General features: G+C 67.2%; 218 protein-coding genes, 3 tRNA genes, 2 pseudogenes and 1 riboswitch (1 of these 224 running past the window's edge). Of the genes and pseudogenes, 134 read left to right on the top strand and 89 right to left on the bottom strand.

Going from position 1 to position 223839, the window contains the following annotated elements; genetic code table 11:
* Nucleotides 1-397, top strand: partial view of a TonB-dependent receptor gene (locus ASE02_RS21620; RefSeq protein ID WP_056737304.1) — the final stretch only. It extends 1880 nt beyond the left edge of the window; only the last 397 of its 2277 coding nucleotides appear in the window; the start codon falls outside the window, past its left edge; its stop codon occupies nucleotides 395-397.
* Nucleotides 398-468: 71 nt separating this feature from the next.
* Here ASE02_RS21620 and ASE02_RS22750 read toward each other — a convergent pair whose 3' ends face one another.
* The 4 genes from ASE02_RS22750 to ASE02_RS21600 form a co-directional block, all read right to left on the bottom strand.
* On the bottom strand, nucleotides 469-1068 hold the full coding sequence (locus ASE02_RS22750) for a PEPxxWA-CTERM sorting domain-containing protein (protein ID WP_082602269.1): 600 nt from the start codon (nucleotides 1066-1068) through the stop codon (nucleotides 469-471).
* 202 nt (nucleotides 1069-1270) lie between these two features.
* The gene (locus ASE02_RS21610) at nucleotides 1271-2770 is read right to left on the bottom strand and encodes an FAD-binding protein (protein ID WP_056737300.1); all 1500 of its coding nucleotides are present in this window, start codon (nucleotides 2768-2770) and stop codon (nucleotides 1271-1273) included.
* The gene (locus tag ASE02_RS21605; protein WP_056737298.1) at nucleotides 2770-2991 is read right to left on the bottom strand and encodes a hypothetical protein; all 222 of its coding nucleotides are present in this window, start codon (nucleotides 2989-2991) and stop codon (nucleotides 2770-2772) included. The genes ASE02_RS21610 and ASE02_RS21605 overlap by 1 nt, the downstream gene beginning before the upstream one ends.
* Nucleotides 2992-2995: 4 nt before the next feature.
* Nucleotides 2996-4519 (bottom strand): FAD-dependent oxidoreductase, encoded by a 1524-nt coding sequence (locus tag ASE02_RS21600; protein ID WP_056737296.1) that lies wholly within the window; start codon nucleotides 4517-4519, stop codon nucleotides 2996-2998.
* Nucleotides 4520-4613: 94 nt separating this feature from the next.
* Here ASE02_RS21600 and ASE02_RS21595 point away from each other — a divergent pair, with 94 nt between their 5' ends.
* The 6 genes from ASE02_RS21595 (at nucleotide 4614) to ASE02_RS21570 (ending at nucleotide 10121) form a co-directional block, all read left to right on the top strand.
* Nucleotides 4614-5483 (top strand): LysR family transcriptional regulator, encoded by an 870-nt coding sequence (locus ASE02_RS21595; protein WP_056737294.1) that lies wholly within the window; start codon nucleotides 4614-4616, stop codon nucleotides 5481-5483.
* Between the two features lie 111 nt (nucleotides 5484-5594).
* A complete protein-coding gene (locus tag ASE02_RS21590; protein WP_056737292.1) occupies nucleotides 5595-6881 on the top strand; it encodes an aconitase/3-isopropylmalate dehydratase large subunit family protein in 1287 nt (428 codons plus the stop codon).
* On the top strand, nucleotides 6881-7381 hold the full coding sequence (locus tag ASE02_RS21585) for a 3-isopropylmalate dehydratase (RefSeq protein ID WP_056737290.1): 501 nt from the start codon (nucleotides 6881-6883) through the stop codon (nucleotides 7379-7381). The genes ASE02_RS21590 and ASE02_RS21585 overlap by 1 nt, the downstream gene beginning before the upstream one ends.
* Complete coding sequence (locus ASE02_RS21580) at nucleotides 7378-8262, top strand: oxaloacetate decarboxylase (protein ID WP_056737288.1); 885 nt, start codon at nucleotides 7378-7380, stop codon at nucleotides 8260-8262. Before ASE02_RS21585 ends, ASE02_RS21580 begins: the two co-directional genes overlap by 4 nt.
* A gap of 10 nt (nucleotides 8263-8272) precedes the next feature.
* The gene (locus ASE02_RS21575) at nucleotides 8273-9220 is read left to right on the top strand and encodes a polysaccharide deacetylase family protein (protein WP_056737286.1); all 948 of its coding nucleotides are present in this window, start codon (nucleotides 8273-8275) and stop codon (nucleotides 9218-9220) included.
* Nucleotides 9207-10121, top strand: a complete 915-nt coding sequence (locus tag ASE02_RS21570; RefSeq protein WP_056737284.1) for a polysaccharide deacetylase family protein — start codon at nucleotides 9207-9209, stop codon at nucleotides 10119-10121. The genes ASE02_RS21575 and ASE02_RS21570 overlap by 14 nt, the downstream gene beginning before the upstream one ends.
* A gap of 42 nt (nucleotides 10122-10163) precedes the next feature.
* Here the strand turns inward: ASE02_RS21570 and ASE02_RS21565 are convergent, their stop codons facing one another.
* Nucleotides 10164-10859: an isochorismatase family protein gene (locus tag ASE02_RS21565; RefSeq protein WP_056737282.1), complete on the bottom strand. Its 696-nt coding sequence runs from the start codon at nucleotides 10857-10859 to the stop codon at nucleotides 10164-10166.
* Between the two features lie 235 nt (nucleotides 10860-11094).
* Between ASE02_RS21565 and ASE02_RS21560 the strand changes: the two genes are divergently transcribed.
* Complete coding sequence (locus ASE02_RS21560) at nucleotides 11095-13365, top strand: TonB-dependent receptor (RefSeq protein WP_056737280.1); 2271 nt, start codon at nucleotides 11095-11097, stop codon at nucleotides 13363-13365.
* 77 nt (nucleotides 13366-13442) lie between these two features.
* On the top strand, nucleotides 13443-14591 hold the full coding sequence (locus ASE02_RS21555) for a nitrilase-related carbon-nitrogen hydrolase (RefSeq protein WP_056737278.1): 1149 nt from the start codon (nucleotides 13443-13445) through the stop codon (nucleotides 14589-14591).
* Nucleotides 14592-14634: 43 nt separating this feature from the next.
* On the opposite strand, the gene ASE02_RS21550 is transcribed toward ASE02_RS21555, so the two are convergent.
* The 5 genes from ASE02_RS21550 to ASE02_RS21530 form a co-directional block, all read right to left on the bottom strand.
* Complete coding sequence (locus tag ASE02_RS21550; protein ID WP_056737276.1) at nucleotides 14635-15348, bottom strand: hypothetical protein; 714 nt, start codon at nucleotides 15346-15348, stop codon at nucleotides 14635-14637.
* Nucleotides 15349-15371: 23 nt separating this feature from the next.
* Complete coding sequence (locus ASE02_RS21545; protein ID WP_056737274.1) at nucleotides 15372-16802, bottom strand: aldehyde dehydrogenase family protein; 1431 nt, start codon at nucleotides 16800-16802, stop codon at nucleotides 15372-15374.
* Complete coding sequence (locus ASE02_RS21540; protein WP_056737272.1) at nucleotides 16799-18379, bottom strand: FAD-binding oxidoreductase; 1581 nt, start codon at nucleotides 18377-18379, stop codon at nucleotides 16799-16801. The genes ASE02_RS21545 and ASE02_RS21540 overlap by 4 nt, the downstream gene beginning before the upstream one ends.
* 11 nt (nucleotides 18380-18390) lie before the next feature.
* Nucleotides 18391-19053, bottom strand: coding sequence for a hypothetical protein (locus ASE02_RS21535; protein ID WP_056737270.1), 663 nt, complete (start codon nucleotides 19051-19053; stop codon nucleotides 18391-18393).
* A 91-nt stretch (nucleotides 19054-19144) separates the two neighbouring features.
* A complete protein-coding gene (locus ASE02_RS21530; protein ID WP_082602265.1) occupies nucleotides 19145-19960 on the bottom strand; it encodes a GntR family transcriptional regulator in 816 nt (271 codons plus the stop codon).
* A gap of 85 nt (nucleotides 19961-20045) precedes the next feature.
* On the opposite strand from ASE02_RS21530, the gene ASE02_RS21525 reads away from it, so the two are divergent.
* Both ASE02_RS21525 and ASE02_RS21520 read left to right on the top strand, forming a co-directional pair.
* A complete protein-coding gene (locus tag ASE02_RS21525) occupies nucleotides 20046-21089 on the top strand; it encodes a nitrilase-related carbon-nitrogen hydrolase (RefSeq protein ID WP_056737268.1) in 1044 nt (347 codons plus the stop codon).
* A gap of 169 nt (nucleotides 21090-21258) precedes the next feature.
* A complete protein-coding gene (locus tag ASE02_RS21520) occupies nucleotides 21259-22563 on the top strand; it encodes an MFS transporter (protein ID WP_056737266.1) in 1305 nt (434 codons plus the stop codon).
* A 78-nt stretch (nucleotides 22564-22641) separates the two neighbouring features.
* Here ASE02_RS21520 and ASE02_RS21515 read toward each other — a convergent pair whose 3' ends face one another.
* From ASE02_RS21515 to ASE02_RS21505, 3 genes are read right to left on the bottom strand one after another with little or no spacing between them, the layout of a single operon-like run.
* The gene (locus ASE02_RS21515; RefSeq protein WP_056737264.1) at nucleotides 22642-24270 is read right to left on the bottom strand and encodes an alpha/beta fold hydrolase; all 1629 of its coding nucleotides are present in this window, start codon (nucleotides 24268-24270) and stop codon (nucleotides 22642-22644) included.
* Nucleotides 24267-25265, bottom strand: a complete 999-nt coding sequence (locus tag ASE02_RS21510; RefSeq protein WP_056737262.1) for an NADP-dependent oxidoreductase — start codon at nucleotides 25263-25265, stop codon at nucleotides 24267-24269. The genes ASE02_RS21515 and ASE02_RS21510 overlap by 4 nt, the downstream gene beginning before the upstream one ends.
* Nucleotides 25265-26149: a hypothetical protein gene (locus ASE02_RS21505; protein WP_056737260.1), complete on the bottom strand. Its 885-nt coding sequence runs from the start codon at nucleotides 26147-26149 to the stop codon at nucleotides 25265-25267. Before ASE02_RS21505 ends, ASE02_RS21510 begins: the two co-directional genes overlap by 1 nt.
* 82 nt (nucleotides 26150-26231) lie before the next feature.
* Here ASE02_RS21505 and ASE02_RS21500 point away from each other — a divergent pair, with 82 nt between their 5' ends.
* Nucleotides 26232-26534 (top strand): DUF1330 domain-containing protein, encoded by a 303-nt coding sequence (locus tag ASE02_RS21500; protein ID WP_056737258.1) that lies wholly within the window; start codon nucleotides 26232-26234, stop codon nucleotides 26532-26534.
* 2 nt (nucleotides 26535-26536) lie between these two features.
* On the opposite strand, the gene ASE02_RS21495 is transcribed toward ASE02_RS21500, so the two are convergent.
* The 3 genes from ASE02_RS21495 to ASE02_RS21485 are packed head-to-tail and all read right to left on the bottom strand — an operon-like array spanning nucleotide 26537 to nucleotide 28640.
* Nucleotides 26537-27049 (bottom strand): VOC family protein, encoded by a 513-nt coding sequence (locus ASE02_RS21495; RefSeq protein ID WP_056737255.1) that lies wholly within the window; start codon nucleotides 27047-27049, stop codon nucleotides 26537-26539.
* A complete protein-coding gene (locus ASE02_RS21490) occupies nucleotides 27046-27414 on the bottom strand; it encodes a hypothetical protein (protein ID WP_056737253.1) in 369 nt (122 codons plus the stop codon). Before ASE02_RS21490 ends, ASE02_RS21495 begins: the two co-directional genes overlap by 4 nt.
* Nucleotides 27411-28640: a class I SAM-dependent methyltransferase gene (locus tag ASE02_RS21485; RefSeq protein ID WP_056737251.1), complete on the bottom strand. Its 1230-nt coding sequence runs from the start codon at nucleotides 28638-28640 to the stop codon at nucleotides 27411-27413. Before ASE02_RS21485 ends, ASE02_RS21490 begins: the two co-directional genes overlap by 4 nt.
* 226 nt (nucleotides 28641-28866) lie before the next feature.
* Between ASE02_RS21485 and ASE02_RS21480 the strand changes: the two genes are divergently transcribed.
* Genes ASE02_RS21480 through ASE02_RS21420 form a run of 13 tightly spaced genes read left to right on the top strand, consistent with a single transcriptional unit; the run spans nucleotide 28867 to nucleotide 41837 of the window.
* Nucleotides 28867-29205, top strand: coding sequence for an REDY-like protein HapK (locus ASE02_RS21480; RefSeq protein ID WP_056737249.1), 339 nt, complete (start codon nucleotides 28867-28869; stop codon nucleotides 29203-29205).
* Nucleotides 29205-30041 (top strand): SDR family NAD(P)-dependent oxidoreductase, encoded by an 837-nt coding sequence (locus tag ASE02_RS21475; RefSeq protein ID WP_056737248.1) that lies wholly within the window; start codon nucleotides 29205-29207, stop codon nucleotides 30039-30041. The genes ASE02_RS21480 and ASE02_RS21475 overlap by 1 nt, the downstream gene beginning before the upstream one ends.
* A complete protein-coding gene (locus ASE02_RS21470) occupies nucleotides 30041-30928 on the top strand; it encodes a polysaccharide deacetylase family protein (RefSeq protein WP_056737246.1) in 888 nt (295 codons plus the stop codon). The genes ASE02_RS21475 and ASE02_RS21470 overlap by 1 nt, the downstream gene beginning before the upstream one ends.
* A gap of 10 nt (nucleotides 30929-30938) precedes the next feature.
* A complete protein-coding gene (locus tag ASE02_RS21465) occupies nucleotides 30939-31586 on the top strand; it encodes a glutathione S-transferase family protein (RefSeq protein ID WP_056737243.1) in 648 nt (215 codons plus the stop codon).
* Entirely contained in the window at nucleotides 31583-32398 is an 816-nt protein-coding gene (locus ASE02_RS21460; RefSeq protein ID WP_200957735.1) for a CoA ester lyase, read from the top strand. Before ASE02_RS21465 ends, ASE02_RS21460 begins: the two co-directional genes overlap by 4 nt.
* A gap of 5 nt (nucleotides 32399-32403) precedes the next feature.
* Nucleotides 32404-32925 carry a MaoC family dehydratase gene (locus tag ASE02_RS21455; protein WP_056737239.1) on the top strand — a complete coding sequence of 174 codons (522 nt, stop codon included), beginning with the start codon at nucleotides 32404-32406 and terminating at the stop codon, nucleotides 32923-32925.
* Nucleotides 32925-34115 (top strand): acyl-CoA dehydrogenase family protein, encoded by a 1191-nt coding sequence (locus tag ASE02_RS21450; RefSeq protein WP_056737237.1) that lies wholly within the window; start codon nucleotides 32925-32927, stop codon nucleotides 34113-34115. The genes ASE02_RS21455 and ASE02_RS21450 overlap by 1 nt, the downstream gene beginning before the upstream one ends.
* Nucleotides 34115-35269: a CaiB/BaiF CoA-transferase family protein gene (locus ASE02_RS21445; RefSeq protein ID WP_056737235.1), complete on the top strand. Its 1155-nt coding sequence runs from the start codon at nucleotides 34115-34117 to the stop codon at nucleotides 35267-35269. Before ASE02_RS21450 ends, ASE02_RS21445 begins: the two co-directional genes overlap by 1 nt.
* Nucleotides 35266-36375, top strand: a complete 1110-nt coding sequence (locus ASE02_RS21440; RefSeq protein WP_056737232.1) for a CaiB/BaiF CoA-transferase family protein — start codon at nucleotides 35266-35268, stop codon at nucleotides 36373-36375. The genes ASE02_RS21445 and ASE02_RS21440 overlap by 4 nt, the downstream gene beginning before the upstream one ends.
* Nucleotides 36372-37724, top strand: coding sequence for an MmgE/PrpD family protein (locus ASE02_RS21435; RefSeq protein WP_162257208.1), 1353 nt, complete (start codon nucleotides 36372-36374; stop codon nucleotides 37722-37724). The genes ASE02_RS21440 and ASE02_RS21435 overlap by 4 nt, the downstream gene beginning before the upstream one ends.
* On the top strand, nucleotides 37724-39085 hold the full coding sequence (locus ASE02_RS21430; protein ID WP_082602264.1) for an MmgE/PrpD family protein: 1362 nt from the start codon (nucleotides 37724-37726) through the stop codon (nucleotides 39083-39085). The genes ASE02_RS21435 and ASE02_RS21430 overlap by 1 nt, the downstream gene beginning before the upstream one ends.
* The gene (locus ASE02_RS21425) at nucleotides 39082-40476 is read left to right on the top strand and encodes a phenylacetate--CoA ligase family protein (protein ID WP_056737229.1); all 1395 of its coding nucleotides are present in this window, start codon (nucleotides 39082-39084) and stop codon (nucleotides 40474-40476) included. Before ASE02_RS21430 ends, ASE02_RS21425 begins: the two co-directional genes overlap by 4 nt.
* Entirely contained in the window at nucleotides 40473-41837 is a 1365-nt protein-coding gene (locus ASE02_RS21420; RefSeq protein WP_056737227.1) for an amidase, read from the top strand. Before ASE02_RS21425 ends, ASE02_RS21420 begins: the two co-directional genes overlap by 4 nt.
* Here the strand turns inward: ASE02_RS21420 and ASE02_RS21415 are convergent.
* Nucleotides 41834-42628, bottom strand: a complete 795-nt coding sequence (locus ASE02_RS21415) for an enoyl-CoA hydratase/isomerase family protein (RefSeq protein WP_056737225.1) — start codon at nucleotides 42626-42628, stop codon at nucleotides 41834-41836. The two genes, ASE02_RS21420 and ASE02_RS21415, sit on opposite strands and share 4 nt — an antisense overlap.
* 107 nt (nucleotides 42629-42735) lie before the next feature.
* Between ASE02_RS21415 and ASE02_RS21410 the strand changes: the two genes are divergently transcribed.
* Complete coding sequence (locus ASE02_RS21410; RefSeq protein ID WP_056737223.1) at nucleotides 42736-43182, top strand: hypothetical protein; 447 nt, start codon at nucleotides 42736-42738, stop codon at nucleotides 43180-43182.
* Nucleotides 43183-43285: 103 nt separating this feature from the next.
* Here ASE02_RS21410 and ASE02_RS21405 read toward each other — a convergent pair whose 3' ends face one another.
* Entirely contained in the window at nucleotides 43286-45655 is a 2370-nt protein-coding gene (locus ASE02_RS21405) for a TonB-dependent receptor (protein WP_162257207.1), read from the bottom strand.
* Between the two features lie 262 nt (nucleotides 45656-45917).
* On the opposite strand from ASE02_RS21405, the gene ASE02_RS21400 reads away from it, so the two are divergent.
* The 3 genes from ASE02_RS21400 (at nucleotide 45918) to ASE02_RS21390 (ending at nucleotide 48072) form a co-directional block, all read left to right on the top strand.
* Entirely contained in the window at nucleotides 45918-46619 is a 702-nt protein-coding gene (locus ASE02_RS21400) for a hypothetical protein (protein ID WP_162257206.1), read from the top strand.
* Nucleotides 46620-46645: 26 nt separating this feature from the next.
* Nucleotides 46646-47542: a DUF1838 family protein gene (locus ASE02_RS21395; RefSeq protein WP_056737217.1), complete on the top strand. Its 897-nt coding sequence runs from the start codon at nucleotides 46646-46648 to the stop codon at nucleotides 47540-47542.
* Nucleotides 47543-47604: 62 nt separating this feature from the next.
* Nucleotides 47605-48072, top strand: a complete 468-nt coding sequence (locus ASE02_RS21390) for a DUF3598 family protein (protein WP_056737216.1) — start codon at nucleotides 47605-47607, stop codon at nucleotides 48070-48072.
* Here ASE02_RS21390 and leuD read toward each other — a convergent pair.
* Genes leuD through ASE02_RS21375 form a run of 3 tightly spaced genes read right to left on the bottom strand, consistent with a single transcriptional unit; the run spans nucleotide 48069 to nucleotide 51329 of the window.
* On the bottom strand, nucleotides 48069-48689 hold the full coding sequence (gene leuD / locus ASE02_RS21385) for a 3-isopropylmalate dehydratase small subunit (protein ID WP_056737214.1): 621 nt from the start codon (nucleotides 48687-48689) through the stop codon (nucleotides 48069-48071). The genes ASE02_RS21390 and leuD overlap by 4 nt on opposite strands.
* Before the next feature lie 10 nt (nucleotides 48690-48699).
* The gene (locus ASE02_RS21380; RefSeq protein WP_056737212.1) at nucleotides 48700-50106 is read right to left on the bottom strand and encodes a 3-isopropylmalate dehydratase large subunit; all 1407 of its coding nucleotides are present in this window, start codon (nucleotides 50104-50106) and stop codon (nucleotides 48700-48702) included.
* Between the two features lie 38 nt (nucleotides 50107-50144).
* Nucleotides 50145-51329: a CaiB/BaiF CoA-transferase family protein gene (locus tag ASE02_RS21375; RefSeq protein ID WP_056737211.1), complete on the bottom strand. Its 1185-nt coding sequence runs from the start codon at nucleotides 51327-51329 to the stop codon at nucleotides 50145-50147.
* Nucleotides 51330-51423: 94 nt separating this feature from the next.
* Between ASE02_RS21375 and ASE02_RS21370 the strand changes: the two genes are divergently transcribed.
* Nucleotides 51424-52356: a hydroxymethylglutaryl-CoA lyase gene (locus ASE02_RS21370; protein WP_056737209.1), complete on the top strand. Its 933-nt coding sequence runs from the start codon at nucleotides 51424-51426 to the stop codon at nucleotides 52354-52356.
* Nucleotides 52357-52396: 40 nt separating this feature from the next.
* Here ASE02_RS21370 and ASE02_RS21365 read toward each other — a convergent pair whose 3' ends face one another.
* The 3 genes from ASE02_RS21365 to ASE02_RS21355 all read right to left on the bottom strand — a co-directional run bounded on the left by ASE02_RS21365 (nucleotide 52397) and on the right by ASE02_RS21355 (nucleotide 55173).
* Nucleotides 52397-53809, bottom strand: a complete 1413-nt coding sequence (locus tag ASE02_RS21365; protein ID WP_056737207.1) for an NAD(P)/FAD-dependent oxidoreductase — start codon at nucleotides 53807-53809, stop codon at nucleotides 52397-52399.
* Nucleotides 53810-53830: 21 nt separating this feature from the next.
* Nucleotides 53831-54211 carry a cytochrome c family protein gene (locus ASE02_RS21360; RefSeq protein ID WP_056737205.1) on the bottom strand — a complete coding sequence of 127 codons (381 nt, stop codon included), beginning with the start codon at nucleotides 54209-54211 and terminating at the stop codon, nucleotides 53831-53833.
* A gap of 329 nt (nucleotides 54212-54540) precedes the next feature.
* On the bottom strand, nucleotides 54541-55173 hold the full coding sequence (locus ASE02_RS21355) for a TetR/AcrR family transcriptional regulator (RefSeq protein ID WP_056737203.1): 633 nt from the start codon (nucleotides 55171-55173) through the stop codon (nucleotides 54541-54543).
* Nucleotides 55174-55282: 109 nt separating this feature from the next.
* Between ASE02_RS21355 and ASE02_RS21350 the strand changes: the two genes are divergently transcribed.
* The 3 genes from ASE02_RS21350 to ASE02_RS21340 are packed head-to-tail and all read left to right on the top strand — an operon-like array spanning nucleotide 55283 to nucleotide 59438.
* A complete protein-coding gene (locus tag ASE02_RS21350) occupies nucleotides 55283-56695 on the top strand; it encodes an efflux transporter outer membrane subunit (protein ID WP_056737201.1) in 1413 nt (470 codons plus the stop codon).
* A gap of 36 nt (nucleotides 56696-56731) precedes the next feature.
* Complete coding sequence (locus ASE02_RS21345) at nucleotides 56732-57895, top strand: HlyD family secretion protein (protein WP_235536778.1); 1164 nt, start codon at nucleotides 56732-56734, stop codon at nucleotides 57893-57895.
* Between the two features lie 10 nt (nucleotides 57896-57905).
* Nucleotides 57906-59438, top strand: a complete 1533-nt coding sequence (locus ASE02_RS21340; RefSeq protein WP_293454560.1) for a DHA2 family efflux MFS transporter permease subunit — start codon at nucleotides 57906-57908, stop codon at nucleotides 59436-59438.
* Between the two features lie 27 nt (nucleotides 59439-59465).
* On the opposite strand, the pseudogene ASE02_RS21335 reads toward ASE02_RS21340, so the two are convergent.
* Both ASE02_RS21335 and ASE02_RS21330 read right to left on the bottom strand, forming a co-directional pair.
* Nucleotides 59466-60107 (bottom strand): annotated as a pseudogene (locus ASE02_RS21335) (sulfite exporter TauE/SafE family protein); the annotation flags it as partial.
* A 24-nt stretch (nucleotides 60108-60131) separates the two neighbouring features.
* Complete coding sequence (locus tag ASE02_RS21330; RefSeq protein ID WP_056737196.1) at nucleotides 60132-60914, bottom strand: SDR family NAD(P)-dependent oxidoreductase; 783 nt, start codon at nucleotides 60912-60914, stop codon at nucleotides 60132-60134.
* Nucleotides 60915-61009: 95 nt separating this feature from the next.
* Here ASE02_RS21330 and ASE02_RS21325 point away from each other — a divergent pair, with 95 nt between their 5' ends.
* From ASE02_RS21325 to ASE02_RS21315, 3 genes are all read left to right on the top strand, one after another.
* Complete coding sequence (locus ASE02_RS21325; RefSeq protein ID WP_056737194.1) at nucleotides 61010-61678, top strand: site-specific integrase; 669 nt, start codon at nucleotides 61010-61012, stop codon at nucleotides 61676-61678.
* Between the two features lie 85 nt (nucleotides 61679-61763).
* On the top strand, nucleotides 61764-62015 hold the full coding sequence (locus tag ASE02_RS21320; RefSeq protein WP_056737192.1) for a type II toxin-antitoxin system ParD family antitoxin: 252 nt from the start codon (nucleotides 61764-61766) through the stop codon (nucleotides 62013-62015).
* Nucleotides 62005-62247: a type II toxin-antitoxin system RelE/ParE family toxin gene (locus ASE02_RS21315; protein WP_056737191.1), complete on the top strand. Its 243-nt coding sequence runs from the start codon at nucleotides 62005-62007 to the stop codon at nucleotides 62245-62247. Before ASE02_RS21320 ends, ASE02_RS21315 begins: the two co-directional genes overlap by 11 nt.
* Nucleotides 62248-62798: 551 nt before the next feature.
* On the opposite strand, the gene ASE02_RS21305 is transcribed toward ASE02_RS21315, so the two are convergent.
* Both ASE02_RS21305 and gph read right to left on the bottom strand, forming a co-directional pair.
* A tRNA-Val gene (locus tag ASE02_RS21305) sits at nucleotides 62799-62873 on the bottom strand.
* A 16-nt stretch (nucleotides 62874-62889) separates the two neighbouring features.
* Nucleotides 62890-63603: a phosphoglycolate phosphatase gene (gene gph, locus ASE02_RS21300; RefSeq protein ID WP_056737186.1), complete on the bottom strand. Its 714-nt coding sequence runs from the start codon at nucleotides 63601-63603 to the stop codon at nucleotides 62890-62892.
* Between the two features lie 83 nt (nucleotides 63604-63686).
* Between gph and glmU the strand changes: the two genes are divergently transcribed.
* The 7 genes from glmU (at nucleotide 63687) to ASE02_RS21265 (ending at nucleotide 71889) form a co-directional block, all read left to right on the top strand.
* A complete protein-coding gene (glmU, locus tag ASE02_RS21295) occupies nucleotides 63687-65036 on the top strand; it encodes a bifunctional UDP-N-acetylglucosamine diphosphorylase/glucosamine-1-phosphate N-acetyltransferase GlmU (protein WP_056737184.1) in 1350 nt (449 codons plus the stop codon).
* 112 nt (nucleotides 65037-65148) lie between these two features.
* Complete coding sequence (gene rpiA / locus ASE02_RS21290; RefSeq protein ID WP_056737183.1) at nucleotides 65149-65832, top strand: ribose-5-phosphate isomerase RpiA; 684 nt, start codon at nucleotides 65149-65151, stop codon at nucleotides 65830-65832.
* 10 nt (nucleotides 65833-65842) lie between these two features.
* Nucleotides 65843-67219 (top strand): glutathione-disulfide reductase, encoded by a 1377-nt coding sequence (gene gor / locus ASE02_RS21285; protein ID WP_056737181.1) that lies wholly within the window; start codon nucleotides 65843-65845, stop codon nucleotides 67217-67219.
* Nucleotides 67216-68433 (top strand): O-antigen ligase, encoded by a 1218-nt coding sequence (locus tag ASE02_RS21280; protein ID WP_056737179.1) that lies wholly within the window; start codon nucleotides 67216-67218, stop codon nucleotides 68431-68433. Before gor ends, ASE02_RS21280 begins: the two co-directional genes overlap by 4 nt.
* A 57-nt stretch (nucleotides 68434-68490) precedes the next feature.
* Nucleotides 68491-69870, top strand: coding sequence for a class II 3-deoxy-7-phosphoheptulonate synthase (locus ASE02_RS21275; protein ID WP_056737177.1), 1380 nt, complete (start codon nucleotides 68491-68493; stop codon nucleotides 69868-69870).
* Nucleotides 69871-70009: 139 nt separating this feature from the next.
* Nucleotides 70010-71404, top strand: a complete 1395-nt coding sequence (locus ASE02_RS21270; protein ID WP_369818604.1) for an MATE family efflux transporter — start codon at nucleotides 70010-70012, stop codon at nucleotides 71402-71404.
* A gap of 62 nt (nucleotides 71405-71466) precedes the next feature.
* Nucleotides 71467-71889, top strand: coding sequence for a VanZ family protein (locus ASE02_RS21265; RefSeq protein ID WP_056737173.1), 423 nt, complete (start codon nucleotides 71467-71469; stop codon nucleotides 71887-71889).
* 25 nt (nucleotides 71890-71914) lie between these two features.
* On the opposite strand, the gene ASE02_RS21260 is transcribed toward ASE02_RS21265, so the two are convergent.
* Both ASE02_RS21260 and ASE02_RS21255 read right to left on the bottom strand, forming a co-directional pair.
* On the bottom strand, nucleotides 71915-72817 hold the full coding sequence (locus ASE02_RS21260; protein ID WP_056737171.1) for a hypothetical protein: 903 nt from the start codon (nucleotides 72815-72817) through the stop codon (nucleotides 71915-71917).
* A 205-nt stretch (nucleotides 72818-73022) separates the two neighbouring features.
* A complete protein-coding gene (locus ASE02_RS21255; protein WP_056737170.1) occupies nucleotides 73023-74027 on the bottom strand; it encodes an NADP-dependent oxidoreductase in 1005 nt (334 codons plus the stop codon).
* A 120-nt stretch (nucleotides 74028-74147) separates the two neighbouring features.
* Between ASE02_RS21255 and ASE02_RS21250 the strand changes: the two genes are divergently transcribed.
* From ASE02_RS21250 to ASE02_RS21235, 4 genes are all read left to right on the top strand, one after another.
* Nucleotides 74148-75074 (top strand): Gfo/Idh/MocA family protein, encoded by a 927-nt coding sequence (locus ASE02_RS21250; RefSeq protein WP_056737168.1) that lies wholly within the window; start codon nucleotides 74148-74150, stop codon nucleotides 75072-75074.
* Between the two features lie 39 nt (nucleotides 75075-75113).
* Nucleotides 75114-75593 (top strand): glutathione peroxidase, encoded by a 480-nt coding sequence (locus ASE02_RS21245; RefSeq protein WP_056737166.1) that lies wholly within the window; start codon nucleotides 75114-75116, stop codon nucleotides 75591-75593.
* Nucleotides 75594-75704: 111 nt separating this feature from the next.
* Nucleotides 75705-77441 (top strand): dihydroxy-acid dehydratase, encoded by a 1737-nt coding sequence (gene ilvD, locus ASE02_RS21240; protein ID WP_056737436.1) that lies wholly within the window; start codon nucleotides 75705-75707, stop codon nucleotides 77439-77441.
* Between the two features lie 4 nt (nucleotides 77442-77445).
* A complete protein-coding gene (locus ASE02_RS21235) occupies nucleotides 77446-78129 on the top strand; it encodes an aspartate/glutamate racemase family protein (RefSeq protein WP_056737164.1) in 684 nt (227 codons plus the stop codon).
* Between the two features lie 59 nt (nucleotides 78130-78188).
* Here the strand turns inward: ASE02_RS21235 and ASE02_RS21230 are convergent, their stop codons facing one another.
* Nucleotides 78189-78809 (bottom strand): hypothetical protein, encoded by a 621-nt coding sequence (locus tag ASE02_RS21230; RefSeq protein ID WP_056737162.1) that lies wholly within the window; start codon nucleotides 78807-78809, stop codon nucleotides 78189-78191.
* A 151-nt stretch (nucleotides 78810-78960) separates the two neighbouring features.
* Here ASE02_RS21230 and ASE02_RS21225 point away from each other — a divergent pair, with 151 nt between their 5' ends.
* Nucleotides 78961-79383: a YidB family protein gene (locus ASE02_RS21225; protein WP_056737160.1), complete on the top strand. Its 423-nt coding sequence runs from the start codon at nucleotides 78961-78963 to the stop codon at nucleotides 79381-79383.
* Here the strand turns inward: ASE02_RS21225 and ASE02_RS21220 are convergent.
* The 4 genes from ASE02_RS21220 to xth form a co-directional block, all read right to left on the bottom strand.
* Nucleotides 79380-79976, bottom strand: coding sequence for a DUF4126 domain-containing protein (locus ASE02_RS21220; protein ID WP_056737158.1), 597 nt, complete (start codon nucleotides 79974-79976; stop codon nucleotides 79380-79382). The two genes, ASE02_RS21225 and ASE02_RS21220, sit on opposite strands and share 4 nt — an antisense overlap.
* Before the next feature lie 64 nt (nucleotides 79977-80040).
* Complete coding sequence (locus ASE02_RS21215) at nucleotides 80041-80844, bottom strand: DUF2145 domain-containing protein (protein ID WP_056737156.1); 804 nt, start codon at nucleotides 80842-80844, stop codon at nucleotides 80041-80043.
* On the bottom strand, nucleotides 80841-81200 hold the full coding sequence (locus ASE02_RS21210; protein WP_056737154.1) for a hypothetical protein: 360 nt from the start codon (nucleotides 81198-81200) through the stop codon (nucleotides 80841-80843). Before ASE02_RS21210 ends, ASE02_RS21215 begins: the two co-directional genes overlap by 4 nt.
* 79 nt (nucleotides 81201-81279) lie before the next feature.
* Entirely contained in the window at nucleotides 81280-82059 is a 780-nt protein-coding gene (gene xth / locus ASE02_RS21205; RefSeq protein ID WP_056737152.1) for an exodeoxyribonuclease III, read from the bottom strand.
* 130 nt (nucleotides 82060-82189) lie between these two features.
* On the opposite strand from xth, the gene ASE02_RS21200 reads away from it, so the two are divergent.
* Complete coding sequence (locus ASE02_RS21200) at nucleotides 82190-83161, top strand: SH3 domain-containing protein (protein WP_056737150.1); 972 nt, start codon at nucleotides 82190-82192, stop codon at nucleotides 83159-83161.
* A gap of 48 nt (nucleotides 83162-83209) precedes the next feature.
* On the opposite strand, the gene erpA is transcribed toward ASE02_RS21200, so the two are convergent.
* A complete protein-coding gene (gene erpA, locus ASE02_RS21195) occupies nucleotides 83210-83542 on the bottom strand; it encodes an iron-sulfur cluster insertion protein ErpA (protein ID WP_056737149.1) in 333 nt (110 codons plus the stop codon).
* 78 nt (nucleotides 83543-83620) lie between these two features.
* On the opposite strand from erpA, the gene ASE02_RS21190 reads away from it, so the two are divergent.
* From ASE02_RS21190 to ASE02_RS21135, 12 genes are all read left to right on the top strand, one after another.
* Complete coding sequence (locus ASE02_RS21190) at nucleotides 83621-84793, top strand: deoxyguanosinetriphosphate triphosphohydrolase (protein WP_056737147.1); 1173 nt, start codon at nucleotides 83621-83623, stop codon at nucleotides 84791-84793.
* Nucleotides 84794-84889: 96 nt separating this feature from the next.
* The gene (locus ASE02_RS21185) at nucleotides 84890-85726 is read left to right on the top strand and encodes an SPOR domain-containing protein (protein WP_056737145.1); all 837 of its coding nucleotides are present in this window, start codon (nucleotides 84890-84892) and stop codon (nucleotides 85724-85726) included.
* Complete coding sequence (gene nagZ, locus ASE02_RS21180; protein ID WP_056737138.1) at nucleotides 85727-86749, top strand: beta-N-acetylhexosaminidase; 1023 nt, start codon at nucleotides 85727-85729, stop codon at nucleotides 86747-86749.
* Entirely contained in the window at nucleotides 86746-87549 is an 804-nt protein-coding gene (locus tag ASE02_RS21175) for a ScpA family protein (protein WP_056737435.1), read from the top strand. The genes nagZ and ASE02_RS21175 overlap by 4 nt, the downstream gene beginning before the upstream one ends.
* Nucleotides 87546-88193, top strand: coding sequence for an SMC-Scp complex subunit ScpB (gene scpB, locus ASE02_RS21170; RefSeq protein ID WP_056737136.1), 648 nt, complete (start codon nucleotides 87546-87548; stop codon nucleotides 88191-88193). The genes ASE02_RS21175 and scpB overlap by 4 nt, the downstream gene beginning before the upstream one ends.
* A gap of 99 nt (nucleotides 88194-88292) precedes the next feature.
* Nucleotides 88293-88505, top strand: coding sequence for a twin-arginine translocase TatA/TatE family subunit (locus ASE02_RS21165; RefSeq protein ID WP_056737134.1), 213 nt, complete (start codon nucleotides 88293-88295; stop codon nucleotides 88503-88505).
* 75 nt (nucleotides 88506-88580) lie between these two features.
* Nucleotides 88581-89117, top strand: coding sequence for a Sec-independent protein translocase protein TatB (gene tatB, locus ASE02_RS23435; protein ID WP_056737132.1), 537 nt, complete (start codon nucleotides 88581-88583; stop codon nucleotides 89115-89117).
* Nucleotides 89114-90052, top strand: a complete 939-nt coding sequence (gene tatC / locus ASE02_RS21155) for a twin-arginine translocase subunit TatC (protein WP_056737130.1) — start codon at nucleotides 89114-89116, stop codon at nucleotides 90050-90052. Before tatB ends, tatC begins: the two co-directional genes overlap by 4 nt.
* Before the next feature lie 82 nt (nucleotides 90053-90134).
* Nucleotides 90135-91466, top strand: a complete 1332-nt coding sequence (serS, locus tag ASE02_RS21150) for a serine--tRNA ligase (protein ID WP_056737128.1) — start codon at nucleotides 90135-90137, stop codon at nucleotides 91464-91466.
* Nucleotides 91463-92242, top strand: a complete 780-nt coding sequence (gene surE, locus ASE02_RS21145; protein WP_056737126.1) for a 5'/3'-nucleotidase SurE — start codon at nucleotides 91463-91465, stop codon at nucleotides 92240-92242. Before serS ends, surE begins: the two co-directional genes overlap by 4 nt.
* Nucleotides 92243-92250: 8 nt before the next feature.
* On the top strand, nucleotides 92251-92922 hold the full coding sequence (locus ASE02_RS21140; RefSeq protein ID WP_056737124.1) for a protein-L-isoaspartate(D-aspartate) O-methyltransferase: 672 nt from the start codon (nucleotides 92251-92253) through the stop codon (nucleotides 92920-92922).
* A 95-nt stretch (nucleotides 92923-93017) separates the two neighbouring features.
* Nucleotides 93018-94829 (top strand): LysM peptidoglycan-binding domain-containing protein, encoded by a 1812-nt coding sequence (locus tag ASE02_RS21135; RefSeq protein WP_082602261.1) that lies wholly within the window; start codon nucleotides 93018-93020, stop codon nucleotides 94827-94829.
* 46 nt (nucleotides 94830-94875) lie between these two features.
* Here the strand turns inward: ASE02_RS21135 and ASE02_RS21130 are convergent, their stop codons facing one another.
* Nucleotides 94876-95715, bottom strand: coding sequence for an ATP-binding protein (locus ASE02_RS21130; RefSeq protein WP_056737120.1), 840 nt, complete (start codon nucleotides 95713-95715; stop codon nucleotides 94876-94878).
* 117 nt (nucleotides 95716-95832) lie between these two features.
* On the opposite strand from ASE02_RS21130, the gene yajC reads away from it, so the two are divergent.
* The 6 genes from yajC to ASE02_RS21100 all read left to right on the top strand — a co-directional run bounded on the left by yajC (nucleotide 95833) and on the right by ASE02_RS21100 (nucleotide 100565).
* Nucleotides 95833-96180 carry a preprotein translocase subunit YajC gene (gene yajC, locus ASE02_RS21125; protein WP_082602260.1) on the top strand — a complete coding sequence of 116 codons (348 nt, stop codon included), beginning with the start codon at nucleotides 95833-95835 and terminating at the stop codon, nucleotides 96178-96180.
* A gap of 15 nt (nucleotides 96181-96195) precedes the next feature.
* On the top strand, nucleotides 96196-97797 hold the full coding sequence (gene secD / locus ASE02_RS21120; RefSeq protein WP_056737119.1) for a protein translocase subunit SecD: 1602 nt from the start codon (nucleotides 96196-96198) through the stop codon (nucleotides 97795-97797).
* Nucleotides 97798-97807: 10 nt separating this feature from the next.
* On the top strand, nucleotides 97808-98749 hold the full coding sequence (secF, locus tag ASE02_RS21115; RefSeq protein ID WP_056737117.1) for a protein translocase subunit SecF: 942 nt from the start codon (nucleotides 97808-97810) through the stop codon (nucleotides 98747-98749).
* A gap of 9 nt (nucleotides 98750-98758) precedes the next feature.
* Nucleotides 98759-99118: an Mth938-like domain-containing protein gene (locus tag ASE02_RS21110; protein WP_056737115.1), complete on the top strand. Its 360-nt coding sequence runs from the start codon at nucleotides 98759-98761 to the stop codon at nucleotides 99116-99118.
* Between the two features lie 82 nt (nucleotides 99119-99200).
* Nucleotides 99201-99800, top strand: coding sequence for a urate hydroxylase PuuD (locus tag ASE02_RS21105; RefSeq protein ID WP_056737113.1), 600 nt, complete (start codon nucleotides 99201-99203; stop codon nucleotides 99798-99800).
* A gap of 60 nt (nucleotides 99801-99860) precedes the next feature.
* The gene (locus ASE02_RS21100; protein WP_056737111.1) at nucleotides 99861-100565 is read left to right on the top strand and encodes a squalene/phytoene synthase family protein; all 705 of its coding nucleotides are present in this window, start codon (nucleotides 99861-99863) and stop codon (nucleotides 100563-100565) included.
* Between the two features lie 114 nt (nucleotides 100566-100679).
* Here ASE02_RS21100 and trmFO read toward each other — a convergent pair whose 3' ends face one another.
* Nucleotides 100680-102086, bottom strand: coding sequence for a methylenetetrahydrofolate--tRNA-(uracil(54)-C(5))-methyltransferase (FADH(2)-oxidizing) TrmFO (trmFO, locus tag ASE02_RS21095; protein WP_056737109.1), 1407 nt, complete (start codon nucleotides 102084-102086; stop codon nucleotides 100680-100682).
* A gap of 130 nt (nucleotides 102087-102216) precedes the next feature.
* On the opposite strand from trmFO, the gene ASE02_RS21090 reads away from it, so the two are divergent.
* Nucleotides 102217-103095, top strand: a complete 879-nt coding sequence (locus ASE02_RS21090) for a hypothetical protein (protein WP_056737107.1) — start codon at nucleotides 102217-102219, stop codon at nucleotides 103093-103095.
* Nucleotides 103096-103150: 55 nt separating this feature from the next.
* Here ASE02_RS21090 and ASE02_RS21085 read toward each other — a convergent pair whose 3' ends face one another.
* Nucleotides 103151-103762: a glutathione S-transferase family protein gene (locus ASE02_RS21085; RefSeq protein ID WP_056737105.1), complete on the bottom strand. Its 612-nt coding sequence runs from the start codon at nucleotides 103760-103762 to the stop codon at nucleotides 103151-103153.
* Nucleotides 103763-103900: 138 nt separating this feature from the next.
* On the opposite strand from ASE02_RS21085, the gene ASE02_RS21080 reads away from it, so the two are divergent.
* The gene (locus ASE02_RS21080; protein ID WP_056737103.1) at nucleotides 103901-104446 is read left to right on the top strand and encodes a methylated-DNA--[protein]-cysteine S-methyltransferase; all 546 of its coding nucleotides are present in this window, start codon (nucleotides 103901-103903) and stop codon (nucleotides 104444-104446) included.
* Between the two features lie 136 nt (nucleotides 104447-104582).
* Here the strand turns inward: ASE02_RS21080 and uvrA are convergent, their stop codons facing one another.
* From uvrA to ada, 5 genes are all read right to left on the bottom strand, one after another.
* Nucleotides 104583-107480, bottom strand: coding sequence for an excinuclease ABC subunit UvrA (gene uvrA, locus ASE02_RS21075; protein ID WP_056737101.1), 2898 nt, complete (start codon nucleotides 107478-107480; stop codon nucleotides 104583-104585).
* A 168-nt stretch (nucleotides 107481-107648) separates the two neighbouring features.
* A complete protein-coding gene (locus ASE02_RS21070) occupies nucleotides 107649-108869 on the bottom strand; it encodes a dipeptidase (protein ID WP_235536777.1) in 1221 nt (406 codons plus the stop codon).
* Nucleotides 108870-108932: 63 nt separating this feature from the next.
* On the bottom strand, nucleotides 108933-109403 hold the full coding sequence (locus ASE02_RS21065) for a DUF1203 domain-containing protein (RefSeq protein WP_056737099.1): 471 nt from the start codon (nucleotides 109401-109403) through the stop codon (nucleotides 108933-108935).
* A gap of 17 nt (nucleotides 109404-109420) precedes the next feature.
* A complete protein-coding gene (locus ASE02_RS21060; RefSeq protein WP_056737097.1) occupies nucleotides 109421-110152 on the bottom strand; it encodes a 2OG-Fe(II) oxygenase in 732 nt (243 codons plus the stop codon).
* Nucleotides 110149-111204: a bifunctional DNA-binding transcriptional regulator/O6-methylguanine-DNA methyltransferase Ada gene (ada, locus tag ASE02_RS21055; RefSeq protein ID WP_056737095.1), complete on the bottom strand. Its 1056-nt coding sequence runs from the start codon at nucleotides 111202-111204 to the stop codon at nucleotides 110149-110151. Before ada ends, ASE02_RS21060 begins: the two co-directional genes overlap by 4 nt.
* Nucleotides 111205-111447: 243 nt before the next feature.
* Here ada and ASE02_RS21050 point away from each other — a divergent pair, with 243 nt between their 5' ends.
* Complete coding sequence (locus tag ASE02_RS21050; protein ID WP_056737093.1) at nucleotides 111448-113031, top strand: ABC-F family ATP-binding cassette domain-containing protein; 1584 nt, start codon at nucleotides 111448-111450, stop codon at nucleotides 113029-113031.
* Nucleotides 113032-113038: 7 nt separating this feature from the next.
* Here ASE02_RS21050 and ASE02_RS21045 read toward each other — a convergent pair whose 3' ends face one another.
* Entirely contained in the window at nucleotides 113039-113953 is a 915-nt protein-coding gene (locus tag ASE02_RS21045; protein ID WP_056737091.1) for a PAS domain-containing protein, read from the bottom strand.
* A gap of 267 nt (nucleotides 113954-114220) precedes the next feature.
* Between ASE02_RS21045 and ASE02_RS21040 the strand changes: the two genes are divergently transcribed.
* Genes ASE02_RS21040 through ASE02_RS21030 form a run of 3 tightly spaced genes read left to right on the top strand, consistent with a single transcriptional unit; the run spans nucleotide 114221 to nucleotide 116615 of the window.
* Entirely contained in the window at nucleotides 114221-114634 is a 414-nt protein-coding gene (locus ASE02_RS21040) for a TadE/TadG family type IV pilus assembly protein (protein WP_056737089.1), read from the top strand.
* Nucleotides 114634-116307 carry a TadG family pilus assembly protein gene (locus ASE02_RS21035; RefSeq protein WP_082602257.1) on the top strand — a complete coding sequence of 558 codons (1674 nt, stop codon included), beginning with the start codon at nucleotides 114634-114636 and terminating at the stop codon, nucleotides 116305-116307. The genes ASE02_RS21040 and ASE02_RS21035 overlap by 1 nt, the downstream gene beginning before the upstream one ends.
* Before the next feature lie 20 nt (nucleotides 116308-116327).
* The gene (locus tag ASE02_RS21030) at nucleotides 116328-116615 is read left to right on the top strand and encodes a hypothetical protein (RefSeq protein WP_056737087.1); all 288 of its coding nucleotides are present in this window, start codon (nucleotides 116328-116330) and stop codon (nucleotides 116613-116615) included.
* 3 nt (nucleotides 116616-116618) lie between these two features.
* On the opposite strand, the gene ASE02_RS21025 is transcribed toward ASE02_RS21030, so the two are convergent.
* The 5 genes from ASE02_RS21025 to ASE02_RS21005 form a co-directional block, all read right to left on the bottom strand.
* A complete protein-coding gene (locus ASE02_RS21025) occupies nucleotides 116619-117041 on the bottom strand; it encodes a PaaI family thioesterase (protein ID WP_200957734.1) in 423 nt (140 codons plus the stop codon).
* A gap of 11 nt (nucleotides 117042-117052) precedes the next feature.
* The gene (locus tag ASE02_RS21020) at nucleotides 117053-117556 is read right to left on the bottom strand and encodes a 6,7-dimethyl-8-ribityllumazine synthase (protein WP_056737083.1); all 504 of its coding nucleotides are present in this window, start codon (nucleotides 117554-117556) and stop codon (nucleotides 117053-117055) included.
* A gap of 98 nt (nucleotides 117557-117654) precedes the next feature.
* Nucleotides 117655-117824, bottom strand: a riboswitch (FMN riboswitch).
* 91 nt (nucleotides 117825-117915) lie between these two features.
* Nucleotides 117916-118359 carry a hypothetical protein gene (locus ASE02_RS21015; RefSeq protein WP_056737081.1) on the bottom strand — a complete coding sequence of 148 codons (444 nt, stop codon included), beginning with the start codon at nucleotides 118357-118359 and terminating at the stop codon, nucleotides 117916-117918.
* Between the two features lie 11 nt (nucleotides 118360-118370).
* Nucleotides 118371-118691: a rod-binding protein gene (locus tag ASE02_RS21010; protein ID WP_056737079.1), complete on the bottom strand. Its 321-nt coding sequence runs from the start codon at nucleotides 118689-118691 to the stop codon at nucleotides 118371-118373.
* Nucleotides 118691-119797 (bottom strand): flagellar basal body P-ring protein FlgI, encoded by a 1107-nt coding sequence (locus tag ASE02_RS21005; protein WP_056737077.1) that lies wholly within the window; start codon nucleotides 119795-119797, stop codon nucleotides 118691-118693. Before ASE02_RS21005 ends, ASE02_RS21010 begins: the two co-directional genes overlap by 1 nt.
* A 201-nt stretch (nucleotides 119798-119998) precedes the next feature.
* Between ASE02_RS21005 and ASE02_RS22160 the strand changes: the two genes are divergently transcribed.
* From ASE02_RS22160 to ASE02_RS20985, 5 genes are all read left to right on the top strand, one after another.
* The gene (locus ASE02_RS22160) at nucleotides 119999-120430 is read left to right on the top strand and encodes a flagellar assembly protein FliX (protein WP_082602256.1); all 432 of its coding nucleotides are present in this window, start codon (nucleotides 119999-120001) and stop codon (nucleotides 120428-120430) included.
* Between the two features lie 99 nt (nucleotides 120431-120529).
* Nucleotides 120530-120958, top strand: coding sequence for an RNA polymerase-binding protein DksA (dksA, locus tag ASE02_RS21000; RefSeq protein ID WP_082602255.1), 429 nt, complete (start codon nucleotides 120530-120532; stop codon nucleotides 120956-120958).
* Nucleotides 120959-121103: 145 nt separating this feature from the next.
* The gene (locus tag ASE02_RS20995; protein WP_082602254.1) at nucleotides 121104-123509 is read left to right on the top strand and encodes a TonB-dependent siderophore receptor; all 2406 of its coding nucleotides are present in this window, start codon (nucleotides 121104-121106) and stop codon (nucleotides 123507-123509) included.
* Nucleotides 123510-123575: 66 nt separating this feature from the next.
* On the top strand, nucleotides 123576-125240 hold the full coding sequence (locus ASE02_RS20990; protein WP_056737073.1) for an NAD+ synthase: 1665 nt from the start codon (nucleotides 123576-123578) through the stop codon (nucleotides 125238-125240).
* Nucleotides 125237-125761, top strand: coding sequence for a GNAT family N-acetyltransferase (locus ASE02_RS20985; RefSeq protein ID WP_056737071.1), 525 nt, complete (start codon nucleotides 125237-125239; stop codon nucleotides 125759-125761). The genes ASE02_RS20990 and ASE02_RS20985 overlap by 4 nt, the downstream gene beginning before the upstream one ends.
* A gap of 7 nt (nucleotides 125762-125768) precedes the next feature.
* On the opposite strand, the gene ASE02_RS20980 is transcribed toward ASE02_RS20985, so the two are convergent.
* Entirely contained in the window at nucleotides 125769-126371 is a 603-nt protein-coding gene (locus ASE02_RS20980) for a TIGR00730 family Rossman fold protein (RefSeq protein ID WP_056737069.1), read from the bottom strand.
* A gap of 98 nt (nucleotides 126372-126469) precedes the next feature.
* Here ASE02_RS20980 and ASE02_RS20975 point away from each other — a divergent pair, with 98 nt between their 5' ends.
* Together ASE02_RS20975 and ASE02_RS20970 are read left to right on the top strand one after the other, a co-directional pair.
* The gene (locus ASE02_RS20975; RefSeq protein ID WP_056737067.1) at nucleotides 126470-127267 is read left to right on the top strand and encodes an Ig-like domain-containing protein; all 798 of its coding nucleotides are present in this window, start codon (nucleotides 126470-126472) and stop codon (nucleotides 127265-127267) included.
* Nucleotides 127268-127358: 91 nt separating this feature from the next.
* The gene (locus ASE02_RS20970) at nucleotides 127359-129116 is read left to right on the top strand and encodes an ABC transporter ATP-binding protein/permease (RefSeq protein WP_082602286.1); all 1758 of its coding nucleotides are present in this window, start codon (nucleotides 127359-127361) and stop codon (nucleotides 129114-129116) included.
* Between the two features lie 118 nt (nucleotides 129117-129234).
* On the opposite strand, the gene ASE02_RS20965 is transcribed toward ASE02_RS20970, so the two are convergent.
* Both ASE02_RS20965 and ASE02_RS20960 read right to left on the bottom strand, forming a co-directional pair.
* Entirely contained in the window at nucleotides 129235-132477 is a 3243-nt protein-coding gene (locus ASE02_RS20965) for an efflux RND transporter permease subunit (protein ID WP_056737064.1), read from the bottom strand.
* A gap of 32 nt (nucleotides 132478-132509) precedes the next feature.
* Complete coding sequence (locus ASE02_RS20960; protein WP_056737062.1) at nucleotides 132510-133580, bottom strand: efflux RND transporter periplasmic adaptor subunit; 1071 nt, start codon at nucleotides 133578-133580, stop codon at nucleotides 132510-132512.
* Nucleotides 133581-133831: 251 nt separating this feature from the next.
* Between ASE02_RS20960 and ASE02_RS20955 the strand changes: the two genes are divergently transcribed.
* The 7 genes from ASE02_RS20955 to ASE02_RS20925 all read left to right on the top strand — a co-directional run bounded on the left by ASE02_RS20955 (nucleotide 133832) and on the right by ASE02_RS20925 (nucleotide 140550).
* Nucleotides 133832-134272: a VOC family protein gene (locus ASE02_RS20955; protein ID WP_056737060.1), complete on the top strand. Its 441-nt coding sequence runs from the start codon at nucleotides 133832-133834 to the stop codon at nucleotides 134270-134272.
* Nucleotides 134266-135051, top strand: a complete 786-nt coding sequence (locus tag ASE02_RS20950; protein ID WP_056737058.1) for an SDR family NAD(P)-dependent oxidoreductase — start codon at nucleotides 134266-134268, stop codon at nucleotides 135049-135051. The genes ASE02_RS20955 and ASE02_RS20950 overlap by 7 nt, the downstream gene beginning before the upstream one ends.
* 46 nt (nucleotides 135052-135097) lie before the next feature.
* The gene (locus tag ASE02_RS20945) at nucleotides 135098-136732 is read left to right on the top strand and encodes an NAD(P)/FAD-dependent oxidoreductase (RefSeq protein WP_056737056.1); all 1635 of its coding nucleotides are present in this window, start codon (nucleotides 135098-135100) and stop codon (nucleotides 136730-136732) included.
* A 123-nt stretch (nucleotides 136733-136855) separates the two neighbouring features.
* A complete protein-coding gene (locus ASE02_RS20940; RefSeq protein WP_056737054.1) occupies nucleotides 136856-138520 on the top strand; it encodes a hypothetical protein in 1665 nt (554 codons plus the stop codon).
* A complete protein-coding gene (locus ASE02_RS20935; protein ID WP_056737052.1) occupies nucleotides 138517-139116 on the top strand; it encodes a hypothetical protein in 600 nt (199 codons plus the stop codon). Before ASE02_RS20940 ends, ASE02_RS20935 begins: the two co-directional genes overlap by 4 nt.
* Nucleotides 139116-140183 (top strand): glycosyltransferase family 2 protein, encoded by a 1068-nt coding sequence (locus tag ASE02_RS20930; RefSeq protein ID WP_235536776.1) that lies wholly within the window; start codon nucleotides 139116-139118, stop codon nucleotides 140181-140183. The genes ASE02_RS20935 and ASE02_RS20930 overlap by 1 nt, the downstream gene beginning before the upstream one ends.
* A gap of 4 nt (nucleotides 140184-140187) precedes the next feature.
* Entirely contained in the window at nucleotides 140188-140550 is a 363-nt protein-coding gene (locus ASE02_RS20925) for an EamA family transporter (RefSeq protein WP_056737050.1), read from the top strand.
* Here ASE02_RS20925 and ASE02_RS20920 read toward each other — a convergent pair.
* The 4 genes from ASE02_RS20920 to epmA all read right to left on the bottom strand — a co-directional run bounded on the left by ASE02_RS20920 (nucleotide 140547) and on the right by epmA (nucleotide 144235).
* Nucleotides 140547-141002 carry a hypothetical protein gene (locus ASE02_RS20920; protein ID WP_056737048.1) on the bottom strand — a complete coding sequence of 152 codons (456 nt, stop codon included), beginning with the start codon at nucleotides 141000-141002 and terminating at the stop codon, nucleotides 140547-140549. The two genes, ASE02_RS20925 and ASE02_RS20920, sit on opposite strands and share 4 nt — an antisense overlap.
* 73 nt (nucleotides 141003-141075) lie before the next feature.
* Nucleotides 141076-141981, bottom strand: coding sequence for an alpha/beta fold hydrolase (locus ASE02_RS20915; RefSeq protein ID WP_056737047.1), 906 nt, complete (start codon nucleotides 141979-141981; stop codon nucleotides 141076-141078).
* Nucleotides 141982-142079: 98 nt separating this feature from the next.
* On the bottom strand, nucleotides 142080-143120 hold the full coding sequence (locus tag ASE02_RS20910) for a lysine-2,3-aminomutase-like protein (protein WP_056737425.1): 1041 nt from the start codon (nucleotides 143118-143120) through the stop codon (nucleotides 142080-142082).
* 53 nt (nucleotides 143121-143173) lie between these two features.
* The gene (gene epmA / locus ASE02_RS20905; protein WP_056737045.1) at nucleotides 143174-144235 is read right to left on the bottom strand and encodes an EF-P lysine aminoacylase EpmA; all 1062 of its coding nucleotides are present in this window, start codon (nucleotides 144233-144235) and stop codon (nucleotides 143174-143176) included.
* A 137-nt stretch (nucleotides 144236-144372) separates the two neighbouring features.
* Between epmA and efp the strand changes: the two genes are divergently transcribed.
* Nucleotides 144373-144942, top strand: coding sequence for an elongation factor P (gene efp / locus ASE02_RS20900; protein WP_255354074.1), 570 nt, complete (start codon nucleotides 144373-144375; stop codon nucleotides 144940-144942).
* A gap of 19 nt (nucleotides 144943-144961) precedes the next feature.
* Here efp and ASE02_RS20895 read toward each other — a convergent pair whose 3' ends face one another.
* On the bottom strand, nucleotides 144962-145822 hold the full coding sequence (locus tag ASE02_RS20895) for a DMT family transporter (protein ID WP_056737041.1): 861 nt from the start codon (nucleotides 145820-145822) through the stop codon (nucleotides 144962-144964).
* Nucleotides 145823-145929: 107 nt separating this feature from the next.
* Here ASE02_RS20895 and ASE02_RS20890 point away from each other — a divergent pair, with 107 nt between their 5' ends.
* Complete coding sequence (locus ASE02_RS20890) at nucleotides 145930-147327, top strand: PLP-dependent aminotransferase family protein (protein WP_056737039.1); 1398 nt, start codon at nucleotides 145930-145932, stop codon at nucleotides 147325-147327.
* Here ASE02_RS20890 and ASE02_RS20885 read toward each other — a convergent pair.
* From ASE02_RS20885 to ASE02_RS20880, 3 genes are all read right to left on the bottom strand, one after another.
* Nucleotides 147305-147946 carry a peptidylprolyl isomerase gene (locus ASE02_RS20885; RefSeq protein WP_056737037.1) on the bottom strand — a complete coding sequence of 214 codons (642 nt, stop codon included), beginning with the start codon at nucleotides 147944-147946 and terminating at the stop codon, nucleotides 147305-147307. The two genes, ASE02_RS20890 and ASE02_RS20885, sit on opposite strands and share 23 nt — an antisense overlap.
* Before the next feature lie 43 nt (nucleotides 147947-147989).
* On the bottom strand, nucleotides 147990-148127 hold the full coding sequence (locus ASE02_RS22525) for a hypothetical protein (RefSeq protein ID WP_156406164.1): 138 nt from the start codon (nucleotides 148125-148127) through the stop codon (nucleotides 147990-147992).
* Nucleotides 148128-148239: 112 nt separating this feature from the next.
* Nucleotides 148240-148315 (bottom strand) — tRNA-Asn (locus tag ASE02_RS20880).
* Between the two features lie 279 nt (nucleotides 148316-148594).
* Here ASE02_RS20880 and ASE02_RS20875 point away from each other — a divergent pair.
* On the top strand, nucleotides 148595-150004 hold the full coding sequence (locus ASE02_RS20875) for a Mur ligase family protein (RefSeq protein ID WP_056737035.1): 1410 nt from the start codon (nucleotides 148595-148597) through the stop codon (nucleotides 150002-150004).
* Here the strand turns inward: ASE02_RS20875 and ASE02_RS20870 are convergent.
* Entirely contained in the window at nucleotides 149995-151296 is a 1302-nt protein-coding gene (locus tag ASE02_RS20870; protein ID WP_369818602.1) for an acyl-CoA dehydrogenase family protein, read from the bottom strand. The two genes, ASE02_RS20875 and ASE02_RS20870, sit on opposite strands and share 10 nt — an antisense overlap.
* A gap of 182 nt (nucleotides 151297-151478) precedes the next feature.
* Here ASE02_RS20870 and ASE02_RS20865 point away from each other — a divergent pair, with 182 nt between their 5' ends.
* From ASE02_RS20865 to kynA, 4 genes are read left to right on the top strand one after another with little or no spacing between them, the layout of a single operon-like run.
* The gene (locus ASE02_RS20865; RefSeq protein ID WP_056737034.1) at nucleotides 151479-152468 is read left to right on the top strand and encodes a phosphotransferase family protein; all 990 of its coding nucleotides are present in this window, start codon (nucleotides 151479-151481) and stop codon (nucleotides 152466-152468) included.
* Nucleotides 152465-152824, top strand: a complete 360-nt coding sequence (locus ASE02_RS20860; protein ID WP_056737032.1) for a DUF6285 domain-containing protein — start codon at nucleotides 152465-152467, stop codon at nucleotides 152822-152824. The genes ASE02_RS20865 and ASE02_RS20860 overlap by 4 nt, the downstream gene beginning before the upstream one ends.
* Nucleotides 152825-152874: 50 nt before the next feature.
* Nucleotides 152875-154101 (top strand): kynureninase, encoded by a 1227-nt coding sequence (gene kynU, locus ASE02_RS20855; RefSeq protein WP_056737030.1) that lies wholly within the window; start codon nucleotides 152875-152877, stop codon nucleotides 154099-154101.
* Nucleotides 154098-154904, top strand: coding sequence for a tryptophan 2,3-dioxygenase (kynA, locus tag ASE02_RS20850; RefSeq protein WP_056737028.1), 807 nt, complete (start codon nucleotides 154098-154100; stop codon nucleotides 154902-154904). The genes kynU and kynA overlap by 4 nt, the downstream gene beginning before the upstream one ends.
* A gap of 68 nt (nucleotides 154905-154972) precedes the next feature.
* On the opposite strand, the gene ASE02_RS20845 is transcribed toward kynA, so the two are convergent.
* The 3 genes from ASE02_RS20845 to ASE02_RS20835 form a co-directional block, all read right to left on the bottom strand.
* Entirely contained in the window at nucleotides 154973-157615 is a 2643-nt protein-coding gene (locus ASE02_RS20845) for a TonB-dependent receptor domain-containing protein (RefSeq protein WP_056737027.1), read from the bottom strand.
* 457 nt (nucleotides 157616-158072) lie between these two features.
* Nucleotides 158073-158450 carry a response regulator transcription factor gene (locus ASE02_RS20840; protein WP_200957733.1) on the bottom strand — a complete coding sequence of 126 codons (378 nt, stop codon included), beginning with the start codon at nucleotides 158448-158450 and terminating at the stop codon, nucleotides 158073-158075.
* Between the two features lie 47 nt (nucleotides 158451-158497).
* A complete protein-coding gene (locus ASE02_RS20835; protein ID WP_056737024.1) occupies nucleotides 158498-159187 on the bottom strand; it encodes an alternative oxidase in 690 nt (229 codons plus the stop codon).
* A 151-nt stretch (nucleotides 159188-159338) separates the two neighbouring features.
* On the opposite strand from ASE02_RS20835, the gene ASE02_RS20830 reads away from it, so the two are divergent.
* Nucleotides 159339-160823 carry a sensor histidine kinase gene (locus ASE02_RS20830; protein ID WP_056737022.1) on the top strand — a complete coding sequence of 495 codons (1485 nt, stop codon included), beginning with the start codon at nucleotides 159339-159341 and terminating at the stop codon, nucleotides 160821-160823.
* On the top strand, nucleotides 160816-161421 hold the full coding sequence (fixJ, locus tag ASE02_RS20825) for a response regulator FixJ (RefSeq protein WP_056737020.1): 606 nt from the start codon (nucleotides 160816-160818) through the stop codon (nucleotides 161419-161421). The genes ASE02_RS20830 and fixJ overlap by 8 nt, the downstream gene beginning before the upstream one ends.
* A 235-nt stretch (nucleotides 161422-161656) precedes the next feature.
* Here the strand turns inward: fixJ and ASE02_RS20820 are convergent, their stop codons facing one another.
* Together ASE02_RS20820 and ASE02_RS20815 are read right to left on the bottom strand one after the other, a co-directional pair.
* Nucleotides 161657-162793: a LuxR C-terminal-related transcriptional regulator gene (locus ASE02_RS20820; protein WP_056737018.1), complete on the bottom strand. Its 1137-nt coding sequence runs from the start codon at nucleotides 162791-162793 to the stop codon at nucleotides 161657-161659.
* An 89-nt stretch (nucleotides 162794-162882) separates the two neighbouring features.
* Complete coding sequence (locus tag ASE02_RS20815; protein ID WP_082602247.1) at nucleotides 162883-163551, bottom strand: DsbA family oxidoreductase; 669 nt, start codon at nucleotides 163549-163551, stop codon at nucleotides 162883-162885.
* A gap of 203 nt (nucleotides 163552-163754) precedes the next feature.
* Here ASE02_RS20815 and ASE02_RS20810 point away from each other — a divergent pair, with 203 nt between their 5' ends.
* Nucleotides 163755-164519, top strand: a complete 765-nt coding sequence (locus tag ASE02_RS20810; RefSeq protein ID WP_056737016.1) for an SDR family oxidoreductase — start codon at nucleotides 163755-163757, stop codon at nucleotides 164517-164519.
* Nucleotides 164520-164626: 107 nt separating this feature from the next.
* On the opposite strand, the gene ASE02_RS20805 is transcribed toward ASE02_RS20810, so the two are convergent.
* Nucleotides 164627-164700: transfer RNA gene (locus ASE02_RS20805), tRNA-Cys, on the bottom strand.
* A 152-nt stretch (nucleotides 164701-164852) separates the two neighbouring features.
* On the opposite strand from ASE02_RS20805, the gene ASE02_RS20800 reads away from it, so the two are divergent.
* The 6 genes from ASE02_RS20800 (at nucleotide 164853) to ASE02_RS20775 (ending at nucleotide 173354) form a co-directional block, all read left to right on the top strand.
* Nucleotides 164853-165425 carry a protein-L-isoaspartate O-methyltransferase gene (locus tag ASE02_RS20800; protein ID WP_056737014.1) on the top strand — a complete coding sequence of 191 codons (573 nt, stop codon included), beginning with the start codon at nucleotides 164853-164855 and terminating at the stop codon, nucleotides 165423-165425.
* A 179-nt stretch (nucleotides 165426-165604) separates the two neighbouring features.
* Nucleotides 165605-167116, top strand: a complete 1512-nt coding sequence (locus ASE02_RS20795; RefSeq protein WP_056737013.1) for a TolC family outer membrane protein — start codon at nucleotides 165605-165607, stop codon at nucleotides 167114-167116.
* Nucleotides 167117-167248: 132 nt separating this feature from the next.
* A complete protein-coding gene (locus ASE02_RS20790; RefSeq protein ID WP_056737011.1) occupies nucleotides 167249-167800 on the top strand; it encodes a DUF2497 domain-containing protein in 552 nt (183 codons plus the stop codon).
* Nucleotides 167801-167974: 174 nt separating this feature from the next.
* Entirely contained in the window at nucleotides 167975-170638 is a 2664-nt protein-coding gene (locus ASE02_RS20785; RefSeq protein WP_056737419.1) for a valine--tRNA ligase, read from the top strand.
* Nucleotides 170639-170852: 214 nt separating this feature from the next.
* On the top strand, nucleotides 170853-172607 hold the full coding sequence (locus ASE02_RS20780) for a class I adenylate-forming enzyme family protein (protein ID WP_056737008.1): 1755 nt from the start codon (nucleotides 170853-170855) through the stop codon (nucleotides 172605-172607).
* A 15-nt stretch (nucleotides 172608-172622) separates the two neighbouring features.
* Nucleotides 172623-173354, top strand: a complete 732-nt coding sequence (locus tag ASE02_RS20775; RefSeq protein ID WP_056737006.1) for a TlyA family RNA methyltransferase — start codon at nucleotides 172623-172625, stop codon at nucleotides 173352-173354.
* Nucleotides 173355-173415: 61 nt separating this feature from the next.
* On the opposite strand, the gene ASE02_RS20770 is transcribed toward ASE02_RS20775, so the two are convergent.
* Nucleotides 173416-174018: a hypothetical protein gene (locus ASE02_RS20770; RefSeq protein ID WP_056737004.1), complete on the bottom strand. Its 603-nt coding sequence runs from the start codon at nucleotides 174016-174018 to the stop codon at nucleotides 173416-173418.
* 42 nt (nucleotides 174019-174060) lie between these two features.
* Entirely contained in the window at nucleotides 174061-174486 is a 426-nt protein-coding gene (locus tag ASE02_RS20765) for a glycine zipper 2TM domain-containing protein (RefSeq protein WP_082602246.1), read from the bottom strand.
* Between the two features lie 231 nt (nucleotides 174487-174717).
* Between ASE02_RS20765 and ASE02_RS20760 the strand changes: the two genes are divergently transcribed.
* Nucleotides 174718-175947 carry a class I SAM-dependent RNA methyltransferase gene (locus ASE02_RS20760; RefSeq protein ID WP_056737002.1) on the top strand — a complete coding sequence of 410 codons (1230 nt, stop codon included), beginning with the start codon at nucleotides 174718-174720 and terminating at the stop codon, nucleotides 175945-175947.
* A gap of 52 nt (nucleotides 175948-175999) precedes the next feature.
* Here ASE02_RS20760 and ASE02_RS20755 read toward each other — a convergent pair whose 3' ends face one another.
* Nucleotides 176000-177088 (bottom strand): PA0069 family radical SAM protein, encoded by a 1089-nt coding sequence (locus tag ASE02_RS20755; protein WP_056737001.1) that lies wholly within the window; start codon nucleotides 177086-177088, stop codon nucleotides 176000-176002.
* A gap of 144 nt (nucleotides 177089-177232) precedes the next feature.
* On the opposite strand from ASE02_RS20755, the gene ASE02_RS20750 reads away from it, so the two are divergent.
* The 3 genes from ASE02_RS20750 (at nucleotide 177233) to ASE02_RS20740 (ending at nucleotide 179301) form a co-directional block, all read left to right on the top strand.
* Nucleotides 177233-178063: a phytanoyl-CoA dioxygenase family protein gene (locus ASE02_RS20750; protein WP_056736999.1), complete on the top strand. Its 831-nt coding sequence runs from the start codon at nucleotides 177233-177235 to the stop codon at nucleotides 178061-178063.
* Nucleotides 178060-178776: a TylF/MycF/NovP-related O-methyltransferase gene (locus ASE02_RS20745; protein WP_056736997.1), complete on the top strand. Its 717-nt coding sequence runs from the start codon at nucleotides 178060-178062 to the stop codon at nucleotides 178774-178776. Before ASE02_RS20750 ends, ASE02_RS20745 begins: the two co-directional genes overlap by 4 nt.
* A 69-nt stretch (nucleotides 178777-178845) precedes the next feature.
* Nucleotides 178846-179301, top strand: coding sequence for a hypothetical protein (locus ASE02_RS20740; RefSeq protein ID WP_056736995.1), 456 nt, complete (start codon nucleotides 178846-178848; stop codon nucleotides 179299-179301).
* Here ASE02_RS20740 and ASE02_RS20735 read toward each other — a convergent pair.
* Nucleotides 179298-180872: a lytic transglycosylase domain-containing protein gene (locus ASE02_RS20735; protein WP_056736993.1), complete on the bottom strand. Its 1575-nt coding sequence runs from the start codon at nucleotides 180870-180872 to the stop codon at nucleotides 179298-179300. The genes ASE02_RS20740 and ASE02_RS20735 overlap by 4 nt on opposite strands.
* A gap of 69 nt (nucleotides 180873-180941) precedes the next feature.
* Nucleotides 180942-181751 carry a uracil-DNA glycosylase gene (locus ASE02_RS20730; protein WP_056736991.1) on the bottom strand — a complete coding sequence of 270 codons (810 nt, stop codon included), beginning with the start codon at nucleotides 181749-181751 and terminating at the stop codon, nucleotides 180942-180944.
* Nucleotides 181752-181893: 142 nt separating this feature from the next.
* On the opposite strand from ASE02_RS20730, the gene ASE02_RS20725 reads away from it, so the two are divergent.
* From ASE02_RS20725 to ASE02_RS20715, 3 genes are all read left to right on the top strand, one after another.
* Nucleotides 181894-183582 (top strand): electron transfer flavoprotein-ubiquinone oxidoreductase, encoded by a 1689-nt coding sequence (locus tag ASE02_RS20725; RefSeq protein ID WP_056737417.1) that lies wholly within the window; start codon nucleotides 181894-181896, stop codon nucleotides 183580-183582.
* A gap of 193 nt (nucleotides 183583-183775) precedes the next feature.
* Nucleotides 183776-185482: a tetratricopeptide repeat protein gene (locus ASE02_RS20720; protein ID WP_056737415.1), complete on the top strand. Its 1707-nt coding sequence runs from the start codon at nucleotides 183776-183778 to the stop codon at nucleotides 185480-185482.
* A gap of 7 nt (nucleotides 185483-185489) precedes the next feature.
* The gene (locus ASE02_RS20715) at nucleotides 185490-186371 is read left to right on the top strand and encodes a 4-(cytidine 5'-diphospho)-2-C-methyl-D-erythritol kinase (protein WP_056736990.1); all 882 of its coding nucleotides are present in this window, start codon (nucleotides 185490-185492) and stop codon (nucleotides 186369-186371) included.
* A 70-nt stretch (nucleotides 186372-186441) separates the two neighbouring features.
* Here the strand turns inward: ASE02_RS20715 and ASE02_RS20710 are convergent, their stop codons facing one another.
* A complete protein-coding gene (locus tag ASE02_RS20710; RefSeq protein ID WP_082602243.1) occupies nucleotides 186442-187869 on the bottom strand; it encodes an ammonium transporter in 1428 nt (475 codons plus the stop codon).
* A gap of 37 nt (nucleotides 187870-187906) precedes the next feature.
* Entirely contained in the window at nucleotides 187907-188245 is a 339-nt protein-coding gene (locus ASE02_RS20705) for a P-II family nitrogen regulator (RefSeq protein ID WP_056736988.1), read from the bottom strand.
* A 368-nt stretch (nucleotides 188246-188613) separates the two neighbouring features.
* On the opposite strand from ASE02_RS20705, the gene ASE02_RS20695 reads away from it, so the two are divergent.
* The 12 genes from ASE02_RS20695 (at nucleotide 188614) to ASE02_RS20645 (ending at nucleotide 202003) form a co-directional block, all read left to right on the top strand.
* Complete coding sequence (locus tag ASE02_RS20695; protein ID WP_056736983.1) at nucleotides 188614-188967, top strand: hypothetical protein; 354 nt, start codon at nucleotides 188614-188616, stop codon at nucleotides 188965-188967.
* Between the two features lie 80 nt (nucleotides 188968-189047).
* Nucleotides 189048-189980, top strand: a complete 933-nt coding sequence (locus ASE02_RS20690; protein ID WP_056736981.1) for a glycine--tRNA ligase subunit alpha — start codon at nucleotides 189048-189050, stop codon at nucleotides 189978-189980.
* Between the two features lie 2 nt (nucleotides 189981-189982).
* Nucleotides 189983-192259 (top strand): glycine--tRNA ligase subunit beta, encoded by a 2277-nt coding sequence (gene glyS, locus ASE02_RS20685; RefSeq protein WP_056736979.1) that lies wholly within the window; start codon nucleotides 189983-189985, stop codon nucleotides 192257-192259.
* A gap of 14 nt (nucleotides 192260-192273) precedes the next feature.
* The gene (gene ppdK / locus ASE02_RS20680) at nucleotides 192274-194970 is read left to right on the top strand and encodes a pyruvate, phosphate dikinase (protein ID WP_056736977.1); all 2697 of its coding nucleotides are present in this window, start codon (nucleotides 192274-192276) and stop codon (nucleotides 194968-194970) included.
* Between the two features lie 68 nt (nucleotides 194971-195038).
* Entirely contained in the window at nucleotides 195039-195725 is a 687-nt protein-coding gene (locus ASE02_RS20675) for a GNAT family N-acetyltransferase (RefSeq protein WP_056736976.1), read from the top strand.
* Nucleotides 195726-195777: 52 nt separating this feature from the next.
* The gene (locus ASE02_RS20670) at nucleotides 195778-196086 is read left to right on the top strand and encodes a hypothetical protein (protein ID WP_200957732.1); all 309 of its coding nucleotides are present in this window, start codon (nucleotides 195778-195780) and stop codon (nucleotides 196084-196086) included.
* A gap of 48 nt (nucleotides 196087-196134) precedes the next feature.
* Complete coding sequence (locus tag ASE02_RS20665) at nucleotides 196135-197628, top strand: DNA mismatch repair protein MutT (protein WP_056736974.1); 1494 nt, start codon at nucleotides 196135-196137, stop codon at nucleotides 197626-197628.
* Nucleotides 197629-197679: 51 nt separating this feature from the next.
* A complete protein-coding gene (locus tag ASE02_RS20660) occupies nucleotides 197680-198720 on the top strand; it encodes a mechanosensitive ion channel family protein (RefSeq protein ID WP_056736972.1) in 1041 nt (346 codons plus the stop codon).
* Between the two features lie 46 nt (nucleotides 198721-198766).
* Entirely contained in the window at nucleotides 198767-199018 is a 252-nt protein-coding gene (locus tag ASE02_RS23430) for a DUF488 family protein (protein ID WP_369818600.1), read from the top strand.
* A 1-nt stretch (nucleotide 199019) separates the two neighbouring features.
* Nucleotides 199020-199208, top strand: a complete 189-nt coding sequence (locus tag ASE02_RS23425) for a DUF488 family protein (protein WP_369818599.1) — start codon at nucleotides 199020-199022, stop codon at nucleotides 199206-199208.
* An 85-nt stretch (nucleotides 199209-199293) separates the two neighbouring features.
* The gene (locus ASE02_RS20650; RefSeq protein ID WP_056736970.1) at nucleotides 199294-200487 is read left to right on the top strand and encodes a M48 family metallopeptidase; all 1194 of its coding nucleotides are present in this window, start codon (nucleotides 199294-199296) and stop codon (nucleotides 200485-200487) included.
* 103 nt (nucleotides 200488-200590) lie between these two features.
* A complete protein-coding gene (locus ASE02_RS20645) occupies nucleotides 200591-202003 on the top strand; it encodes a pitrilysin family protein (protein ID WP_056736968.1) in 1413 nt (470 codons plus the stop codon).
* 5 nt (nucleotides 202004-202008) lie between these two features.
* Here ASE02_RS20645 and ASE02_RS22745 read toward each other — a convergent pair whose 3' ends face one another.
* The 3 genes from ASE02_RS22745 to ASE02_RS20635 all read right to left on the bottom strand — a co-directional run bounded on the left by ASE02_RS22745 (nucleotide 202009) and on the right by ASE02_RS20635 (nucleotide 203936).
* Nucleotides 202009-202176, bottom strand: a complete 168-nt coding sequence (locus tag ASE02_RS22745; protein WP_200957731.1) for a hypothetical protein — start codon at nucleotides 202174-202176, stop codon at nucleotides 202009-202011.
* A gap of 83 nt (nucleotides 202177-202259) precedes the next feature.
* Complete coding sequence (locus ASE02_RS20640; protein WP_056736967.1) at nucleotides 202260-202808, bottom strand: GNAT family N-acetyltransferase; 549 nt, start codon at nucleotides 202806-202808, stop codon at nucleotides 202260-202262.
* Nucleotides 202809-202820: 12 nt separating this feature from the next.
* On the bottom strand, nucleotides 202821-203936 hold the full coding sequence (locus ASE02_RS20635) for a beta-ketoacyl-ACP synthase III (protein WP_056736965.1): 1116 nt from the start codon (nucleotides 203934-203936) through the stop codon (nucleotides 202821-202823).
* A gap of 262 nt (nucleotides 203937-204198) precedes the next feature.
* On the opposite strand from ASE02_RS20635, the gene ASE02_RS20630 reads away from it, so the two are divergent.
* The gene (locus ASE02_RS20630) at nucleotides 204199-204735 is read left to right on the top strand and encodes a porin family protein (RefSeq protein ID WP_056736963.1); all 537 of its coding nucleotides are present in this window, start codon (nucleotides 204199-204201) and stop codon (nucleotides 204733-204735) included.
* A gap of 80 nt (nucleotides 204736-204815) precedes the next feature.
* Here ASE02_RS20630 and ASE02_RS20625 read toward each other — a convergent pair whose 3' ends face one another.
* On the bottom strand, nucleotides 204816-207905 hold the full coding sequence (locus tag ASE02_RS20625; RefSeq protein ID WP_056736961.1) for a TonB-dependent receptor: 3090 nt from the start codon (nucleotides 207903-207905) through the stop codon (nucleotides 204816-204818).
* Nucleotides 207906-208096: 191 nt separating this feature from the next.
* Nucleotides 208097-208315, bottom strand: a complete 219-nt coding sequence (locus tag ASE02_RS20620; protein ID WP_056736959.1) for a hypothetical protein — start codon at nucleotides 208313-208315, stop codon at nucleotides 208097-208099.
* 484 nt (nucleotides 208316-208799) lie between these two features.
* On the opposite strand from ASE02_RS20620, the gene ASE02_RS20615 reads away from it, so the two are divergent.
* Both ASE02_RS20615 and ASE02_RS20610 read left to right on the top strand, forming a co-directional pair.
* Entirely contained in the window at nucleotides 208800-209471 is a 672-nt protein-coding gene (locus tag ASE02_RS20615) for a DedA family protein (RefSeq protein WP_056736957.1), read from the top strand.
* Nucleotides 209472-209506: 35 nt separating this feature from the next.
* Nucleotides 209507-210061 (top strand): chloramphenicol phosphotransferase CPT family protein, encoded by a 555-nt coding sequence (locus ASE02_RS20610; protein WP_056736956.1) that lies wholly within the window; start codon nucleotides 209507-209509, stop codon nucleotides 210059-210061.
* A 6-nt stretch (nucleotides 210062-210067) separates the two neighbouring features.
* Here ASE02_RS20610 and ASE02_RS20605 read toward each other — a convergent pair whose 3' ends face one another.
* On the bottom strand, nucleotides 210068-210616 hold the full coding sequence (locus ASE02_RS20605) for a DUF6886 family protein (RefSeq protein ID WP_056736954.1): 549 nt from the start codon (nucleotides 210614-210616) through the stop codon (nucleotides 210068-210070).
* A 92-nt stretch (nucleotides 210617-210708) separates the two neighbouring features.
* Between ASE02_RS20605 and ASE02_RS20600 the strand changes: the two genes are divergently transcribed.
* The 4 genes from ASE02_RS20600 (at nucleotide 210709) to ASE02_RS20585 (ending at nucleotide 213439) form a co-directional block, all read left to right on the top strand.
* On the top strand, nucleotides 210709-211350 hold the full coding sequence (locus ASE02_RS20600) for a DedA family protein (RefSeq protein ID WP_056736952.1): 642 nt from the start codon (nucleotides 210709-210711) through the stop codon (nucleotides 211348-211350).
* An 87-nt stretch (nucleotides 211351-211437) separates the two neighbouring features.
* The gene (locus tag ASE02_RS20595) at nucleotides 211438-211845 is read left to right on the top strand and encodes a hypothetical protein (RefSeq protein ID WP_056736950.1); all 408 of its coding nucleotides are present in this window, start codon (nucleotides 211438-211440) and stop codon (nucleotides 211843-211845) included.
* The gene (locus ASE02_RS20590; protein WP_056736948.1) at nucleotides 211842-212771 is read left to right on the top strand and encodes a sterol desaturase family protein; all 930 of its coding nucleotides are present in this window, start codon (nucleotides 211842-211844) and stop codon (nucleotides 212769-212771) included. Before ASE02_RS20595 ends, ASE02_RS20590 begins: the two co-directional genes overlap by 4 nt.
* Nucleotides 212772-212788: 17 nt before the next feature.
* Nucleotides 212789-213439 (top strand): hypothetical protein, encoded by a 651-nt coding sequence (locus ASE02_RS20585; protein ID WP_056736946.1) that lies wholly within the window; start codon nucleotides 212789-212791, stop codon nucleotides 213437-213439.
* 7 nt (nucleotides 213440-213446) lie between these two features.
* On the opposite strand, the gene ASE02_RS20580 is transcribed toward ASE02_RS20585, so the two are convergent.
* From ASE02_RS20580 to ASE02_RS20565, 4 genes are all read right to left on the bottom strand, one after another.
* The gene (locus ASE02_RS20580) at nucleotides 213447-214652 is read right to left on the bottom strand and encodes a cytochrome P450 (protein WP_056736944.1); all 1206 of its coding nucleotides are present in this window, start codon (nucleotides 214650-214652) and stop codon (nucleotides 213447-213449) included.
* 93 nt (nucleotides 214653-214745) lie between these two features.
* Entirely contained in the window at nucleotides 214746-215702 is a 957-nt protein-coding gene (locus ASE02_RS20575; protein ID WP_056736943.1) for a hypothetical protein, read from the bottom strand.
* On the bottom strand, nucleotides 215702-216214 hold the full coding sequence (locus tag ASE02_RS20570; RefSeq protein WP_056736941.1) for a tyrosine phosphatase family protein: 513 nt from the start codon (nucleotides 216212-216214) through the stop codon (nucleotides 215702-215704). Before ASE02_RS20570 ends, ASE02_RS20575 begins: the two co-directional genes overlap by 1 nt.
* A gap of 4 nt (nucleotides 216215-216218) precedes the next feature.
* Entirely contained in the window at nucleotides 216219-216863 is a 645-nt protein-coding gene (locus ASE02_RS20565; protein WP_369818607.1) for a YfbR-like 5'-deoxynucleotidase, read from the bottom strand.
* Between the two features lie 116 nt (nucleotides 216864-216979).
* Here ASE02_RS20565 and ASE02_RS20560 point away from each other — a divergent pair, with 116 nt between their 5' ends.
* Nucleotides 216980-217792: a universal stress protein gene (locus ASE02_RS20560; RefSeq protein ID WP_056736939.1), complete on the top strand. Its 813-nt coding sequence runs from the start codon at nucleotides 216980-216982 to the stop codon at nucleotides 217790-217792.
* A gap of 16 nt (nucleotides 217793-217808) precedes the next feature.
* Complete coding sequence (locus tag ASE02_RS20555; protein WP_056736937.1) at nucleotides 217809-218183, top strand: hypothetical protein; 375 nt, start codon at nucleotides 217809-217811, stop codon at nucleotides 218181-218183.
* 6 nt (nucleotides 218184-218189) lie between these two features.
* On the opposite strand, the gene ASE02_RS20550 is transcribed toward ASE02_RS20555, so the two are convergent.
* From ASE02_RS20550 to ASE02_RS20535, 4 genes are all read right to left on the bottom strand, one after another.
* Entirely contained in the window at nucleotides 218190-218984 is a 795-nt protein-coding gene (locus ASE02_RS20550) for a hypothetical protein (protein ID WP_056736935.1), read from the bottom strand.
* Nucleotides 218985-219057: 73 nt separating this feature from the next.
* On the bottom strand, nucleotides 219058-219930 hold the full coding sequence (locus tag ASE02_RS20545; RefSeq protein ID WP_056736933.1) for a MoxR family ATPase: 873 nt from the start codon (nucleotides 219928-219930) through the stop codon (nucleotides 219058-219060).
* A 142-nt stretch (nucleotides 219931-220072) separates the two neighbouring features.
* Complete coding sequence (locus ASE02_RS20540; protein WP_056736931.1) at nucleotides 220073-220630, bottom strand: hypothetical protein; 558 nt, start codon at nucleotides 220628-220630, stop codon at nucleotides 220073-220075.
* Between the two features lie 45 nt (nucleotides 220631-220675).
* On the bottom strand, nucleotides 220676-222346 hold the full coding sequence (locus ASE02_RS20535; protein ID WP_056736929.1) for a tetratricopeptide repeat protein: 1671 nt from the start codon (nucleotides 222344-222346) through the stop codon (nucleotides 220676-220678).
* 284 nt (nucleotides 222347-222630) lie between these two features.
* On the opposite strand from ASE02_RS20535, the gene flbT reads away from it, so the two are divergent.
* The 3 genes and pseudogenes from flbT to ASE02_RS22155 form a co-directional block, all read left to right on the top strand.
* Entirely contained in the window at nucleotides 222631-223056 is a 426-nt protein-coding gene (gene flbT / locus ASE02_RS20530; protein WP_056736927.1) for a flagellar biosynthesis repressor FlbT, read from the top strand.
* Entirely contained in the window at nucleotides 223016-223387 is a 372-nt protein-coding gene (flaF, locus tag ASE02_RS20525) for a flagellar biosynthesis regulator FlaF (RefSeq protein WP_056736925.1), read from the top strand. The genes flbT and flaF overlap by 41 nt, the downstream gene beginning before the upstream one ends.
* 310 nt (nucleotides 223388-223697) lie before the next feature.
* Nucleotides 223698-223839: pseudogene (locus ASE02_RS22155) on the top strand (flagellin); the annotation flags it as partial.

The raw sequence follows: 223839 nt of genomic DNA, 5'->3' as shown, positions 1-223839 counted from the left end.
CTCGATCGGGACCAGCCGCACGAAGTTCGACGACTTCACGGTCAGCCCGGGCGGGAGCTCAGTCGATCTGTCGGGGTCGGAGTTCGCCTTCGCCCCGGAATGGACCTGGGCGGTGGGCGGAAACTATCGCTGGGATAACGGCTTCGTCGCCAATCTGAACGCCAGCTATCGCAGCAAGGCGTTCAGCGCGGCGGGCCCTGGCCAGGAGAACTTCGCGATCGACGCGCGCACGCTCGTGAACGGGAAGTTCGGCTACGAGACCACCCACTGGAGCGCCTCGATCTTCGCCAAGAACATCTTCGACGAGCAGTACGTGCAGTACGAACACGCCTCGCAGAACCGGGCGATGTTCGGTGATCCGCGCGTCGTCGGCGCGGTCCTCGAAGCGCGTTGGTGATCGATTAGGACGAACGCGGCCCTGGCCAGGCTTGCCTGGCAGGGTCGCGTTCGTCGCTGCGGCGCCAGTTCCTAGGCCGTGAGGCGGCGGCGGGTTCTCAAGGCTGTTCCGGCCATTCCAAATCCCGCGATCATCATCGCCCAGGTCGCCGGTTCCGGAACTGCCGATAACTGGGTCACGGTCAGCGAGTAGTTGAAGGTGCCGCCGGAGAAGTCTTCGCCTTCGAGATCGAGATACGCATTCTCGAACTTGGTCTCCAGGTAGAGCGGCGTTCCCACAGGGATGGAGTAGGCGTCGTAGTAGCCGATATCGGAGTCGAAGAAGCTGTACAGCGTCTTCGGTACGGTGAACGTCCAAAATCCGTACGTGCCGTTGCCACTATGATCGCTGTAGATGTCGCCGTCGTTGCCTTCGATATTTTGGCTATGAGGCTTGGGCGCCGGCGCGAAGAAGACGTCCCAATGCTCCGTGTAGGTCCCGCCGAAGAAGAAATCGATGGGCGCGGAACTGGTTAGTTCAATGGTGTAGGTGCCGGCTCCCGGAAGGGAGATCCCATTGAAATTGAAATAGGAATCGGCGCCGGTATTCTGGAATATGACAGTGCTGGCCAACGCCGGCCCCGCCACGCTGATCGCCGCAGCGGCGGCGGCCACACCGAGTAATCGTCTCATCTACCTGCTCTCCCGTAGTTGAGAGTTAACCATCTACAGTGGTGCGCTGGGTGTCCAGTCTGTTTGCGGGCCGGCGTGCGGTCGAGCGTTCACTGATCCGTGCAATGAGGTCGCGCTGTCCTGGCGGGGCTTGCGCATGGCGCGCGCTCACCTTGGAGGCCATTGGCCTCCAAGGTTTGGGCTGTCGGCCGATCCCGCGCCCCTATCGGAGCGCAGCCTCGCGGCCGGCGATCCGGCCGAAGATCATCGCCTCGGTCAGGAATGCGCCGTTCTGGTAGAGGTTGGAGAAGATCGAGCCGAGTTCGCCAGCTTCATAGAGGCCGGTGATTGGGAGGCCGTCCTGGCCGATGACCTGGGCCTTGCCGTTCCGCTCGCCGCCGCCCGTTGAGCAGATGACGCCGGGCACCAGTTCGGCGGCGTAGAACGGGCCCTGCAGGGGCCGCATCGAGGCTGTGTCGCGTCCAAACGGGCAGGGCAGTTCGCCTTGGGCCGCGGCGTTGTAGGCCGCTAGAGCCTCAGCGAGCGCGGCTTCCGGTCGGCCGATCAGGCGGGCCAGGTCCTGGATGGTGTCGGCCTTGACGATCCAGCCCTTCTCGACCTCGGCGCTGTTGTCGGCGCTCCATTCATAGCCTTCGACCACCGTGTTCCAGGTCATCAGCGAGGTGATGATCGGCCCGGCCGTCCGGGTGGTTTCGTCGAAGATCATGTGGACGGGCAAGGTCCGCCAGTGCGGGGCGTCCTGCCAGCGGCCGTTCTCGTCCTGATGGTAGTGCCGCAGGCGGTGGTGATAGCCCTCGTCGTAGAACCGCTTGTGGTCGGCCCCGATCTCCATCCAGCCGCCGTCAGGCATGACCACCGCGCGCAGGAAGGCCGCGTCATAGCCGTCGACCTTGATCGCCGGCCAGTTGCCGCTGGACTGGGTGAAGTTGCGCATGTGCCAGAGCTTGGCCCCGGCCTTCTGCAACATGCGCACGCCGTCGCCGGTGTTGGCTGGCGAGCCCAGCGGCAGGATGCGGTCCGCGCCCCAATAGTTGCGCTGCATCTCGGCGTTCGCCTCGTAACCGCCGCAGGCCAGGATCACGCCGCCGCGGGCGCGAACCGCCAGCCGCCGGCCGTTTTGTTCGACGATCACCCCGAAGATCTCGCCGCTGTCAGGATCCTGGATGAGGTCCACGACGGGGCTTTCATAGTGCAGGGCGATTTCCGGGCGGCGCAGGACATGGTCGCGGAAGGTGCGCCAGACGCCGGACGGATTGGGCTTGATGGTGGAATTGTAGGCGATGGCTTCTTCGGCGCCGAGTTCGGGGAATTCGACGATGGTCTTGAGGTCGGTCCAGCCCATGCCCTCGCTGTAGTCGCCGCCGACCTCCGCCGCCTTGGCCTGGATCCAGGGCTCCAGCTCGACCAGGGCCTGCGCCCAGGTGCGCAGCAGCTCCTCGGAGATGGGGTTCGGCTGGTTGAGCTTGCGTTGATAGGCGATGACCGCCTCGAGCTGGTCGGGACGAGCGATCCACAGCGCCTGGCCCGACACGCGGCTGTTGCCGCCGCAGCGGGCCTCTGTCGCTTTCTCGAAGATCGCCACCTTGGCGTCGGTCCGCGTTTCCACCGCCTCCACCGCCGCGACGCAGCCGGCGACGCCGAAGCCGACCACGGCCACGTCCAGTTCGAGATCCCAGGTCTTGATCGATTGAAGGCTGGCCATCAGGCGGTCTCCGACTTGCGTGACTTGAAGAGGGCGGCGACCAGCATCTTGAGGATGGCGGGGCGCATCGCGGAACGGGCGAGGACCAGCATCTCGGCGGGCGACATCTCGACCGTGCAGGGCATGGCGTTGGCGACGCCGGAGAAGGTGATCCGCTCGCCGGCGACGCCGACCTCGCGGATCTCCACCGCCAGCTTGATCGCCGGGGTTTTCACCAGCATGGGATCAGGCCTCCCCGCCGTCGGCGTCCCAGGGGCTCAGCGCCAGGGCGCTGGCCGCGGCCGCCCGTCCCGAGATCATCGCTTCGGTGAGATAGGAGCCGTTCTGGTAGAGGTCGGAGAACATCGAACCGAGTTCGCCAGCCTCGAACAGCCGCGGGATCGGCCTGTCGTCGTGGCCAAGGACGTGGCCGTCGATGGTGCGCTTGGCGCCGCCGCCGGTGCAGACGATCGCCGGCTTGATGTCGACGGCGTAGAACGGGCCAGTTGTGATCGGCGACAGGGTGTCGGGACGGCGGCTGAAGGCCTTGTCCTCGCCCTCGGCGCACGACTGGTTCCAGGCCGCCACCGTGGCGATGAGCTGGTCCGGCGACTTGCCGATCTTGGCGGCCAGTTCCCCGATGGTGTCGGCCTTGACGATCCAGCCGGCCTCGACCTCAGCGACGTTCTCTTCGGACCACTCGTAGTCCTCGACCACCGCGTTCCAGGTCATCACCTCCATCACCAGCTTGCCGGCCGCCCGCGTGGTTTCATCGAAGATCATGTGGACCGGCCCGGCATAGGGCAGGGGCGTGTCCAGGTAACGGCCGTGCCGCTTTTCCTTGTAGTGGGTGAGCTGCAGCTCGTTGGTCTCTGGATAGAAGCGCTTGCCGTCGATATCGACGTCGATCCACGAGAAGGCGGGCAGCAGGAAATTACGCAGATAAACAGTCTCGTAGGCGGGGATCTTCAGCCCCGGCCAGACGCCGCCCGACTGGCCCTGGTTGCGCAGGTGCCACATCTGGGCGCCGGCGCGCTGAAGGATGCGCAGGCCATCGCCGGTGTTGGTCGGCGAGCCCAGCGGGAAGGCGTCGGAGAGGCCGTAATAGTCGCGCTGCATCTGCAGGTCGTTCTCGAACCCGCCGACCGCCATGATCACGCCCTTGCGGGCCTTGATCGCCTGGCGGCCCTGCGGCGTCTCGATGATCATGCCGAGCACCTCGAGGGTCTCGACGTTCTGGACCAGGCGCATGGCCCGGGTCTCGTACATGACCCGCACGTCGCGCTTGTCGACATTGGCCTTCAGCGCCTTCCAGACGCCCGACGGGATCGGCAGGATGGTGGCGGTGTAGGCGACCGCCTCGGCGGCGCCCAGGTCGGGGAACTCCAGCACCGCCTCGCGTTCAGTGAAGCCGGTGCCGCGCAGGAACTCCTGGCCGGCCTCGGCGGCGCGGGCCTTGATCCACGGCTCCAGCTTGGTCATCCGCTCGGCCCACTCTAGAAGCATGTCTTCCGGGATCGGGTTGGCGACCGACATGGTGCGCTGGTAGCGGGCCAGGGCTTCGGCGTTCTTGGAGATCAGCAGCGACTGGCCCGACACCCGGGCGTTGCCGCCGGACCGGGCCTCGGTCGCCTTCTCAATGATCAGGATGTCGGCGTCCGGCGCCAGGTCGCGCGCCTCAATGGCGGCCGACGAGCCGGCGGCCCCGAAGCCGCAGATCAGGATGTCGGTTTCGAAGTCCCAATGCGGAACCGCGCCCAAGCTCTTCATGAATGGTCTCCCTTTGACGGGGAACCTGAGGTTCGGCGGATGGTCCGACCAACGCCCTTTTGTCAAAATGCACAAAACATGGTTGTAGGGTCGGATGGACCTTCGCCAACTCGAGCACTTCGTCGCAATCGTCGAGGCCGGCGGCCAGACCAAGGCCGCGCAATCGGCGGGCGTCACCCAGCAGGCGCTGTCGAAAAGCCTCGCGCGGTTGGAGGCGGAGATGGGCGCGCGGCTGATCGAGCGGACGCCGAAAGGGGTGGCCCCGACCCGGGTCGGGGTGCGGCTGATGGACAGCGCCCGCGCGATTTTGGCCGAGGCGGGACACCTGCGCCGGGATATCGACGAACTGACGGGGCGAGGGCCGGCGTCCCTGGTGGTGGGGCTAAGTCCGATCGCGGCGGCGGGCGAGATCGGCCGCCGGATCGGCCGCTTCCAGGCCGCTCACGCCGGCGTGCGGCTAGACGTCCAGAGCGGACTGGAGATGCAGTTCACCCGCTCGCTGCTCGCGGGCGAACTCGATCTGGCGGTGGCGGCCTCGGTCGAGCCGCCCGATCCGCTGGTCTCGGCCCAGGTGATCGGCCAGGAGCGATGGGTGATCGCCGGTTGCGCCGGTCACACGCTGCTTGAGCCGGCGGTTCGTCTGACGGATCTGGAAGGCGCCAAGTGGCTGTGGGGCCCCAAGGCCGGGGTGCTGGAGACGACCATCGAGCAAGCGTTCAAGGCCTGTGGGATGGCCAGTCCGGTGTCGGAGACCACCACGACCTCGCTGGTCTACGCTATGAACATCATCGCGCGTGAGACGCTGCTCTGCATCTTGCCCAGGTCGATCGTGGCGGAATGGCCAGGAGTCATCTATCGCGACCTCGGAGACGAGGGCTGGTCGACCGACCTGATCCTGATGAAGCGTCGCCGGGCGGCGCCCTCACGCCTGGAACTGACCCTGATCGAGCAAATCGCCGGGTGAGGCGCCTCTGGCGCTTGCGCTCCAGCGTATTATAAAATGATATAAGATTATATCTTTTGGCGCGAACGGCGCTCAAGAGATCCCCGGGACGGAACTCTCGAAGGCGGTGTCATGCGGCGGCGAGCCACGCTGGTCGAAAAGGTGATCGCAAGGGCGACCGGCAAGACGTCGGTTCGCGCTGGCGACATCGTGACCGCGCGCGTCGACCTGGCCTTCGCTCACGACTCCTCGGGGCCACGTCGCTGGAAGCCGATGCTGGCCGAGCTTGGCGCCGGCGTTTGGGACCCGGCCAAGGTCGCCATCGTCTCGGACCACTATGCGCCGGCGGTCGACGCTGAGTCGGCCGAGATCCTCAAGCTCACCCGCGAGTTCGCCCGCGAGCATGGGGTCGCCAACTTCTTCGACATGGCCGGCATCTGCCATCTCGTCCTGCCCGAGCACGGCCTGATCCGGCCAGGCGCCTTCATCGCCGGCGGCGATAGCCATACGCCGATGGCCGGGGCGTTCGGCGCCTATGCGGCGGGCTATGGCGCGACCGACATGGCGGCGATCATCGCCACTGGCGAGACCTGGCTCTCGGTGCCCGAGACGATCCGGGTCGAGTGGTCGGGCGCCTTCATGCGCGGCGTCACCGCCAAGGACGTGATGCTGTTCCTGTGCCGGGAGCTTGGCCTCGACAACGCCTTCCGCGCGATCGAGTACGGCGGCGACACGGTGGCGTCGATGTCGATGGCCGAGCGGATGGTGCTCTGCAATATGGCCGCTGAACTAGGCGCGGACACCGGGGTGATCGCGCCCGACGACGTGACCTTCGCCTATCTGGCCGAGCGCGGCGCGCCGGTGATCGACGAGGCCGCGGCTCGCGCCGTCGCATCCGATCCCGACGCGAAATATTGCGCGGTTCACCGGTTCGACGCCACGGCCCTGGAGCCGCAGATCGCCGCTCCGCATTCCCCCGACAACACCAGCCCGGCCGCCAGCTTCGACGGCGTGCGGATCGAGCAGGCCTATATCGGGGCCTGTGTCGGGGCGAAACTGAGCGACCTGCACATGGCGGCCGAGGTGCTTCACGGACGCAAGATCGCGCCGGGTGTTCGCCTGTTGATCGCGCCGGCCTCATCGAAGACTACGGAAGCCGCCGCTGGGGACGGCACTCTGGCGATCTTGATGGCGGCCGGCGCCACCCTGTTGCCCTCAGGATGCGGCGCCTGCGCCGGGATGGGCGCGGGACTGCTGGCCGACGGCGACGTCTGCATCTCCTCGACCAACCGCAATTTCCAGGGGCGCATGGGGCATGCCGGCGCTAGCGTCTATCTGGGCTCGCCCTATTCGGTCGCCGCCGCCGCGGTCGCGGGCTCCATCATCGACCCGCGCCGCTTGCTGTCAGAGGCCGGCTGATGGGGCGGGCGTTCCTGTTCGGCGACAACATCGACACCGATCTGCTCGCGCCCGGCTACGCCATGAAGCTGCCGCCCGAGGAATTGGCACGCCACTGCCTTGAGGCGATCGACCCGTCCTTCGCCGCGGTCGTTCGCCGCGGCGACGTGGTGGTCGCGGGGCGAAACTTCGGCCTGGGCTCGTCGCGCGAGCAGGCGGCGGTCTCGCTCAAGCTGCTGGGCGTCAGCGCGGTGCTGGCGGTCTCATTCGCGCGGATCTTCTACCGCAACGCCATCAATCTCGGCCTGCCGGCGATCATCCTGCCGCTCGCCTGCGAGATCGAGGCGGGCGACGAATTGTCGATCGACCCGGAGGCGGGCCGTGTCGAGAACCTGACCCAGGCGCGCGGCTACGACGTCGCGCCCATCCCGTCCCACCTCATGGCGATGATCCGCGACGGTGGGCTCATGCCGCATTTGAAGCGCCGGTTGTCGATACGCGGCGCTGGAGTTCCTGAATGACCGAGAGTTTCAAGCAGCGTCTCGCGCGGGCGCCGGCGGTTCTGGCGCCCGGCGCCTACGACGCGCTGACGGCCTTGCTGATCGAGCAGGCGGGGTTTGAGGCGATCTATGTCTCGGGGGCGGCGATCGCCTACACCCAGCTTGGCCGGCCCGATATCGGACTGGTGGCGTTCGATCAGGTCGCCGACGTGGTGGGGCGGATGCGCGAGCGCACCAGCCTGCCGCTGATCGTCGACGCTGACACCGGCTATGGCAACGCCCTGAACGTTCAGCGCACGGTGCGGGTGCTGGAGCAGCGCGGCGCAACCGCTGTGCAGATCGAGGACCAGTCGTTCCCCAAGCGTTGCGGGCATTTGGCCGGCAAGAGCATCGTTCCGATGGCCGAGATGATCGGCAAGGTGAAGGCCGCCGCCGACGGCCGGCGTAGCACCGACACCCTGATCATCGCCCGGACCGACGCCATCGCCGTCGAGGGCATGGACGCGGCGCTGGACCGGGCGTCCGCCTACCTCGAAGCCGGCGCCGACGTGCTGTTCGTCGAGGCGCCGCGCACCCGGCAGGAGATGCAGACGGTGGTCAAGGCGGTCGGCGGCCGCGCGCCGCTGATCGCCAACATGGTCGAGGGAGGGCGGACCCCGATGTTCAACCTCGATGAGTTGAGCGAGCTCGGTTTCCAGCTGGTGATCTCGCCCGGCGCCATCGTCCGGGCGGTGATCCCGGTGGTCGAGGAGTTCCTGGCGTCCTTAAAGACGCACGGCGCCACCAAGCCCTTCGCCGATCGGATGATCGATCTGGCCGGGGTCAACGCCCGGATCGGGCTGGATGAAATCATCGCGCACGGGGCGCAGTACGACCCCGCCGCGAACGAGCCTGCAGAGTAAGGAACTACGCGTGCATTCCGACCCCAACCTGTACGACTACTGGCCCTATCGGGACCGGCCCAAGGTGGTGTGGCCGGGCGGCAAGAAGCTGGCCTTCTGGATCGCCCCGAACATCGAGTTCTACGAGTACGACCCGCCGGTGAACCCGCAGCGGCCGGGCTGGCCCAAGCCGACCCCGGACGTGGTCGGTTATTCGCAGCGCGACTGGGGCAACCGGGTCGGCCATTGGCGGCTGATGGAGCTGATGGACAAGTACGGGATGCGGGGCTCGATCTCGCTGTCGGTCGGCCTGATCGACCACCACCCCGAGATCATCGAAGCCTGCGTGGCGCGGAACTGGGAGTTCTTCAGTCACGGGATCTACAACACCCGCTACAGCTACGGCATGGACGAGGCTCAGGAGCGGGCGGTGATCGAGGACTCGATCCGCACCGTCCAGGCCGCCACCGGCCAGCGCATCCGCGGCTATCTGGCCCCGGCGCTGACCCACACCGAGCGGACCTTCGACCTGATCGCCGAGTACGATTTCTGGTACACCTGCGACCTGTTCCAGGACGACCAGCCGCAGCCGCTGAAAACCGCCTCGGGCAAGCTGCTGTCGATGCCCTATTCGCTCGAGGTCAACGACGTCATCACCTACGGCGCCCAGGCCATGAGCCCCTGGCGTTACGCCGACGTCCTCAAGCGCCACTTCGACCAACTTCTCGAGGAGGCCGAGGCCAGCGGCACGGTGATGTGCATCCCGCTGCACGCCTATCTGGTCAGCCAGCCGCACCGGCTGCGGGCTTTCGAGGAAGCCCTGAAGCACATCTCCAGCCACGCCGACGACATCTGGATCACCACGGCGGCCGAGATCGCCGGGCACTACCGAGAGCACTACTGGGACCAGGCCGTGGGCGACGTCGCGCGCCGTGGACTGGCGACCGGTGGAAAGGGGTTCGCCAATGTCGTTGCCTGAGACCTACCTGACCTATCCGCATCGCGCCTATGGCATGGACCAGAAGCGCTATGACTGGCGCACCTGCGGCGCCCGCCCGCCGATCGCCTGGCCGCAGGGCCGTACGCTGGCGGCCATGATCGTCGTGCCGATCGAGCATCACATGCTCAACCCGACCGGCAAGCCGTTCAAGCATCCGGGCGCCATGGTCACGCCCTATCCGGACCTGCGCCACTACACGACCCGCGACTACGGCCTGCGGGTCGGCGTGTTCCGCATCCTCAAGGAACTGAAGACCGCCGGCCTCAAGGCGACCTTCCCGGTCAACGCCAATCAGCTCGAGCGGCTACGGCCCCTGATCGAGGCGATCGTCGCCGACGGCCATGAGATCGCCGCCTATGGCCTCTCCACCGACCACATCCATTGGGGCGGGCTGGAGCAGGATGTCGAGGCGGCCTGGGTCGCCGAGGTCCGCCAGCGTTTCGACGCCGCTGGCCTCAAGCCACGCGTCTGGATGAGTCCGGCGCGGCAGCAGTCGTTCGCCACCTTGGATCTGATCGCCGAGGCTGGCTTCGATGTTTGCCTGGACTGGGAACAGGACGAGGTCCCGGTGCGGATGCGGACGCAGGCTGGCGAGGTTTCCGCCGTGCCGCTGTCCAATGAACTGGACGACCGCAGCCTGCTGCTGGATCGCCGCCAGACGGAGGATGAGTGGGCGGGCCAGATTCTGGAGGCCGCCGACTATCTGAACTCCGAGGCCGACCGCTTCGGCGGGCGCGTACTTGGCTTCACCCTGACGCCCTATGTGACAGGGCAACCGTTCCGGATCCACGCCCTGCGGCGGATTCTCGCCGGGCTGGCAGGGGACGCTCGGACCTGGACGGCGACGGCCTCCGAGATCGCCGACGCCGCCAAGGGGTAGGGAGCGCCGAGGCGCGGGTTTCGCCCGCGCCTCGGACTATCTTCAGCGCGCTTCCAGCCAGGCCAGGACTTCGGCGGCGTTCACGACGTCGGCGTATTTGAGCTGGAGGTCGGTCAGGTTGGCGTAGTGATAGCTCTCGTGTTTGTCGGCCACGCACTCCTCGGCGACGATGGTGCGATAGCCGTGGCTGAGGCTGTCGATGGCGGTGGCGCGCACGCAGCCCGAGGTCGAGCCGCCGGTGACCAGCACCGTGTCGACCTTGTGCCAGACCAGGTAGCTGGCCAGCTGGGTCTCGAAGAACGCCGAGGGCATCCGCTTGGTGAACACCAAGTCGACGGCGTGGTCGATCTGCGTCCGCGGATCGAAGGCGTGGCGCTCGCTCTCGTACTTGATGTTCTGCAGGCTGTCGGGGGTGTCGGTGCGGGTGCCCCAGACGCCGGCGTCCCCGGCGTCGGCCTTGTAGGCGACATGGCTCCAGATCACCGGCATGCCCTTGGCCCGGGCCGCCGTCGAGATGCGGTTGGTCCAGGTGATCTGGTCGGGATCGGTCACATAGGCGGTCTTCGGAAACAGGTCGGGCCGGGTATAGCCCTGCTGGAAGTCGACATTGACCACCGCCAGCTTCTCGCCAAAGCCGAAGCGGGCCCGGGCCGGATTGGCCTTCACCGCCTCATAGAGCTCTCGCGCAGTCTTGTTTTCGCGGACCATGGTCGGTTCAAACCGCAGCGTCTCATCCATTTTCAACTCCATCTATCCCCGACATGGGCCCGCCAGATCAGGCGCGCGCGGTCACTTTCGCCTTGCCGGTGGTTTGGGCGCCCTGTGCGCGAAAACCGCAAGCGTCTCGAATTCGTCATCTAAAGCCGCCCATCCGCAGGGGAAGGCTTGCAAATGATATAAACATATATCAATCGTTCAAGTCGGAGATCGTCGCGACCACATGAGTTGGACGCACAATAATTCGGGGAGTTTCATGGTCGTCCGTAGCAAGCTTTATCTCAGCGTCTCATTGTTGAGCCTAGCCGCGGCGTCGCCCGCCCTGGCTCAAAGCCAGGCGCCCGCGCCGCAAGTCGAAGAAGTCGTCGTCACCGCCCAGCGGAAATCCGAAAATCTGCAGGATGTGCCGCTCGCCGTCTCGGCGTTCAGCCCCAAGATGATCGAGGCCGTGCAGCTGCGCGACACCACCGATCTGGCGCGCTTCACGCCCAGCGTCACCGGCGGTCTGAACACCGGCACCGGCTCGGCGCTGATGTTCTACATCCGCGGCCTGGGCTCCACTGAGCAAATCGCTTCGTTCGACGTGCCGGTCGCGACCTATGTCGATGAAATCTACCTCGCGCGCCAAAGCGCCAACGCGGTGTCGCTGTTCGACGTCGCCGGCGTTGAAGTGATGCGCGGGCCGCAAGGCACGCTGTTTGGCCGCAACACCACCGGCGGCGCGGTCGCCATCACCACCCGCAAGCCGTCCAGCGAGTTCGGCTACTTCGTCGAAGGCTCGTACGGGACCTTCAACCACACCATGATCCGTGGATCGGTCGACGTTCCGATCAGCGATACGGTGCTGACCAAGTTCTCGGCCTTCAAGGTTGACGATGACGGCTTTGGCCGCAGCCTCGCCACCAACGAGAAGATCAACGGCGAGGACGCCAAGGGCGTTCGCGCCGCGGTCACCCTGCTTCCGACCGAGAACATCCGCTGGGACATCTCGCTCGACTACATCGATCAGGCCAAGACCACGCTGGGCTACAGCCCGGTCGATCCGAAGTACAAGAGCCGCACCGGCCTGCGCGTCGGCAAGTGCGACGAGAACGTCATCGACAACTTCCTGAAGAACTCGACGGGCTCCTGCGCCCGAGTTCAGACCGGCGGCCTGACGTCCAACCTGGAATACGACCTGAGCTGGGCCAAGGTGAACTTCATCACCGGCTATCGCTCGACCGATCAGTCGTTCGCGATCGACTTCTTGAACGCCGCCGCGCCGCGTGGCGGCTATACGATGGTCGATAAGGTCACCAACCATCAGTTCACCCAGGAAGTGAAGCTGGTGGGTGAAACCGACCGCGTGAACTGGGTCGCCGGCGCCTTCTATATGGACGAGACCAACAAGACCTCGCAGATTGACTACTTCGGCCGTCTGCTGACGGACTGGGTGATGCGCAACAACACGACCTCGGCGGCGATCTACGCCCAGGGCGACGTGAAGGTCACCGACGCCCTGACCCTGACGGTCGGTGGTCGCTACACGCACGAGAAGAAGGATCTGGCCTATTTCGACGCCGCGAAGGGTTCGTACCCGGCCGGCGTGATCGTGGCCCTGCCAGCGCCGAACCTGCGTCCGACCTCGGCCAATGTCGCCGCGCGTGGCATCCCGCTGGAACAGAGCATCAGCCGGTTCACGCCGCGGGTCGCCCTGGCCTACAAGATCGACGACGACAAGATGGTCTTCGCCTCGGTGACCAACGGCTTCAAGTCGGGCGGCTGGAATACGCGCGTCACCAACGTCAATGCGGTGACCATCTTTGGTCCTGAAAAGGCCTGGTCCTACGAACTGGGCGCGCGCACCGACTGGCTGGACAATCGTCTGCGGGTCAACGCGACGATCTACCACGAAGAGGTCCAAGACCTGCAGTTGCTGTCGGGCACCGGCGGCACGAGCTTCGTGACCCGCAATTCCGGCGACCTGCGTGCGACGGGCCTGGAGCTGGAGGCGTCAGCTTCGGTCAACAGCAACTTCGACGTCTTCGCCACGGCCTCGGCCGCCAAGCGCAAGTACGTGAACGTGCCAGATCGTTTCGGCGGCGCGGCGGGCAACATCCCCTGCTCGAACAATCCGGAACCGATCAACTGCACCACCGAGCGTGACACCCCGGTTCGCTTCCCCGACGTCCAGGCGACCTTGGGCGCGACCTACAAGGTGGACGTGCCGTCGCTTGACGGCGCGGTGAACTTCAACGGGTCGCTCAGCTACTCGCAGTCCTATTGGAGCAGCAGCTACAACGACGGCGGCCTGCTGACGGCGATCCCGTTCGGCGGAACGACGCCAGTGACGGTGCCGTTCGCCAAGACCCCGGCCTCGACCATGGTCAATCTGGGCGTGGCCTTCCGCACCAATGACGGCCATTGGACGGCGGCGCTGGAATGCGCCAACTGCACCAGCGAGTACTATGTGACCTCGTCGCTGTTCGGCGTCGGCTACTACAACGACCCGCGCCGCGTGACGCTGCGCCTCAAGTACAACTACTAAGAACTAGACCATCCAAGCGCCGCCGTGGACCCACTCCACGGCGGCGTTTTCTTGCGTGCTTTCCTGGGAGGGAATTGATGGACGAAGACAAGAAACTGTCGCGTCGGACGCTGTTTGGCGCGGGGATGGGGGCTGCGGCCGCCGCGGGCCTGGCCGCCACGCCGACCCTGGCCGCTCCGGTCGGGGCCGCCCCACGCCAAAGCAGCCAGCGCACCGATGGAACCTACGAGACCGTGCCGCTGGCGGTGGACGCCTGGACACTGGGCGTCGTGCAGAGCCGGGTGATGCCGGTCGACGCGGCCAATCCCGAGAAGAAGCGCCGCTCGAACGTCGAGCACATGTGCTTCCTGATCGACGCGGCCCAATCCTGGGGCGGCAAGAAGGACCTGCTGTTCTTCCACGAGTTCCCGATCACCGGCTGGGACGACAGCTGGGACCGCAAGCAGGCCATGCGGGTGGCCATCGACATCCCTGGCCCGGAAACCGAGCAACTGGCCAAGAAGGCGCGCCAGTACGGCTGCTGGCTGGTGTTCGGCTCCTACGCCCGCGATCCGGCCTGGCCGGGCCATCTGCTGTCGATCACCACGGTGATGAACGACAAGGGCGAGATTGTCGCGCGTGACTGGAAGGCCCGCAACATCAAGGGCGTGTTCCAGGGCTTTGAGCTCTTCACCACCACGGTCCACGATGTGCTGGACCAGTATGTCGAGATGTATGGCTGGGACGCCGTGGTCCCGGTGATCCGCACCCCGCTCGGCAACCTGGCCACCAGCTCGCTGCAGCGTGAGCCGGAGTATTTCCGGGCGTTGGCGATGAAGGGGGCGGAGGTCATCCTGCGCACCGCGACCGGCGGTTTCAGCCGGCCCGATATCCAGGTCACGTCGCTCTACAACGGCGTCTATACCGCGGTTTGCAACAACGCGGTGTCGCCGGACAACGGGGCGTTCTTCGAGGATTCGGGCGGCGCCGGCGCCTCGGCCATCTACGGGCCGCAGGGCGAACTGCTGGCCGAGGCCAACAGCGTGATGGAGACGCCGGTAGAGGCACGGATCCCGATCGCGGCGTTCCGCGCCCGCCATCGCCAGCCCAACATCCACACCGAGCTGTATGTTCGGGAGTATGACGCCTATCGCAGCCGTTACCCGGCCGGGCTGTTCTCGACCTACCAACCCAGCGACGGGCAGGACGCTCTGCGATACCTGAAGGACAAGAGCCGCTGGAAATAGGCGGGCAGGGCGGCGGGGCTCACCCCGCCGCCCTGGTCTTCCGTCAGCGCTTGAGGCTGACCAGTTCGTACCAGGTCTGCATGTAGCCGCCGACGCCGCCTTGCAGCATGACGCCGTCTTCGTCGTCGGTGATCCAGACGTCATAGGCCGGGTGTTGGCCGGCCATGCCGCTGCCGCCGTCGTCGATGAACTGGAAGTGGCGGGCCGCGAAGGTCCCGGCCTTCACCGTGATCTCCTCTGGGCCCACATAGAGGGCGTCGATGCTCACCGGCGCGATCATCGGCGGCGAGGCGCCGCGGTGATCGGGCGAGGGGAGGATCAGGTTCAGCGTCCGGCGTTGACCCGGAGTCCAGTCCTGCAGCGACAGCAGATAGCCGTCGGCGACGACCGGATGGGTGCCCATGCCGTCAATGGCGTCGGGCAGCTCCATCCGCTGCGACAGGCGGCCGATCGCCGGACCGTAGGATTCGCATTCCACGAAGCCGGGACCAAAACGGAACCAGCCCGAGCCCATGAACTCATCGCCGACGGTCAGGCGGATGTGGCAGTCCATCGGCTTCTTGTTCTCGTCCAGCGAGTAGACGATGTCGCGCTGGACCGAGGGGGCCGGTTCCTCGATCTCGCAATAGGCCCGCAGCGTGACCTTGCCGTCGCCGTGACGGGTGAAGCGGAAGTGCTCCACGCCGCGCTGGACATCGAGCATCTCGGGCTTCTTGGAGGTGTAGGCGATCGTGCCTTCGACGGTTCTGTGTTTCATGAAACCTTACCTGGGCTTGGGTTTCAGCCTTCCTCGCGGAAGGCCGAGATGGGGATGGGGCGTCCGGTGTTGGCGATCAGCGCCTTGCGGCGGAAGAACCGCTGCAGGCCATCGGCGCCCATGCGCGAGGGGCCAAGGCCTGAGGCCTTGAAGCTCTGCTTGGCCGCTTCGAAGAACAGGGCCGTCAGGGCCGCGTCGTTCAGGCTGACGGCGCCGGCCTCCAGGCGGCGACCGACGGCCTCGGCGGCCTCCGGCGTCTGCGCGAACACAGCGGCCGACAGCCCGTACTCGCTGTCGTTCGCCAAGCCCACGACCTCGTCGACTGTGTCGAAGGCGATGACCGGCAGGATCGGGCCGAAGGTCTCCTCGCAGATCACCGCCATGTCGCCGGTGACGTCGGTCAGGACGGTGGGCAGCAGCCAACGGCCGCCGCCGTGGGTCTCGATCCTCCCGCCGGTGTGGACGCGCGCGCCTTTAGCCAGCGCGTCGGCGATCTGGCCGGCGAGGATGTCGGCCTGGCGATCGAAGATGATCGGGCCGATCTCGCCCTGGCTGATGTCGGGCCAGTTGAGGCGAACGGCCTTGGCCTTCTCGACCAGCTTGGCGACGAAGGCGTCGTGGATCGGCCGGGCGACATAGATGCGTTCGATCGACTGGCAGGCCTGGCCGGTGGAGAGCACCGAACCGCGCAGGGCGGCGTCGGACGCGGCGTCCAGATCGGCCCCCTCCAGGATGATCAGCGGGTCCTTGCCGCCAAGTTCGAGGAAGGCCGGGATCAGGCGCGAGGCGGCCTGGACCGCCACCTTGCGGCCGGTCGGAACCGAGCCGGTGAAGCAGACGCAGTCGACACGGTCGATGATCTGTTGGCCCACGGGGCCGTCGCCCGGCAGGATGGCGAGCAGGTCGGCCAGGCCCGGAACCGCGTTGATCGCCTCGATGACGGGCGCGGCGAAGCGCGGGGTCACCTCCGACGGCTTTACGATCACCGCGCAACCGGCGACCAGAGCCGGAATGGCGTCGATCATGCCGAGCAGCAGGGGGAAGTTCCACGGGCTGACCACGCCGACCAGGGCGTAGGGCGCCCACTGCGGCGCGTGACGCACGTCGGGCATGCCGCGCCCTGCAGTCCAACCCTCCGGCAGCAGGGTGGGGGCGATGGCCGCCCAGCCTTCGATGGAGCCGACGACGCTGTCGACCTCCATGGCCGCGATCCGCCGCCGGCCGGTGTCGATCTCCAGGGCGGCGGCGATCTGAGCCTTACGCGCCACGAGCTCGCGGCCGAAGGCGCGCAGGGTTTCGATCCGGGCGGCGAAGCCGGCGGCGGTCCAGGCGACCTGCGCCGCACGGGCGCGGGCGACGACTTCGTCGATCTCGACCGGCGTTGGGACGGCGAAGCTGTAGTCCTGCTCGCCGGTGCGCGGGTTGCGCGCGTGGAAAACGCTGCCGCCGCTCATCGGGCGAAACCGAGGCCGCCGGCGTTCAGGGTCCCCTTGGGGTCCAGGGTCGCCTTCACCGCATCCAGCAGCGCCACCGAGGCGGCGTCGCGGCTTTCGCGATAGGGATAGGTGCGGCCGATCTGGAAGTGGGCCGCGCCGTTGCGGACGAAGATGTCGATCACGCCGAGCCGAGCCTTGGCGACCACGTCCGTCGCCGCCGGGTTGCTCGCGAAGACTTCCAGCTTGGACAGCATGCCCGGCTCGATGGTGGCGTCGTGGATGGCGTTGCGGGCCTCGGGCCAGGTGAACACCGGCTCGATCAGGAAGCCGTTGGTCGACATGGTGGTCAGCATGAAGCTGGTCTCGACGCCTTCGCGCTCGAACTCGGTCTTCAGGCTCTCGAACCAGGCTTCGATCTCGGCATAGACGCGGTCGGCCTTGGCCAGGGAGACGATGCCGTGCACCGGCACCCAGCGCTCGCCGCCGGCCCCCAGGATGTTGTTCAGCGGCGTGAACGGCTGGGCGCGGATCACCTTGGGGATGGTGTTCTCGATCTCCGAACCGCTGGCGTTCTTGACCACCAGCCGGGCGGCGGCGAGGTCGGCCTCGACGGCGGCCTCGCTGCGGCCTTCGAAGACCATGTGGACGGAGTATTCCTCGTCACCGACGAAGGAGCGGCCGGCCAGGGCGATCTTGGCGGCTTCCTTGACGCCCTTGAACAGGGAGCCTTGGTTGGCGACGACCTTGCCCAGGGTCTTGACGTCAGCCATCAGCGAGGCGCGCTTTAGGCGGGCGCGGGCGAGCGAGGGATCGAAGCCGAACATCTCGCAGGCCAGGCCCGAGCGGGCGATCTCGGCCATGGCCGCTACGCAGTTGGAGCGGTCCTTGAACCCGAACGAGGCGTAGGCCTCGGCGTTCGGGGCGCGGATCAGGCGCAGGGTGATCTCAGCCTTGACGCCGAACACGCCGCAATCGCCGCAGAAGAGGCCGGTCAGGTCCGGGCCGTAGTGGCGGTAGAAGGGGGTGTCCAACCCCGCGCCGGTCCGCAGGATCTCGCCATCGGCGAGCACCACGGTCAGACCGACGACGCTCTCGCTGGTGGTGCCGTAGTGGCCCGATCCGAAGATCGCGTTCAGTTGGGAAAGGCCGCCGCCGACCGTCGAGGTGATCCCCGACAGCGGTCCCCAGAACGGGGTGCGCAGGCCAAGCGGCTTCAAGGTCTCAAGCAGGGTCTTCCAGGTGCAGCCGGCTTCGACGGTGACCGTCATGGCCTCGGCGTCCACCTTCAGCACGCGGTCCATACGCGCCAGGTCGAGCACGACGGCCCGGGTCTGTTGCGGGACGTAGCCGTTGGTGTAGCTCATGCCGCCGCCACGGATCGCCAGGCCATAGCCCTGGGCGCTGGCGGCCTTGACGGCCTGCGCCAGGGCGGCGGTGTCGGCGGGCGCAGCCACCAGTTCGGCCATGGCCGGCGCCTTCGACCAGATGTCCTGCGAGAACAGGTCGCGGGTGGCCTCGTCGGTGGCGACGCGATCAGCGCCGAGGGCTTTGCGAAGGGTGTCGGCCAGCGAGGCTTGGGTCAGATCATCGGGCATCGAGGTTTTCCTTAGAGCGGGGTCGCAAGGCCCAGCAGCGCCGCTATCAGCAGCAGCGCCCACAGGCCAAGGACGACAGGACGACCCTTCGCGAGCGCGAGGGAGATGGCGGCGTCGGTCTCCGGCGTCGCGCCCGTGGTCACCATCTGCACGAAGGCGGGACCGAAGGGGGCGAGGACACGGCGGATCATCAGGCCCGCGGCGATGGCGGTGGCCAGGACGGCGAACTTCAGACGGATAAAGAGCGGAAACTCGATCGACCCCACGCCGCCGATCACCGCCGCACCGATAAGGGCGAGGATCAGGATCGCACGGATGGCGAGGTCGATGCGGCGCACGGGGCTGCCCGCCGGCGGGTGGCTGAGGTGGATCTTCCAGGCGATGGCGAGCCAGGCCAGCGCGATGATCCAGACCGCGGCGAGGGCGGCGTGCGCGCCCGGCGCGACGATCCAGCCCTTGGCGAGGGCCAGGGTCAGGCCGGTGGGCAGGGTGAGGATCAGCGCCGTACGCGGCGACATGTCGATGTTTTCAAGCACCTTGGCCGCGGTCGCGCGGACCGGAACCGGCTGCTTCTTATCGGTGAGGATGGTGGAGGCGTAGAACGCGCCCAGGTCGCCGCCCAGCCAGTAGACGAACACCAGGACGTGCAGAAGCGTTATGACGGCGAGTACCACGAGGGCTCGGTGCCTCCCATTCCAAATGATCTATCTTTATATCATTTGGAATGGGAGCTCGGCGCAAGCGCGATTATGCCGCGGCCGGAAATCAGCTCTCGTCGCGCCAGGTTGCAGGACCGCCGCCGCTGACCGGAGCACGCCGCCGATGGGTCTTCACATGGTACTGGAAGCGGTCGGGTCGGTAGTGACCGTGGATCACCTGGACCGGCTCGCCCTTGGCGCCGCGCATCACTCGCTCGATCTTCAGCAGCGGCGACCCGACCGAGACGCCGAGCGCTGCGCTGACCAGGGGGTCGGCCGAGACCGCCGTGATCCACTGCTCGGCTTCCAGCGCCGGATGCCCGGCCCGCTCCAGCAGGGTCAGCATCGGCGTGCTGGCCAGGTCCTTGATCGAATAGCGCTTGGCGATCTCCATCGGCACATAGGTGACGAGGTGGGAGAAGGGCTCGTTCTGCAGCTTGCGGCGTCGAATCGCCCGCTGCACTTGGGTTCCGGGCTCTACGCCCAGGTGTTGGGCGACGCTGTCATCGACGGGAACATCGGTGACATCGAGCAGTTCGAGCTCGGTTTCGAGGCCCATGATGTGCAGGCTCTCGATCAGCGTATCGAACGATCCCTTGACCATCGGGATGGTCGAACCGCCCGCGACGATGGTGCCTCGGCCACGGTGGCGGCTGACCAGGCCGTCAGAGGCCAGGTCGTTCAGCGCCCTTTTGACGGTGATCCGCGAGACGTTGAACATCTTCGCCATCTCCTGCTCGCCCGGGAACGTCGACTCCGAGCTGATCGCGCCGGAGCGGATGTTCTCGCGCAGCACCAGATAGATCTGATGATAGAGCGGGGTGGGCAGGCTGGCGTCTAGCAGGGACGGATCGAGCCGACCCGACCAAGTGGTTGCATCCATTTAACGACCTCTGGCTGTGTTGCCACTGGGAGTGGATGAACGATAGAATGGTATAACAATAAGTCCAGATTGGTCTATCGAGATTATGTCAATTCCGCCCTACATCGCCTTGGCCCTGCAGACCACCTGCTTTGCGGTCAACAACGCTCGTGACGCCGCCGAGGCCCGTCCGCGGATGTTGGCCACGATCGATCGGATCGCCGCGCAGATCCAGGCGTCCAAGCGGTTCATCGGTCCGGACGTTCGCCTGGTCGTCCTGCCGGAGTACTTCCTGACCGGCTTCCCGATGGGCGAGGCGGCCGCTGTCTGGGCGGAAAAGGCGGCGCTCGAGATCGACGGGCCCGAGTACCAGGCGCTGGGCAAGGTGGCGAAGGCCGCCGACGTCTTCCTGTCGGGCAACGCCTATGAGCGCGACCCGCATTTCCCCGGGCTCTACTTCCAGACCTCGTTCCTGATCGAGCCGGCCGGCAAGGTCGTGCTGCGTTATCGCCGGCTGGTGTCGCTGTTCGCGCCGAGCCCCTACGACGTCTACGATCGCTACGTTTCAGCCTATGGCAAGGACGCCCTGTTCCCGGTCGCCGACACCGAGCTTGGCCGGATGTCGGCCATCGCGTCGGAGGAGATCCTCTATCCGGAGATCGCCCGCGCCCACGCCGTGCGCGGGGCCGAGGTGTTCCTGCATTCGTCCAGCGAGGTGTCGAGCACGCTGCCGACCCCGAAGAACATCGCCAAGCAGGCGCGCGCCATCGAGAACCTGGCCTATGTGGTTTCGGCCAACAGCGCCTCGATCGAGAACATCGCCATTCCCGCCGCCTCCACGGCCTCGGCGTCCAAGGTCGTCGATTATCATGGCCTCGTGCTGGCCGAGGCCGGCTACGGCGAGAGCATGGCCGCCTATGCCGAGATCGACATCGAGGGGCTGCGGCGCTACCGCCGCCGGCCGGGCATGCCCAACATCCTGTCGCGTCAGCCGATGGCGCTTTGGGCCGACGCCTATGGCTCTGTCGACATCCAGCCGCGCAACAGCCTGCTCGACGCGGCGGGCGCGGTGATCACGCCCGATCCGGCCTGGTACTCGGCCCGCCAACGCCGGGTGATCGAGGGCATGGCGGACAAGGGCGTCATCTAGGCGCCTGGTTTTTGAGCGCCGGGCTCTTCGTCCGCCCGGCGCGAAAGGGCCGCACCATCTCGCGTGACGGTTCGACAAACGTCGCTTGCCAGAGGGCCGCGACCAAGCGCAAATGGTATAGAGTTATATCAATTGCCGGGCCTCAACGTAGGCCCTGAAAGGACGGGGGATGGCGGCGGACGCTAAAGGTGCAGGCGAGTTCAAGAAGGGCTGGCCCATCGTCATGTCGGCGATGCTGGGCATTGGCCTCGGCCTCTCTCCGCTGCCGTTCTATTCGCTCGGTTCGCTGGCGCCGGAACTGGCCAAGGAATTCGGCTGGGGGTTCGCCCAGATGATGGGCGGATTGTCGATCATGACCGCCGCGGTCCTGATCGCCAGCCCGCTGATCGGCCTACTGGCCGACCGCATCGGGGTTCGTCAGGTGGTGCTGATCTCGGTGCCGCTGTTTGGCCTGTCCTTCATGACCTTCGCGCTCGGCAACGGTTCGATCGAGCTGTTCTACGCCAGCTGGGTGCTGGTCGCGGTCGCCGGGGCGGGCACCTTGCCGATCACCTGGACGCGGGCGGTCAACAACTGGTTCGACGTCAGCAAGGGGTTGGCCTTGGGCCTGGCCCTGCTGGGGACCGGCCTGTTCGGCTACATGGCCAAGCCGCTGATCGCATGGATGATCAACGACTATGGCTGGCGCACGGCCTATGTCGTGCTGGGCGCCCTGCCGTTGCTGATCTCGTGGCCGATCGCCTTCTTCTGCTTCCGCGACGTCGGCGCGGCCACTGAGAGCGCCGCCGAGCGCAGGGCCGCCGAGGTCGCGCGTCGGGCCCAGTCGCCCGGCCTGACCTTTGGCCAGGCGCTGCGGACGTGGCGCTTCTGGGTGCTGGCCTTCGCCTTCATCCCGATCTCCTTCGCGGTCGGCGGGCCGATCCCGAACATGGAGAACATCCTGAAGTCGGCGGGTTTCGCCGGACAACAGGTCGTCACCCTGGCCTCGTTGATCGGTCTGTCGGTGATCGCCGGCCGGATCATCGGCGGCTGGCTGATCGACCGCATCTGGGCGCCCGGCGTGGCCTTCGTGATGCTGGCGGCGCCGGCTATCGCCTGCTGGATCATCGCCCAGGGCCACATCGACGCGACCATGGCGGCGGTGACGATCATCATGATCGGTTTCGCGGCCGGTGTGGAATATGACCTGATGGCCTTCCTGGTGGCGCGCTACTTCGGGATGAAGAGCTACAGCGGCATCTATGGCTCGCTCTATGGCTTCTTCGCCCTGGGCGCGGGCATCGGTCCGGTCGTCTTCGGCATGGCCTACGACAAGAGCGGCTCCTACGCGCAGCCCTTGCTGATGTCGGCGGCCCTGTTCCTGATCGGGGCGGTGCTGCTGCTCTGCCTGGGACGCTATCGCAAGTTCGAGCCGGTGACGGTGACCGAGGCGGTGGCGCGCGCCGAGGAGATCGCCGACGCCAAGCCGGCCTGATCGCAGGCCAGACGGCTCAAATAGATAGGGCGGCGATGGATGCCATCGCCGCCCTTTTTCTTTGCCGATTTCCCGGATCTAGAGGTCGGCCAGGACCTCGGCCCAGCTGGCCGGATCGGCTGGCAAGGCGGTGGCGGGCAGTCCCAGCACCGCGATGGCCGCGGGCGTCGACAGGGCGTCATCGGCCACGGCGAAGACCTTGAGGCCCGCCGGCGCGGTGAACGCGTAGGAGGCCTGGGCGCGCAGGGCGCTGGCCCAACGCTCATTGGCCTTGAGCAGCGCGACGGCTCGCGCGTGGACGGCCGCCGGGTCCAGATCGCCTTGCGGCCGGGCGTGGGCCCGATCTCGCTGGAACCAGGGGTGGAACAGCCGCTCCCAACGGGCGATGCGGATCGCACGGACCAGGTGGGCGCCGTCCCATTCCGCGGTCAGCGAGGGCGCGCCCTCGGCGATCAGACGCTGGGCTTCCTCGGGCGAGTAGCGGGCTACGCCCAGGGTCGCGGCGCTCTTGGCGCGGCCGGTGCGGGCCAACTCGGCCGCGATCTGGCCGCCGAGGTGCAGCCCGGCGACGTCGAACTCCGACCACCCCAGGGCCTGGCAGGCGGCGGCGATGACATCGGCCAGCGCCTCCACGGTCTGCGGCGCGGTCGGCCAGTCGTCACCCGAGGCCCCGTGGCCGGGCAGATCGAACGCCGCGACAGGACGTCTGTCGCCGATCGTCGCCAGGGCCGGGGCGAAGGTTTCGCTCGAACCGCCGGCCTCATGCAGCAAGACCAGCGGCCGTCCGTCCCCTGCGAGGCGGCCCTGCCAGGCCAGCGCCTTTCCACCGGCGGAGGCGAAGCCGCGGCTTAGCCCGTCAGGCGCTACGCCCGCTGGTTTGGGAGGCGGGGCGACATCGCCAGGATGGGCCGCAAGGTGAACGCCGGCCGCCTCGATCAACTCGGCCTGGGTTTCGAACACCGACGAGGGCAGGGGCGCGAGCGGCCCGCGCGTCAGATGCACCCGAAGCGGGTCGCCGCCGGTCACGCCCAGGAACATCGGCGCTGTAATGCGGGCCAGCCAGTCTTCGGGCCGGAAGCTGAAGGCCGAGGCGTAGGGCGCGCGATAGGCGTCCCCAGCGTCCAGGAAGTCGATGGCGTTGGCGTGCAGGGCCGCGACCGGGGCGACGTCGTAGTCCATGCGGGCCGCCGGCGTCGGCTGATGCCAGGGGAAGAACACGGTCTGCTCCTCCAGGCGCGCCCACAGCCAGGCCATGTGCGAGCCGTCCCAGGTGGGGGCGAAGGGCGTGAGATAGTTGGCCAGCAACTCGGCGCGCTCTTCGTTCGTCCAGCAGGGCAGGCCGTCGAAAGCCACGGCGCTGACCCGGCCTGGCGCCAGGGCCGCGAACCCGCAGGTGCTCGAAGCCCCGGTGTGGAAGCCATACAAGCCCACGCGGCCCAGCCCCAGTTCGTCGGCGAAGGCGATCAGCGCCTTGGCGTAGTCCTCGGTGCTCGGCGCCTCGCCGGGGAGCGGATCGGACAGGCCATTGCCGGGGGTGTCCGGCGCGATCACGCAAAGACCCCGGGCCGCGAAGGCGGCGGCCTGGTTGGCCACGGCGCGTGAGGACTGCGGCGAGCCATGGACGGCGAGCACCACCGGGCCTTCGCCCCAGCGCCGATAGTGGACCCGGCGGCCGTCGACCTGGGCGAAATGTCGGGTCGGGCTCATGGCGCCACTTTCACGATGGATTTTCCGATGTTGTCGCCGCCCATCAGTTTCTCGAAATGGGCGGGGGCGGCGGCGAGACCGCCTGCGACGTCCTCGACATAGGTCAGCCGCCCCTCGGCGAGCCAAGGCGTGGCGAGGGCGAGCCACTCGTCCAGGCGGGGATAGAAATCATAGACGACGAGGCCCAGCATCTGGGCGCGTTTCCCGATGATGGCGCCGATCGGCAGCGAGGCCGGCGGTCCCTCAACTTGGTAGTGCTCGGCCAGTCCGCAGAGCACGACGCGCCCATAGTCGCGCAGCATCGGCATGACCGATTGCAGCACGGACAAGCCGACATTCTCGAAGTGGACGCTGGGGCCGCGCTCGCAGGCGAGTTTTACGGCGTCCTGCCAGCCGGGCTGCTTGTAGTCGACGCACGCCTCGAAACCGTAGGCGCCGCGGACCAGGTCGCACTTGGCCGCCCCGCCCGCGATCCCGATTGCGCGCGCGCCGAGGTTGCGGGCGATCTGGCCCGCTGCGCCCCCAACGGCGCCGGCCGCCGCATCGACCAGGAACACGTCGCCGGCGGTCACCTTGGCGAGCTGGGTCACGCCTGCCCAGGCGGTCAGGCCGGGCATTCCGAGGACGCCGAGATGGGCCGACAGCGGCAGGCTCGCATCGACTTTGCGGGCCTGGTCGCCGGCCATGACGCCAAGCTCGCTCCAGCCGCATTCGCCAACCACATGATCGCCGACGGCGAAGTCGGGATGGCGGGAGGCGACCACCTCGCCCACGCAAAAGCCGGGCAGGCTTTCGCCGGGCGCGGGGGCGGGCTCGCCCATGTGCTTTCCGCGCAGGCGCGAGCCGATATAGGGATCGAGCGACAGGTAGGCGACGCGGACCAGGATCTCGCGTTCGCCGATGTTCGGGGCCCTCCGCTCGACGACCGCGAAGTCGCCGGCGCCGGGCTTGGCGGTGACGGGCCGGGCCAGCACCACCTCGTTGTGAACGGTCATCAGACGATCTCGACGATCTCGACCAGGGTTCCGTCCGGCGCGCGCTGGGTTCCGACGCGGCCGCCGCCATAGACCGGGCCGTCGCGGCGCACGGGCTGGCTGATCCACGGCCCCTTCACGCTGTCGAAGTCGGGATGCTTCAGGGTGCAGAGCGCGATGCCCGGCGACAGCTCGCCGGCAGGGCCCGGACGCGGCGTGGCGCCTTGCGGATACTGGTCGAACTCCAGGAACACGTCGCGTTCGTGCACCCCGGTGACGATGGTGTGCTTGTGGTCCATCGGCAGGTCGAAGGCGTGGTTGAGCATGGTGTAGATGATGTCCAGCTCGCGGCCGAACTCCAGGCCGACATGGTCCTTGAACCAGTCTAGCGAGGCCCGCAGGTCTGAGCAGCCCATGACTAGGATGAACAGCTTGTCGATCGCAGACCCGGCGCGCGGCAGGTCATAGGCCGGCAGGTCGCCGCGGATCTCGGTCAGGTAGACGATCTCGCCGTCCGGGCCCTTCACCTGCATCGGGAAGATCGTGGGCATGCCGTCGAGCTGCTTGGGCGGGCCGATGATCTCGAACGGCGAGCGCGCCATGCGCTCGTTCACCTTCAGGACGTCCTGCACGCAGATCTCGATGGCGGCCCAGCCGAAGGTGCGCAGCGGCCGGTAATCGGGGTGCCCGTCGCCCTGGACGAAGCGCAGATAGACGTCGGCGCCGGAGGCCGGCTGGGCGACGACATAGGCTTTTCCAGCCGAACCGGGGCAGCCCCAGCTGGCGGCGAGACCGGCGTCGACCACACCGCGATCAACGACGCTGTAGTCGAACCATTCGGCGTAGCGCGCGGCGGTGGCTTCGGGATCGGGCGTGGTCAGGGTCGCGGCGCGCAACAGCTTCATCAGGCGATCTCACATGGCTTGAAATGATATACTTCTATATCATTTGAGCTTACCGCCGCGCCGTTGGCAACAGAGGACACGCATGCCCGCCTATATGATCGTCACCGCCCAACTCAAGGATCGTCAGGCCTTCGTCGAGGGGTACGCCAAGGTCGCCGCCGCCTTGATCACGCAGTTCGGCGGCCGCTACGTCGTGCGCGCGCCCGGCGCGGTGTCGTTGGAAGGCCCGTGGGGCGAGGGCAGTTCGGTGGTCATCTCGGAGTGGCCGGATCGCGCCACGGCCCAAGCCTTCTGGAACAGCCCCGAATACCAGGCCGCAAAGACGATGCGGGAGGGGATCGCCGAGTGCCAGGTCCTGCTGATCGAGGCGCCTGGCCTGACCTAGGATCAGGCCGCGACCGGCTGGGTGGAGTTCTGCTCGGCCGGGTCGCGTTCAATCAGGTTGATCAAGGCCCCGTCCGGGTCACGCAGACAGACTTCCTTCTGCTGGCGATGGGGCATGACAAACAGGCTGGGGTCCGGAGACCAGCTGGCGCCGGCCTTGCGCGCCGCCGCCACCGCCGCGTCGATCGGCCTGGCGTAGAAGACCAGCGCCGTCTCGCCGAGCCGTGGAGGTCCATAGGCGAAGGGCAGGGGCTCCAGGGGCGGTCCATCCAACTCGAACAGACCGACCATCCCGAAATTGGGGGCACCGGCGTTCTTCAGGATACGGCACCGCGCTGTGGTGCTCGCCGGCGTATGCAGGGCCGCGGCCGTGGAGGCCGGATCGAGTTCGCCCTCGTAATAGACCGTGTCGAATCCCAGCGCCCGATAGAAGGCCGTGGACCGGTCCAGGTCGCGGACGAAGACCGCCGCGCGGATCAGGCTGGAGATCGCGTGCGCGGCCGGACCGGTGGTCACGCCTTGCCTTCTGCGATCTCGATGGCGACTTCTTCCGAATAGAGGTCGCCCTGGGCGGTGGCCTCTACGGCCTCGGCCTCCTGCTGGACGATGCGCAGCACGCGGGCGAGGTATTCCTGCATCCAAAGTCCGCGCTCGGCGGCCTGGTCGGGGGTCGGCTCGAAGGCCTCGATCTCGTCGCGGGCCACCAGGCCCTTGCGCTCCAGCAGACGCTCGAGCGTGTCGATCCGTTCGCGCGCGACCGCCAGTTCCTGAACCGCGGCCATGGTGATGGCCAGGACGCGCTCGACCTCGTGGTCGAGGAAATAGGGACGCTTGCCGGCGGGCTTGTTCGACGCCCGCAGAAGGGCTTCCTGTACGCTCACTTACGGGCTCCGATCACATGCCACGCGGCCTTGCGGCCGTAGTCTTCGCTGTCGTCGTCGGCGGCGTCGGGGAAGATTTCCTTCTCGACCACCGCGGTCACGCCGCCATGGATCAGCTTGCCCGCGTCGAAACCCGCCGTCGTCAGATAGGCGTCGATGTCGATCTCGTGCAGCGTGCTCCAGAACGGCTCGTTGTTGTAGAAGGCGTCCCAGTCGCGCATCGCCTGTTCGAACAGCGGCATGCCCGCGGCGTACTGCGGCTGCTCCACATGCAGGACCACGCCGCCGGGCTTCAGCAGGCGGTAGGTCTCGCTGAAGATCGCGCGCATCGAGCTGTAGGACAGCTCGTGCAGGAACATGGTGGTCTGGATCCAGTCGAAGCTCTCATCGGGGAACATCGACAGGTCCGAGCCGTCGGCCTGGACGCAGGTGAGGTTCTCCACGCCCATCGACTTGGCCCGCGCCAGGCCATAGCGCAGCACCGGCCCGCCGACGTCCACGGCGACGACCTCGGCCTCGGGGAACGCCTTGGCGATCGGCACGAGGTTCTGGCCCAGCGTCGCGCCGATCTCGAGGATCCGCGTCGGCTTCAGGTCGGGCAGGTTCTTGGCCACCCACTTGACCACCGCCTGTCCGCCGCCGTCGGAATAGCGCCCCAGCATGCCGCCGGTGGTCGCGAAGATGGCGTGGTCGTAGTTGGCCGCCCCCGAGACGTCGCCCGGGAACAGTTCGGTATGATAGCTGCCCGGCATGCAGTGGTGGTCGACGGCCGAGACATAGCGCGGGATCGGCAGGGCGGGGTTCAGTTGCAGGCGAGCGTCGCCCTCGGTCAGGTCGCGGGTCTGGGCGGCGAGGGCCTCGGCCTGGCGGATGGTGGTCCAGCGGCCGGCTTGCTGGCGCTGCTCCATGGTCATGCGGCGAAGCGCTGACCAAGTCTGGAAGGTCGGATCCTTCAGCAGGGCCTTGCGGACCTCATGACGGTCGCTGGGCGCGCGGCCGGCGTCCTTCTGGAATTTCGGTTCGGCGCGCTGATCCCACGCGGTTTTCACGTGCGGCATGACTCGCGTCGAGAGGTGGCGGTTCATGTGCGCGAGGAAGTTCAGCCGCGCGATTTCGTCATGGCTGGTTTGGGGGAAGACGCCGTGCCGCCCGACGACTCGGTAGTCCGGGGGGCCGTCATAGTTCTGCGCGGGGCCAGCGTTCTTCAGGTCGCCTGAACCGTCCATGGGGCCGATCTCCTCAGTCTCTGCATCCAACTTCGCGCAAACCAGCTTTCAGATCAAATGGTATATATGTAGGTCATTTGTCGAAGCCCCGTCGTCCTGGCCCACAAAGGGAGTCCCCGATCTTGATGTGATCGCCTGGAAAAAGGGTTCCCATGTCAAATGGTATACGTTTATATCATTTATCGCATGACAGGGGCGCACCCTGTCGCGGCAGGAGGGACGGCCCATGGCCACGACGCGCATCATCGCATTCTTCAACTTGAAGCCGGGCGTGAAGGTTGCGGACTACGAGGCCTGGGCGCGCGCTGTCGACCTGCCGACCGTCAACGGCCTGGCCTCGATTCGTAAGTTCGAGGTCTTCAAGACCACCGGCCTGCTCGGTTCCGAGGAGAAGCCGCCCTATCGCTATGTCGAGATCATCGACGTCCGCGACATGGGTCAGTTCGGCGAGGATGTCGGCACTCCGGTCATGCAGAAGATCGCTGGCGATTTCGCCGGCATGGCCGACGTGACCTTCATGCTCACCAAGAAGATCGGCTGGAAGCGCGCGAAGGCGGAAGCTTGATGGGGCGCTTCACCGGCAAGACCGCCGTCATCACCGGCTCGGGGCGTCGCAAGGGGCTAGGTGAAGCCATCGCGCGCCGCTTGGCCGAGGAGGGCGCAGCGGTGGTGATCTCCGACATCGGCGCGTCAAAGGACGCCGCCACGCCGGGGGCCATGATCGGGGCGACCGAGGAGATGGAGGCGATCGCCGCCGACATCCGCGCCGCCGGCGGCCAGGCCTCGACCTGCGTCTGCGACGTGCGCGATTGGGCCCAGGTCCGGGCCATGGCCGATCAGGCGGTCGCCACGCACGGCTCGCTCGACATCTGGGTGAACAACGCCGGCATCGGCTACATCATGAAGCCGCTGCTGGAGGTCTCGCCCGACGAGTGGCAGGCGGTGATCGACGTCAATCTGACTGGCGCGTTCTTCGGCCTGAAGGCCGCCGCCGAAGTCATGGCGGCGCAGGGCAAGGGCGGGCGGATCGTCAACATCGCCTCCCAGGCCGCCAAGTCCGGCTTCCCGCACGCCCAGGCCTACACCGCCTCCAAGCATGGGCTGGTCGGCCTGACCCGTTCGGCGGCCATCGAGCTCGGCGCCTACGGCATCACCGTCAACAACGTCTGCCCCAATCACGTCACCACGGGCCTCGGCGCCTGGCAGAACGAGTACTTCGCCAAGGTGACGGGCGCGGCCTCGGTCGACGACTACCTGCAGAAGATGGCCGCGCGCATCCCGCTGGGACGCCCGGGCCTGCCTGAAGACACCGCCAAGGCCGTCGCTTTCCTGTGCTCGGACGAGGCCGCCTACATCACCGCCGAGAGCATGAACGTCTCCGGCGGCGAGGAGCCGCACTGATGCCCGCACCCGCCGATTTCACCTGGCCCAACGGCTCGAAGTTCGCGCTCTCCATCGTCGTCAATGTCGAGGAAGGCGCCGAGCAGAACATCCGCGACGGCGACAAGGGGCCTGAGCCGGTCGATGAGCTGTCCGCCGTCCCGAAGCGTCCGATGCGGATGCACGGCAACGAGAGCAACTATCAGTACGGGATCAAGGCCGGCGCGCCGCGCGTGCTGCGCCTGCTGGACGAGTACAAGATCCGCGCGACCTGGACGGCGGCGGCCCTGGCGCTCGAACGCGCGCCGGACCTGGCCCAGGCCATCGTTGCGCGCGGCGACGAGGTCTGCTGCCACGGCTATCGCTGGGCGCACCAGTTCTGGATGAAGGAAGAGCAGGAGCGGGAGTTCATCCGCAAGGGCTGGACCTCGCTGGAGCAGACCACCGGCAAGCGCCCGAGCGGCTGGCTGTCGCGCTACCTCCACACCGACGCCACGCGCCGGCTGCTGGTGGAGGAGGGTTACTCCTATCACATGGACGACTACTCCGATGACTTCCCGTTCTGGGATGTCGTGGAGATGGCTGACGGCTCCAAGAAGCCGATGCTGATCATGCCGTACGCGTTGGACTCCAACGACATGAAGTTCTGGCTGGCGCCGTCGCTGACCACCCGCGACTGGCTGGCCTACGCCATCGACACCTTCGACCAGCTCTACGCCGAGGCCGACGAGGTCGGCGCCCGTTACATGAGCCTGGGCTTGCACCTGCGGATCATCGGCCGTCCGGGCCGCATCGGCGCCTTCAAGGCCTTCCTCGACTACGTGCAGGGCAAGACCGGCGTGTGGATCGCCAGCCGCGAGGAGATCGCTAAGGCGTTCGCCGCCGCCGTTCCGGCCCCGGCGGTTTGAGGCCGCTGTCGTGATCGAGTTGCGTTCAGTTCCGACCGCCAACGGCCAGAAGGTGCATATCGCCCTGGAGGAGACGGGGCTGCCTTACAGCGTCTCGTTCGTCGACCTCGTGGCCGGTGAGCACAAGACCGCGGCGTTTCGGGCGCTGAACCCCTTCGCCAAGGCGCCGGCCCTGCTCGATCCAGACGGGCCGGGCGGCCAGCCGATCGCGCTGTCGGAGTCGATGGCCATTGTCTTCTACCTGGCGGAGAAGGCCGGCGGCGACCTGCTGGCCAAGGGCGCCCAGGCGCGGGCCGAGGAACTGATGTGGGCGGCGGCGATCTCCTCGTCGGTCGCCATGCCGTTCGCCATGCAGTTCTTCGCCACCAACCTGGCGCCGGAACCGACGCCCTGGCTTGAAACCATGATGACCCAGGGCTGCCGCGACGCGCTGGCGGTGTTCGATCAACGTCTCGCCGAGCGCCCGTTCGTCATGGGCGAGCAGTTCGGGGTCGTCGATTGCCTGCTCTATCCGGTGGTCGCCACCTCGGCCAAGCGGCTGGCTGGCGGACTGAGCGGCTACGCCAACCTGCAACGCTATGAGGCCGACCTGGCCGACCGACCGGGCGTGGCCCGCGGCATGGCCGTTTCTCCCTCAATCCAGATCGAGGCATCGTGACCTTCCGTACTCTCCTGTTCGTTCCGGGCGCTCGGCCCGAGCGTTTCCCCAAGGCCGGCGCCGCGGGCGCCGACACCGTCTGCATCGACCTGGAAGACGCGGTCCCCCCGCACCAGAAGGAGCAGGCGCGCGCTGAGGCGATGGCGTTTCTGCAAGCCGATACGAGCGGCCGCTTTGGCCTGCGCATCAACGGCGTGACGACCGCGCCCTTCGCGGCCGATTGCGAGGCCCTGCGCGCCGCGCCGAAATCGGCCGCCTTCGTGATGGTTCCCAAGCTCGAAACCGCCGAGCAGGTGGCCCTGGTGCGCGAACGCATCGGCCCCGACTGCCCGCCGGTCTGGCCGGTGATCGAGAGCCCTGAGGGCCTGCGCAACGCCTGGGACATCGCGGCGGCGCCCGGCGTCGGCGGCGTGCTGTTCGGCGGCGCCGACTATTCGGCGGAAATCGGGTCGGACATGGAGTGGGACGCCCTGGCCTTCGCCCGCGGCCAGCTTGTCGCCGCCTGCGCGCGCGGCGGGGTCGAGCTGCTCGACGTGCCGTATCTCGACATCAAGGACCCCGAGGGCCTCATCGCCACGACCACCCGCGTAAAGGCCATGGGCTTCACCGGCCGCTCCTGCATCCACCCGGACCAAGTGGCCCCGGTCAACACCGTCTTCACCTCGAGCCCGGCCGCCGTCGCCCACGCCCAACGCGTGATGGAGGCCTTCGAGGCCGCCGAGGGCGGGGCCGTCCAGCTCGACGGAAAACTCATCGATCTGCCCGTCATCCGGGCGGCGCAACGCACACTTGAACGCGCTGGAGGCGCTTGAGACACATGGTTCAGACCTGGAAAGAAGTTGGCCCCCAACGCTACCGCGAGACCTTTGGCCGGTACTTCGAGGACTTCCACGTCGGCGACGTCTACGAACATCGCCCCGGTAAGACGGTCACCGAGTACGACAACCACCTGTTCACGCTGCTGACGCTGAACACCCACCCGATGCACTTCGACGCCGAGTTCGCGAAGGCCTCGGAGTTCGGCAAGAACCTGGTGGTCAGCCCCTACACCCTGGCTCTGCTGATCGGCATGAGCGTCACCGACACCAGCCAGAAGGCGATCGCTAATCTGGGCATGGACGACGTGAAATTCACCGCGCCGGTGTTCGCCGGCGACACGATCTATGGCGAGAGCGAAGTGCTGGCCAAGCGCGAGAGCAAGTCGCGGCCCGGCCAGGGCATCGTGACGATCCGCACGCTGGGCAAGAACCAGCGCGGCGAAACCATCTGCACCTTCACGCGCAACATGCTGATCCCCGGCCGCGGCAACGCCGTCGAAGACAAGGTGGGGAACTACTGATGGACGTCCAATCCCAGATCTCCGACGCCGACGAACGCGCCATCCTCGATTCCATCGAGCGGTGGCTGGAGAAGAAGGTCGCGCCCGTCGCCATGCAGCTCGAGCATGACGACGAATGGCCGGCCGACCTGGTCAACGACATGACTGAGCTGGGCCTGTTCGGCGCGCTGATCTCGCCGGAGTACGGCGGGCTCGGCCTCTCGGCCTCGACCTATTCGAAGATCGTCACCCGGATCTCCGAGGAGTGGATGTCGCTGACCGGCATCTTCAACTCCCACCTGATGATGTCGCTGGTGGTGCAGAAATTCGGCACCGAGCGGCAACGGGAATACTGGCTGCCCCGCTTCGCCTCCGGCGAGCTGCGCGGCTGCCTTGGCCTCACCGAACCGGACGCCGGCACCGACCTGCAGGGCATCCGTACGGTCGCCCGCCGGGTCGGCGACAACTATGTCGTCAACGGAACCAAGACGTGGATCTCCAACGCCATCCAGGGCCATGTCTGCGCCCTGCTGGTGAAGACCGACACCGAGGCGCAACCGCGCCACAAGGGGATCAGCATGCTGATCACCCCGAAGATCGACCCCGACACCCGCGTCCCGCTGCCCGGGGTTAAGAACGGTAAGAAGCTCGAGAAGCTTGGCTACAAGGGCATCGATTCCGGCGAGTTCATCTTCGAGGACTACGAGTGCTCGGCCGAGCTGTCGCTGGTCGGCGGCGAGGAGGGCAAGGGCTTCCTGATGGCGACCGGCGGCCTGGAGATCGGCCGCATCAATGTCGCCTCCCGTTCGGTCGGCATCGCCCGCCGCGCGCTGGCCGAGAGCGTCAAGTACGCCCAGATGCGCAAGACCATGGGCAAGCCGATCTGCGAGCACCAGGCGATCCAGCTGAAGCTCGGCGAGATGGCCGCCAAGACCCGCGCGGCCGAACTGCTGGTCAATGACGCCGCCCGCGCCTTCGACGCCGGCGGCCGGATCGACATGGAAGCTGGCATGGCGAAGTACTTCGCCTCGGAGACCGCTCTCGAGGTGGCGACCGAAGCCATGCGCATCCACGGCGCCTACGGTTACTCCAAGGAATATCCGATCGAGCGCCTCTACCGCGACGCCCCGCTGATGTGCATCGGCGAAGGCACCAACGAGATGCAGCGGATCATCATCGCCAAGCAGCTCGTCGCCAGGAACCCGATCTGATGGCCGCCCTTAAGCGTCCCCTGGAGGGGATCCGGATCCTCGCCGTCGAGCAGTACGGCGCAGGTCCCTATGGCACCCAGCTGATGAGCGAACTGGGCGCCGAGGTCATCAAGATCGAAGCCCCGTCGATGGGCGGCGACGTCTCGCGCGCCACCGGCCCGTACTTCCTGGGAGAGGGCGACAGCCAGTTCTTCCAGACCTTCTCCCGCGGCAAGAAGTCGGTGTCGCTGGAGATCAAGTCGCCCGAGGGCCGCGCGGCTTTCGAGCGCCTGGTCGCCTCGGCCGACGCGGTGGTCAACAATGTCCGCGGTGATCAGCCCGAGAAGCTGCGGATCACCTATGATCACCTGAAGGCGATCAATCCAAAGATCGTCTGCGCGCACCTCTCGGCCTACGGCCGCGACAACAGCCGCGCGACCTGGCCGGGCTACGACTACCTGATGCAGGCCGAGGCCGGCTTCATGACCATGACCGGCGAGCCGGACGGCCCGCCCGTGCGCTTCGGCCTGTCGATGGTCGACTTCATGACCGGCTCGATGTTCGCCTTCTCGATCGTCTCGGCGCTGCTGTCGGCCAAGACGACGGGCGAGGGCTGCGACGTCGACGTCTCGCTATTCGACGTCGCCCTGCATCAAACCTCCTATCCGGCGGTGTGGTCGATGAACGAGGGCCACGACGTCGGCCGTCTGCCGCGCGGCGCACACCCCTCCATCGCGCCCTCGCAGATGGTGCGGACCAAGGACGGCTGGGCCATGCTGCTCTGCCAGACCCCGAAGTTCTGGGACGTGTTCTGCGAGCTTGCCCAGGCTCCGCACCTGAAGGCCGACCCGCGCTTTGTCGACATTCCCTCGCGCCGCAAGCACGTGGCCGAGCTGACGGAAGCGCTGGACGCCGTCTTCGCCAAGCACACCACCGACGAGTGGATGGCGTTGCTGGGCGGCAAGGCGCCGTTCGCCCCGGTCAAGGATCTGAAGGACGCGTTGGCCAATCCGTATGTGGCCGAGATCGCCATGCGCGACGTGGTCGAGCACCCCGATCGCCCCGAGGGCCTGCACATGCTGGCCTCGCCGATCAAGGTGAACGGCAAGCGTGCGCCTGGGGTTCGCGCCCCGAAGATGGGCGAGCACAACGACGAGCTGTTGGGCGGCGAATGAAGCTCGAAGGCGTCAAGGTCCTCGACCTCTCCCTGTTTCTGCCCGGCCCGATGCTGAGCGTCATGATGGCCGACCACGGCGCGGACGTGATCAAGATCGAGCCGGCGGGAGAGGGCGAGCCTACGCGCCATATCGGCTACGAGAAGAACGGCGCCTCCGTCTGGTTCCGCAACACCCACCGCGGCAAGCGGTCGATGCAGCTGAACCTGAAGTCGGAGGAAGGCCAGGCGGTGTTCTGGGCGCTGGCCAAGGACGCCGACGTCGTGCTGGAGGCCTTCCGGCCCGGCGTCGTGGATCGCCTGGGCGTGGGCTACGAGGCGGTGCGCGCGGTCAATCCGGGCGTCGTCTATTGCTCGATCAGCGCCTTCGGCCAGGACGGTCCCCACCGGGATCGTCCGGCCCACGACGTTGCGGTCCAGGCCATGGCCGGGGTGATTTCGCTCAACGAGGGCCAGGACGGTAAGCCGGCCATGCCGCACATGCCGGTGGCCGACGCCTTCGCCTCGCTGACCGCGCTCTCGGGCGTGCTGATGGCGCTGCTGCGCCGCCAGCAGACCGGGCTCGGCGACTATCTCGACGTCTCGATGTTCGACAGCGTCCTGGCCTGGACCCCGAACGTCACCGGCAAGATCTTCGCGACCGGTGAGCCCCACGTTCCCAAGGACGAACGGTCCTGGGGCGGCAATGCGATGTTCAATCTCTATGAGACCCGGGACGGCCAATGGGTGGTGCTGGGCGGCTCGGAGCTGAAGTTCGCCCAGAACCTGCTGAAGGCCTGGGACCGGCTCGACCTGGTCGACTACGCGGCCCTGCCGCCTGGTCCCGGCCAGGAACCGCTGCGCGCTTTCTTCCGTGAGAAGTTCCGCGAGAAGACCCGCGCCGAGTGGGAGCAGTGGTTCGATGGCCTCGACGTCTGTTTCGCGCCAGTGCGCAATCTGAAGGAAACCTTCGAGGACCCGGCGCTCGCCCAGCACGGGATGTTGGCCTGGGGCGCCGATGGCTCGGAGATCGTCGGCGCGCCGATCCGCTTCCTGGCGGAACCGGCCCAGATCGACCCCGAACTGCCCGCCATCAACGCCAACGCTGGAGAGGGCTGGCGTTCGTGAGCCAAGTTCCGACCATCGCGCTTCGCCTGGCCGAGGCGCTGAGCCGCCCGGTCACGGGCGCCGACCGGGCGCGCGCCCGGCTGCACCTGCTCGACTGGGCCGGCTGCGCGGTGGCCGGCGCACGTGAGCCTGGAGTAGGTGAAATTCGAAGCCTGGCCCAGCTCGAAGGGCGTGGTTCCTGCCACGTCGTCGGGGGCCGGGCGACGGGCCCCCAGGCGGCGGCCCTGGCCAATGGTCCGGCTGGCGCGATCCTGGAAATGGACGATGTCGACAAGCGCGCCCTGCTGCATCCGGGGCCGGTGGTCGTGCCCGCGGTGCTGGCGGCGGCCGAAGTCCTGGGCGTCGAGGACGGCGCGGCGCTACTGGACGCAATCGTCCGCGGTTACGAGGCGATGATCCGCGTCGGGCGCGCGGTCGGTCCCGGGCACTATGCGAACTTCCACACGACCGCGACCTGCGGCGGCTTCGGCGCCGCGGCGGCGGTGGCGAGCCTGATGGGGCTGGACGTGCGCGCCACGGCCTGGGCGCTGGGCAATGCCGGTCAGCAGGCGTCAGGTCTTTGGCAGGTGCGGAACGAGCCGGTGTTCACCAAGGCGCTGCATAACGGACGGGCGGCCGCCAACGGCCTGGCCTCGGCCTTCCTGGCGCAACGAGATTTCGCGGGGCCGCTGGCGATCTTCGAGGGGCCTCAAGGCTTCTTCGCCGCCATGTGCCCGGGCGCCGATCCGCAGGACGTCCTGCGAGACGCCGAGGGCGCCTGGGCGATCCACGATGTCAGTTTCAAGCCGCACGCCGCCTGCCGCCACGCCCACGCGACCATCGACGCGGTGCTGGAATTGCGCGCCCAGGCCGCTGGCCGGACGCTGCAAAGCCTGGAGGTTCGCTCCTACCGCGACGCCCTGACTTTCTGCGACCGCCCGACGCCCGTGACCACGGGGCAGGGCAAGTTCTCTCTTCAGCATGCGGCGGCCATCACCTGGCTGCACGGCGACGCGGCGGTCGAGCGGTTTACTCAGGAGCAGTTGGACGAGCCTCGCCTCGTCGGGCTGAGGGCTCAGGTGAACGTCGCCGAAGACCCGGCCATCACCGCGCGTTACCCGGCGCGGTTCGGCGCCTCGGCGCTGGCCCGCTTCACGAACGGTTCGAGCCTGAGCGCCGAGGCGCCCGACGCCCTCGGCGATCCCGAGCGGCCGGTCAGCGAGGCCCAGCTGCTCGGCAAGGCCCGCAGCCTGATGGCCTGGGGCGGCCTGGCCAGCGACGGCGCTGAACGACTGATCGCCGCCGCCCTGGGGCAGGGCGGCTGGGCCAAGGTCTCCGACTTCACCGCAGCCTTGCCTGGAGAGCGCTGATGAACCCGGCCGAAGTGCTGATCGACCACGCCCTGGGTCTGGAGTGGGCCGCCCTGCCGGAGCCGGCGCGTCAGGCGGCGCGCATCTTCCTGCATGACACCCTGTGCGTCGGCGTGGCCGGGGCCAACGCGCCCTATGCCGACGCTATCCGCGCCGCCGCGAGCGGTTGGGGGGCGGGGAGCGAATGCTCGGTGCTGGGACGCCCGGAGCTGCGGTTGCCCGCGCCCTCGGCGGCGTTCGTCAACGCGTTCCAGATCCACTCGCAGGAGTTCGACTGCGTTCACGAGCCGGCGGTCGTGCACCCGCTGGCCACCATCGCCTCGGTCTTGATCGCCGAGGCCGAACGCTCCGGACCCTATGGGGGCGAGGACTTGCTGACGGCCTTGGCTGCAGGGGTGGACGTCGCCGCCGGCCTCGGTGTGGCGGCGACCACGTCGCTGAAGTTTTTCCGTCCTGCCACCGCCGGCATCTTCGGCTGCGTCGCGGCGCTGGCGCGGTTGCGCCGCCTGCCGCGCGTGGTGGCGCTCGACGCGCTCGGTTACGCGCTGGCCTTCGCCGGCGGCACCATGCAGGCCCATACCGAGGGCAAGCCGGCCCTGCCGGTCCAGATCGCCAACGCCGCCCGCGGCGCCATCACCGCCGTCGATGTGGCGGTGGCGGGGCTGCCGGGGCCGCTGCGCTCGATCGACGGCCCGTTCGGCTATCTGACCCTGTTCGAGGACGGCTATGATCTGGCGCCGGTTCTGGAGAGCCTGGGCAAGGTCCACCGCATCGCCGAGGTGAGTTGGAAGCCGTTCCCGACCGGACGCGCCGCCCATGGCGCCATCGTCGCCACCCAGGCCCTGATGGCGCAGCACGGCCTGACCGCCGACGATCTGGAGAGCCTGACCTACAGCGCGCCGCCGCTGATCAAGCGGCTGGTCGGTCGGCAGGTGATCGAGGGCATGGGCCCGGCCCATGCGCGGCTGTGCTTCCCCTATCTCGCCGGTCTCGTGCTGACGCGCGGCGCGGTGGGTCTGGGCGACTTCACCGCCGCCAGCCTGGCCGATCCGGCGCTGCACGCCATCGCCGCAAAGATCAGCGTCGAGGATAACGGCGATCCCGATCCGGCCGCCTTCACGCCCGCCGTCGCCGTCGCTCGTACCCGCGACGGCCGCGAACTGCGGATCGAGGTCGCCGCCCAGTTCGGCTCGCCGGCCTGGCCGCTGAGCCGCGAACAACACCTCGAAAAGGCCCGTAGCTGCCTCGCCTTTGGCGGCCTCGAGGCCATCCATGCGCCGCTTGCGGCGCTGCTTGAAGATTTTGAACACCTGGACGACGCGGCCGCAGCCTTCCGGCTCGCCGCTGGGAGAGAGCCATGAACGACACGCACCGCACCTACTGGCAGGAAATCGATTTCGCGGCGATGACCCGCGACCACCCGGTGGGTGACGATTTCGTCCGCTTCGCCACCCAGACCAGCCGCGACGCCTTGCGCGACCATCAAAACCGCCTGTTCCTGCGCTGCGTCGACCGCGCCTGGAAGACCCCGTTCTATCAGCGCCTGTGGGGCGCGGCGGGCGTGGAGCGAGGCGATATCCGCTCGCTCGACGACCTTCCGAACCTGCCGTCGTTCGACAAGTCCGACATCATGGCCAGCCTGGATCGCGCCCCGCCGCTGGGCGATTTCGCCGGTTTCGAAAGCTATGAGCACCGCCCGCCGGTGATCTTGCACACCACCTCGGGCACCACCGGCAAGCCGCAGGTGCTGCTGTTCGGCGCCAAGAGCCGTGAGGTCCAGAACCTGCTGCTGGGCCGGCTCTATCGCTTCCAGGGCATGCGTCCCGACGACGTCGTCCACTCGGTCTACGGCCACGGCATGATCAATGGCGGCCACTATGTCCGCGAAGCGGTCACCCACTGGACCAGCGCCGTCTTCCTGTCGGCCGGCACGGGCGTCGAGACCCGTTCGGTGCAGCAGGTCGAGTTGATGCGCAACTTCGGCGCGACGGTCATCGTGGGCTTCGCCGACTACATCAAGAAGCTGGCTGAGGTCGCCCGTGAGGCCGGCCTGGAGCCGGGCCGGGACATCCCTGTGCGGATGATCTCGGGCCACCTGGGCCGCGAGGACAAGGTCGCCATGGGCGAGGCCTGGGGCGGGGCGCAGTGCTTCGACTGGTACGGCGTCGGCGACACCGGCTGTATCGCCGGCGAGGGCCCGGACCGCGACGGCCTCTATGTGATGGAGGACGCGCAGTTCCTGGAGGTCTGCGACATCGACACCGGCAAGCCGGTGGCCGATGGCGAGACCGGCGATATGGTCTGCACCTGCCTCTACAAGGACGACCTCTATCCGATCATCCGCTTCAACACCCACGACGTGACCCAGGTGAAGTCGGGTTCCTCGTCGATCGGCGTGAACTTCAAGCGGATCGAGGGCTTCATGGGCCGGTCCGACAACATGGTGAAGATCCGCGGGATCAACATCTTCCCGCAGGGGATCGGGCCGATGCTCGACGAGCACCCAGCCTTCGGCAAGGAGTTCATCTGCAGGGCGCGCCGCGACGAGGCCGGCCGCGACACCTTCGTGGTGGTGGCCGAGACGACCTCGTCCGATCCCAATGTCGCCCAGGCCTTCAGCGACATCCTGAAGCGCAAGATCGGCATCGAGGTCCAGGTGGAGTTGGCGGCCAAGGGCGGCACCGCGGCCCTGACCCAGATCGACGTCCGCCAGAAGCCGATCCGGCTGATCGATGAGCGTTTCGACAAATGAGCTTCGCCAATCCGATCGTCGACGCGGGGCTCACGGGCCTGACCGAACTCTACCGCAGCCGGGCGATCACGCCGCTGGAGGCCACCGAGGCCTATCTGGCGCGGATCGAACGGTTGAACCCGCAGCTTGGCGCCTATGTCACTGTCGATGCGGCGGGGGCGAGGGCGGCCGCCGAGGCGAGCGCGGCGCGATGGGCGGCGGGTTCACCGTTGTCGCCGCTGGACGGCGCGCCGGTGGCGGTGAAGGCGAACATCGCCGTCGCCGGCCTGCCGTGGCACGCCGGTATCGCCGCCTATCGGGACCGGCTGGCGCCGGAAGACGCCGCCGTGGTCGGCAATCTCAAAGCGGCCGGCGCGGTGATCCTCGGCATTCTCAACATGCACGAGGCCGCCCTGGGCGCGACGACGGACAACGCCGCCTTCGGCCGTTGCCATAATCCGCATCGGCACGGGTTCACCGCCGGTGGTTCGTCGGGCGGATCTGGGGCCGCCGTGGCCGCTGGCCTCTGCGCCGCAGCGCTGGGCACCGACACCATGGGCAGCGTCCGTATCCCCTCCGGCTATTGCGGGGTCTACGCCCACAAGCCGACCCAGGGACTGATCGACACCGACCAAGTCGTGGCGCTGTCCTGGACGCTGGATCACGTCGGCGTTCACGCGCGTTCGATTGAGGATTGCGCCGCTCTGCTGGACCAGGCGAGCGGCGGACTGTCGGGCGACATGGGCGACGAGGCCTTCGTCGCCGCGCCGCGTTCGGCGCTTGGCCAGGCGCCGCTGGCGGTGCTGGACTTCGCAGGTCAGGTCGAGGTCGAGCCGGCGGTGCAGGCCGCCTTTGATGCGACGATGGGGCGCGCGCGCGCCGCCGGCCTGACCCTGGAGACCGTGCGTCTCGACTACGACTTTGGGGCCATGCGCCGCCTTGGCCTGCTGATGTCCGAGGCCGAGGGCTTCGTCGAACACCAGGCGATGCTGGCCGCCGATCCGGAGGGCTTCACGCCCGGTTTGCGCAAGCTGCTGACCTGGGGCGCGGAGCAACCGGCCTGGAAGCTGGCCAAGGCCTATCGCGAGCTGGGCGAGGTCGCGGCCCGCATCAGCGAAGTTCTCTCGCCCTATGAAGCGGTCCTGATGCCGACCGCGCCGCAGGCGGCCTTCGCGTTCGAGACGCCGGCGCCCGCCAATCAGGCGGACTTCACGGCGCTGGCCGATTTCCTGGGCCTGCCGGCGACGGCGTTCCCGGTCGGAATGTCGCCAGGCGGCCTGCCGCTGTCGGTCCAGGTGATGGCCTGGGACGACGACGTGGCGCTGGGGCTGGCGGCTCTGCTCGCTGATCCGGTGGCCGCCCCGCCGGCCTTCCGCGGCTAGCGGAAGGGGAAGACCGGCGCGCGCTTGGCGAGGAAGGCGTCGCGGCCCTCGATGAAGTCCGCGCCCTCCACGGCGTCCAGCAACCAGGCTTCGGTCTGGGGGGTGTCGGCCGGGACGCCTTGCAGGATCAGGGCGATGATCGCCTTGGTCTTGCGGGCCGACCACTGCGAGGCCTTGGCGACGGCGCCAGCTTTCTCGGCGACGGCGCGGGCCAGGTCATCGGCGGCGTGGACCTCGTCGACCAGCCTGATCGCGTGAGCCTCCGGGGCCGGCAGGATGCGGCCGGTCATCAGCATGTCCTTGGCCGAAGAGGCGCCGACCGCGTCCACTAGCCGCTTGGTGTCGGCCAGGCTGTACATCAGGCCGAGCTTGCCAGGCGTGATGCCTAGTTTGGCGTCGGCGCTGGCCAACCGCAGGTCGCAGCAGAGCGCCAGGCCCATGCCGCCGCCGACGCAGGCCCCGGCGATCTGGGCGATCACCGGCTTGGCCAGATCAGCGACCGCGTCCATGCCGCGCGCGACGCTGGCGAAATAGGCCTGGGTGCTGTCGCGGGTCGCGTAGACGGATTCAAATTCGGAGATATCGGCCCCAGCCGCGAAGTGGCCGCCCGCGCCGGTCAGCACCAGCACCTTGGCGTCGTCATTGCGCGCCACGGCCTCGATGGCCTGGGGCAGGGCCTCCCACATCGCCTTATTCAGCGCATTGCGCTTTTCCGGACGGTTGAGCGTCAGCAGCGCCACGTCGCCGTCCAGGTCGAGGCAAAGGGTCTGGTCGGCGAAATAGATCGGCATCGAAGTGCACCTTGTGCGATTGTGGCGGCGAGGTCGAAATGATATAAAACTATATCATTATACGCACCCCACCGGGCGGCGGAATTATCAACGAGGGAGAGGATTAGATGGGCGACATCCGTAAGGCGATGCCTGTTCTGGCGCGCCATGAAGGCGACTGGGAAGGCGTCTATATCCATGTCGACATCGACAACAAGGAAATCGATCGGCACCGCTCCAAGCTGCAGTGCATGTTCCCCGCCGAGGGCCCGTTCGCCTATCACCAGATCAACACCTACATCTGGGACGACGGCCGCGAGGAAGAGATCCACTTCCCGGCGACCTTCCGCGACAACCGCATCTGGTGGGACACCGACCGGATCGAAGGCAGCGCCTGGGAGATCGACGAGCGCACTGTGGTCCTGACCTGGACCCGCAAGGGCGAGCCCGGCACCTATCTCTACGAGATGATCCAGCTCTCGGAAGATGGCCAGCATCGCGGCCGCACCTGGCATTGGTTCAATGAAGACAAGCTCTTCAAGCGCACCTGCATCAAGGAAACGCGCGTCCGCTGATTCCCCGATCATTGAAGACGAAAGGGCCGCCGGATTTCTCCGGCGGCCCTTTTTTGTGTCGCCGCGAGGATGGACGCCGCCCGCAGGCGGCGTCCCCTTCGGACTAGAAGGTCTTGCTGACGCTCACGCCCCATTCGGCCTTGCGCGGCGGGGTGATGGCGAAGGCGCGAGCCGTGTCGCCCGACGGAGCCTTGGGCACGCCCAGGGCCAGATCGAGGTAACGCAGGATGCCCTCGGGGGTGTCTTCGTTGAAGACGTTCTTGCCCCAGAGCGACACGCGCAGACCGGTGGTGTTCCGCACGCCGAGCTGCAGGTTGACCTTGGTCGAGTCGCCGGTCTCGGCCAGGTTCATCACCTGGTCGAAGTAGGACGAGCGATAGATCACGTCGGCGTTGGCGAAGGCGTCCCAGTCGCCCGATAGGGTGGTGTCGTAGCGCAGGCTGAACGAACCGGCGTGCTTGGAGACCAGCGGCGGAACTTTGCCGGCGATCGAAGCGGCGTCGAGGCAACCCGGCAGGGACAGGTTGGTGGTCGTGCCGGTCTTGCAGGCCCGGCCCTTCAGCAGGATCGCCTGTTCCGGCTCGATGCCCTTGGTGATCTCGGCGTCGAGATAGGTGTAGCCGAACTGGACGCTGAAGCCGGCCGGAAGCCTGCGGGCGCCTTCCAGTTCCAGGCCCTTGACCTCGGTGGTGCCGATGTTGGCCTTGTAGCTGCTGACGACGCCGGTGGTCGCGCCGATATAGGTGTTGGTCAGCACCTGGCCCGAATAGTCGTTGAAGAACAGCGACAGGTTCAGATAGTCGAAGCCCAGGATCGAGGTCTTGGCCCCGATTTCGTAGTTCTTCAGGCTCTCTTCTTCGTAAGAGCTTTGCGGGGCGTCGGCCGGGTTGAAGCCGCCGGGCGAGTTGCCCTCGGCGTACTGGGCGTAGAACGAGACGTCCGGGTTCATCTTCCAGTTCAGGGTCACGCGCGGAAGCGTGGCCTCGAAGGTCTGCTGGCGCTTGTTGGCGACGCCGATGATCTGGGCCGGATTGCCGCCGCGCAGGCTCCGCAGATATTCCGGCGCGAAGTACTGGTCAGCGCGATAGGCCAGGGTTTCGGCCTGCACGTCGTCCTTCTGGCGGCGAAGTTCGAGGCCCAGCGTCAGGCCCGAGACGATGTCCCAGTCCAGGCCGCCGAAGACGGCGGTGTTCTTGACGCGGGTCTGGTCGCCCAGCAGGTCGAGGCCCGCTTCCGTGGCTTCCAGGTACCGGGCCAGCGGCTTGTTGCGGTCCAGGCCCTGATAGACGCCGACGCGCCAGCGGATCGGCTGATCGCCGGGCGAGCTGAGGCGGACTTCGTTGGTCCAGGAGTTACGCCGCGCCGCGTCGGTGGTGTTGAACGCCGAGCGCGAGCAGTCCTGGTTGCCGATTGGGATGAACGGGCAGGACGCGCCGAACAGGAAGAACTCGCGGCCGTCATAGGACTGGTCGGTCCCGGTGGAGCGGTACACTTCGCTGGCGCCGGTCTGGTAGGAAACGGTGTAGCCGGATCCGAGGATGTCCCAGTCGACCGACCCGAAGAAGCGGTCGGCGGTGCGATGCGTGCCCGGGTTGAGCAGCTTGTCGGTGTTGAGCGCGAACGACTTGGGCGAGCCGACCGTGCCGCAGTAGTAGGGGCGGGTGGTCAGGAAGCAGTTGTTGGCGGTCGAGCGCTGCAGCGCGATCGGATACAGGCCGTCGTTGTCGTCGGTGTGCAGGTAACGGACCGAGGCGCTGATGTCCTCCGTCGGCTTGAAGAACAGCGCGCCGGTGAGCTGACCGGACTTTTCCGAGCCGAGTTTGCTGCCGGGCATGGCCAGATTGTCGTACTGACCGTCGAAATTGTAGGCCTTGAAGCCGACTTCGCCGCTCATCCACGAGGTGATCGGCCCGGAGACCATGGCGCCCAGTTCCTTGCGGCCATAGGAGCCGATGGTCGCCTTGATGCGGCCTTCGAATTCGTTGCTCGGCCGGCGGCTGACGATGTTGACCGCGCCGGTCAGGGTGCCGCGGCCGAACACGGCCGATTGCGGACCCTTGATGACTTCGACGCGCTGGGCGTTCTCGAGGTCGAGGGAGCCGAACTCACCGTAGTAGGGAATGCCGTCGATGAAGACGCCGACCTTGCCGTCGGAGACCAGGATGTTGGACGCGCCGCGGATGACCGGGCGGTCGGCGCTGCGGCCGAAGCTTTCCTGGGACTGCAGGCCCGGCGTGAACTGGGCGATGTCGGTGATGTCCTGGATCTGACGGTTTTCCATGGCCTGGGTCGTGAAGGCCGAAACCGCGATCGGGATGTCTTTCAGGGTTTCCTCGCGCTTCCGCGCGGTGACGACCAATTCCTCGATCTGCTGGGCGTCGCCGTCCGTGGCGGCGAAGGCCGGCGCGGCGGTGACGAGAACGCCAAGGCCCGCTGAAGCCAGCAGACATCTTCTCAAGATTGATTTTGACATGAGAAGCATTTCCCCCCTTCCATACGATCCGAATTGGACCATTGTTATACTAATAGGCCATTTGGTCATGGACTGTCGCGCGCTTGTCAACCGACGATCGCTAAGCGCAGCGGTGGCCCGGCCTTGTTGAGCGTTTTTGGGGGAACTGGTGCTGGAACGTGACAATCGGAAGGCGGATTCGGGGGCGGGCGGACTGAGTCGCCGGGAGGCGTTCGTCGCCCTCGGCGCGGGAATCGCCGTGGTCGGAGCAGCGGGACCGGCGATGGCGCAGGCCGCCGCGGAACTGTCCGGCGCCGAGATCATCGCCCGCGCCCATGCCGCCGCGGGCGGGGCCGACTGGGCCAAGCCGCGCACGCTGATCATGACGGGCAAGGCTGTGTTCTTCGCCAGCGGAACCCAGGCGAACCACATCGTGTCGCCCGACTATCGGATGTGGCGGACCTATCCCACGGCCTCGGCCGAGGCCCATGCCGCCAACGGCATGGTGCGGATCGACGCCAAGCGGGCCGATGGCTCGCTCTACTACCAGATCGCCTTCGACGGGGTGGACACCTACAACGAGAAGGGGGCCATCCCCGGGGCCGCGGCGTCCAAGGAATGGTCGGAGAACTTCGGCTTCGGGATCATCCGCTTCGCGCTCAATGACGGCTTCAGCATCGATCGCCTGCCCGACGACGAGGCCGACGGGCGGCCGATCTACACGGTGCGGGTCAACGATCCGGGCGGCGGCAAGACGCTGTTCGGGATCACCAAGGACGACTTCCAGGTGGTCTGGCTCGGCTTCGCGACGCCCAAGGGGTGGCACGAGCGGCGCTACTCGCACTTCTACCGTAACCCGGGCGTCAGCTTCACCCAGCCGGGGCGCGTGCGCCTGTTCTATGACGGCGTGAAGCAGAACGAGATCTGGTGGACGGCCTACGACCTCAACCAGCCCATCGAGCCCAAGCTCTATCGGCTCGGCTGACGCATTCTAATCGGAGGGGAAAACCCATGAAGAAGATGATCTCTCACCTGGCGATGCTGGCCGGGTTGGCGGCGATGGCCGCGGCCTCGCCGGTTCTGGCCAAGCCGCTGGACCTGTCCAAGGGCGCCGACGCCCTGACCGCCATGCGCAAGGTCCAGTGCTCGACCAAGGACAGCAAGCCGGTGGTCTATCACTGGTCCGGTCGGGCCTATTCGCGCGTGCCTGGCGAGCCGGACAAGCACCTGTTCAACGTCGAGGGCATGAACGTTCGCCAGTGCGTGACGATCAACGATCCGGTCAAGGGGCCGGGCTTCCGCATGGTCTCGCGCGAGTTGATGTTCTACCTCGACCCGAAGACCGGCGAGGCGCTGACGACCTGGAAAAATCCTTGGACGGGCAAGACCGTGGACGTGATCCACGTCGCCAACGATCCGGTGAACATGCCCCCGATGTTCGCGACTGACGCCGCCGGCAAGCCGTTCTCCCTGAACGCCCGGGTGCAGAATGGCCGGGTGTTCATGGCCTCGGAAATCCCGCTGTTCTACAAGAACCCGCTGGCGGGCGATTATCAGACCTTTGTCGGCAACCACTATCACGCGATGGAGATTTTCGACTTCGCCGCGGACGAGGCCGATCTGCTCGATCCCAAGAAGTCCGAAGCCAGCCCGATCGTCGCGTGGGTGCGCGTCGCCGAATGGCTGCCTTGGATGGAGATGAGCGGGCGCTCTGGGCTGATGGTCGTGAACGCGACGGGCCAGACGGTCGCCGGGATCGACGCCCTGCCGCCGGTGATCCGCGAGCAGATCAAGGCCAACTATCCCGAATACGCCGCCCCGCCGCCGGTGGACGACAAGCGTCCCAACGAGACGAGCTGGACCTATTTCAAAAAGGTCCTCGATCGCAAGGCGGCGGCCGCGAAGTAGCGGCTCCAGCAGGGGCGGCGAGTTGTCGCGCGCCGCCCCGTTTTTCGTGAGGGCCAAGCCTGATGACTGACGATTTTCTGATCGGGCAGCGGCTGCCGCTGCTGGCCAAGCATGCGGGCGTCTGGACCGGGACCTACACCTTCGTCACGCCGAAGCTCGAGGTGCTGGACCGTTATGATTTTCGGATCGACGTTTCGTTCCCGCAGGACGGGTTGGGACGGCGGACCTATCGGCAGGAGAGCGACTACCTCTGGCCGGACGGCCGCACGCAGAGCTTGGTGTTCGAAGGCGTGCTGGAGGGCGAGGAGATCGTCTTCGACAACGGCCGGATCGCCGGTCGCATGCGGGCGCTGGACGACCGGACGCTCTACCTGACCTTCGGCTTTACGGCGCAGCCCGGCGTCGAGGTCTGCGAGATGCTTCAGCTCTCGGCGGACGGCCTTAGCCGCGCGCGGACCTGGCACTGGTTCCGCGATGAGCGGCTGTTCCAGATCACCCTCGTCGACGAGCGCCGCGAAGGGGCGGCCTAGAGATAGATCCAGGGCCGCGCGAGCCGGTCGGCGTCGACGCTGGCGTCGATCTTGTCGCGCAGGCGCAGAGTCAGGTCGATGCCGTCGAGGCCGTGCAGCAGCATCTCGCGAGCCTCGGGCTCCAGCGCGAAGCCAGCCTTCGCATTGTCGGGCGAGGTCACGGTCATCGCCTCGAGGTCGACCGTCATCCTGTGGGTCTGGGGCGCCTGCGAAACCGCCTTGGCGGCGGCCTCGATGAAGGCCAGATCCGCGATGACCGGCACGATGCCGTTGCGCACGCAGTTGCCGAAGAAGATCGGATTGAAGGACGGCGCAATGATCGCCCGGAACCCGTATTCGGCCAGCGCCCAGGCGGCGTGCTCGCGGCTCGACCCGCAGCCGAAATTCTCGCCGCCGAGCAGGATGGCGCAGCCGTCATAGCTCGGGTCGTTGAGCGGAAACCCTGGCGTAGGCTCGCGGCCGCCGATCTGCGTATAGCGCCAGCCCGCGAACAGGCCGTCCTTCAGGCCGGTCTTGGAGACCCCCTTCATCTCCCGCGAGGGGATGATGGCGTCGGTGTCGATATTGGCGCGGACGAGGGGCATGGCGACCGCGGTCAGGTTCGTGAAGGATTGCATCGATGCGTCCCTACGACAGCAGGCGGCGGTGGTCGGCGAGACGGCCGGCCACGGCGGAGGCCGCGACGGTCTCGGGCGAGGCGAGATGGGACCTCGTTTCCGGGCCCTGACGGCTTTCGAAATTGCGATTGGTCGAGGTGACGACCCGGCTCTTTGGCCCGAAGCTCTCGCCGCCGGCGAAGAAGCACATCGAGCAGCCGGATTCACGCCATTCGAAGCCCGCGGCCTTGAACACCTGGTCCAACCCCTCGGCCTCGGCCGCCTGCTTGACGGCGGTGGAGCCCGGCACGCAGATCGCCGTCACGCCCGGCGCGACCTTGCGGCCCTTCAGGATCGCGGCCGCCCGGCGCAGGTCGCTGATCCGGCTGTTGGTGCATGAGCCGATGAAAGCCGCATCGATGGCGACGTCCGCCAGCTCCGCGCCTGGCGTCAGGTCCATGTATTTCAAGGCGCGGTCATAGGCCTCGCGGCTGTCGCGGCCGGCGACCTCCTCGAACAGCGGAACGCGCCCATTGATCCCGACGCCTTGCTGCGGACTGGTGCCCCAGGTGATCATCGGCGCGACTTCGCCGGCGTCGATGTGGTGCTCGACGTCGAACACCGCCTCGGCGTCGCTGGACAGATCGCGCCATTCGGCCAGGGCCTGATCCCACATGTCGCCCTTCGGCGCGTAGGGCCGGCCTTGAAGGTACTCGAACGTGGTGTCGTCGGGGGCGATCAGGGCGGTGAAGGCCGAGAGTTCGGTCGCCATGTTGCAGAGGGTCAGGCGCGCCTCGACCGGCAGGGCGCGGACGGCTTCACCGGCGTATTCCACCGCATGGCCGCGTGCGCCCGACGACGACAGCGTGGCCAGGATATGCAGCGCCAGGTCCTTGGCCGTCACGCCCTCGTCCAGGCGGCCGCGGATGTTGATCCGCATGGTCTTCGGGCGCGCGACCCGCAAGGTTCGGGTCGCCAGCGCGTGCTCGGCCTCGGTCGATCCGATGCCCCAGGCCAGCGCCCCCAGCGCCCCTTGAGTGCAGGTGTGACTGTCGGGGCAGACCACGGTCGCGCCCGGCAGCACGATGCCCTGCTCGGGCGAGATCACATGGACGATGCCTTGGCGCTCGTCGCCCAGGTCGAACAGCGTCAGTCCGGCTTCCAGCGCCGCCTCGCGGGTGGCGGTGATGAAGTTCATGCCGGTGGGCATGGTGGTCTTGTCCCCCCGACCCGGGAAGGTGTCGACCACATGGTCCATGGTGCAGAACACCTGCCGTGGAGCGGCGACCGCTCTCCCGGCCTGCTTGAGGCTGCGCAGGGCGACCGAGCCGGTGCGTTCGTGCAGGAACACCCGATCGACCAGGATCAGGTCCGAGGTCGCATCCAGCCGCTGCACGAGATGGCGGTCCCAGATCTTTTCAAAGAGGGTCTTCGCCAAGGGGGCTCCGGGGGCGTTTAGGCGGAACGAACTGTGGGTCAGGCGACTGCGCCGGCGGCGATCAGGGTGTCGATCTCGCCGCCGCCAAGGCCAAGGCCCGAGAGGATCTCCCGGCTCTGCTGGCCGGCGCTCGGAACATCGATGCGCACGCCCATCCGTTGCTGGCCGATCTCGACCGGCAGGGCGGGCAGGCTGGTCGTACGACCGTCGGCCAAGGTCACGTCGACCAGCCCCTGCGCCTGGAGCTGCGGATCGTCGAACAGGTCTTCAGGCCGGCAGATCGGCGCGAAGGGCAGGCCGACCGTCTCCAGCTTGGCCAGCAGGTCGGCGGCGGTGAGGCTGGCGAACAGCTCCCTGACCTTCGGCAGGATACGGTCCCGGGCCTCGACGCGCTGATTGTTGAGCGCCAGCGACTCGTCGGCGATGAACTCGTCCAGGGCGAAGCCGCGGCAGAAGGCCGTCCACTGGGCGTCGCTGACCACCCCGACAAACACCTGCTGGGCGTCCTTGGTCTCGAAGACGTCGTAGATCGCCCAGGCCGAGACGCGGGCCGGCATCGGCTTGGCGGCGACGCCGGTCACCGCCATCTGCGCCATGTGCTGGCCGACCAGGAAGGCGGTGGTCTCGAACAGCGAGCACTTCACCTCTTGGCCCAGGCCCGTCCGCCGACGCTCTTCCAGCGCGGCCAGGATGGCGATGGCGCCGAACATGCCGCCGGTGACGTCGATGACCGAGGCGCCCGCGCGCAGCGGCCGGCCGGGAGGGCCGGTCATATAGGCCAGGCCGCCCATCATCTGGGCCACCTCGTCCAGGGCGGCTCTGTTCTCGTAGGGGCCTTTCAGGAAGCCCTTGGCCGAACAGTAGATCAGCCGGGGATTTTCAGCGCGCAGCGACTCGCAGTCGAGGCCGAGCTTCACCAGCGCGCCCGGTCTGAAGTTTTCGATGACCACGTCGGCGTCGGCCGCCAGGCGCCGGGCGACCTTCAGGCCCTCGGGGCTCTTCAGATCGACGCAGATGCTGCGCTTGTTGCGGTTGTACATCGGGAAGTAGCCCGCGCCCGAACCCAGCAAGCGGCGCGTCGGGTCGCCCCCGATCGGTTCGACCTTGATCACCTCGGCGCCCAGGTCGGCGAGGATGACCCCCGCGGAGGGGCCCATCACCATGTGGGTGAACTCGACCACCTTTAGTCCGGCGAGGGGGAGGGCGTCGTCGCCGCCGGTCATGGCGCAGTCCTTTTTTGATACGCTCGCCTGCCTACGTGACGGGCGCTCCTAAAAATGATCTATAAGTATATCATTAGAGCTTCAAGGGGGCGACATGACCACCGCGACCGATATCGACATCCTTGTCAGCGAGGTTGGCCCTCGCGACGGACTCCAGAGCATCACGCCCATCATGCCGCTGGAGGCGAAGAAGGCCTGGATCACCGCTGAGGCGGCGGCCGGCGTGCGCGAGATCGAGGTCGGGTCCTTCGTGCCCGCGAGCCTGTTGCCGCAACTGGCCGACACCGCCGAGGTGGTGGCCTTCGCCAGGACTATTCCGGGTCTGACGGTCGCGGTGCTGGTGCCGAATCTGCGCGGAGCGCAGGCCGCGGTGCAGGCGGGCGCCCACAAGATCACGCTGCCGGTGTCGATCAGCGAAACCCACAGCTTGAAGAACCTGCGCCGCACCCACGCCCAGGTGCTGCAGGAAGCCCGCGAGATCGGGGCCCTGATCGCCAGCCTGCCGGCTGAGCAGCGTCCCAGCTTCGAAGGCGGGCTGTCGACGGCCTTCGGCTGCACCCTCGAAGGGCCGATCGCCGATTCGAAGCTGCTGGAGATCGCCGAGGCCTTGATGGAGGCGGGCTGCGACGAGGTCGGGCTGTCGGACACCACGGGTTACGCCAACCCGGCGCAGGTGAAGCGCCTGGTGCGCCTGGTGCGCGGCGTCGTCGGCGACCATGCGCTGTCCGGGCTGCATCTGCACAACACCCGCGGCCTGGGCCTGGCCAACGCCCTGGCCGGCCTGGAGGTGGGGATCACCACACTGGACGCCTCGCTCGCCGGGCTGGGCGGCTGCCCGTTCGCGCCTGGCGCCAGCGGCAACATCGTCACCGAGGATCTGGTCTTTATGCTGGAGGCCATGGGCCTGCGCACCGGGATCGACGTCGAGGCGCTGCTGGCCGTGCGCGGCATCCTGGCCGACGCCGTGCCGAGCGAGCCGCTCTATGGGTTCACGCCCGATGCGGGCCTGCCGCTGGGCTTCGCCTGACGAACGAAAGGCCGGAGCTGAGCTCCGGCCTTTCTGCTTTCTAGGCGGAGGCGAGGATGGCGAGCGCGGCCCGCTCGCCCGACTCCATGGCGCCTTCCAGGCCGGTGGCGAGGTCGGCCGTGTGCTCTCCGGCGAAGTGCAACCGGCCTGCGGGCTCGAAGCTCGCGGTCGCGAGGCGCGAGATCTGGCCAGGCGCCCAGTGGTGATAGGCGCCGCGGGCGAACGGATCACGTTGCCAACTGACCCGCTTCTCGAAGGTGAGCTGCCCCTTGGCGGCCGGGCGGGCGGCCTCCAACTCCGCGATCAGCTTGGCGGCGATGGCCTGCGCCGGCGCGCGGTCGGCCTCGTCGGCGCTTTCGCCGTTCAGCCAGATCACTGCGTTGAGTACGCCGTCGTTCGAGCCGCCATAGTCGAGCACCCGGTCCAGCGGCCCGTCGCTCCACATGTAGCGGGGCGCGCCATCGGTCTTCCAGAACGGCTCGGCCACCGTGAAGTGCAGTTGGGTGATGCGGACATAGGGCATGTCGGCGATGGCGCTGGCCTGCTGCGGGCTAAGCGGTGCGTCGAGGCTCAGGTCGCGCAGCACGCTGAAGGGCAGGGTGGAGATCACGTGGCGGGCGCGGATCACCGCTCCGCTGGCGGTGGTGACGCTGACCCCGTCCTTCTCGACCGAGATCGCCGTCGCCGAGGTCTTCAGCCGGATGGGAGCCTTCAGCGACTTGGCCATGGCCTGCGGCAGGCGGCTGGAGCCGCCTTCGATCACGAAGGTCTTGCGGCCGCCCAGACGGAACACCGTGGCGGCCCGCATCATGTGCAGGGCCGAGACCGTGTCGATGTGGTTGGCGTTCAGCGAGGCGTTGATCAGGCGCAGGGTTTGCGGTGAGGCGCCCATGTTCGTGAGCATGGCGCTGAGTGCGATGTCGTGTCCTGCCATTTCCGGTTCGCGCCAGCTGGCGAGGGTTTCGAGCGGCGGCGTTTTGCGCAGATAGGATTCGAGCAGGGCGAACGGCGGCTTGGCGCGGTCCTCGCCGTCGAGCTTGTTCTGGGGAGCGCTCGGCCAGTCGGCCATCGTCATGGTGCGGCCGCCGGAGATGATCCCGAAGCCGCCGGGGTCCATCTGCGGCGCGACGAGACCGACGCCAAGGCGCCCGGCGGTGTCGATCACCCGAGCATAGGCTTCGCCGACCTGGAGGCCGCCGCTCTCCGGGCGGCCGGGCACGTCATAGAGCGTGTTGACCCGTCCCCCGACGCGGTCGCGTCCCTCCAGGACGATGACCTTCAGGCCTTGTTCTTCGAGCAGCATGGCTGCGTTTAGGCCGGCCAGGCCGGCGCCCAGCACGATGACGTCGGCCTGGGTCGCGCTCCAGGCGCGGCGCGGCGCGGCCCCGGCGATGACCGCGGCCGAGGCGGCGGCGAACGCGAGCGAGCGGCGGGTGAGATGAGGCTGGTTCATATGTCTGTTTCCCGTCTGCGGTCAGCGCGTTTCGCGCTTGAGGTAGGCGATCAGGTTCTTGCGGTCGTCAGCGGCCGGCATGCCGGCGAAAGCCATGCTGGAGCCCTTCACCATGGCCATCGGCTTGGTCAGCCAGGCGTCGAGCGCGGCGTCGGTCCAGGTGATTTCCGACGCCGCCATCGCCGGCGAATAGCGGAAGCCGGGGCGGGAGCCGGCCTTGGCCCCGATGATCCCGTGCAGGTTCGGACCGATCTTGTTGGGTTCGCCGGCCTTCAGCGAATGGCAGGCCCGGCATTGCAGCCATAGCCGGGCGCCGGGATCGGCGGCGGGCGCGGCCTTGGCGCCGCCTGGCATGAGGCCAAGGGCAAGGGCCAGGCCGAGCGTGGCGGCGGAAGATTTCATAAGCACGGAGACATCCCCTTGGGTGGAGGATCAGCGGCCGCGAGAGCCCGCGCCGCCACGCGGGTAGGCCATGGGAATGCTTGAAGAGAGGAGCGGACCTGACGGCGCGATAGCCGGCCAGGCCCGAGCTGCGCCTTGGCGCCTTCAGACGTTCACGTGGCCGCCGACGAGGCGGAGGCGCGAGGCGCTCCCAGCCGGATGATCCGTCAGGCGATTACTGAATTCGGGCCGTCCGAAGCTGCCCACGCCTTTTGAATATAAGAGTATAGAAATATATCAATAGGCTTTCTCGCCGAGCGGAGGCCGCCACCGGGAAGGTGGACTCGAGCCTAGTCCGGCCGGTAGGCGCGCAGGAAGGTGTCGACGGCGTTGTTGACCTGCTCCTCGACCTCGGCGTCGGTCATATCGCCCAAGATCACGCCCCATACCCGTGGTTGCAGGACGCCTGAAATGGCGAGGTCCATGAACTGCTGGGCCGCGACCATGGGGTCGGCGCGGCGCAGCACGCGCTGGTCCATGAGGTCGGAAAGGTAGCTGGCGATCTTAGTCAGGATCACCTTGGGGCCCATGTCGTAGAACATGCGGCCAATTTCCGGGAAGCGGCCGTTCTCGCTCACCACGACGCGATACATGCCAAGAGATTCCGAGGTCAGCAGCCGTGTCAGGAAGGCGCTGGCGAAGTGTTCCAGTCGCTCGCGCGGGGCTTCGCCGTCGTCGGTGACGTCGAACAGGGTCTCGGCCAGGGCGCCGCACTGGCGTTGCATCACCGCCTCGAACAGCTCCTCCTTGGACTTGAAGTAGTTGTAGAGCGTGCCCTTGGAGCCGCCCAGGCGCGCGGCGATGCTGGACATCGAGGTGGCCGCGTAGCCGTCGACCAGGAAGCAGTCGCGCCCGACGTCGAGAATGCCGTCGCGGCGCTCGTCGCGGCGTTCCTCACGCTTGCTCTGAGGCGGAGATGTCATCTGACCATCCTGTACGGTTAACGCTTGACGAGGTCCAGTCTGAGGAACATATGACCGTACCGTACGGTTTCATAGGTCGTACTTTTCCTTCGTGATTTCGAGACGCGGCATGGCACGCCTGATTCTCCCCCCCGTGACGGCGGCCCTCCTACTGGCGGGCTGCGCGGCCGTTCCGAACCTGGGGCCAGTCCCCCAGATCCGGCCAGCGCAGGCCTATGCCGCAACCTCGAGCTTCGACGCCCCAGCTACCGAATGGCCGGCCGATCAGTGGTGGAAGAGCTATGGCGACGCTCAACTCGACACCCTGGTCGATGAGGCGCTGGCCGGATCGCCGACCCTGGCTCAAGCCGAGGCCCGGGTGCGGGCGGCCCAGGCGCGGGCCCAGCAGAGCCGGGCGGCGCTGCTGCCCAGCGCCACGCTGAACGCCCAGGCGGCGGAGGCCAAGCAGAGCTACAACAACGGCATCCCGCCGGACTTCGTGCCCAGGGGCTACAACGACACCGGTCGGGCGACCCTGGACCTGTCGTTCGATCTCGATCTTTGGGGCAAGAACCGCGCGGCCTTGGCCGCCGCGACCTCGGAGGCGGCCGCCGCCGAGATGGACGCCGCCCAGGCGCGCCTGATGCTGACGACCTCGTTGGTCGGGGCCTATGCCGAACTCTCGCGGGCCTTCGCTAGCGAGGAAGCCGCCCGTCAGGCCCAGGCGAACCGCGAAGCGACCCGCAAGCTGGTGGCTCAGCGGGTCGAGAACGGCGCGGCCAACCAGGGCGAGCTGAGACAGGCCGAGGCCGGCCTGGCCAGCGCCGACCAGGAGCTGGCCGCAGCTCAAGAGCAGGTGGGCCTGGCCCGAGACCAGATCGCCGCGCTGCTCGGCGCGGGACCAGATCGCGGCCTGGCCATCGTCCTGCCCACGGCGCCGGCGACCCGGAATTTCGGCCTGCCGACGAACCTGGCGGCCGATCTGCTGGGCCGCCGACCCGACGTCGCGGCCGCGCGACTGCGGGCCGAGGCGGCCGCCAAGCGCACCGATGTCGCGCGCAAGTCCTTCTATCCGAACGTGAACCTGGCCGGCTTCATCGGCGCGCAATCGCTTGGCCTGAACCTGTTGACCGACAGCGGGTCGGACATCGGTCAGGCGGGATTGGCGCTCAGCCTGCCGATCTTCCAGGGCGGGCGGCTCTCAGGCGCCTATCGTGGCGCGCGGGCCGAATACGACTCAGCCGTCGCCGCCTATGACGCGACCTTGGTCCAGGCGCTGAAGGAGGTGGCCGACGCGGCCGTCAGCGAACGCGCCCTGGCGAGCCGGCTGATCGCCGCCCGGCAGGCCCTGGCCAAGGGCGAGGAAGCCTATCGCATCGCCAAGATGCGCTACGAGGGCGGCCTTGATTCCTACACCGCGGTCCTGGCCGCCGAGAACGCCGTGATCCTGCAAAGGCGCGCCGCCGCCGATCTGGAGGCGCGCGCCCTGACCCTTGATGCAGCTCTGGTCCGCGCCCTGGGCGGCGGATTCCGAGCAGCCTGACCCCAACCGTTTCCGTCCTCCCCGGAAAGGCCCCCCATGCCCGACGATATCGGATCAAAGCCGCAAGCCATGGCCGCCGCGCCGGCTCTCTCAACCGCGCCTGCGGCCGCCAATGGCGCGCGCCGCAAGCGTCTGTTCCTGATCCTGGGCGGCGTAATCGTCGCCGTCGCGGTGATCTGGGGGCTCTATTGGGTGCTGGTCGGCTCGCGCCACGTCGCCACCGACAACGCATACGTCAACGCCGACACCGCCCAGGTGACGGCGCTGGTCTCCGGGCCGATCGTCCAGACGCCGGTCGGCGAGACGGCTGTGGTCAAGAAGGGGCAGGTCATCGCGGTGATCGAGGCCGCCGACTATCAGTTGGCCGTCGACCGCGCCCGGGCCGAGCTGGGCCAGGCCGAGCGGCGTGTCGGCCAATACTTCGCCAATGATGAGGCCCTGGGCGCCCAGACCGCGGCCCGCACCGCCGATGTCGCGCGGGCCGAGGCCATGCTGGCCAGCGCCAGGTCGGACTTCTCCCGCGCCGAGGTCGAGTATGGCCGCCGTCGCAACCTGTCAGCATCGGGCGCTGTGTCGGGTGATGAGCTGACTCAGGCCGAGAACCGCTTCCAGGCGGCCAAGGCGGCGCTCGCCGCGGCCCAGGCGGGCCTGGCCCAGGCCCGAGCGACCGCCGCGCAGTCGGCCGGCCAGCAGAAGGCCGCCAATGTCTTGGTCGCCGGGACCAACGTCGAGGGCAACCCCGAAGTCGCCATCGCCCGCGCCAAGCTGGCCCAAGCCGAACTGGACCTGGCCCGCACCACCATCCGCTCGCCGGTCGACGGCGTTGTCGCCCGCAAGAGCGTGGTCGTCGGCCAGAAGGTCGCCAACGGCGCACCGGTGATGAGTATCGTGCCGATCCAGACCGCCTATGTGGACGCCAACTTCAAGGAAGTGCAGCTGCGCAAGGTGCGGCCGGGGCAATCGGTTGAGTTGATCAGCGATCTCTATGGCAAGGGCGTGAAGTTCCACGGCAAGGTCTCGGGCCTGGCCGGCGGCACCGGCTCGGCCTTCGCGCTGATCCCGGCCCAGAACGCCACCGGCAACTGGATCAAGGTGGTCCAGCGCGTGCCGGTCCGCATAACTCTCGACCCCAAGGAACTGGCCGAGCACCCGCTTCGGGTCGGCCTGTCCATGGACGCCGTGATCGACGTCTCAAAGTAGGATCACGCGGGTGAGCCAGAGCCAATCGACGCCGGCACCCCTGACTGGGATGGCGCTGCTGGTGACCGGGCTTTTGCTCGGCCTGGCCAACTTCATGGTGGTGCTGGACATCACCATCGCCAACGTGGCCGTGCCGCATATCGCCGGCGGCCTGGCGGTTTCGCCCAGCCAGGGCACCTGGGTGATCACCTCCTATGCGGTGGCCGAGGCGATCACCGTGCCGCTGTCAGGCTGGCTGGCTCAGAGGTTCGGGGCCGTAAAGGTCTTCGTTTTTGGATTGGTTGGGTTCGGGGTCTTCTCGATCCTCTGCGGGCTCGCGCCGACCTTTGGCATCCTGGTGTTCGCGCGGGTGCTGCAAGGTCTCTGCGGCGGGCCGATCATGCCAATGTCGCAGACCCTGTTGCTACAGATCTTCCCCAAGGAAAAGGCGCCCCAGGCGCTGGGCCTGTGGAGCATGACCACGGTGGTCGGGCCGATCGCCGGGCCGATCCTGGGCGGTACGATCTCCGACAGCATCGGCTGGCATTGGATCTTCTTCATCAATATCCCGGTGGCCTTCGGCGTGGCGTTCCTCGCCTATCGCGCGCTGATCAAGCACCAGGGCGCGACCCGCCGCGTGCCGGTCGACTATGTGGGCCTGGGTCTGCTGATCCTGTGGGTCGGGTCGCTGCAGATCATGCTCGACAAGGGCAAGGAGCTGGACTGGTTCGCCTCGTCGACGATCATCGTCCTGGCCATTGTCGCGGCCGTCGGTTTCGCGGCCTTCCTGATCTGGGAGCTGACGGCGCAGAACCCGATCGTGAACCTGCGGGTGTTCCGTCACCGAGGGTTCTCCATAGGGGTGACAACCCTCAGTCTCACCTTCGGGGCGTTCTTCGCCAGCGTCGTGCTCCTGCCGCTCTGGCTCCAGACGAACATGGGCTACACGGCGACTTCGGCCGGCTACGCGGCGGCCTTCCAAGGCGTGCTTGCGGTGGTGATGTCGCCGATAGTCGCCAGTCAGGTGGCTAGGCGCGATCCGCGGGCGCTGGTCTCGTTTGGGGTGTTCTGGATGGCGGGGGTCGCCATCTGGCGCGGCCACTTCGCCACCAACGCCGACTTCATGACCATCGCCTTGCCGCAACTGGCGCTGGGCTTCGCCATGCCGTTCTTCTTTATCCCGACCCAGACCATCGCGCTGGGCGCGGTGGACGAGGAGGAGACGGCTGCGGCGGCCGGCGTCGCCAACTTCCTACGGGTGGTGGCCGGGGCGTTCGCGACCTCGATCATGACCACGGCCTGGGAGAACGGCGCCAGCGCCAAGCGCGCGGATCTGGTCGGAGCGCTGAATCAGCCGCAGGCCGCGCTGGATGGGATGACCGGCCAGGGCTTCTCGCCCAGCCAGGCTCTGGGGCAACTCGAAGGGCTGGTGCAGACCCAGGCGGTGATGCTGTCGACCAACCAGATGTTCCTGGCGACGGCTGGAGTGTTCGCCATCGCCGCGACGACGATCTGGCTGGCGCCGCGGCCCAAGCGCGCCGCCGGATCGGGCGGCGGGCATTAGGCGGCCTCGCGCCGGAACCAGGCCAGATCACATCAGACTAAGGGCCATCTTCAGGCCGGTGGCGCCCAGGAACAACGCGAAGGCGCGCCGCAGCCATTTGCGGTCAAGCTTGTGCGCGAGGGCGGCGCCCCAGGGGGCGGCGATCACCGTTGAGGGGACGATTAGAGCCACGCCGATCAGGTTGGCGTAACCCAGGGAGTAGGGCGGGCGCAGAGGTCGGCCCAAACCGCTGATGGCGAAGCCGATAGCGCCGGGAATGGCGATGAGCACGCCGATCGCCGCGGCTGTGCCGACGGCCCGATGGATGGGATGGCCGAACAGGGTGAGGGTGGGGACGGTGAAGGCGCCGCCGCCAATGCCTATCATGACCGAGACGCAGGCGATGACAAACGCCATGACGCTTTGGCCGATGCGTCCAGGCAGTTGCTGGGCGATCCGCCAGGTATCCTTGCCCAAGGCCATGTGTAGGGCCGCGAGGGTGGCGAAGACCGCGAAGATGGTCATCAGCACCGGACCCTTGGCCCAGGCGGCGGCGACGGCGACAAGAGCGCCCGACAGGGCGGGAAGCGCCCACAAGCGCAGCAAGGCGGTATCGACCGCGCCATGCTTGCGATGGGCTAGGGCCGAGCGGATTGAGGTCGGTATCATCGACATCAGCGACGTGCCGACGGCTTTCCGCGCGCTCGTTGCGGATTAGCGCGGCGCCATTCGGATCGCGCCGTCCAGACGCACGTCCTCGCCGTTGAAGTAACCGTTGGTGATCATCGTCTCGGCGAGCTGGGCGTATTCCTCCGACATGCCCAGCCGCTTGGGGAACGGCACCGAGGCGCTGAGGCCCGCCTTCACATGCTCGGCGGCGCGCGCCAGCAGCGGGGTGTCGAAGATGCCCGGCAGGATGGTGTTGACCCGTATGGCTTCGTTGGAGAGGTCGCGGGCGATGGTGAGGGTCATGCCCACGATCCCCGCCTTGGACGCGGTGTAGGCGACCTGGCCGATCTGACCGTCCTCGGCCGCCACCGACGCTGTGTTGACGATGGCGCCGCGGTCCCCGTCCTCCAGCACCGGCAGGGTCAGCATGCCGGCGGCGCTCTTGGTGATGCAGCGGAACGTGCCGATCAGATTGATCTGGATGATCCGCTCGAAGTTCTCGAGCGGGTACTCCTTGATCTCGCCGGTCTGCTTATCCCGCGACACGGTCTTGGCGCCGCCGCCGACGCCGGCGCAGTTGACCAGAATCCGCTCCTGTCCATGGGCGGCGCGCGCCTTGGCGAAGGCGGCGTCGATGTCCTCGCTAGAGGCGACATTGGCCTGGCAGAACACGCCGCCGAGCTCTTTCGCCAGCGCCTCGCCCAGGTCGGCGTTGAGGTCGAACAGAGCCACCCTCACCCCGTGGCTCGCCAGTCGCCGTGCGGTCGCCGCACCCAGCCCCGAAGCGCCGCCGGTGATTACAGCGCAGATGGTGTTGTCGAGTTTCATGGCGGTTCCTCTTTAGGCGGGGGTCTAGGATGATCTTTGTCCGCCGTACGCCGCGGCAGGCAAGCCGCACCGATCGCGGTTTCCTGTGATCCCCCATGGATCACGCCGCCGATCATAGTGAGGGCGGCCGGCGGTCGCGCTCGGCCTTGGTCGTCCGCCCATGCAAGATGTCTGGCGCTAGCGGCGCCAGTTTGCGGCGGCGCACCGAGACAGCCGGCGCCCGGTGGGTGGAGATCGATCCGGCGACCAAGACGTGGACCATCTCGCTCGAGCGGGCGAAGAATGGTCGGACCCACGTCGTACCCCTGTCAGACGACGCGATGGAGCTACTCGCGCTGGCCAGGCGGCTGCCCGGTGGAAATGGAGAGTACATCTTCCCTTCGCCGACCAAGCCGCAGCAGCATCTCGAGCCCCACGCCATGACACGGGCCGTATCGCGCATCTGCGAACGTCAGGAACTGCCGCCGGGGTCGCCGCACGATTTCCGACGCTCTGGTGCGACCGTCCTCACGGGCGAGAAATACGGCGTTCGCCGCTTCATCATCGGCAAGGTGCTCGGCCACACCGCCCAGGAGGGCGCTGCGGTCACCGCCGTTTACGATCGCAATGAATATCTGGCTGATAAGCGGGCCGCGCTGGACCTATGGGCGGGTCATCTCGCCGGGTTGAGCGGGGAAGGGGGCGGTGACGATCCTGCCGACGGAGCTCAGGACCGGCCATCCGAGGACCGGGCGTTGGTCGGTGAGCTGATGTTCGGTGGTTAGGACGCTCAACGCGCGAGCCATCCGGCAGACCCCAAAAATTGACAATCTTTGCCAATTTTGTCACTGTGACGATGGAGGTGCCCCAATGGCGACCATGAATGTTTCTCTGCCTGACGCCATGAAGGTTTGGGTGGAAGGGCGAGCTGAAACCGGCCGCTACAGCAATGCGAGCGACTACGTCCGCGATCTGATCCGGAGGGATCAGGAGCGCGCCGAGAAGATCGCGCATTTGCAGCATCTTATCGATGAAGGCGTCGAGAGCGGCGTGAGCGAAAAGACGATGCAGGACATCCGCGCCGAAGCCCGTCGTCGAGCTGGCGTGGGTCATGAGCTATAGGCTCAGCCGCCGCGCCGAAGAGGATCTGATCGAGATATATGTCGCGAGCGTTCAAGCCTTCGGCGTGACCCAAGCCGAGCGCTATCAGGATGCGCTCGAGGCGGCGTTTGATCTGATCGCTGAGTTCCCGCAAATCGCTCGCGAGCGAAGCGAGTTCGACCCGCGCGTTCGCATCCACCCATGCAAATCCCACGTGGTCGTCTATCTCACCCAAGGGTCGCAACCGCGGTAGCCGCGAAGGCCACGCCAAACCAGAGCGCCACTAGGCCGACGACGACGGACCAGGAACGGCGCAAGCAAGATGTGCAGGCCGCCCGGAGCCGGGCTGGGGCGGTGGCCTGACGTCTACGGCGCTCCTGCAGTTGCCGGTCTTGTTCCTCTTGCACCGCCCGAAGCGCGAAGCCTCGGCCAATGGTCACGGCTTCATCGAGTGTTCGGGAGAGAGCCACACGGGTGATGGTGACCTGCTCGAGTCCCTCAAGCGGCTTCGATTTCATTGCCTTATCGAGCAACGTCTGCATCGCTGCTCCCGCTGACGATGCGCCTGTAAACCTACCCTGCATGGACGGTCCTGTTCCCCAACCGGCGAGCAGCTAGCTCCCCGCCGGCACCATGGAGCCGCCGGGTTGCGAAGCTCTGAATTTATGGTTGTAGGCGGGGGAGAGTACGCGCGGATCGGCATCAGGCCTGCTCGACGCGCGCAAAACTGCGCTCGGATACCGGTCCTGATGGCAGTTTTCTGGCAAGCGCCGCGGGGAGAAATCTCTAACCCGCTGAAAAAATTGGTGGATGCGACAGGGATTGAACCTGTGACCCCCTCGGTGTGAACGAGGTGCTCTCCCGCTGAGCTACGCATCCTCCGGAAGGGTTGCGCCTATAGCCTGACGTCCTGCGCCGGGCAAGCGGTCAGAAGCGTTACGCACGCATTCTTCAGTTCGTCGAAATGGTGGAGCAGGACGTCGGGGCCAAGTTCGGCCGCCGGAACCTCGGTGTAGCCGAAGCTGACCAGCACCAGCGGAACCTTGGCGGCGCGGGCCGCGCCGGCGTCGGTGGAGGCGTCGCCGACCATCACGGCGCGGTCGATCCGGCCGCCCGCGACCGCGATCGTGTGGGTCAGGTGGCGGGCGTCGGGCTTGGGCGCAGGGGCCAGATCGGCGCCGATCACGGCGTCGAAGAAGTCGATGAGGTCCAGCTTTTCGAGAATCGGCAGCGACAGGTCGGTCAGCTTGTTGGTGCAGACCGCCAGCCGGGCGCCGGCGGCTTTCAATTCAGTCAGGCAGCGCACGACGCCGGGATAGGGTCTGGTCTCGTCGGCGCTGTGTTCGTTGTAGTGGGCGATGAACCGCGCGAAGAGGTCGGGCATACGCTCGGCGGGGGCGGGATGGCCTTGGGCGGCGAACCCGCGCTCGAGCAGCCGGCGCGCGCCATGGCCGATGAACGGCCGGGCCTCGTCGAAGGGCAGGGGGGCGATCCCTTCCTGCGCCAGGATGACGTTGAGGGTGCCGATCAGGTCGGGCGCGGAGTCGACCAGCGTACCGTCGAGGTCGAAGACTATGGTGGCGCCGGCCAGGGCCGTAAGGTCAGTCAAGGAAAGCCTCCGTCGAAACCGCTCGCCGTTTCGGCTAAACGCCGCATGATTGCAATGTCTGCCCGACTCGTAAGGACCGATCCATGACCCCACGCGCCGCTGTGATTATGGCCGCAGGCCAGGGCACGCGCATGAAGTCGCCGATCCCCAAGGTGCTGCACAAGGTCGGCGGCCGCGCCATCCTCGACCGGGTGATCGACACCGTGCAGGCCAGCGGCTGCGAACGCATCGTGGTGGTGGTGGGCAACCATAGCCCGGGCGTCCGGGCGCTGGTGGAGGCCCGGCTCGGCAAGGACGCCGTGGCGGTGCAGGACCCGCCGCTCGGCACCGGCCACGCGGTATTGGCGGCGCGAGAGGTGCTGGCCGACTTCCAGGGCGACGTGCTGGTGCTCAACGGCGATTGCCCGCTGCTGGAGCCCAAGGACCTGGAGCCGCTGTTCAAGCTGCGCGCCGAGGGCGTGGCGCTGGCCATGCTGGCCTTCGAGCCGGTCGATCCGCTGCTGTACGGACGGGTGTTGCGCGGCGCCAACGGCCACGTGCTGCGTATCGTCGAGCCGAAGGAGGCGACGCCGGAGGAGCTGGCGGTCCGGGTCTGCAACGCCGGCATGATGGCCGCCGACTGCAAGGCGATGTTCGGCTGGTTGTCGAAGGTGACGAACGACAACGCCAAGGGCGAGTACTACCTGACCGACATCGTTCGGATCGCCACCGGCGAAAGCCTGCTGGTCAAGGCCTCCATCGCGCCTGAGAGCGCGGTGATGGGCGCCGACACCCCGCTGCAGCTATCCCAGGCCGAGGCGATCTTCCAGCAGCGCCGCCGCGCCCATTTCCTGGCCGAGGGGGTGGCGATGCTGGCCCCGGAGACGGTGCACTTCTCGTGGGATACGCAGATCGCGGCCGGGACCCTGGTGGAACAGTTCGTGGTGTTCGCGCCAGGCGTCAGCATCGAGACCGGCGCGGTCATCCGCGCCTTCAGTCATCTGGAGGGCGCCAAGGTCATGGCTGGGGCGTTGATCGGTCCCTACGCCCGCCTGCGTCCGGGCGCCGAGATCGGCGAGGACGCCCACATCGGCAATTTCGTCGAGGTGAAGAAGGTGAAGGTCGGCGCGGGCGCCAAGGCCAATCACCTGTCCTATCTGGGCGACGGCACCGTGGGCGCGAAGGCCAACATCGGCGCGGGCACGATCTTCTGCAACTACGACGGCTTCGACAAGTTCGAGACCCATGTGGGGGAAGGCGCCTTCGTCGGGTCCAATTCATCGCTGGTGGCGCCGGTGCGGATCGGGGCCGGGGCCTATACGGGCTCGGGCTCGGTGATCACCCGCGACGTGGCCGACAATGCGCTGGCGCTGGAGCGCTCGGGGCAGGTGGAGAAAGAGGGCTGGGCGGCGCGGTTCCGGGCGGCCAAGCTCGCCAAGCGGGCCAAGAAGTAGCATCGCGGCGCAGTTCGTCGTGGCCCGGCAGGTCCGCGCCGCCTAAGAACCGCCGAACTCAACTGAATATGGATCGCCGCGGGGGCTGCCCCGGCGATGACGAGGTTTTCCAATGGACGCTGACGCGCAGAAAAAGGCTTCCGGGGAGGCCGCGGCCCAACTGGTCGAAAGCGGCATGGTCGTGGGCCTGGGCACCGGCTCGACCGCGGCCTGGTTCGTGAAGGCGCTGGCGGCGCGCAAGCTGGACATCCTGGGGGTTCCGACCTCGCTCGCGACCGCCAACCTCGCCGAGAGCCTGGGCATCCGCCTGGGCGAGCTTGGCCCGGTGCGGTCCATCGACCTGACCGTCGACGGCGCCGACGAGATCGGCCCGGCCCTGGCCCTGATCAAGGGCGGCGGGGCGGCCTTGTTGCGCGAGAAGCTGGTCTGGGAAGCTTCCAAGCGCTGCGTGGTCATCGCCGACGCCGAGAAGCGGGTCGCCAAGCTGGGGAAGTTCCCGCTGCCGATCGAGGTCGTGGCCTTCGGACACGAGACCACCATGCTGCGGATTTGCGATGCGCTGGGCGAATGCGACCTCGGGATCGCCCCGCGTCTGCGGGTCAAGGACGGCGTGCCGGTGAAAACCGACAACGGCAACCTCATCTATGACGCAGCTTGCGGGCGGATCGAGGATCCCGCAGCGCTCGCCGCCGCGCTGAAGAGCGTGACCGGCGTGGTCGAACATGGCCTGTTCCTCGACTTGGCGGATGTGGCTCTGGTGGGGACGGCCGACGGCGTCGTCACCCTCGAGCCGTAAGGAGTAAGACGTGGCGAACTACGACTACGACCTCTTCGTGATCGGCGCGGGTTCGGGCGGCGTGCGCGCCGGACGACTGGCGGCCATGTCCGGCGCCAAGGTCGCCCTGGCCGAGGAACACCGCGTCGGCGGCACCTGCGTGATCCGCGGCTGCGTGCCCAAGAAGTTCATGGTCTACGCCTCGGAGTTCGCCCACAACGCCCAGGTCGCCGAGGGCTACGGCTGGTCGCCCAGCCAGGCGACCTTCGACTGGAAGCGGTTCCTGGAAGCCAAGGACCGCGAGATCGCCCGGCTGTCGGGCATCTATGTCACCAACCTCAACAACGCCGGGGCCGAGATCGTCCATGGCAAGGCCCGGCTGACCGACGCCCACACCATCGTGGTCGAGGGCAAGCAGACGATCACCGCCGACAAGGTGCTGATCGCCACCGGCGGCCGCCCCTGGAACCCCACCGAGTTTCCCGGCGCCGAGCACATCATCACCTCGGAAGAGGCGTTCCAACTGCCGCAGTTGCCCAAGTCGATCATGATCGCCGGCGGCGGCTATATCGCCGTGGAGTTCGCCGGGATCTTCGCCGGGCTGGGCGTGGAGACGACGCTGGTCTATCGCGGCGCCAACATCCTGCGCGGCTTCGACGACGACGTCCGGGCGCACGTCACCGAGGAAATGAAGAAGCGCGGCGTCAAGATCGTGCTCGGTTGCCAACACGACAGCATCGAGAAGACCGACACCGGCTTCATCAGCCACATGACCTCCGGCCACGCCATCGCGACGGATCTGGTCATGTTCGCCACGGGACGTAAGCCCTATGTGGACGGCCTCGGCCTCGAGACCGCCGGCGTGAAGCTGAACGACGCCGGCGCGGTGGTCGTCGACAAGTTCTCCAAGACCAATGTCGACAACATCTGGGCGGTGGGCGACGTCACCGACCGGATCAACCTGACGCCGGTGGCGATCCGTGAGGGCGCGGCCTTCGCCCAGACCGAATTCTACGGCAATCCGACCACCTTCGACCACGACATGGTGGCCTCGGCGGTGTTCTCGCAGCCGCCGGTCGGCTCGGTGGGCCTGTCGGAAGCCGACGCCCGTCATCAACACGGCAAGGTCGACATCTACCTCTCGCGCTTCCGGCCGATGAAGACGACCTTCTACGGCGGCGACGAGCGCTGCCTGATCAAGCTGGTGGTCGAGGCCGGCAGCGAGCGCATCCTCGGCTGCCACGTGGTCGGTCCGGATTCGCCCGAGATCATCCAGATGGCGGCCGTCGCCCTGAAGATGGGCGTGACCAAGCCACAGTGGGATTCCACCTGCGCCGTCCACCCGACCCTGGCCGAGGAACTGGTCACCATGCGGGAGAAATACGTCCCGATGGGCACGGCGGCGTGAGTTCAGCCAAGGCGAGCACGCCGGGCGACGGCGTCGCCTGGTTCGGTTGGGTGCTGGGCGGGGTCTTCGCCCTTGCGCCCCTGCTCGCATGGGTGGGGCCGCTGGCTTTCGCGCCGGTCGCCGCGCTCGGCGGCCTGCTCACGCTCCGAGGCCTGCGTATCACTGAAGAGGATCGGCCGGCCGCCATCGCGGTGCTGGTGCTGGCCGTCTGGGCCTTGAGTTCGACGGCCTGGAGTCCCTTCACGCCCACTAGTCTCGAAAGCGCGACCGGGTTGAAGCTTCTCGCGCAGGCGGTGCTCTATTGGGCGCTGTTCCGCGCGGCCGGCGCGGCCTCGGCCGGTACACGGATCGCCGCCTTGAGGATCCTGGTCTGGGGCATGGCGTTGCTGGGGCTCGTGCTGGCGGTGGAGGCGCTGACCGGCGCCGCGCTCTATCAGGCGCTGCGCACGGCGATCGGCGATCCGATCCGGCCTGACCTGGCGGTGCGCAATGTCGCCCAGGGCGGCTTCGTGCTGGCGGTCCTGACCCCAGCGGCGGCGGTGGCCGGCCGCCGCATAGGCGCCGGGATATGGCCGGCCTTGCTGATGGTCGCGGGGATCGCCGGCGCCAGCCTGAGGCTGGAAGCCGACGCGCCGATTATCGCCCTGGTGGCCAGCATCATGTTCGGGCTGTCGGTCTACGCCTGGCCGGTGGTCGCGCCCCGGGTGCTGGGCGGCCTGGCGGCTGTGCTGTTCCTGGCGGCGCCGGGCATCGTCTGGCTGACCCGCAAGCTGGGCTGGTATCAACAGCTTGAAGCCGACGTGTCGCTCTCATGGTCCCAGCGAATGGGATACTGGCGTCATGCCGCCGACTGGATCGGCGACCATCCGCTGCGAGGTTGGGGGCTCGACGCCAGCCGGATGTTTGCGCCGGGCATCAAGCTGCACCCCCACGACGCAGCCCTGCAGGTCTGGCTGGAACTGGGACTGATCGGCGCGATGGCCGCGGCGGTGTTCTGGTGCGTGGTCATCGCGCGTCAGAGCGGCCCCAATCGTGACGCGGGCCGGGCGGCCGGCGCGGCGACGGCCGGCGCCTATCTGGTGTTCTCGGCGGTGTCGTTCGGCGTCTGGCAGGAGTGGTGGCTGGCGGTGGGCGCCGTCGCCGCAGCGGCCTGCCTGGCGGTTCAACACCAGCCTGAGCTGGAAAAACGCCCGGCGCAGCCATCGACTAGCTGATCGTTCTGGGAGTAGAACGCCCTCCGCTCGCAATTCGCGCGGGCGCGGAGTTGAGTCATGACCGAGCATTGGACGCCCGCCTCCTGGAGGACGAAGCCCGCCAAGCACCTGCCGACGGATTATCCGGATCTGGCGGAGCTGACCCGGGTTGAGCAGACTCTTCGGGGCATGCCGCCGCTGGTGTTCGCCGGCGAGGCGCGGCGTCTGAAGAGCCTGCTGGGCGACGTGGCCGAGGGCCGCGCTTTCCTGCTGCAGGGCGGCGACTGCGCCGAGAGCTTCAAGGAATTCCACGCCGACAACATCCGCGACACCTTCCGCTTGATCCTGCAGATGGCGGTGGTGCTGACCTTCGCCGGCGGCAAGCCGGTGGTGAAGGTGGGCCGGATGGCCGGCCAGTTCGCCAAGCCGCGTTCCTCGCCGGTCGAGACCATCGACGGCGTCGAGCTGCCGTCCTATCGCGGCGACAACATCAACAGCATGGAGTTCGAGGCGGCGGGACGTACGCCTGACCCTCAGCGCCTGCTGCAGGCCTATGGCCAGTCGGCCTCGACGCTGAACCTGCTGCGCGCCTTCGCCGGCGGCGGCTATGCCGACCTCTACAACATCCACCGCTGGACGCTCGGCTTCGTGGCCGACAGCCCGCAAGGCGCGAAGTACCGCGAACTGTCGGAGAAGATCAGCGAAGCCCTGACCTTCATGGCCGCCATCGGCGTGACCCCGGAGAGCCAACCCGACCTGCATCGCGTCGAGTTCTTCACCAGCCACGAGGCCCTGCTGCTGGGCTTCGAGGAAGCGATGACCCGCGTCGATTCCACCTCGGGCGAATGGTACGACACCTCCGCGCACCTGGTCTGGATCGGCGAGCGCACCCGTCAGTTGGACGGCGCGCACATCGAGTACTTCCGCGGCATCCGCAATCCGATCGGGGTGAAGGTCGGACCGACCATGGAGCCGGACGATCTGCTGCGTCTGATCGATGTGCTGAACCCGAACAACGAGCCTGGCCGCTTGACGCTCTATGGCCGCTTTGGCCACGACAAGATCGCTGATCGTCTGCCGCGTCTGTTGCAGGCGACCAAGAAGTCCGGACGTTCGGTGGTCTGGGCCATCGACCCGATGCACGGCAACACGCTCACCGCCGCCAACGGCTACAAGACGCGGCCCTTCGACCGGATCCTTTCCGAGGTGAAGAGCTTCGTCGAGATCGCCAAGGCCGAGGGCGTGCATCCGGGCGGGGTGCACCTGGAGATGACCGGTCAGAACGTCACCGAGTGCCTGGGCGGCGCCCGGGCCCTGACCGAAGGCGATCTGGCCGACCGCTACCATACCCACTGCGACCCGCGCCTGAATGGCGAACAGGCGCTGGAGCTGGCCTTCCTGGTGGCTGAAAAGCTCAAGGAAGAGCGAGTCAGCGCAGCGCTTCGCGCCGCCGTCTGAAGGCGCTCTGAGACGGGCGGCCTACGCCGTCCGTCATCCGCAGGCTGTGCTGTTCAGGTGACCGGCGCCTAAAAATGCGGCGGTCCGCCAAGGACCGCCCTTGCGGTCGAGGCTGCGAACCTCCAGGTTCCGCGCCTCTTTGAAAATTGGTGAGATCATGGCCGAACAGGCCGGGGCGACCCTCCCTTCGGACGGGCGTGAAATCGATGTCGTGCGCGCGCAGACCGCGGAGCTTTGGAAGCTCTCGTGGCCGGTCGTGATCTCGCGCCTGGGCATCATGACCATGGGCTTGTCCGACGCCATCGTGGTGGGCCGCTACTCGGCGACGCAGCTCGGCTATCACGCGCTCGCCTGGGCTCCGACCAGCGTCGTCGTGACGATGGCGGTCGGCCTGCTGACCGGCGTGCAGGTGATGACCGCCCGGCGGATCGGACAGGGACGCCGCGAACTGACCGGCGCGGTCCTGCGTCGCGGCTTGGCCTACAGCTTCTGGATCGGCGTGATCTCGCTGGCGATCACGCTTATCGCCGGACCGGCCTTCCTGCATGTGATCGGCCTGGACAAGGATCTGGCCGACGGCGCGTCACGCGCCATGCTGATCTTCGCCCTGTCGCTGCCCGGCTACGCGATCAGCGTCTCCGCCAGCTTCTGGCTGGAGGGCCTAGGCAAACCCAAGCCGGGCGCGGTGATGATGTGGCTGGCCAACGGGGTGAACCTGGCCTTGCTGCTGTTGTTGGTGCCCGGGCACCTGGGTATTCCGCCGCTGGGAGCCGTTGGCGGAGCCTGGGCGACCACCGGCGCGCGGACGTTCCTGGCCATCGCGATGCTGATCTACATCCTGCGCATGCCGGAATCGCGAGCGCTCGGCGTCTTCACCAAGCCCGAGCGTGATCGGCCCGCCGAGGCGGAGCAGCGCCGGATCGGATACGGGGCGGGGGCCTCGAACTTCTTCGAAGTCGCGGCCTTCGCCTCGATGAACATCTTCGCCGGCTGGATGGGCGGCCTGACCGTGGCCGCCTGGGCCGTGGTGCTGAACGTGGCGGCGATGGTCTTCATGGTTCCGCTGGGGCTCTCGACCGGGACCGCCGTCATGGTCGGCCGCGCCTACGGCGCGCGCGACGCGCGCGGCGTCGTTCGCGCGGGCTTGATCGGCTTTGGGATCACCGCCGTGTTCGGCCTGGTGATCTCGCTGGTCATCTGGCCGTCAGCGGGGCTGATCAGCCAGGCCTACACCTCCGACAAGGTGGTGATCGCCATGGCCTCGGCGGCCCTGGTGCTGTCGTGCCTGTTCTTCCTGGTCGACGCGTTGCAGGTGGTGATCGCCCAGGCGCTGCGGGCCCGCGGAGACGTCTGGCTGCCGACCTTCACCCACATGACCAGCTATGTGCTGGTGATGATGCCGCTGGCGTGGTGGCTGGCCATTCCGATGGGCCTTGGCCTGAACGGCATAGTCTGGGCGGTGATCACCGCTTCGTTCATCTCGGCAGGCCTGCTGAGTTGGCGGTTCTGGTCGCTGGCGCGCCGCGGGCTCTAGGCGAAGGCGACTTTTTTCGCCGGGGTGAACGGTCGATTCACGCTGATCTGAGAGAAGGGGGCATGGTTTTCCCGACTCCGAAATTCGCGCGCATTCTGCTGATCGCCGCCACCCTGGTCTGTGCGATCGGCATGATCGGGCCGTTCAAAGGCGTCGAGAAGCATCTGATCAGCGTCGATAAGGCGGCGCACTTCATCGCCTTCTACGGCCTGACCCTGCTGACCATCGCCGCGGTCCCTAAGCGTCGTTCGTTCGACCTGGCCTGCCTGGTGCTGATGTTCGGCGTCGCGGTCGAGGTGGCCCAGATGCTGACGGGGCGCGGCGCGCAACTGGGCGACATATTGGCCGATGCGGCCGGCGTCAGCGGCGTGCTGCTGCCGATGTATCTGCAACGCCTGCGCAGCCCGCCGGTCGTGGAGCGTCGCCGCCGGTTGGCCGACAAGCTGCCGGCCGCCGAGCCGCAAGGGCAGGCGGAAACGGCGTAGGGCCGGCGCCTGCTTCCGGGCCTTTCTAGGCCTCGACGCCCAGGATCCAGCCCTCTTCGGTCTCGGCGTCTAGAACGACGTCGGCCGCGGCGGTCTTGCCGATCGTGAAGGCACCGCCCAGCTTTCCCGTCTCATCCAATCGCGCGAAGTGCTCGGCGGTGACGCGGACCTGGGCCTGGTCCTTGACCTCACCCGGCTGGGGCTGAGCCTTGTAGAGCGACGGATAGACCTCGGCGACGACCACCTCGACGCCGGCCAGGTCGGCCTCGGTCAGGGCCTTGAAGCCGGTCTCGAACGGCCAGACCTTCACCGCCTCGCCGCGCGCCAGCTTCAGGCGGCGGACGGCGGGAATGCCCAGGATCGCCTGACCGCCGACCGAGCCGTTGTAATAGAGCTTCCAGATCGAGGCCGCGCCCTTGGCCGCCAGATCCGCATGGCGGAACTCCGGCAGATCGTCAGGGCCGTGAGCCCGCGTGCGCTTGGGCTGCAGGGTGGTCAGCGCGTCTTTCGGCGGGCAGCCCCAGAACGGGAAGGGACCGCCGGTCATGCGCCGGTTGATCTCCGAACCCACGCCGAAGCGGTTGTTGGTGTTGTCGGCCTTGTCCTTGACCATCTTGTCCAGCTGGTCCCAGACCGCGCGCCAGGGATGCTCGCCGGTCAGGTTCAGCGCCTTGGAGAAGCCGCGCGGGAAGCCGAGCGGGAAGTCGACGCCGACCAGGGCGCGCTCGCCGCGCTTCTTGAAGTCGTCCAGGATGTCGGCGAGCTTCTTCTCGGCCTCGGCGCGGGTCGGCGGATTGTGCGCCTCGAAGGTTAGGCGGAAGCGCAGGTCGCGCTTCAGGACGCCGATCCAGACGGAGTCGGCCCCGGTGGACGGCTTGGCCGCCGCGCTCCAGTCGACGATCACATAGGCGCTGAAGAGGCGGGACACGGCGAACTCCGGGTGAGGTACTACCCTCGGCTTGTAGCCGGTCGCTCCCGGCGGGCCAACGCTGGAAGCGCGCTATACACCTGAGTTCGTCATGGCCGGGCCTGTCCCGGCCATCCATAGCCGCCGCGCCGCCAGAGTTGGCGTGGGTCGACTTGAGGGTATGGATCCCCGGGACAAGCCCGGGGATGACGAGCGGGTGAGGGGGCTAGCTAAGCTTCACCAGCATCTTGCCGAAGTTCTCGCCGGAAAAGAGCTTGAGGAAGGCCTCGGGAGCCTTGTCGATCCCCTCGAGCACGGTTTCCTTCCACTTGATCTTTCCCGCCGCGTGCCATTCGGCCAGGTCCTTATGGAAGGACGGCAGCATGTCGTAGTGGCTGGAGACGATGAAGCCCTCCATCCGCAGCTGCTTGCCGACCGCCTGGGCGATGTTGCGCGGGCCGGGCGGCGGGGTGGTGGCGTTGTACATCGAGATCATGCCGCACAGCGCGAAGCGGCCGAACGGACGGGCCGAGTTCAGCGCGGCTTCCAGGTGCTCGCCGCCGACGTTCTCGAAATAGACGTCGATGCCTTCCGGCGCGGCCTCTTCCAGGGCCTTCATCAGGTTGGGCGTGGCCTTGTAGTCGATGGCCACGTCGACCCCGAGCTCTTCCTTGAGGAACTTCACCTTCTCCGGGCCGCCGGCCGAGCCGATGACCTTGTGGCCCTTGATCTTGGCGATCTGGCAGACGACCGAGCCCACGGCGCCGGAAGCCGCCGACACGAAGACGACGTCGCCCTCCTTCAGCGCCGCGACCCGCAGCAGGCCGGCATAGGCGGTCATGCCCGGCATCCCGGCGACGCCGAGGAACGCCTGGGGCGGCAGGCCGAAGGTGTTCAGCTTCTGCACCATCGAGGCCTGGGCGTTATAGGCTTCGCGCCAGCCGTAGTTCGACTGCACCAGGTCGCCGACATTGTAGGCCGGATCGTTCGAGGCGATCACCTCGCCGACCGCGCCGCCCTGCATCGCTTCGCCGAGCGCGAAGGGCGGGGAGTAGCTCTTCACGTCGTTCATGCGCCCGCGCATGTAGGGATCGACGGTCATCCAGCTGTTGCGGACCTGGACCTCGCCGGGACCCGGCGCGGGCAGGGTGACGGTGGCGACTTCGAAATTGTCGGCGACGGGCAGGCCAACAGGACGGCTCTTCAGGCGGACTTCGCGCGAGGTGGTCATTGGGGCGTCTCCCTTACATCGTAAGCGATGTTCAAACGAATGTTTAAACCCAACCCCCTGGTGGCGTCGATAGACCTTCGCCTGTAAAGCGCGACGTCAACAGGTTGTCGGAGCGAGTCTATGGGCGAACCCCTGAAAGGCGGCGTGATCGGCGCCGGCGTCTTCGGCGGACACCATGCCCGCAAATATGCGGGCGCCAAGGGCGCGGTGCTCTCGGCCGTGCTCGACACCCATCATCCCGACAGGGCCGCGGCCCTGGCCGTGCCGCTGGGCGGCCGGGCGTTCCACAAGCTCGACGAGTTTCTCGAGGCCTGCGACGTGGTCACGGTCGCCTCGCCGGCCAGCGTCCATGTCGAGGGCGCTCTGGCGGCGCTGCGGGCCGGCAAGCCGGTCTATATCGAAAAGCCCATCGCCATCAGTCTGGCCGACGCCGACAAGATCATGGCCGAGGCGGCCAAGCAGAACCTGATCGTCGCTTGCGGCCACCAGGAGCGGGTGGTGTTCCAGGCCATGGGCCTGTTCGACATCCCCGAGCAGCCGCTGCGGCTGGAATCGATCCGCCACGGCACGCCCTCGGAGCGCAGCCTGGACGTCTCGGTGGTGCTGGACCTGATGATCCATGACCTGGACCTGGCCTTGTCGCTGTCGAACGCGCAGCCGCTGGCGGTGGAAGGCGAGGGGACGATCGACTTCTCCGGCGGCTGGGACCAGGCCCGCGCCGAGGTGACCTTCGACGACGGCTTCACCGCGATCTTCGATTCCTCGCGCATGGCGCTGGAGCGCAAGCGCAGCATGAAGCTGGTCTATCCGTCCGGCGAGGTGGAGATCGACTTCATCAGCCGAGATTTCCGCAACACCACCGGTTTCCCGCTGAACCCCGACTACGCCGACACGCCGGCGGTGAAGGACACCTTGGCCACCAGCGTCGAGGGCTTCCTGGCGGCGGTGCGCGGCGAGGCGCCGCGGCCCATCGTGACCGCGGCGGAGGCGGCCCGGGCGCTCGATCTGGCCTTGGCTGTAGAACAGTCACTAGAGGATCAGGGCTAGCGGGGTTAGGCTCGTTTCACCCATCTCGTGGAGCACGCCATGACCAAGTTCGCATACGACTTCGAGTTCCACACCATCGATGGCGCGCCCCTGCCGCTGGAGACCTATCGGGACAAGGTCATGCTGGTGGTGAACACCGCCTCGCAGTGCGGCCTGACCCCACAGTACGAGGGTCTCGAGAAGCTCTATTCCGACTACAAGGACCAGGGTCTGGTGGTGCTGGGCGTGCCCTGCAACCAGTTCGCCGGCCAGGAGCCGGGCACCGAAGCCGAGATCAAGGATTTCTGCGAGACCAAGTTCAACATCGACTTCCCGCTGACCGCCAAGGCCGATGTGAAGGGCGACACCGCCCACCCGTTCTACAAGTGGGCCAAGGACGTGCTGGGCGAGCCGGCCGAACCGGTCTGGAACTTCCACAAGATCCTGGTCGGCAAGGACGGCAAGCTGATCCGCGCCTTCGGTCCGCGCACCGAACCGCTGGACGACGAGGTCGTGGGCGCGGTGAAGGCGGCGCTTTAGGCGTCTCATTCTGCCCGCAGCAGGGGCGAAGGCCGCCTAAGTTCTCGCGCGCCCTTGGCGCCCATGGGCATGACCGATAGGCAGGACGCTTCTTCATTGGAAGGCGCGATCATGACCCGGAAGCCAGACGGAACCTGGGATAAGTCCAACCTTCCCAGCCGCCACGTGACGGAGGGACCGGCGCGCTCGCCGCACCGGTCCTACTACTACGCCATGGGGCTCGGCAGCCGCGAGATCGCCCAGCCGTTCGTCGGCGTGGCGTCGTGCTGGAACGAGGCCGCGCCCTGCAACACCGCCCTGATGCGCCAGGCGCACGCGGTCAGCGAGGGGGTCAAGAAGGCCGGCGCCACCCCGCGCGAGTTCTGCACCATCACCGTCACCGACGGCATCGCCATGGGCCACGAGGGCATGCGCTCATCGCTGGTCAGCCGCGACCTGATCGCCGACAGCGTCGAACTGACCATGCGCGGCCACGGCTATGACGCTCTGGTCGGTCTGGCCGGCTGCGACAAGAGCCTGCCGGGCATGATGATGGCCATGTTGCGGCTGAACGTGCCCAGCGTGTTCCTCTACGGCGGCTCGATCCTGCCTGGCCAATGGCAGGGCAGGGACGTGACCGTGGTCGACGTGTTCGAAGGCGTGGGCATGCACTCGGCTGGCAAGATGAGCCTGGAGGACCTGTGCTCACTGGAGCAGCACGCCTGTCCGTCGGACGGCGCCTGCGGCGGCCAGTTCACCGCCAACACCATGGCCTGCGTGTCCGAAGCCATCGGTCTGGCCCTGCCGCTCTCGGCTTCGCTGCCTGCGCCCTACCTGACCCGTGACGCCTACGCCGTGGCCTCGGGCGAGACGGTGGTGCGGTTGATCGCCGAACAACTGCGTCCGCGCGACATCGTCACCCGCAAGTCGTTCGAGAACGCCGCCGTGGTGGTCGCGGCCACCGGCGGCTCCACCAATGGCGGCCTGCATCTGCCGGCCATGGCCCACGAGTGCGGCATTGAGTTTACTCTGCGCGACTTCGCCGAGATCGCCGCCCGCACCCCCTATATCGCCGACCTGAAGCCCGGCGGCCGCTTCGTGGCCAAGGACATGGGCGAGGCCGGCGGCATGCCGATGCTGCTGAAGACCCTGCTGGAAGGCGGCTACATTCACGGCGACTGCATGACCGTGACCGGCAAGACGATCGCGCAGAACCTGAAGGACGTGAAGTGGCGCGACGACCAGGTGGTGATCCGCCCGGTCTCCAACCCGCTGTCGCCCACCGGCGGCGTGGTCGGCCTGTGGGGCTCGCTCGCCCCTGACGGCGCCATCGTCAAGGTGGCGGGCATGGAGAGCCATCGCAGCCATCGCGGCCCGGCGCGGGTGTTCGACGGCGAACAGGCCTGTTTCGACGCGGTCGAGGCCGGCGACTACCAGGACGGCGAGGTCCTGGTGATCCGCTATGAAGGCGCCCGGGGCGGTCCGGGCATGCGCGAAATGCTCTCAACCACGGCGGCGATCTCGGGCCAGGGGCGCGGCGACAAGGTGGCCCTGGTCACTGATGGTCGGTTCTCGGGCGGGACGCGCGGCCTGTGCATCGGGCACGTCGGTCCCGAGGCCCAGATGGGCGGCCCCATCGCGCTGGTGCAGGACGGCGACATCATCGCCATCGACGCTGACGCCGGGACCATCGACCTGGAAGTCGAGCCTGCCGAGCTGGCGCGCCGCAAGGCTGAGTGGGCGCCGCGCAAGACCAACTACAACTCCGGCGCGCTCTGGAAGTACGCCCAGATCGTGGGCCCGGCCCACCTGGGCGCCTTGACCCATCCGGGCGCGGCGGAGGAAACCCACATCTACGCGGATCTCTAGGATCATGCGCACGGTCGGACTGCTCGGCGGCATGAGCGCCGAGAGCACCACGCTCTACTACCAGGCCATGAACCGCATGGTGCGCGAGCGGTTGGGCGGGCTGCACTCGATGCAACTGCTCATGTGGTCGGTGGACTTCGCGCCCATCGCCCAGATGCAGGCCGATGGCGACTGGCAGGCGGCGGGTGAGGTTCTCGCCCAGGCGGCGGCCCGGCTGGAAGGCGCGGGCGCCCAGGCGATCATGATCGGCGCCAACACCATGCACCTGGTCGCCGATCAGGTGCAGGCGGCGGTCAGCGTGCCGCTGATCCACATCGCCGACGCCACGGCGGGCGCCGTGAAGGCGGCAGGTTGTTCCCGGCCGTTGTTGCTGGCGACGCGGTTCACCATGGAAAAGCCGTTCTACCGCGACCGGCTCAGCGCCCAGGGCGTCGAGGCGATGATCCCGGGCGAGGCTGACCGCGAGCGGCTGCACGCCATCATCTATGACGAGCTGTGCCAGGGCGTGGTCACGCAGGCCTCCAAGGCCGAGGTCCTGGCCATGATCGCCAAGACGGGCGAGGCCGATTGCGTGATCTTCGGCTGCACTGAGGTCGGGCTGCTGCTGTCGCCGGCCGACCTGGCCCTTCCGGTGATCGACACCGCCCTGGTCCATGCGCAGGCCGGCGTGGACTTCGCGCTCGGCTAGAGTTTGTTTTTACGCATTTTCTTCACGCGAACCGGCATCCACTTCGCTCGAAAATGCTCTCAGAACCGCTCGTCCTGGTCCAGATAGAACGGCGGCTCGTCGTCCGGTTCGGCCGGGTCCTCAGCGGCCGCCGGCCGAGTGAGGGTGTGGGGCGCGATCGGCCGGCGCAGAACGGCCTCGGCGCGCGCCAGCCAGCGGTTGGCTTCCTGCACCGCGTCGCTGGGCGAGGACGTGCGTCGACGGGTCTCATCGCCCGCCAGCCAAAGGTCCAGGTCGAAGTCCGGGTGGTGCGGGTCGTCGAAGACCAGGCGCAGGGTGACGCGCGCGGCATGCTCGACGCCGTGGTCCAACGGTTTGCGGGGTTCGCCGCGATGGACGCGCGCCAGGATCTGGCCGTCGACGATCAACTCGGCGCCGACCAGTTCGTCGATGCGGTAAGGCAGCAGCCAGCCGCCGGAATCCCAGGCCACCGCCATGGCCCCGGTCGAGAAATTGAACCCCGCGCCGCGGCCGCGTCCGGGCGCCAGGATGACCGCCTCCGGCGCGCCTTTCAGCACGCGTTTCAAGGCGCGGCGGATACGCCGTTCCTCGTCCATCAGCCAGATGGCCGCGCTGCCCAGGACGGTTACCCCGATCCCGGCGAGCGCAAGCAGCAGCAGGAGCCTGGGCCATTCATTCATGACACGAGGCTAGCGCTGTTCGGGGTTGTGGAGAAGACACAGGGCGAGCCTGGGAACGAGACGCAGCGATTGAACTGTCACGCACTTGGTGTCTTCTTGTGCTCGGCGCCTCGGGGGCGGGCTTTCAACAGACGAGCTTCAGGAGCGTAAGATGGGTCTACTCGACAGTATTCTCGGCGGCGGCGAAGGCGGCGGCGGTTCCCCGATCGGGGCGATCACCGATCTCCTGGGCGGTCAGGAAGGCGGCATCGGCGGCCTGATGAGCGCCTTTGAACAGGGCGGCCTCGGCGAAGTGGCGAAGTCCTGGGTCGCGAGCGGGGCGAACCTGCCGATCTCCGCCGATCAGATTCAATCTGTGCTGTCGTCCGGCATGGTGGCCGATTTCGCCGCCAAGCTCGGCGTCGATCCGCAGCAGGCGGCCGGCACTCTGGCGCAACTGCTGCCCCAGGTGATCGATCACCTGACGCCGGACGGACAGGTTCCGGCCGCCGGCCAGGGCGGCCTCGCCGGCGCGCTCGGCGGTCTGGGTGGGCTCGGCGGCATCGCCGACATCCTGGGCAAGCTTAAGGGCTAGGATTCGCTCTGCCACCATCGCCTGAGCTTGGTCAGGATACGCCAGCTCAGGACGATGAGGCCGATGGCGCAGGCGAGCAGCACCAGCGCTACGACGATGGCGATCGCCGGCTGACTGAGCGCAAGCCACAGTCCGCCGGCGGTGACCACGTCCTCGACCGTGCTCACCGCGATATTGCTGATCGGTTCAGGGCTGGTGTTGACCGCCGCCCGGGCGCTGGCCTTGGCTCCATGGCTGAGCAGGGCCGCGCCGCCGCCCAACAGGAAGACGATCACCTGCCAGGCCGGATCGTGGGCGTCCACGACCGCCAGAGCCAGCAGGGCGCCGCCCAGCGGGCGGATGAAGGTGTGGGCGCCGTCCCAGAGACTGTCGAACCACATGACCTTGTCGGCCACCAGCTCGGCGATGGCGGCCAGGCCCGCGACCCCGATCACCCAGGGATTGGCGAGCGCATCCAGGGTTTGGATCTGTTGGGGCAATTCCAGCAGGCCGAACCGCATGGCCAGCCCGGCGGCGGCGACGCAGGCATAGAGCCGCCAACCCGCCAGGAAGCTGAGGCTCGCGGCCACCCCGACCATCTCGACTGCGCCCATCCGCCGATCTCCCAGCAGCCTCGTTCGGTCAAGCTAACGTCGTTCTACCGGAAGGAGAAGCGCCTCAAGGTTGGTAGTTGAAGATGTAGGCGTCCTGCAGGAGCTTGTTTTCCCGCATGAAAACCGCCATCGACTCGTAGGTGGCGGTGCGGATCACGGCGTCCTGGTCGTCGGTGCGCAGCCGCTGGTCGGCGATGGGGCCGAAGAACCGAACCAGTCCGTTGGCCTTGACCACGGTCGGCTTGTAGTGGGCCTTCAGGTTCGCCGTGATCTGGTTAGGATTGTCGGTGTTCCAGACGCCCGCGGCGATCACGTTCAGCATGAAGTTGTTGCAGTTCTGGTACTTGCGCGCCCACGGGTTGGCGACCAGCGAGTACTCCGGATTATGGACCTTCTGGTAGGTCGGGCTGTCGATCACCGCCAGGATGCGCCGCTGCATCTCCGGGCTGGGCACGATCACGGCCATGTCGTTGACCGTCGAGCCGCGCGTGAAGTCGAGCGGGAAGTCCTGGACCAGCCGACTCTCGATCTTCGACCAGGCTTTGCCGTCGCCGGCATAGAGATTGTAGACCGCATAGCCCTTCTGGGACTTGCCGTCGGCGGTCTGGATGTCGCGATAGACCCAGAAGGCCCCGTGCGTATAGGCGATGCCCTCAGGCAGCTGATCGCGCATGCGGCCGGCGCGGAAGACGATCGCCACTCGGGCGCCGCGTTGCGCCAGGTCGCGCTCGACCTGTTTGGAGAAGGCCGCCGCCTGCGGTGCGGTGAAGTGCGGGACGATGGCGCGGGCCGAGGAGTCCTGCGCGGTGGCGGGCAGGGCGGTCCCCACGATCATCAAGGCGGCCAGGGCGGCGGCGAAACGGTTCATCGGGCGGCGGGCTTGGCGACGTCGAAGGGCACGGCTGGCGCTGGATCGGGCGAGACGACCACCTTGTCGTCGATCTTCAGCGGGCCGGAGGCGAAGCCGGCGCTGTCGCCGGCCGCTTCCGACAGGCCAGCGCCCGCGCCGACGAGGGCCGATCCGCCCACGACCGAACCGGCGCCAACGACGCTGGCCGGCACGGCGGCGATCCCGATGACGGTTTGAACCCCCGACGCGGCGAGATGGGTGGCGACTTCCGATGAGGCGCCGCCAGCCGCCGAGGCGTTGGCGACGCTGTCCTGGGCGAGGGCAGGGCCGGCGACGAGCGCCAGGCCTATGGGAACAAACATCAGAGCGCGCATGGGACCACCTTTCGGTTGAGAAGCGTCGCCATAGCCATAGGCCCGGCGCGGCTGAACCGGAAATGAACCTTGCGGGACCCTAGAGGTCGAGTTCGATCACCAGCGGAACGTGGTCGGAGGGCTTTTCCCAGCCGCGAACGTCCTTGTGGATCACGCAGGCGCGCAGCAGGTCGGCGGCCTGGGGCGAGAGCAGGGCGTGGTCGATGCGGATGCCGTTGTTCCGCTGCCAGGCGCCGGCCTGATAGTCCCAGAAGGTGTAGCTCTCGGGGGCGCCGTCCACGGCCATGAAGGCTTCGGTCAGGCCCAGCCATTTCAGGGCGCGGAACGCCTCGCGGGTCTGCGGCTGGAAGAGCGCGTCGCCGACCCAGTTCTCCGGATGGGCCGCGTCGCGGGGCTCGGGGATCACATTGTAGTCGCCGACCAGGGCCAGCGGCTCCTCATAGGCCAGCAGGTCGCGGGCGTGGGCGTTCAGCCGCGCCATCCAGTTCAGCTTGTAGGGAAACTTCTCGGTGTCGACCGGATTGCCGTTCGGCAGATAGATCGAGGCGACCCGCACCGGCGTCGGCCCGCTGATCACCGCCTCCAGGTAACGCGCCTGTTCGTCGCTGTCGTCGCCGGGCAAGCCTTTGCGCACGTCCTCCAGCGGCGTTTTCGAGAGGATCGCGACGCCGTTGTAGGACTTCTGGCCGTGGACGGCGACGTTGTAGCCCAGCCGCTCGAAGGCCTCGGCGGGGAACTTCTCGTCGACGCACTTGATCTCTTGCAGGCAGGCGACATCCGGCGCGGCCTCCTCGAACCAGCGCAGTACGGTCTCCAACCGCGCGTTCACAGAGTTAACGTTCCAGGTGGCGATACGCATCGATGGCTCCAGCTTGCGGCCCGGACGCTAGTGGCCCGGCGGCGCGGGCTCAAGCCCTGCGAACAAACGTGACCTCGTGGCCAGGATGGTCTAGCTAACTGCGACCAATTGTCGTTGCACGAGGATAATCATGTCGCGGATTTCAAAGCTCGCCCTGGTCGGCGCGGCGATGATGACGGTGGCGCCGAACGGGGCTTTTGCGCAGGGCCGCCCGGCCCAGGCGACGAACGCCCAGAAGATGCAAGCCAACGCCATGGCCGATGTGCCGCGCTGCACGCGCAAGCTCGGCACGCTGTCGATCACCAACGGTGACGACCCCCGTGGCTGGAACCAATACAATCTGGCGCCGCCGGCCAAGCTGCTGCGCTCGATCGTGCAGAAGTCGGGTTGCTTCAACCTGGTGGACCGGGGCGCGGGCCTGAACGCGGCCGTCACCGAGCGTGACATCGGCGCGGGGCTGGGCATGCAGCGCGGCTCCAATGTCGGTCAGGGCCAGGTCAAGGCGGCGGACTATGTGCTGGTCGCCGAAGTCCAGGCTGCGAACGGCAACGCCGGCGGCTCGGCCCTGGCGGGGATCGCCGGCGGTCTGATCGGCGGCACGGCTGGCGGCCTGATCGGCGGAATCAAGACCCGCAAGCTGGAAGCCAACACGGTGCTGTCGCTGACCAATGTGCGCACCACCGAGACCATCGCGGTCACCGACGGCTACGCCGTGAAGAACGATATCGGCTGGGGCGCGGGCGGCGGGGCCGGCGGCTTCGGCGGCTTTGGCGGCGCAGTCGGCGGCGGTTACGAAGACACCGACACGGGCCGCATCGTGACCCTGGCCTTCGTCCAGGCCTATTCGAAGATGGTCAACGAGCTCGGCCTGGTGTCGAATCAAGGCCCGGCCGCCCAGGCCGCGCCCTCGAAGACCTTCACCGCGACCGCGCCGGTCAACATGCGCCGCACCGCCGACGCCAAGGGCGCCCTGGTCCGCACGCTGCAGCCGGGCTCCATCGTCTATCCGACCGGCCAGAAGAACGGCCTGTGGTGGGAAGTTTCCGACGAGAACGACAATGTGGGCTGGGTGCTGAACACCAAGCTCGAACCGTCGCGCTGATTGAATAGGGCGGAAGTCCCCTCGGGGGCTTCCGCCTTTCTTCCGATCCTAGATCGAGAAGCTCACGCCGCAGCCGCAGCTGGACTTGGCGTTGGGGTTGCGGATCTTGAACTCCGCGCCGGCCAGTTCGTCGACATAGTCGATTTCCGAGCCTTTCAGCATCACCAGCGACATCTCGTCCACCAGGGCCGCGACGCCGTCGCGCTCGATTCGCAGGTCGTCGGGCTGGGCCTGGTCGACCAGGTCGAGCTGATACTGGAACCCTGAGCAGCCGCCGCCCTCCACCGCGATTCGCAGCATGATTGGCTTGCCCTCGGCTTGGCCGAGAGCCTGCAGCCGTTGAGCGGCTGCGGAAGACAGGGTGAGATCGGTCGTAGTCATACTGTGGAAAACCTCTGCCTGGACTATATGAGTTCGACAGGCCCTTCGTCCAAGGGGGCATCATTACACAGAGATCACATGATCCCTCCGCCTCGCGCGCCCTATGCCGAAGATTCTTCCCTCTCGCTGGGGCGCAAGGTCGCTGAAGCCGAGAGCCGCACGCGCACGCCGTTCGCCCGCGACCGGGACCGGATCATCCACGCCACGGCCTTCCGACGGTTGAAAGAGAAGACCCAGGTCTTCGTCGCCCACGAAGGCGATCACTTCCGCACCCGCCTGACCCACTCGCTGGAAGTGGCGCAGGTGGCGCGTTCGTTGGCGACGGCGCTTGGCCTTGAAGCCGACCTCGCCGAGACCATCGCCCTGGCCCATGACCTGGGTCATCCGCCGTTCGGGCACGCCGGCGAGGACGAACTTCAGATCCAGATGGAGCCCTTCGGCGGCTTCGATCACAACGTGCAGACCTTCCGGGTCGTCACCAAGCTGGAGCGTCGCTATCCGCGCTGGGAAGGCCTGAACCTCACCTGGGAAACCCTGGAAGGGGTGATCAAGCACAACGGCCCGGTGAACGAGAAGCTCGATCGCCCGTCATGGAAGGCCATCTCCGAGTTCGACAAGGAATACGATCTCGGGCTCTCCACCTGGGCTTCGGCCGAGGCTCAGGTCGCCGCCCTGGCCGACGACATCGCCTACAACAACCATGACGTGGACGACGGCGTTCAGGCCGGCCTGTTCCGGCTGGAGGAGCTGCTGGACGTGCCGCTGATCGGTCCGATCCTGGCCAGCGTCTACAAGGACTATCCCGACCTCGACCCGGTGATCACGCGGCTAGAGGCGGTTCGGCGCATGATCGGCGCCATGGTCGACGACGTTCTGGCCGAGACCCATCGTCGCGCCCTGGCCTCGAAAGTCGGCTCGGCCGAGGACGTGCGCAATCTCGACCACGCCCTGGTGGCCTTCTCGCGCGAGATGGTCGAGGACCTGTCGCGTCTGCGCGAATTCCTGATGAACCGGATGTACCGCCACTGGCGGGTCAATCGCACGCGCAGCCAGGCCCGCCGCATTCTCGCCGAGATGTTCCAGTTGTTCATGGCCGAACCAGACGTCCTGCCGACGGAGTGGTTCGCCCGGTCGCAAAATCGCGACCAAGCCGGCCGGGCCAGGGTGGTGTGCGACTACATCGCCGGCATGACCGATCGGTTCGCCATCGAAGAGCATCGGAAACTTTTCCACCTCGACGTCTGGAATTAGACGTCGACTGGGTACGTCGCCCGGTTCCCTTCGCTAGAATTGTCAAAACACCGCGCGCGATTCGCGCCGCGGCTCGATTCCTTATCGGAGCCACCGATGTCCGACCCCGATCGCGGCGCTTACACGCCCCCGACCGACGCGCCCCTGTCCTTCGACGCGCGCCAGCCGGTGCGCGGCGGTGGCCCAGCGCCCGTCATGCTGATCCTCAGCGCCATCGTGTTGATCGCCCTGGTGATCGCCATTGTGCTGTTCTACCGCTCCGGAGTCCGTGAAGCGGGCCAGCCGCCGTTGACCGTCGGCGCGCCGGTGACCGAGATGAAGGGCGCGGCGCCCGCCGAGGCCCAGCCCGTCGACCCGGCCGAAGGTCTGCAGATCTATCAATCCGAGCAGGGCGAAGCCGCCCCGGCCTCGCCAAACTTCACCGCGCCCCCGGAAACGCCGCAGGCCCGTCCCGCGCCCGTGACCGTGCAGCCGCCGCCGAAGGCCGCGCCGACCGCTCCGGTCGCCTCGGCTCCGATCGTCGCCCTGCCGGCCGCTCCGACGGCGTCCACGGGCCTCAAGCCCGCGGTTCCGCCGCCGCCGCCCGCCGCCGTCCCGGTGACCAAGATCGTGCCGCCGCCGAAGGCCGCGACGCCCGCGCCGAAATCGATCGACGCCGCCCTGAACCCGACGCCCGCGCCCAAGGCGAGCGGCGGCGCCGCCGCCGTGCAGATCGGCGCCTTCTCCTCGCAAGCCCTGGCCGACAAGGGCTGGAACGACGCCGCCCGCATCGCGCCCGGCGCGGCGGCCGGCAAGGGCAAGCGCGTCGAGGCGATCCAGAAGGACGGCTCGACCCTCTACCGCACCCAGGTCACCGGCTTCGCCAGCCGCGCCGACGCCAGCGCCTTCTGCAATCAGCTGAAGGCCGCCGGCAAAAGCTGCTTCGTGAAGTAGATGACCAGCGCCTCGATCCTCGGCTGCGCCGGCCTGACCCTCTCGGCTGAGGAAGAGGCCTTCTTCCGCGACGTCCAGCCTTGGGGGTTCATCCTCTTCAAGCGCAACGTCGAGACTCCGGACCAGGTACGCCGGCTGGTCGACCAGCTGCGCGCCACGGTCGACCGGGCCGACGCGCCGGTGCTGATCGACCAGGAAGGCGGCCGGGTTCAACGCTTGGGCCCGCCGCACTGGCGCAGGTATCCGCCGGGCCGCGCCTATGGCGAGCTGTCGGCCAACGATCCGCTGCTGCGCCGTGAAGTGACCCGGCTGGGCGCGCGCCTGCTGGCCCATGACCTCGCGGTCCTGGGCATCAATGTCGACTGCGTGCCGGTGCTGGACGTGCCGGTCGAGGGCGCCCACGACGTGATCGGCGACCGCGCCTACGCCAAGACCCCCGAGGGCGTCGCCCTGCTGGGCCGCGCGGCCTGCGAGGGGATGATCGCCGGCGGCGTGCTGCCGGTCATCAAGCACATTCCCGGCCACGGCCGGGCCATGGCCGACAGTCACCTGGACCTGCCGGTGGTGGACACCAGCTATGATGAGCTGGACGCCTGGGACTTCGCGCCGTTCCGAGTGCTGTCGGACATGCCGATGGCGATGACCGCCCACGTCGTCTACACGGCTATCGACCCCAAGCGCCCGGCCACGACATCGAAGAAGGCCATGCGCGAGGTCATTCGCGGCGCCATCGGCTTCGACGGCCTGGTGATGAGCGACGATCTTTCCATGAAGGCCCTGGGCGGCGAGTTCGCCGATCGCGCTCGGCTGTCGCTGGCGGCGGGCTGCGACGTGGTCCTGCACTGCAATGGCGACATGGCCGAGATGAAGGCGGTGATCGCCGGAACCAAGGCGCTGTCGGGCCAGGCCGCGCGCCGCGCCAAGGCGGCGCTGGGGCGGATCGCCAAGGTTCCCGAGCCGTTCGATGTCGATGAGGCCCGCGCCCGGTTCGACGCGGCGTTCGAAGGGAAATGGGCGGCTTGAGCACCTTCCAGCCAACTCTCGATTTCGAGGCCGCCAACACCGCGGCCGAAGATGGCGAAGCCCTCGTCATCGATATCGACGGCTACGAAGGTCCGCTCCACGTCCTGCTGGCCCTGGCGCGCAGCCAGAAGGTCGATCTGCTCAAGCTCTCGGTGACCAAGCTCGCCGAGCAGTATCTCGCCTTCGTCCAGCAGGCGCGCCGCGTCCGCTTCTCGCTGGCGGCCGACTATCTGGTGATGGCGGCCTGGCTGGCCTACCTAAAGTCCCGCCTGCTGCTGCCCAAGCCCGAACGGCCCAAGGCCGAAGAGCCGCCGGCCGAGGAAATGGCCGCCCAACTCGCCTTCCGCCTGGCCAAGCTCGACGCCATGCGCGGCGCGGCCGACGCCCTAAGGGATGGCCCGCAACTTGGCCGCGACGTCTTCGTTCGCGGCGATCCCGAAGCGATCAAGGTGATCCCGTCGACCCGGCTGGAGGGCGACCTCTACGGCCTGATGAGCGCCTATATCGACCAACGCCGCAAGGAACAGGGCCGCCACTACACCCCGCGTGCGCCCCAGGCCTATCCGCTGGAGGACGCGCGCGATCGCCTGCGCCACATGCTGCCCGATCTTGGCCGCTGGACGCCGCTGGCCGGCATCGCGCCGCTGAAACCGCCGGGGGAGGGGCCAAGCCAGGCCTCCTATGTCGCCTCGACCCTGTCGGCCAGCCTTGAGCTGGTGAAGGAGGGCGCGCTCGAAGCGCGCCAACTCGAAGCCTTCGCCGACGTCTATCTGCGGGCTCGCGCTGAGGTGCGGGCGTGACGCAGGCCGCTGAACGCCAGGTCGAGGCGCTGCTGTTCGCCGCGGCCGGTCCGCTCAGTCTTGAGGACCTGGCCAAGCGGCTGCCGGCTGGCGCCGACGTCAAAGCCGCCCTGGCCGCGCTGCAGACCACCTATGCCGGCCGCGGGATCGAGCTGGCCTGCATCGGCGGGCGCTGGCGTTTCCAGACCGCCGAGGATCTCGCCTTCCTGATGACCGAGGAGCGGGAGGAGCCAAGACGCCTGTCGAAGGCGGCCCAGGAAACCCTGGCCATCATCGCCTACCACCAACCGGTGACACGGGCCGAGATCGAGTCCGTGCGGGGGGTGCAGGCCAGCCGCGGGACCCTGGACGTGCTGTTGGAGCTCGGCCTGGTGCGGATGCGTGGGCGCCGCCGCACGCCGGGCCGTCCGGTCACCTACGGCACCACTGACGCCTTCCTGGAACACTATGGCCTGGCGAATCTCGGGGATCTGCCGGGGGCGGCCGACATGAAGGCCGCGGGTCTGCTCAGCCTCGATTTGCCGGCGGATTTCTCCGTGCCGAACCCGCTCGGCTTGGGAATGCTGGAAGAAGATCCACTGGAAGAGGGCGAGGCGCCGGAATTTCACACAGACTTCCTGGGCGAAGACGATCCGGGACGTTAGGACACGTTGGCGCTTTGCCGCGCGAACGACTATATTCGGTAGCGAACAGGGGCGGGCGTGCGGTCGAGGTCGACCGCCGACGTTAGGGAGTTTGGCCTTATGGGCTCATTTTCGATTTGGCATTGGCTGATTGTTCTCGTGGTTGTGGCGCTGATGTTCGGCGGCCGCGGTAAACTGTCGGGCATCATGGGCGACGCCGCCAAGGGCATCCGCGCCTTCAAGGACGGCCTGAAGGACGACACCGACACCGTCGCCGACACCTCCAAGCCGCTGCCCAAGACCGAGCGCGAAAAAGACGAAGCTCGCGGCTGATCTAGCCGTTTTCCCTAAGGTTTCGCCCGCGCCGATCACTGTCGGCGCGGGCTCTTACGTCTAGGCTATCCCTGAATGCTTCCCGAGGTCGGCGGCCTTGAACTTCTGGTCATCGCTGCGGTCGCGCTGATCGTCGTAGGTCCCAAGGATCTACCGGTGATGTTGCGTAAACTTGGCCAGTTCACGGCCAAGCTGCGGGGCATGGCCAACGAATTCCGCGCCAGTTTCGATGAAATGGCCCGCCAGTCGGAGCTCGATGAGCTGCGCAAGGAGGTCGAGGCCATGCGCCGCGGCAATATCGCCGAGAGCGCGGCCATGGACGCCTCCAAGGCCCAGGTCGACCAGGTGTTCAAGGAAATTGGCGACAGCCTGGAGGGCACGAACGTTCAGTTCCACCCGCCGATGAGCCATCAGTACGAGAGCTCGGTCGAAGCCGCGCCCATCGTCGAAGAGGCCAAGCCCCGCGCCCGGCGCGCGCCCAAGCCGAAAACCGACGCGCCGGCGGCCAAGGCCCCCGCCAAGGCCAAGGCGCCTGCCGCCAAGCCGAAGACCGCGACCAAAGCGCCGGCCAAGACCGCCGCCAAAACCGCCAAGGCCGGAGCCAAGGCGTGAGCGAGCCCCACGATTACGACGACGCCGAGATCGAGGCGTCCCGCGCCCCGTTGCTGGACCACCTTGTCGAGCTGCGCTCGCGGCTGATCATCTGCGTGCTGGCCATGGCGATCGGGTTCGCCATCTGCTTCGCCTTCTCCAAGCAGATCTACATTTTCCTGCTGCATCCCTTCGCGATCGCCGCGCAGCTGCTGGCCGTCGAGAACGCCAATCACGCCCAGCCGGCGCAGGGCGTGGACGTCCTCAAGTTCCTGAGCGGCACGCGCGATCTGTTCCTGGCGCTGGTCGGCATCAAGGAGGTCCCGGCCGCGCCGAACGCCGACAAGCTGAACCTGGTGTTCACCGCGCCGCTGGAGTTCTTCTTCACCAAGCTAAAGCTGGCGGGCTTCGGGGCCGTGGTCCTGACCTTCCCGGTGCTGGCCTGGCAGGTCTACGGGTTCGTGGCGCCTGGCCTCTATAAGCGCGAGCGCAACGCCTTCGTGCCGTTCCTGCTGGCGTCGCCGACCCTGTTCCTGATGGGCGCGGCGCTGGTCTACTATGTGATCTTGCCGTTCGTGCTGTGGTTCTCGCTGTCGCAACAGATCGTCGACGCCCAGGTGTCGGTGCAACTGCTGCCCAAGGTCTCGGACTATCTCAGCCTCGTCACCACTCTGCTGCTGGCCTTTGGCCTGTGCTTCCAATTGCCGGTGGTCCTGACCCTGCTGGGCATGGCGGGCATCGTGTCGTCCAAGGCCCTGGCCTCTGGCCGCCGCTACGCCATCGTCGGCGTGTTCGTGGTCGCCGCTGTGGTGACCCCGCCCGATCCGATCAGCCAGACCATGCTCGCCGTGCCGATCATCCTGCTCTACGAGATCTCGATCTTGTGCGTGAAGCTGATCGAGAAGCGCCGTCGCCTCGAAGACGAGGAAGCGGGCAGGGACATCGTTCCGATCTAGGGCAAAGCGGGCGCCTCTGGGGTTGGCCCGCTAACCAACGCGCTCTAGAGAAGTCGCCTCACTCTCTCCTGGCGGCAGAACCATGCACGACATCCGAGCCATTCGCGAAACCCCTGAGCTTTATGAGAAAGCCTGGGCTGCGAAGGGCAAGTCAGGCGCGGCCGCCGAGGCGATCGCCCTGGACGCCAAGCTGCGCGCCGCCAAGCTGGCGCTGGAAACCGCGCAGAGCCGCCGCAACGAAGCCTCCAAGCTGATCGGCCAAGCCAAGGCCAAGAAGGACGAAGCCGAGGCTCAGCGCCTGATGGCCGAGGTCGAGGCCGTGAAGGTCACCCTGTCCGAGCAGGCCGAGGTCGAACGCGCGACGGCGGTCGAACTGCAGACCCTGCTGGCCGCGTTGCCGAACCTGCCGTTCGCCGACGTACCGCCTGGCGACGACGAGAACGGCAATGTCGAGGTCCGCCGTTGGGGCGAGCCCAACACCATCGCCAATCCCAAGGATCACGTCGATCTGGGCGAGGCGATGGGCCTGATGGACTTCGAGGCCGCCGCCCGGATGAGCGGTTCGCGTTTCGTGGTGCTGAAGGGACAGCTGGCTCGGCTGGAGCGGGCGCTTGGCCTGTTCATGCTGGACATGCAGACCCGCGAGCATGGCTACACGGAAGTCTCGCCGCCCCTGCTGGTGCGCACCGAGGCGATGTACGGCACCGGGCAGCTCCCGAAATTCTCCGACGATCAGTTTGTGGCCTTCCCGGGCCTGGAAAACGCACGGCCGGTCGACGCCCAGGCGCTGGAGAGCGCGCCGGAGATCCGTTGGCTGATCCCCACCGCCGAGGTTTCGCTGACCAATCTCGTGCGCGAGCAGATCACCGCCGAGGAAGATCTGCCGATGCGCCTGACCGCGCTGACACCCAGCTTCCGCGCCGAGGCGGGCGCTTCAGGCCGCGACACCCGGGGCATGATCCGCCAGCACCAATTCTACAAGGTCGAGCTGGTCTCGATCACCGCGCCAGAAGAATCCGAGGCCGAGCACGAGCGGATGGTCGGCTGCGCCGAGGCGGTGCTGCAGGCCCTGCAACTGCCCTACCGGACCATGCTGCTCTGCACCGGCGACATGGGCTTTGGTGCGCGCAAGACCTACGACCTCGAGGTTTGGCTGCCGTCGGAAGGCCGCTATCGCGAAATCAGCTCGATCTCCAACTGCGGGGATTTCCAGGCTCGGCGCATGGACGCCCGGACCAAGAAAACCGGCGAGAAGGGCACGCGCTTCGTCCACACCCTGAACGGCTCGGGCCTGGCTGTCGGCCGGACTCTGGTGGCGGTGATGGAGAACTATCAGGACGAGCAGGGCCGCATCGCCATTCCGCAGGCGCTGCATCCCTATCTGCCCGGCCTCACGCACATTGGTGGCGAATGAGAATTCTGCTGACCAACGACGACGGCATTCATGCCGAGGGCCTGGTCGCCCTTGAGAACATCGCGCGCGCGCTGACCGACGACGTCTGGATCTGCGCGCCTGAGTACGAGCAATCGGGCGCCAGTCGCGCCCTGACCCTGTCCGATCCGATCCGGGTGCGTCGCCTGGACGAGCGCCGCTTCGCCACCACCGGCACGCCGACCGACTGCGTGATGCTGGCGGTGACCGAGCTGATGGGCGGGCTGAAACCCGACCTGGTGCTGTCGGGCGTCAATCGCGGGGCGAACCTGGCCGAGGACGTGACCATGTCCGGAACCGTCGCCGGGGCCATCGAGGGCATGGCCTTGGGCATTCCGTCCATCGCCTTGTCGCAATCAAGTTGGCCGGCGGTGGCCGATCAGCAGATGTATGCGCCGTCCGAGCATTTCGGTCCGGGGATCGTGCAACGGCTCATGGAGCTGGGTTGGCCGAAGGATGTGGTGATGAACGTCAACTTCCCGGCGGCCCTCGTCGACCAGATCACCGAGGTCGAGGTGACCCGCCAGACCTTCCGTGACATCAATGTGCGCCACGCCGAGAAGCGGACCGACCTGCGAAATCGCGAGTACTACTGGATGGGCTACCGCGCCGAGCGGTCGGAGCCGGCCGACGGCACCGACCTGCGAGCCATCTATGACGGTAAGATTTCCGTCACCCCCTTGCATATCGACCTGACTCACGCCGAAACCGTTCATCGCCTGAAGGGCGTGCTCGGGGGCACGCCTCCGACGGCTTGAGGCGACCTATGGCCAAACACGAGAGCGATCACGACGGCGATGAGGCAAGCGTCCAGCTTGCGCGCCTGGTGCTGTCGCTGCGCTCTCAGGGCGTCAGCAATCCGCGGGTCCTGGCGGCCATCGAATCGACGCCGCGCGAGCTGTTCACCCCCGATCTGTTCAAGGACCGCGCCTTCGAGGATTCGGCCCTGCCGATCGCTTGCGGCCAGACCATCAGCCAGCCCTATATCGTCGGCCTGATGAGCCAGGCCCTGGAGGTCGAGCCGCGCTCGCGGGTGCTGGAGATCGGCACCGGCTCCGGCTACCAGACCACGATCCTCTCCAAGCTCTCGCGGCTGGTCTACACCGTCGAACGCTATCGGACCCTGCTGGGCGAGGCTGAGGCCCGCTTCAAGCAGCTTGGTCTCACCAATGTGATCACCCGTTTCGGCGATGGCGGGCTCGGATGGCCCGAGCAGGCGCCTTTTGACCGCATTCTGGTCACAGCCGCGGCGCCGGATGAGCCCAAGGCCCTGCTTGCACAACTGAAACCGAAGGGTGTGCTGGTCGCGCCGATCGGCAAGGGGCCGGTGCAGAGCCTCAAACGCTATACGGGCGATGGGGCGGGGGGCTTCCGAATTGAGGTCATGACCGACGTCCGCTTCGTCCCCTTGCTCGACGGCGTCGCCAAGGAGCTGTGAGCTAAAGACTTATTGGGTTGGCTTCGGCGTCGGCTGTAACCCATCATTAACCCTGACGCCTCGACTGATTCCGATCCAATCTCACCGGAGCGGCGATGACGCTTTCCCTTACGCGTACGGCTTTGTTTCTTCTTGCAGGTACGGCTCTGACCGCCTGCACCACCGTGGAGCCGGTGCGCCCGAATTTCCCCACCCGGCCAAATCCAGCGCCCAGCCAGCCGCTGCCTGTCCCGCCGCCGGTGGTTCGGCAGGACGAGCCGCCGATGCAGCCGCGGCCGATTCCGCCGGTGGAAAGCTCGCAGCTGCCGTCGATCACGCCCTCACGCCCCGTGCCGCCGCCTGTGCGCCCCGCGCCGCAGCCGCCCGCCATGGTGACCCAGACGGTCACCAAGACGACCGTGGCCGGCAAGGTGGTCGACACCGCCGGTCCGGCCAAGGATTACACGGTCAAGCCGGGCGACAACCTGGACGCCATCGCCCGGACGCTGGGGACCACGCGCAAGCAGATCTCCGACGACAACGACCTGAAGCCGCCCTACGCCCTGCGTCCCGGCCAGGTGTTGAAGGGGCCGCGCTCGACCCCGGCCAAGGCCTATGTGGTGGGGCAGGGCGACACCCTGTTCGCCATCGCCCGCCGCTTCAGCGTCTCGGCCGCCGCGATCGCCGAGGCCAACGACCGCGACGTCGAGGCTCCGCTCTCGACCGGCCAGCGCCTGACCCTGCCGGAAGGCTTCAAGGACAAGGGGCCGACTGTCGTGCGGACCCAGGTCTCCGTGCCCGCCCGTGACAATGGCCCGACCCCGTCGGTCACGCCGACCTATCCTGAACCGGCCCGTCCGGCGGAGCGTCCGCGCCCGGCTCCTCCGGTGGTCGACGACGAGCCGGCGACCACGGTCCGCACCCGCGTCACCGGCAAGGTCATTGAGACCGCCGGTCCGCCCAAGACCTACAAGGTCAAGAGCGGCGACAACCTCGACGCCATCGCCCGTTCGCTCGACACCACCCGCAAGGACCTGGCCGACGACAACAAGCTGAAGTCGCCCTATGCGCTGCAGCCGGGGCAGGTGCTGAAAGGCCCTGAGACCAAGGTGAAGGCCTATGTGGCGGGGCAAGGCGACACCCAGGCGCTGATCGCCAAGCGCTTCGGAGTCACCCAACGCGCCCTGGCCGAGGCCAACGGCGTCAAGATCGGCGCGCCGGTCCGCGCTGGACGCCAGGTGATCCTGCCATCCGGCTATCGTGACCGTGGCCCGATCCGCGAGGAGGTGGCCGCGCCGCGTCCCAAGCCCGCGCCGCCGCCGACGCCGCCTGCGCCGTACAACCCGCCGGCGACGACACCCTACAACCCGCCGCCCTATAACCCCCCGCCGGTCGCTCAGCCTCCGGTGATCACGCCGCCGCCGCCGGTGGTTCGCCCGACGCCCGCGCCGGTCGTCCGGCCGACGACGCCTTCGACGCCGGCTCCGCCGACCTCAGGCAGCCCGACGGACGCCCAGATCTCCAGCTTCGGACGTGGCCGCTTCATCTGGCCGCTGCGGGGCGACGTGGTCTCCGATTTCGGTCCGAAGGGCACTGGCCAGCGCAATGACGGTCTCAACATCCGCACCAGCGCCGGCGAACCCGTCCGGGCCGCCGCAGCGGGCGATGTCGTCTATGCCGGCGACCAGGTCCCGGGCTTTGGCAATCTGGTGCTGATCAAGCATGCCGACGGCTGGGTGACGGCCTACGGCCACCTGTCCCGCGTCGATGTGAAGATGCAGCAGAAGATCACCCAGGGGCAGCAGATCGGCCAGGCCGGCTCCACCGGCGGCGTCACCGAGCCGCAGCTGCACTTCGAGGTCCGCTATGCGCCGACCCCGCAGGACCGCGCACGCCCGATCGACCCGAAGCTGGTTCTGCCGAAATAAGGCTGCCTTCAGATGCTCCCCCAGAAGGGGGAGCATCGTCATTTCCCTACAGAGGCAGCGTCTTGCCCTGTTCGCCCGCCAGGTCGCGGATGAACTGATAGGCGACGCGGCCCGAGCGCGATCCGCGCAGCTGCGCCCATTGCAGGGCGCGACGTTCCAGGTCCGGATCGGCCAGGCCGAACTGCTCGGCATAGGCGCTGACCGCCGCCAGATAGGTCGGCTGGTCCATCGGCGGGAAACCCACCCATAGGCCGAAGCGGTCGGAGACGCTGACCTCTTCCTCGGCGTCCTCGGCCGTGGCGATCAGGCCGCGGTCTTCGGTGTTGCTGCGCGGCATCAGGTGGCGGCGGTTGGAGGTGGCCACGAACAGCACATTGGCCGGCGGGCCGGACACGCCGCCCTCCAGGGCTGATTTCAACGCCTTGGCGGCCGAGGCGCCCTCTTCGAAGGACAGGTCGTCGCACAGCACCACGAACCGTTCCGACCGGGCGCGCAGCACGTCGAACAGGGCCGGCAGCGCGGTGACCTGATCGCGGTCGACCTCGACCAGCTTCAGATCCTTGGCCAGTTTCGCCTGTTCCATGAACGCGGCCTTGGCCAGCGAGCTCTTGCCGGTGCCGCGCACGCCCCACAGCAGGGCGTGGTTGCTGGGCAGGCCGCGGGCGAAGCGCTCCAGGTTCTCCAGGAACCGGCTTTTCTGGCGGTCGACGCCGACCAGCGAGTCGAGGGGCAGGGGGTAATCGGGCGCAGGATGGAAGGCCCCGGTCACGGGATCGTGGCGGAACAGCAGGGCGCCTTCGAAGCTCGGCGGGACTTTCGGCGGCGGCGCAAGGCGCTCCAAGGCGTCGGCGATGCGGGCGAGAACGGGTTTCAGCGTGTCATCCATGGCTGGGCTGCTTAACTGCATGGTGGTTCCATTGCAAAATGAAGGCGTAGCGCATAGCTTCCGCCGACCTGAAAACCGGCGCGCAGTCTGCGCCCGACCAAGAGCTTCCGGAGCGCCATGTTCGCCACCCCCGCCTTCGCCCAGACCGCCGGAGCCGCCGCTGGCGGACCTCAGGAGATGCTGATCCAGTTTCTGCCGCTGGTTGGTCTCGTGGTTCTGTTCTACTTCCTGATGATCCGCCCGCAGCAGCGCCGCATGAAGCTGCATCAGCAGATGATCACCAATCTGAAGCGCAACGACACCGTCGTCCTGAACTCGGGCGTCATCGGCAAGGTCGTCCGCGTCGAGGACAAGGAAGTCGGGCTCGAAATCGCCCAGGGCGTCACCGTCAAAGTGGTCAAGGGCATGATCTCGGAGGTCCGCGTTCGCGGCGAACCGGCGCCCGCCAACGATTCCAAGGCCTAAAGGCTCGACCCTCACATGATGAATCTCTCGCGCTGGAAGGTCGCCGCGGTCGTCCTGTCGGTGATCTTCGGCGTGCTGTTCACCCTTCCGAACGTCCTGCCGCAGTCCGTCCGTGACAGTCTGCCGGCGTTCCTTCCGAAGCAGACGCTGAACCTGGGTCTCGACCTTCAGGGGGGCTCGCAGCTCCTGCTGGAGGTGGACACCGACGCCCTGCGCGCCGAACGCCTGACGAATCTCGTCGAGGACGTGCGCACCCAGCTGCGCGAGGCGAACATTCCGTTCGCCGAGCTTCGCCAGGTCAATGGCGAGGTAACGGTCCTGATCAATGATCCGGCCCAGGTGAACACCGCCGTCAATAAGCTCCGGACCTCGGTCGGCGCGGCTCTGGCCGGCGTCCCCGGCGGCCGCGACGTGGCGATCAGCTCGACGGGGGGCGGCCGGATCCGTCTGGCCTTCGTGCCCGAGGCGCTCAACGCCGAAGCCGCCAAGGCCGTCGATCAATCGATTGAAATCATTCGCCGCCGCATCGACGAACTCGGCACCCGCGAACCGACCATCGTCCGTCAGGGCGTGAACCGGATTCTCGTCCAGGCGCCGGGCGAAAGCGATCCCGAACGGCTGCGCGCCGTCATCGGCCAGACCGCCAAGCTGACCTTCCAGATGGTCGACGACAGCGTGACGCCCGAAGAGGCCGCGGCCGGCCGTATTCCGCCGGGTTCGGAGGCTCTGCCCAGCGCCGACGGGTCCGTCGGCAGTTATCTTGTGAAGAAGCGGGCCTTGGTCACCGGTGAAATGCTCACCGACGCCCAGCAAGCCTTCGAGCCGCAGACCGGTCAGCCGGTCGTCTCGTTCCGCTTCAATAGCCAGGGCGCGCGCCGGTTCGGCGACGCCACGGCCCAGAATCTGGGCAAGCGCTTCGCCATCGTCCTCGACGGCAAGGTGATTTCGGCTCCGGTCATCCAGAGCGCCATCACCGGCGGGTCTGGCCAGATCAGCGGCAGCTTTACGCCGCAGAGCGCCAACGAACTGGCGATCCTGCTGCGGGCGGGCGCCCTGCCTGCGCCGCTGAACGTCGAGCAACAATCGACCGTCGGCGCCGAGCTGGGGGCTGACTCGATCCGGGCCGGGGTGATCTCGCTGGCGATCGGCGGGGTGGCCATCATCGTCTTCATCGTTCTGGCCTACGGGCTGTTCGGCGTGTTCGCGGCCATCGCCCTGATCGTCAACGTTCTGATGATCCTGGGGATCATGTCGTTCACCCAGGCGACCCTGACCTTCCCAGGTATCGCCGGTCTGATCCTGACATTAGCCGTGGCGGTCGACGCCAACGTGCTGATCTACGAGCGGATACGGGACGAAGCCCATGCTGGACGAACGCCGATGTCGGCGCTGGAGCACGGCTATTCCCGCGCCCTGGTCTCGATTCTCGACGCCAACATCACCAGCGCCATCTCGGCCCTGATCATGTTCCAGTTCGGCTCGGGCGCCATTCGTGGTTTCGCATGGACCCTGCTGATCGGGGTGATCACCTCGGTGTTCACGGCCGTCATCATTACTCAGGTGCTCATCGGTTTCTGGTTCCGCGCCAAGAAGCCGAAAGAGCTGCCGATCGTTTAAGGTCCCAATCATGCATTGGCCTCTGATCCGTCTTCTGCCGCGCGAGTTCCACTTCAACTTCGTGAAGCTGGCTCCGTATGCGGCGATCCTGTCGGCGATCCTGATCACGCTCTCGGGCGTGTCGTTCTTCACCAAGGGCCTGAACCTCGGCATCGACTTCATCGGCGGGTCGCTGATCGAGGTGCAGACCAAGGGACCAGCCAACATCGCCCTGCTGCGCTCCACCATGAGCAGCGTCGGCGGTGAGGACGCCCAGGTGCAGCAACTGGGAACCGAGAACGGCGCCATGCTGCGTTTCCGGACCGCCGAGGGCGTCAACGCCGTCGACGGCGCCGAGCGCATCAAGGCCGAGCTGTCCAAGGTGTTCCCCGGCATCACCTTCAAGAAGGTCGAGGTCGTCGGGCCCAAGGTCTCCGGCGAGCTGATGCAGGGCGGCTTCATGGCGCTCGGCATCGCGACGTTCCTGATGCTGCTCTACATCTGGTTCCGCTTCCAGCTGCAGTTCGGGCTCGGCGCCGTGGTCGCCGTGTTCCACGACGTGCTGCTGACGCTGGGGGTGTTGTCGTTCACCCACCTCGAATTCTCGATGACCTCGATCGCCGCCTTGCTGACGGTCATCGGCTATTCGATGAACGAGAAGGTCATCACCTTCGACCGACTTCGCGAGAACCTGCGCAAGTACAAGACCGCGCCGCTCGCCGACGTCATCAACCGTTCGGAGAACGAGCGTCTGTCGCGGACCTTGATCACTGGCACCACGGCGATCCTGGCCCTGTCGGGCGCATTGTTCCTCGGCGGCCCGGTGCTGTTGCCGCTGGTCTTCACCATGGTCTTCGGCATCGTCGTGGGCACCTATTCGTCCATCTACGTCGCCCTGCCGATCATCCTGCTCTGGGGTGTGAAGCGCGGCGACGAGCCGGCCGAGCCGCTCAAGCCCGCGACCGCGCGCTAGGTCCCTGTCGTGGCTCGGGACGCGCCGCAGATCGACGCCTTTGGGGGAGGCGGCTTCCGCCTCTCCACCGGGCGGCACGAGGGCTCGCTGCTGATCTTGCGAGACGAGGCGCAGGTTTGGCCGGTCCGATCGCTGGCCGACCTGTCGCCTGACAGCTTCGCGCAGGTCCTGGCCGCGGGCCGCGCCGAGGTGGAGTTCGTGCTGCTGGGGGTGGGGGCGGTCAACGCCCTGCCGCCTCGGGCGGTGCGCGAGGCGCTGCAGAAGGCGGGCATCGGCCTGGAGTTCATGGACACCCCGGCCGCCTGCCGGGTCTACAACATCCTGACCGCCGAAGGCCGCAAGTTGGCGGCCGCCATGATTGCGGTCTAGCTAATTACCGCCGCGCCTTTCCGGTTTCCGCGAAACGCCCTATATCCAAACACCTAGGGCTGGAATCGTAAGGGGCTGAACGATGGCTGGACTGCTCTCCAATTTCCGAAACACCATGATCGTGAGCTTCTTGCTCGCGCTCGTCATGATCGGCGGCTACATGGCCCATAACGGGACCGCCGACACGATCTTCTGGCAGGCGGTCTTCCGCTGGATGCACACCTTCTTCGGCATCCTCTGGATCGGCCTGCTGTACTATTTCAACTTCGTCCAGATCCGCAAAATGCCGGAAATCCCGGCTGAGCTGAAACCGGCGATCTCCAAGTACATCGCGCCTGAAGCGCTGTTCTGGTTCCGTTGGGCGGCGCTCGCCACCTGGGTGATGGGCGTGATCCTCGCCTTCAACCGCGGCTATCTGGTCGACGCCATCACGCTGGGCGCGCTCAGCGGCGTGGCGCAACACACCTTCATCGGCACCGGCATGTGGCTGGCGACGGTGATGTTCTTCAACGTCTGGGTGTTCATCTGGCCGAACCAGAAGATCGCGCTTGGCATCGTCGAAGGCGATGCTGACGCCAAGGCCAAGGCCGGCAAGACCGCGATGCTGTTCTCGCGCATCAACACGCTGCTCTCGCTGCCGATGCTGGTCACCATGACCATGAATCAGACCATCTTCGGCTGACGATAGAAGCCGAGTAAGATTGGAAGGCCCGCCTCATCGGCGGGCCTTTTCATTTGTGACATGTCCCAGACCGAAGAACCTCACATCCCCGCCGAAGACCTCGACGCCCAGACCCGGCGTCTTGATCCGGAACGCTGGTTGTCCAGCCGCTTCATCGCGGACGCCGACGCGCGCGCCGACGTCATCGCGATCTACGCCTTCGACCATGAGTTGGCCCGCGCCCCGAAGGTCGCCTCCAATTCGCTGATGGGCGAGATCCGCCTGACCTGGTGGCGAGAGGTGCTGGACGAGGTCTATGAGGACCGCGCCGTCCGCCATCATCCGGCCGCCCAGGCGCTGGCCCTGGCTATCGACCGCCGGGGCCTGCCGCGCGCGCCGCTGGAGGCGATGATCGAGGCCCGCTATCGCGAACTTGATCCTGCGCCGATGAACCTGGCCGACGCCCTGGAGTGGGCGGCGGGGGCGGGGGGCGGAGCCGCCGTCAGCGCCGCCCGCGTGCTCGACCCCGCGGTCGACGTGATCCGGGCCGAACAGGGCGGCAAGGCTTGGGCTATCGGTCGGTTGATGGGTACGGCCGGTCTTACCGGCACGGAGGCCCAGGCGGCGCTTCGGCAGGCCCTGAAGGCTGCCGGCGGGCTGTCGGTCGACGCCTTCCCAGCCATTGCGCACGCCACCCTGGCCCGCCCTCGCGCACACGGGCGCAGGCCGTCCGAGCTGGAGATGCGGCTGCGCCTGCTGTGGGCGGTGGCGAGGGGGCGGGTCTAGGCCCCCTCCGTCGCGCTTCGCGCGCCACCTCCCCCAGTGGGGGAGGATCTGAGTCATCACTAGATGCTCCCCCTCTGGGGGAGCTGTCGGCGCAGCCGACTGAGGGGGACCGCCCTATTCGGCCGCGATCGACGTTTCGCCAGCCGCCCAGGCGCCGAGATCGGCCAGGGCGCGTTCGCCGACCGCCAGCTTCTTGGCGCGGCCCTTTTCCTTCGATCCGATGCGGCTGCCGTCCTCACGCCGCTTGGCGCCGGCTTCTTCCAGCGGCGGCAACAGACCGTAGTTGATGTTCATCGGCTGGAACGAGCCCTTGCCGGCGTCGAGGTGGCCGCCGGTGATGTGGCCGATCAGGGCGCCCAGCGCGGTCGTCGCCGGCGGCGCCTCGATGGGCTTGCCCAGCCGTTCGGCCGCGGCGAACCGACCGGCCAGCAGGCCGATGGCGGCGCTTTCCACATACCCCTCGACCCCGGTCACCTGGCCGGCGAACCGCAGGCGCGGCTGGCTCTTCATGCGCAGTTGGCCGTCCAGCAGCTTGGGGCTGTTCAGGAAGGTGTTGCGGTGCAGGCCGCCGAGACGGGCGAAGACCGCTTTTTCCAGGCCCGGGATCATGCGGAAGATGTCGGTCTGGGCGCCGTGCTTCAGCTTGGTCTGGAAGCCGACCATGTTCCACAGCGTGCCCAGGGCGTTGTCCTGGCGCAGTTGGACGATAGCGTATGACTTCACCAGCGGATCGCGGGGGTTGGTCAGGCCGACAGGCTTCATCGGTCCGTGGCGCAGGGTTTCGCGACCGCGCTCGGCCATCACCTCGATGGGCAGGCAGCCGTCGAAATAGGGCACGTTCTCCCAGTCCTTGAACTCGGACTTGGGACCGGCCAGCAGGGCGTCGATGAAGGCTTCGTACTGCTCCTTGTTCATCGGGCAGTTGATGTAGGCGGCCGCGTCGCCGCCGGGGCCGACCTTGTCATAGCGCGACTGACGCCAGCAGACGTCCATGTCGACCGAGTCGAAATTGATGATCGGCGCGATGGCGTCGAAGAACGACAGCTCGCCTTCGCCGGTCAGGTCGAGAATGGCGGCCGACAGCGCCGGCGAGGTGAGGGGGCCGGTGGCCACGATCACGTTGTCCCATTCGGCCGGCGGCAGGCCGGCGACTTCCTCGCGCTGGATGGTGATCAGCGGGTGGGCCTCGAGCCTGGCGGTCACGGCCTGCGAGAAGCCGTCGCGGTCGACGGCCAGCGCGCCGCCGGCCGGGACCTGATGGGCGTCGCCGCAGGACATGATGATCGAGGACAGCTTGCGCATCTCATGATGCAACAGGCCGACCGCGTTCCCGGTCCAGTCGTCGGCGCGGAACGAGTTGGAGCAGACCAGCTCGGCCAGGCCGTCGGTCTGGTGGGCGTCGGTGCCGCGCACGGGACGCATTTCGTGCAGAACGACCGGGACGCCGGCCTCCGCGACTTGCCAGGCGGCTTCGGAACCGGCGAGGCCGCCGCCGACGATATGAACAGGTTGGATCGACATGCGTGACTAACTAGCAACGATCCACCGACTTCGCGAGCTAGGCCTTGCGAGGACCGAGGCGCATCCCCAGAATTCGCATCGAATGGGCGGCTGACTCGTTATTTGGCGAGGACCTGGCCTGGGGATTGAAATGACTGCGTTCTCGGCGACTGACGCCGCTTTCGAAGGCTTCAGGGTCGCACGCGAGAAGCCGAGGGTCTTGCTGGCCTGGGCGGTGTTCTCGTTCCTGGTGAGCATCTGTAGCGCGATCTACCTGGTCAGCATCGGGGAGGACGCGCGCGCGTTGCTCGAGGCCGGCGCCTCACAGCAGGCCGCTGATCCGCAAGCTCTGCTCGCCATGATGGGCGACATGGCCCCGATGCTGGTGATGGGCCTGGCCGTCCAGTGCGTCATGGCCGCCGCGGTCTACCGGATCTTGCTGCGGCCGGAGGACAAGGGGCTCGCCTATTTGAAGCTCAGCATGGACGAGGTGCGCCTGGCCCTGCTGACGTTCATCTACGTGTTGCTGGCCGCCGCGATGCTCTTCGTCGTGGTCCTGATGGCCGGCCTGATCGCCTTCGCGGCCTCGGCCGCCGGGCAGGGCGCGGCGGTGCTGGTCGGGGTCGCCAGCGAAATGTTCTTCCTGGGCCTGCTGTTCTTCTGCGCCGTGCGGCTCTCGCTGGCGCCGGCCATCACCTTCGCCGAGCGGCGACTGGCGATCTTCGATTCCTGGACCCTGACGCGCGGCCAGTTCTGGCGTCTGACCGGGGCCTATGTCCTGGCGATCTGCGGGATCGCGGTGATCGGCTTGCTGGTTCTGGTGCTGGTCTCGTTGATCGCAGCGATCCTCATGGGCGGGGACTTCAAGGCGGCCGGCGCTCTGTTCCAACCGGACCAGAGTTCGCTGGTGAGCTACTTCTCCCCGGCCGTGATCATCTATCTGATCGTCGCCGCCTGGGTCAGCGCTCTCAACTATGCGGTGATGATCGCTCCTGCGGCCATGGCCTATCGGGAGCTCTCAAAGGGCTGATCGGAACCCTGGAGTTTGACCGCCGAGCGATCAAACTCCAGATCTCGAAAATGCCTTAGGCGTCAGCGCTCGGCCTGGCCTTCATGCGGGCGCGCCAGGCCTTCAGGTTCTTGAACTCGTCCTCGACGGGCAGGCCGATCCATTCGGCGAAGTCCACCGTGGACAGCAGGCAGATGTCGGCCATGGTGAAGGTGTCGCCGACCAGGAAGTCGCGGCCTTCGAGTTCGCGGTTCAGGTACTTCTGAGCGCCCTTGTAGGTCTCGGCGTTGGACTGGCCGAAGTCCTTGAATTGGTTCAGCAGGGCCGCTGTGCGCGGGTGGGCGTGACGCCAGAAATTGCCGACCGGCATCATCACGGCGAACTCGACGCGGCGGATCCATTGGTCGACCAGGGCCTTCTCCACCGGCGTGGCGCCGAACAGCGGCGGCTGCGGGTGGGTCTCCTCGAAATAACGGCAGATGGCGACGGTTTCGGAGATACAGGTCCCGTCGTCCAACTCCAGCGTCGGCAATTGGCCCATCGAGTTCTTGGCCCGGAACTCAGGCGATTTGTGCTCGCGCTTCATCATGTTGACCGTGGTCTCGGGGAGGTCGATCCCCTTCTCCGCCAAGAAAATGCGGACACGGCGAGGGTTCGGCGCCGGCATCGGCGCGCCATAAAGGATCATGGGAAGCTCCCTAAATGTTCAAACTATGCGGCCAAGCTATTTCGAACACGCGTTTGAATGCAAGGCTTCATTGAGCGCCGTTAGGTGAAGGTCCGAAAGCCGCGAGCAGGGCCTCGCCGGGGGTGCTAGATTTGGCCTATGACCCAGGGCTTCTGTCTTTTTGAAACCGCTATCGGGACCTGCGGCGTCGCCTGGGGCGAACGCGGCCTGACCGGCGTACAGCTGCCGCAGTCGGAAGGCGGCGACCCGCGCGTGCGGCTGGCCAGGCGCTATCCGCAGGCCGCTGAAGCCGATCCGCCGCCGGCCGTGGCCGATGCGATCGCCGGTATGCAGGCGCTGCTGGCGGGCGAGCCGCGCGACCTGCTGGAGGTCGAGCTCGACACCAGCGGCCTGGCCCCGCTCAACGCCCAGGTCTACGAAATCTCGCGGGCCATCCCGCCCGGCCAGACCCTGACCTATGGCGACATCGCCCGGCGGCTCGGCGACGTCAGCCTCTCGCGCGCGGTAGGGCAGGCGCTGGGCGCCAATCCGTGGCCCATCGTGGTGCCGTGTCACCGCATCCTGGCGGCGGGCGGCCGCAAGGGCGGCTTCTCCGCGCCCGGCGGAGCGGACACCAAGCTGCGGATGCTGGAGATCGAAGGCGCGCTGGCGCCCGAGACCCTGCCGCTGTTCGGCGGGCGGTAGCCAGCAAAGTCGTCATCCTCCGGGCTCGCGAAGCGAGATCCGGGGGACCCAGGCGGCGGCTCTCGTCCTGCAATTCGGCTTTGGTCCCCCGGATCGTCTTTCAGACGACGGGAGGATGACGAACTGTGATGGCGCCCTAAGCCCGCAGCTTGGCGCGTCGGGCGCCGGCGCGGTCTTCGTGGCGCTTGAGGATCTCGGCAAGGTAGCGGCCGGTCCAGCTGTTGGTGTTGGCGGCGACCTGTTCGGGTGACCCCTGGGCCACGATCTCGCCGCCGCCGTCGCCGCCCTCGGGACCGAAGTCAACGATCCAGTCGGCGGTTTTCACGACGTCGAGATTGTGCTCGATGACCACCATGGTGTTGCCCTGGTCGGCCAGCTCGTGGAGCACTTCCAGCAGCTTCTTCACGTCCTCGAAGTGCAGGCCGGTGGTCGGTTCGTCGAGGATGTAGAGGGTCTTGCCGGTCGCGCGGCGTGACAGCTCCTTGCTCAGTTTCACGCGCTGGGCCTCGCCGCCCGACAGCGTCGTGGCCGACTGGCCGACCTTGACGTAGCTGAGGCCGACGCGCTTGAGCGTCTCCATCTTGTCGCGGACCGGCGGCACGGCCTTGAAGAAGTCGGCGGCCTCCTCGACGGTCATGTCGAGGACGTCGGAGATCGACTTGCCCTTGAACAGCACCTCGAGCGTTTCGCGGTTGTAGCGCTTGCCATGGCACACATCGCAGGTGACGTAGACGTCGGGCAGGAAGTGCATCTCGATCTTGATCAGCCCGTCGCCCTGGCAGGCCTCGCAGCGGCCGCCCTTGACGTTGAAGCTGAACCGGCCCGGTCCATAGCCGCGGGCCTTGGATTCCGGGAGGCCGGCGAACCAGTCGCGGATCGGCTGGAAGGCGCCGGTATAGGTCGCCGGGTTCGAGCGCGGCGTGCGGCCGATCGGCGACTGGTCGATGTCGATGACCTTGTCGAACAGCTCCAACCCCTCGATCTTCTCGTGGGGGGCGGGGGCGTCCGAGGCGTTGTGCAGCCGGCGGGCGGCGGCCTTGTAGAGGGTCTCGATGGTGAAGGTCGACTTGCCGCCGCCGGACACGCCGGTGATGCAGGTGAAGGTCCCGGCCGGGATCTCGGCGGTGACGTTCTTCAGGTTGTTGCCGGTGGCCCCGATAACCCGCAGCACCTTCTTCTTGGAGATCGGCCGGCGCTCCTCGGGGATCTCGATCTCGCGGGCGCCGGAGAGGTACTGGCCGGTGATGCTGTTGGGATTGGCCATCACATCGGCGGGCGTGCCCTGGGCGATGATCTCGCCGCCGTGGACGCCGGCCGCCGGACCCATGTCGATCACATAGTCGGCGGTCATGATCGCCTCTTCGTCGTGCTCGACGACGAGGACCGAATTGCCGAGATCGCGCAGTCCCTTCAGGCTTTCCAGCAGGCGGGTGTTGTCGCGCTGGTGCAGGCCGATCGACGGCTCGTCCAGCACGTACAGAACGCCGGTCAGGCCCGAGCCGATCTGGCTGGCCAGGCGGATGCGCTGGCTCTCGCCGCCCGACAGGGTGCCGGAGGCGCGGCTCATGTTGAGATAGTCGAGGCCGACATTGACCAGGAACCGCAGGCGATCATTGATCTCCTTCAGGATCCGGCGGGCGATCTCCATCTGCTTGTCGGTCAGGCTGTCCTGTAGCCCGGTGAACCATTCCTCGGCGTGACGGATCGACAGGCGGCTGGCCTGGCCGATGTGCTGGCCGGCGATCTTCACGGCCAGGGCTTCGGGCTTCAGGCGATAGCCCTCGCAGGCCTCGCAGGGTGTTTCGGACTGGTAGCGGCCCAGTTCCTCGCGGACCCAGGATGAGTCGGTCTCGCGCCAGCGGCGCTCCAGGTTCGGCAGCACGCCCTCGAAGGTCTTGTTGACCTCGTACTTCCGGGCGTTGTCGTCATAGACGAACTTGATCTTCTCCGAGCCCGATCCGTACAGCACCACCAGCTTGGCGCCCTCGGGCAGCTTCCACCACGACATGTCCATGGAGAAGCCGTAGTGGCCGGCCAGGGCCTGCAGGGTCTGGGTGTAGAGCGGCGAGGGGCCCTTGGCCCAGGGCGCGATGGCGCCCTTGTGCAGGGTCTTGTCCTTGTCCGGCACGATCATGTCGGCGTCGAAGGCGAGCTTGGCGCCCAGGCCGTCGCAGACCGGGCAGGCGCCGTAGGGATTGTTGAACGAGAACAGCCGCGGCTCGATCTCGCTGATCGTGAAGCCGGAGACCGGGCAGGCGAACTTCTCGGAGAACAGCATCCGGCGCGGCTCGGCCTCGCCCTCGGCCTTGTCCGCCCATTCGGCGACCGCGATCCCGTCGGCCAGTTTCAGCGCCGTCTCCAGGCTGTCGGCGTAGCGGCTTTCCAGCCCGCTCTTGGTGACCAGGCGGTCCACGACGATGTCGATGTCGTGCTTGAACTTCTTGTCGAGGGTGGGCGCGTCCTCGATCGGATAGAACTCGCCATTGATCTTCAGGCGCTGGAAGCCCGACTTCTGCCACTCGGCGATTTCCTTGCGGTACTCGCCCTTGCGGCCGCGCACGACGGGGGCCAGCAGGTAGAGCCGCTCGCCCTCGGGCAGGGCGGTCAGCTTGTCGACCATCATCGAGACGGTCTGGCTCTCGATCGGCAGGCCGGTGGCCGGCGAATAGGGCACCCCGACCCGCGCCCACAGCAGGCGCATATAGTCGTGGATCTCGGTGACCGTGCCGACGGTGGAGCGCGGATTGCGGCTGGTGGTCTTCTGCTCGATGGAGATGGCTGGCGACAGACCCTCGATCAGGTCCACGTCCGGCTTGCTCATCAGCTCCAGGAATTGGCGCGCATAGGCCGAGAGGCTCTCGACATAGCGGCGCTGGCCTTCGGCGTAGATGGTGTCGAAGGCGAGCGAGCTCTTGCCCGATCCTGACAGGCCGGTCAGCACCACGAGCTCACCGCGCGGGATGTCCACGCTGATGTCTTTGAGGTTGTGCTCACGCGCGCCGCGCACGCGGATGAAGTTCAGCTGTTCGGCCATGTTTTTCCGGAAACGCTCTCAGCCGCCGATCACCTCAGCGGGTCTCGTCCAATGTAGTTCCGAGACTCACGGATAACACAGGAACATTGTGTGAACAAACGAGCCGCGGCGGTTTAGCGCGCCAAACTAGCGTCGGCGCGACCAAAACATGTCAGCAGCCTGACGCGTCTACTTCGCCTTCAGCTCGTCGGCTTGCTTCAGGACCCGCAGGGCGTTGCCGCCCCAGAACTTGGCCAGGTCTTCCTTGCTGAAGCCGGCGGCGATCAGCCGTTCGGTGAGGGCCGGGAAGTAGGTGATGTCCTCGAAGCCGGCGATGCCGCCGCCGCCGTCGAAGTCGCCGGAGATGCCGATGTGGTCCTTACCCGCCACCTGGGCGGCGTGCAGGATGTGCTTCATCAGGTCGTCCATATTGGCGCGGGGCAGCGGATATTTCGCCTCGATCGCCGCCCGCGCCTGGCGATAGGCCTCGCGCTTCTCGGGCGCCACCGCGCGCGGCGAGCCATAGGTCTTGGTCAGCTCAGCCAAGGCGGCGTTGCGCTCGGGATTGGCGGGGATGTCCTTCATGTAGCCGGAGAAGGCGTTGATCTGGATCACGCCGCCCTTGGCCGCCAGCTTGCGCAGCAGGTCGTCGGGGGCGTTGCGCGGGTGGTTGTAGATCGCCTTGGCGCCCGAGTGCGACAGGATGATCGGCGCGGTGGAGAGGTCCAGCATCTGGTCCAGCACCTGGTCGGAGGCGTGGCTGGCGTCGAGCAGGATGCCCAGGCGGTTGGCCTCGGCCACGAACTGCTTGCCGCTAGGGCTCAGGCCGCCGTGGATCGGCCCCTTGGGATCGGTGGCGGAGTCGGCCAGGTCGTTGTTGAGGAAATGGACCGGGCTCATCATCCGAACGCCCAGATCGTAGAAGGTCTTCATCAGGGTGAGGTCGCCGGCCACCGGCTGGCCGTTCTCCATGCTGATATAGACGAAGCGCTTGCCGGTCTTGGAGATCGCCTCGGCGTCCTGCGCCTTGGTGGCCAGGGTGAAGACGTCGCGGTTCGCGGCGACCATCTCGTGAATGACCACGCCGCGCATCAGCGCCTGGTCGCGGGCCGCTTCGTTGCCGGCCTTGGTGTTCGGCCCCTGCGGCGTGAAGATCGCAAAGAAGCCGCCGTCGACGCCGCCCTCGACCATGCGCGGATAGTCGACCTGGCTGCCGTCCTGCACGCTGTTGCGCTTGCGGATGTCGAAGCCGTCCACCGCCTGGTTGGCCGGGGTGTCGAAATGGGTGTCCAGCACGATGAGGCTCTCGTGCAGGGCCTTGGTCGCGGGTTTCACTTTCGGAGGGGTTTGCGCAAACACCGGCGCCGCGCTGGCCAGCAGGATCGCCAGCGGAAGACCAAACTTGAACACGAGACGCTCTCCCCGAAATGAACAGGCGCGAACCTTCAGCATTCCGGGGAGGGGGCGCAAGTCTCAGTTGCGATCGATCCGCGCCGCGAAACATCCGCGGCCCGCATTGTGGGCATGCAGATAGGCGACCTGCGGGTCTGCGAGCATCTTTTCGATCACCGGCGCCAGCATAACGCCCGGCGCGAGCTCAGCCGCCGTCATCATGCCGGCGGCGTCGAAGGCGCGAAGCGAGATGTAAGGGCGCGCCGCCAGGCATCCGGGAACCGCGTCGACCGCCCGGCGGGTCTCCATGGCCGCCTCGTTTACATAGATGGCGTGGCGCGACCGGTAGGGGCTGTCGGCCGGTTGATGCTCGTAGTTCAGCAGCAGCAGCGTCTGGCCCGCCTCGGCGTCTTCCAGAGTGATGCGGCACGGGAAGCCGGCCGAGGTGGCGGCCGTCTGGCGGATGACGCCGCGTTCGGCCAATTCACGGTCGGACAGCCCAAACATGGGGCGGAATTCTTCGACCGGCAGGCCGGTGATCACGAAGGACATGGCGGACTCCGGAGCGGTTAGAGGGCGTCGTGGAAAATGACGCCCAGGGTGTGGCGCTGGCCGCTGCGCAACTGGCTGACGCCGTGGCGCATGGTGACGCGATAGGTTCCGCGGGTTCCCTGCACCGGCCGATGGTGGACGGCGAACACCAGGGCGTCGCCCTGGCGCAGGGGCGCGACCTCGACCCGTGACTGCATGCGCGGGCGCTGTTCGGTCAGGACGAACTCGCCGCCGGTGAAGTCGGCGTCGGGCTCGGAGAGCAGCACCGCCACCTGCAGCGGGAAGACGTGCTCGCCGTAGAGATCCTGGTGCAGGCAGTTGTAGTCGCCGGGGCCGTATTGCAGCAGCAGCGGGGTCGGCCGGACCTGGCCCGCCGCATGGCAGCGTTCCAGGAACTCTGCGTGGCTCTCGGGATAGCGCACGCCGATCCCCATGGCGGTGTTCCAACGATTGGCGGTCTCGACCAGCCGGGGATAGAGCGCCCCGCGCAGACCGGCGACCAGGGCGGGCAAGGGATAGGCGAAATAGCGGTATTCGCCGCGCCCAAATCCGTGGCGACCCATCACCACCCGGCTGCGGAACCCGGCCTCCTGGCTGTAGAGCCCGGCGACAGCTCGGCATTCCTCCGGGCTCAGCAGGTTTTGGATCACCGCGCTGCCCTGGGCGTCCAGGTCGCGGGCCAGGCGGGGCCAGTCGAGGGCCGCGACGCGGTCCTCGATGGTCGGCGGGAGGGCGGCCAGGGCGCTCATGCCGCGGCCTCGCGGTCCAGCAAGGCGCGTTTGCGCTCAACGCCCCAGCGGTAGCCAGAGAGCGCCCCGTCGGTGCGCACCACACGGTGGCAGGGGATGGCGACCGCGATGGCGTTGGCCGCGCAGGCCTGGGCCACGGCGCGCACGGCCTTGGGCGAGCCGATCTTCTCGGCGATCTGCGCGTAGCCCGCAGTTTCGCCGGCGGGGATTTCGCGCAGGGCCCGCCACACCCGTTGCTGGAAGGCCGTGCCGCGTACATCCAGCGGCAGGTCCAGGCCAAGCCCCGGCTGTTCGACGAAGCCCACCACCTGGGCGACCAGGGCCTCGAACTCGGCGTCGGCGCCGACCAACTCGGCGCGGCTGAAGCGGTCCTGAAGATCGCGCGCGAGCGCTTCGGGATCATCGCCCAGCAGGATGGCGCAGACCCCCTTATCGGTGGCCGCGACCAGGATCGAGCCCAGCGAACACTCACCGATCGCGAACTTGATCACCGCGGCCTCGCCGCCGGCCCGGAATCGGGTCGGGGTCATGCCCAGCACCTGGGCCGACTTGGCGTAGAAGCGGCCACCCGAATTGAAGCCGGCGTCGTAGATCGCCTCGGTGACCGTGCCGCTGGTGGTCAGCGCTTCGCGGACCCGGCCGGCCCGATGAGCGTCGGCATAGGCTTTTGGCGTCACGCCCGCGACCGACTTGAACACCCGGTGGAAGTGGAACGGGCTGACGCCAGCCTGGGCGGCCAGGGTCTCCAGGTCGGGCGCCTCCTCGGCCGTCTCGATGCTGCGGCAGGCTTGCGCGACCATGGCGGCTTGGCGCTCGGCCAACGGCGGCTGGTCGGGCTTGCAGCGCTTGCAGGGCCGGAAACCCGCGGCCTCGGCTTGTGCCCTGGTTAGGTGGAACGCCACGTTCTCGCGCCGCGCCGGGCGGGCGGCGCAGGAGGGGCGGCAATAGACCCCGGTCGTGCGCACGGAATAGAAGAACTCGCCGTCGGCGGCGCGGTCCTTGGCGATGACGGCGGCCCAGCGGGCGCTGTCGATGTCGATTGTGGTCTGCATGTCGGATGCTCCATCGTCGTCTTGCACGATGGGATAGGCCTCTGCGAACGACGGAAAACTCTGCCTCTTGCTTTCAAATCCGCATAGCTGACGAAGATCGCAAGGGCGCGCGGAACGCGAGGTCCGATTTGCGCGAGTCCGCGTCAGACCCTATATCGGCCTCTTCACCGAGGGAGGCTCAGATCATGGAACGCGCAACGGACACCCATTCCGTCCCGAACGCCAACCTGCCCATGGTCCAACATGTCCGCCTTCATCACGCTCGACGGTCTCTCCTACAAGACGCCTGAGGGCCGCAGCCTCTTCGACAATCTGAACCTCGCCCTCGGGACCGAACGCACCGGCCTCGTGGGGCGCAACGGCGTGGGCAAGACCACCCTGCTGCGCCTGATGCTGGGCGAGCTGGCGCCGGCTTCCGGGACGGTGAGCGTTCGCGGCCGGGTCGCCGTCTTGCGCCAGGCCCTGGCCCCGAAACCGGGCGCTATCCTGGCTGACGTGCTGGGCGTGGCCGAGCCGCTGGCGCTCCTCGCGCGGATCGCGGCGGGGTATGGCGACGAGGCCGACTTCGCCGACGCCGATTGGTCGCTTGAGGCCAGGTTGGAGACGGCGCTGGCGCAGGTGGGGCTGGACGGTGTCGATCCGGCGCGGCCGGCGGCCTCGCTCAGCGGGGGGCAAGCGACCCGCGCGGCCCTGGCCGGCGTGCTGGTGCAGGAACCCGACATCGTCCTGCTGGACGAACCGACCAACAATCTCGACGTCGCCGCCCGCGCCCTGGTCGCCGAATTCCTGGCGGGCTGGAAGGGCGGGGCGGTGGTGGTCAGCCATGATCGGGCGTTGTTGCGCCAGATGGACCGCATCGTCGAACTGAGCGGCCTGGGCGCCAAGGTCTATGGCGGCGGCTACGACCTCTATGCCGAGCGCAAGGCCGAGGAGGAGGGCGCGGCGGTCCGCGACCTGGAGCAGGCCGAGCGCGCCATGGCCCGCGTCGGCCGCGAGGCCCAGGTTGCGCGGGAGAAGAAGGCGAAGCGGGATTCGGCCGGGCGCCGGTTCGCGGCCAAGGGTTCGGAACCCAAGATCCTGTTGGACGCCCAGGCCGAGCGGGCGGAGAACTCGGCCGGGCGGGAGAGCGTGCTGGCCGCCCGCCTGCGCGACGAGGCGGCGGCTGACCTGGCCGAGGCGCAAAAGCGCGTCGAGCGGTTGCGGCTGCTCGATTTCGAGCTGCCGTCGTCCAGGCTTCCGGCCGGCAAGTCGGTGCTGGTGTTCGACGAGGTGGGGTTCGCCTATCCGGGCGCGCCGCCAATCCTCTCTGGGCTCTCATTCCGCCTGACCGGGCCTGAACGGTTGGCGGTGACGGGCGCCAACGGCACGGGGAAATCCACCCTGATCAAGCTGGCGACCGGCGACCTGGCGCCATCCTACGGCCGGATCGAACTGGGCGCCCGCTCGGCGCTGCTTGACCAACAGACCGCCATGTTGAGGCCGCAGGAAACATTGATCGAGGCTTTCCAACGCCTCAATCCAGACGCTTCGGTCAACGCAGCTTATGCCGCGCTGGCCCGCTTCCTGTTCCGCAACACCGCGGCGGAAAAGCTTGTGTCGTCGCTGAGCGGCGGAGAGCGCCTGCGCGCGGCCCTGGCCTGCGTGCTGATGTCGGAGCAGCCGCCCCAGCTGCTGATCCTGGACGAGCCCACCAATCATCTCGATCTTGATTCCATCGCCGCCATCGAGGCCGCGCTCAGGGGCTATGACGGCGCGATGCTGCTGGTCAGCCACGACCGCGATTTTCTCGACGCGATCGGGGTCGAGCGGGAGATCCAGCTAGGCTAGGCGGGGCTCAAACCCCGCCTGGCTCCACCGGCGTCACGGCGATCACCAGTCCGTCCGGGACCAGGTCGTTGATCACCGTGGCGACCCCGAGCCGGACCGCCAATTCGCCGCCGTTCTTGACCAGCAGGGTGGTGGCCAGTTGGGCCGGCCGATCGCCGCGCAGCACCGCTTCCAGCGCCGTGGTGAGCTCGGGGCGGTCGCGCGGGCGGACGATGTCCGGCAGGCGGCAGGCCAGCAGTTCCTCGGTCGTGAACCCGATCAGCTTGGCGAAGTTGGCGTCGACGGTGGTCAGCACGCCGCGGACATTGAGGCGCAGGACCATCACCTGGGGCAGCATCGAGAGCGCCTCGTCCAGCGCCTTGGCCTCGTGGATCTGGGTGAGCATCTCGCGTTCGGCCGTGCGGTTCTGGATCAGCACCGCCACCCCGCCCGGATAGGGGAAGGCGCGGACCGCGTAGCGCCGGACGCCCGGCCCGTCGCCAGGCGCCTCGAAATCGAGGGCCTCGCCGGTCCGCAGGGTCCGCTTGAGTTGTTCGCTCATCACCGAGCGGGCGATGGGGGGGAACAACTCCTCCCAGAACCGTCCGACGATCTGCGAGGCGCTAAGCCCGACCAGGGCCTCGAAGACGTGATTGACCCCAGTCACGTGGAGTTGCGCGTTCAAGGCCATGAAGGCCTCGGCCACGTGATCCAGGATGGCCGATTGGCTAGTCTCGAAGGAGGGCTGGTCGGCCTCTCCAATGTGGAAGGCGGTGTCGTCTTTCCACGTCGCATAGTAATCGGCCGAGACCAGGACGACGCGCGGTCTTCCGTGGTGGGTGACGATGACCGGACCGCCGAGTGCGCGATCTTGCCATTGTCCAAAGTTCCGGCTGATCTCGCCGGCTGTGACTACCGATGGTTCCCCGTGACCGGTGTTCATCGCATTGATCGAGTTTCACGAAAACTACGCAATTTGCGCACTTAGCGGAAATCTCGCCCTTGAGCTCTACTGTGCCTATCCTAACGCTTGCGTTGCTTCGCGGACTTACGCAACCCCGAATGGGCTGCGACAATTTGGCGATCTGTTTCTCCGAAACTCACGTGAATTGCGTACATTACGCGATTACTCTCTGCAAAGCTGCGAAGTCCCATGCTGCACGCTCATGGAAGCCCAAGAACTGGGCGGGGGTGGAGCATGGCGCCGTCAATGCGATGGACGCGTCTACGGCGCGATGAAACCGGCACGGTGGCGATCGAGTTCGCCCTGGTTGGACCGATCCTGATCGTACTGCTGGTCGGGATCGTCTGTTACGGCGGCTACTTCTGGCTGGCTCATGCTGTTCAACAGGTGGCCAATGACAGCGCCCGAGCGGCCATCGCTGGCCTTGATGACGCCGAGCGAGGCTCCTTGGCCCAATCCTCCCTCGCTTCGGGCATGGCCGACTATCCCTATCTGAAGGTCTCGAACGCGGCCGTGACGGTCGCTCGGAAGGACCAGCAGCTCTCCATCAACGTCGTTTACGACGCCTCCAGCTCGCCGTTCTGGGGCATGTCGGGCCTTGTCCCGATGCCCCCGGCCAAGATCGAACGCCGCGCCGTGGTTCGCCTGGGGGGCTACTGATGCGCAGGCGCCCGCTGGCGGCCGGTTTCAGGAGCGACACCGAGGGCGCGGTGTCGATCATCATGGCGGGGAGCCTGATGACGCTCGTCGCCGCCGCGGCCTTTGCGGTGGATGTCGGCTCGATCTTCCTGCAGTCGCGAAAGCTCCAGGGAATCGCCGATCTCGCGGCGATGTCGGCGGCGCGGGATATCGATCATGCGACGGCCGCGGCGCAGGCGACAGCCACGGCCAACGGCTGGTCGGTCCCGCTACAGGTCAATGTCGCGCTCGGGACCTACAACCCCGACCCGGCGCTGACGGTCGCCGCTCGCTTTCAGCCAGGAGGCGTGAAGCCCAACGCCGCCAAGGTGGTGGTGCAGGGGGAGGCCGATCTGTTCTTTGGCCAGATGATCCTCGGGAAGCCGTCGGTCACCATTTCGCGCCGCGCGACCGCCGCGCGCGCCGACATGGCCAGCTTCTCCATCGGCACCGGGCTGCTTGGCCTTGACGGCGGGATCGCCAACCAGCTGCTCAGCCAGCTGACCGGCAGCACGGTCTCGTTGTCTGTGATGGATTACAATGCGCTGGCGAGCGCGAAGATCGATCTCTTCAAGTACGCCGAGGCCTTGCGGGTGAGCAGTGATCTCAAGGGCGTGTCCTACGACAAGGTGCTCGATAACGAGATCTCGACCGGCCAAGCCCTGACGGTGCTTGCCGACCTGCTGCAGAGCGACGGCGCCGTGGCGGCCGCCGTCTCGGCCCGCAAGCTCTCCGTCGCGGCGGGGAACAGCAAGGAGATCACGCCGAGCAAGCTGCTCGATCTTGGCCCCTATATGAGCCAGGACCATGTGGCCGGCGCCACCAGCACCAAGGTTCAGGTCGCCGCTGGCGACTTCGCCAACGCATTGTTGCTGCTCGCGGACGAGGGGCGCCAGGTGCAGCTTGATCTCGGGGCCAGCGTTCCGGGCATCTTGGACACCGACGTATGGCTGGCGGTGGGAGAACGTCCGAACAATTCACCCTGGCTGACGGTTGACCGGGACGGCGAGGTCATCGTGCGCACCGCCCAGACCCGTCTCTACATCAAGGCCAAGGCGCTGAGCGCGTTGGGGCTGCTCGGCATCCAGCCGATCACCTTGCCGGTGTACGTCGAGGCCGCGTCCGGCGAGGCCAAGCTCTCGGCCATGGAGTGTCCCGAAACGCTGTCGGCCCAGGCCGCGACTCTTTCAGTGCGGCCCAGCGTCGGCCGCGTGTCGATCGGCGACATCAACACGGCGCTGCTCAACAACTTCAAGACGAACCTGACGGTCACGCCGGCGCCGATCCTCGATGTGTTGGGCGTGGTCAAGGTGACCGGCCTGGCGGACGTTCATATCGGCGGGCTGACCTGGAAGACGGTTCGCTTCACCCGCGCCGACATCCAGGCGGCGACCATGAAGACCGTGGCCACCGACGATATCGCCCAGGCGACCGTATCCAGCCTGCTGGGCTCGCTGGACTTGGACGTCCATGTGCTGGGCCTTGGCCTGGGGCTTGGCGGGATCGCTTCGGCCCTGACCAGCACGCTGACGACGCTCGCCGCGCCGCTGGACACGGTGTTGAACAGTTTGACGAAATTGTTGGGCGTTCAGGTCGGCAAGGCCGACGTCCGGATGAACGGTCTGCGTTGCCGCGACGCAGCCCTGGTGGCCTGAGTAGGAAGGAGAGGCAGACGATGATCGGCCCGCTGTACGACGAACCCGACCAACTGATTGAGGACGCCGAAGAGCCACAGCTTGAACTGCCCAGATTGGAGGCGCGGCCGGCCCCGCCCAGCGTTCGCAGCCGGCTGCATGTGATCTGCGCGCTTTACGCCCACACGCCGCAGCCCGACAGGCGCTTGGCCCTGCTGGACCACCTTGAGCGCTTGACCTTGGAGGCCGCCGAATTGCTGGCGGCCCACCTGCTGGCGAGCGGATGGCGGCCGCAGGCGCCGGACGATGTGACGTCCGCGGCCGCCTGAGGCCTAGGCGGCTTTCCGTAGCAGTCGGAACACCGCATTGGCGCGTGCGCAGGGCTCGCCGTCGGCGGTCACGAAGGCTTGAGCGAACGAGAGCGTTCCCCCCGACTTCACGAACACCGTGTCGAACTCCACCCATTGGCCGATCTGGGCCGATCCCAGGAAGTCGAGCGTCAGGTTGACCGTGACCAGGCTGGCCTCGCCGCCGGCGACCTGGGCGCAGGACAGGCCCATGGCGTTGTCGGCCAGGGCGCTGATCAGCCCGCCGTGGACGAAACCGCGGCTGTTGGTGTGCGCGGTTTCAGCGATGAAGCCCAAGATCACGCCGCGCTCGGTCCGGCGGCTGTAGAGCGGCTCCCAGGGATCGGTCACCGGGCTCTGGCGGAAGTGGCGTTCGAAGCCGTCGGGGATGGGGCGCGTCTCGTGCATCATCCCCCGCCTCACGCCGCCGCGGCCAGCTTGGCCAGGCTGGACAAGGTCTTGGCGCAGGCCTGGGCCGCCTCGGCGCCCTTGGTCAGGAAGTGCTCGCGGAAGAAGGTCTGGTGGAGGTCGTGCTCATGAAAATGATGCGGCGTCAGCACCACCGAGAAGACCGGCACCTCGGTGGCGAGTTGAACCTGCATGAGCCCCGAGATCACGGTCGAGGCCACGAAGTCGTGACGATAGATGCCTCCGTCGACAACCAGGCCGGCGGCGACGATGGCTGCATAGCGCCCGGTCTTGGCCAGGGTCTGGGCGTGGAGGGGGATTTCGAACGCGCCGGGGGTCTCGAAGCGGTCGATGGCGGACTCGTTGAAGCCGAGGCCGGCGATCTCGCGGATGAAGCCCTGATAGGCGTTGTCGACGATTTCGCTGTGCCAGCCGGACTGGATGAACGCGATGCGCGCCAGACGGAAAGCGCCGTTGGCGGTGGGGACTTCGAAGTGGGTGACAGCTTGGGTCATGGTCAGATCCCTGAGTTGGGGCAAAAACCACGACTCAGGGAGACGCAAGCAGCGGCCTGTGGATCTCCCTGCGCGAACGCACGGAGCAGGGCCGTCACTAGCGGTTCTCATAACCGGACTCTAACCGTCGGCTCCGGGTTCGCACCGGAATCTGCTGTCCCTGACGGGCCTTTCGGCCAACCAGGCGCCCGCGGGCTTGTGCATGGGCCCTTGCGAGCCTTCCGCCATCACCGCCGGTGGGGACTTTCACCCCGCCCTGAGAACGCGGTCGCCGGAACGGCCCGGCGACCTGGGCAAGCTAGGCCCAAAGGTGGGGGTCAAACAAGTGTTTTAATCGTCAAGCCTGCTATTGGCGCGGCTCAAGCGCGCTTGTTCAGGGTGATCGACGTGGCGGAGGCGGGGGCCGAGGCTGCGCCGCCCTGGCCGTATCCCGCGCCGGTGTTGCGCTTGGAGGCGACCTCGTCGGCGATGGCGCGAACCAGTCCCTCGGTGACGGTCTTGGCGGCGGCCAGGGCCCGGCCTTGACGGGCGAGCACGGCGTCAAAGGCTTCGGTGGCGCGGATCAGCCGGGCGCGTTGGGCCAGCGGCGCGCTGGCGACCATGCGCGGATTGGCGCGAACCCGCGCCGACTCGTGGCGATAGACGTTGGCGAGCTTGGAGGTCTCTTCGATGTGGCGGGCGGCGTCGTGGGCGCGGCGTTCCTCGAAGGCCAGGGCCTCCTCGGCGATCAGCTCGGTCAGGCGCTCGGTCAGCACGATCAGTTGTTCGACGCGGTCCGACGCGTCCGTGGCGGAAATCGCCATGGCTTACTCTCCTAACTCAAACCTTGAAGCTTCAGCATTTCCTTGCCGACCGTGTCGGCCAGGCCGACGCCGCCGGAGCGCACCATCTGCTTGGCCATGGCGTCGCTCATGAACGACTTGAACGCCGCCTCGCCCTGGCCGCCGCTGAACGGGGCCTGCGCGCCGACATCCTTGAACATCTCGTTCAGCATCACCGACAGGAACGAAGCCTCGAAGTCCGTGGCGGTTTTCTTGATCTGGCCGCGCTTGGCCAGTTCGGCGGCGGTGGGCTGGGCGGCGACGTCGGTCGCGCCCTTGGCGGTTGGCAGGGTGAAGGCGGAGGTCAGGTCCATCACATCACCTCGATGTTGGCTTGCAGGGCGCCTGCGGCCTTGATGGTCTGCAGGATGGAGATCATGTCGCGGGGGGTGACCCCCAGGGCGTTCAGGCCCGACACCAGGCTCGACAGCGAGGCGCCGTCCCGCAGGGTGATGAACTGCTTGCCCTTTTCTTCGTCCACCTGGACGTCGGATTGCGGGACCACGGCGGTTTCGCCGCGGCTGAACGGCGCCGGCTGGCTGACCGCCGGGCTCTCGCGGACCGTGATGGTCAGGTTGCCCTGGGCGATGGCGACGGTGGAGATGCGGACGTTCTCGCCCATCACGATCACGCCGGCGACCTCGTCGATCACCACCTTGGCCGGGCCATCGGTGTCGACGGTGAGGTTCTCGACCTGCGAGAGGAACGAGACCATGTCCATGCGCGCGGGCGGGGTGATGGTGATGATGGTGGGGTTGTCGGCCCGCGCCGCGCCGGGGAAGCGGCTGTTGACGACGTCGGCGATCTTGCGCGCGGTGGTGAAGTCCGGATTGCGCAGGGTCATGCGCATCTGGCTCATATTGGCCAGTTGGAAGCCGATCTCACGTTCGACGATGGCGCCGCCGGCGATGCGGCCGGCGGTCGGCACGCCCTTGGACACCGAAGAGCCGGATGCGCCGCCCGCCGAGATCGAACCGGTCTGCACCGTGCCCTGGCTGACGGCGTAGGCCTGGCCGTCCGCGCCCATCAGCGGGGTGACCAGCAGCGTGCCGCCCTGCAGGCTCTTGGCGTCGCCCATGGCCGAGACCGAGGCGTCGATCGGTGAGCCCGTCGCCGAGAAGGCCGGCAGCTTGGCCGTCACCATCACGGCGGCGACGTTCTTGGTGTTGAGGTTGGCGTCGCGGGTGTTGACCCCCAGCCGCTCGAGCATGGCTTCCAGGCTCTGGCGGGTGAAGGGGGCGTTGCGCAGGCTGTCGCCGGTGCCGTTTAGGCCGACCACCAGGCCATATCCGACCAGCATGTTGTCGCGGACGCCCTCGAACTCCACGATGTCCTTGATCCGCGACTTCGCGAAACTGGGACCGGCGCACAGCGTTGCGGCGAGGATGACGGCGCTGAAGAGGCGGAACGATCGACGCATGGGATCCCGACACACTACGGACTAATGAGCTCCCACGGGACTATGCGACCGGCGTGCCAGTCCAAAACGTCAATGATTTCAGCAATTGTGGGCTTGGCGGGCGGGGCGCTGCGTGGCCTGGCGGCAGAAATTGCCCGGCATTAACCATACCATAAGCATGGGGCTGCGAGACTCTGGGCGAAGCGTGGTAAAGGGCCTCGCATGAAAGTCAGTGGCACGAGCAGCGTCGGATCTACGGGTGGGGCAGGTAAGCCCCGCGCGGCAGGCGGCGAAGGCTTTCAGATCGCTCAGCCGCCCGCGGCTGCTGGACCAGCGCAGGTGGCGCGGGCCGGCGGTGTCGGCGGGGTGATGAGTGTCGATGCAATCCTGGCTCTACAGGAAGTGGCTGGTCCGTTGGAGCGCCGCCGGCGCGCCGTCGGACGGGCGGGTAAAATTCTCGACGTTCTCGAAGACGTGAAGATCGGGCTCCTTTCGGGCGAACTCTCGGCAGACGATCTAGATCGTCTGCGCCGAGCCGTCCGTGACGAGCGGCTCGGCACGGATGATGAACACCTTGAAGGTGTATTGAACGAGATTGAAACCCGTGCTGCCGTGGAGCTCGCTAAACTCGAATGCGCGAATCGTGCGGCTTAGGCACGCGCGAAGAGCGAGGTTCGTTGAAAGCAGATTTCGTTTTGGTATAAGCGCTCCGCATGTTGTCGGGGTGTTGTACCCAGGGGGCGTGAGGCATCTATGAGCACGGCCACAATGTTGGCGGAAAAGCCAGAATATCGTCCCTCCGAGGACGAGGAATTCATGAACGAGCGTCAGCTTGAGTATTTCAAGCAGAAGCTCTTGAATTGGAAAGAGGACATCTTGCGGGAATCCCGTGAGACCCTTGTCCATCTTCAAAGCGAAACCGAAAATCATCCTGATCTGGCCGACCGCGCCACGTCCGAGACTGATCGAGCTCTCGAACTTCGGACCCGGGACCGCCAGCGCAAGTTGATCTCCAAGATCGACGACGCAATCCGCAGGATCGAAGACAAGTCCTACGGCTACTGCGAAGACACCGGTGAACCCATCGGCGTCGCTCGTCTGGAAGCCCGTCCGATCGCGACGCTCAGCCTCGAGGCGCAAGAGCGTCACGAGCGCCGGGAACGCGTTCATCGGGACGACTGAGTTCAAGGGGCGGCTCTCGCGAGCCGCCCTTTTTCTTTGCCGCCCGACGGTCGCTGAGCTTTCACGCGACTGAGTTCCGGCTGTCGCCCATCCGTCATCGGCGCAGTTTAGCGAGCCCCCAAATTGTTCTCGGGGGATTTCTCGTATGCGACTCATGACGACCGCGGCCTGGACCGTGCTCGCCCTGGCCTTGGCCCAGCCGGCCTTCGCCGAAATCGACGCCGCCGGCCCGGGAGCCTCAGCCGAGGAACTGGACGCGGTGATCGTCACCGGCACCCGCCGCGCCGACCGCACCGCCTTTGAATCCGCAGCGCCTATCGACGTCATCTCCGAGTCGGTCCTGGAGAGCACGGTCTCCGACGAGCTGATGGAGAAGCTGGTCGCCGCGGTGCCGTCCTTCAACGTTCAGCGCCTGCCGGCCGCCGACGGCCAAGCCTTCGTGCGCCCCGCCACCCTGCGCGGCCTCTCGCCCGATCAGACGCTGGTGCTGGTGAACGGCAAGCGTCGTCACCGCTCGGCGGTGCTGGGCGGTCGTGGGGCCCAGGGCGTCGATCTTGGTCAGCTGCCGAGTTTCGCGATCAAGCGCATCGAGGTGCTGCGCGACGGCGCCTCGGCGCAGTACGGATCGGACGCCATCGCCGGCGTCATCAACCTGATCCTCAATGATCAGCCGGGCTTTGCGGCCTTCGGCCAGGCCGCCCAATACTACGAGGGCGACGGGACCATGTACGAGGGCGGCTTCCGGGCCGGCTGGGCGCTGGGGGAGGGCGGACACTTGACCGCGACCCTGACCTATACCGACAGCGAGGCGACCTCGCGGACCCGCCAGCGGCCGGACGCCATCGCCTTCCAGGCCGCCAATCCGACCCTGAAGGTGCCCAACCCCGTGCAGCGTTGGGGCCAGCCCGACCGCGACGCCACCCGCTTTGTCATCGATACGGCCTACCGCCTGAGCGACGCTGTCGAGCTCTATGGTTTCGCGACCTATTCGGAGAGCGGCGGCGTCACCGACTTCAACTGGCGCAACCCGTCGAACGACACGTCCTATCGCAACAGCCCGGCCTTCCCGGGGTGGAACCTGAAGCAGATCTATCCGGTCGGCTTCTCGCCGAAGTTCGGCCAGGACGAGACCGACTATGCACTGAACGCGGGCCTCCGCGGCGAACTGGCGAACGGCCTAGCCTGGGACTTCAACGCTTCGCTCGGCGAAGACAAGATCGACTACTTCCTGCGCGAGACGATCAACGCCTCGTTCGGCCCGCAATCGCCGACCGCCTTCCGGGCCGGCGTGCTCCGGCAGCGCGAGCAGAACCTCAATCTCGACCTCAACAAGCCTTTGGAGTTCGGCTTCCTGGCCGAGCCGGCGAACCTGGCGTTCGGCGTCGAGCGCCGGGTCGAGACCTACAAGATCGAGGCTGGCGACCCGATGTCCTATCAGGTCGGACCGGGCGCCCAGGCGGGCCTGCCGTCGGGCTCCAACGGCTTCCCCGGTTACAGCGCCTCGCAGGCCGGGTCGTGGGACCAGACCAGCTACGCCGGCTATGTCGACCTCGACCTCTCCTGGACCGAGGCGTTCTCGACCGACATCGCCATCCGCTATGAGGACTTCTCGGAGTTCGGCTCGACCACCGACGGCAAGATCGCCGTCCGTTACGAGATCAGCCCCGATTGGGCGGTTCGCGGCGCGGTCTCCACCGGCTTCCGCGCCCCGACGCCGGGCCAGCTGAACAGCACCCGTACGTCCCAGGGCCTGGACACCACGACCTTGCAACTGTTCACCGCCGGGCGCCTGTCGCCCAGCAATCCGGTGGCGCAGTTCTTCGGCGCCAAGCCGCTGGAACCGGAGACCTCCAAGAACTTCTCCGTGGGCCTGGTCTACCGCAGCGCCGAGCACGGCCTCAGCGGCTCGGTCGACTATTACCAGATCGAGGTCGACGACCGGTTCGCCACCTCGCCGAACTTCACCGTGACTCCGGCGATCCGCACCCAGCTCCTGGCGCTGGGTGTCCCGGGCGCCGACTCGCTGACCTCGGTCAGCTATTTCACCAACGCCTTCAACACCCGGACCAAGGGCCTCGACGCCGTCGGGTCCTGGAAGACGAAGGTGGCCGAGGGCGATCTGACCCTGACGGCGGCCTATAACTGGAACGACACCAAGGTCACCCGCTCCAAGCTGACCGAGGTCTCGAAGCTGGCGCGGATCAACATCGAGGACGGCCTGCCCGAGCACACCGGCAACATCGCCGCGACCTACGCCTATGGCCGCTACGAAGGCACGGCGCGGGTCCGTTACTATGGCGAATGGACCGACGCCCAGTCGCAATCCTCGGCCGACCTGGTCCAGACCTTCGGCTCGCGGGCCTTTGTCGACCTCTCGGTCAGCGCCGCGATCACCGACCAGGTGAAGCTGACCGTTGGGGCCGAGAACCTGTTCGACAAGTACCCGGACGAGGCGACGTTCCAGGCCTCGCGCGGCCTGATCTATTCGCGCAACGCCGTCTACGACACCGACGGCGGCCTCTACTACGTCCGCGTCAACGCCAAGTTCTGACGTTGAACGCGAAGTGGGCCGGCCGGAGGCTGGCCCACGGGCGCGGTCGAGGTTACATGACAAGTCATGTCGACTCTGGTCATCGCCGCTATCCAAGCCAATCCGACCGTGGGCGCGATCGCCCATAACGAAGCCCTGGCGCGTGAGCGCTTGGCGCAGGCCCGCGCCGCGGGCGCTGACATCGCGGTCTTCTCCGAACTGTTCATCAACGGCTATCCGCCGGAAGACTTGGCGCTGAAGCCGGCCTTCTGGGCGGCTGGAAAGGCCGCTGTGGAGCGTCTGGCGCTGGAGACCAAGGATGGTCCCGCCGCCCTGATCGGGGTGATCTGGCCGCCCCAGAACCGCTTTGGCCGCCCGCACAACGCTCTGGCCTTCCTGGCCGAGGGCGAAGTGAAGGGCGTGGCCTTCAAGTGCGACCTGCCCAACTACGGCGTCTTCGATGAAAAGCGGGTGTTCGAACCGGGCCTTGGTCCCGAGGTCTTCGAATGGAAGGGCGTCAAGTTCGGCGCGCCGATCTGCGAGGACATCTGGTCCCACCGGGTTTGCCGCGAGCTGAAGGAGAAGGGCGCCGAGATCCTGCTGGTGCCCAACGGATCGCCCTATCGCCGGACCGCCGACGACGAGCGGCTGGTGGTCGCCAAGGCCCGGGTCGCCGAGACCGGCCTGCCGCTGGTCTATGTCAACGAGGTCGGCGGTCAGGACGAACTGGTCTTCGACGGCGGCTCCTTCGCCCTGTCGGCGAGCGGCGAGGTCTGCATGAGCCTGCCGATGTTCGAGGAGGCCTTCGGGCTCTCGACCTGGGAGAAGGGCGAGGGCGGCTGGACTTGCGTCAGCGCGCCGACCACGACCTGGCCGACCGGCGCGGAGGAAATCTACCGGGCCATGGTTCTTGGGCTACGGGACTATGTGAAGAAGTCCGGCTTCCCCGGTGTTTTGCTTGGACTTTCCGGAGGGGTGGATTCGGCCATCTGCGCGGTGGTCGCCGCCGACGCCCTGGGGCCGGACAAGGTCCGCTGCTTCATGCTGCCGTCGAAATACACCAGCCGTGACAGCCTGGAAGACGCCGAGGGCTGCGCCCGCCGTCTGGGCGTTCGGCTGGATGAAATCTCGATCGCTCCGGCCGTCGACGCCTTCGCCCAGATGCTGGCGCCGCAGTTCGAGGGCATGGCGCCCGACCTGACGGAAGAGAATATCCAAGCTCGCGCCCGCGGTGTCTCGCTGATGGCGTTGTCCAACAAGCTTGGCCTGATGCTGCTGACCACCGGCAACAAGTCGGAGATGGCGGTCGGCTACGCCACCCTCTACGGCGACATGTGCGGCGGCTACAATGTGCTGAAGGACGTCTACAAGACCGACGTCTACGCCGTCTGCGAATGGCGCAACGCCAATGATCCCTATGGCGTCGCCGCCGATCCGATCCCCGAGCGCATCCTGACCAAGGCCCCGTCGGCCGAGCTGCGCCCCGACCAGAAGGATCAGGACAGCCTGCCGGAATACGCCGAACTCGACGCCATTCTGCATGGGCTGGTGGAGGAGGAGGCGACCCTCGACGAGATTGTCGCCCGCGGCTATGCGCCCGAGACGGTCGAGCGGATCCAACGGCTGCTCTACAACTCCGAATACAAGCGCCGCCAGGCGGCTCCCGGCGTGAAGATCGGCGCCCGCGCCTTCGGGCGCGATCGCCGCTATCCGATCGTCAACGGCTTCCGCGACGCGGTGACCCGCAAATGAGCCGGGCGCCGGTGATCGAGACCGAACGGCTGGTCCTGCGCGGGCACACCAAGGCCGACCTCGAGGTTTACGCCGCCATCTGGGGCGATCCGGAGGTGACGCGTTTCATCGGCGGCAAGCCCTCGACCCGCGAGGAGACCTGGTCGCGCCTGCTGCGCGTGATCGGTCACTGGGAGGAGATGGGCTTCGGCGCCTGGGCGGTTTGCGAGAAGGCCAGCGGACGCTTCGTCGGCGACGTCGGATTCGCCAACTTCCAGCGCGCCATCGAACCGCCCCTGGGCGATGCGCCGGAGATGGGCTGGGTGTTCTCGCCCAGCGCCCACGGCAAGGGCTACGCCAGCGAGGCGGTCGCGGCCGCCTTGGCCTGGGGCCATGCGAATTTCGATGACGCCCGCACGGTCTGCATCATCGATCCCGACAACACCGCCTCGTTGCGGGTGGCCGAGAAGGCGGGCTATCGCGAATATGCGCGAGCGGACTACCGCGGCCCCATCATCCTGCTGGAACGGCGCGGGCTCTAGGCCGGCCTCAGGTCACCCGCACGGCGTCCGGCGCGGCGTCGGCGCCCGCAGGCTGCGCGCCGCGCAGGGCGGGCACGATATCTTCGATCTGATCGACCGAGATCCAGCTGTCCATGAAGCTCGCCGGGGTCAGCTTGTGGTCGACCGTGTGCTGGAAGAGCTTGAACAGCGGCTCCCAGAAGCCATCTGGATTGTAGAACACCACCGGTTTCACGTGCAGATCCAGCCGCCGCCACGACAGCAGTTCGACCACCTCTTCCAGCGTGCCGATGCCGCCGGGCAGGACGACGAAGCCGTCGGAGCGTTCGAACATGATCTGTTTGCGCTCATGCATCGAGGTGACGACGATGGTCTCCACCACGTCCAGCCGGCGTTCCTTCTCCTTCAGGAAGTGGGGGATGACGCCCAGCACCTTGCCGCCGGCCTCGTGCGCGGCGATGGCGCAGGCGCCCATCAGGCCAACGCCGCCGCCGCCGTAGATCATGGTCAGCTCGGCCCGCGCCAGCTCACGGCCAAGGGTCGCGGCCGCCGCCAGCAGGGCCGGCTCGGCGGCGTCGGAGGAGCCGCAGAACACGCAGACGGAATCGAGGCGGTCGGGCTGCTGCCCCATCCGGTTAAGCTCCTGGAGAATCAACTGGCCGCGCGCTTGCGGGCGCAGCAGGAAAGCCCGATTAGCTAGGGCCTGGGTTAAGGAGTTTCAAGCAAGCCGTGCGCCGCGTCCCCTCTCTTCCCGTCGCGTTCCTCATCGCCACCGCCGCGCTTGCGTTGCTGGCCGGCTGCGGGGAGGGCGCCGCGCCCGCCATCGCCCCGGCCAAGACCACGCCAGCCGTGCCGGTCGAGGCCGCCTATCTGGCGCCGCCGGCGGTCACAGCGACCCGGGTCGAAGGCGAGAGCCTGCGGTTGACCGGCTCCGCGCCGGCCGGATCGCGCGTGCGGCTGGCCACGCCCGAGGGCCAGACCAGCTTCGCCAACACCGACTCCAAGGGCGTCTGGACCTTGACCATGCCGGTGATCGCCCAACCTCGGATCTTTGGCCTGTCGACCACGGTCGGCGCCCGGCAGGTGCAGGGCGAGGGCTATCTGTTGATCGCGCCGTCGGGCGAGGCGGTGATGCTGCGGGCCGGGACCGGCGCGTTGCGGATCGGGCGCACGGGCAAGAACGGGCTCGACGCCGTGGACTTCGACCGTGAAGGCGGGGCGGTGGTGTCGGGCCGGGCTCCGGCGGGGGCCGCGCTCAGCATCCACGTCAACGGGCGGCAGATGGCCGAAGGGCGGGCCGACTCGGCCGGCCGCTACGCCGTGGCCCTGACGCAGCAGCCGCTCAATGGCGGCGTCCACCAACTCGACGTGTTCGGCGACGCCACCGAGAACAGCGTCAATATCGATACGACATCGGCCCCGCCGCTCGCCAACGGCCCCTTCCGCAGCACCGCCGTCTCGGCCGGCCTGCGGATCGATTGGATGACGCCTGGCGGCGGCGCCCAATCCACGATCATCCTGAAATGAGCCTGATTTGACCTTCGCCCATCCCGGCCACCATCGCGCCGCGCCCGGCGCGATCGCACCTGCTTCGGTGAAATTCGACTTCTGGCGTTCCATGGCCGATCTCGGACGCCTGGTGCTGCGGTCCGGCGCGCCAGGCCTGAAGTGGCGGATCATCGCCTCGCTGGCCCTGGTTTTCGTGGGCAAGCTGGCCGGCGTCGGGGCGCCGGTGGCGCTAGGCGACGCCATCAACAAACTCGCGCCGGGCTCTGGCCAGGCGGTGGCCATCGGCGCCGACTTCCTGATGCTGGCGATCGCCTTCGCCGGTCTGCGGCTGGTCGCCGCCTGCGCGCCCTACGCCCGCGACGTGATTTTCACGGTGGTCTCGCAGTCGACCATGGCCAAGGCCGCCACCGAGACCTTCGCCCACGCCCTGGCGCTCAGCCTGGACTTCCACCAGGGCAAGCAGACCGGGACCATGGCCCGGGTCATCGACCGGGGCGCGCGCTCCACCGATTTCCTGATGCGCAGCGTGGTGTTCAACCTCGGCCCGACGGCGATCGAACTGATCCTGGCGATGATCGTCATGGCCACGCGGCTGGACTGGCGCTTCGCCGTCACGGCCTTTGTCACCATCGTCCTCTATACGGTGCTGACCTTCAAGATCACCGACTGGCGCCTGGCCCACCGACGCGAGCTCAACGAGGCTGACAGCCGCACGGCCGGGCTCTCTGTGGACGCCCTGCTGAACTATGAGACCGTGAAGACCTTCGGCTCCGAGGAGCGCACGGTGGCCCGCTACGAAGATGCGATGTCGGACTATGTGCGGGCCGGGGTGAAGGCCAACACCTCGCTCTCGGTGCTGAACGGCATTCAGTCCGTGGTGCTGAACCTGGGGCTGGCGCTGATGACCGTCATGGCCGGTCATGAGGTGATGGCCGGGCGGATGCAGATCGGCGACGTCACCATGGCGGTGCTGCTGCTGATCGGCATCTATGGTCCGCTCAACATGCTGGGCTTCAACTACCGGGAGATCCGCCAGGCCTTCATCGACATGGAGCAAATGGTCGAGCTCAACGCCCGCAAGCCCGACATCGTCGATGCGCCAGGGGCTCAGGACCTGCCGCCGGCCACCGGGCGCGGCGCCGAGATCGTTTTCGAGGATGTCGAGTTCCGCCATGACGCCCGCTCGACCGGCCTGCTCGACGTCAGCTTCCGCGCCGCGCCGGGCGAGACGGTGGCCCTGGTCGGCCCGTCAGGCGCGGGCAAGACCACGGCGATCCGCCTGGCCCTGCGGCTGATCGATCCGCAGAGCGGCCAGATCACCCTGGACGGCGTCGATCTGCGCCAAATCAAGCAGGCAGCGCTGCGCCGGGCGGTCGCCCTGGTGCCGCAGGACGTGGCGCTGTTCAACGACACCATCTTCGCCAACATCGCCTTCGCCCGGCCCGACGCCTCGGCCGACGACGTTCGGAACGCCGCGGCGGCGGCCGAACTTGGGCCCTTCATCGAAGGCCTGCCGAACGGCATGGCGACCATGGTCGGCGAGCGCGGTTTGAAGCTGTCGGGCGGCGAGCGCCAGCGCGTCGGCATCGCGCGGGCCTTGCTGGCCGACCCACGGGTTCTGGTGCTGGACGAAGCCACCAGCGCGCTGGACGGCCGGACCGAGGAGGCGATCCAGGCCACCCTGCGCAAGGTGCGCGCGGGGCGTACGACCCTGGTCATCGCCCACCGGTTGTCGACCATCGTCGACGCCGACCTGATCCTGGTCCTGCGCCGCGGACGCATCGTCGAGCGCGGACGGCATGCCGAACTTTTGGACAAAGGTGGCGAATACGCAGCCTTGTGGCGGCGTCAGACCCGCGAAACCTGAGGGCCCCGGGGCCGCCGCCCACGTGGGGCCGTCCCGGGCAGTGGCCCACTATCGCCGGAAGGTTCGCGCCAACCGCCGGCGGCTCCTGAAACGCAGAGCCTGACCGGCGGCGGGCGGTCTATTCAGCGGCCTTGGGCAGCTCGCCTTCGACGATCACCGGCTTTTGCGAGGCCCTGCGACGCTTGGGGAACCAGTGCTCGCCGGTGTGCGCCCACAGCCAGCCGAACCGCCGCGCCGCGACTTTGGGCGCGGCCAACAGGACCGGCGTCAGGATCAGGGTCAGCAGGGTGGCGAAGGACAGCCCCCAGACAACGGCGGCTGACAGCTGCACCCACCACTCCGAACCTGGCGCCTTGTACTCCACATGGAAGCCGTGGAAGTTCGGGTGCACCTGGAACATCAGCGGCAGCAGGCCGACCACGGTCACCAGGGTGGTCAGCATGACCGGCCGGAACCGCTGGGTGGCGGCGCGCACCGCCGCCTCGTCGGCCGGGAAGCCGGCGCGGCGCAGCTGGTAGAAGGTGTCCACCAGCACGATGTTGTGGCCCACGACGACGCCGGCCAAGGCGACGACCCCGGTGCCGAGCATGATCACCGAGATGTAGTCGAAGGTGTGCCCGATGTTCACCACCACGCCCAGCAGCACGCCAACCGTCGACAGGGCCACCGCCGACAGGGTGACCAGCACCCCATAGTAGGAGTTGAACTGCCAGAGCAGGATCACCGCCATCAGGAACAGCGAGACAGCCATGGCGGTCATGAAGAACACCGCGGCCTCGCGGCCTTCCTCGTCGGCGCCGGTGAATTTCCAGCGGACGGCGGGGTCGATGCTGGCCTTTTCCAGCCAGGGACGCAGCTCGGCGATCTTCTGGTTGGCGGCCACGCCTTCGACGGTGTTGGCCTGGATGACCACCAGCCGCTGGCCGTCGCGCCGCTGGATCGACGTCACCTGCTGGGCTGGCACCTGCTTGATGAAGTAGCTGGCGGGCACGGGGCCGAGCTGGGTCGGGATCTTCAAGGTGTCGAAGGCCGCGACATTGCGTTGCTCGGGCGGGAAGCGGACGCGGATGTCGAGCTCGTCGTCGGCGTCGTCGGGGCGGAAGCGCCCCACCAGCACGCCGCCGGTGACGAACTGGATCGCCTGGCCGACGCTCAGCACGTCGACGCCGTAGCGGCCCGCGGCCTCGCGGTCGACGGTCAGGTTCCATTCGATGCCGGGGGAGGTGCGGTTGTCCTCCAGCTCATAGAGCTGGCGGTCGCTGGCCAGCTTGGCCTTCACCAGGTCGGCCGCCTTGTTCAGGGCGACGGGGTCTTGGCTGCGCAACTCGACCTGCACGTCCTTGCCGGTTGGCGGCCCGCCTTCTGGTTCGCGGACCTCGACCTCGATCCCAGGGATGCCGGCCACCCGCTTGCGGATGTCGTTGGAGATGTCCTTGCCGACGACGCCCAGCGCCTGGCGGCCTTCATAGTCGACGAAGTCGACGTTCAGCCGGCCGATCGTATCGTTGGGCGCCTGGTTGGGGCCGCCGCCGGGGTTGCTGGTCCCGGTACGGGTGTAGATCGAGCTCATGCCCTTGAGGCCCAGCAGGCGGTCCTCGACCTGCCGGACCAGGATGTCCTGACCCTGGGGCGAAAGATTGCCGCGCGCCTTCACGTAGACGTTCACGAATTCGGGGTCCTGCTGGAGGAAGAACTCCGAAGGTTTGTTCTCGGCTTTAAAGGCGACGACGATGACCGTGATGATCACCAGGGTAGTGAACACGGTCGTCGTCGGGTGACGCCCCAGGGTGTCGATCGTGCGCGCGTACCAGCCCATGAAGCCGGTCATTTCGCGCGGATCGCCGCGTTCCGACTTCTCGATCTGCGCCAGGTGTTCGGCGTCCACCGCGGCCTTGCGACCGAAGATCGAGCCCAGGGCCGGGGTGAAGATCAGGGCGATGAAGATCGAAGCGCCCAGCACGTAGAACAGCGTGAGCGGTAGGAAGCTCATGAACTTGCCGGGGATCGAGTTCCAGAACAGGAACGGCAGGAAGGCGCAGAGCGTCGTCAGGGTGCCGTTCAGCACCGGCCAGAACATGCGCTTGCCGGCGGCGGCGAAGGCTTCCTCCTTGGGCATGCCCTCGGCCATCTTCCGGTCGGCGTATTCGACCACGACGATGCCGCCGTCGACCAGGATGCCGACCGCCAGGACCAGGCCGAACATCACCATCTGGTTCAGCGTCACGCCCATGGCGTTCAGCATCAGGAAGGCCAGCATGAAGCAGGCCGGAATGGCCGCGCCGACCATCAGGCCCTGCCGGATGCCGAGCGTCGCCACGATGATCAGCATGACCAGGATGGTGGCGATCAGCAGGCCGCTTTCCAGCACGACCAGGGTCCGGCCGATGAAGTCGCTCTGGTCGTAGATGTAGGAGACCTTCACGGTCTCGGGCCAGCGCTTCTGCTCCTCGGCGACGACCTTGCGGACCTCCTTCACGGTGTCGAGGACGTTGGCCCCCGAGCGCTTGGCGACGTCCACCGAGAAGGCGGGTTGGCCGTTGAAGCGGGTGATGTAGGTGGCTTCCTTGAAGGTGCGGCGCACGTCGCCGATATCGCCGACGGTGATCAGCCGGTCGCCGTTCTTCTTGATCGGCAGGGCCAGGATGTCGGCGGGTTGGTTGATGACGCCGGGCACCTTCACCGCGAACTTGCCGGTTCCGGATTCCAGGTTGCCGGCCGGCACCAGCTGGTTGTTGCGCCCGATGACCAGCGCCAGTTCGCCGGGGCTGACGTTCGCGGCCTCCATGCGCACCGGGTCGATGGTGACTTCCAGCACCTCTTCGCGGCCGCCGTTCAGATAGACTTCCAGCACGCCGGGCGCGCTTTCCAGGCGATCCTGGAGGCTGCGGGCGGCCTGAAACAGGGTCCGCTCGGGAGCCCCGCCCGACAGGACGATGCCGATGATCGGTTCGCCAGACGCGTTGGCTTCCTCGATGATCGGTTCTTCGGCGTCAGGCGGGAACTTGCCGCGCGCCAGATCGACCTTGGCGCGCACTTCGGACAGCGCCTTGTCCTTGTCGAAGTCGGCCTCGAACTCGAGGTTCACGATCGCCATGCTCTGGCGGGCGACCGCGTTCATCTCCTTGATGCCTTCGATCGTCTGGAGCTCGGTCTCCAACGGCCGCACGAGCAGGCGCTCGGCGTCCTCGGGACTGACCCCGGGATAGGGGACGACCACGGCGATGAACGGGAAGTCGATGTTCGGGTTGGATTCCCGAGGCATCGCCAGATAGGCGAAGAATCCGAACAGGCTGGCGATCAGGGTGACGGCCAGCACCACCTTGCGCCGTTTGATCGCGCCGTCGATCAGAGGTCCGATCATAGGCCTAGTCTCCTGAAGAGCGGCGGGCGCGCCTAGCGCGCCGCGGCCACTCGAACCTTTTGACCCTCGGCCACATAGGATTGGCCGACGGTGATCACGCGGGCGGGACCCTTCAGCCCGGTCACCCAGATGCCTTTTGGCGTTTCCTCGATCACCTTCACGGCGGCGAAGGCGACCTTGTCGTCCGCCAGCAGGTAGCGCACGCCCTGTTGACCGCCGGCGTCAAGCACCAGCGACGACAGCGGCACCAGGTGGGCGGGCCCTACGCCGGACGCGATCCGCAGCGAGGCCGAGAGGCCAGAACGGGTCATCTGCGGATTGGCCGCGGTGATTTCCGTCCGATAGGTGCGGGTCTGAGGGTCGGCTTCGCGCGCCGTGTAGCGCACCTTGCCGCGCAGGGTTTCGCCCGAAACCAGCTGGGCGCTGGCCGCCGCGCCCATCCGCACCTTCGAGGCCTCGGTCTCCGGTAGGTCGCTGACGATCAGCAGCGGATTGAGCTCGATCATCGTTCCGCAGGCCTGACCGGGAGCCAGGTAGGTCCCGATCTCGGCTTCGCGGTTGTCGAACACGCCGTCGAACGGCGCGCGGATGTTCATCTGCTCCACGCCCACCTCGGCCTGGCGGACCAGGGCGGCGGCGGAGTCGAGATTGGCCTGATCCTGCAACAGCTGGGTCGGCGAGCGGAAACCCTTGGCCGCGAGATCGGCCGAGGCCTTGTGCTGGAGTTGCTTGGAGCGAAGATTGGCGCGAGCCTGATCCAGGGTGGCCTGGCGCGCGTCGACATTCAGGCGGCAGAGCACCGCGCCCTTACGCACGAGCGAGCCTTCGACGGCCGGGGTGGCGGCGACGACGCCGGGGGATTCCGCGCGGGCGATGACGCTGCGCGCGGCTTCGGTCCGGCCGCGAATGACCACGTCGTATTCGCGCGCGACTTCCGGGGTCATCACTGCCTGAACCGTAGGCAGTTCGGCCTTGTGGGCCTCAGTGGTCTTGGCCTCGGCCGATCCGGACTTGCCCCGCGATACAATCGTACCGACAGCAAAGGCGAGGGCCAGTACAGCGACCAGGACGACGACGAAGAGGTACTGTGGTTTGAGCCGCATCCTGCCGTTTCCTCGAGCGCAGCATAAAGGTCGCGACCGCGTCAGAATCGCAGTCGTAGGCCCCGCCACGAAAAATTATGTTGTAGCGCCTTGTGATGCCACCGTTCTGCGACTGCAAATGAAATCGCGGACAGGTTGCCTGAAGGCCGGATAATGTGCCCTCAAGGCCGCAGGATTGCAGCACAGCCTTGCTTGGTCTTTAACGCAGAGCTCGTACCAAGACTTGGTCGATCGAAGGAAAGTACGTCGTCTTGAAATATCTGCACACCATGGTTCGGGTCTCGGACCTCGACGCCTCGCTGGACTTTTACTGCAACAAGCTTGGGCTGGTCGAAGTGTCTCGCAGCGAAAGCGCTGGGGGACGTTTCACCCTGGTCTTCCTGTGCGCTCCGGGTGACGAGGACGCCGCCCGGCAGAACAAGGCGCCCATGGTCGAACTGACCTTCAACTGGGATGCGGAAGACTATCAGGGCGGCCGCAATTTCGGCCATCTGGCCTATGCGGTGGACGACATCTATGCGCTCTGCCAGCGCCTGGCCGATGGCGGGGTGATCATCAATCGGCCGCCGCGCGACGGCCACATGGCCTTCGTCCGCTCGCCGGACGGCATCTCCATCGAACTGTTGCAGGCCGGCGCGCGCAAGGAGCCCGCCGAACCCTGGGCCTCCATGCCGAACACAGGTGCATGGTGAGCGGCCGGCTGGAGGGGCGCACGGCGCTCATCACCGGCGCGGCGGGCGGCATCGGCCTGGGCTGCGCCGAGGCCTTCGCCAAGGAAGGCTGCGATCTGGTCCTGCTGGATCTCGACGAGGCGCGGGTGACCGCGGCCGCCAAGGATCTGGCCGAGCGGAGCGGGCGCAAGGTCCACGCGCTCGGCTGCGACCTCGCCGACGCCGAGGCGACCCGCAAGGCGGTCATCAGGGCCGCGGCCCTGCTGGGCCGCATCGAGGTGCTGGTGAACAACGCCGGCATCCTGGCGCCGGGCGACATCCTCGAAGCCGAGCTGGAGGATTTCGACCGGGTCATGGCGGTCAATCTGCGCGCGCCGTTCGTCGTCGGGCAGGTCGTGGCCCGGCACATGGTCGACGCCAAGATCAAGGGCTCGATCATCAACATGTCCTCGATCAACGCCGTGCTCGCCATTCCCAACCAGCTCGCCTACGTGGCCTCCAAGGGCGGTATCAATCAGCTGACCAAGGCCATGGCGCTGGGGCTCGCGCCCTACGGCATCCGGGTCAACGCCATCGGGCCGGGAACCATCGTCACCGACATCCTGAAAGGGGTGATGGAGAACGAGGCCGCGCGCCATCGGGTGCTGCAACGCACGCCGCTGAAGCGCTTCGGCGAAGCCGAGGAGATCGGCCGCGTCGCCGTCTTCCTGGCCAGTGAGGACGCCTCCTACATCACCGGACAGACCATCTATCCCGACGGCGGTCGGCTCGCGCTCAACTACACCGTGGCGGTGGACTAGGGCCGAGCAGGCTTTCTTCGCCGCCGCTAACGGCTACATAGGCCCCATGCTGCGACTGACCGAACTGAAACTGCCCCTCGGCCACGAGCCGGCGGCGCTGCCCGCCGCCATTCTCGAACGGCTGGGCGTGATCGCTGACGACCTGATCTCGTTCGCCGTGGCGCGGCGCGCCAACGACGCCCGCCGCAAGGCCGCGATCCTGATGGTCTATTCGGTGGATGTCGTCCTGCGCGACGAGGCGCAGGTGCTGGCGCGGTTCGCCGAGGATCGCAGCGTCCAGCCGACGCCGGACACCGCCTATCGGCCGGTCGCCCAGGCCCCGGCCGAATTCGGCAGCCGCCCCGTGGTGATCGGCGCGGGGCCGTGCGGCCTGTTCGTCGGGCTGATCCTGGCCGAGATGGGCTTTAAGCCCATCATCCTCGATCGCGGCAAGGTCGTGCGCGAGCGGACCAAGGACACCTGGGGCCTGTGGCGCAAGGGTGTGCTGAACCCTGAATCCAACGTCCAGTTCGGCGAAGGCGGGGCAGGGACCTTCTCCGACGGCAAGCTCTACAGCCAGGTGAAGGACCCGCGCCACCTGGGCCGCAAGGTGCTGACCGAGTTCGTCCTGGCCGGCGCGCCGGCCGAGATCCTGACCGAGGCCCACCCCCATGTCGGCACCTTCCGGCTGGTGACCATGGTCGAGAGCATGCGCGCCAAGATCGAGGCCCTGGGCGGCGAGTACCGCTTCGAGCACCGGGTCGAGGACATCGACGTCGTCGTCGGCCCGGGCGGCGTGCGCAAGGTGCGCGGCGTTGTGCTTCAGGACGGCGGCTATATCGAATCCGACCACGTGGTGCTGGCCGTCGGCCACAGCGCCCGCGACACTTTCCAGATGCTGTTCGACCGCGGCGTGCACGTCGAGGCCAAGCCGTTCTCGATCGGCTTCCGCATCGAGCATCCGCAGTCGTGGATTGACCGCGCCCGGTTCGGCACGAACGCCGGCCACGAGGACCTGGGGGCGGCGGCCTACAGCCTCTCGCACCACTGCTCGAACGGACGCACGGTCTATAGCTTCTGCATGTGTCCCGGCGGGACCGTGGTCGCCGCGGCCTCCGAGCCCGGCCGCGTCGTCACCAACGGCATGAGCCAGTATTCGCGCAACGAGCGGAACGCCAACGCCGGCATCGTGGTCGCGGTCACGCCGGACAAGGACTATCCGGGGCACCCGCTCGCGGGCATCGAGCTGCAACGCAAGTGGGAGGCTCAGGCCTTCAAGGCCGGCGGCAAGACCTATGCGGCGCCTGGCCAACGCGTCGGGGATTTCCTGGCGGCGCGCGCCTCGACCGCGCTGGGCTCGGTGGTTCCATCCTATCGGCCTGGCGTGACGCCCACCGACCTGGCCTCGTGCCTGCCCGAATACGCCATCACCGCCATCCGCGAGGCGCTGCCGGCCTTTGGCCGCCAGATCCCCGGCTTCGACGCCGAGGACGCCCTATTGACCGGCGTGGAGACCCGCACTTCGTCGCCGGTGCGCATCACCCGCGACGCCGACTTCCAGAGCCTCAACACCCGCCAGCTGTTCCCGGCCGGCGAGGGCGCCGGCTATGCTGGCGGCATCCTCTCGGCCGCCATCGACGGTATCAAGGTCGCTGAGGCCGTGGCCCGTAGCATCATGGCTGGTCGCGCCGAGGTCGCCTGATCCCAGCGCTACTTTACATGGTGAATTTTCGACTCCTCTCTACTATAACTTGATTGTTCCCCGGGGGCGGGGCTTCGAGCTTGGGCTGAGGCGTTGGACGGGCGACTGCGTAGATGGGGCCTATTGGCGGGCCAGGGCGTCGTGCTCAGTCTCGGCGCGGGCGTGCTGCTGTTCTATGTAAACCGCCTGTTCGGCGAGCTTCCGCTCTATGCGGGCGATGAAGGCGCCTATCTGATCCGGGCGTTGTACGCGCGGCAGCTGGCCTTCGATCCGGGCCGCTACCAGATGGTGCAGCCGGTCGCCAACACGCTCTACTTCGCGATCATCCGACTGGTGGACGACCTGTCGCTGAACGTCATCCCCTGGATGCGGCTGATCGGGGCGGCGTCCTATTTCGGCGGCCTGGCCCTGCTGTATTCCATCGCGGTCAAGGAATGCGGGCGCAAGGTCGCGCTGGGGTTCCTGCTGATCGCCGCCGTCTTCCCCTACTATCGCTTCGCCTTCTCGGCGATGCCTGACGGGGTCTATGCCGGACTGCTCTGTCTCATCGCCTTCGTGGTCTATCGAACCTTCCTTTCGCGGCCGCTGCTCGGCGCCGTCCTGGTTGGCGGACTGTCGGGAGCCCTGGTTCTGGTCAAGCCGCATGGCGTGGTGGTGGTCGCCGCCTATGCCGCGCTGTGCCTTGTCGACACGCTCGTCCGCCGGGCGGGGCTGCTGCCGCTCCTGGGCCGACTGGCGCTCTTTGGACTGGCGTTCCTGACCATCGGCGTCGGCGTCGAGTTGGCGGACGGTCAGCCGCTGAGCCAGGCGATCAGTTTCTTCCGGGGTTCGGCCTACGCCGAGCATCTTGGCCACGCCACGGCTGTGAATGCGTGGGGCGTCGCAGCCCTCTCGGCGACCAGCATGACGGCTTTGACGGCGATATTCGTCGCGGTCCCCCTGATCGCCGCCGCCACCGTCATGCTGCGCGAGCGCGGCCCAGGCCAGCTTGATTCAGCGGACCTCGCCTTCCTGTTCGTGGCCCTGTGTTTGGCGGCCACCCTCGCCATGGTGACGATCTTTTCCTTCAAGATGGCGGTGCTGGAGACTGAGACCAGGCGCCTCTGGGGGCGCTATTTCGAATTCTACGTGCCGATGCTCTGGCTGCTCGCCGCCCGGCCGCTGAGCGCCTGGGAGAGGTCGTCCACCCTGCGGCGGCGGGGGTTGGTTGCGGGCGCCATCCTGGTTGGATTGGCAGGGCTTCTCGGCGCCCTTGCGCTCGGCGTGCGGCTCAATCCCTGGGATGGAACCGCGATCACCGCCTTTGCGTCGCCTGACGTCGTGCGGTTCCCCTTCGGCTATGTCGGCGGTTCGCGCCTGGTCGCGATCCTCGCAACGCTGGCGATCGCGCTGGCCACCTTGGCCGGGGTGTCTGTCCGCCGGGCATGGCCGGCCTATTTCGTGGTCCTGGGGCTCTTGTCGACCCGCGCCGACGATGCCTGGGTCGGCGAGTTCGCGCAGCGCTCGCGAACGATCGAGCACGAGCTTCACGTGGCCGGCGCGCTCATCCTCGACGTCGCCGGTCCGACCGTCGTGATCGTCAACGATGGGAACGACGGGCATATCGCCTTCCTGCGTCTGAAGGGGCGGGTGACGGTCCGCGCCACGCCCCCCGGGCCGCTTGCCGAAAGACCGCTCCGCAATGCGCGCAGCGCCATCGTGTTCGGGGATCGAACCCCCGGAGCCGGATGGCGCAAGGTTTTCAGCGGCCGGGAGCTGGCGGCCTATGTCAGAGAGCCGACGACATGAGCAAGCCGATCCTCGCGAGCCTGCTGGCCGTTCTGACGCTCTGCGCCTGTGACAAGCCCAACGATCCCGAACCGTCGCGCAACTGGGCCGCCCTGGTCGCTTGGGACCAGGCGAGCGGAGACTTTCTGGTCGATGGCCGACCGGCGGCGGTCGTTAAGGCCTGGGACTTCGCCAAAGGCCCCGTCGAGGTCCAGACGCCGAACGCCGTGTCCAGGCACGTCGCAGGAGAGGGACTGGATGTTTCGAGCGTAGCGCCCGATGCGAGACTTCGGATCCCGCTCAATTTGCGCGGGTCGGAGGCCAGCCTGGTTGTCGTCCGGTTGACGCGCGTGAAGGCCGGGGCCGGTTGGGATGGCGCACTCTATTACGTGACCAGGCGGCACGGAGAAGCGCCGGCGTTCATGAGTTTCCCTGGGGACCCGGCGGCCCCGCTGGCGGGGGTGCCGGTGGTGCTCGTGTACGACATGAAGGATTTGCCGGCCGGTGGCGGCGATTGGATGAGGTCGATGATCGAGCATGTCCGGCTGGATCTCGACAAAGAGGCCGGCGGCGAGGTGGTCATCCATCAGATCGCTCTGGTGCGTGAGCCAATCTGATGGCCAGCCTCGGGTCTTCACTGCAGGGCGGCGCCAAGGGGCGGGTGGTTCCGCAGGCCCATTTTAACGGTACGGTCGAGACGACCCTGCGCGACGCCGGCATCTGGTTGGTCATCCCCTGCTACAAGGTGCGCGATCACATCCTGCAGGTGATCGAAAGCGCGCCCGCGTGGATCGAGGGGATCGTCTGTGTCGATGACGCCTGTCCGCAGGGCTCGGCCGATTTCCTGCAAGCCCAGGGGCTCGACCCCCGCGTGGTCATCGTGCGGCTGGCGCAGAACCAAGGGGTCGGCGGGGCCGTCATCGCCGGCTATGCCGAGGCCGCGCGTCGCGGCGGCCGGATCCTGGTGAAGGTCGACGGCGACGACCAGATGGACCTGAGCTATCTGCCGCACCTCGTGGCGCCGATCCTGCTCGGCGAGGCCGACTACACCAAGGGCAATCGGTTTAGCTCCCTCAGCCACCTGACGACCATGCCGGGGCTGCGCGCCTTCGGAAACGCCGTGCTGTCCTTCGCCGCGAAGGTGTCGACCGGCTATTGGAACATCTTCGATCCGACCAATGGCTTCACCGCCATCGAGGCGAGCGTGGCCAAGCAGGTGACCGAAAAGCGCATTTCGCGCCGGTACTTCTTCGAGACCGACCTGCTCTATCACCTCGGGACGTTGCGGGCGGTGGTGCGTGATGTCCCGATGCCGGCCAGGTATGGCGACGAGGTCTCAAATCTGCGGATCGGCGCCGTGCTCGGGCCGTTCGTCTTCAGACATTTGCGGAACTTTGTCCGGCGGATCTTCGGCCAGTACCTTGTCCGCGATTTCAATGTCGCGACGCTGGAGACATTGAGCGGTCTGGCGCTGCTGGCGTTCGGCTCCCTCTACGGGCTCAACTGGCTGGCGGTGCGCGATCCAGGGCAGGCGGCGTCCGCCGGGGTCGTCATGACGGCGGCGCTACCGGTCATCATCGGCGTGCAGTTGCTGCTGCAGGCGATGAACTTCGATGTCATCAATGTTCCCTCGCGTCCCATCCACCCCTACCTGCGCACGCTTGAGCGCATAGCCGCCGAGTAGCCTGATGCACTGGAAGGACGCGCTGCTGTGTTCGGTCTTCGCCATCGCCCTGCCGATCGGCCAGGTGATGTTCAAATGGGCCTCGATCTACAACACCCGGCTTGAGGGGCCGTTCATCCTGCGGGTGGTGCAGAACTGGCCGCTGATCGGCGCTTTCGCCTGGTATGGCGTGACGGCTCTATTCTGGTTCTATGTCCTGACCCGCGTGCCGCTCTCCAGCGCCTATGTCTTTTCGCTGGTCGGTTCGGCGTTGGTGCCGTTGGCGGCGTGGCTGATCTTCAAGGAGGATTTCTCCTGGCAGATGGCGTTCGGCTACGGCCTCATGCTCGTGGGGCTAGTGGTCGTGGTGGGCCAGAGCCCCGCCTAGACCGGCCTCACGTACCGCCGCGCGAAGGCGGCGACGATCAGGCCGAAGACCAGCATGGCCGCCAGGTTCTTGAGGAACGGCATGAGCGAAAAATGCCAGCCGCCGCCGATGGCGGAGAGCGGAACCACGACGTAGGTCATGACGACATAGGTCGCCACGCCGAACGCCAGGCCAGCGGCGATCCAGCGTCGCCGCATCCAGGGCAGTTTCAGGCTGGCCAGGACGAAGATCGCGGCGATGATCAGCGACATCGCCCCTTGCAGCACCGCGCCGAGGACAACGGTTCCCATTCCGCCGCCGAACGAGGCCTTGCCCAGCACGCCGCCGGCGATGAACTGCAGGATGAAGCCCATGCTCTTGCCGCTGATCAGCATGGCCGCGCCGATATCGATCGTGCCGGCGACGAGGCCGCCGAGCACGATCGCGGTCAGGATCGAATTTCGTGACGTCACGCGAGGTCCCCCCTCGGCTGACCACGCCGTGTCGGCGCGGGATAAGGCAGGCTAGGCGAAGACCTGCGTTTTCTCAACGCAGCGCGAAGGCCTCGATATCGGCGTTGAGCCGCGCCGTGTGGGTCACGAACAGGCCGTGCGGCGCGCCCGCATAGACCTTGAGTTCACAGCCGGGGACCAGGGCGGCGACCCGCTTGCCGGTGATCTCCAGCGGCGCCGAGGCGTCCTTGTCGCCGTGGATGATCAGGCAGGGCAGGGCGAACCTGGCCAGTTCAGGCCGGAAATCGGTGGAGATCATGGCGCGGTTGCAGTCGAGCACCGCCTTCATCGAGGTCTGCATCATCTGGGTCTTGAGCCAGGTCCGCATGGGCTGGGAGGTTTCGGGCGTGACGAAGGGCGCGGTGTTGTCCTCGATCCACTTGGGGAAGTCGGCCAGGAACGCCTTGCGGCCCTGTTCCAGCAGATCCAGCGGCACGCCCGTCGGATTGTCGGGGGTCTGGGTCAGGAACGGCAGGGCCGGCGCCAGGAACAGCACCTTCTTCACCCGGCCCGCCTTGCCGTGGCGGCTGAGATACCGGACCGCCTCGCCGCCGGCCATGGAGTGGGCGACCAGGGTGACGCCGCGCAGGTCCAGCGTGTCCAGCACCGCGGCCAGATCGTCGGCCATGGTGTCGTAGTCATAGCCGCCGCCCGGATCGTCGGACTTGCCGTGGCCCCGCCGGTCATAGGCCACGCAGCGGAAGCCGGCGTCGCTCAGCGGCGCCATCTGGTAGGCCCACATGTCCGAGCACAGCGCCCAGCCGGCCAGGAACACGATTGGCTCGCCCGTACCCCAGTCGCGGACGAACAGGCTCGCGCCATCTCTTGTCACTACCGGACGGCGGACCTTTGTGGGGGTGGTGGCGGCCTGCGCGTCACTGAGAGCCGAGAGGGCTGCGCCGGCCAGGACGGTGGCGGTCAGAAGGTCTCGCCTGTGCATTGTCGTCTCCTGTTGCTGGTCCGGTCGTCCGGAGCGGCCAAGAGATGACGCAGTGGCGGAGGCTCTGCGATTACGTCGAAGGTAAAGGAGCCGCCGCTCTAGCGGCGCGGCGGATAGGGGTGAGAGACGCCGTTCGGGTCTTCGACCTGCTGGTCCTGCGCCAGATAGTCGGGCCCGATCGGCACCTTGCCGTGACCATCGGGAATATCGAGCACATAGGTCGGCTGGCAGAGGCCCGAGAACCGCCCGCGCATCTCGCGCATCACCGCCCGGCCTTCCGCCACGCTGGTGCGCAGATGGCCGGTGCCGGGCGCCAGGTCGCCCTGGTGCAGGTAGTAGGGCTTGATCCGGGTCTCGACGAAGGCCCGCATCAGCTCGCCGAGCACCGCCGGGTCATCGTTGATCCCCTTGAGCAGCACGGTCTGGCTGATCATCGGCAGACCGGCGTCGACGAACTTGGCGCAGGCGGCGCGAACCTGCGGCGTCATCTCGCGCGCATGGTTGGCGTGCAGGGCGACATAGACCGCCTTGCCCGGGCATTTCAGCGCCTCGACCAACTCGTCGGTGACAGCGCCTGGATCGACGGCCGGGACGCGGGTGTGGAAGCGGACCACCTTTACGTGCTCGATCTTGGCCAGTCGCTCCGTCAGCTCGGCCAGCCGCCGGGGCGAGAGCACCAGGGGATCGCCGCCGGTGACGATCACCTCCCAGATCTCTGGATGCTCGGCCACATAGGCCAGCGCCGCGTCGAGCGCCTTGGGCGTCAGGGGCTTGAGCCCATCGGGGCCGACCATCTCGCGCCGGAAGCAGAACCGGCAATAGACCGCGCAGGTGTGGGTGATCTTCAGAAGCACCCGGTCGCCGTAGCGATGGACGATCCCCTCGATCGGGCTGTGGGTGAAGTCGCCGATCGGGTCGGCGCTCTCCAGATCATCGACCGCCAGTTCTTCCTCGGCCGGCAGGAACTGACGGGCGATCGGGTCAGCGGGATCGGTGGGATCGATCAGTTCGGCCAGGGCCGGCGTGATGGCCACCGCATACTGCGCCGCCACCCGTTCCAGGGCCGGCAGCCGTTCAGGCGCGATCAGGCCGGCGTCGGCGAGCGCTTGAGGGCTGCGAAGGGTCGGGGCGGCGGTCATCGCCCGCATATGGCCCATGCGAGGTCTTCCGGCAAACTTGACCGCTGGCTGACCTACAGGCCCGGCGTCGGGGCCAGGGGCGTCCAGAGCACCTGCTCGATCCGCTCGGCGCCGGTCGCCAGCATCACCAATCGGTCGAAGCCCAGGGCCGATCCGCAGGCGTCGGGCATGTGGGGCAGGGCGGCGAGGAAGTCCTCGTCGATGGGATAGCGCTCGCCGTAGACGCGGGCCTTCTCGTCCATCTCGGCCTCGAAGCGTCGTCGCTGTTCGGCCGCGTCGGTGAGCTCCCCGAAGGCGTTGGCCAGTTCGACCCCGCAGGCATAGAGCTCGAAGCGCTCGGCCACCCGTGGGTCGGCGGCCTTGGGGCGGGCCAGGGCGGCTTCGGATATCGGATACTCGCAGAGGATGGTCGGCCGCCCCATGCCGAGCCGGGGCTCGATCCGTTCCACCAGCACCTTGCTGTAGATATCGGCCCAGTTGTCGTCGCCCGACACCCGCACGCCCGCGGCCTTGGCGGCGGCGGCCAGGCCCTCGCGGTCGGTGGTTCCGTCCGCCGACACGCTGGCCAGCAGGTCGATCCCGGCGAACCGGTCGAACGCCTCAGCCAGCGTCACGCGCTCCGGCTCCATGAACGGATCGGCTTCATGGCCCCGGAAGGTCAGCGCCTTGGCGCCGGCCGTCTCCGCCGCTAGCGCCATTAGGCTGGCGCAGTCGGCCATCAAAGTCTCGTAGGAGGCGTTCGCGCGATACCATTCCAGCATTGTGAATTCAGGATGGTGCAGGGGGCCGCGCTCGCGGTTGCGCCAGACCCGGGCGAAATCGAAGATTTGGGTCTCGCCGGCGGCCAGCAGCTTCTTGGCGGCGAACTCCGGCGAGGTGTGGAGGTAAAGCGGTGTCAGCTCCCCGCCCATGCCGACCGCTTGCGTGGCGAAGGCGTGCAGGTGGGCCTCGTTGCCAGGGGAGACCTGCAACGCCGCGCACTCGACCTCCAGGAAGCCTTGGACCTCGAACCAGTCGCGGAAGGCGCGCTTGATCGCGTTGCGCGCCAGCAGGAACGGGCGGCGGTCGGCGTGCAGGTCGGCGCGCCACCAGGAGGAGGAAACAGGGCTCTGCAAGGCGGTTTCCCTCTGCGGCGAAAACGAACATGTCTGGCGAATTGGCCGCCAATCGTATAGGTGCGCGACAAACCGCCGGCGTGCGGAATCGCGCGGGGCCGCTTTTCGGCTCCCCAATAGGCTCGAGGACGAACCACTTGACGAAGGTTGCTGCCAGCTCGCTCCGGAAAGGCGCCGTCGTAGACATGGACGGCAAGCTCTATGTCGTCCTGACGGCGGAAAACATCCACCCCGGCAAGGGTACGCCGGTCACCCAGCTCAACATGCGCCGCATCTCTGACGGCGTGAAGGTTTCGGAACGCTGGCGGACGACCGAGCAGGTCGAGCGCGCCTTCGTCGACGACCGCAACTACAACTTCCTCTACCAGGACGGCGAGGGCTACCACTTCATGCAGCCCGAGACCTTCGATCAGGTCGTGGTGTCCGAGGACGTCGTCGGCGACAACGCCTCGTGGCTGCAGGACGGCATGACCGTCCAGCTCTCGACCCATGAAGGCGTGCCGATCGCGCTGGAACTGCCGCGTCTGGTGACTTTCGAGATCGTCGAGACCGAACCGGCGGTGAAGAACCAGACCGCTTCGTCGTCCTACAAGCCCGCCATCCTGACCAACGGCGCGCGCATCATGGTGCCGCCGTACATCGCGGCCGGCACCCGCGTGGTCATCCTCACCGAGGACGGCTCCTACCAAGAGCGCGCCAAGGACTAAGTCTTACGTGTTGCGGGCGTCAGGCGAACCGCTTGGCGCCCGCGACGCAGACCACGACGGCGAGCGTCACCGCCGCCATCGACCAGCCGATCGGCTCGTGCAGCAGGCTGGCGGCCAGGAGCAGGCCGAAGAACGGCTGCAGCAGCTGCAGTTGGCCCACCGCCGCCACGCCGCCCTCGGCCAGGCCCCGGTACCAGAAGATAAATCCGATCAGCATGCTGAACAGCGAGACGTAGGCCAGGCCCAGCCACGCCGGCCCGCTGACGTCCTCCAGGGTGGCCGGGCGCGCGATCCAGCCGATCAGCGCCATGACGGGCAGGGCGAAGACCAGCGCCCAGCAGATCACCTGCCATCCGCCCAGCCGCCGCGAGAGCTTGCCGCCCTCGGCGTAGCCCAGGCCGCAGACCACGACGGCGGCGATCATCAGGCCGTCGCCGAGCGGCGAGGCCTCCGCGCCGCGGGTCAGGGCGAAACCGGCCACCAGCACCGCGCCCAGGCCGGCGAACAGCCAGAAGGACGGCTTTGGTCGCTCGCCGCCGCGCAGGACCGCGAAGATCGCGGTGGCCAGCGGCAGCAGGCCGATGAACACGATGGAATGCGCCGAGGTGATGTGCTGCAACGCGAAGGCGGTCAGCAGCGGGAAGCCCGCCACCACGCCGGCCGCGATGATCGCCAGCGAGGCCAGGTCGGAGCGTTCGGGCCGCTTGGCGCGTAGCGCCATCAGCAGCATCAAGGCCATGCCCGCGGCGATGGTGGCGCGTGCGGCGGTCAGGAACACCGGGTCGAAGTCGGCCACGGCCACCCGTGTCGCCGGCAGCGAGCCGCTGAAGATGAGGACCCCGAGAAACCCGTTGATCCAGCCGCTGGTCCTGATGTCCATCGCATGCGCTCCCAATCGAGCTCCGGGTATCGCGGCGACCGGCTCGCCAATCCAGGGACAATGCAGTACAATTTCGTCAAACTGTATTGCTTCGGGGGCCGGTACGGATGTCGCTCAGCCATAGTCAGGACCACCTCACCCTCGTTGAGCGGGTGATGGCCGAGGTGCGCCAGCGGATCGCTCGCCGCGCCCTGGCGCCGGGGGCGAAGGCGCCGTCGATCCGCGCCTTCGCCACGGCCATGGGAGTCTCCAAGTCCACGGTGGTCGAGGCCTATGACCGACTGGCGGCTGAGGGGGTGATCCAGGCGCGGCGCGGTTCGGGTTTCTATGTGGCCGGCCACATGCCGCCGCTGGCCCTGTCCGAGCTGGAGCCGCGCCTCGATCGTTCCATCGACCCGCTGTGGGTGTCGCGTCAGTCGCTGGAGGCGGGGCCGGACGTGCTGATGCCCGGCTGCGGCTGGCTGCCGGCCTCGTGGATGCCGCAGGAGGGCCTTCGCCGGGGGCTGCGCGCCCTGGCGCGGGCCGAGCCGCTGAACCTGACCGATTACGGGCCGCCGCTGGGGCAGCCGGCCCTGCGCCAGCTGCTGGCTCGCCGCTTGGCCGAGCATGGGGTGGAGGCCTCGCCTAACCAGATCATACTGACCGAATCCGGCACCCAGGCCATCGACCTCGTCTGCCGCTTCCTGTTGGAGCCGGGCGACACGGTGCTGGTGGACGATCCCTGCTACTTCAACTTCCAGGCCATGCTGCGCGCCCACCGGGTGAAGGTGGTGAGCGTTCCCTACACGCCCGCCGGCCCCGACCTGGAGGCCTTCGCCCAGGCGCTCACCGACCACGCGCCGCGGCTCTACATCACCAATTCCGGGCCGCACAATCCGACCGGCGCGATGCTGTCGCCCGTGGCGGCGCATCGCATCCTGAAGCTCGCCGAGCGCCACGACCTGACGATCATCGAGGACGACATCTACGCCGACTTCGAGCACGAGCCGGCGCCGCGCCTGGCGGCCTATGACGGGCTGGAGCGGGTGGTCAGCATCGGCAGCTTTTCCAAGACCCTGTCGGCGGCGGCGCGCTGCGGCCACATCGCGGCGCGCGCCGATTGGATCGAGGGGCTGATCGACCTGAAGGTCGCCACGTCCTTCGCCGGCGGCCACCTCGCCGCTGAACTGGTGCTGGCGATCCTCAAGGACGGCGCTTATCGCCGCTACCTGGTGGCCCTGCGCGAGCGGCTGGCGCGCGCGCGCGGCGAAACCTCAGCGCGCCTGAAAGCGCTCGGCTTGACGCCGTGGGTCGAGCCGAAAGCCGGGATGTTCCTGTGGTGCGCCTTGCCGGATGGTCTGGACGCCGGCCAAGTCGCTCAGCGCGCTCTGGCGCAGGAGGTGGTGCTGGCGCCGGGCAACGCCTTCAGCCTCACGCAGTCGGCCGGCGGCTATCTGCGTTTCAACGCCGCGCAGTCGGGCGACTCGCGCGTCTACGAGGTTCTCAGGTCGGCGATGGCGGGATAGCCACCCGCCGGGCGGTGATGATCTTCAACGGCTTGGCCAGCATCTCGCCCTTCATCACCCCGACCCCGGCGGTCTCGGAGGTCGGCATGGCCAGGATCTTGCGCGCGACGTCCATGCCTTCGACCACCTTGCCGAAGGCCGCGAAGCCCAGGTTGTCGCCGGGCTGCTTGGGATCGGCGTCCATATAGGTCATGTCGCCCAGGCAGATGAAGAAGTCCGAGGTCGCGGTGCCCGGATTGGTGCGGCCCATCGAGATCGCGCCGTCGGTGTGCGACAGGCCGGTCTTGGTGGTCGGCTCGTGGGCGATGGGCTTCAGCACCCGGGCCGGATCGTTCTGGACCCCGCCCTGGATCAGCCCGAACTCGGGAGCGTTCGGCACCTTCGACGCCCGGTAGAAGGTCGCGCCGTCGAAGCGCTTGCCGTCCACATAGCGCAGGAAGTTGCCCGCCGTGATCGGGGCCTTGTCCGGATAGAGCTCCAGGATGATCGCCCCCTCGGCGGTGTCCAGCTTGACCCTGACCGGACCGCCCGGCGCTGGGGCGGGGGCCGGCGTTTGGGCCAGGACGGGAGAGGCCGCGGCGGCGGCGGCGGCGGCAGCCAGGAATGTACGGCGTTTCATCACGGGGCTCTCCGGCGGCGGGCGAACTTGCTTCGCCTCGATCCTATCCGAAGACCGGGTCGCCGATATAGGCCACCTCGCGGCCATAGGCTTGGCGATAGCCGTCGCGGGTAGGTGGCGATTCAGGCCCCCCGTGCGTGAAGAACTGGCCGTACTCACAGCCTTGGACCGCCTCGGGCATGCAGCTTCAGCGGGCGCGGTCTTGGGGCGCCTTGCGGGCCGAGATGCGTTTTGGGGGATGAGCGGCTGGCGCTCCAAAGCCCTTGCTGTGCAAGGCGCTTCAAAATCCAAGGTGGCTCCCCGAGCAGGACTCGAACCTGCGACAAGTCGGTTAACAGCCGACTGCTCTACCAACTGAGCTATCGGGGATCACGTTGGAGGCGGCGATATACCCAGCGTTGGGCGGGTGCGCAAGCGCAGAAACGCACGGACCCAAAAGAGCAAAAAAAGAGCCCGGCCGAGGCCGGGCTTTGTCGAAGTTCGGTGATGGTGGGCGTCTTCATGGAAGACGATGATGAGGCTCGGCTCCCTTGGTTAAGCGCCGGTTAACGGGCTTTGCGGTGAATGGGCCAGAGCCGCGACGCCTTGGCCCCTCGACGGGTGGGACGCCCGCCGCTACCACCAGGGAAACAAGAGGTTTTGGGCGGAATGCGCATCCATTTCACCGGGATAGCCGGGGCGGGCATGAGCGCCGTGGCCTTGATGATGCGCAGCGCGGGGCACGATGTCTCCGGCTCCGATGAAGACGTTTTCCCGCCGATGTCCACCTATGTGGAGAATCTTGGCTTTCCGTTCCATCGCCGATTCGACGGCGCGAATCTTCCCGACGATCTCGACGTCCTGGTCCTGGGGACCAGCGCCAAGCTGGGCGGCGATTCGAATCCCGAGGTCATCGAGGCCCGCCGGCGCGGCGTGCGAGTCACCACCTTCGCCGAGATGCTGGGCGAGACCACCGCTGGTCGTCCGACCACGGTGGTGGCCGGATCGTTTGGCAAGTCCACCTGCACGGCCCTGATGGCTCACATCCTGCTGCAGGCTGGGACCAATCCGGGTTGGATGGTCGGCGCGATCTCGCCGTCGCTGCCGGAGACCGGGCATTGGGGCGCCGGCGACGTGGTGCTGGAGGGGGACGAGTACATCGTCTCGACGAGCGACCGCCGCTCGAAGTTCGCGCTCTATCATCCCGACCATCTGCTGCTGACCTCGCTGGTCCACGACCACGTCAACGTCTTCCCGACCTTCGCCGAGTACGAGGCGCCGTTCCTGGAGCTGCTGCGCGCCTTGCCGGGGCAGGGCGTGGCGGTGATGCGCGACCATCCGGCCATCCGCGCGGTGGCCCATGAGACCAAGGCCCGCGTCGTCTGGTACGACACCGCGCCGTGCGACGGATGGTTCAGCCGCGACGTCGTCTATGGCGAAACCACCAGCTTCGACCTGATCGGGCCGGGCGGCCGCAAGATCGCCCTGCTGACCGGGCTGCTCGGCGCGCACAACGTCGAGAACATCGTCGGCGTCGCCGCCTTCCTGCTGGAGCGCGGCCTGGTGAGCGAGGCCGCGCTGGTCGCGGGGCTGCAGAGCTTCGCCGGCATCCGCCGCCGGCTGGACCGCCTGACCGTCACCTCGACCATTCCAGTGATCGAAGGCTTCGGCAGTTCCTACGAAAAGGCCCACTCGGCGATCGGCGCGATGCGGCTGCACTATCCGGACCGACCGTTGATCGTGGTGTTTGAACCGCACACCTTCAGCTGGCGCAGCCGCGATGCGCTGGCCTGGTACGACACGGTGTTCGAAGGCGCCTCGCGGGTGCTGATCTGCCCGCCGCCGGTGCATGGGGCGGGCACCCACGATCAATCCAGCCACGAGGAAATCGTGGCCCGTACCCGCGCCGCCGGGGTGAGTGTCGAGGCTGTCGCCAGTGCCGAGCAGGCGATCGCCGCCCTATCGAACCTGAAGGGCGACGAGGTCGTGCTGCTGCTGTCGTCAGGCCCGTTGCTGGGCCTGCCCGACAGTTTGCCGCCGGTGTTTGACCGTCTGTATGGCTCGCCCGCCTACGCCTGATCGGCGTCCTTGAACAGCGCCCGGCGCGGGCCGAGGTAGCCGAACAGGAAGGCCGCGACCTTGCGCATCTGGATCTCCTCGGCGCCCTCGGTGATCCGATAGCGGCGATGGTGGCGATAGATGTGCTCGAACGGTTTGTGCCGCGAATAGCCGATCCCGCCATGCACCTGCATCGCCCGGTCGGCGGCCTCGCAGACCAGCCGGTTAGCCCAGTAGTTGCACATCGAGACCTTGTCGGAGAGCTGCTTCTCGACCTCCTTGTGGGGCATGTTGTCCATGTCCCAGGCGGTCTTGCGGATCAGCAGCCGCAGCATCTCGCACTGGGTCGCCAGCTCGACCAGCGGCCACTGGATCGCCTGGTTTTCGGCCAACGGCTTGCCGAAAGGCTTGCGGTTGCGGGCGTACTTCACGCTCTCCTCGATGCAGAACACCGCCGCGCCGAGCGATGAGGCGGCCTGCCGGATGCGGTTCTGGTGGACGAACGACTGGCCAAGCCCAAGGCCCCGGTCGATCTGGCCCCAGTAGCTGTCTTCCGGCACCCAGACGTCGGTGAAGCTGACCCGCGGGTGGTCGGTCGGCATGTTGAAGGTCCAGAGGTACTCCTCGACCTTCACGCCCGGCGCGTCGGCCGGAACGATGAAGCAGGTGATCCCGGTCGCATCGCCGTCCTTGCCGGAAGTACGAGCAAAAACCATGACATGCGTCGCCACATGCATGCCGGTGGTCCACATTTTTTCGCCGCGGATCAGCCAGCCGGGCTGACCGTCCTTCTCCTGGGGAACCGCCGTGGTCTCCATGAAGGTGGCGTCCGAGCCGTGGTTGGGCTCGGTCAGGCCAAAGCCCGTGCGCATCTGGCCGGCCAGCAGCTTGTCGCCGTCGCGGGCGTACTGGGCGTTGGTGGCGAACTCCTTGAACATCAGGATGAAGGGGTTGTTGCCGACGATCGAGTGTTCGTTCTGCAGGTCGTTGTGCAGGCCCAGGCCCTTGGCCGCCAGATGCTCGCGGATCACCGCCATGGCCAGGTTGGAGCCGTCCTTGCCGCCCATCTCCTTGGGCCAGGCGAAGCGCAGGTGGCCTGCCTCGTCGGCCAGCTTGCGGGCCTTGGCCAGCAGCTCCTCCCATTCCTTCTTTGGCAGGCCGCCGGCTTCCCAGTCGGTGCGCTCATATTCGCGCCGATGGTCGAAGTAGCGGATGTTGTCGTCCTGTTGTTCCAGCGGCTTGATCTTGGCCTCGATGAAGGCGTCGAGCTCGGCCAGATAGGCCTGCAGTTCCGGCGGCATGCTGAAGTCCACGGCGGTCTCCTCCTGGGCTGGGCGCCGGCTTTGGACCCGGCGTTCGACTTGTTTGGAAGCACTCTAACCCAGGTTTCAGCTTCCGCCGGGTCAGGGCTAGTCCGGTGCGATTGACCGTTTACAGCGCGCCAAAACACCTTCCAGATCGCCAGCTTAGATCCGTTGGAAGGTGCCGTGGCGTCATGCAGGGCGAGGTTTTCGAGGCTTTGAAGGGGCTCGCCCCGACCCTGGGCGGGGAGGGCGCGCAGATCGCCGACCTGCAACGCCTGTCGGGCGGGGCCAGCATGCAGACCTGGGCGTTCGCGGTGGTCGGCGGCCGTGGGCGGGACGAGCTGATCCTGCGCCGTCGCGTCGGATCGTTCGATCCGGACGCCGCCCGCTCGGTTTCGCTTGAGGTGGAGGCGGCCCTGATCACGGCGGCCGAGAAGGTCGGGGCGCCGGTCGCGCCCCTGGTCCATCTGGCCCGGCCGCAGGACGGCCTGGGCGAGGCGCACATCACCCGGCGGATCAGCGGTGAGACCCTGGGCCGCAAGATCGTCTCCGATCCCCGTTTCGACGCCGTCAGGCCGGCCCTGGCCCGCCAGTGCGGGGCGATCCTGGCGCAGATCCATTCGGCCCAGCCGCCGGAAGGCCTGAAGACCGTCGACGCCCTGGCCGAACTGGCCCGCTACGAGGAGATCTACCGCGCGTCCGGCGCGGAGCGGCCGATCCTGGAGTTGGCGTTCCAGCACCTGAAAAAGCGGGCTCCGGAACCACGGCCCGCCGTGCTGCTGCACGGGGACTTCCGGAACGGCAACCTGATGGTCGACCCCGACAAGGGCGTCGCCGCCGTCCTGGACTGGGAGCTCTCGCACATGGGCGACCCGGCCGAGGACCTCGGCTGGATCTGCGTCAACTCCTGGCGGTTCGGGCGCAGCGATCGGCCGGTCGGCGGCTTTGGCGAATATCGCGACCTGCTGGACGGCTATGTCGAGGCGGGCGGGGAAGCGATCCCGCTGGAGAGGGTCCTCTACTGGCAGGCGTTGGGGTCGCTGAAATGGGGCGTCATGTGCCTGATGATGTACGCCAGCTACGCCAACGGGACGGACGCCTCGGTCGAGCGGCCGATGATCGGGCGCCGGGTCTCCGAGACCGAGATCGACCTTGTCACCCTGCTGGAGAACGGACTGTGATCGAGCATCCCCGAGCTGAAGAACTGCTGGACGCCGTCGCCGGCTGGATCGACAGCGTGCGCCCCAGCCTCGAACCTCGCGACGCCTTCCTGGCCCGGGTCGCCGCCAATGCGCTCAGCGTCGTGCGGCGCGAGTTGGTCCAGGGACCGGCGGCCGAGGCTGCGGCGATCGCGCGGCTCTCCGGCCTGCTGGGGCAGGACGGCGACCTGGCGACGCTGAACGCCGCACTCTGCGCGCGGCTGCGCGACGGGGCCATGGATCGCGACACGCCCGGCCTGCTGGCGGCGCTGAAGGCCAACATCACCGAGCAGATCGCCATCGACCAGCCGTCCTACAAGCCCGAACCCGGGCTCTGATCGGTTCGCAGGCTCTGGCGAGCGGACGCGATCGCAGCTAGGAGCGGCGAATGCTGACCCGCGACGACTGCCTGAAACTCGACCAAGACGATCCCCTGGCAGGGCGGCGCGCCCTGTTCGCCCTGAACGAGGGCCAGATCTATCTCGACGGTAATTCCCTCGGCGCCTTGCCGCGCAATGTCGGCCCCCGGCTGGAGGCCGCGGTCCGCGATGAATGGGGCAGGGACCTGATCACCAGTTGGAACACCGCCGACTGGATCAGACTGCCGAGCCGCGTCGGCGCCCGGATCGCCCCGCTGATCGGCGCGCAGGCCGACGAGGTGATCGCTGCCGACTCGACCTCGGTGAACCTGTTCAAGCTGGCGGCCGGCGCCCTGAAGCTGCGGCCGGGCCGAAAGGTCATTGTCACCGAGCCCGGCAACTTCCCGACCGACCTTTACATCCTGCAGGGGTTGCGGGATCTGCTCGGCGACATCGAGCTTCGCGTGGTGGAGCCTTCGCGGTTGCACGAGGCGTTGGACGAGGGCGTGGCCCTGCTGCTGCTGACCCATGTGCACTACAAGACCGGCCGTCTGCATGACATGGCGGCGCTGACCGCGCGGGCCCACGAGGTCGGGGCCCTGGCGCTCTGGGACCTTAGCCATTCGGCCGGCGCTCTCGCCGTCGACCTCAATGGCTGCGACGCCGATCTGGCCGTCGGCTGCGGCTACAAGTACCTGAACGGTGGACCCGGCGCGCCGGCTTTCCTGTTTGTCGCCAGACGCTTGCACGCGGAATTTCGCTCGCCGCTGACCGGCTGGATGGGCCATGCCGCCCCCTTCGCCTTCAACGACGACTACGCCCCCGCCGCCGGTGTGCTGAGAGGACTCTGCGGAACGCCCTCGGTGCTGGGGCTGACCGCGCTGGAGGCGTCGTTGGAAGCCTTCGACGGGGTCGACATGGGGCAGGTTCGCGCCAAGTCGATGGCGTTGGGCGACCTGTTCCTCGATCTGGCGCTGGAACGCTGCGAGGGGTTCGAACTGGGCTGTCCGAGGGACGCCGCCCAGCGCGGCAGCCAGGCGGCGCTGATCCATCAGCACGGCTATCCGATCATGCAGGCGATGATCCATCACGGGGTGATCGGCGACTTCCGCGCGCCTGACGTGCTGCGGTTCGGATTCACCCCGCTCTATGTGCGATATGTCGACGTCTGGGACGCCGTCGACCGGCTGGCCGCGATCATGGCCACGGGCGAATGGCGCCAGGCGCGCTTCAACGAGATTTCAGCGGTCACATGAGCGACAAACTGCACACCCCTCCGTCGATGAGCTACGGCGACTATCTGGGGCTCGACACCCTGCTGACCGCCCAGCGTCCGCGCTCGGACGAGCACGACGAACTGCTGTTCATCATCATTCACCAGGCCTCCGAGCTGTGGCTGAAGCTGTCGATCCACGAACTGTCGGCCGCTCGCCAGCATATCCGCGACGACGATCTGGGGCCGGCGTTCAAGATGATCGCCCGGGTCAGCCGCATCCAGGGGCAGTTGATCCAGTCCTGGGACGTGCTCGGCACCATGACGCCCAGCGACTATCACGCGCTGCGCCCGCATCTGGGGCAGAGCTCCGGCTTCCAGTCGTTCCAGTATCGGATGCTGGAGTTCCTGATGGGAGCCAAGGACGCCGCCATGCTGCGGGTCCATGAGGGGACAGAGGTCCACGGCTTGCTTGAGGCGGCCCTGGCGGCGCCCAGCCTCTATGACGAGTGCGTCCGGCTGCTGTCGCGGCGGGGCTTCGATCTTCCGGCCGACCTGTTGGAGCGCGATCTGCGCCAGCCGCATGTGGAGCATCCGGCCGTCGAAGCCGCCTGGGTCACCGTCTATCGCGACCCGGAACGCTATTGGGACCTCTACGAGCTGGCCGAGAAGCTGGTCGATCTGGAGTTCCGCTTCCAGCAGTGGCGCTTTGCTCACCTGAAGACCGTCGAGCGGATCATCGGCTTCAAGCAGGGCACCGGCGGCAGCGCCGGCGCGGCCTATCTGGCCAAGGCGCTGGAGGGCTCGTTCTTCCCCGAACTGTTCAAGGTTCGCACCTCGCTCTGAGGTCTGGAACGAATTAGGGCGGCCACCCAGCGCTGGATGACCGCCCACTATCGTCTCTCAAGCCGCGGCTAGAATTTCGCGCGCAGGGTCATCTCGAACTGCCGGCCGAACGGCGAGGCGAGGGCCGGCAGATAGCCGTTGGCGTTGTCGACGAAGGGCGGCTCCTTGTCGAACAGGTTGACCACCCGGGCCTGGATCGACAGGCCTTCGCGGATCTTGTCGAGCGCGTAGTTCCCGACCAGATCGTAGGTGAGCCAGGAGTCGGCCTTCTTCCAAGTGCTGCCGTTGTTGTAGCGGTACGAGCCGACATAGTTGGCGGACAGGCCGACGGTCGCCTGGGCCAGGTTCCAGGTGAGCGCCGCACGGCCCTTCCACTTCACCGCCTGATCGGTGCCAAGGCGGTCGTTGAACGGGGCGTTGGGGAGCACCTGCTGCTTGTCCACCAGCTTGCGGTTGGCGTTCGCGGCCAGGCTGAAGCTGCCGAAGTTTTCGGTGGAGAAGTCGTAGCCGGCGTCGAAGTCCAGGCCCTCGAATTTCCGCATGCCGAGATTGACGGCGTAGGAGCGGAAGATGACGTCCCAGGTGACGTAGGGCTGCACTTCCATTTCCGGCGGGGCCTCGACCATCGCCGCCGCCAGTTGGGCCGCGGTGGGGTAGATGGTCCGATAGGCTTCGAAAGCCGGGTTGGTGATCACGTCGGTCAAGCTCGCCTTATAGATCGTGTTGCGATACTCGACGTTGTAGTAGCTCACGCCCATCCGCAGGCCGGGCACTTGGTCCGGCGTGAAGTTCGCGCCCACCGAATAGGTGGTGGCTTCTTCCGGCTCCAGGTCCGGGTTGCCGCCGCCCATGTTGTAGATGTCGAACGGCCGGGTGATCTGTTGGCCGGTCTTCCAGTCGGTGATCACCGTGTTCTGGTCCCGCGATCCCAGGAACCCGAACTTGCTGGTGGTCAGGCCAAGGTTGGGGGCCACGAACGAGGTGCCGTAGCTGCCGTGCAGGGCCAGGTTTCGGACCGGCTCCCAGACCACGCCGACCTTCGGATTGAACTGTCCGCCGTACTTTTCGTAGTAGTCGTACCGGCCCGACAGCGACAGGGTCAGCTTTTGCAGGCCCGGGCGCGCGTTCTGATCGCTGAACAGCGGAATGTTCAGTTCGGTGAACCCGGCCCAGATGTTGCGGCTGATGTCGTCGTCGCGAACGTCGATGATCTTGCGGGCGGGCGAGCCGCTGATCTGGGTTTGCAGGGCCTGTTCGGTGCGGGAGTCGACACCGACCGCGGCGCGGATTTCACCGCCGGGGATCGAGAACACCGGGCCGTCGGCCTTGAGCTGAAACTCGCGCAGGCGCTGGCTGGTGTCGTTGATCCGGCGATAGCCGTTGTCGATGCTGGCGAGCACGGAGGCGTTGTTGTCGGCCGCCTGACCAAACGGGTTCAGGGCGGTCGCGAGCGTCGTGCCCCGGGCCGCGGCGTCGGCGTTCACCAGGTCGAGTTCGGGGTCGTTGTTGTTGTCCTTGGTCCGCGACGCGTGGAGCGTCGCGACGCCGCGCCAGTCGTTCCCCAGGTCGAAGTCGCCGCCCAGGGTGACGCCGTAGACCTCCGAGGACTGCGTGCTGAAGCGCGACGGGAACAGGCCCAGCGCGCTGCGGACGATCTGGATCTGCGAGGCTGCGACGCCGGGGGGCGTTTGGAAGTAGGGGTTGGTGTTCGGGATGATGAGGTTGAGCGAGGTCTGCCCGCCGAACGAACGGGTGTTGTATTTCGAGTAGTTGATCTCGGTCCAAAGCTCGACGGTGTCGTTCAGCTTCTGGCGGCCGGTGACCAGGACCGCATGACGCTTGCCGTCCGGGACGATGGTGCCCTGGTCGAGCAGGCCGCAGAGGTTCCGGCCGGCGTTCCAGTTGGGGTAGGCGTAGGTGGTTCCGTTCACGGTGACGTTGGGCTGCAGGCAGTTGGAGCCCCGCAGGTCGCGGCCCCCGCGCGAGCGCTGGTCGCCGCCGAGCGCCAGGAAGTCGATCTGGCTGTTCAGGGGCGACTTGTTGTCCGAGTACTCGTAGGCGGCCATGACGGCGCCGCTGTCCCACGAATGGCCGCCGATGAGGGCGAAGTCCCGTTTCTGATAGCGGGTGTCGTTCCAGCCATAGGTGGCGCTGGCCTCAAGCCCCTCGACGTTCTTGCGGTAGATGAAGTTCACCACGCCGGCGACGGCGTCCGAGCCGTAGACCGCCGAGGCGCCGTCAGCGATCACCTCGACGCGTTGAACCGCGATGACCGGGATGATCGACGGGTCAGGGAACACGGCCTCGCCGCCCACCGGGGCGAAGCGGTGGCCGTTGAACAGGGTCAGCGTCGCGTAGATGCCGACATTGTGGATGTTGGGCTGGAAGCCGGCGGTGCGGAACCGGTCGGGCGTCGACTGCTCGGCGTTCACCCCGAAGTTCCCTAGCTGCGGAATCGTCGCCATCAGCTCCTTGGTGTTGGCCGGGGCGGTCTGGGTGATCGTCGCGCGATCGATGCCGATCAGGGCCGAGCCGACCGGGGCGACGCCGCGGATGCTGGAGCCGGTGACGACGATCTCTTCGACCGAAGTGTCGGCCTGGGCCAGGGCGGCGTGAGGCGTCGCGACAATGGCGATAAGAGCGGCGGAGCTGAGGAGGAGCTTTCGGCGGCGGCCGACGGCGGGCGTGCCCGACTGTTGGAACTTGATCATATCTCTCCCTATTTTTTTCTTGTCCCAAGCTGCTTCAGCGACTGAGACTGAGCGGCTGGTTGATGAAAGTCAGAGTATGTCTTCATCCATAATCGGGGCGTTGCGCCGATATTGCGGACGTAAGAAGTCATTCGCGGAAGATGTGCTTATCCATCCGCGTTTGTTACTTGAGATGTTGAACTTGGATGCGCCGTCCATGGAGGCGCGAGCGCTCAAGGCGCGTCCTGTGTTTCCCCTTATTGTGCGACGGTAGAAATCGCGTTCAGATTCTGACTCGGTCTGATCGCGAAAGTTGTGCACACTGTATACAATATCGGTCAAGCCGATATTTTGTGCGTGATCGCTGATCCGGTGCGGATCGTCACAATTTTGTCGAAAATTCGCACGGCAAGGGTGCTGCGCGGGCGGGGCGACACGCCAGGCGGGCCGCCGCGCGGGGAGGCGGTTGTCTTAGGCCCTATGAGCCAGCCAGCAGGCGGGCCACGGCGTCGCTCAGCGAGCTCGACAGCAGCGGCTTTTCGACGATGTCCACGCCGGCCTCCTTGGCGCGCCTGCGAACCTGTCGGGTGGGGTTGGTGGTGATCAGCAGCGCGGGCAGCGACACCGCCCGACGACGCAGGGTCTCGACCAGATCCAGGCCGTTCATTCCAGGCAGCTGATAGTCCACCACCATGCAGCCGCCCAAGGGCATGTCGCGGCGGGCGGCCAGGCTCTCGGCGTCGGCATAGGTCTCGACCACATAGCCGTCGATCTCCAGCGCGAATTTCAACGCGGTCCGCACGGCGGGGTCGTCGTCGACGAGCAGCAAGGGGGCGGGTTTGATCATGGCTGACATGTGGAGGCGCCCGGACCGATGATCCGGGCGCTTCGCGTCCTCTCGCCTCAGGCGGCGGCTTTCCAGGTCGGTTCCAGCACCACGTGCGGCGGGCAGGGCGCGACCGCCGTTTGCGGCAGGCCGATCAGCTCGTTGGCGTAGCCGTGGTTGACGTCGCGGTGGTGGGCCTCGTCGGCGCGGACCACCAGGACCACGTCGCGCAGGGTCGCGGTGTCGGGCAGGTCCCAGTAGGTCTTGGCGATCTGCGGGGCGGGCACGTTCTCCGAACGGCCCTCGTCGATCTCGGCGAGGTAGTGGGTGTAGCTGGTCACCGCCTCCTCCTCGAAGTAGCCGACCACCCGGTGGGCCGTCTTGGGAGAGACGAGGTAGAGGCCGAAGAAGAACAGGTAGAAGACCCACTGGACGGCGACGACCACGAACCGCTCGAAGGCTGTCGGCTTGCAGACCTCGATGAAGGTCATCAGGTGCATCCGCTCGTTCTCGGCCTCGTCCATCAAGGTCTTGATCCAGCCCTTGTCGTCGCACATCCGGCGCAGACACTTCAGGTGGTTGAGCGTGGCGCCGACCATGCCGGGGACGGCGGCGACGGTCTCGAGGACCACAGCGCGGTGGCCGTAGCGCTTGGCGAAGAAGGTGTCGGCGCAGAAGCGCAGCAGCTTCACGAAGCCATAGGCCACGCGGTCGGAGGCGCCGACAGGCTGGTGATGGAGAGTGGCGTCGACGACGGGGGCGGTCATGTCCGGCTCCTGATGATGCTGGTCGCCGGGGCGGCGCCGAGCTCATCGGCAGCGATAGGCGCGGGCAGGCTTGGACAACATCCGTGTCTTGCTCTTAAGGGAAACCCCTTAGCTCCCGCCCCGAGCCGGTTCGGCTAAGGGTTTGGGGACGATGAACCGCAGGAGCCGCAGGCTGCAGATCAGGTCGAACCTTTGGACAGGCGTCCTCGTCGCGGTGCTGGCCGCCGGCGCCGGCGTCGCCGCGCACCTGATCCTGCAGCCGGTCGTCGGCGATCGCGTGGCGTTCCTGGTGTTCGTGCCGGCGGTGGTGCTGGCCTCGGCCTATGGCGGCGCGGCGCCTGGCGCCCTGGCGGCGCTGCTCGGTCTTGGCTGCGGCCTGGCCCTGGCGATGCGCACCGCGCCGCTGGGACGGGCCGATATCGCCAGCGCCGTGGTTTTCGCCGGGGTGGCCGCGGCGATCGTCACCGGCGGCGAGTGGTTCCAGCGCTCTCGCCGGGAAGCTGCGGCGATCAATCGCGACCTCATCGCCCGCGAGGCGCATCTGAGCTCGATCCTCGACACCGTACCCGACGCCATGATCGTCATCGACGAGGCGGGGATCATCCAATCCTTCAGCAGCGCCGCCGAGCGTTTGTTCGGCTGGAGCGCCGCCGAGGCGATCGGGCTGAACGTCAGCCTGCTGATGCCCGGGCCGCACAAGGAGGCCCACGACGGCTATCTGGAACGTTACTACCGCACCCACGAGCGGCGGATCATCGGCATGGGCCGGGTGGTGGTGGGCGAGCGCAAGGATCGCTCGACCTTTCCGATGGAGCTCGCGGTGGGCGAGATGCGCACCGAGGGCGGTCGGTTTTTCACCGGCTTCATCCGCGACCTGACCGAACGCCAGCAGACCGAGGCCCGGCTGCAGGAGCTGCAGTCGGAACTGGTGCACATCTCGCGTCTCACGGCCCTGGGCGAGATGGCCTCCACCCTGGCCCACGAACTGAACCAGCCGCTCTCGGCCATATCCAACTATCTGCGCGGATCGGTGCGGCTGCTGGGGTCTGAGGAAATTCCCCGCGAGCGCCTGACCGAAGCCTTGGAGAAGGCCAGCGAGCAGACCCTGCGCGCCGGGGAGATCATTCGCCGGCTTCGGGATTTCGTGTCGCGCGGCGAGACCGAGCGGCGGGTCGAGAGCCTGCCCAAACTGATCGAGGAAGCCGGCGCGCTGGCCCTGGTGGGGGTCAAGGAGCACGGAATCAGGGTGCAGTTCGATCTGGATCCGGCCGTGCATCTTGTCCTGGCCGATCGCGTTCAGATCCAGCAGGTGGTGTTGAACCTGATCCGCAACGCCGTCGACGCCATGGAGGACTGCGCCCGCCGCGAACTGCATGTCAGAGTTCGCCCCGTCGAGGAGCATCTCGTGCAGGTCAGCGTCGCCGACACCGGGCCGGGCATTAGTCCCGAGGTGGTCGATCAACTGTTCCAGCCCTTCATAACCACCAAGCGCCATGGCATGGGGGTGGGGCTGTCGATCTCGCGCACGATCATCGAGGCCCATGGCGGCCGGATCTGGGTGGAGCCGACGCCGGGCGGCGGCGCCACCTTCCACTTCACTTTGCGCGGCGTAGAGGACGAGGAACTGGATGCCTGAACTGGTGCACGTGATCGACGACGATCCCGCCGTTCGCGACTCGCTGACCTTCCTGCTGGAGACGGCGAACCTGCAGGCCTGCGCCTACGACTCGGCCGTCGCCTTCCTGGAGGCGCTGCCGCAGGTGACGGGCGGCTGCGTCGTCACCGATGTGCGGATGCCCGAAATGACCGGGATCGAGCTGGTCAGGCGGCTGAAGGGGCAAGGGTTCGCCCTGCCGATCATTATGCTCACCGGCCATGCCGACGTGCCGCTGGCGGTGGAGGCGATGAAGGCCGGGGTCGCCGACTTCATCGAGAAGCCGTTTGACGACGAGGTCCTGCTCGCGGCCATCGCGACGGCCTTGCAAAGCGGGGCGCAGGGCCGGCGCGGCGCGGCGGAGGCCGCCGATATCATGGCGCGGATGACCTCCCTGTCGGGCCGCGAGCGCGAGGTGCTGGAGGGGCTGGTGGCGGGCCACGCCAACAAGGTGATCGCCTTCGACCTCGGCATCAGCCCGCGCACGGTGGAGATCTACCGCGCCAACGTCATGACCAAGATGAAGGCGGCCAGCCTTTCGGAGCTGGTGCGCATGGCCATGCTGGCCGAACGCGCCTGATCCTCGTCCTAGCGGGCTCGGGCCTTGCCCATCGAGCTCCAGATCGCGACGCCGCCCATGGTCACGGCGAAGGTTGAAAAGGCGACGACGACCATCGCCAGATAGAGGGTTGAAATCGTCATGTCTGAACTCCTGAGAACTAAGCTCATGCTGGCGTTCAGCGGCGCCGAAGAAAATTCGGGAGACGTCCTTAAGTAGTCCTACGGAAGGCCGGGCGACCTTGATCCCGGCAGGCCTAGCCGCGGATCGGCAAGGCGGTCTGGTGCAGCAGGCTGACGAGTTCGCTCTGTTGGCGCGCGCCGGTCTTGCCGAAGATCCGCGCCAAGTGGTTGCGGACCGTATTCACCGCGCACCCCTGCTCGCTGGCGATGGCCGATATGCTGCGTCCCGCGGCCATCGCCGCGGCGATGCGCGCCTCGGCCGGGGTCAGGCCGAACAGGCTCTCAAGGCTATGCTCGGCGACCGGCGCGCCAGTCACCGGACGGATCAGCACGATGGCGTAGGCCGCGTGGTCGTGTTCGCGCGCGATGGCGAGCGGCAACGGCCCGACATGCAGCGCCAGATCACAGCCCTCCTGCTCAGGTGAGCCCACGACCATGTAGCCGCCTGATCCACCCTGGCGCGCCTCTCGCCGGCAGCTGAGGTCGATCAGACCGGCCAAGGCGCGTTGGGTGGCGGGATTGCTCGCGCGCAGGCCACTGGGCGTGCGGTGAAGCCCGGCTCCGGCGGCGGCGAGCAGTTCCTCGGCCATGGCGTTGATGGTGACGATCGCGCCGCCCCGGTCGACGACCAGCAGGCCGATCGTCAGCCGGTCGAGGGCGGCGAGGGAGAGGTCGGGGCCCGGAGAGAAAACCCCCATCCGCGCGCGAATCGAAACGACCCGCCGCAGGGTCGGCAGGATGAGGTCCAGGGCCTGCAGGTCGGCCTCGTCAAAGTCCGTGTCGCCGCCCCGCTGAACGCCGATCAGCCAGCTGCCGCGTTCGGCCTCGCCGATCTTGGCCCCGATGGACCAGACCATGTCCTGCGGCGCCATCCATTCGTTCCAGAACCTCGTCCGGCGCAGGGCCGAGCCGCCAAACAGCGTCGCCTCATGGTAGAGCGCCTGCTCGGGCAGCGCGGCGGCGGCGTTCCAGACGAGGTTTCGGCCCCGGAACTCGGTGACGTATTTCAGATGATAGTCGGGGTCGGCGCAGGTCCCCACGCCGTCGATCTCGTCGAGATCGGGCGCGTGGCGCGCGACGCATAGGGCCGAGGCGCCCAGGAAGTCGCGAAGCCGATAGAGGGCGTCGCTCCATTCGAGCTCGCCATAGGCCGAGGCGTGCAAGCTGTCGATGACGTCGACGAGCGCTCTCTCAGTTCGTTGAACCGCCACCTGCGTTCTCTCATCTGGAAGATAAGAGCGCTCAGCTTAGGACCAGAAAGACTTAAAGAGCCATTCCCGTTCGTTCGCGGGGGGAGCGGTTAGCCCTCGGCCGCGGCCGATTCCTCCTCGGCGGCGATGGTGCGCAGGGCCTGCTCGAAAGCCGCCGCCGGCTGACCGCCCGAGATCAGGTAGCGGTCATTGATCACCACGGCCGGGACCGAGTTGATCCCCGCGGCCTGCCAGCGGTGCTCGGCGGCGCGGACCTCCTCGGTGTAGCGCCCCGACGTCAGCACCTCGCGCGCCGCCGCCTCGTCGAGGCCGGCCGCCTGCGCCGTGGCCACCAGCACGTCGTGGTCGGCCGGGTTTTGACCGTTGGTGAAATAGGCGTCGAACAGGGCGCGCTTCAGCTTCGCCTGACCGCCGACGATCCCGGCCCAGTGCAGCAGCCGGTGGGCGTCGAAGGTGTTGTAGATTCGGCTCTGGTCGTTCGTGACCATCGTGAACCCGACATCGGCGGCCCGGGCGTGGATCGCCGCTCGGTTGGCGGCCGACTGTTCGGGCGTCGCGCCGTACTTCTGGCCGACGTGCTCGACGATGTTCTGCCCCTCGGGGGGCATGTTCGGATTGAGTTCGAACGGCTGGAAATGAATATCGGCCTGCACCAGATCGCCGACCTTGCGTAGGGCTTCCTCAAGGCCGCCCAGTCCGACGACGCACCAGGGGCATGAGACGTCCGAGACGAAGTCGATCTTCATGGGCTTGGTCACGGGGTTCTCCGGTCTGGCTGACGAACGACGCCCGCGCTGGGGGGAGGGCGCGGGCGTTGCTCTGTAAGACGCCGACCCTGGGGTGGGGCCAGGGTGTCTGCGCGTCCAGGCATAGATTGGGGAGCAGGCCCAATTTTGCAACAGAAGCGACGGCTGCGACCTCGTGACTGGTCCGGGTTTCCCCGAATGTGGCATGGGGAGGAATGACGTCTCCCTTCGATCTTCGCGGCAAGGTGGCTCTTGTCACCGGCGCGGCCGGCGGCCTTGGTTTCGAGATCGCGCTTGGCCTGGCTCGGGCTGGGTCTCTCGTCGTGCTGCACGGCCGCGATCTTGCGCGGCTTCAGAGCGCCGCAGCGCTCATCGCCGATCAGGACTCGTCGCTCCAGACCGATGTCTGCGTCGCCGATCTTGAGGATGAAGCCGCCGTGGGCGCGGCCATCGAGGCCTTGATGGCCCGGCACGGCCGCCTCGACATTCTGGTCCACAACGCCAGCGTTCGCGACCGCCGGCTGCTTGGGGCGTTGGACCGGGCCGCCGTGCGCCGACTGTTGGAGATCGACCTGGTCGCCCCGTTCGACCTGACTCGGCTAGTCGTCGAGCGCATGCCCGCGGGCGGCAGGATCATCAACATCACCTCGATCGCCGGTCCCATCGCCAGGTCCGGAGACGCCGCCTACACCGCCGCCAAGGGTGGGCTGGAAGCGCTCACCCGCGCCCTGGCCGCGGAGCTTGGCCCCCGCCAGATCACCGTCAACGCGGTCGCGCCCGGCTATTTCGCGACAGAAGCCAACCAGGCCATGTCGGCCGATCCCGAGGTGGAGGCCTATCTCCAGAAGCGGACTTCGTTGGGCCGTTGGGGTCGACCCGAGGAAATCGCTGGGGCCGTTGTGTTCCTGGCCTCGCCCGCGGCGTCCTACGTCACCGGGCAGGTCATCGCCGTCGACGGCGGGTATCTCAGTCATTTCTGACGCGTTTCACCGCGCCAGACCCCTCGTGTGACCATGAAGCCGCCATAAGCTGAGGGCCGGTTTTGCAAACCACCCCTTCGGGGCGTTCGCTAAGTGTTTGAAAAATTTGGAGGCCTGACCGAGAATCGAACTCGGGTGCACGGATTTGCAGTCCGCTGCGTAACCACTCCGCCATCAGGCCGCCGCCGGCTTTGGGCCGGGGAGGGCGGATCGCTAACAGAACGGCCCGCCTACGGCAATCTCTCTTGCAGGCTCCGATTGCCTTCAGGTTAAGGGCGGACCTATAAGCGCGCGAAAGTTTCGTATCCCTACGCCTTCTTACGTCGAGGAATCATGGCCGCCGATTTCGCCGCCGCCCGGCTCAACATGGTCGAGAGCCAAGTCCGCACCAACGACGTGACGGACGTGCGCCTGCACGACGCCATGCGGGCGATTCCCCGCGAGGGCCTGATTCCCGCCGAGCGGAGCTTCCAGGCCTATGCCGACACGGCGGTCGAGTACGCTCCCGATCGCTATCTGCTGCGGCCGCGCGAGGTCTCCAAACTGCTGCAGGCGCTGAAGCCCCAGGCGGGCGAGCGGGCCCTGGCCATCGCCGCCCCCTATGCGGCGGCGGTCCTGGAGGCCCTGGGTCTGACCGTGGACCGGCTGGATGGCGATGACCTGACCGCCGTTTCGGGTTCGAACTACGACCTGATCATCGTTGAGGGCGCGGTCACCCGCGCCCCTGAGTCGTGGCTGGCGGCGCTGGTCTTGGGCGGCCGGCTCGGCGTGATCGAGCGTGAGGGCCCCACTGGCAAGGCGGCGCTGTATCTCCGCGCCGAGGATGGTATCGGCCGTCGCACCCTGTTCGACGCCATGGCGCCGGTCCTAAAGGGCTTCGAGCCGCAAGCCGGTTTCGCCTTCTAGGCGAAGCTGTCTTCGTTCTGTCCGGCGCCTAAATCACGCCGTTGATGGGGTGTAGATGGCGTAGGTGAAACACGCTCGAAACCTACGGGTGAAAAAAGCTTAAGGTCACGCCCTCTAGTCCGGCGCCGAATAGGCGGTCATATAGGGCTCGGTCTCTCTACGCCGTCTCAGGGGTAAGCATGTTCAATAGTCGTCGCGGAGGTCTGTTCGCCGCGGTCTGCAGCGCAGGTCTTGCGCTGGGCCTAGCGTCACCCGCTTTCGCCGAAACCCTGGCTGAGGCTATTGCGCTCGCCTACGATTCCAACCCCACCCTGCAGGCGCAGCGCGCGACCCAGCGTGCTTTGGATGAAAACTGGGTGCAGGCCCGCACGGGCTATCGCCCGCAGGCCGCGGCCACTGGCCGATTCGGGTATTCCGAGAGCCGGACGCCGGGCGGCGCGTTTGCCGACACCGACGGGAACGGCATCCGCGACAGCTGGGTGCGGAACCGTGTGGAAAGCAACAGCCTCAGCGCGACGCTGTCGCTCTCGCAGCCGCTCTATACCGGGGGCCGGGTCGCCGCGACGGTGTCAGCCGCCGAGGCCGATATCCTCACCGGCCGTGAAAACCTGCGCCGGACCGAGGCCAGCGTCCTGCAGACCGTGATCCAGGCCTTCATGGACACCCGCCGCGACCAGGAAGCCCTGCGTATCCGGCAGGAGAACGTTCGCGTTCTTGAGCGCCAGCTCGACGAATCCAAGGCTCGCTTCGACGTCGGTGAGATCACCCGCACCGACGTGGCGCAGTCCGAAGCGCGGCTCGCCGCCGCCCAGGCCCAACTCAGCCAGGCCCAGGCGCAACTGGCCATCAGCCGCGCAGGCTACGCCGCCGTGGTGGGACAAAATCCTGGCGACCTCGCCCCTGAGCCGTCATTGGCCGGAATGCTGCCGGCCGACGTCGCCCAGGCCTATGAGGCCGCCGAGGACAACAACCCGCAGATCCGAGCGGCGCAGTACGCGCAACAGGCCAGCAAGGCCCGCGTCGCCGCCGCCAAGGCCGAGCGGATGCCGAGCGTCGGCTTGACCGGCTCGATCAGCACCAACGGCCAGGCCGACCCGTTCGAATCCGATCAGTTTGGACGCGGCGTCGCGGCCGGCGCCACGGTGACCGTGCCGCTGTTCACCGGCGGCCTGACCTCGTCGCGCGTTCGTGCGGCTATGGAGCGCAACAACGCCGACCGCATCGGCGTCGAGACCACCCGTCGTTCGGTGATGCAGGGCCTGACGGGGGCCTGGAACCAGCTGGTCGCCAGCCGCTCGAACATCAGCTCCACCGACGAGCAGGTGCGGGCCGCCCGGATCGCCGCCGAAGGCACCCGCCAGGAGCAGCAGGTCGGCCTGCGGACCACCCTCGACGTCCTGAACGCCGAACAGGAACTGCGCCAGGCCGAACTGGCCCAGGTCAGCGCCCGTCGCGACGAATATGTGGCCGCCTCTCTCGTGCTGGCTCAGATGGGCCGGCTGGAGGCGCCGAACCTCACGCCGAGCGTGACGCGCTATGACCCGGCGACCCACTTCGACAAGCTGCGGGTCACCTGGGGATGGGTTCCTTGGGAGGAGCCGATCGCCTTGGTCGACGGGCTGACGACGCCTAAGACGGTCGAGAAGCCCGCAGTACAACCTGCGACCCCACCGGCGGCCGCCCCCAACTAGGCGCCTTTCGACGCAAGCTTTCGCCTCATAGGCGAATAGGAGCTTGCGCAGTGTGGTGGAAATTGCAGGATCACCCCGTCGCGCCTAGCTTGGCGCGACGGATTCTCTTTCGCCCTAGCGATGGCCCCCCATATGTCCGACCAGACCTCGCAAGAACCGACGATGGAGGAGATTCTAGCCTCCATTCGACGCATCATCTCCGAAGATGACGCGCCGGCGGACGGCGCCGCGCCGGCCGAGGCCGAGCCGGAACCCGCAGCGGTTGAAGCCGCCGCGCCGGTGTTCGAGCCGGAGCCCGAGCCGGAAGAGGATGACGGCGTCCTGGAGCTGACCGAGAAGGTCGAGACCCTCGGCGACCTCGATGTCTATACGCCTACGGTGAGCGAGGAGCCCGAAGAGGCGCTCTACACGCCCGAGCCTGAGCCCATCTATCAGCCCGAACCGCCGCCGGCAGCCTCCACCGAGGGGCTGGTCGGCGTTGTCGCCGCTTCCGCGGCCGCCTCGGCCTTCGGCCAGCTTTCCGCCGCGATCCAGATGCCGGCCGATGGCCGCACGCTGGAAGACGTGGTCCGTGAACTGCTCCGCCCGCTGCTTAAGCAGTGGCTGGACGACAACCTGCCCCAGATCGTCCAGGCGACGGTCGACCGGGAAGTCGAACGCATCGCCCGCGGCCGAGTACGCTAGGCGTTAAGGTTAGCGGCCATCCCGGCGCAGGCCGGGAGGATCGTTCAAGCCTCAAAACACAGCTCAACGAGCTTTCGTCCCGGCTCCGTCGGGACGAAAGCGTTCGTATGTTGATCGCCAACCGCTTCATCGCGCTTCCACGCGAGGGAGCGAAAATGTATGCAGCGCATCGAAATGCTTGAAAAAAACTTCGATCCCAAAACCGCCGAGTCCCGTCTGTACGCGATGTGGGAGGCCTCGGGCGCGTTCGCGCCGACCTCCGACCCCGCGGCCGAGCCGTTCTCCATCGTCATCCCGCCGCCGAACGTCACCGGTTCGCTGCACATCGGGCATGCGCTGAACAACACGCTGCAGGACGTGCTGATCCGGTTTGAGCGCATGCGCGGCAAGGCCGCCCTGTGGCTACCGGGCACCGACCACGCGGGCATCGCGACCCAGATGGTGGTCGAACGTCAGCTGGCCGCCGCCGGCAACGTCAGCCGCCGCGACATGGGCCGCGAGGATTTCATCGCCAAGGTCTGGGAATGGAAGGCCGAAAGCGGCGGAACCATCACCAACCAGCTCCGCCGCCTCGGCGCGTCCTGCGACTGGAGCCGCGAGCGCTTCACCCTGGACGAGGGCCTGTCGGCCGCGGTCCGCAAGGTGTTCGTCACCCTCCACAAGCAGAAGTTGATCTATCGCGACAAGCGCCTGGTGAACTGGGACCCGCACTTCCAGACCGCCATCTCCGACATCGAGGTCGAGCAGCGCGAGGTCGACGGTCACTATTGGCACTTCGCCTATCCGCTGGAAGACGGCACCGGCGAGATCGTCGTCGCGACCACGCGTCCTGAGACCATGCTGGGCGACACCGCCGTCGCGGTTCACCCGACCGACGAGCGCTACAAGCACCTGATCGGCAAGTGCGTCCGCCTGCCGATCGTCGGGCGTCCGATCCCGATCATCGCCGACGAATACGCCGATCCCGAAAAGGGCTCCGGTGCGGTGAAGATCACCCCGGCCCACGACTTCAACGACTATCAGGTCGGCAAGCGCAACAACCTGCCGATGATCAACATCCTGACGGATGACGCGCGGATCAACGAGAACGGCCCCAAGGACTATCAGGGCCTGGATCGCTTCGCCGCCCGCAAGAAGGTCATCGCCGCCTTCGAGGAACTGGGCCTGCTGCGCGAGGTCGAGAAGACCCGCCACGCCGTCCCGCATGGCGACCGGTCCGGCTCGGTCATCGAGCCCTACCTGACCGACCAATGGTACGTCGACGCCAAGACCTTGGCCCAGCCCGCCATCAAGGCGGTGGAGGAGGGGCGCACCGTCTTCGAGCCCCGCCATTGGGAGAAGACCTACTTCGAGTGGATGCGGAACATCGAGCCGTGGTGCGTCTCGCGCCAGCTCTGGTGGGGGCACCGGATTCCGGCCTGGTACGGCCCCGACGGCAAGATCTTCGTCGAGGAGACCGAGGAGGCCGCCCAGGCCGCCGCGCGCGAGCACTACGGCCACGACGAACCCCTGCGCCAGGACGAGGACGTTCTCGACACCTGGTTCTCCTCCGGGCTCTGGCCGTTCTCGACCATGGGCTGGCCGGAGAAGACCAGCGACGTGGAGCGGTTCTATCCGACCAGCACGCTGGTCACCGGCTTCGACATCATCTTCTTCTGGGTCGCCCGGATGATGATGATGGGCCTGCACTTCATGGACGACGTTCCCTTCGACCGCGTCTTCATCAACGCCCTGGTGCGCGACGCCAAGGGCGCGAAGATGTCCAAGTCCAAAGGCAATGTCATGGACCCGCTGGAACTGGTCGACCAGTACGGCGCCGACGCCCTGCGTTTCACGCTGACGGCCATGTCAGGCCAGGCGCGGGACATTAAACTTTCGACGCAGCGAATTGAAGGTTATCGGAATTTCGGCACGAAGCTGTGGAACGCCACGCGCTTCACCGAGATGAACGGCTGCGCACGCGCCGAAGGCTTCGATCCGGCCCAGGTCAAGAACACGCTGAACCGCTGGATCGTCGGCGAGACCGCGCGCACCGCCCAGGCCATGACCAAGGCGCTGGACGCCTGCGCCTTCGACGATGTCGCCACCGGCCTCTACCGCTTCATCTGGAACACCTACTGCGACTGGTACGTCGAGCTCGCCAAGCCGATCCTCAATGGCGCTGACGAGGCCGCCAAGGCCGAGACCCAGGCGACCGCCGCCTGGGCGCTGGACGTGATCCTGAAGATGCTGCACCCGGTCATGCCGTTCCTCACTGAGGAACTGTGGGCGCAGACCTCCGACCTCGGCGCCGCCCGCGCTGAAGGCATGCTGATCACCGCTCGCTGGCCGGACCTGGCCGAGAGCCTGGCTGACGTCGCAGCTGACGCCGAGATCGGTCTGATCATCGCCGCGGTCAGCGAGGGCCGCTCGGTGAAGGCCGAGCTGAACGTGCCGCATTCGGCCCGCCCGCCGCTGCTGGTTGTCGAAGCCACTGACGCCCAGCGCGCGGTGTTCGAGTCCAACGCCGCGGTTATCGCCCAGACCCTGCGGGTGTCGGAGCTGCAGTTCGTGGCCACAGCCCCGGAAGGCGCCATTCCGTTCGTGGTCAACGGCGCGACCCTGGCCCTGCCGGTCGCGCAGTTCATCGACCTGGCCGCCGAACGCACGCGTCTGGCCAAGGAGATCGCCGGCCACGCCTCCGACATCGCACACGTGAACAAGAAGCTCGGCAACCCGGCCTTCGTCGCCAATGCGAAGGAAGAGGTGGTCGAGGAGAACCGCGAGCGCCTGGCCGAATCGGAAGCTGCGAAAGCCAAGCTGGAACACGCGCTCTCGTTGCTCTCGGCCGTCGTCTAGGCGGGGCGGGCTTCGCCCGCTCTGCAGCTTCGCGGCATGCGGCGCCGGGGAAAATCCGGCGATATCGGCGCGGGGCGGGGGCGATAACGCGGTCGTTTGCGGCGACCCTCACGTAGCGTCAAACGTCTGTTTGCCTATGACGCTAGGTTATGCTTGTTCACCTACGACGATGCGGGCGCGTGAATGCCCGTGCGAGCATTAGGAGAACCCGCCCATGTCCGAGGCTGTGCTGCCCGCCGGTTGGCCCGCAATGTCCATCGCCCAGGCCCATGCGATGATCACATCGCCGGGGACCCCGGCCGAGATGGAGACCGTTGTCATCAACGGTGTGCCGACCCGCACCTGGAAATTCCTGCCACCATCGCTGCGCGCGGTCGTCGAACTGGGCCGCACCCACGGCGAGCGGGTCTTCCTGGTCTATGAGGACGAGCGCGTCACCTTCGAGGGCTTCTACCGGGCGGTCGCCGCCTTCGCCGCCCAACTGGCGGCCGATGGCGTTGGGAAGGGCGACCGGGTCGCCCTGATCATGCGCAACCTGCCGGAATGGCCGGTGGCCTTCTACGCCGCGGCCTCGCTGGGCGCGATCGTCACCCCGCTGAACGCCTGGTGGACCGGCCCGGAGCTGGAATACGGCCTGACCGATTCGGGCGCCAAGGTCGTGATCATGGACGCCGAGCGTTATGAGCGCCTGACCGAGCACCTGCCCAACTGCCCCGACCTTGTCCGCGCCTATGTCAGCCGCGCGCGTGAGGAGATCGCCCACCCGCTGGTCATCACCATCGAGAGCGTGCTGGGCGCGGCGAGCGACTGGGGCAAGCTGCCTGACCAGGCCCTGCCGAGCGTCGAGATCCTGCCCGACGACGACGCGACGATCTTCTACACCTCGGGCACGACCGGAAAGCCCAAGGGCGCGCTGGCCACCCAGCGGGCGGTGAACTCCAACATCATGGCCGGCGCTGTCGGCGGCGCGCGCGCGTTCCTGCGCCGCGGCGAAGCTCCCCCCCAGCCGGATCCGGCCGCGCCGCAGCGCTCGTCGCTGATCTCCATCCCGTTCTTCCACGTCACCGGCTGCATGGCCGTGCTGAACCCGTCGCTGGCCGGCGGCGCCAAGCTGGTGATGCTGCACAAGTGGGACGTGATCCGCGCCTTCGAGGTGATCGAGCGCGAGAAGATCCAGCAGGCCGGCGGCGTGCCGACCATCGCCTGGCAGCTGATCGAGCATCCGGCCCGGGCCGATTACGACCTGTCGTCGCTGGAATCGGTTTCGTACGGGGGCGCTCCCTCGGCCCCGGAACTGGTGCGCAAGATCAAGGAAACCTTCCCGAAGTCCGCGCCCGGCAACGGCTGGGGCATGACCGAGACCTGCGCCACCGTGACCACGCATGGCGCGGAAGACTACGCCAACCGCCCCGACAGCTGCGGCCCGGCGGTTCCGGTCAGCGACCTGGAAATCCGCGATCCGGCCGATGGCGTCACGGTGCTGGCCCCCAACGTGGTGGGCGAACTGTGGGCGCGCGGCCCGCAGGTCGTGAAGGGTTACTGGAACAAGCCCGAGGCGACCGCCCAGACCTTTGTCGACGGCTGGGTTCGCACCGGCGACCTGGCGCGCGTGGATGAGGAGGGCTTCTGCTTCATCATCGACCGGGCCAAGGACATGCTGATCCGCGGCGGCGAGAACATCTACTGCATCGAGGTCGAGAACGTCATTTACGACCACCCGGCGGTGATGGACGCCGCGATCGTCGGCATTCCGCACCGCACGCTGGGCGAAGAGCCGGCCGCCGTGGTGACCCTGAAGCCCGGCGCCTTGGCCACCGAGGAAGAGATCCGCGCTCACGTCGCCCAGCATCTGGCCGCCTTCAAGGTGCCGGTGAAGGTGAAGTTCTGGCACGAGACCTTGCCCCGCAACGCCAATGGCAAGATCTTGAAGAACGAACTGAAGAAGCTGTTCGAGGAGGAGCAGGCCTAAGGGCCTGAAGCACGAGTGGGCCGAAAACGCGCGGATGTCGTCCTGGTCGAACGGGGCCTGTTCGACAGCCGCGCCAAGGCCCGCGCGGCGATCGAGGCCGGCGGCGTCACCGCGGGCGGCAAGGCCATCGCCAAGGTCTCCGAACTGATCGAGGAGGCGGCGGTCATCCAGGCCGTCGCCGCCCATCCCTATGTGGGGCGCGGCGCCCTGAAGCTAGTTCATGCGCTGGGCGTGTGGCCGGTGCAGGTCGAGGGGCGGACGGTGCTCGATATCGGCTCCTCCACCGGCGGCTTCACCGAGGTCTGCCTGCTGCACGGCGCGGCCCGGGTCTATGCGGTGGACGTCGGGCGTGGGCAGTTGCACCCAAAATTGGCCGGCGATCCGCGCGTGGTGAGCCTGGAAGGCGTCGACGCGCGCAATCTGACGCCGGCGCTCATCCCGATGGCGCCGGACCTGATCGTCACGGATGTCAGCTTTATCGGCCTGGCCAAGGCCTTGCCGGTCGGCTTGGCCCTGGCCGCCCGGGGCGCCGATTTGGTCGCCCTGGTGAAACCCCAGTTCGAGGTCGGCCCCGACCAGGTGGGCAAGGGCGGCCTGGTCAAGGACGAGGCCGCGCGGGGCAGGGCCCTGGAAGAGGTGTCGGCCTTCCTGACCGTCTCAGGCTGGCTCGTGCGCGCCACCAGCGACAGCCCGATCTCGGGCGGCGACGGCAATCACGAGTACCTGCTCTGGGCCCAGAAGGCCTGATCACGAAAAAGCCGCCCGCGGTGAGGCGGACGGCTTTCGAGATCGCTCTGCAGCGTCGCGCTTAGTCGACGACCTGATAGTTGCCGTTGGTGTCGGGGCAGACGCGGACGAAGCGTTTCTGCGTGCGGCCGTCGGGCAGGTAGATTGGGCTTTCAGCCAGGGTGCAGCCGTCGGCGGCGGCGGGCGCCTGGTTGGTCACGTTGTAGCTGTCGCCGCGATAATAAGGTTCGGGGCGATACTGGTTCGACTGGGCGTAGTAGCCGTCGTCATAGCGCTGGCGCTGACCGTAGGTGGTCGAGCCGTTGTTGTAATAGCCGGTCTGCGGCGCGCGATAGCCGCCGTTGCAGGCCGCCGAGCGGTTGCCGACCGCCGCGCCGCCGAGCGCGCCGAGCGCGCCGCCGAGCAGGGCGCCTTCGGTGCGGGCGTTACGCGCCGCGGCGTTGGAGCCGATGGCTGCGCCGAGCGCGCCGCCCAGCAGAGCGCCTACCGTGCCGCGGTTGGTCGAGTCCCGACGGCAGGGGTCGTAGTAGGTGTTGCCGCTGTTGCCATAATAGCCGGCCGATTGGGCCGCGGCGAAGGTCGGAACCGAGACCGCGGCGCCCAGGGCCATGACGCCGGCCACGCTTGCGAGGGCGCCTTTGGCGAAGGTCGAACGGAAGTTCATGTCTTTAGTCCCCCTGTTGGGATGAGTGATGCGAAAGCGGGCTTAGGCCCGTCCGCTCGGCCGCCAGACGCCATCGCGCCCACGGCAAACTTCGAAACTGTGATTACGGTTGCCGGAATACTCTTGGACCCAGCGGCAGTTGTTGCGCTGGTAGGAACTGCGCGACACCCGCTTCGGATAGGAACTGCACTGAACGTTGCGCTTGGCGATTTCATGGCCGGCGACCGCGCCGACTACGCCGCCCAGCACCGCGCCTTCGGTCTTGGCGCCGTTGCCGGCGACCGCGCCGCCCAGCAGAGCGCCCGACAGGCCGCCGATCACGGTGCCCTTGTTGGCCGAGCGGCGTTGCTGCTCGCGGCAGACGTCGCCGGAGCCATAGCTGCGGCCCTGGGCCGAGGCGAAGGTGGGGACAACGAAGGTGGAAGCCGCGATGGCCGCGACGGCGGTGAAGGTAAGGGCGCGTTTCATCGAATGACTCCAGAATTTCGCAGGGCGGCGCCGGAGCTCCACCTGCTGTAGAGAGAATGACTGATCGAATCTGAACGCTGCTTGAGCGGGTCGTTCATCTTCGTTCATGTGACGTTGCGCCTTGGCCCACTTGGGCTTTTGGGGCGCAGGAATGCGAAAACGAGCTAGAGCATGCGAAGTTCCCGGCGGCCGAACAGGGCCCGTCCTGCCGAAACGGCGGTAAGCCCCTCTGTGGAGGTGGTCATCGAGGCTGTAGGAGGCGAAGGCGACGGCATTGCGGCGGGACCGCTGTATGCGCCCTTCACCCTGCCGGGCGAGCGGGTGCGTCTGGCGGCTGGCGGCGAGCGCCGCGAACTCGAGGCGGTGCTGGAAGCCAGCCCGCAGCGCGTCGTCCCGCCCTGTCCGCACTTCGGCGTCTGCGGCGGCTGCGCCCTGCAACATTGGGAGCACAGCGCTTATCTGGCCTGGAAGGTCGACCGCCTGGTCCGCACCCTGGCGCGCGAGCGGATCGAGACGGAGGTCCTGCCGGCCTTCGCCGCCTCGCCCGGCAGCCGTCGCCGGGTGTCGTTGCACGCCCGGCCGGGTCGCAAGGACGCCGCGCGCCTGGGCTTCAAGGGCCGCAAGTCCTGGGATGTCATCGACATCACCGCCTGCACCATCGCCGATCCGCGGCTGGTGGCCGCCTTGCCGGCGCTGCGCCGGCTGGCCGTGCCGCTGTTCGAACATTCGAAATCCGCGCCGACCCTGCATGTGACGGTCACCGACACCGGGATCGACGTCGACATCAGCGGCGTCGAGCGCAAGAGCGGCGGCCTGTCGGCCGACGCCCGGATGCGGTTGGCGGAGATCGCCGGCGAGGCCGATTTCGCCCGCGTCACGCTCGATGGCGAGATGGCCTATCTGGCCAGGCAGCCCGTTGTGCGGCTGGGGGAGGCCACCGTCGCCCTGCCGGCCGGGGGCTTCCTGCAGGCCGTACCCGAGGCCGAGGTCGCGATGGCGCAGATGGCGGCGGAGGCCGCGTCCGGGGCCGAGCGCATCGCCGACCTGTTCTGCGGATCGGGAACCTTCACCTTCAGGCTGGCCAAGATCGCGCCGGTGCTGGCGCTGGACGGCGAGGCGCCTGCGATCCGGGCGCTCAGCGCCGCCCTGGCCAGCGCGCCAGGCTTGCACGGCGTGGTGGCCGAGGCCCGCGACCTGACCCGCCGGCCGCTGCTGGCCGAGGAGATGAAGCGCATCGACACGGTCGTCTTCGACCCGCCGCGCGCCGGCGCTTACGAACAGTGCACCGAGATCGCCCGGTCCAAGGTCGCCCGCGCCATCGCGGTGTCCTGCAATCCGGCGACCTTCGTCCGCGACGCCCGCATTCTGATCGACGCGGGTTTCACTCTCGACAAGCTGCTTCCGGTCGACCAGTTCCTCTGGTCGCCGCACGTCGAACTGGTGGGCGTGTTCAGCCGCTAGCGGCGTAATTCCCCTCCCCATTGGTCGTCATGGTGGCCTCAAGGGGAGGGGCTTACCCCCCGAACAGGTCGCCCTGATCGCCAGCCTTGGGCGGGACCTTGAACAGCGACAGGTCCAGGCCGTCATAGCGGGCGTTCAGGCCATAGCGCTTCTTGGCCGCCTGGAAGCGCTGGGACATAAGCTCGGCGATCGGGCCTTCGCCCTTCATCCGCTTGCTCCATTCGGCGTCGTAGTCGAGCCCGCCGCGCATCTGGCGCACCAGCGACATGACCCGGCTGGCTCGGTCAGGATGGTCGCTGGCCAGCCATTCGCGGAACAGGTCCTTGATCTCGCGCGGCAGGCGCAGCGCCACATAGCCCGCGCCTTGGGCCCCGGCCTGGGCGGCGCGTTCGAGCACCGCCTCCATCTCATGATCGTTCAGCCCGGGAATGGCCGGGGCGAACATCACGATCACCGGCACGCCGGCGTCCGATAGCGCCTTGATCGCGCCGATCCGGCGCTCGGGCGTGGCGGCGCGGGGCTCCATGCTGCGGGCCAGCTTGCGATCCAGCGTCGTCACCGAAATCGCCACCCGGCACAGGTTCTTGGCGGCGGCGTCGGCCAGGATGTCGATGTCGCGCAGGATCAGCGCCGACTTGGTGATGACCGAGAACGGGTGATTGAACCGCGCCAGCACCTCCAGCACCTGGCGCGTCACCCGCGCCGTCCGCTCCAGCGGCTGATAGGGATCGGTGTTGCCGCCGATGTGGATGAACTGCGGCTTGTAGCGCGGCGCCGACAGTTCGCGCTCCAGCAGCTTGCCGGCGTCGGGCTTGAAGAACAGCTGGCTCTCGAAATCCAGCCCCGGCGACAGGCCCATATAGGCGTGGGCGGGGCGAGCGTAGCAGTAGATGCAGCCATGGCTGCAGCCGATGTAGGGATTGATCGAGGCCGAAAAGCCGACATCGGGGCTGTCGTTGTGGCTGATGATCGTCTTCGACTTCAGCGGGGTGAGGGTGTCGTCAATGCGCGGCGGCTGGGGATCGCGCTCGGTCCAGCCGTCGTCGAAGTCCTCGCGCTGCTGGCGTTCAAAGCGGCCGGTGTGGTTCGACTTTGCGCCACGGCCGCGAACGGCTCCAACAATGGGTGCGGACTGAACCATACGCCGAACATATCGACGAATGAGAACACATCAAGAACATTGCAATTGGACGCTAAACGAAAATAGCCACGACGGGCGGGCGAGGCGTGGTCGCGAGGCGGCTGGTGAGGCGTGGTTAACCAACGCCCCCTAGCGTCCTGCGCGATGACGAATCTCCAGCCCAGCTCGGCGGACCGCGCGCCCTCGGCGCAGGGAGAGCTGCTGCGTCTGGAGCGCGGGTTGCTCGCCGGGCCGCTGATCGACGAGGCGATCGAGACCTTGCGCGACATGCTGGCGCCCAGCAGCGTCGCCGGCGACGATATCGACGCGCTGGTGGATCAGCTCCGCGCCCAGGATCGCGCCCGGCTGGGGGCGATCTACGACGCCTTCCGCGAGACCCTGATCTTCCAACGGGTCGTGACCGCGCCGCAGCTGGTCGCCGCGGCCAAGGCCATGACGGGCGCCGCGCGAATTCACGCCCCGTTTCAGCATGCCGTGTTCCGCATGGACCTGGCCGGCGAGGCCTGGCGCGGGTTCGGGTGGCACCAGGACTATCCCTACAACATCCTGGCGGCGGGCTTTGTCACCGCCTGGCTGCCCCTGACGCCCTCAGGAGCCGCCAACGGCTCGATCGATGTGGCGCCGGCGCTGTCGGACCAGATCCACCCGGTGGACATTCGCTTCAAACGAGACGGGGAGGGCCGCCGGCTGGCGACCCGCGACGCCTTCATCACCGAGCGGCTGCAGCCCTCGTTTGACGCCGTGGCCGAAAAGCTGACCCTGGATCCGGGGGATGTGGCGCTGTTCGACAGCCGCCTGGTTCACCGCTCCGGGTTCAATCCGGGGCCGCGCCATCGCTATTCCATCCAGGTCCGCTTCGGCGACCTGCTCGCCCCCGATATTGTGGAGCGCGGTTGGCGCAACCGTCGCACGGACGGTTTCGACACCTTCAAGACGCTTCACCCCGACCTGGTTGAAAACGAGGAACAGCCATGATCCCTGCCGACGAAACCCTGCGGGGCTTGCTGAAACAGCACCTCGACGACCACGACCTGATCGCCAACCTGGCCTCGTTCGGGCGGCGCATGCACTTCATGAAGGGGTTCGCCCACTATGAGGTGTTCAACAAGATCAAGGACCTGCCCGGCGATATCGTCGAGTGCGGCGTCTATAAGGGTTCGTCCCTGCTGACCTTCGCCCGGTTCCTGGAGACCTTCTGTCCCGGTGACCGGACCCGCAAGGTGCTGGGCTTCGACCACTTCCGAGGCCTGGCCGACCGGACGGAAAAGGACGGGCTCGACGCTCGGGTCGGCAATACGGCGGAGGGCTGGAACCCGGCCGATTTCCGCGACACCCTGTTCGCGCTGGTCGACGCCTTCAACCAGGACAGCTTCGTGCCCCAGCGGCCGCGGGTCGAGCTGGTGGACGGCGACGTCTGCAAGACCGCCGCCCAGTATGCGGCTGAGAATCCCGGCCTGCGCATCTCGCTGCTGCATCTGGACATGGATCTCTATGAACCGACCCTGGCGGCGCTGGAGGCCTTCTGGCCGCGCCTGCTGACCGGCGGCGTCGTCCTGCTCGACGAGTACGCCATCCGCGAATGGCCGGGCGAGACCGAGGCGGTGGAGACCTTCTTCAAGGGCGCCGTTCCCAGGATCGAGAAGTTCGCCTGGGCCTCCGCGCCGGGCGGCTATTTCATCAAGACCTGATCCCAGTTGGAGCGTTCGGCCCGCGTCTGAGGAATTGACGCGAAGGCCGAACGGCCCCCTGTGGGAACCATGCTTTCGGTCATCATCCCGACCCTGAATTCCGCGCGCGAGCTGCAGGTCTTGCTGCCGGTCCTGGTGCCGGCGGCGGTTGACGGCTTAGTGCGCGAGGTGATCGCGGCCGATGGCGGCTCCACCGACGCGACCGGGGTGATCTGCGAGGACGCCGGGGTCGAATGGGTGGAGGGCGGCCTGGACGTCGCGGCGCGCAAGGCGCGCGGCGACATGCTGCTGGTCCTGCCCACGACCTTGCGATTACGCCGAGGCTGGGACGACGTCCTGCGAACCCATTTGGAGGGCAGGGGCGGCTCGGCCCTGATCGCCGAAGGCCCGCCGAGCTTCGTCGAGCGGTTCAGCGGCGTGAAGCTCGCGGGCGTGCTGATCGGCGCTGAGGCCATGCAGCGGACCGGCGCGACCAACCTGACCGATCTGCGCCGCCGACTGGGCCGCGCCAAGCGCCTGAGTTAGCGGTCCAGCCGCGCGTCGATGAAGCTGGCGCCCTGGGCGATCGCGTCGAGGGTCTTGGTCTCCAGGCCGAATTTCTTCCGATAGGTCCAGTAGCCGGCCATCACCTTCTCGACGTAGTTACGGGTCTCGAGGCTGGGCAGGCTTTCGATGATCAGCAGGCTGTCGTTCTGGCCGACCTTTTCGGCGGTTTTGAGCAGGGTGCCCGGGCCGCCGTTATAGGCCGCCACGGTGCGCAGGATGTCGTAGCCGACCCCGCGTTCCATCAACCAGGTCACATAATCCTGGCCGACGCGCAGGTTGAAGCCCGGTTCGAACAGCGGGCTCATATCGGCCTTCAGCTTGTCGTCGCCGGCCGCGCGGGCGGCGGCTTCGGGCATCAGCTGCATCAAGCCGACGGCGCCGGAGCGCGAGACCACGGCCGGGTTGAAGCGGCTTTCCTGGCGCACGATGGCGTAGACCAGCGCCTTGTCGATGGTGAAGCCCGACTTCGGCTCCAACACCGGGGTCGGATAGTCCGGCTCGACGAAGGAACGGGCGCGGGGCAGGGACGTGGTCACGTCGGCGTCGGAGGTGAGCGGCGCGTTCAGCGCCAGAATCAGGCCCATCCACTGCGAACGTTCGGTCTCGGACTTGGCCAGGGCCAGGCCGGCGCGCAGCTCCAGACCGGCCTCGACCGGCATCCCGACCTGGGCCAGGCCGGTGGCGCGGTGGGCGCGGGCGTCCTCGCGGATGAACTGGCTGAGGTGGGCGCTGGGGGCCGAGAAGGCCGTCGGCACGAACTCGCCGGTCGGCGCGGAACGTGCCGCGGCGCCGGCCTGCAGGCGCATGCGGCGCTCGGCGATCATGCCGTAGAAGGTGGTCGGATGACGCGCCGCTAGCTTGATGAAGCCCTGGGCGCGGGTCGGGTCGCCTGATTCTTCCAGCGCGCGGGCCGCCCAGAAGGCGGCGCCGGACCGGACCCAGGGATCCTCGCTCTCGTCGCGCGCGACCTGGCCGAGATAGGATTCGGCCAGGGTGTAATTCTTCAGCCGATAGGCGGCGAGGCCGGCGATCCAGCGGTCTCCGGCGGCCGGCGCTAGGTCGAGGGCGCGCTTGATATCGCCGGAATAGAAGGCCTCACGCGCCAGGCGGCTCTTGTCGGCCGGGGCGCGTCCCGAAATGCCCTGGGCGGTGGCCTCGACCCGGCGCCAGTCGGCGCCGGCCAGCACCGGAACCTTGAGCGGCGCAGCCGTCGCCGGTTTGCGCTTGGCGGCCAGGGTGTAGATGCGCTCAGCGCCCGGCAGGTCGCCGTACTTATCCAGCCACTTGGCCAATTCGTCGTAGCTGGCGGTGTGCGTGGTCGGGTGCATGAGCTGGCGGAACGCCAGGTGGCCGGCGAGCGAGCGATCCTTGATCTCGGCGCTCTGCATTTCGGCGTCGATGAAGTCGCCACGATCCACGGCCTCGAAGGCCGAGACGTAGCGTTGCACATCCCATGGGCTGAGCACCTGGGGCGCAGCCTGCGATGTTCCGGCGATGGCGGAGCAGACCACGGTTAAGACCGCGACCCGCATGCCGTTCAGTACCCGCATGCGTTCCCCACGTCGGCCGCCTCTGCGCGCGATCTGGACGTGGCCCTTAGTTCTCGTGACTGGGGAGTCTTAAGCGCCGCGGTCCGGGCGATCAAGCCGTTCGGTCAGGGTGAGCAGATCGCTCCACGCCTTCTTCTTCGCCCCAGGTTGCCACAGGAGGAAGGCCGGATGCAGGGTCGGCATGGCCGGAAGTTCGAGATGCCCGCTCTCGGAACGCCATTCGAACCACCGCCCGCGCAGCGACAATATGCCCTCGTCGCGCTTCAGCATCGCCTTGGCCGAAGGCGCGCCCAGCAGCAGCAGCATCTTGGGCGCGACCAGTTCGATGGCCCGTTCCAGGAACGGAGCGCAGACCTGCTGCTCCTGCAGCGAGGGCGTGCGGTCGCCCGGCGGACGCCAGAACACGGTATTTGTGATGAACACCCGGTCGGTCAGGCCCGCCGCCCCCAGCATACGGTCCAGCAGCTGGCCGGCGTCGCCGATGAAGGGCTCGCCGCGGGCGTCTTCCTCCGGGCCGGGGCCTTCACCGATGATCAGCAGCGGGGCGTCGACGGCGCCGCGCGCGAACACCGACTGGCGGGCGCCTTCGAATTTGAGCGGACAGCCGTCGAATCCGGCGATGGCGGCCTTCAGGGCGTCCAGGTCCTTGGCTTCCGCGGCCAGATGTCGCGCCTGGGCGACGGCGGCGGAGATGTCGGAAACGCCCGGCTTGGGCGCGGCGACCAGCAGCGGCTTCTTTTCAGCCGGTTTGGGCGCAACGAACTTCCCCGCCTCGATCTTGTCGATCGGGGTATCGAGCAACATGGCGTCCACACCCGCCTCGGCCCAGAAGGCGAGGAGGCTTTCGGCGGTGCGATCAAGAGCGGCGGCTTGGGTCATTAGGTCCTGAAAGGAGGTCTATAGCCGAGTTCGCGCTTGACCGCCCTTGTGCAAGCTTCGGATAAGTCGCGCGACGGATCAACGCCGCGTGAAACAAGGGGACGGGGAACCCCCGCGCGGCACTACGGGAGTTATGGGGATCATGAGCGAAACCATCGCCACTGAGACAGTCGAACGCGAAGCGATGGAATACGACGTCGTGATCGTCGGCGCCGGGCCCGCGGGGCTGTCGGCGGCTATCCGCCTGAAGCAACTGGCCGAGGCCGCCGGTTCCGAAATTTCGGTGGCGGTGTTGGAGAAGGGCTCCGAAGTCGGCGCCCACATCCTGTCCGGCGCGGTGATCGATCCGAGCGGCATCAACGAACTGCTGCCGAATTGGCAGGAGCTGGGCATTCCGCTGGAGACCAAGGTCACCCGCGACAAGTTCGTGATCCTGGGCCCGCATGGCGACCTGGACATCTCGTTCCTGCCCTTCCCGAAGTGGATGCTGAACCACGGCAACTACATCGCCTCGCTGGGCAATGTCTGCCGTTCAATGGCCGCCCACGCCGAGGCGCTTGGCGTCGAGATCTATCCGGGCATGGCCGCCTCCGAGGTCGTCTATAACGAAGACGGCTCGGTGAAGGGCGTCGTCGCCGGCGTGTTCGGCATCGATAAGGACGGCAATAAGGGCTCCGACTATCAGCCGGGGATCGAACTGCACGCCAAGTACACCTTCATCGGCGAGGGCGTGCGCGGGTCGCTGGCCAAGCAGCTCCAGGCGCGCTTTGGCCTGACCAACGGCCGCGAACCCCAGAAGTTCGGCATCGGCATCAAGGAGCTGTGGCAGGTTCCGGACGAGAACTTCGAACCTGGCCTGACCCAGCACACCTTCGGATGGCCGCTCGACAACGCCACCGGCGGCGGCTCGTTCATGTACCACTTCGGGGACAACTACGTGGCCATCGGCTTCGTGTTGCACCTGAACTACAAGAACCCCTGGCTCTCGCCCTTCGACGAGTTCCAGCGCTTCAAGACCCACCCGGCGATCCGCGGCTACCTGGAAGGCGGCAAGCGCGTCTCCTATGGCGCGCGCGCCATCACCGAGGGCGGTGCGCAATCGCTGCCGCAGCTGTACTTCCCGGGCGGCGTGCTGCTCGGCTGCTCGGCCGGCATGGTCAATGTCCCGCGCATCAAGGGCAGCCACAACGCGGTCAAGAGCGGCATGCTCGCCGCCGAGGCCGCCTTCACGGCGATCCAGGGCGGCCGCAGCAGCGACGAACTGGTGTCCTACGAAGAGGCCTACCAGAAATCCTCCATCGCCAAGGAGCTGTGGAACGTTCGTAACTTCAAGCCGCTGTGGTCCAAGTTCGGCACCATCCCCGGCGTCCTGCTGGGCGGCGTCGACGCCATCATGGCCACCGTGCTCAAGGGCTGGTCGCCGTGGGGCACGCTGAAGCACGGCAAGTCGGACGCCGAGGCCACGGGCCTGGCCAAGGACTACAAGCCGATCGTCTATCCGAAGCCGGACAACGTCTTCAGCTTCGACAAGCTGTCCTCGGTGTTCCTGTCCTCGACCAACCACGATGAGAACCAGCCGGCCCACCTGAAGCTTACCGATCCGAGCATTCCGGTGAACGTGAACCTGCCGCGGTTCGGTGAACCGGCGCGCCTGTTCTGCCCGGCCGGCGTCTATGAGGTGCTCTACGACGCCGAGGGGAACAACCCGAAGTTCCAGATCAACTTCCAGAACTGCGTCCACTGCAAGACCTGCGACATCAAGGATCCGTCGCAGAACATCAACTGGACCACGCCCCAAGGCGGCGACGGCCCGAACTACCCGAACATGTAGTCACCCCTATCGGATCGTCATGGCCGGCCTCTTGCGCCGGCCATCCATAGCCTCCGAGGCGGCGGATTTGCCTGGGAGGTTTGTGCGTATGGATCGCCGGGACAAGCCCGGCGATGACGATCTGGAGGGAGCTTCGCCAGATAGCGCGCTCAACGCCTTGAACTCGCCCTCGAAAGCGCCGAGTTTCCTTTTCATGCGCCGCCTTCTCATCGCCCTTGCCCCGCTCGCCCTCGTCGCGGCCTGCGCCACGCCGCCACAGCCCCCGGCGGGCTGGACGCCGCCGATGGCCGCCGGGATGGGCGGATCGGCCTATGGCGCCTTTCTGGCCGGGCAGGGCGCGCTGAACGACGGCAAGGGCGCCGAGGCCGCCGCCTATTTCGCCCAGGCCGAGCTTGAGGGCGGGGCCAGCGACCTGCTGCAGGACCGGGCCTTCACCGCCGCGGTCCTGGCCGGAGACATCCCCAAGGCCGCCGCGCTCGCCCCCACCGGGGAAGAAGCCTCGGAATCCACCAAGCGCATGGGCCAGCTGGTCAAGGGCGTCGAGTTCATGGCCCAGGGCCAGGGCAAGCCCGCCTACGAGGCGCTGACCGGCGACAAGATCGGCTTCCCGCACCGGGGCGCGGCCGCGTTGCTGGCCCCCTGGGCCTCGGCCATGGCCGGCGACGTCGACGGCTCGCTGGTCCGTCCCGAGGTCCGCAGCGACCGGGTGGTCGACTATTTCGGCCAACTTGGCCAAGCCTATCTCTTCGAACGCGCCCGTCGCTATGACGAGGCCGAGACCGACTACAAGGCCTTGACCGGCGGCGACACGCCCGGCGACATGGCGGTGCTGGCCTATGGCGCCTTCCTGGAGCGCCGCAAGCGCGGCCCCGACGCGGTGGCGCTGTATGATCGCGCCCTGGCCGCTCAACCGACCAGCCAGGGGCTGGCCATGGCCAAGGCTCGCGCCGCCACCGGCAGGGGCGCGCCGCCGCAACCGACCTTGCGCCAAGGCGCGGCCGAGGTGCTGATCGCGCCGGCCGCCGGCATGCTGGGCGCCAAGCAGGATCAACTGGGCCTGGCCTATCTGCGTCTGGCGCTGCGGCTCGATCCGACCCGCAACCAGGCCTGGCTGATGGTCGGCGACCTGATGGAAGGCGCCGGCGACCTTGAGGCCGCGCGTCTGGCCTACGCCAAGGCCAAGCCAGGCTCGGCCGAATATCCCGCCGCCCGCGCCAAGCTGGCCTGGAGCTATCAGAACGCCAAGGAGCCGGAGACCGCGCTGAAGATGGCGCAGGAAGCCGCCGCCACCGGTGATGCGGACGCCAAGATCACCTATGCCGACCTGCTGCGGGCCAACGACCGCTACGCCGAATCCGCCGAGGTGCTGTCTAGCGTGATCGGCGACGGCGCGGCCCCCGATTGGCGGCTGCTCTATGCGCGCGGCGTCTCCTATGAGCGCTCCGGCCGTTGGCCGGAGGCCGAGCGTGACCTGCAGGCGGCGTTGAAGATTCGCCCCGAGGATCCTGAGCTGCTGAACTATCTGGGCTATTCCTGGATCGACAAGGGCGAGCGTCTTCCCGAAGCGCTGGGCATGGTCCAGCGGGCCGTGGCCGCCAACCCGCAGTCGGGCGCGATGATCGACTCGCTCGGCTGGGCTCACTACCGCCTGGGTGACTACAAGAAGGCTGTCGAACTGCTGGAGCAGGCCGTAGAACTCGAGGCCGGCGATCCGGAGATCAACAACCATCTGGGCGACGCCTACTGGCGGGTCGGCCGCCGTATCGAGGCGGAGTTCCAATGGCGCCGGGTCCTGACGCTCGATCCGGACGACCGGATCAAGAAGGATATCGAGGCCAAGCTGGCTAACGGTTTGGGTCCCAAGGGACCGGCCGTGGCTCCGCGCGTCGCCGGGCAGTAGGTTCGCCATGGGCCCCGTGGCCTTCGCTCCGGCGAAGATCAATCTCTTCCTGCACGTCGGCGCGCCGAGCGCCGACGGCTATCACCCGCTGTGCAGCCTGATGGTCTTCGCCGATATCGGCGACCGGTTGGTCATCCATGAGGCTGACGCCCTTTCCGTCCAGGTCCATGGGCCGTTCGCCGCCGAACTGGCCGGGGAGGGCGACAACCTTGTCCTGCGCGCGGCGCGGGCGTTGCTGGTCAAGGCGCGGGGACCTCAGCCGCCGCTGTGCCTGTCGCTGGAAAAGATCTTGCCGGTGGCCGCCGGGCTTGGGGGCGGCTCCAGCGATGCGGGCGCGGCCCTGCGGCTGGTGCGTTCGGCCCTTGAGATCGCTGTCGACAATGATGGGCTTGAGGCCATCGCCGCCTCGCTGGGCGCCGATGGCGCGGCCTGCTTCCGGGGGCGTCCGGTCCTGGCCGAGGGGCGCGGAGAGCGGCTGACGCCGTCGCCCGAGCTTCCGGCCATCGAGGCGGTGCTGGTCAATCCAGGCGTCGGGGTCTCGACCCCCGCGGTCTACCGCGCCCTGGACGCCGGCGGGGCGTTTGGCGACGTCGAACCGCCACCGATGCCGCAGGCCTTCGAGAGCGTCGAGGAACTGGCCGGTTGGCTGGGCCTGATGCGCAACGACCTGCAGGCGCCCGCCATCGGCCTCGCGCCGCAGATCGGCGACGTGATCGAGACCCTGGCCGGGGAGCCCGAGACCCTGATCGCACGCATGTCCGGATCGGGCGCGACCTGCTTTGCGATCTGCGCTTCGGACATCGAAGCCAATGCGCTGGCCGACCGCGTCGCCGGAATGCGGCCGGACTGGTGGGTGCGGCGCTGCCGCCTCGGCGGCCCCTGGGACTGAACCTCGCCCCCTGAAACGAAAACGGGGGCCCCGAAGGACCCCCGCTCGTAGCTCGTCGATGAGCCGCTGCTTAGTCGTGCAGGGCTTCGCCGTGTTGCGACAGGTCGAGGCCTTCGACCTCGGCCTCTTCGCTCGCTCGCAGGCCGACCGTGTACTTCACGATCATCAGGATGATGAAGGTGCCGACCGATGCGTAGCCGATGGTGACCGCGACGCCGTAGAGCTGGGTCATCAGGCTGGCGCCTTCGCCCAGGCTGTTGACCGCCGGGTCGGCGAGGACGCCGGTCAGCAGGGCGCCGATGATGCCGGCGATGCCGTGCACGCCGAAGGCGTCCAGGCTGTCGTCGTACTTCAGCAGGCGCTTCAGCCACACCGCGCCGAAGTAGCCGCCCGCGCCGCCGAGCAGGCCGATGATCAGCGCGCCTTGCGGGTTCACGAAGCCGGCGGCCGGGGTGATGGCGACGAGACCCGCCACCGCGCCGGAGGCCAGGCCCAGCATGCCGGGCTTCTTACGTTCGAACCACTCGATGAGCATCCAGGCGATGGCCGCCGCGGCCGCCGCGACCTGGGTGTTCAGCATGGCGATACCGGCCAGCGCGTTGGAGCCGACGGCCGAGCCGGCGTTGAAGCCGAACCAGCCGACCCACAGCAGGCTGGCGCCGATCATGGTCAGGACCAGGTTGTGCGGGGCCATGTTGTCGCTGCCGTAACCCTTGCGGCGGCCGAGCACTAGGGCGCAGATCAGGCCGGCGACGCCAGCATTGATGTGAACCACGGTGCCGCCGGCGAAGTCGAGCACGCCGGCCCCGCCGAGGAAGCCGCCGCCCCAGACCGCGTGGGCGGTCGGCGCGTAGATGAACAGCGACCAGAGGACGGTGAACACCAGCACCGCCGAGAACTTCATGCGTTCGGCATAGGCGCCGGCGATGAGGGCGGGGGTGATGATCGCAAAGGTCATCTGGAACATCACGAACACCGATTCAGGGATCGTGGCGGCCAGGCTGTTGGTGCTGTCCATCGTCATGCCGGACAGGAATGCGTTCCCCAGCCCGCCGATGACCTTGTTCAGCCCCTCATTGCCGTTGGCGCTGAAGGAGAGGGAGTAGCCGGCGATCATCCAGACGACCGAGATCACCGCGGTGATCGCGAACGACTGGGCGACGGTGGCGATGACGTTCTTGCGCCGCACCATGCCGCCGTAGAACAGCGCCAGGCCCGGGATGGTCATCATCAGCACCAGGGCCGTGGAGGTCAGAACCCAGGAGGTGTCGCCGGTGTCGAGGGCGGGCTTGGCCGCTTCTTCGGCGGCGGGGGCCGGGGCCGGAGCGGCCTCGACCGCCGGGGCGGGCGTCGCTTCGGCGGCGGGCGCGGCTTCGATCGCCGCCGGCGCCGCGGCGGGCGCGGCGTCCTGGGCGAGCGCCGCCGGCGCGAACGCACCGCCTGCGATCATGGCGGCGAGCGCAAGGCCCGCCAGCTTTTGCAGTCCAGATTTCTTCATTGTCGTCATCCCCTTGTCCCGATGAGTTCGGCGGCGCCTACAGCGCGGCCGTGCCGGACTCTCCGGTCCGAATTCGCACTGCGTCCTCGACGTTGAGGACGAAGATCTTGCCGTCGCCGATCTTGCCGGTGGCGGCCGCGGCCTTGATGGCCTCGACGGCCTTGCCGGCGGCTGAGTCGTCGACGACCGCCTCCAGCTTGACCTTCGGCACGAAGTTCACCTGGTACTCGGCGCCACGGTAGATCTCCGTCTGACCCTTCTGGCGGCCGTAGCCTTTGACTTCCGAGACCGTCAGCCCCTCGACGCCGGCTCCCACGAGCGCTTCGCGCACGTCGTCCAGTTTGAAGGGTTTGACGATCGCTATGATCAATTTCATCGCCTGCTCCCGCGCGCCCTTAAGCCAAGGGGCGCGCCCTTCGAGTTGTCCCGCTCCGTCGAGAGACACGGCTAGTTCTCCCCCTCCGACGGCAAACCGACGCTATCGGCGGCCGGGGCCGTGAGCGGCGCCCGGTAACTTCTGATCAAGGAAAAGGCCGCCGCCGCGCGATCGCTGTGCAAATTGACGTCCCGGCGCCTAATTTCCGGGCGCTTGGAGGCTCCAGGCGGCTCGCCGTCGGCTGCGATCCGTATTTGAAGCTGGGGCAAGTTGAGGTCCTGACCGGGGAACAAACGCCACCACCGAGCGCTTCATCGTCACGCGGCCTGGGCGCCGGGGGACCGGGCCATCATTCGGAGATGACAACGATGATGATCAGAACCCTCCTGACCGCCGCCGCGGCGATGGCTCTGCTTGCGAGCGGCGCCCACGCCGGCGACGGCATGAAGAAGAAACCCAAACCCGCCGAGGCGGCGGCGTCGCAGATGAAGGACGACATGGCCGGCAAGGCCGCGTCCGACATGGACGCTTCGGCCATGGCCCCCGACACCAGCGTGAACCCGCCGGTCAGCGCCGACGCGGCCAGCGCGGCCGTCGACACCTCGGCGGTGGTCGCGGTTCAGACGGTGACCAACGGCCCGGTGGCCGACACGCCGGAGAACCGCGCCCTCTACAAGCCCCTCTCCAGAGCCGGCCGACACACCGCGCCGCGCGGCAATTAGAGCAAGGCTTTCCGCCTTGAAGCGATGGTCGGCGGGCCCTATGGTCCGCCGACTTTTTTTGCGACTGCGAAGCCAGCCCTATGTCAGCCAAAAAGCCTCTATCGTTTCAGGATCTTATCCTGAAATTACACGACTATTGGAGCCGTCAGGGCTGTGTGATTCTACAGCCACATGACGTGGAGGTAGGGGCGGGGACCTTGCACCCGGCCACCGTGCTGCGCGCGCTGGGTCCCAAGCCGTGGCGCGCGGCCTATGTGCAGCCCTCGCGGCGGCCGGGCGACGGCCGCTATGGCGAGAACCCGAATAGGCTTCAGCACTATTATCAGTATCAGGTCATCCTGAAGCCCAACCCCGACAACCTGCAGGAACTTTACCTGGGTTCACTCGAAGCCATTGGCCTCGACACCCGCCTGCACGACATCCGTTTTGTCGAGGACGACTGGGAAAATCCGACGGTCGGCGCCTGGGGGCTCGGCTGGGAGGTCTGGTGCGACGGGATGGAAGTGACGCAGTACACCTACTTCCAGCAGGTGGGCGGCATCGACGTCTGGCCGGTGGCGGGCGAACTGACCTACGGCCTGGAACGCTTGGCGATGTACATCCAGAACGTCGACCACTTCACGCAACTGGCCTTCAACGATCCGGACGGCCCCGCGCCCATGACCTATGGCGAGGTGTTCCTGGAGAACGAGCGCCAGCAGTCGGAAGCCAACTTCCACCTCTATGACGTCGACACCCTGAAGCGGCAGTTCGAGGACATGGAGCGTCAGGTTCCGCGTCTGCTCGAAGGTCGCGGTCCGCAAGGGCAGCGCACCGTGCTGCCGGCCTATGACCATGTGCTGAAGGCCAGCCACCTGTTCAACCTGATGGACGCGCGCGGCGCGATCGCCGTGGCCGAACGTCAAAGCTACATCGGCCGTATCCGCGACCTGACCAAGATGTGCGCAGAGGCCTGGGTCGAGAACGAAGGCGGCAACGCCGTGAAGTCCGACGCCGAGACGGTGAAGGCCTGAACATGCCCCAACTGCTGATCGAACTTTTCTCTGAAGAGATTCCCGCCCGCATGCAGGTGCAGGCCGCGCGCGATTTCGACCGCATGGTCCGTGATCGCCTGGCCGCCGAAGGCTTGCTGCCGGAGGGGCTGAAGACCTTCTCCGGCCCGCGCCGTCTGACCCTGGTGGCCGAAGGCCTGCCGGTGGCTCAGGGCGACCGCCATGAGGACCGCAAGGGGCCGCGCGTCGGCGCGCCGGACGCGGCGATCGAAGGCTTCCTGCGCTCGACCGGTCTGACCCGCGACAAGCTGGTGGAGAAGGACGGCGTCTGGTTCGCCCATATCCACCGCGCCGGCCGTCCGACCGCAGAGATCGTCGCCGAGATCCTCGACCAGGTGATCCGCAGCTTCCCGTGGCCCAAGTCGATGACCTGGGGCCGGGGAACCCTGCGTTGGGTGCGCCCGCTGAAGCGCATCGTCTTCATCTTCGACGGCGAGGTCGTGCCCTTCAATATCGACGGCATCGAGAGCGGCGACGTCACCGAGGGGCACCGGTTCATGGGATCGGGCAAGTCCTTCAAGGTGAAGGACTTCGACTCCTATCGCGACAAGCTGGCCGGCCACTTCGTGATCCTCGACCCCGAGGAGCGCAAGGACCGGATCATGGACGGCGCGCGCACCCTGTGCTTCGCGCGCAATCTGGAACTGGTCGACGACGACGGCCTGTTGGACGAGGTCGCGGGCCTGGCCGAATGGCCGACCCCGGTGCTGGGCGATATGGACCCGGACTTCCTGGACCTGCCGCCCGAGGTGATCCGCACCTCGATGCGCACCCACCAGAAGTACTTCGCGGTCCGCGATCCCAAGACCGGCAAGCTGGCGGCGCACTTCCTGACCGTGGCCAATATCGAGGCCGCAGACGGCGGCAAGGAAATCGCCCGCGGCAACGGCAAGGTGCTGTCGGCCCGTCTGAATGACGCGCGCTTCTTCTGGGACGAGGACCGCAAGGTCACCCTGGAACAGCGCCTCGAGAAACTGACCGGCGTCACCTTCCACGCCAAGCTCGGCACCCTGGCCGAACGGGTCGAACGCCTCGAGATCCTGGCCAAGGCCATCGCTCCGCGCGTCGGCGCCGATGTCGCCAAGGCGGTCCTGGCCGCGCGGCTCTCGAAGGCTGACCTCGCCACCGGCATGGTCGGCGAGTTCCCGGAACTTCAAGGCCTGATGGGCGGCTACTACGCCCGCGAGGAAAAGATCAGCCCGGTGGTGGCCGACGCCATCCGCGACCATTACCGCCCGGTCGGCGCCAGCGACGAAGCGCCGGACACCCCGGTGACCATGGCCGTGGCCATCGCCGAAAAGCTGGACACCCTGACGGCGTTCTTCGCCATCGATGAGAAGCCGACCGGCTCGCGCGACCCCTACGCCTTGCGCCGCGCCGCGCTCGGCGTGATCCGCATCCTGCTGGGCTCGGAGGCCCGCGCCCCGGTGCGCGAACTGGTCGCCGATTGGTACAAGTCGCTGCGCTGCTACGTCGATCCGGGCCGGGCGCTCTATGTCTCGACCCGCCTCACGACCGGCTATCTGGGCCCGAAGTCGCGCGCGCCGTCCGAGGTCTTCCAGACCTATGTCGGCGAGTTCGAGGACGCCCTGCTGGAGGGCAAGCCCTACGTCGTCTCGACCGAAGAAGACTTCGACATCCGGTTCGACCGCACGGCCCAGGCCGGCGAGGCGCCGGAGGGCGAGGTTCAGTACGAATTCCGCCCCTACACGGTGGTCGCTGACGAGGTGCTCAGCTTCCTGGCCGACCGTCTGAAGGTCGCCCTGCGCGACCAGGGCAAGCGGCACGACCTGGTGGACGCCGTCTTCGCGCTCGGCGACGACGACCTGGTGCGGATCGTGGCGCGGGTGGAGGCTCTCGACGGCTTCCTGACCGGCGCCGACGGCCCGAACCTGCTGGCGGGCTACAAGCGCGCGGGCAACATCCTCAAGGCCGAAGAGAAAAAGGGCGCGCTGCCCGCTGGCCCGGCGGTCGGCATGCCCGGCGCGCCGAAAGAGGAAGGCGCGTTGATCGCCGCCCTCGAATCCGCCGAACGCCCTGTGGCGCAAGCGTTGCAGCAGGAAGACTTCGCCGGCGCCATGCGTGCTCTCTCGGGACTGCGTGGACCGGTGGACGCCTTCTTCGAGGGTGTATTAGTAAATTCGGAAAGCGCGGCGGAACGTGAAAACCGTCTGCGTCTTCTCGTGCAGGTTCGCGATCTGATGGAACGGGTCGCGGACTTCTCACAAGTGACGGGCTAAGGAGGCCTCAAGGAATGTCGACCGATACGCTGACCAAGTCGCGCTGGGTCTATTCCTTCGGCGGCGGAAGCGCCGACGGTGATGCTTCGATGAAGAACCTGCTGGGCGGGAAGGGGGCCAATCTCGCTGAGATGTCCTCGCTCGGCCTGCCGGTTCCTCCGGGCTTCACCATCACCACCGAAGCCTGCGTCCACTATTACGCCAACGAGCAGCAGTACCCGGCCGAGCTGAAGGACCAGGTTCTGGTCGGTCTGGCCACGGTCGAGAAGCTGACCAGCAAGACCTTCGGAGATCCTGGCAATCCGCTGCTGGTCTCGGTGCGCTCCGGCGCCCGGGCCTCGATGCCCGGCATGATGGACACCGTGCTGAACCTGGGCCTCAACGACGAGACCGTCGCGGGCCTGGCCAAGCTGTCGGGCGACCGTCGCTTCGCCTTCGACAGCTATCGCCGCTTCATCCAGATGTACTCCAACGTGGTCCTCGATCTGGATCACCACATGTTCGAAGAGATCCTCGACGAGCATAAGGAACGCCTCGACGTCACCGTCGACACCGGCCTCTCGGCCGACGACTGGGAGCGCGTGGTCGCCGACTACAAGGACGCGGTGCAGCGCGAACTGGGCAAGCCCTTCCCGCAGGACCCGCACGCCCAGCTGTGGGGCGCCGTCGGCGCCGTCTTCGCCAGCTGGATGAACGACCGGGCCAAGTTCTATCGCCGCATGCACGACATCCCGGAAAGCTGGGGCACGGCGGTCAACGTCCAGTCGATGGTGTTCGGCAATATGGGCGACTCATCGGCCACGGGCGTCGCCTTCACCCGCAACCCGTCGACCGGCGAAGCGCGTCTCTATGGCGAGTTCCTGATCAACGCCCAGGGCGAGGACGTGGTCGCGGGCATCCGCACGCCGCAGGCCCTGACCAAAATCGCCCGCGAGGAAATGGGCGAGAAGGCCCCTTCCATGGAAGAGGCGCTGCCCGAGGTCTTCGTGCAGTTCAAGGCCGTCGTCGAGAAGCTCGAGCAGCACTATCGCGACATGCAGGACATCGAGTTCACGGTGGAGAAGGGGCGTCTCTATATGCTCCAGACCCGCAACGGTAAGCGCACCGCCAAGGCGGCGCTGAAGGTTGCGGTCGATCTCGCCAGCGAAGGCCTGATCACCCAGGAAGAGGCGATCATGCGGGTCGAGCCCGGCAGCCTCGACCAACTGCTGCACCCGACCATCGATCCGACCAGCCCGCGCGACGTGATCACCACCGGCCTGCCGGCCTCGCCCGGCGCGGCCACCGGCAAGATCGTCTTCAACTCCGACGAGGCCGAGCGGCTGGGTTCGGCCGGCGAGTCGGTCATCCTGGTGCGTGACGAAACCTCGCCCGAGGACATCCACGGCATGCACGCCGCCCGCGGCATCGTCACGGCGCGCGGCGGCATGACCAGCCACGCCGCCGTCGTGGCCCGCGGCATGGGGCGCCCTTGCGTCTCCGGCGCCGGCGAACTGCAGATCGACGGCAAGATCGGCGAACTGCGCGTGCGCGGCCGCACCTTCAAGGCCGGCGACATCATCACCGTCGACGGCTCCAGGGGTGAAGTCCTGGCCGGCGCAGTGAAGATGATCGAGCCCGAGCTGACCGGCGATTTCGCCACCCTGATGGAGTGGGCCGACAAGGTCCGCCGTCTGAAGGTCCGCGCCAACGCCGAAACCCCGCTCGACGCCCGCATGGCGCGCCAGTTCGGCGCCGAGGGCATCGGCCTGTGCCGCACCGAGCACATGTTCTTCGACGAGGACCGCATCGCCGCCGTCCGCGAGATGATCCTCGCCGACGACGAGGCCGGCCGCCGCACGGCGCTGGCCAAGATCCTGCCGATGCAGCGCAATGACTTCGTCGAGATCTTCAACATCATGGAAGGTCTGCCGGTCACGATCCGGCTGCTCGACCCGCCGCTGCACGAGTTCCTGCCGCACACCGAGGCCGACCTCGAGGGCCTGGCCAAGTCGACCGGCCTCGACGCCACCAAGCTTATGCGTCGGGCCAAGGAACTGCACGAGACCAACCCTATGCTCGGCCACCGTGGCTGCCGCCTGGGCGTTTCGTATCCCGAGATCTACGAGATGCAGGTCCGGGCGATCTTCGAGGCCGCCTGCGAGATCGCCGAAAGCGGCAAGACCGCGCCGATCCCGGAGATCATGCACCCGCTCGTCGCCAAGGGCGAAGAGATGAAGTACCTGCGCGTGCTGACCGACCGCGTCGCCCAGGCGGTGCTGAAGGAACGCGGCCAGACCATCGAGTATCAGGTCGGCACCATGGTCGAACTTCCGCGCGCGGCCATCCGCGCCGGAGATCTGGCCGAGCACGCCGAGTTCTTCTCGTTCGGCACCAACGACCTGACCCAGACCACCTTCGGCATCAGCCGCGACGACAGCGGCCGCTTCCTGAACGCCTATCTGGAGAAGGGGATCTTCGAACGCGATCCCTTCGTCACCCTCGACCAAGAAGGCGTCGGCGACCTGATCCGCATCGGCGCCGAGCGTGGCCGCGCCGTGCGCCCCGACGTCAAGCTCGGCATCTGCGGCGAGCACGGCGGGGATCCGGCCTCGATCGAGTTCTGCGAGCGGATCGGCCTCGACTATGTCAGCTGCTCGCCGTTCCGGGTGCCGATCGCGCGTCTGGCCGCCGCCCAGGCCGCCGTCGGCGTCATGGAAAAAGACCGCTAGGGTTCTGGCTGTCCCGGCCACGCTTGGCCGGGATGACACCTGAGGCCGCCTCACGCTAGGGAAGGGGGATGAGTAGTGATCATCCCCTCGACCGGCCCGTCTGGTCCGCGCTCACCGGCCGCCAGTCGCACCTGACCTTGAAGCAGGGCGCGGCCCTGCGGTTCGCGCCGGACTATGGCCTGTTTGCCGCCGCGCCTGACATCTCCGCCCAATCGATGGCCGACCTGGCCGCACTGGTCGTCGCCCATGGCGATGTCGCCCTGGTCGAGGCTGAGGGGCCTCCACCCATCCCTGGCGTCGCGGTGCGCACCAACGCTGTCTGCTGGCAAATGGTGGCCGACGAGCCGAACGAGGTCGGAGAGGCGGCTTTCGCATTCGAGGACCTGGCCGAGGCCGACGCGCCGCAAATGCTGGCGCTCGCCACGCTGACCGCGCCCGGTCCATTCTTCGCCCGCACCCATCAGCTCGGCCGCTTCGTCGGGGTCAAGCTTGGCGGCCAGCTCGTGGCCATGGCGGGCGAGCGGATGCGGCCGCCGGGACATACCGAGGTCAGCGGCGTCTGCACCCATCCCGATCACCGCGGGCGCGGCTATGCCGCTGGCCTGATGTTGGAGGTCGCCGCCCGCATTCGCGCGCGCGGCGAGGTCCCGTTCCTACATTCCTACGCCCACAACACTGGGGCCATCGCGCTCTACCAGGCGCTCGGTTTCGATTTCCGCCGCGAGCTGGTCATGACCACCCTGACGCGCGGCTAGCGGTAGGGCCGCCCAAGGGGGTAGGCTCGGCGTCACCGACAAGGAGAGAAGCATGGCGTTGCAACTGCGCACTCGACGCGATCCCGCCGCCCTCGCGGAAACCGCGCCGCGCCGGGCCCGCTCGCAGTCGGTGTTCGTGGCCCCGCGCGCCACGCCGGCCGGCGCGATCGGCCTCGGCGCCATGGGCAGCGTGGCGATGGGCGCGATCGCTTTCGGCGCCTTCGCCGTCGGGGCGCTGGCCATCGGTCGACTGGCGATCGGCCGGGTCGGAGTCGGCCGAGCCAAGATCAAGCGACTGGAAATCGACGAACTGGTCGTACGTCGTCTCACCATCCTCGACGACGGCGAACCGCGCCGATAGGGTCCGCGCGTCCCGCCAGATGGTGCGGGGAATCTGGAGCCTTTTCCTATGCGTAGGATCGTCGTCCCGCTGCTCGCGGCCCTTTGCCTGCCCACCGCCGCGCTCGCCGCCGCGCCCGTGCCCGCCGATGGCCTGGCCCGTATCCAGATGCAGGTCGACTCCGGGTTCCTGACGCCGGAGGAGCGGCAGGTCGTGAACCTGCTGATCAAGGCCGCCGACCAGATGAGCGTCATCTACGCCAAGCAGGCCAAGGGCGATGGCCCAGGCCACGGCTTCTATCCCGACGGTCTGACCAAGGCGCAGCTCGACGCCTATCTCGCCGCCCATCCCGATCAGAAGGCCGCGATCACCGACGGCTACACCGTGGTCCGCCGCCAGGGCGAGCGCCTCGTCACCGTCCCCTACAATGTCGAGTACAAGGCCGAGCTGGAAACCGCCGCCAAGCTGCTCGAACAGGCGGCGGCGATCACCACCAATGCGAGCCTGAAGAAGTTCCTGACCCTGCGGGCCAAGTCCTTCCGCACCAACGACTATTTCGAATCCGAGATGGCCTGGATGGATCTCGAAGGCACGCCCATCGAGGTCGCCATCGGTCCCTACGAGACCTACACCGACGAGATCTATGGCGCGAAGACCGCCTTCGAGGCCTTCGTCACCCTGAAGGACCCGACCGAGAGCAAGGCGCTCGACAAGTACAAGGGCTACCTGCGCGCCATGGAGGAGAACCTCCCGGTGCCCGACTCCTACAAGAATTTCCAGCGGGGCGGGGCCTCGCCCATCGCCGTGGCCGAACAGGTGCGCGGCGGCGGCGACAACACCGTCGGTCCGCAGACCATCGCCTTCAACCTGCCCAACGACGAACGGGTCCGCGAGGCTAAGGGCGCCAAGAAGGTGATCCTCTCCAACGTCCTGGGCGCCAAGTACGACCGCATCCTCAAGCCGATGGGCGACCGGGTGCTGGTCGCCGAGCAGGCCCCGCTGGTCAGCAAGAAGTACATGACCCTGGAGACGCTCTTCCACGAGCTGTCTCACAGCCTCGGCCCGGGGTCGATCAAGGTGAACGGCCGCGCGACCACGGTTTCGGCGGAATTGAAGGACATCGGCGGCACGGCTGAAGAAGCCAAGGCCGACGTGATGGGCGCCTACAACATCATCTTCATGATGGAGAAGGGCGAACTGCCCAAGGCCGAGCGCTCGCAGCTGTTCGCCAGCTATCTGGCCGGCATCTTCCGCGCCGCCCGGTTTGGAGCCGACGAAGCTCACGGCCGAGGGGCCGCGCTGCAGTACGGCTATCTGCGTGAGAAGGGTGGCTTCACCTGGGACGAGGGCCAGAAGCGGTTCCGTGTGAACGACGACGCCATGCAGGCCGGGATCACCAGCCTGCTCGCCGAGATCGTGAAGCTGCAGGGTGACGGCGACTATGCCGGCATGAACGCGTTCTTCGACCGCTACGCCAAGCTCGATCCGCAGGCCGAGCAGGTGATCGCGACCCTGAAGGACGTGCCGGTCGACATCACCCCGATCTATCCGGAGAAGCTGTAGATGATCGAGCCGCGGGTGGTCCGGGCTCAACTCGGGATCGGCTGAGCAAGCATGGGCGACCTGATCGCGACCGACTTCTTCCATTTCACCAACTATGAGCTGGTGCGGCTGGGCAAATCCTCGATCACGGTCGGGGGGCTCGCGGCGGCGATCGTCATCATCGCCGTGGCGATCCTGGCCTCACGGCTGGCCGCCTCGGCCCTGCGCCGGGTTCGAGGACGGGCCAGCCAGGCCGCGCCCTCGATCTACATCTTCGAGAAGCTGACTACCTATGGCCTGGTGGTGTTCGGGGTCATCGCCGCGTTCTCGACGCTGGGCCTCGATCTCTCGTCCCTGACCCTGTTCGCCGGGGCTCTGGGCGTCGGCCTCGGGTTTGGCATGCAGGGCATCGTCAAGGAGTTCATCTCCGGCCTGGTCCTGCTGTTCGACAAGCTGATCCGCATCGGCGACTACATCGAGCTCCAGACCGGCGAGCGCGGGATCGTGGCCGAGATCGGCCCCCGCGCCACCCGCATCCGCAACAATGACGACCTCGACGTCCTGATCCCCAATTCCCGCCTGATCGAGGCGCCGGTCACCAACTGGACCCACCAGAACGGCGCCCGGCGGATGCATATTCCCTTCATCGTCGCCTATGGCGCCGACAAGGAGAAGGTGCGCGAGGCGGTGTTGCGGGCCGCGCACGACATACCTTTCACCCTGAAGGATACGTCGGCGCGCAAGACCCAGGTCTGGCTGGTCGGGTTCGCCACCCACGGGCTGAATTTCGAACTGGTCGTCTGGCCGGCGCTGGAGGCGGTGAAACGTCCCAACGCCACCCACGCCGCCTATACCTGGGCGATCGAGAGCGCCCTGCGTTCTGGCGGCTTCGAGATTCCGCTGCCGCAACAGGAACTGCGGGTGCGCAGCGTGTTCGGGGAGGAGGGCGACGCCGCCCGCCGCGCGCTCGGCCTCAAGGGGCATCGCGCCGAGACCGCGGCGCAGGAAGCTCAACGCAGCATCAACGACGCGGCCGAAGATCTGGTTCGCGGCGCCCGCCAGGACGCCGCCGCCCAGCGCGCGCAACAGCCGAAGACCCCGAAGACGAAGTAGCGACTTGCACGGTTGCCATGGGCGGGAGGTCTGCCATCCTCGCTCCATGACCACGCAGCCCCTCGCCACCATCGGCTATGAACGCCAGACCCAGGACGTCGTCATCGCTCGCCTGAAGGCCGCCGGGGTCGAGACCCTGGTCGATGTACGGGCGGTGGCGTCCTCGCGCCTCGCTGGCTTCTCCAAGACCTTGCTGGCCGCCAGCCTGGCGGAGGCCGGGATCGGCTATGTGCACCTGCGCCAGCTGGGCACCCCCAAGCCCCGGGCGGGACGCGGCGCGCAAGGGTCACATCGCTGAGATGACCGCCATCTTCGAGGATCACCTGACCGAGCCGGGCGCCCAACTCGAACTGGCCCAGGCCAAGGAGCTGGTCGCGACCAAGAAGGTGGCGCTGCTGTGCTTCGAGGCCGACCACCATGGCTGTCACCGCAAGATCTTGGCCGAGCGCATCTGCGAGGATCTCGGCTGCCCGGTCGAGCATCTCTGAGCCGCCGCTTCCTTTCGGACTTTTCACCTGACAAGCTCGGCCTTCTCTGGCCTCTTCGCGCTTGAGTAGTGGGGGAGCGAGCATCATGGCCCAGGGATTCGATCCGGTCGCGGCGACGGCGGCCTATCTGGCGCAGTTGCCGCCCGAGGCGCACGCCAAGGCCACCGACTACACCCAGGGCGGCCACTGGCTGCTGCTGTGGAGCGCGTTGGTCGCCGTCGTGGTCGCCTGGCTGGTGCTGCGTTCAGGCGTCCTGGTCGGGGTTCGGAACAAGATCGAGAGCCGCAAGGCCCGGCCCTGGCTGGCGGTGGCGGCGGTGCTGCTGGTCGACGGGGTGCTCGAGACCCTGCTGACCCTTCCCTGGACGGCCTACGCCAACTGGTGGCGCGAGAAGTCTTACGGCCTGACGAGCCAGCCGCTCGGCGGCTTCCTGGGCGAGTTCACCCTGAGCGCGGTGATCTACATCGTCGTGATGACCCTGATGTTCTCGCTGCTCTACTGGCTGATGCGGCGCACGGCGCGCAGCTGGTGGCTGTGGGGCGGCGGCGTGGTCGCCGGCTTCCTGATCGTGACCATGGTCTTGGCCCCGGTCCTCGTGCAGCCGTTGTTCAACACCTACAAGGAAGCCCCGCACGGCGAGGTCCGCGACGCCATCGTCGAGATGGCCAAGGCCAACGGCGTGCCGCACGACAAGATCTTCATCTACGACGGCTCCAAGCAGTCGAACCGCTACACCGCCAACGTCTCGGGATTGTTCGGCACCGCCCGCATCGCCATGAGCGACGTGATGTTCACCAAGGGCGCGGATCTGGCCGAGGTCCGCGGCGTGGTCGGTCACGAGATGGGCCACTATGTCCACATGCACACCATCTGGATGTCGCTGGCCTTCGGAACCCTGGCCCTGATCGGGTTCTTCCTGGTCGACCGGCTGTTCATGCCCGTCCTGCGCCTGACCGGCGCCAAGGGGATCACCGGCCTCTCCGACCCGGCCGGCTTCCCGGTGATCGGCATCCTGATGGCGGTGCTGGGCCTGCTCGCCAGCCCGATCGTCTCCTCGATCGTCCGTCAGGCCGAGGTCGACGCCGACCGTTATTCCCTGGAGCACGTCAATGAGCCGGACGGCCTGGCCAAGGCCCTGGTCAAGACCATCGAGTATCGCGCCGCGACCCCCTCGAAGCTGGAAGAGACGCTGTTCTACGACCATCCGGCGGTCGGCAGCCGCGTGCGCATGGCCATGGACTGGAAAGCCGCCCAGTCGAAGGTCGACGAGGTTCGGTAGGGGTGGCGGTGGCAGGGTAGCGGACTCGCCAAGACCGCTAGGGTGTGTCGCGCACCCGTAGGGATTGCGTTACGGTCAAGCTTTACGCTTGGCCGAGAGACTCATGACCCGTCTGTTCCTGCACGTCCTGGCGCTCTGCCTGCTGTTCATCGCCGGTCCGGCGAGCGCCGGGGCTTCCGGTGTCGCCTATCGGGAAACCACGCTGCCCAACGGGCTTCGGGTCATTGTCGCCCGTGGCCCGCCCGATCCGCAGGTGACCGCACGGTTGATGGTGAAGTCGGGGGCCTGGGCCGATCCGCCGGGCTTGGCGGGAACGGCGGTGATGGCCGCTGGCATGCTGACGGACGGCACGAGCCGCCGCGACGCACAGGCCATCGCACGGGATGTCGCCGCGCTCGATGCGAAGCTGGCGGGGAGCGGCGGCCTGGAGGCCTCGGTCGTGACCCTGCAGGTCAGGCAAGGCGATCTCGAACCGGCGCTGCTGATCATGGCCGAGGTGATACGTCATCCCGCCTATCGCCCCGAAGCCCTGGATGCTCGCCGCAAGTGGACGTTCGAGGGGCTCGCGGCCGCCTATGGCGAGCCGGGCGGGCTCGGCTATCAGGTTGGGGCTCCGGTGATCTTCTCGGGCACGCCGCTTGGTCATGCGGCCGAGGGTACGGCCGCCTCGTTGCCGCGGCTGCAGGCCGCCGGTCTGGCCGAGTTCCACGCCAAACACTATCGACCCGACAACGCCGTCCTGGTGCTGGCGGGCGACATCGCGCCTGAACAGGCCTTCGCCTTGGCCGCGCAGGCTTTCGGAACCTGGACCTCGCCGCCCGGGCCGCCCCCCAAGGCGCCGGCTATCACGCCGCGCGCGCCGCCTTGGCGCGGGGTGGTCGACCTGCCGGGCGTTTCGACGGCGTCGGTGCGGGTGATCGCCCGTGCGGTCTCCCGGGACGATCCCCGTTACTACATGGCGCTGGTGGCCAATGCGGTCCTGGGCGGCGAGGGCTCGGGTCGGCTGAGCCGGGCGGCGGCCGGTCGGGCCGAACTGGGGGAGGGCGCCTCGTCGGTTTTCTCCGCTCGGCGCACGACCGGCTATCTCAGCGCCAATCTGGCGCCGCAGAGCGTGGCGGTCCCCGAGGCGCTGGAGCTGATCCGCGTCGAGATGAGCGGGCTGTCGGCTAACCCGGTGGCGCAGGACGAGCTTGCGGCCCGCAAAGGCGAACTGATCGCCGGCTATTCCCGCCAACTCCTGACCACCCGGGGCCTGGCGGCGGTGATTGGCGATCTGGCCCTCTTTGATCTCCCGTTGGGGGAAATTGACGCCCTCCCAGCCGGGATCGAGGCGGTGACCGCCAAGCAGGTGCAGGCGTTCGCCAAACAGGTGCTCGACCCGGCGCGAGCTAACATCATCATCGTCGGTGATGCTCAGGCCTTCGCGCCGGCCCTAACGCTGCAAACGCCGGCCATGCAGGTGCTTGGTCGCGGCGATCTGGACCTCGACGCACCTGACCTCAGAGCGGCGCGCTAGGGGCCTCAGCTCTTTGGCTTGAGGTCCGGGCGCGAGGCCAGGAAGGCCGCGCGCTCGGCGGCGGTCAGGACCTTGGCCGCCTTCTGGCGTGTGACCTTGGGGGTTGGGGGCGCGTAGATCCTGGACGGCTGCGCGGAGCCCCGGAGATCGGAAGGTTTGTGCGGCGGTTTCATCGGCGTGTCCGTTGAGCGACTCGCCGTCCTTGGCGACGGCGCCTGAATACGCCGACAGGCGATGCGTGGCGCGTATCGCCTTCCTACACCCGTAGTTCCGAGATGGATGCGAGATACTGTTCCGCGCCGTCTGAAACCTCTCCGGTCGGACGAAGGCCAAGCCGTGCGGCGAGCTTGGTCGAGGCGAGGTTGGCCGGCTCGATGTAGGCTTCGACCTGCGTGCACTCGGGGCGGCCGCGAAGCCAGGTCATCGCCAGCTGCGAGGCTTCCGTCATCAACCCCTGGCCCCAGAAGCTGGGATGCAGGTGATAGGCGTACTCCGAGCGCGGTCCGAGGCTGTTGAAGCCCGCGATGCCCGCGAATCGCTCATCGACGGCGCTCAGCAGCGCCCAGCGGAAGCGAGACCCGTCCGTGGCGCTACGGACGAAAAAGTCGATGATCTTGTCGCTGTCGGCGGGGGTTTGCGCCGGAAGCGTGATCGGGCGCCCGTCGTAGTCGGCGGCCGGACCGGAATATCGGCAGACCTCCTCACGCCTCCACATTTCGAACATGCCGTTCGAATGGATCGGTGAGAGCGGGACCATCACGAGGCGCGCCGACCGCAGGGTGGGTACGATCAGCGCGGCGCTCATGATCTCGCCGTCCTATCGCTTGCGGACGAACACGGTGCCGGCCGAATAGCCGGCTCCGAACGAGCAGATCAGGCCGGTGTCGCCGGGCTGGAAATCCTCGTTGGCCTTGTGGAAGGCGATGATCGAGCCCGCCGACGAGGTGTTGGCGTACTCGTCCAGGATGATGACGTTCTCGCCCGGTGCAGGCTCGCGGCCCAGGACGCGCTTTCCGATCATCTCGTTCATGTTGATGTTGGCCTGGTGCAGCCAAAGGCGCTTGAGGCTGGTCGGGTCGAGGCCAAGGTCCCCGGCGTGCTGGACGATCATCTCGGCGACCATCGGCACGACCTCGCGGAACACCTTGCGGCCTTCCTGCACAAACAGCTTGTCGGTTGCGCCGATCCCTTCGGGCGCCGCGCGGTTCAGGAAGCCGAAGTTGTTGCGGATGTTGTTCGAGAACTGGGTCTTCAGCCGCGTGCCCAGGATCTCCCAGCCGCCCTCAGCGTCTTCTTCGCGCTCGACGATCACCGCGGTGGCCACGTCGCCGAAGATGAAGTGGCTGTCGCGATCGCGGAAGTTCAGGTGGCCCGAGCAGATCTCCGGATTGACCATCAGGACAGCGCGGGCCGAGCCGGAGGCCACGAAGTCGGCGGCGGTCTTGATGCCGAAGGTGGCCGAGGAGCAGGCGACGTTCATGTCGAAGGCGAAGCCCTCGATCCCCAGCGCCTGCTGCACCTCGATGGCCATGGCCGGGTAGGCCCGTTGCATGTTCGAGGCCGCGCAGATCACCGCCCCGATCTGGCTGACGTCCTTGCCCCAGCGCTCGATGGCCTGCCTAGCGGCTTCCACCGCCATCTCGGCCAGGATCGAGATCTCCTCGTTGGGCCGCTCGGGCAGGTCCGGGCGCATCACCTCGGGATCGACCAGACCCGACTTGTTCATCACGAACCGGGATTTGATCCCCGAAGCCTTCTCGATGAACTCGACGGAGGAGGGGGTGAGGGCGGCGACTTCGCCGGCGGCGATCGCCTCGGCGTTGGCGGCGTTGAACCGCTCGACATAGGCGTTGAAGGTCTGAACCAGCTCGGCGTTCGAGAGGCTGTGCGGCGGGGTGTAGAGGCCCGTGGCCGCGATCACGGCTTGATGCAAAACGCTGTCTCCGACGAACGCTCCTCTACGCCGGAATCCGTCCGCGGGGAGCTTGAGACACAGTGATAGCACGGTGAAGTCCGGCGAGTAGCTCCATCGGCGTCGGACCCGCTGGTTCGGGCGTCACGACGCCTGTGGCGTGAATGACACAACGCAGAATGGTCTTGGGGATGCCGGCGAACTGACCTTTTGCCGCCGCGTTTGGGGGCGACCTACCCCTGCGGCTGGGGCGGCCGAGCTAAGAGTACGGAGTGCAATAACAATGAAGTCTCTCATCACCACCGCGGCGGCCGCCGCTCTCGTCGCCGCCTTCGTTCCCGCCATGGCCAACGCCCAGGACACCAGCGTCACCGGCTACGGCTCGTTGGGCTACAGCCATCACGACATGGAAGGCGCCGATGTCGGCGCGATCCAGGGCCGTCTGGGCGCGCGCTTTGGCCAATATCTCGGCGTCGAGGGCGAGTTGGGCTTCGGCGTGAAAAAGGATGACGTGAGCATCGCCGGCGTGGACGGCAAGGCCAAGCTCAAGCATCAGGCCGCCATCTACGGCGTGGGCTTCCTGCCGGTCGCGCCGAACGCCGACCTCTACGCCCGCATCGGTTACGGGACCACGGAAGGCAAGGTGACCGTGCCCGGCGCCAGCGCCAGCGTCGACGGCGACAGCTGGAACTACGGCGTCGGCGGCCAGTACTTCTTTGAAGGCGGCAACGGCGTGCGCGCCGACTACACCCGTCACGACTTCACCGACGGCGGCGGCGAAGCCAACGTCTGGTCGGTGGGCTACGTGCGCAAGTTCTAAGCGCCTGAACTAGCCTGGAGAGAGAAGAGGGCCGCTCCCACCGGGAGCGGCCCTCTTTGCTTCCGACCGAGTGGGGTCGATCAGAAGCTATAGCGCAGGGTGAACCGGACGCTGCGCGGCGACTGGTAGGAACGCGGCTTGCCGTAGGACAGCACCGGCGTGCCGGGCAGGCTGCTGGTCTCGCCCTGTTCGACGACGCGGGTCACGTTGCGCTCGTTGAACAGGTTGAAGACGTCCACCGCCGCCGAGACCGAGCCGAAGCCCTCACGCTCCTGGATGATGTCGTAGGTGAGGTTGACGTCGGTGTTGGTCACCCAACCCGTGCGGCCTTGGGAACCGCGCGGGGTGAGCACGCTCTGGCCGCCCCGAATGCAGCGCCAGGCCGACGGGGTGGCGCCGGCCGAGGGATCCTCCTCGTTGAAGCCGATACAGCCGTAAGGCCGGCCCGACTGAGCGTAGAAGTTGCCGCCGATCCGAAGCTGCTCGGTGATCTGGTAGGCGCCGAACAGCTTGAAGGTATGGCGACGGTCGTTGGGCAGATAGCCGTCGGCGCCGTCAGCCAGGAAGTAGGCGTCGAAGTCCTGGGTCAGCGAGGTGTCAGTCTGGCCGATGTCCGACTTCACCGCGCCCTCATAGTTGCCCTTCGACCTGGCCAGGACGTAGGAGCCCTGGACCATCCAGAGCCCGTCGAACGGACGCTCAAACGTGAACTCCAACGCCTGGTACTTGCGCTTGGCCTCGGGCAGACGAAGGTCCTGGGCGGTCAGCGTGACCGGGGCGAGGTTGGGACCACCCGGACCATGGGCGAGGTCCAGCATCAGATCGGCGGACTTGCCTGGGTTCAGCAGGACATAGTGGCCGGTGAAGAGGTCGTTGGAACTGTCGGAGCCCGACCCGCTGGGTTGGCAGAGCGGGTTGTGGGTGCGGATGCAGTAGCGCTCGATGGCGCCGCCACGGCCAAGATCGGTGTCCTCGATGGTCGATGCCAGGTTGCGGTTGATGTAGCGCGCCCCGCCGCGCCAGCCGTCCAGGGGACCGCCCGCGAATTCATGATCGTAGCCGAGGATGAACTCCTCCTCGTACATCGGCTTGATGTTCTGGGCGCTGATCTCGCCCGGCGCCGGGGCGATCGGTCGGGCGAGGATGGCGTCGGGCCGTAGCCGCTCGCCCAGCACCGGAACGCCGTTGGCGTCCACCACCAGCGAGCCGTTGGCGTTGACGCTGACCGCCCGGAACTCCTGGTGGAAGTCTTCGCCGGACACCGCCCGGATCGAGGTGTTGGTGGCGATCGGCAGGTAGTAGCGGCCGAAGGAGCCGTAGACCTTATCGCGGCCCTCGCCGCGCGGATCCCAGGTGAAGCCCAGGCGCGGCGCGTACTGGTCATCGACCTTGATGTAGCTCAGCCCGTCGCGGTTGCGGTAGTCGTACTGGTCAAGCCGCACGCCGAGCTGGAGGGTCAGGTCCGGCGTCAGGTCCCAGGAGTCCTGGGCGTAGATGGCGGTCTGCTCGGCGTCGAATTGGCCGCCGGAGCCGAGCACGGTGCGGACGGCGAAGTCCTGGACCGGAAGCGTGGTCCCCGGCACGGCCCGGTGCAGGATGTCGAGATAGTAGCCGCCGTTGTAGCCGTGCAGGTCGGAGGAATGCAGTTCCTCCTTGTCGTAGCCGATCCGGAAATGGTGATCGCCGAGCATGTCGCGCAGGTAGAAGTCGGCGTCGACGCGGTAGGTCTTGCGCACGTCCTCGCCGACCGGCTGCAGCGGAATGGTGGTGTTGGCCGGGGTCATGAAGAGGGTCGTGCTGGTCCGGCGGTCGCGCACGCGCGGGGTGCCGACCAAGGGACCTGCATCTTCCTGGCTGGACTTGGTCTCACCATAGAGGGCCGAGAGGGTGAACCAGTCGGTGAAGGCGCCGGTGTACTTGTAGATCTGGTTGAAGCCGCCGGCTTTCTCGACATAGCCGAGGCCCTGGCCGGTGATCCCGCGGCGGACGTCGCGGTTGAAGAAGCTCTCGTCGGTGTTCGACTTGTCGGAGAAGAGCGTGGCCTCAAGCCGCTGGGTGTCGGTGATGTTCAGGTCGAACTTGGCCAGCCAGCGCGGGCTCTGGGTCTTGCGGTATTCCTGGACGCCGGTGAACAGGTTGTCGCCGCTCAGGCCCTGTGAGGCCATCGGCAGATATTCCTTCGTCGACCTCGCATTGTAGATGCCGAAGAAGAACAGGCGGTCCTTCAGGACCGGGCCGCTCAGATAGACCGAGCTGTCCAAGGTCTCCAGGCTGGCGATGTCGTTGTACAGCGTGGCGCCGGGAACCGACGCCCCGCCGGCGGTGAAGGCTTGCGGCGTATGGGTCCGCAGCGATTCCGGCGCGTAGGTGAGCGTCGCCCCGCCGTGCCATTCGTTGGAGCCCGAACGCGTGACCATGTTGACCACGCCGCCGGTGGCGCGCCCGAACTCGGCCTGATAGCCGCCGGTCTTCACATCGATGGAGGAGATCGCGTCGAACGGCAGGTCGGCGTAACCGAGCAGGTTGCGCATGTCGGTGACGTTCAGGCCGTTGATGTAATAGACGCTCTCGGCCGCCGAGGTGCCCGAGACCACCAGCGTGGTCTGGTTGCGGCGTGATCCGGCGTTGATCGTGGCGTCGGGGCGCGAGACGCCGGGCGTCAGCAGGGCGACGTTGGCGATGCTGCGTCCGACTGGAATCCGCTCGGCCAGCTCCTGCACCTCGACGGTCAGGCCGGTGTCGGTGCGGGCGAAGTCACGGACCTTGCGCACCCCGGTGACGACCAGTTCGCTGACCGCGCCCTGGGTCAGGGTGAAGGCGAAGCTCGATCCGCCGGCCGCGACGCTGACCTGTTGGGCGTCCAGGCCGTTGTAGTCGGGAGCGGTGATCTTGGCCTCATAGGGGCCGACCGCCAGCGCGTTGATCTGATAGCGGCCGTTCGCGTCGGTGGTGGTGGTCCGGGTCGCGCCCTGGCTTGAGCGCACGGTGACGTTCGCCCCGGCGATCGGCGCGCCCTTCTCGTTCTCGACGCTGCCGGTCAGGTTGCCGGAGGTGTAGTCCTGGGCGACTGCCAGGGTGGGGACGGCGAGGGTGGCGGCGACGCCGACCACCGCCACGCTCGCGAGCAGGGTCGAGGCCAGAAGCCGACCCCGGATCGTCAGGATGTTCACGTTGTTCGCTCCAGTATTAAGGAGCGGGCCCCAAGCCCGCATAGCGTGTCTCTTGTGAGGGGACACGCCGAGGTCGGGAGAGAAGTCAGGGCTTGGGAGTCGGTGAAACGACCTTGCGATAAAGGCCGTCCCCTAGGCGACAAAGCGACGAAGCGACGAAAATCGCCTCGCCGTTCGCCGACAGACGGCCGTCAGGCGGCCGCGTGGTGCATGAAGCGTCCGGCCAGGGCGCCGTCGCGCAGGAAGATGTTCACCTGCGTCGGGCGGCCAGCCTGGGCGTAGCGGGATGCGAGCGAACGCGCGGCGGCTTCGGCGCGGGCGCCGGCTTCGAACATCAACTCATTGTCGAAGGCTTCGGAACGAACCGCCCAACCGTCACCGGCGGGCGCAACAGAAATCTGCAGAGCCATACAAAGCTCCTTTACTTTACTATTTTGACGATCAGCGCCGTCCCTTCAGGGACGACACCATCAAGCAGGGCGGCGGCGCTGGAATGGCGGCCGCAAGGCGAAGTCAGGCCGGCATTCGGCTCGGATTATGATGACATCGAAGCATGGTGCTTCTTCTCGCTAGCTCTACCTTGATGCTGGGTTAGATAGGACGTCGTGCGCCGATCGCCACCCCCAGAAGTCCTGGGAGTGCACTTCAGTTTTTCGCACAGGTGATTTTCGGCTGCGCAACTGGAACGCCTGACCTGCTCGATGGCTCCCCGCACGCCTGCGACATAGTGGGGCGCGGCAGGGAGTTTTGGGGCTGAAGAGGGCGGCGTGAGGGGCGATTTGGCCCTCGACTGATGCGCGCCGGCCACGGCGCGCGCAATTGTCGAAAGATGTTTCAACTGCCCCTCGCCGGATGGTTCGGGCGCGCCCATATGCGAGCGGCGCAGGGAACCCCATGGACGCTCTCTTTCATCACGTCGCCGAGTTTATCGCCCGTCACCACGCCTGGGCGGGCGTGGCGCTGGGCGTCGTGACGCTGCTGGAGTCCCTTGTGCTGATCGGCGCCTTCATTCCGGCGACAGCGTTGATGGTGATGGCGGGCGGGCTGATCGCCGCCGGGGTTCTCGACCCGGTGCAGGTGATCTTCTGGTGTGTGGCCGGCGCGGTCATCGGCGATGCGATCTCCTACGAGCTTGGCCGCCGGCTAGGCCCCCAGACGCTGCGGCACGCCGCCTTCCGCGAGCATCGCCGCAAGATCGCGCGCACGCGCCTGTTCACCCGTCGCTACGGCGCCGCCTCGATCTTCATCGGCCGGTTCTTCGGGCCGCTGCGGGCCTTCGTGCCGCTGGTCACCGGGCTGCTGGGCATGCGCCGCCGGACCTTCCAACTCGCCAACACCGTCTCGGCGGTGGTCTGGGTGCTGGTCATCCTCGCGCCGGGCTATTTCGCCGCCAGGGGCCTGGCCGAACTTGAGGCGATGGGCGAAGCCGATCTGCTGACGATCGCCATCGCCGGCGCGGCCGTCCTGTCCGTCACCGGTTTCGCCGCCTGGCGGATACTGAAACTGCGGATGGCCCGTCAGGAAGCGGCCCTGGCCATCCTCTCCGCGCGCGCCGAGCGGCGCTAGGCCAGGTCGCAAGGCAAGCTGGAGCGAGGCGGGGCGTGAGCGCGCAGGTCATAATTCTCAACGGGGTTGGCAGCGTCGGCAAAAGCTCCACGGCCAAGGCGCTTCAGCAGATCGCCGCCGCGCCGTTCCTGCACGTTCAGATGGACGCCTTTCTCGAGATGCTGCCCGAGGCGATGGTCGGCCACCCCGACGGCATGACCTTCGAGACGTTGCAGGACGAGGGCCGGCCCTCCGTCGCCATCCACACTGGGCCGGTCTTGGACCAGACGATGCGCGGCATGCGCCACGCCATCGCCGCCATGGCCCGGCAAGGCGCCAACCTGATCGTCGACGAGGTGATGCTGGAGGCCGCCGTGCAGCAGGAGTATCGCCAGCTGCTGGCGCCGTTCGAGACCCGGTTCGTCGGGTTCTTCGCATCCCTCGACGTGCTGGAGACTCGCGAGCGCGAACGCGGCGACCGGCTGATCGGCTTGGCGCGGTGGCAGTATGATCGGGTTCACGCCGGCCAAGTCTATGACCTGGAGATCGACACGGCCACGGTGTCGCCTGCCGAATGCGCTCAATTGATCAAGGCGCGCTTCGGGCTCTAGGCCCGCCTAGGCGGAAAGCGTTTCCTGCCAGTTCGAGGCGTTGCGCAGTCTGATCCCGCTGGCGTGCAGGGTCGTGGACCACACGCCCTTCAAGGGCGAGAGGTCCTGCATCACCCGCAGTTCCACATCGTTGTCGCGCAGCGCCGTCGGCAGATGCTCGATCATTTCGCGCCCGATGGGCCGAACCGGCGAGCGCGCCACCCACATGCCGGCGTCGTCCAGACTCTCGAAGGCTTCTGCGGGCAGTTCGTACCTGACCAGCCGAGTGGTGCAGAATGCGTCGAACCAGGCCCACTCGATATGGGCGATCGCCCTGGAGGCGCGTGCGCCCCACCATCGCGCCAGATCGGTCTCGCTGGTGTCTGCTGTCGGCCACAGAAGGATGCGCGGGCACTCCCTGGGGAACAGGTACATGGGCTGGCGCTGCTCATCTATGGCCCAGACCAGCGGCCCGTTCAGCCATTCGCGACCGGGCTGCCGAACAGACGGGACCTTCACCGGCCTGGGTTCGAAAACCGCGATGTCAGGATCGTCGCTGAAGTGGAACAGCCTCATCGCAGAACTATGGATCCTCCACCGAGGCGAGCCAACGTCCATTGACCACCCTCGCGGTTCCTCGTCCTTATGCCTGCAACGCAAGGGCTTCCATGGACACGCTCTTTCATCCCGCCGCCGACTTCATCGCGCGTCATGCGGCTTGGGCGGGCGTGATGTTGGGCGTGGTGACGCTGCTTGAGTCGCTGGTCTTCCTCGGGGCCTTTGTTCCAGCGACCGCGCTGATGGTTATGGCCGGGGGCCTGATCGCCGCTGGAGACCTCGCGCCCGCGCCGGTCATCCTCTGGTGCGTCGGCGGCGCGATCATCGGCGACGCCCTGTCGTACGAGTTCGGCCGCAGGCTGGGGCCGAGCACCTTGCGACGCCCCGCGTTTCGGCCCCATCGCCGCAAGATCGCGCGGACGCGGCTGTTCATCCGCAAGCATGGGGCGGCGTCCATCTTCATCGGTCGGTTCTTCGGACCGCTGCGGGCCTTCGTGCCGCTGGGGGCAGGACTGCTGGAGATGGAGCGGCGGACGTTTCAGATGGCCAATTCGATCTCCGCGGTGATCTGGGTGCTGGTCCTGCTGACGCCGGGATACTTCAGCGCCAAGGGCTTGAAGGCGCTGGTGCTGCTCTGGGAAGGCGACCCGGCCACCATCGTGCTCGTCGCGGCGTTCGTGGTTCTGGCCGCCGGATTTGCGGTGCGTGAGGCTTTGAAACGCCGTGTGGCGCAGCCCGCCCGGCGTAGGTAGCTCCCGGCGCCATGCGGCTGACGCCGCGTCGCGCTTGACGCCCCCGGTCCTGAGGCCGACCCTGCTGTTCCAAGGGAGAAAACGCAGGTGCCTGAAGGCTTCGCAGTACAGTTCGCCGCCTCGTTCGCGGCTGTGGCCGTCCTGGTCGGTTTGGCCGCATGGGCCAGGATCGCCAAACCCATGACGCCATTGGACGACGCCCGGGTGCTCAAGCTGCTCGCCGAGGAGTTTCCCGGCCGGCCCATCGAGCGCGTCTGGGTGGCGGTCGACGGCCGCGGCGCATTGGCCAAGTCCGGCGCGGCGGCCCTGGTGCTGTGCGAAGTGGGCGACGGCTATGTGGCTCGCCACATTCCCTGGGCCCAGGCGATCGCCTCCAGCTTCCGTGACGGTGTGGTTAAGCTCGACCTCTCCGATGTCGCGGCCCCCAATGCGCGGATCGCGTTGCAGAGCTGGCCGCCGCCCTCGACCCCGCCGCACAATCGGCAGGCCGCGTGAAGCCGGTCTTCGATCCCGTCACCCTCGCGATCCCGTTCTTCATCCTGGCGATCATTCTCGAGATCGTCCTGACCCGTCTGAAGGTGGCGCGGGCGCACTATGAGACCCGTGACACCATGGCCTCGCTGGCCATGGGCCTGGGCAGCAATGTCGCGGGATTGTTGACCGCCGGCGTGGTCGTGGCCGCGACGCTCTGGTCCTATCAGCACCGGCTGTTCGACATCCCGATGACCGCGATCTGGGCCTGGGTGGCGATCTTCCTGATCGAGGACATGATCTACTACTGGTTCCACCGGCTCAGCCATGAGCGACGTTTCTGGTGGGCGGCGCATGTGAACCACCATTCGTCCCAGCACTACAACCTGTCGACCGCTCTGCGGCAGACCTGGACCGGCGGCATCGCCGGAACCTGGGTGCTGTGGTTGCCGCTGGCGTTCCTGGGCTTCCCGCCGGCGATGATCGCCATCCAGAAGGGGATCAGCCTCGTCTATCAGTTCTGGATCCACACCGAGGTCGTCGGCCGGACGCCGCGCTGGTTCGAGGCGGTGTTCAACACCCCGTCGCATCACCGGGTCCACCACGCGCGCAATCCTCGCTACCTGGACCGGAACTACGCTGGCATCCTGATCATCTGGGACAAGCTGTTCGGCACCTTCCAGCCGGAGCTGGACGAAGAGGCGTGCCGCTATGGGATCGTCAAGAACCTCAGCGGCTTCAATGTGCTGCGGGTGGCTTTTCACGAGTGGATCGCCATGGCGCAGGATGTCGTGCGCCACCCCCGCCACGCGCTGGGTTACGTCTTCGGCCCGCCGGGTTGGAGCCATGACGGCAGTCGCGACACCTCGATGACGCTGCGCGCGCAGTGGCGGGCCTCGCAGTCCGCCAAGCATCCCGACGCGGGCGTCGCCGGCGATCCCAGCACCTGATCGGCGGGGAAGCGCTCATGCGGCTGGTGCTGGTTCCCAGTCCCTTTGTCGGGGCCAACTCCTGGCGGGAGCTTGAGCGCGTCTTGCCCAATTCCGTCGTCGCAGATTATGGCGGCGTGTCTGCTCCTGATTGGTACGCGGGCGCGGCGCGGCGGATCGCTGATCAGGTGGATGTCGCGCCGTGGGTGGCGGTCCTGCACAGCAGCGCTGGCGGCTTCGCGCCGGCCCTGGCGTCGGCGTCGACGCGGCTAAGCGGCCTGATCTTTGTGGACGCCGTACTGCCGCATCCCGGCAAGAGCGCCCTCGACATCGCGCCGCAGGCGCAGATCGAGCAGCTTCGGGCGCTCACGACCGACGGCCGCCTGGCCCGGTGGAACGAATGGTTCGGTTCGGACCCGACGCCGCATTGGATCGCGGACGCCAAGGTGCGGGCGGCGTTCTTGTCCGATCTTCCTCGCGTTCCGTTCGCTTTCCTCGAAGCCGTCGCGCCGGAAGGGACGGGCTGGGAGTTGCTGCCCGCCGCCTTCATCCAACTGAGCAAGGGCTTCGAGACCAACGCTGGGCGGGCCGAGGCGCGCGGCTGGCCGGTGCGCCGGGCGAGGCTGAACCATCTTGCGATGGCCAGCGACCCGCAGGCGGTGGCCGAGCTCCTGGCGGGGCTGCCCTAGGGGGCTATCACCCCTGCACCCACAACGCTTCCATGCCCCGGAAGAAGGGCAGGGCGCGCCAGGTCGGCTCATCGCCAACCTGGCGGAGGTCGGGGAACTTCTCGAACAGCTTCACCAACGCCTGCCGGCCTTCGATGCGGGCCAGCGGCGCGCCGATGCAGATGTGGCTGCCGCCGCCGAACGCCACGTGCGGCACGTGCTTGCGGGTGATGTCGAACTGGTCGGGGTTCTCGAACACCGCCGGGTCGCGATTGGCGGCGTGCAGCGAGGTGATCACCGATTGATGCGCGGCCATCGGGCAGCCGCCGACGTCGCGCGGCTCCGACATCACCCGGTTGGTGATGGCGACCGGCGACTCAAAGCGCAGGATTTCCTCGATGGTCGCGCTGGCCAGGCTGGGATCGGCCTTCAGCTTGGCGAGTTCGCCCGGATGATTCAGCAGCAGCCAGACGCCATTGCCGATCAGGTCGGTGGTGGTCAGGTTGCCGCCGATCAGCAGGGCCGAGAGATTGACCCGGATCTCCGCATCGGAGAGCGGGACGCCCTGGGCCTGCAGGGCCACCATGTCGCTGATCAGGTCTTCCTGCGGCGCGAGGCGGCGGGCCTCCATCAGGCTGGTGAAGTAGCTCGTCAGCTTCTCCGAGCCCCATTCCATGCGCGTCGTCTCTTCGGGCGTGCGCAGCGGGTTGAGACCGAGGATCGAGGCTTCGGACCACTCACGGAATTCCCGCATCCGCTCGGCCTCGACCCCTAGGATCTGGGCGATGACCAGGATCGGGATCGGGATGGCGAGATCGCCGATCAGGTCGAAGGGCTCGGAGGCGGGCGCTTCGTCGATCACCTTGTCGATGATCGCCTCGATCTGCGGCTTCATGGCGGTGATCCGCGCATAGAACGCCTTGGCCAGCGGCAGACGGACGCGGGAGTGATCGGGTTCGTCCATCGACAGGATGCTGTCGATCCGGTCGCTCTCGTCGTCGCGATCCATCCGGCGCAGCAGCGAGCCCTCCTCGGCGTTGCTCCAGTGACGCCACAGGGTGCGGTCGTTGACGGTGTCGCGAACGTTCTCGTAGCGGGTCAGGAACCAGGTCTTCACCGGCTCGTCGCGGAAGACCGGGCACTGCTCGCGCATGTCCTTCAGCCGTTCGTGCGGGCTGACCCTGGCCACCGGATCGAAGGCCGAGGTTCCGACAATGCTGGGCGGCTGAGTCATGACGCGTCTCCCTGGTACTTTTGCCGGGATAGTGCGCTCGTTTGTCGAAATGGAAAGCCGAAAGCGCTAGTTTCCCTTACGGCATAAGGGATTTTAATCTCTCAGCAGCGGCAGGGCCAGACCCGAAACAGGGCGGGCGCTGAGGATTTCGCGGCGGAACCGGAACAGCTCGGCTGGCCGTCCGCCGGTTTCGGAATCGACCCGGCCCAGGCCCTCGACCAGTTCGGCCCGCTCCAGGGCGCGGCGGAAGTTCTGCTTGTGCAGCGGCACCCCGGCGATGGCTTCGACGGCCCGCTGCAGCGCCGAGAGCGTGAAGGCGTCGGGCATCAGCTCGAACACCACGGGGCGGTACTTCAGCTTGCCGCGCAGGCGCGACAGGGCGGTGGCCAGGATGCGCCGGTGGTCGGAGATCATCGGCTCGCCCAGCGCCGCCGCTAGGCCGGGCGAGGGGCGGGCTGGGGCCTCGGCGCGGTCGCGGGCGGCTTCGGAGGCGAGACCCGCCTCATAGAGCAGCTCGTAGCGTTCCAGCACCCGTTCCTCGTTCCACGGCGCGCCCTCCAGGGCGAAGGCCAGCCGGGCGCGCGACAGTTTCTCCACGCTGCCGTCGGCCCAGCAACGCAGAGCCGGTTCGATTTCGCCCAGCGCTTCGGGGCGGCCCTCGCGCCAGTCCTCATAGGGGAAGAACCGCGTCCAGCTGGCCCAGCCGGTGTCGGGGGCGGTGGTGTCGACGGCGTTGGGCGTCAGGGCCAGGTAGCCGACCGACAGCACTCGCGCCGCGCCCAGTTCCTTGCCCATGTCGGCCAGCGGCGCGTCGCGGCCCTTGTCGCCAAAAGTGTAGAGCTGCTCCACATAGCCCAGGTCGAACCGGGTCTGGGCGGTCACGAAGGCGCGCAGCGCCAGTTCGAAGGTCCGATGGCCGTCTGGATCGAAGGGGCCGAAGGGCAGGCCGGCGGGTTGTCCCGGCGGGCGCACGGTCAGCACCGCTGCATCGCCGTCGCGGATCGCCACCACCACGGCGGACAGGCCGATGACGACCGCGGCCGGGTCCATCAGTACCGAACCGCGAAGTCGAAGGGGACGCCGACGCCGGAATATTCGTAGTCGCCCATCGCCTCCACCGCCTCGACCATCCGGCCGCGACGGCCCAGCACGTCGTCGGCCAGGGCCACGATGCGCCGGTTCGGATAGGCGTGCTTGGCGGCCTGACGCATGGTGAGCGCGATGGCGCGTTCATCGACGCTTGGATTGCGATCGCAGGCCAGGACGAAGGCGCTGGCGCTGGAGCGGCTGATGCCGGCCCAGCAGTGGACGATCATCGGGGCGGTTTCGTCCCAGGTGCGCCCGAAGGCCAGCAGTCGGCGGACCAGATCATCGCTGGGCAGGATCAGGCCTTCGGTCGGCTCGGCGATGTCGTTCACCGACAGCTTCAGATGGCGATCGGGCGACAGGCCGTCCGGCGTCGGGATCATGCTGGCGGCGTCCAGCAGGGTGATGACGTGGGACGGCGCCCGCGCGGCGATCAGTCCGGGCACCTCGGCCAATCCGCAGACAATCAGGGTCATTCAGCTACTCGGTGTCGAAGGCCGAAGCGCCAGATGCGAATCCGGCCGCTTCGGAGAGGACATGATAGCGCTGAATGTAACGGGTTTGCGCTTGCGCCGCCGAGAGCGGCTCGATCACCAGATCGTAGCCGACCGGTGGGGCGTCAAAGAATTCCAACGCCTCGCGGTGATTGAACCCGGCCAGCTGCGTGGCCTCGAAGAAGGCGCAGGCGCGGTCGGCCGTCTTGATCAGCTTCTTGATGGCCAGCGGCGTCTTGGCCGGAATGCCGAAGCGGATGTGGATCGCCGTCTCCAGCCGTTCCTCGAAGATCTTGTAGTCCAGGCCCAGCGCCGCCTTGAACGGGCTGATCATGTCGCCGATCACATATTCCGAGGCGTCGTGCAGCAGCGCCGCGAGCCGCCATTTCGGCTCGATGTCCGGCTGGATGTGGGCGCAAATCTCTTCGACGACCACCGAATGCTGGGCCACCGAGAAGGCGTGTTCACCGATCGTCTGGCCGTTCCAGCGCGCGACGCGGGCCAGGCCGTGGGCGATATCCTCGATCTCGATATCCATGGGAGACGGGTCGAGCAGATCGAGCCTCCGTCCCGATAACATCCTCTGCCAGGCGCGAGGTTCCTTGCCCGTTGGACGCAGCCCTTTCCTCACCGATGCGTTCCCCTTCATGGTCAAGGTCGTGAACTGACCCAGGACTTGCCAAAGATCAATGCGCGGCATGAGCTTCGGGTCCATCTTGGCTGCGTAGGTTGAGCAAGGGAAAGAACATGAGCTGGGCTAGGATCATGGCGCCGCTGTCGGGCGGCGAGGGGGACAAGACCGCTATCGCCGCTGCAACCAAGCTGGCGGAGCCTTTCGGCGCCGAGCTTGCCTGCGTCTACACGCCGGCCGATGTCGCCGATGTCATGCCCTGGATGGGCGAGGGCTTTCTGGGCGGTATCCAGACCACGGCCCTGGAATCCCTGAAGGAAGCCGCCGAGGCCGGCGAGAAGAACGCTCGCGCCGCCGTCGCCGCGATTCCCTACGCCAAGAGCCAGTTCATCTCGCTCCAGACCCCGGTGTGGGCCGGCTTGTCGGCCGAGAGCCGGCTTTCCGATGTGGTGGTGTTCAACAACGATCCGGCCCGTGGTCGAGGCCCCCTGGCCGAGGCGTTCCAGCAGATGGTCGCCGACGAACAACGTCCGGTGCTGATCGCGCGTGAAGGGTTCAGCGTCGGCGGGCCTGTGGCGGTGGCCTGGGACGGCGGCAAGGAGGCCTCGCGCGCCGCGCGCCTGGCGCTGCCGCTGCTGGAGAAGGCCCCGCACGTCGTGATCCTGGCCGCGCCCAAGGCGACCTCGCGCAGCTTCGACCCCTACCGGCTCCAGGCCTATTACGCCGCGCGCGGGGTCAAGGCCGATGTCGACATCCTGCCCGACAGCGGTGATGCGGCGCCTCTGCTGCTCTACGCCGCTCGCAAGGCGGGCGCCGATATCCTCGTCGCCGGCGCCTTCGGCCATCCGCGCCTGCAGGAGTTCATCTTCGGCGGCACGACGCGGACCCTGCTGAGCGCCGATCACCCGTCGCTCTTCCTTTCTCACTAAGCCCGAGGTTCAGGTCATGACCCTGTCGCGTATCGTCATGCGGCTTGCCCGCAATCCTGGCACGGAGTTCTCGGGCGGCGACGACCATCGGGGCTATGCGCTCACCGCGCCGCTGACCGCCGACGGGATGTTGGATGAGGCGGCCTATTCCAAGGCCAAGGGGGTCTGCCTGGTGCGCCGTTTCGCACCCGACGAGGACGCCATGGACGGGCGGTTGATGCGTCGCGGCAGTCGTTGGTTCTTCGACTACGACGAGGATGACGCCGCCGACGACGAGCCGGTGCATCGCCTGGGCGAGCACCGTTTCGCGGTCGGTGAGTACGTCACCGTCACCGACGAGGACGGCCGGCCGCTGACCTACAAGGTCGTGGAGGTTCAGCCGGCCGGCTAAACTGGATCAGACCCCGCCGTTGCGGCGCACCAGTTCGCGGACGTCGTGATTGATGCGGTCGCCGGATTCGGTGTCGATCTTCGAGCGCACCTTGGCGATGGTCAGCGGGCCGCTCTTGGGTCCGCCGGCCTCGTAGCCGACATAGCGATAACCGGCGGGCAGATCCTTGCCGGTGTAGATGAAGGTCGCGCGCAGGCCGCGCTTCTCACGCGAAAGCGCTTCTCCGCGCATGCGGACGTCGCGATAGATGTTGACCACGGTGTCGTCGCCATCGGCGTCGACCTTCAGCGGCCCGATGCGGACATTGGCCTTGTCGCCGTCGGCGACGATGTGGACGCCAGGCAGGTTGACCTCCGCGGCGTCGCTGTTGTCGTCACCCTCGTGGTCGCTATCGCCGTCCAGGCTGATGCCGGCGTCGGCGGCGGCCTCGGATTGGACGCGGGCCACCTCGGCGGCGACGGCGTTGACGTTCGCCTTGGCGGCTGTCGCGTCGGCTATCTTGGCGCTGACATCGGCTTGAGCGGCCTCGGCGTCGGGGGTCATGGGGCCAGGCGTGCTGCGCAGGAGCGTCTCGACCTTGGCCAGGGTGGCCTGGGCGTCCCCGACGATGGGAACCAGTTCCAGGCTGACCTCGGCGCCGTCGGCCGAGCGATAGGCGCAGCTCTTGCCGTCCTGCTCGATGCTCACCCGTGTGAGGTCGCCTTCGGTGACAGGGCAGTCGAGCTTGGCCACGGCGTGCGATGCGCCCTGGCAGCCTGCGAGCGTCAGGGCTGAGGCCGCGATCAGCAGGGTCGTTTTCATGAAAAAGGCTCCGGTCGGTTCATGTCGAACCTGACCGGAGCCCTTTGTAACGTCGAGTGAATTCGGCGTAAGCCTATTGCTGGCCGGGACGGGTGCCGGCGCCTTCGCGACGGGCCAGGAAGGCCAGGCGCTCGAACAGATGGACGTCCTGCTCGTTCTTCAGCAGCGCGCCATGCAGCGGCGGGATCAGCTTGGTCGGATCGCGTTCCTTCAGGGCGTCAGCGTCGATGTCCTCGACCATCAGCAGCTTCAGCCAGTCGAGCAGTTCGGAGGTCGACGGCTTCTTCTTCAGGCCCGGAACTTTGCGCATGTCGTAGAAGATGCGCAGCGCCTCAGCGACCAGCTTCTGCTTGATGCCCGGATAATGGACCTCGACGATCTCGTTCATCGTCTCGGCTTCCGGGAAGCGGATGTAGTGGAAGAAACAGCGGCGCAGGAAGGCGTCCGGCAGTTCCTTCTCGTTGTTCGAGGTGATGATCACGATCGGGCGGATCTCGGCCTTGATCGTCTCATTGGTCTCGTAGACGTAGAATTCCATCCGATCGAGCTCCTGCAGGAGGTCGTTCGGGAATTCGATGTCGGCCTTGTCGATCTCGTCGATCAGCAGGATCGGGCGCTTGTCGGAGGTGAAGGCCTCCCAGAGCTTGCCCTTCTTGATGTAGTTCTTGACGTCCTTCACGCGCTCGTCGCCCAGCTGGCTGTCGCGCAGGCGGGTCACGGCGTCGTATTCGTAGAGGCCCTGATGGGCCTTGGTCGTCGACTTGATGTGCCAGGTGATCAGCTCGGCGCCGAGCGCCTTGGCGATCTCATAGGCCAGAACCGTCTTGCCGGTGCCGGGTTCGCCCTTGATCAATAGGGGGCGTTCCAGCGCGACCGCGGCGTTGACCGCGACCTTTAGATCTTCAGTGGCGACGTAATTGTCGGTGCCTTCAAAACGCTGGCTCATTCGGGCTCCCCAGGAGCGGGCATAGAATGAAGCCCGCTTTCGAACAAATGTTTCAACTGGAGCCAAACTAAAGGCGTGCGCAGGACATTCAAGCTGATTGAGCGTCGCGCGGCGGCCTTTATGACAACGGTCTCTGTGATGTTCAGTCGCGCCGGGGCGAGATGGAGACCGGATCGGAGGCGGGGAAAGTCTCCTTGAGGCCCTCGTCCAGCGCATTTTCCGTGCGCGGATCACGGTTATCTTCAATGTCCCCGGGGGCGATGGCGCGCCGCGCATAGCCCATGCGCTCAAGATCCTCGTCGCTCAGGCCCTTGGACTGAAAGTTCGTGAAGTCGTCTTCGCCGCCGCTCACCAAGCCGGCGTCGGCCACCTCGTCCAGGCCGTCTATCGAATCAGGATCCAGTTGATCGTCGTCGAAGGCGTCGTCGTCTTCGTCATCGTCGGCGGCCGCCGTGCGATAATGAAGTTCGTCGTCTTCCTCCGGATCGTCGCCGTCGAACGCGTCCTCATCGAACTCGTTGGCGTCGAGCGCCAAGGCCTCGTCCTCGTCGCGGTCGCCATCGGCGCGGGTGAGATCGAGAACCTCGGGCAACTCCTCGAAGGTTCGGATCTCGGCCAGGTCTTCACGGTCGTCGAGATTGTCCTCGTCGAAGGCCTCGGCGCTGTCTTGTTCGTCGTAGCCGTCCTGCATGCCGGGCATGGGGTGGTTCCTGACATCGGGCGCCCGCAGACGCCCTTCGCCTCATCAACCCGCCGCGGCCAGTCGTGTTCCACCCTGAACATGTTCGGCCAGGGCCTTGGCCGTCTCGTCCATGACGTCGGTCCAAGTCCCGAGCTTGGCGCCCGAGAGAACCTTGGTCTGGCTGTACCAGGGATAGCTGTGGTCCGTGCCCAGCCGCGGCCAGGCCCTGGGCGTGCTGATCAGCCAGCAAGGTGCGCCCACGGCCGCGGCCAGGTTGAAGCTCGCATTGGATATGCCGACCACCAGATCGAGGGCGGCCGACAAGGCGGCGACGTCGTCGAGGTCGTTCTTCAGGTCGATGCCAGGCGGCTGGAAGATGTCGACGCCGAGCTTGCGCCGGGCGAACTCCAGGTGCTCGGCGTTGTCGCCATACTGGAGATTGATGAAGCTGGCGCCCGGCGTCCGCAAGACCGGCTCCCACTGCTCAAACGGCGAGAAGGCGAGGCGGCGGTTCGTGCTAATGATCAAGCTGGTCCACAAGAGGCCGACCTTGACGCCCGGTAGCTGGGAAAGCACCTCGCGCCAGTGCTCCACGCGGACCGGGTCGGCGCGCATGAACCCCTGCGGCCTGTTGGGGAACGACTCCACCGACGGGCGGTAGTGCTCGAGCAGGGCGGCCATCGGGGCCCAGTAGTCGACATCGGCCCAGTCCTTGATGAACGGGGCGGTGCGATAGGCGCGGCCCTCGCGCATGAGGGTCACGTGCGCGCCGATGCGGGCGTCGGGGAAGCTGCGCTGGAACAGGGGCAGCAGGCGCTCGGTCACGGCCAGGGTCAATCGCCCGCCAGGACCGAGGTCGGCGATGGCGTCTTCCAGGGCGTTGGCGAAGAGGACTTCGTCGCCCAGTCCCTGTTCGCCGAAGATCATCAGGTGGCGCCCGGCGATCTCGGTTCCGGGCTGCCAGCGTGGACGGTTGGTCAGGAAGTGGACCGGTTCGCTGAAGGTCGGTTCGAGGCGTGCGGCGTAATATTTCCAGCCCTGCGGCAGATCGCCGCGCGCCAGCAGCATGGACCCGGCCGAGAAGCGCATCATCGTCGCGTCTTCCGGAACCTCGGCGAGGGGAATCGCTCGCAGGGTCTGGTCGATGCCGTCCTGTTCGGAGCCCTTGGCGAACTGGACGCCGCCCAGATTGTGCATCGCCTTGGCGTAGCCGGGGTTCAGCCGCAGAGCCTCAGCGTAGAAGGTTTCGGCCTGATCGGCGTCGCCCTGGTCGCCCAACACCGTGCCCAGCGTCACCCACAGAATGGACTCGGCGGGATGGGCCATGAGGGAGGGGCGCAGGATGTCGATGGCGTCCTGGTAACGCATCTGGCGGCGGAGGAGGGCGCCTAGGTTGTTCGACGCCTCGGGCGCGGCCGGTCTGAGCGCCAGGCTGTGGCGGAACAGCGCCTCGGCCTGCGGCCACATCTCCATGCGATAGGCTAAGCGGCCGAGATCGTTGGCGATTTCCGAGCTTTCCGGGCCAAGGGCCAGGGCGCGTTCATAGGCGTCAAGCGCGCCGGCCCGGTCGTCCAGCTTGTCACGCGCGATGCCGAGCAAATGCCAGGAATGGAGAATGCCCTGGTCGTACTTGATCGCCTGGAGGGCGCAGGCTTCGGCCTCTTTGAACTTGTTGTCGCGGGCGTAGAGGAGGCCCTTCTTCACATGGCGTAGGGCCGCCCTCATCGTCTTCATGGACGAGACTTCGTCCTGAATCCGGGCAAGCGCCTCGCGAGAGGCGGCGTTGCCGATAGGGCCGCTCTCGAATGGGGATTTACGCACCTGCGAAGTCACCTTGCCTGAAAATACTCGAAATCGATCTGACCGGACCTTGTGAAATCATGCTTAACGGTCCGCTAATGGGGTCTGGGAGGATCGCCGCCGCAAGAAGCGGTTAACCCCTCGCAGCTAGCGTGAGCTCAACCGCATTGCGGACCGCTTCGAGACTTGGGCGACACGCCTCTATTGGAGACTGAGGAATGCCGCTCAAATTGTCGCTGAAGCCTGGAGAGAAGTTCGTTCTCAACGGAGCCGTGGTGCAGAACGGGGATCGTCGGACGACCTTGGTGCTGCAGAACAAGGCGTCGGTCCTGCGCGAGAAAGATATCATGCAGCCGGACGAAGCGGTGACGCCGTCCAGGCGCATCTATTTCCCGATGATGATGATGTATCTCGAGGATGGCACGAACAATCGTTACTACGATGAGTTCGCCGAGCGCCTGACCGAGTTCATGGGAGTTATTCGGAACCCGGAAGTATTGGCGGACTGTGTCGCCATCTCCAAGCACGCCATGTCGCGCGAGTATTATAAAGCGCTTATGATGTGCCGGAAGTTGATCGAATACGAAGACGAGAGGTTGGGGAATGTCGCTTCGAGCCTACCAGCAAGCAGCCACCAGAGCTGAGGCTCCGAAGGATGCGGAGTATCGGCTGTTCGGCCAGGTGACGCGCGCGCTTGTCGTTGCGTCCGAGGCGCCGGTCACCGACTTCGCGGCTCGGATTGATGCGATCGATTGGAACCGGCGTCTTTGGTCGACGCTGGCCCGAGACTGCTCGGAACCCTCGAATGGGCTGCCGCCGCAGGTGCGCGCCAGCATCATTTCGCTCAGCCTCTTTATCGGTAAGCATTCCAGCGAAGTGATGCGGGGTGAGGACAACTTCGACACCCTCATCGAGATCAACAAGAACATGATGCAGGCTCTTGGGCAAAAGGCGGCGTCGCCCGTCGCGGCCTGACAGCCTCCAGAATCCTATCGTTTTATGCAGCGCCGGCCCTCGTGGTCGGCGTTTTGCGTTTGGGCGCCATTTGCATGGTGGGCGATAGTTGCCGATCGGCAAAAAGTGCCGAGCAAACCGGTAATTATTGCCGTGCCGTTCCGGGATTCGGCCCCGCGGACATGGTTTCCGCCGCGTAAACGCGAAATTTCCAATAAATACAATGGGTTATGAGGCCCCCGGAGTGGCCTGACGATTGCTTGGATAGCGTCGGGCAAAACGCCTCCGGCAGTCAAAATGACGTCGGTCCCTGAGAAAAGGATCTAGTTCAATGGCGATGAATTCCGTCAACACGAACGCCGGCGCGATGATTGCGCTGCAAAACCTGAACTCCACCAATAAGGACCTCGGCACGGTCCAAGGCCGTATCAACACCGGTCTGAAGATCGCCACCGCCAAGGACAACGGCGCCG

It is taken from the genome of Phenylobacterium sp. Root700 (assembly GCF_001429025.1).
Taxonomy (GTDB): Bacteria; Pseudomonadota; Alphaproteobacteria; order Caulobacterales; family Caulobacteraceae; genus Phenylobacterium.
The sequence above is the reverse complement of the archived record's forward strand: the minus strand, read 5'-3'. Positions and strand labels throughout refer to the sequence as shown.

Coding starts and splice junctions, on each gene's coding strand:
- ASE02_RS22750 (WP_082602269.1), bottom strand. CDS start 1,068: ATGAGACGATTACTCGGTGTGGCCGCCGCCGCTGCGGCGATCAGCGTG.
- ASE02_RS21610 (WP_056737300.1), bottom strand. CDS start 2,770: ATGGCCAGCCTTCAATCGATCAAGACCTGGGATCTCGAACTGGACGTG.
- ASE02_RS21605 (WP_056737298.1), bottom strand. CDS start 2,991: ATGCTGGTGAAAACCCCGGCGATCAAGCTGGCGGTGGAGATCCGCGAG.
- ASE02_RS21600 (WP_056737296.1), bottom strand. CDS start 4,519: ATGAAGAGCTTGGGCGCGGTTCCGCATTGGGACTTCGAAACCGACATC.
- ASE02_RS21595 (WP_056737294.1), top strand. CDS start 4,614: ATGGACCTTCGCCAACTCGAGCACTTCGTCGCAATCGTCGAGGCCGGC.
- ASE02_RS21590 (WP_056737292.1), top strand. CDS start 5,595: ATGCGGCGGCGAGCCACGCTGGTCGAAAAGGTGATCGCAAGGGCGACC.
- ASE02_RS21585 (WP_056737290.1), top strand. CDS start 6,881: ATGGGGCGGGCGTTCCTGTTCGGCGACAACATCGACACCGATCTGCTC.
- ASE02_RS21580 (WP_056737288.1), top strand. CDS start 7,378: ATGACCGAGAGTTTCAAGCAGCGTCTCGCGCGGGCGCCGGCGGTTCTG.
- ASE02_RS21570 (WP_056737284.1), top strand. CDS start 9,207: ATGTCGTTGCCTGAGACCTACCTGACCTATCCGCATCGCGCCTATGGC.
- ASE02_RS21565 (WP_056737282.1), bottom strand. CDS start 10,859: ATGGATGAGACGCTGCGGTTTGAACCGACCATGGTCCGCGAAAACAAG.
- ASE02_RS21560 (WP_056737280.1), top strand. CDS start 11,095: ATGGTCGTCCGTAGCAAGCTTTATCTCAGCGTCTCATTGTTGAGCCTA.
- ASE02_RS21555 (WP_056737278.1), top strand. CDS start 13,443: ATGGACGAAGACAAGAAACTGTCGCGTCGGACGCTGTTTGGCGCGGGG.
- ASE02_RS21550 (WP_056737276.1), bottom strand. CDS start 15,348: ATGAAACACAGAACCGTCGAAGGCACGATCGCCTACACCTCCAAGAAG.
- ASE02_RS21545 (WP_056737274.1), bottom strand. CDS start 16,802: ATGAGCGGCGGCAGCGTTTTCCACGCGCGCAACCCGCGCACCGGCGAG.
- ASE02_RS21540 (WP_056737272.1), bottom strand. CDS start 18,379: ATGCCCGATGATCTGACCCAAGCCTCGCTGGCCGACACCCTTCGCAAA.
- ASE02_RS21530 (WP_082602265.1), bottom strand. CDS start 19,960: ATGGATGCAACCACTTGGTCGGGTCGGCTCGATCCGTCCCTGCTAGAC.
- ASE02_RS21525 (WP_056737268.1), top strand. CDS start 20,046: ATGTCAATTCCGCCCTACATCGCCTTGGCCCTGCAGACCACCTGCTTT.
- ASE02_RS21520 (WP_056737266.1), top strand. CDS start 21,259: ATGGCGGCGGACGCTAAAGGTGCAGGCGAGTTCAAGAAGGGCTGGCCC.
- ASE02_RS21515 (WP_056737264.1), bottom strand. CDS start 24,270: ATGAGCCCGACCCGACATTTCGCCCAGGTCGACGGCCGCCGGGTCCAC.
- ASE02_RS21510 (WP_056737262.1), bottom strand. CDS start 25,265: ATGACCGTTCACAACGAGGTGGTGCTGGCCCGGCCCGTCACCGCCAAG.
- ASE02_RS21505 (WP_056737260.1), bottom strand. CDS start 26,149: ATGAAGCTGTTGCGCGCCGCGACCCTGACCACGCCCGATCCCGAAGCC.
- ASE02_RS21500 (WP_056737258.1), top strand. CDS start 26,232: ATGCCCGCCTATATGATCGTCACCGCCCAACTCAAGGATCGTCAGGCC.
- ASE02_RS21485 (WP_056737251.1), bottom strand. CDS start 28,640: ATGGACGGTTCAGGCGACCTGAAGAACGCTGGCCCCGCGCAGAACTAT.
- ASE02_RS21480 (WP_056737249.1), top strand. CDS start 28,867: ATGGCCACGACGCGCATCATCGCATTCTTCAACTTGAAGCCGGGCGTG.
- ASE02_RS21475 (WP_056737248.1), top strand. CDS start 29,205: ATGGGGCGCTTCACCGGCAAGACCGCCGTCATCACCGGCTCGGGGCGT.
- ASE02_RS21470 (WP_056737246.1), top strand. CDS start 30,041: ATGCCCGCACCCGCCGATTTCACCTGGCCCAACGGCTCGAAGTTCGCG.
- ASE02_RS21455 (WP_056737239.1), top strand. CDS start 32,404: ATGGTTCAGACCTGGAAAGAAGTTGGCCCCCAACGCTACCGCGAGACC.
- ASE02_RS21450 (WP_056737237.1), top strand. CDS start 32,925: ATGGACGTCCAATCCCAGATCTCCGACGCCGACGAACGCGCCATCCTC.
- ASE02_RS21445 (WP_056737235.1), top strand. CDS start 34,115: ATGGCCGCCCTTAAGCGTCCCCTGGAGGGGATCCGGATCCTCGCCGTC.
- ASE02_RS21440 (WP_056737232.1), top strand. CDS start 35,266: ATGAAGCTCGAAGGCGTCAAGGTCCTCGACCTCTCCCTGTTTCTGCCC.
- ASE02_RS21430 (WP_082602264.1), top strand. CDS start 37,724: ATGAACCCGGCCGAAGTGCTGATCGACCACGCCCTGGGTCTGGAGTGG.
- ASE02_RS21425 (WP_056737229.1), top strand. CDS start 39,082: ATGAACGACACGCACCGCACCTACTGGCAGGAAATCGATTTCGCGGCG.
- ASE02_RS21420 (WP_056737227.1), top strand. CDS start 40,473: ATGAGCTTCGCCAATCCGATCGTCGACGCGGGGCTCACGGGCCTGACC.
- ASE02_RS21415 (WP_056737225.1), bottom strand. CDS start 42,628: ATGCCGATCTATTTCGCCGACCAGACCCTTTGCCTCGACCTGGACGGC.
- ASE02_RS21410 (WP_056737223.1), top strand. CDS start 42,736: ATGGGCGACATCCGTAAGGCGATGCCTGTTCTGGCGCGCCATGAAGGC.
- ASE02_RS21405 (WP_162257207.1), bottom strand. CDS start 45,655: ATGTCAAAATCAATCTTGAGAAGATGTCTGCTGGCTTCAGCGGGCCTT.
- ASE02_RS21400 (WP_162257206.1), top strand. CDS start 45,918: ATGGCGCAGGCCGCCGCGGAACTGTCCGGCGCCGAGATCATCGCCCGC.
- ASE02_RS21395 (WP_056737217.1), top strand. CDS start 46,646: ATGAAGAAGATGATCTCTCACCTGGCGATGCTGGCCGGGTTGGCGGCG.
- ASE02_RS21390 (WP_056737216.1), top strand. CDS start 47,605: ATGACTGACGATTTTCTGATCGGGCAGCGGCTGCCGCTGCTGGCCAAG.
- leuD (WP_056737214.1), bottom strand. CDS start 48,689: ATGCAATCCTTCACGAACCTGACCGCGGTCGCCATGCCCCTCGTCCGC.
- ASE02_RS21375 (WP_056737211.1), bottom strand. CDS start 51,329: ATGACCGGCGGCGACGACGCCCTCCCCCTCGCCGGACTAAAGGTGGTC.
- ASE02_RS21370 (WP_056737209.1), top strand. CDS start 51,424: ATGACCACCGCGACCGATATCGACATCCTTGTCAGCGAGGTTGGCCCT.
- ASE02_RS21365 (WP_056737207.1), bottom strand. CDS start 53,809: ATGAACCAGCCTCATCTCACCCGCCGCTCGCTCGCGTTCGCCGCCGCC.
- ASE02_RS21360 (WP_056737205.1), bottom strand. CDS start 54,211: ATGAAATCTTCCGCCGCCACGCTCGGCCTGGCCCTTGCCCTTGGCCTC.
- ASE02_RS21355 (WP_056737203.1), bottom strand. CDS start 55,173: ATGACATCTCCGCCTCAGAGCAAGCGTGAGGAACGCCGCGACGAGCGC.
- ASE02_RS21350 (WP_056737201.1), top strand. CDS start 55,283: ATGGCACGCCTGATTCTCCCCCCCGTGACGGCGGCCCTCCTACTGGCG.
- ASE02_RS21345 (WP_235536778.1), top strand. CDS start 56,732: ATGCCCGACGATATCGGATCAAAGCCGCAAGCCATGGCCGCCGCGCCG.
- ASE02_RS21330 (WP_056737196.1), bottom strand. CDS start 60,914: ATGAAACTCGACAACACCATCTGCGCTGTAATCACCGGCGGCGCTTCG.
- ASE02_RS21325 (WP_056737194.1), top strand. CDS start 61,010: ATGGATCACGCCGCCGATCATAGTGAGGGCGGCCGGCGGTCGCGCTCG.
- ASE02_RS21320 (WP_056737192.1), top strand. CDS start 61,764: ATGGCGACCATGAATGTTTCTCTGCCTGACGCCATGAAGGTTTGGGTG.
- ASE02_RS21315 (WP_056737191.1), top strand. CDS start 62,005: ATGAGCTATAGGCTCAGCCGCCGCGCCGAAGAGGATCTGATCGAGATA.
- glmU (WP_056737184.1), top strand. CDS start 63,687: ATGACCCCACGCGCCGCTGTGATTATGGCCGCAGGCCAGGGCACGCGC.
- rpiA (WP_056737183.1), top strand. CDS start 65,149: ATGGACGCTGACGCGCAGAAAAAGGCTTCCGGGGAGGCCGCGGCCCAA.
- ASE02_RS21275 (WP_056737177.1), top strand. CDS start 68,491: ATGACCGAGCATTGGACGCCCGCCTCCTGGAGGACGAAGCCCGCCAAG.
- ASE02_RS21265 (WP_056737173.1), top strand. CDS start 71,467: ATGGTTTTCCCGACTCCGAAATTCGCGCGCATTCTGCTGATCGCCGCC.
- ASE02_RS21255 (WP_056737170.1), bottom strand. CDS start 74,027: ATGACCACCTCGCGCGAAGTCCGCCTGAAGAGCCGTCCTGTTGGCCTG.
- ASE02_RS21250 (WP_056737168.1), top strand. CDS start 74,148: ATGGGCGAACCCCTGAAAGGCGGCGTGATCGGCGCCGGCGTCTTCGGC.
- ASE02_RS21245 (WP_056737166.1), top strand. CDS start 75,114: ATGACCAAGTTCGCATACGACTTCGAGTTCCACACCATCGATGGCGCG.
- ilvD (WP_056737436.1), top strand. CDS start 75,705: ATGACCCGGAAGCCAGACGGAACCTGGGATAAGTCCAACCTTCCCAGC.
- ASE02_RS21235 (WP_056737164.1), top strand. CDS start 77,446: ATGCGCACGGTCGGACTGCTCGGCGGCATGAGCGCCGAGAGCACCACG.
- ASE02_RS21230 (WP_056737162.1), bottom strand. CDS start 78,809: ATGAATGAATGGCCCAGGCTCCTGCTGCTGCTTGCGCTCGCCGGGATC.
- ASE02_RS21225 (WP_056737160.1), top strand. CDS start 78,961: ATGGGTCTACTCGACAGTATTCTCGGCGGCGGCGAAGGCGGCGGCGGT.
- ASE02_RS21220 (WP_056737158.1), bottom strand. CDS start 79,976: ATGGGCGCAGTCGAGATGGTCGGGGTGGCCGCGAGCCTCAGCTTCCTG.
- ASE02_RS21215 (WP_056737156.1), bottom strand. CDS start 80,844: ATGAACCGTTTCGCCGCCGCCCTGGCCGCCTTGATGATCGTGGGGACC.
- ASE02_RS21210 (WP_056737154.1), bottom strand. CDS start 81,200: ATGCGCGCTCTGATGTTTGTTCCCATAGGCCTGGCGCTCGTCGCCGGC.
- xth (WP_056737152.1), bottom strand. CDS start 82,059: ATGCGTATCGCCACCTGGAACGTTAACTCTGTGAACGCGCGGTTGGAG.
- ASE02_RS21200 (WP_056737150.1), top strand. CDS start 82,190: ATGTCGCGGATTTCAAAGCTCGCCCTGGTCGGCGCGGCGATGATGACG.
- erpA (WP_056737149.1), bottom strand. CDS start 83,542: ATGACTACGACCGATCTCACCCTGTCTTCCGCAGCCGCTCAACGGCTG.
- ASE02_RS21190 (WP_056737147.1), top strand. CDS start 83,621: ATGATCCCTCCGCCTCGCGCGCCCTATGCCGAAGATTCTTCCCTCTCG.
- ASE02_RS21185 (WP_056737145.1), top strand. CDS start 84,890: ATGTCCGACCCCGATCGCGGCGCTTACACGCCCCCGACCGACGCGCCC.
- nagZ (WP_056737138.1), top strand. CDS start 85,727: ATGACCAGCGCCTCGATCCTCGGCTGCGCCGGCCTGACCCTCTCGGCT.
- ASE02_RS21165 (WP_056737134.1), top strand. CDS start 88,293: ATGGGCTCATTTTCGATTTGGCATTGGCTGATTGTTCTCGTGGTTGTG.
- tatB (WP_056737132.1), top strand. CDS start 88,581: ATGCTTCCCGAGGTCGGCGGCCTTGAACTTCTGGTCATCGCTGCGGTC.
- serS (WP_056737128.1), top strand. CDS start 90,135: ATGCACGACATCCGAGCCATTCGCGAAACCCCTGAGCTTTATGAGAAA.
- surE (WP_056737126.1), top strand. CDS start 91,463: ATGAGAATTCTGCTGACCAACGACGACGGCATTCATGCCGAGGGCCTG.
- ASE02_RS21140 (WP_056737124.1), top strand. CDS start 92,251: ATGGCCAAACACGAGAGCGATCACGACGGCGATGAGGCAAGCGTCCAG.
- ASE02_RS21135 (WP_082602261.1), top strand. CDS start 93,018: ATGACGCTTTCCCTTACGCGTACGGCTTTGTTTCTTCTTGCAGGTACG.
- ASE02_RS21130 (WP_056737120.1), bottom strand. CDS start 95,715: ATGGATGACACGCTGAAACCCGTTCTCGCCCGCATCGCCGACGCCTTG.
- yajC (WP_082602260.1), top strand. CDS start 95,833: ATGTTCGCCACCCCCGCCTTCGCCCAGACCGCCGGAGCCGCCGCTGGC.
- secD (WP_056737119.1), top strand. CDS start 96,196: ATGATGAATCTCTCGCGCTGGAAGGTCGCCGCGGTCGTCCTGTCGGTG.
- secF (WP_056737117.1), top strand. CDS start 97,808: ATGCATTGGCCTCTGATCCGTCTTCTGCCGCGCGAGTTCCACTTCAAC.
- ASE02_RS21105 (WP_056737113.1), top strand. CDS start 99,201: ATGGCTGGACTGCTCTCCAATTTCCGAAACACCATGATCGTGAGCTTC.
- ASE02_RS21100 (WP_056737111.1), top strand. CDS start 99,861: ATGTCCCAGACCGAAGAACCTCACATCCCCGCCGAAGACCTCGACGCC.
- trmFO (WP_056737109.1), bottom strand. CDS start 102,086: ATGTCGATCCAACCTGTTCATATCGTCGGCGGCGGCCTCGCCGGTTCC.
- ASE02_RS21090 (WP_056737107.1), top strand. CDS start 102,217: ATGACTGCGTTCTCGGCGACTGACGCCGCTTTCGAAGGCTTCAGGGTC.
- ASE02_RS21085 (WP_056737105.1), bottom strand. CDS start 103,762: ATGATCCTTTATGGCGCGCCGATGCCGGCGCCGAACCCTCGCCGTGTC.
- ASE02_RS21080 (WP_056737103.1), top strand. CDS start 103,901: ATGACCCAGGGCTTCTGTCTTTTTGAAACCGCTATCGGGACCTGCGGC.
- uvrA (WP_056737101.1), bottom strand. CDS start 107,480: ATGGCCGAACAGCTGAACTTCATCCGCGTGCGCGGCGCGCGTGAGCAC.
- ASE02_RS21065 (WP_056737099.1), bottom strand. CDS start 109,403: ATGTCCTTCGTGATCACCGGCCTGCCGGTCGAAGAATTCCGCCCCATG.
- ASE02_RS21060 (WP_056737097.1), bottom strand. CDS start 110,152: ATGAGCGCCCTGGCCGCCCTCCCGCCGACCATCGAGGACCGCGTCGCG.
- ada (WP_056737095.1), bottom strand. CDS start 111,204: ATGCAGACCACAATCGACATCGACAGCGCCCGCTGGGCCGCCGTCATC.
- ASE02_RS21050 (WP_056737093.1), top strand. CDS start 111,448: ATGTCCGCCTTCATCACGCTCGACGGTCTCTCCTACAAGACGCCTGAG.
- ASE02_RS21045 (WP_056737091.1), bottom strand. CDS start 113,953: ATGAACACCGGTCACGGGGAACCATCGGTAGTCACAGCCGGCGAGATC.
- ASE02_RS21040 (WP_056737089.1), top strand. CDS start 114,221: ATGCGATGGACGCGTCTACGGCGCGATGAAACCGGCACGGTGGCGATC.
- ASE02_RS21035 (WP_082602257.1), top strand. CDS start 114,634: ATGCGCAGGCGCCCGCTGGCGGCCGGTTTCAGGAGCGACACCGAGGGC.
- ASE02_RS21030 (WP_056737087.1), top strand. CDS start 116,328: ATGATCGGCCCGCTGTACGACGAACCCGACCAACTGATTGAGGACGCC.
- ASE02_RS21025 (WP_200957734.1), bottom strand. CDS start 117,041: ATGCACGAGACGCGCCCCATCCCCGACGGCTTCGAACGCCACTTCCGC.
- ASE02_RS21020 (WP_056737083.1), bottom strand. CDS start 117,556: ATGACCCAAGCTGTCACCCACTTCGAAGTCCCCACCGCCAACGGCGCT.
- ASE02_RS21015 (WP_056737081.1), bottom strand. CDS start 118,359: ATGGCGATTTCCGCCACGGACGCGTCGGACCGCGTCGAACAACTGATC.
- ASE02_RS21010 (WP_056737079.1), bottom strand. CDS start 118,691: ATGGACCTGACCTCCGCCTTCACCCTGCCAACCGCCAAGGGCGCGACC.
- ASE02_RS21005 (WP_056737077.1), bottom strand. CDS start 119,797: ATGCGTCGATCGTTCCGCCTCTTCAGCGCCGTCATCCTCGCCGCAACG.
- ASE02_RS22160 (WP_082602256.1), top strand. CDS start 119,999: ATGAAAGTCAGTGGCACGAGCAGCGTCGGATCTACGGGTGGGGCAGGT.
- dksA (WP_082602255.1), top strand. CDS start 120,530: ATGAGCACGGCCACAATGTTGGCGGAAAAGCCAGAATATCGTCCCTCC.
- ASE02_RS20995 (WP_082602254.1), top strand. CDS start 121,104: ATGCGACTCATGACGACCGCGGCCTGGACCGTGCTCGCCCTGGCCTTG.
- ASE02_RS20990 (WP_056737073.1), top strand. CDS start 123,576: ATGTCGACTCTGGTCATCGCCGCTATCCAAGCCAATCCGACCGTGGGC.
- ASE02_RS20985 (WP_056737071.1), top strand. CDS start 125,237: ATGAGCCGGGCGCCGGTGATCGAGACCGAACGGCTGGTCCTGCGCGGG.
- ASE02_RS20980 (WP_056737069.1), bottom strand. CDS start 126,371: ATGGGGCAGCAGCCCGACCGCCTCGATTCCGTCTGCGTGTTCTGCGGC.
- ASE02_RS20970 (WP_082602286.1), top strand. CDS start 127,359: ATGGCCGATCTCGGACGCCTGGTGCTGCGGTCCGGCGCGCCAGGCCTG.
- ASE02_RS20965 (WP_056737064.1), bottom strand. CDS start 132,477: ATGATCGGACCTCTGATCGACGGCGCGATCAAACGGCGCAAGGTGGTG.
- ASE02_RS20960 (WP_056737062.1), bottom strand. CDS start 133,580: ATGCGGCTCAAACCACAGTACCTCTTCGTCGTCGTCCTGGTCGCTGTA.
- ASE02_RS20950 (WP_056737058.1), top strand. CDS start 134,266: ATGGTGAGCGGCCGGCTGGAGGGGCGCACGGCGCTCATCACCGGCGCG.
- ASE02_RS20945 (WP_056737056.1), top strand. CDS start 135,098: ATGCTGCGACTGACCGAACTGAAACTGCCCCTCGGCCACGAGCCGGCG.
- ASE02_RS20935 (WP_056737052.1), top strand. CDS start 138,517: ATGAGCAAGCCGATCCTCGCGAGCCTGCTGGCCGTTCTGACGCTCTGC.
- ASE02_RS20930 (WP_235536776.1), top strand. CDS start 139,116: ATGGCCAGCCTCGGGTCTTCACTGCAGGGCGGCGCCAAGGGGCGGGTG.
- ASE02_RS20925 (WP_056737050.1), top strand. CDS start 140,188: ATGCACTGGAAGGACGCGCTGCTGTGTTCGGTCTTCGCCATCGCCCTG.
- ASE02_RS20915 (WP_056737047.1), bottom strand. CDS start 141,981: ATGCACAGGCGAGACCTTCTGACCGCCACCGTCCTGGCCGGCGCAGCC.
- ASE02_RS20910 (WP_056737425.1), bottom strand. CDS start 143,120: ATGACCGCCGCCCCGACCCTTCGCAGCCCTCAAGCGCTCGCCGACGCC.
- ASE02_RS20895 (WP_056737041.1), bottom strand. CDS start 145,822: ATGGACATCAGGACCAGCGGCTGGATCAACGGGTTTCTCGGGGTCCTC.
- ASE02_RS20890 (WP_056737039.1), top strand. CDS start 145,930: ATGTCGCTCAGCCATAGTCAGGACCACCTCACCCTCGTTGAGCGGGTG.
- ASE02_RS20885 (WP_056737037.1), bottom strand. CDS start 147,946: ATGAAACGCCGTACATTCCTGGCTGCCGCCGCCGCCGCCGCCGCGGCC.
- ASE02_RS22525 (WP_156406164.1), bottom strand. CDS start 148,127: ATGCCCGAGGCGGTCCAAGGCTGTGAGTACGGCCAGTTCTTCACGCAC.
- ASE02_RS20875 (WP_056737035.1), top strand. CDS start 148,595: ATGCGCATCCATTTCACCGGGATAGCCGGGGCGGGCATGAGCGCCGTG.
- ASE02_RS20865 (WP_056737034.1), top strand. CDS start 151,479: ATGCAGGGCGAGGTTTTCGAGGCTTTGAAGGGGCTCGCCCCGACCCTG.
- kynU (WP_056737030.1), top strand. CDS start 152,875: ATGCTGACCCGCGACGACTGCCTGAAACTCGACCAAGACGATCCCCTG.
- kynA (WP_056737028.1), top strand. CDS start 154,098: ATGAGCGACAAACTGCACACCCCTCCGTCGATGAGCTACGGCGACTAT.
- ASE02_RS20845 (WP_056737027.1), bottom strand. CDS start 157,615: ATGATCAAGTTCCAACAGTCGGGCACGCCCGCCGTCGGCCGCCGCCGA.
- ASE02_RS20840 (WP_200957733.1), bottom strand. CDS start 158,450: ATGTCAGCCATGATCAAACCCGCCCCCTTGCTGCTCGTCGACGACGAC.
- ASE02_RS20835 (WP_056737024.1), bottom strand. CDS start 159,187: ATGACCGCCCCCGTCGTCGACGCCACTCTCCATCACCAGCCTGTCGGC.
- ASE02_RS20830 (WP_056737022.1), top strand. CDS start 159,339: ATGAACCGCAGGAGCCGCAGGCTGCAGATCAGGTCGAACCTTTGGACA.
- fixJ (WP_056737020.1), top strand. CDS start 160,816: ATGCCTGAACTGGTGCACGTGATCGACGACGATCCCGCCGTTCGCGAC.
- ASE02_RS20810 (WP_056737016.1), top strand. CDS start 163,755: ATGACGTCTCCCTTCGATCTTCGCGGCAAGGTGGCTCTTGTCACCGGC.
- ASE02_RS20800 (WP_056737014.1), top strand. CDS start 164,853: ATGGCCGCCGATTTCGCCGCCGCCCGGCTCAACATGGTCGAGAGCCAA.
- ASE02_RS20795 (WP_056737013.1), top strand. CDS start 165,605: ATGTTCAATAGTCGTCGCGGAGGTCTGTTCGCCGCGGTCTGCAGCGCA.
- ASE02_RS20790 (WP_056737011.1), top strand. CDS start 167,249: ATGTCCGACCAGACCTCGCAAGAACCGACGATGGAGGAGATTCTAGCC.
- ASE02_RS20785 (WP_056737419.1), top strand. CDS start 167,975: ATGCTTGAAAAAAACTTCGATCCCAAAACCGCCGAGTCCCGTCTGTAC.
- ASE02_RS20780 (WP_056737008.1), top strand. CDS start 170,853: ATGTCCGAGGCTGTGCTGCCCGCCGGTTGGCCCGCAATGTCCATCGCC.
- ASE02_RS20770 (WP_056737004.1), bottom strand. CDS start 174,018: ATGAACTTCCGTTCGACCTTCGCCAAAGGCGCCCTCGCAAGCGTGGCC.
- ASE02_RS20765 (WP_082602246.1), bottom strand. CDS start 174,486: ATGAAACGCGCCCTTACCTTCACCGCCGTCGCGGCCATCGCGGCTTCC.
- ASE02_RS20755 (WP_056737001.1), bottom strand. CDS start 177,088: ATGGTTCAGTCCGCACCCATTGTTGGAGCCGTTCGCGGCCGTGGCGCA.
- ASE02_RS20750 (WP_056736999.1), top strand. CDS start 177,233: ATGACGAATCTCCAGCCCAGCTCGGCGGACCGCGCGCCCTCGGCGCAG.
- ASE02_RS20745 (WP_056736997.1), top strand. CDS start 178,060: ATGATCCCTGCCGACGAAACCCTGCGGGGCTTGCTGAAACAGCACCTC.
- ASE02_RS20740 (WP_056736995.1), top strand. CDS start 178,846: ATGCTTTCGGTCATCATCCCGACCCTGAATTCCGCGCGCGAGCTGCAG.
- ASE02_RS20735 (WP_056736993.1), bottom strand. CDS start 180,872: ATGCGGGTACTGAACGGCATGCGGGTCGCGGTCTTAACCGTGGTCTGC.
- ASE02_RS20730 (WP_056736991.1), bottom strand. CDS start 181,751: ATGACCCAAGCCGCCGCTCTTGATCGCACCGCCGAAAGCCTCCTCGCC.
- ASE02_RS20725 (WP_056737417.1), top strand. CDS start 181,894: ATGAGCGAAACCATCGCCACTGAGACAGTCGAACGCGAAGCGATGGAA.
- ASE02_RS20720 (WP_056737415.1), top strand. CDS start 183,776: ATGCGCCGCCTTCTCATCGCCCTTGCCCCGCTCGCCCTCGTCGCGGCC.
- ASE02_RS20715 (WP_056736990.1), top strand. CDS start 185,490: ATGGGCCCCGTGGCCTTCGCTCCGGCGAAGATCAATCTCTTCCTGCAC.
- ASE02_RS20710 (WP_082602243.1), bottom strand. CDS start 187,869: ATGAAGAAATCTGGACTGCAAAAGCTGGCGGGCCTTGCGCTCGCCGCC.
- ASE02_RS20705 (WP_056736988.1), bottom strand. CDS start 188,245: ATGAAATTGATCATAGCGATCGTCAAACCCTTCAAACTGGACGACGTG.
- ASE02_RS20695 (WP_056736983.1), top strand. CDS start 188,614: ATGATGATCAGAACCCTCCTGACCGCCGCCGCGGCGATGGCTCTGCTT.
- ASE02_RS20690 (WP_056736981.1), top strand. CDS start 189,048: ATGTCAGCCAAAAAGCCTCTATCGTTTCAGGATCTTATCCTGAAATTA.
- glyS (WP_056736979.1), top strand. CDS start 189,983: ATGCCCCAACTGCTGATCGAACTTTTCTCTGAAGAGATTCCCGCCCGC.
- ppdK (WP_056736977.1), top strand. CDS start 192,274: ATGTCGACCGATACGCTGACCAAGTCGCGCTGGGTCTATTCCTTCGGC.
- ASE02_RS20675 (WP_056736976.1), top strand. CDS start 195,039: ATGAGTAGTGATCATCCCCTCGACCGGCCCGTCTGGTCCGCGCTCACC.
- ASE02_RS20670 (WP_200957732.1), top strand. CDS start 195,778: ATGGCGTTGCAACTGCGCACTCGACGCGATCCCGCCGCCCTCGCGGAA.
- ASE02_RS20665 (WP_056736974.1), top strand. CDS start 196,135: ATGCGTAGGATCGTCGTCCCGCTGCTCGCGGCCCTTTGCCTGCCCACC.
- ASE02_RS20660 (WP_056736972.1), top strand. CDS start 197,680: ATGGGCGACCTGATCGCGACCGACTTCTTCCATTTCACCAACTATGAG.
- ASE02_RS23430 (WP_369818600.1), top strand. CDS start 198,767: ATGACCACGCAGCCCCTCGCCACCATCGGCTATGAACGCCAGACCCAG.
- ASE02_RS23425 (WP_369818599.1), top strand. CDS start 199,020: ATGACCGCCATCTTCGAGGATCACCTGACCGAGCCGGGCGCCCAACTC.
- ASE02_RS20650 (WP_056736970.1), top strand. CDS start 199,294: ATGGCCCAGGGATTCGATCCGGTCGCGGCGACGGCGGCCTATCTGGCG.
- ASE02_RS20645 (WP_056736968.1), top strand. CDS start 200,591: ATGACCCGTCTGTTCCTGCACGTCCTGGCGCTCTGCCTGCTGTTCATC.
- ASE02_RS22745 (WP_200957731.1), bottom strand. CDS start 202,176: ATGAAACCGCCGCACAAACCTTCCGATCTCCGGGGCTCCGCGCAGCCG.
- ASE02_RS20640 (WP_056736967.1), bottom strand. CDS start 202,808: ATGAGCGCCGCGCTGATCGTACCCACCCTGCGGTCGGCGCGCCTCGTG.
- ASE02_RS20630 (WP_056736963.1), top strand. CDS start 204,199: ATGAAGTCTCTCATCACCACCGCGGCGGCCGCCGCTCTCGTCGCCGCC.
- ASE02_RS20620 (WP_056736959.1), bottom strand. CDS start 208,315: ATGGCTCTGCAGATTTCTGTTGCGCCCGCCGGTGACGGTTGGGCGGTT.
- ASE02_RS20615 (WP_056736957.1), top strand. CDS start 208,800: ATGGACGCTCTCTTTCATCACGTCGCCGAGTTTATCGCCCGTCACCAC.
- ASE02_RS20605 (WP_056736954.1), bottom strand. CDS start 210,616: ATGAGGCTGTTCCACTTCAGCGACGATCCTGACATCGCGGTTTTCGAA.
- ASE02_RS20600 (WP_056736952.1), top strand. CDS start 210,709: ATGGACACGCTCTTTCATCCCGCCGCCGACTTCATCGCGCGTCATGCG.
- ASE02_RS20585 (WP_056736946.1), top strand. CDS start 212,789: ATGCGGCTGGTGCTGGTTCCCAGTCCCTTTGTCGGGGCCAACTCCTGG.
- ASE02_RS20580 (WP_056736944.1), bottom strand. CDS start 214,652: ATGACTCAGCCGCCCAGCATTGTCGGAACCTCGGCCTTCGATCCGGTG.
- ASE02_RS20575 (WP_056736943.1), bottom strand. CDS start 215,702: ATGGACCCGGCCGCGGTCGTCATCGGCCTGTCCGCCGTGGTGGTGGCG.
- ASE02_RS20570 (WP_056736941.1), bottom strand. CDS start 216,214: ATGACCCTGATTGTCTGCGGATTGGCCGAGGTGCCCGGACTGATCGCC.
- ASE02_RS20560 (WP_056736939.1), top strand. CDS start 216,980: ATGAGCTGGGCTAGGATCATGGCGCCGCTGTCGGGCGGCGAGGGGGAC.
- ASE02_RS20555 (WP_056736937.1), top strand. CDS start 217,809: ATGACCCTGTCGCGTATCGTCATGCGGCTTGCCCGCAATCCTGGCACG.
- ASE02_RS20550 (WP_056736935.1), bottom strand. CDS start 218,984: ATGAAAACGACCCTGCTGATCGCGGCCTCAGCCCTGACGCTCGCAGGC.
- ASE02_RS20545 (WP_056736933.1), bottom strand. CDS start 219,930: ATGAGCCAGCGTTTTGAAGGCACCGACAATTACGTCGCCACTGAAGAT.
- ASE02_RS20540 (WP_056736931.1), bottom strand. CDS start 220,630: ATGCCCGGCATGCAGGACGGCTACGACGAACAAGACAGCGCCGAGGCC.
- ASE02_RS20535 (WP_056736929.1), bottom strand. CDS start 222,346: ATGAAGACGATGAGGGCGGCCCTACGCCATGTGAAGAAGGGCCTCCTC.
- flbT (WP_056736927.1), top strand. CDS start 222,631: ATGCCGCTCAAATTGTCGCTGAAGCCTGGAGAGAAGTTCGTTCTCAAC.
- flaF (WP_056736925.1), top strand. CDS start 223,016: ATGTCGCTTCGAGCCTACCAGCAAGCAGCCACCAGAGCTGAGGCTCCG.